Here is a 230,686-nt window from a genome sequence, read left to right as displayed (position 1 = left end):
AACCGGATGTAACGCATACCGATGTGTGGCGCGTGTTGCGCATCCAGTCCGAGTTCGTCAGCGGTTTCGGCACCCTGTCCAGCACCGGCCCTGCCGTTGCCGTGTTCGGTTCGGCGCGCACGGATCCCGACAGTCCTTACTACAAACAGGCCTACCGCGTGGGGGAGCTGCTGGCGAAGGCCGGCGTCACCACGATTACCGGCGGCGGTCCGGGAACCATGGAAGCCGCGAATATGGGCTCGGCTGACGCCGAAGGCATTTCCATCGGTCTGGGAATCGAACTGCCCTTTGAAACCGGGCTGAACGCTTGGGTGAACAAGGGCATCAACTTCCGCTACTTCTTCGTGCGCAAGACCATGTTCGTCAAGTACTCGCAGGGCTTCATCGTCCTGCCCGGCGGTTTCGGCACCTTGGATGAACTATTCGAGGCGCTCACGCTGGTCCAGACGCAGAAGATCACGAGTTTCCCGATCGTCCTGCTGGGCACCGAGTACTGGGGCGGCCTGGTGCAGTGGCTCAAGGACACGGTGGCCAGGGAGCGCTGCATTTCGGAAACCGACCTCGACCTGTTCACGGTGACCGATGATCCGGACGAGGCGGTGCAGATCGTGCTGAACGCAGGGCGTGCGGCATCCAGGCGCCCGTCAATGGACAGGAGCTAGCTGGATGCCGTTTGTACTGGTTTTCCTTGCGCTGCTAGTCGTCGGCGGGACCGCCCTGTTGCTTTCCGGGCGTCGTCGGGCCGCCGATGCGGGGCGTCATTTCGAAGCGGTTCCCGAACCCATCGTGGGTTTGGCGGAGCCGGAAGCCTCGCTGCCGCCGGTGCTGCTGCCCGAGCATCCGCGGGCCAACGATGTCGACAAGGTGCGCTTCTCGCTGGGTCTTCGCGGCTATCGCTGCGACCAGGTGGACGACACCCTGGATGTCCTCGCGGCGGAAATCACCCGGCTGGAAAATGTGATTCGTGATATCGAGTCACGGCGTGTGATTAGCGACACGGCGGGAAATTCGCAATAATAGGAGACAAGTGGCCCCTAATCAGAGATGAATTACACCTGAAGATGGGCCAGGCATGCGGTTGTGCGGACGGCGAATGAACTTGCCGCCCCGTACCAGCCACGGACGAAGGGAATTGCTTACATGGCTGCGATGAAGCCACGCACCGGTGACGGTCCGATGGAAGTCACCAAGGAGGGGCGAAGCCTGATCCTGCGGCTGCCTATTGACGGCGGTGGACGCCTCGTTGTCGAGCTGAACAACGATGAAGCAACTGAGCTGCGCAACTGCCTGGTTGATGTCACCGAATAGCTAGAGCCGCCGGTTCGCAAGCCGGCCGAAACAAGTAAGGACCGACAACCTGTCGGTCCTTTTTGTGGTTGCGGAAGATTCCTAGCGCACCCGGGCCGCCGGGAGCACCGAAGCGACGAACAGCCCCTGCTCGCTGGGCAGCAAATGGGTCTGGATCTTCGGGTCCTCACGCAGCAAACGCAGCGCGTCGCGGGTGGCTACGGTGGACGGGCGGCGCACGGCCGGCTTGGACAGCCGGTGCTCGTCGAACGCGTTGTTGATGATGATGACCCCGCGCGGGCCGACCAGCCGCTTGGCATCGGCCACGTATTCCAGCAGCAGCTCGGCACCTGCGTCGATCAGCACCAGGTCGTAGGCGTGGTCCGCCAGGCGTGAGAGCACGTTCTCGGCCCGCTCGTTGATGATGCGCGCGTGGGCCGATGGAACTCCGGCCTCGCGCAGCGACTGGCGCATCGCATTGGCGTGCTCAAGATTGGATTCGATGGCTGTCAGCGTGCTCTCCGGGCCTAGGACTTCGAGCATCGCCAGCGACGCCACGCCGACGCCGGGGCCGATCTCCACGAGGTTGCGCGGCTGGCGCAGCGAGCAGATCACCTGGAGCATCGAGCGGCCGGCCGGATCGATGCAACGCACGCCCAGATCGGCAGAGCGCTCGCGAACCAGCGCCACGTGCTCCTTCTCGTGGACCTGGGTCTGGGCATAGCTCCAGCTCGCAAGAAGTTCTGGATTCATGGAAGGCATCGGGGACAAGTCCTAGGGATCGTGCGTATCGGGACAACACCAATGTTACCCACACGACCGGCATTGCCCCGCAGAACTTGATATCCTCCGCGCAGGCGATTCTTAGCTGTAGCTCAGCTTCGGTGCACATACTTTAAGTGTGAATGATGCACAAAATGACTCAGCAGCCACCGTGGCAGTCCTCGAGACTGAGGTTCCGTCCTGGGACCAGATGGTTCACAAGCATGGAGAGCGCGTCTTCCGGCTGGCCTACAGGCTCACCGGAAACCGCCAGGATGCCGAGGACCTGTCGCAGGAGGCATTCGTCCGTGCGTTCAAGGCTCTGGACAAGTACACCCCGGGCACCATGGGCGGCTGGCTGCACCGCATTACCACCAACCTGTTCCTCGATCAGGCACGTCGGAAGAGCAAGATTCGCTTTGACCGGTTTGCCGAAGGATCCGAGGACCGACTTCCAGGAGAGGTGCTCTCCCCGGAGCGCTACTTTGAATTCCACAATCTCGACGTGGATGTTCAGGCGGCGCTGAAGGCGCTGAGCCCGGAATTCAGGGCAGCAATCGTCCTATGTGACATGGAAGGGTTTTCGTACGAAGAAGTTTCCCGCATCCTGGACGTGAAGCTTGGCACCGTGCGTTCACGCATCCACCGCGGACGGGCGATGCTGCGCGATGCCCTGGCGCACCGCAACCCGTCCAACAAGCCGGCCAAGACCATGTCGCTGCCGCGCATTCCGTTGGGCCGCCGCACTGCGGCGCAGGGCTAGGACACCTTTCGGCCGCAACGCCGGTGGCTTAGTGAGTTGGTCTCGGACAAGGTAATCTTGGTGTTGTGGATTTTCTAGGTATCAATGGCGGCGAGTTCGTTATTCTCGCCATTATCGCGGTCGTCGTGCTCGGCCCCGAGAAGCTTCCTGAATACGCCAAAAAGCTGGCGAACCTCGTCAAGGAAATTCGCCGCATGGCCAACGGAGCCAAGGAGCAGTTGCGCGAGGAAGTCGGCGACGAAGTTGCCGACATGGACTGGCGAAAGCTGGATCCGCGCCAATACGACCCTCGGCGCATCATCAAGGAAGCGCTCATCGACGAATTCGACGACGCGGTCAACGTGGCCAAGGGCAAGCCTTCCTCGGTCGAGGCAGCTCCGGTGCGCACCCCCGTGGCCACCCACACCGCCACCCAAGCTCCGCTGGGCGTGAACGAGAGCGCCCCATTCGACGACGAAGCCACCTAGACCAGCAAGCCACCATAGACGGCAGAAGATCTCCGGTCCTGCAGTTCTCGAACTGCAGGACCGGGGATTTTTTTGCCCTATTCGCCAGGCCCCGGCGCGTTTCGCGCGGACCGCCCGGGAATGTTGCCCGGCCGCTACTGGATTGACATCGGCAGGCTGCGCCCGGCCAAGCCGCGGGGACGCTGGCCCAATGATTCGGCCAGCGCGGACAGCACCATGGCGCTGGGGGACTGCGGGGCGGAGAGCACCACCGGGGTGCCCTGGTCCGAGCCTTCGCGCAGGGCTTCCTCCAGGGGCAGCTGCGCCAGCAGCGGCACCGGGTAGCCCAGCTGGTCGCTCAGCGATTCGCTGAGCTTGGCGCCGCCGCCGGAGCCGAAGATTTCCATCCTGCTGCCGTCGGGCATTTGCAGGTGGCTCATGTTCTCCACCACGCCGATGACCTTCTGCTTGGTCTGCAAGGCAATGGTGCCGGCGCGCTCGGCCACCTCGGTGGCGGTTGACTGCGGGGTGGTGACGACCAGCAGTTCGCTGTTGGGCAGCAGCTGGGACACGGAGATCGCGATATCCCCGGTGCCCGGCGGCAGGTCCAGGAACAGGAAGTCCAGATCCCCGAAGTAGACGTCGGACAGGAACTGCTCCAGCGCGCGGTGCAGCATGGGCCCGCGCCAGATCACCGGCTGGTTCGAATCCAGGAACATGCCGATGGAAATGACCTTCACCCCGTGCGCCACCGGCGGCAGGATCATGTCATCCACCCGCGTGGGGTTCTGGTTGATGCCCATCAGCGACGGGATGGAGAAGCCGTGCACGTCGGCGTCGATCAGCCCGACCTTGAAGCCTCGGGCGGCCAGCGCGGTGGACAGGTTGGCGGTGATGGAGGACTTGCCCACCCCGCCCTTGCCGCTGGCCACCGCGATGACGCGGGTCAGCGAGGCGGGATCGGAGAACGGGGTGCGGCGGCTGGCCAGCTGCTCGCGCAGGGCCGCACGCTGCTGCGGATCCATCACGTCCAGGGCCACCGCGACCTGGTCCACGCCCGGCAGCGTCAGCAGGGCCGCGCGCACGTCCGCTTCGATGGTGGAGCGCAGCGGGCACCCGGCGATGGTCAGCAGGATGGTGACCTCGGCACGGGTGCCGTCGAGCCTGGCGTCGCCGACCATGCCCAGCTCGGTGATGGGCCGGCGCAGTTCCGGGTCGATGACCGAGTCCAGCGCCCTGAACAGTGCTTCGTTCGAACTCACGACTAGTTGTTCTTTCGGTTGGAATTCTGGCCCGGCTGCACCGTGTCGATGAGGCCGGTCTGCGGGTTGCCGCCCTTGGACTTGCGCTTGGCGCGCAGGTTCAGCTCTTCGCCGTCGGCGGTCTCCAGCAGCTCCTCCAGCACGTTGCGCAGCTCCGAGCGCACGTAGTCGCGCGTGGCGACATCGCGCAGCGCCAGGCGCAGGCTGGCCAGCTCGCGGGTGAGGTACTCGGTGTCGTAGAGGTTGCGTTCGGCCCGCGCCCGGTCTTCGGACAGCGACACGCGGTCGCGGTCGTCCTGGCGGTTCTGCGCCAGCAGCAGCAGCGGCGCGGCATAGGAGGCCTGCAGCGAGAGCATCAGGGTCAGCGCGGTGAAGCCGATGGAGGCGTCGTCGAAGCGCCAGGCCGCCGGGGCCACGGAGTTCCAGATCAGCCAGAAGGCGCAGAAGATCGTCATGTAGAGCAGGAACTGCGGGGTGCCCATGAAGCGCGCGAACTTCTCCGTCGTGGAGCCGAACGCGTCGGGGTCCGGGGAGAACTTCGGCCAGAAGCGTTTGCGGGCTGCAAGGGGAGTGTCCAGGCCACTGGTCTTGCGCTGTTCAGCCATGGTGGTGAACTCCTTTGCTACTGATCTGTGTCGTTCGGCTCCGGGCTGCGCCGGGGCCGGGTGAACCGGCGAGCCGGTTCCAAAGTTCTTAGTCCTGCGAACGCCAGTCGTCGGGCAGGATGTGGTCGAGCACGTCGTCCACGGTGATCGCCCCGACCAGGCGGCCCTCCTTGTTGGTCACCCCGACGCTGGTCAGGTTGTAGGTGGCCAGGTGGCGCACGACCTCTGAGATGTTCGCCAGGTCGGACATCGGCTCCAGCTCGGTGTCCAGGATGTCGCCCAGCGGTTCGGGCGGGGCGGCGCGAAGCAGCGCCTGAATGTGCACCTGGCCCAGGTAGCGGCCGGTGGGGGTCTCCAGCGGCGGGCGCACCACGTACACGGTGGAGGCCAGGGCGGGGGAGAGCTCCTCCATGCGCACCGAGGCCAGCGCCTCGGCGACGGTGGATTCGGGGGTGAGGATCACCGGAACCGGGGTCATCACCGAGCCGGCGGTGCCTTCCGGGTAGGCCAGCAGGCGGCGCACGTCCTTGGCCTCCTCCTCGTTCATGAGTTCCAGCAGCTGGTGCTTGGTTTCCTCGGAGACCTCGGAGAGCAGGTCGGCGGCGTCGTCCGGGTCCATTTCCTCCAGCACGTCGGCTGCGCGCTCCAGGCCCAGCGCGGAGAGGATCTCCACCTGCTCGCGGTCAGGCAGCTCCTGCAGCACGTCGGCCAGGCGCTCGTCCTGCAGGTGCGCGGCGATTTCCAGGCGGCGCTTCTCGTTCATCTCATGCAGCGCGTCGGCGAAGTCGGCGGCCTTCATGTCGTCGTGCGTGGCCACGAAGGTGTCGGCTGACTGCGGCTCGCTCTGGTTGCCGTGGCTGATGTCCTCCCAGGAGACCAGCACCTTGTCGCGCTTGCGGCTGCGCAGCCCCAGCAGTCCCGGCGCTGCCACGCCGCGCTGCACGTAGTACTGGTTGATTTCCCAGTCGCCGCGGCGGGTCTGGGCCAGGCCGATGTCCTCGATGACGCCGCGGCCTGAGCCGTCGGTGAAGGTGATGGTGCGGTCGAACAGCTCGGCCACGACCAGCAGCTCCTGGCCGCGCTGCTGAAAGCGGCGCATGTTGACCAGGCCCGAGCAGATGATCTGCGTGGATTCCATGGACTGGATGCGGGTCATGGGCACGAAGACGCGGCGCTTGCCGGGGACCTCGACCACGACGCCGACGCAGGCCGGCGGCTTCTTGGGTCCGCGGGAGACCACGACGACGTCTCGCAAGCGTCCCAGGCGGTCGCCCAGGGGGTCGAAGACGTCCAGCCCGAGCAGCCGGGCGACGAAGATTTTAGACACTTGTGAGCTCACCCTTCTAGGTTATCGTGCCCGGTGCCTTCGCGCGGTGCGCGGTGACACACCCGCGGCGCGGATTCTTTCGCCCTGAGTGATCCCCGCTTCACTACTGGGTGCAAACACAGCATCACCGTGCACAATATAGATATGACCTCGCCACAAGGAGTAAATTCGATCAGCACCAACGGCTTGCCGCGCGGCGAGCTGCTGGGGCGCTACACCAGCTACCTCGACGCCCAGAAGCTCGTGGACTACCTGGCCGACAACGACTTCCCGGTGGCCTCCGTGACCATCGTGGGCAACGACGTGCGCACCGTCGAGCGCGTGACCGCCAAGCTGTCCTACCCGAAGGTCGCGTTGGCCGGCGCCGCGCAGGGTGCCATGATGGGTCTGTTCGTGGGCCTGCTGCTCTCGCTGTTCGGCGGCGGCAACGGCATCTACCAGATCCTGTCCGCCATCGGCCTGGGCATGGCCATCTGGATGATCGCCGGGGTGATCAGCTACTCGACCCGCCGCGGCAAGCGCGACTTCGCCTCCTCCAGCCAGTTCGTGGCCACCAGCTTCGACGTGGTCGTCGACTTCGAGAACGCGCAGGCCGCCCGCCAGCTCGCCTCCAAGCTGCCGATGCGTCCGCACGCCCCGGCCCCGAACATCCCGGGCTCGAATCTTCCAGGGCAGCAAGCGCAGCCGACCGCCCCTGTCCAGCCGGCGGCTCCGGCGACCGTGCAGGCTCCGGGCGCAGCCCAGCAGCCGGCCCCGGCTTCCGCCGACGCCCCGAGCGGCCAGTTCCCGGACCTTCCGGATGGACGCCCGCGCTACGGCGTACGCGTGCAGCCGACCCCGCCGGCAACCGGGCAGCCGGCAGCAACCCAGCAGGCCCAGCCTGCCTCCCCGGCCCAGAACCTGTCCGAGGTCGAGCCGACAGTTGAGATCGGCCGCCGCAAGGACCAGGACCAGGCCTCCGATCAGGACGGCACGGATGAGCCAGCGCAGCAGCACTCTGCTGCGGACGCGCCGGAGGAAACCCGCCAGGACAAGAACTCCTAGCCGCAAACGGCAACACGAAAGACCGCTGGCCTTCAGCCAGCCCCTCGGGGCGGATGAAGGCCAGCGGTCTTTAAGCCGGGGTGCTTAGCCGCGCAGCTTGGCCATCCAGGCCTCGACGTCGTCGGCGGTGCGCGGCAGCGCGGCGCTCAGCGACTCGCCGCCGGTGGCGGTGACCAGGATGTCGTCCTCGATGCGCACGCCGATGCCGCGGTACTCCTGCGGGATCGCCAGGTCCTCGTTCTTGAAGTACAGGCCAGGCTCGATGGTGAAGACCATGCCCTCTTCCAGCTCGGCATCCAGGTACAGTTCCGCGCGGGCTTGGGCGCAGTCGTGTACGTCCAGTCCCAGGTGGTGGCTGGTGCCGTGCGGCATCCAACGGCGGTGCTGCTGCCCCTCGGGGCTCATGGCCTCGTCCACGGAGACCGGCAGGATGCCCCAGTCGGCCAGGCGCTCGGCCAGCACGCGGGTGGCGATCTGGTGCAGGTCGCGGAACTTCAGGCCCGGCTTGACCGCGGCGAAGGCGGCGTCGGCGGCGTCAAGCACCGCCTCGTAGACGCGGCGCTGGACGTCCGTGTACTTGCCGGAGACCGGCAGGGAGCGGGTGATGTCCGCGGTGTACAGCGAGTCGGCTTCGACGCCGGCGTCCAGCAGCAGCACCTCGCCCTCGTTCACGGCGCCGTTGTTGCGGATCCAGTGCAGGATGGTGGCGTTGTTGCCACAGGCGGCGATGGTGTCGTAGCCCAGGTCGTTGCCTTCCAGGCGGGCGCGGGCGAAGAACGAGCCTTCGACGATGCGTTCGCCGCGTTCGTGGGCGATGGCCGAATCCAGGTTGCGCACCACGTCCTCGAAGCCGTTGATGGTCGCCGCCACCGACTTGCGCAGTTCGGCGATCTCGTAGTCGTCCTTGACCAGGCGCAGCTCGGAGAGGAACTCGGCCAGCTCGTTGTCCAGCGCGTCGGAGGCTTCCAGATCCTGCGAGGTGTTGATGCGGCTGGTGTCCACCAGCGCCTCGACGTTCAGGTCCACCTGGCGCACCAGGCGGATGCGGATGCCGCCCATGGCCTGCGGGCCGGAGTTCTTGGTGATCGCCAGTTCCAGCTGCTCCAGGGAATCGGTGGGCATGCCGGTGCGGGCGGACATGGTGCTCAGGGTCGGGCGCGGGCCCACCCAGAACTCGCCGGAACGCGAATCCAGGTAGAAGTCCGAGGAATCGCGGCCCGCCATCGGGGCGAAGTACAAGGTGGCTGAGTGGTTGCTGCCGTTGTCGCCGGCGCCGTCGTCGGTCGGCTCCAGGATCAGCACTGCATCCGGCTCGTGGTCGACGCCCAGACCGGTGAGGTGGGCGAAGGCCGAGTGCGGGCGGAAGCGGTAGTCGGTGTCATTCGAGCGGACCTTCAGCGGGCCGGCGGGGATGACCAGGCGCTCGCCCGGGAAGGCGGCGGAGAGCTTGGCGCGGCGGGCGGCCGCGTAGTCTGCGGACGGATCGGCGTCCGGCAGAGCCGAGGTGTCGGCGGCCCAGTTCGAGGCCATGAACTGCTTGAAGGATTCGGAGGTCGGACGCTGCGAACGGTTGTTCACGCGGTCTTCCAATGGCTGGTCGCTGCCCGAAGGCGATGAAACTTGATTGGTCATAACTTCAAGTGTGTCACCATCAGCTATGCGCCACCAAAGAACGTGTGCACTTCGATATTCTAGGGAGTATGCGAATCGACCTGCACACCCATTCCAACGTTTCCGACGGCACGGAAACCCCGGCCGAGCTGATCACCGCGGCGGCCGCGGCGGGGCTGGACGTGGTGGCGCTGACCGACCACGACCAGACCAGCGGGTGGGACCAGGCACGTGTTACCGCGCAGGACCTGGGGATCGGGTTCATTCCCGGCATGGAGATCACCTGCCAGGATTCGCACGGGATCAGCGTGCACCTGCTGTCCTACCTGCACGACCCGTCCTACCAGCCGCTGCTCGACGAGCTGGCCGTGTCGCTGAATTCGCGGATCGTGCGCGCCCAGCGCATCGTGGAACGGTTGGCCGAGGACTACCCGATCAGCTGGGAGCTGGTCACCGAGCATTGCCAGCCCGGGGCCACGGTGGGCCGACCGCATATCGCCGACGCGCTGGTGACCGCAGGGGTGGTGGCCCATCGGAACGAGGCGTTCGCCAACATCCTTTCCTCGCGCTCGCGCTACTACGTGTCGCATCCTGCCATTAACCCCGCTGCGGCGGTGCGCCTGGTGCGCGAGGCCGGCGGCGTGCCGGTGTTCGCCCACCCGAAGGCAGCGCTGCGCGGACGGGTGGTGCCAGAATCGACGGTCCACGAAATGATCGAGGCCGGGCTGGGCGGGGTGGAGGTCTACCACCGGGACAACAGCGCCGAGGGCAAGGAGCAGCTGCTGGCGCTGGCGTCGGAGCACGACTTGATTGTCACCGGATCCTCGGACTACCACGGCACCGGAAAACTGAACCGGCTCGGCGAGAATCTCACCGAGCCGGCCATGCTGGAGCGCATCCTGGCGCAGGGCACCGGAACCAGCGCGCAGCTGCAGTCCTAGTCGACGGGGCTCGGCACCGGGGCCGGGGAACCGTCTAGGGTGGCGAACACCGTGTTTTCGGGCAGCCGGGCATGCATGACCTCGATCGCCTGGGTGTTCTGGTCGATCAGCACGAAGCGGCGTTCCATCTTCGCGGCCACCGCACCGGTGGTGCCGGAGCCTGCGAAGAAGTCAAGCACCCAGTCGCCGGGCCGCGAAGAGGCCGCGACGATGCGCCGCAGGATGCCCTCGGGCTTCTGGGTGGGGTAGCCGGTCTTCTCCTTGCCGGTGGGGGAGACGATGGTATGCCACCACACGTCGGTGGGCAGCTTGCCCTTCTCCCGCTTTTCCGGCGTCACCAGGCCGGGCGCCATATAGGGCTCGCGGTCGACTTCCGCCGAATCGAAGTGGTACTTCTTCGGGTTCTTCACGTACACCAGGATGGTGTCGTGCTTGGCAGGCCAGCGGCTCTTGGCCCGGGCCCCGTAGTCGTAGGCCCAGATCAGTTCGTTCAGGAAGCACTCGCGGCCGAAGATCGTATCCAGCAGCACCTTGACGTAGTGCACCTCCCGGTAGTCCAGGTGGACGTAGAGGGTGCCGTCCTCGGCCAGCAGCCGGTAGGCCTCCAGCAGGCGCGGCTCGATGAAGCTGAGGTAGTCCTCGAAGCTGTCGTGGTAGGAGCGCGACTGGCCGATTTCCGCCGTGTAGCTGCGGCCCTTGAACCCCACGTGGGTGCCTTCGCCTTCGTCGGCGCGGACCATGGTGCGTTCGGCGCGGGTCTGCTTGCGCCCGGTGTTGAAGGGCGGATCCACGTAGATCAGCGTGAAGCTTTCATCGGGCAGGTTTGCCAGCACCGACATGTTGTCGCCGTGGAACACGGTGTTGCCCGCGGCCGGGGCGCTCACCGGGGAACCGGAGTGCGCCGCGGCCGCGGACAGGGTTGAATCTTCAGGTTGTGCGAGCACCTGGGTACTGAATCCTTTCGGAGTGCTGCGGGCGGGGGCTGGCAGGACTAGTCCTGCAAGCCTGCCTCGCTGCTTCCGCCGGTGCGGCGGCGCGGACGGCGGCGGCGGGGCTTCGAGGTGCCCTGCGCTGCGCCTTCCTCGCCGGAGACGCGGGATTCGCGATGGCGCTCGGCTTCGCGGCCCGGACGGTCCTGGCGGCCCTTGGAGTGGCCGTGGCGTGCACCGGCCTGGTCCTCGGCGCCGGAATCCTGCCGCGCGCCGCGCTCCTGGGTCTGCCCGTTCACGGTGCGGGTGCGGGTGCGCGAACCGCTGCGGCGGCGCGGGGTGCGTTCGCGGTTCTCTCGGGGCTCGCGGGAGGACTCGCGCGGAGAGCCGTCGCCTTCGGCGGCGGCCGACTTCTTGGCGCGCGGCAACCGGCCCTTGGTGCCCTTGGGGATGTTCAGGTCGGTGAAGAAATGCGGCGAGGAGGAGTAGGTTTCCACCGGCTCGGGCACGCTCAGGCCCAGGGCCTTGTTGATCAGCGACCAGCGCGGCACCGAATCCCAATCCACGAAGGTCACCGCGGTGCCGGTGTTGCCGGCGCGGCCGGTGCGGCCCACGCGGTGCAGGTAGGTGTTCTCGTCATCGGGGCACTGCAGGTTGACGACGTGGGTGACGTCGTCCACGTCGATGCCGCGGGCGGCGACGTCGGTGGCGACCAGGATCTCCACCTTGCCGGAGCGGAAGGCCTTCAGCGCCTGCTCGCGGGCGCCCTGGCCCAGGTCGCCGTGCAGCGAACCGGCGTTGAAGCCGCGGTCGATCAGCTCGTCGGCCAGCTTGGCAGCCGAGCGCTTGGTCTGGGTGAAGATGATGGTTTTGCCGCGGCCCTCGGCCTGCAGCAGGCGCGCGACCATCTCGTCCTTGTCCAGGTTGTGCGCGCGGTAGACCAGCTGGCGGATGTTGCGCTTGGTCAGCGAGCCGTCGTCGTCCGGGTCCTGGGCGCGGATGTGCGTCGGGCGGGACATGTAGCGGCGGGCCATGGTGATCACGGCGCCCGGCATGGTGGCGGAGAAGAGCATTGCCTGGCGTACCGGCGGCAGGGCGGCGAGGATGCGCTCCACGTCGGGCAGGAATCCGAGGTCGAGCATCTCGTCGGCCTCGTCCAGCACCACGGTCTTGATCTGCTTCAGGTTCAGCACGCGCTGGCGGTTCAGGTCGATCAGGCGTCCGGGGGTGCCCACGACGACGTCGGTGCCGGCCTTCAGGGCTGCGATCTGCTCCTCGTAGGGGCGGCCGCCGTAGATGGTGGTGATGGAGATGTTCGAGTGCTTGGAGGCCTGGGCCAAATCGGCGCCGACCTGGATGGCCAGTTCGCGGGTCGGGGCCACGATCAGGGCCTGCGGGGCGCCGGGGAACTGCAGGTCCTCGTAGCCGGCGTCGCCCTCGCGGATGACACGCTGCAGGGCGGGGATGCCGAAGCCCAAGGTCTTGCCGGTGCCGGTCTTGGCCTGGCCGATGATGTCATTGCCGCCCAGGGCCACCGGAAGGGTCAGCGCCTGGATGGGGAAGGGGTATTCGATGCCCGCTTCGAGCAGCGAGGCGACGATGTCCTCGCGCACGTCCAGCTCGGCAAAGCTCTGCTTCGCCGCTTCGGGGGTGCTGTCCTCTTGGGGGGTGTCGGCAGCTGGTGCCGTTAGCGTCGTGTTGCTCACGATGTCTTCAGTCTCATTTCATGTTGGCCTCCCGGCGGGGTCGACCTGCCCTGCAAATCCAGGGGGTGCGCCCGAAGGGAGGCGGGTCCAGCGGAGCCGATCGCTCGATGCACGCGGGAGCCCCGCGTGGGGGTCCTGCGGAATGATGACCGCTGGGAAGTCATCAGGTAACTGGTCGTACTTTCAGCGCTGTGCGATCGGGCATCCTCAGTAGTAATACTGACCAGCATAACTTGTTTGGCCGGATTTCAGCGGTTCGTCAGCCGCGGGGCACCGTTTCGAAGTGGATCCGGCGGGTGCGCGGGTCGGCTTCCACCAGCTTCACGCTCACCAGCGTGCCGGCTTCCGCGCTGCCGCTGAAGCTGCCGGTGACCGGTTCGGTGACCAGCTGCAGCTGCCCGGGCCGCGGCTTGCCGTTGCCGTTCTCCCCGTTGGCCGCGCCCTGCGCGGCGGTGAGCACAATGGCCTGGAATTGCTCGCCGATGCGGTGCTGCAGGGTGTAGGCCTCCAGCAGGTCCACCGCGGCCCGGGCCACCTTGTTGGCGGCCGCGGAGCTGGTCCGCATCAGCTCCGGCAGCAAGGGCAGCGCCTGGTCGAGTTCATCGGGCAGCGGCTGCCCGGTGCTGAGCAGATGGCAGGTCAGCAGCACGAAGCGATCCACCAGGCGGCGCAGCGGGGCGGTGGTGTGCGCGTAGGGCGCGGCTAGGGCGGCCTGGACCAGGTCGGATTCCGGCTGGCCGGCGATGACCTGGTAGTCGGCGCCGCGGAAGAGCGAGGCGGCGCGGTGCATGATGACCAGCTGGCGCGGGTCGCTGACATCAAGGGTGTGCAGGTACTCGCCGTAGCTGATGTCCTCGGGCCAGGGGCTGCCCAGCAGCCGGGTCTGCTGCCTGAAGGCCTTCAGGTCCCGCGGGTCAGGCGGCGGCATGGTGCGCAGGATCCCGGTGCCGGCCTTGAGCATCAGACGGGCCGCGGCGATGCCGGTGAGCAGCGAGATCTGCGCGTTGAATTCCTCCAGCGGCAACGGGGTGCGGCTGACCAGCTTGTACCCGCCGCCCTCCGGAACGATTTCCTGGTCGGGCAGGTTCAGGGAGGCGCCTCCGCGCAGCCGTTCCTGCACCAGCCGGGCCTGGCCGATCTCCGCGAGCAGCTGCAGCTGTCCGTTGTCCTCGCCCGAGTCGAGGCGCCGCTGGGCGGTTTCGTAGTCCAGCTGCGCGCGGGAGCGGATCTGCGAGCGGGTCAGCTGCACCTCGCCCAGGGCCCCGTCGGCGTCCAGGGCGATGCGCCAGTGGAAGGCGGGCCGGGGCACGTCGGGCAGCAGCGAGCCGCGGTCCTCGGAAATCAGCGGCGGGTACAGCGTGATCTTGCGCTGCGGCAGGTAGAAGGTCTGCCCGCGCTCGCGGGAGACCATGTCGAGCAGGCCGCCGAGCCGGACGAACGCCGGCACGTCGGCGATGGCATAGTGCACCAGGTAGCCGGTGCCCTTGCGTTCCAGGTACATGGCCTGGTCCAGGTCGGTGGCGCCCGGGGGATCGATGGTGAAGAACGGCAGGTCGGTATCGTCCGCGTCGGGCTCCGGCAGATCGGCGACTGCCTGCTGGGCGGCCTGCAGCGTTTGCTCGTCGAATTCGCCGGGGACCTCGAACTCGCTTTCCAGTGCGAGCAGCAGGTCGCTCAGGTCGCTGGCGGCCACCTGCCGCGGTGCGTGGATTCGTTGATCGGTCACGGTACGCCGCCTGCCTGTTCCAAGTTGAACGCTTTGCCGGGATGGTACTACCTCAACCTACACGCCGGAGCCGGGGTGAACCTAGGACCGGGGGTTTAAACGCAAAGGCCGGCCCCGCGGGATGCGGGGGCCGGCCGAGGCGCTGGCGGCGTGGTGCGCCGCCGAAAGCCAATTACTGGGCGAAGCCGACGCGGCGGACTTCCTCCGGGCCTACCTCGACGTAGGCGATGCCTGCGGCCGGCACGAGAACCTCGCGGCCCTTGGGGTCGGTCAGGGACAGCACCGAACCGCCGGCAATGGCCGCAGCAACCTTCTCGTTGACTTCTGCATTGCTCAGTTCCGACTCGAGTACGACTTCGCGGGCTACGTTCTGAATGCCAATCCGGATTTCCATGATTGTCGTTGATCCTCTCGAAAAATGTGTGCCCCTACAAGAAGGGTCCCTCAGCCACTAATCTAGCTACTTTTCCTTGGGGAACTGGGAAATTCCGCGCCAAGCTAAACGCGAGATCAGGTCGACGGCGGTCTGCTGATCCACCGAGTCGTCGCTGGTGGCCCAGTAGCGCGCCGAAACCTGGGACAGGCCGGCCAGCGCGCGCCCGGCGAGCAGCCCTTCGGCCTCGTTCAGGTCGGTGTCCTTGACCACGACCTTGGAGATGGAGGTGGACAGGTTGTTGTTGAATTCCTCGATGCGCGCGGCGATCAGCGGGTCGGAGAGCACGTCGGATTCGAAGATCAGGCGGTAGGCCTGGGACTCGCTCTTGATGTACTGGTAGTAGGTGTTGATGGTGGCGAACACGCGCTGCCGGTTGTCGTCCGTGGACTGGATGGCCTCGTCCAGCCGGCGGCTGAAGTCCTCCAGATGCGAGTCAAGCAGCGCCAGGTAGAGTTCGCGCTTGCCGGGGAAGTGCTGGTACAACACGGGTTTGGAAACCTTGGCCACATCGGCGATGTCGTCCATGGAGGCGCCGTGGTACCCGTTGCCGACGAAGACCTCGTGGGCCGCCTGCAGGAGCTGGCGTCGCCGTGCTTCCCTTGGCATTCGCTGCGTGCGATGTCCCTTGAGCGATTCCACTTCAGCCATGTCGACCTCGACCTTTCCAGCTACTGCAAGGCTCCGCCCACGTCATCGTGGATTTTGCAGATGACCCTGGAGCCTACTTGCAAGTAGTATTCCACGCATCGCGGTGGAAAGGTAACTTCGCGAGAAAATTAAGGGTGCGGCTACGCGGTGCGCGCGGAGGTCTCCACGGGGCAGACGGCAGGCGCCGGGGCGCTGGCCTGCGCCTGGGGTTCGCCCAGTTCAAGGCCGTAAAGCGTCTGAAGCGCGGTGACGTAGTCCGCGGTGCGTCCCTCGGAGGCGAGCTCCCGGGCGCGGACGGTGGGAATGTGCAGCAGCTGGCGCATCATGCGGCGCATGGCCAGTTCGACCTCATCCGCGGCGGCGGTGCAGCCGTGCTGGGCGCGGACCCGGGCCACCTCGGCGTCGAGCACCGCCTTGGTGTGCTGGCGCAGGGCCACGATAGCGAAGTCAGCTTCGCGCTCGCGCTGGGCGGCGGCGAATTCCCTGGCGGCGGTCTTCACGATGCGGCTGGCGGCGTGCACCGCCAAGGCCTGGTCGGTCGGGGCAGCCATGCGCACCGACTCCAGGGTGATCAGCTCGACGTCGGCCATCTCGACCAGCGCCGGATCGAAGTCGTGGGTGAGCGCCATGTCGATGGCGATCAGCGGATGGTTCTTCACGCGCACTTCCTCCAGGGCCGCGCGGTCCAGGCGCTGTCCGCCGCCGGAGCAGCCGACGATGATGTCGGCTTCGCGCAGGGCCTGGGGGAGCAGCTCGTCGGTCAGCGGGAAGCCGCCGCGCTTGCCGGTGAATTCGGCGGCGCGTCCGGAGCTGGAGTACACCGAGATGCGTTCCACGCCGCGTTCCTTCAGCAGCGCCATGGTGGCGCCGGCGTAGGAGCCGGTGCCGAAGAGCACGACGTTCTGGTCGGCCCAGGCGGTTGCCTCGTCGGTGAGTTCCTCGGCCAGGTCCAGGGCGACCGCGACCACTGACTTGCCCTGGGTGCCCAGGTTGGTGTTGCTGCCGACGTCCTTGGCGGCGCGGGTGGCGTTCTGGAACAGCCGGGTGAGGTTGCTGGTAGTGGTTTTCTCCTGCTGCGCCTGCGCCAGCGCGCGGCGGACCTGTCCGGCGATTTCGCGTTCGCCCACGACGGCGGAGTCCAGGCCTGCGCCCACGGAGAAGAGGTGCTCAATGACCGGGTCGCCTTCCAGCGCGGTCAGCTGGCGGGCCAGGAAGTCGGCGCTGAGCTCGGTGGTGGCTGCGAGATGGGCAACGAGGTGCTCGGTGGCATCCTCGACGTGCTCCACGTCCGCGTAGACCTCGAAGCGGTTGCAGGTGGCCAGCACGACGGCGCCGTTGATAGCTGCCGAACCGTTGACGGAGGCAGCAGCGAGCCCGCTGGCCGAGGCGCTGATTTGTGCCACGGTCTCAAGGTCGAGCTGCGAATGCGATGCGACAAGAGATAAGAAAACCACAATGTCCCTAGGTTAAGCTCAACGGGCCGGTTAAACAACGCAGGTCTACCTAAGGCCATCCCCCGTTAGGCGCTTAATTTCAGCGCAGAGTGAGCAAGTGTCCGGCCAAATGGGATTTCAAGGCAAGAGTTGGCAGAATTGAAGCATGACTCTGTCGCAGAACCATCCGATGATCGATGGACGTACCCAAGATTCCGCATTGATTCAGGCCTTGACCGGCCGCGAGCCCTCGCACCACCCGGTGTGGTTCATGCGCCAGGCAGGGCGTTCGCTGCCCGAGTATCTGAAGCTGCGCGAAGGCGTGAGCATGCTGGACTCGTGCCTCGACCCGGCGATGGCAAGTGAGATTACTCTCCAGCCGGTGCGTCGCCACAAGGTCGACGCGGGAATCTTCTTCTCCGACATCGTCATCCCGCTGCGTCTGGCAGGCATCGGCGTGGACATCGTCCCGGGTGTCGGCCCGGTGCTCGACACCCCGATCCGCACCGCCGAGCAGGTCGCGGCCCTGCCTGAGCTGACCGACGAAGCCCTGGAGCCCATCCGCCAGGCCGTGGCCCTGACCGTCGCCGAGCTGGGCAGCACCCCGCTGATCGGCTTCGCCGGCGCCCCGTTCACCGTGGCAGCCTACATGGTCGAGGGCAAGCCGAGCCGCGACCATCTGGGCCCGCGCACCATGATGCACTCCGAGCCGGAGGTCTGGGACGCGCTGATGAAGTGGGCCGCCGACGCATCGGGCAAATTCCTGCGCGCGCAGGTCGAGGCCGGAGCCTCCGCCGCCCAACTGTTCGACTCCTGGGCCGGTTCGCTGTCGCTGCCGGACTACCAGAAGTTCGCCGCCCCGTACTCCGCCCGGTCGCTGGACTTCGTGCGCGATCTGGGTGTGCCGCTGATCCACTTCGGCACCGGCACGGGCGAGCTGCTGACCGCCATGCGCGACGCCGGCGTGGACGCCGTGGGTGTCGACTACCGCATCCCGCTGCCCACCGCCATCGAGCGCCTGGGCCAGGATGTCTCGGTACAGGGCAACATCGACCCGGCGTTGCTCTCCGCCCCGTGGGAAGTCCTCGAAGCGCATGTGCGCGAGGTCGTCGCCAGCGGCAAGGCGGCGCGCGGACACGTGGTGAACCTGGGGCACGGCGTCCCGCCGACCACGGATCCGAGTGTGCTCACCCGTGTGGTGGAGCTCATCCACTCCCTGTAGTCCGGCAGGACTAAGCTGGGAATGACAGGCGTCATCGCGGTGGCGGGCGCCTCGGGGGACGACCCCGGGCGCGCGCACCGCAGCAAACGATTCAAAGGCAGAAGGTGCATCGGTACGTGAGCAAGGATCAGCGCAGCGAGAACGTGGCAGAAGCTTCAACCCGGGCTGAGACGCCCAAGGCACGCCGCGTCATCGCCTCCGACGCCGCCGCCCATGCGCTGCGGCTGCTGGAGAAGGTGCGCAGCGCCACCGAAGCGCAGGCCCACAAGCGCGCCGCCAAGGACGCGGCCGACCCGGCCCCGCATGCGGTGGTCATCGGCGGCGGCGTCGCCGGCCTGGTGGCCGCGCGCGACCTGCGCCAGACCGGGCACCGTGTCACCGTGCTGGAAGCCGCGGACGGCTTCGGCGGGTGCGTGCGCCGCGCCGAGGTCGCCGGGCTGCAGCTGGATGCCGGAGCCGAGTCCTTCGCCGTGCGCGGCGGGACTGTCGGCTCCTACCTGGACGAGCTGGACCTGTCCGGCTCCATCGCCGCCACCTCCGGGGCCAGCGCCTGGCTGATCCAGGGCGAGGGGGAGAAGATCCTGGCCAACCCGCTGCCTGCCACCTCGCTGATGGGCATCCCCGGCCACGTGCGCACCGACGAGGTGCGCCACCTCATCGGCCGCGCCGCCACCGTGCGCGCCGCAGCGGACCTGATCACCCCGATGAGCAAGAAGTGGGCCACCGAGCCGCTGTCGCTGGCCGAGGTGGTGCGCTCGCGCATGGGCCAAGCTGTGCTCGACGAGCTGGTGGCTCCCGTGGTCAACGGCGTCTACTCCACCGACCCGGCGCAGATCGACATCGATGCGGCCGCACCGGGCCTGCGCGCGGCCATGCAGTCCACCGGTTCGCTGGCCCGCGCCGTGGCCCAGCTGCAGTCCTCGGCTCCGGCCGGATCCCGCGTGGCAGGGCTGGACGGCGGCATGTACACCATGATCGAGGCGCTGGCCGGCCAGCTGCAGGCCGCCGGGGTGTCGCTGGTGCGCAACTCGCCGGTCACCGCGATCAGCCGCCAGCCGCAGGCCGAGCAGCCGTACACCGTGCACACCCTGGGCCAGGAGCTGAAGGCCGACCGCGTGGTCATCGCGACCCCTGCCGAACCAGCCCTGGGCCTGCTGAACCCGCTGCTTCCGGCCGACCAGCAGATCGAGGGCCGGTCCGAAGCCAACGCCATCGCGCTGGCCACCCTGGTGGTGGACAAGCCGGAGCTGGACGAGGCCCCGCGCGGATCCGGCGTGCTGGTCTCGCGCGGCGCCCCGCTGGTGGCCAAGGCCCTGACCCACGCGACCGCCAAATGGCCGTGGCTGGCCGAGCAGGCAGGGCCGGGCACGCATGTGGTGCGCCTGTCCTTCGGCCGCATCGGCGAGCATGAGCCGATCGTCGAATCCGGCGATGACGCGCAGCTCATCGCGCAGGCGGTCAAAGACGCCTCAAAGATTCTCGGTGTTCAATTGCAGCAGGAAGACGTGCTCGGCAGCGCGGTGTCCCGCTTCAACGACATGGTGCCGCTGCAGGGCGGCGCCGCGGCGCAGCGCCGCGCCCAGGTCCAGCAGGCTCTTGACGACCTGGACGGCGTGGACGTGGTGGGCGCCTGGCTGGCCGGCACCGGCCTGGCCCGCGTCATCGCCCAGGCCCGCCGCGCGGTGGCCATCAGCGCCCGCTGAGCCCCGGAGCCGACGACCAGCGCCGAAGACCCGCGCCGCCCGGCGGCGCGCCGACAACCTTGCAGACCCAACCCAGATCAGCAGATCCAAGGAGAAACACCAGTGAGCAACGCACCGGAGCATAATTCGCCCGTTATCCGCGAACGCGAAAACGCCGGGGAGAACCCGACCTTCTTCTACACCCTGTGGACCATCTTCAAGCGCTCGGACGCAGTCCAGCGCACCGACGCCGCGGCCGCCGAATTCGATGCGCTGACCGAGCAGCTGGCCGCCGAGGGAGCCGTCGTGCGCGGCATCTACGACGTCTCGGCCATGCGCGAAGACGCGGACATCATGATCTGGGTCCACGGCCCGTCCGCGGCGCTGCTGCAGGCCTCGATGCGCAAGATCCGCCGCTCGGCGCTGCTGGCCGGCACCGAGATCGTCTACTCCACCATGGCGGTGCACCGCGAGGCGGAGTTCGCCAAGGACCACTCGCCGGCCTTCGCCCGCGGCGTGGCGGCCAAGGAATGGATGACGGTCTACCCGTTTGTCCGCTCCACCGACTGGTACACCATGGACCCGGCGGTCCGCGGCAAGATGCTGCGCGACCACGGCATCCTGGGCCGCGAATTCCCTGACGTGCTGGCCAACACCGTGGCGGCCTTCGCATTCAGCGACTACGAGTGGCAGATCTGCCTGGAAGCCGACGACATGATCGACCTGGTCGACATGATGCGCCACCTGCGCTACACCGAGGCCCGCCACCACGTGCGCGAGGAAACCCCGTTCTACACCGGCCGCCGCATCTCGGCCGCCGAAGCCCTCGAGGTGCTCCAGTGAGCCAGTCTTTCGACCCGCGCACCGGCTACGACCGGAACGGGCGCATGATCCCGAAGGCCTATGACGCGGTGCTGCTCGCCTCCTTTGGCGGGCCAGAGGGACAGGACGACGTCATCCCGTTCCTGCGCAACGTCACCGGCGGGCGCGGCATCCCGGACGAGCGCCTGGAAGAGGTCGCGGTGCACTACCGCACCAACGGCGGCGTCTCGCCGATCAACGCGCAGAACCGCGCGCTGAAGGCCGCGCTGGAAGCCGAGTTCGCCGCCCGCGGCATCACCGTGCCGATCTACTGGGGCAACCGCAACTGGCACCCGTTCGTGAACGACACGTTGGAGCAGATCGCCGCCGACGGGCACCGCACCGTGCTGCTCATGGGCACCGGCGCCTACTCGGGCTACTCGGCCTGCCGCCAGTACCGCGAGGATTTGGGCATGGGCCTGCGCGCCACCGGGCTTGAAGGGGTGGTGGAAGTCGACAAGCTGCGCCAGTTCTTCGACACCCCGGCCTTTGTGCAGCCATTCATCCAGGAGCTTCCCGGCTCTCTGGCCTCGGTGCGCGAGCAGCTGGCCGCCGCCGGGAAACCGGAGGGGAAGATCAAGATCGTGTTCGTCACGCACTCGATCCCACTGAGCGATGCGAACGCCGCAGGTCCCGAAGCCATCCGGAGCACGCTGGACGAGAACCTGTACACCGCCCAGCACCGCGCAGTGGCCGAGCACATCCTGGCCAACGTGCCCGAGGCCGCCGGCCTGGAGCATTCCCTGGTCTACCAGTCCCGCTCCGGATCCCCGCACACCCCGTGGCTTGAACCGGATATCAACGACGCGCTGGAAGAGGACGCCGCAGCCGGCGTGGCGGGCGTGGTGGTGGTGCCGATCGGCTTCATCTCCGACCACATGGAGGTGCTCTGGGACCTGGACACCGAGGCCAAGGACACCTGCGCCGAACTGGGGCTGGCTTTCGCCCGCGTGCCCACCCCGGGCACGCACCGCGCCTTCGTCTCGGGCCTGGTAGACCTGGTCGAGGAGCGGCTGGCCGGCCCCGACGGCAAGCCGCTGCGCGAAGGGCGCCTGTCCGAAACCGCGCTGGGCCCCTGGTTCGACGTCTGCCGCCCTGGCTGCTGCGAAAAGCTTGCCATGGACGGCACCCTGCGCCCGACCATCGGCGCGGTGGATTCAGAGGTAGGAGTGCCGCAGCCATGACCCAGTCCTTCCGCGTAGGAACCCGGGGCAGCGCGCTGGCCACCACACAGACCGGATGGGCTGCCGACCAGCTGGCGCAGCTGTCCGGCCTTGAAGTCGACACCGTGCTGGTGAAGACCGAGGGCGATGTGGTGACCGGTTCGCTGGCCAACCTGGGCGGCACCGGGGTGTTCGCCGCCGCGCTGCGCCAGCACCTGCTGGACGGCGGCTGCGACCTGGCGGTGCACTCGCTCAAGGACCTGCCCACCGTGCAGCCCGAGGGCCTGGTGCTCGCCGCCATCCCGCCGCGCGAGGACGTGCGCGACGCGCTGTGCGGCCGCGACGGAATGACCCTCGACCAGCTGCCCGAAGGCGCGAAGATCGGCACCGGATCCCCGCGACGCGCCGCGCAGCTGCGCGCCTACCGCCAGGATCTGGTGATCGTGGACATCCGCGGCAACGTGCCCACCCGGCTCGGCCGGGTCAAGGGCGTGGGGGACACCCACGACGACGGCAGCGTGGGCCGGGCCACCCAGGGCGACCTGGATGCGGTGATCCTTGCCGCTGCCGGCATGCGCCGCCTGGGCCTGGAGCAGCACATCACCGAGTACCTGGATCCGTCCATCATGCTCCCGGCCCCCGGCCAGGGCGCGCTGGCGCTGGAGACCCGCACCGCGGGCACCGGCCATGCGGAACTGGACCAGGCGCTGGCCCGCTTCGATGACCTGCACACCCGTTTGCAGGTGGAAGCCGAACGCGCACTGCTCAACCAGCTGGAGGCCGGCTGCGCGGCGCCGATCGGCGCGCTGGCCAGCGTGCAGGACGGCGAGCTGGTGCTGGACGCCGTGGCCTGCAACCCCGACGGCTCCGAGGTCATGCGCCGCAGCGCCAAGGCCCCGCTGGCCGACGTCGCCGCCGCCCAGGCGCTGGGCCGCGGGCTGGCCAACGGCATGCTGGCCGACGGCGCGGCGGTCGTCGCAGGGCTGGCCTGACCGGCCCATGGTCTACCAGGCACTGATCCTGCGCGATGCGGCCCGCGCCGCGGCCACCGTGCGGGAATTCGAGAAGCTGGGCATCACCTCCTGGTGCTCCCGGCTGATCGACGCCATCTGGCCGCAGGACACCGCGTCGCTGACGTCCATGGCGGCGGCGCTGCGGGACGGATCCTACGACTGGCTGGTGCTCACCAGCGCCACCACCGTGGCGGTGCTGCGCGAGCTGCTGGACGGGCGGCCGTTGCCGCGATCCCTGAAGCTCGCGGTCGTCGGAGCGAAAACGGCCCAATCGGCCAGCGAACTGCTGGGCCTGGAGACCGATTTCCAGCCCGAGGTGCAGTCCGCCGCGGGCATGGCCGCGCAGTGGGCCCCGCCGGCCGGGGCGCGCATCTGCTACCCGCACGGGGATCTGGCCAGCAGCACGCTGGGCGATTTCCTGGCCGGACTGCCGGTGCAGGTGGACGAGGTCATCGCCTACCGCACCGTGGATGCCGGCACCCAGGGCCGCCCGGTGCCCGGCCCGCCCGCGCCGGAACACGTCACATGCCTTGATCCAGCGCTTATCGGTGCGAAACTGGAAGAACTGGATTTAGTGGTGTTCAGCGCCCCGAGCATCGTGCGGCGCTTCGCGGAGCTGGCCGGAGGCCGGTTGCCTGCGCGCGTCCACACGCTGGCCATCGGCCAGCCCACCGCCCGCGCGCTGGAAGCCGCAGGGCTGCCGGTGCACGGCACCGCGCAGGACCCCGGACCGGCCGGACTGGCCAGGGCAGCGCGCAGCGTGCTGGGAATCGGCTAGGCCGCGCCGGCGCACGACCGCGCAAGACTTTTCAAGAAGCAAGAGTAGAACTGGAGATACGAAGCCATGGGTTTCCCTCAGCATCGACCACGCCGCCTGCGGCAGAACCCGGCCATCCGCGCGCTGGTTGCCGAAAACGAGCTGTCCGCACGCCAGCTGATCCTGCCGGCGTTCGTGCGCGAGGGACTGAGCGAGCCCAACGAGATCACCTCGATGCCCGGCGTCTACCAGCACACCATGGACAGCCTCAAGGCCGCCGCGGCGGATGCGGTCAAGCTGGGCCTGGGCGGCATCATGCTCTTCGGCATTCCGGCCGAACGCGATGAGAACGGCTCGGCGGGCATCGACCCGCAGGGCATCCTGAACCGCGGCATCGCCGCGGTGCGCGCCGAGGTCGGCGACGACCTGGTGGTCATGTCCGACGTGTGCCTGGACGAGTTCACCTCGCACGGCCACTGCGGCGTGCTGGATGCCGACGGCGCCGTGGACAACGACGCCACCTTGGAGATCTACGGCCAGATGGCTGTCGCGCAGGCCCAGGCCGGCGCCCACATGCTCGGCCCGTCGGGCATGATGGACGGCCAGATCGGCGCGATCCGCGAGGCCCTGGACGCCGAAGGCCACCTGGACACCGCAATCCTCGCCTACAGCGCCAAGTACGCCAGCGCCTTCTACGGACCCTTCCGCGAAGCCGTGGACTCCCAGCTGAAGGGCGACCGCCGCACCTACCAGATGGACGCCGCCAACCGCCGCGAAGCCATCCTGGAAGCCGAGCTGGACATCGCCGAGGGCGCCGACATGATCATGGTCAAGCCGGCCATGAGCTACCTGGACATCGTGCGCGACGTGGCGGAGATTTCCCCGGTGCCGGTTTCCGCCTACCAGATTTCCGGCGAGTACTCGATGATCGAGGCCGCCAGCGCCAACGGCTGGATCGACCGCAGGGCCTCGGTGCTCGAATCCCTGCTGTCCATCAAGCGGGCAGGCGCCGAACAGATCCTCACATACTACGCAGCCGAAGTTGCCGGCTGGCTCAAGGAAGGTAAGTAAGACGCATGTCGAACTCTGAAAAGCTTTTTGCCGAGGCCCGCGAGGTCATGCCCGGCGGCGTGAACTCCCCGGTGCGCGCCTTCGGCTCGGTCGGCGGCATCCCGCCGTTCATGGTCGGCGCCAAGGGCGCCTACTTGACCGACGCGGACGGCAAGGAATACGTGGACCTGGTCTGCTCGTGGGGTCCGGCGCTGCTGGGCCACGCCCACCCGCAGATCCAGGCGGCAGTACACGCAGCGGTGGACCGCGGCCTGTCCTTCGGCGCCTCCACCCCGGACGAGGCGAAGCTCGGCCAGCTGATCAAGAACCGCATGGGCGGCGTGGAGCGCCTGCGCATGGTGTCCACCGGCACCGAGGCCACCATGACCGCCGTGCGCCTGGCCCGCGGCTTCACCGGCCGCGAACTGATCATCAAGTTCTCCGGCTGCTACCACGGCCACCTGGACGGCCTGCTGGCCGATGCCGGTTCGGGCGTCGCCACCCTGGCCCTGCCGGGATCCGCCGGCGTCACCGCCGCCACCGCCGCCGAAACCCTGGTGCTGCCGTACAACGACCGCGCCGCCGTTCAAGCCGCCTTCGCCGAGCACGGAAGCAACATCGCCGCGGTGATCACCGAATCCGCACCGTGCAACATGGGTGTGGTGACCCCGGAGGAGGGCTTCAACAAGTTCCTCAAGGACACCACCGCCCAGCACGGCGCCCTGCTGATCCTGGATGAGGTGCTCACCGGCTTCCGCGCCTCGGATGCCGGCTACTGGGGCCTGACCGGACGCGTGGAAGGCTGGAACGCCGACCTGTACACCTTCGGCAAGGTCATCGGCGGCGGCCTGCCGACCGCCGCCCTGGGCGGCCGCGCCGAGGTCATGGACTACCTGGCCCCGCTGGGCCCGGTCTACCAGGCCGGAACCCTGTCAGGCAACCCGGTGGCCATGGCCGCCGGCATCGCCCAGCTGGAGAACGCCACCGACGAGGTCTACGCGTTCCTGGCCAAGCAGTCCGCCGCCCTGCAGGACGCCATCACCTCGGCCTTCAACGCCGAGGGCCTGGACCACTCGATCCAGCGCGCCGGCACCCTGTTCTCGGTCGCCTTCGGCACCTCCGCCACCGGCGTGCACAACTACGCCGACGCCCAGAAGCAGGAAGCGTTCCGCTACGCGCCGTTCTTCCACTCCATGCTGGACTCGGGCGTCTACCTGCCGCCAAGCGTGTTCGAAGCCTGGTTCGTCTCCGCCGCGCACGACGACGCGGCGCTGGACAAGATCGTCTCGGCCTTGCCGGCAGCTGCCAAGGCCGCGGCGGCCGCCACGGCCTAGGTTATTCGTCCCGGCAACGGGCATCGCAGGCTCCCCGGACATCTGCCCGACACCATGTGTCGTGCCAATGGGCGGGGAGCCTGCTGCGTTAAATGTGGGTTTCGTCTTCCCAATCCGCGAGTCCTGAGTCACAGGGCTTTGCTCCAAGGCGCCGGGGCTTGACGCAGACCTGCCCGCCGGCGTTGAGTGCTCCGAGCGGCGTGGACCGCGAAATCGACCCACGTCAGCCCGGTTATTGTTGAACAATGTTCGGCGGCCTCACAACTCCCGGGCTGCTGAAGATGATGCCTTGTTGCGTTCTGATCTGGGAAAATGCGAAAAATGGCTCCCATGTTGCACAGCTAAGCTTGGGCGGTAAGTTTTTCGCATTTCATCTCACAAGGGATCAAAGTGAGCCTATTTCGTACCAAGCCAGTTGAGAGTTTCCTGGCGGACGCCGCAGGGCCCGGGCGTCAGCTGAAAAGGACCCTGAACACCTGGGATCTGATGATCATGGGTGTCGCAGTATCGGTAGGTGCGGGAATCTTTTCCGTGGGCGCGCGGGCGGCAGCCAACTTTGCCGGCCCCGCCGTCACGGTATCTTTTGTCATCGCCGCACTAACCTGTGCCATGGCGATCATGTGTTACGCGGAATTCGCGACGGCGATTCCCGTCGCAGGTTCCGCGTATGTCTTTTCCTACGCCACCATGGGCGAGTTCATTGCCTGGATCATCGGATGGAACCTGATCCTCGAACTGTTCACCGCGGCAGCGGTCATCGCCAAATATTGGGGTATCTACCTCACTGAAGTGTTCCAGTTCGCCGGGATCCATCTCTCTGCGACCATCGACCTGGGTCCCGTGACCATGAGCTGGGGGCCGTTGCTGATTGTTGCGCTGTTCACGGTGCTGCTCGTTTTGGGGACCAAGTTGTCGGCGACCGTGGGGAACGTGTTCACCGTCATCAAGATCGCCGTGGTGCTCTTCGTGATCGCCGCCGGGCTGTTCTACTTCAACGCGGACAACATCACCCCGTTTGTCCCCGAAGCAGTTCCGTCCGCCGGGAACGGCACCGCCGACGTGCTCCAGCAGTCGCTCTTCTCCTTTGCCACGGGAGCCGCACCGGCCCAGTATGGCGTGGCGGGAGTGCTGGCAGGCGCCGCCTTGGTCTTCTTCGCCTTCGTCGGCTTCGATGTCGTCGCCACCAGCGCCGAAGAGGTCAAGAACCCGAACAAGACGCTGCCGCGCGGCATCTTCGCGGGCCTTGCGCTCACCACCCTGCTCTACATCGGCGTGTCCTTCGCGCTGACCGGAATGGTCTCCTACAAGGATCTTGCAGCCGTCGAGAATCCGACCTTGGCCACGGCCTTCGCAGCGGTAGGCAACGACGGCGCGGCCTCCATCATCGCCGTCGGCTCGCTCATCGGGTTGACCACCGTGGTGATGGTGCTGCTGATGGGCCTGACGCGTGTGGTGCTCGCCATCAGCCGCGACGGGCTGCTGCCGCATTCGCTGTCCAAGGTCAGCGCCAAGCGCGGCACCCCGGTGCGCATCACGGTCGTCTGCGGCATCCTGGTGGCCCTGGCCGCTGGCTTCACGCGCGTGGATGTGCTTGAAGAGATGATCAACATCGGTACGCTGTCCGCCTTCGTGATGGTCAGCCTGGGTATCCTGGTGCTGCGCCGCAAGCGCCCGGACCTGAAGCCCGCGTTCCGTGTTCCCTTTGGCCCGGTGATCCCGATCGTTTCGGCTTTGCTGTGCACCTACCTGATGCTCAACTTGGCCATTGAAACCTGGATGTATTTTGTCGTGTGGCTGGTCATTGGCGTGGTCATCTACTTCGCCTACGGCCGAGGCCATTCGAGGCTGAACGATGAGGACGTCGCCGAGAACACTGCCTCCGCCGAGGGTGGGCCAGAACTCGAAGACAGTTCGGCGGCATCAGCCCGGTAGCCGTGTAACCCGCTGGCCGTGCCGCTGGTATTGCCCGACCCCTCGCAGTTGTGAAAGCACCGATGCATTCCGCCGTCCCTGTGATCCAGGCGAGGAGGAATGCATCGGTGTTTTGTGTTGGTGCGCTGGCATCCGTGAGGAGCCTCTGGGCGCCTGTGCCTTTTGGTGTTCGCTTCGTGGCCCAGTCACGGAGGTGCCCGGGGGAGCGCGGCCGCGGTGCCGTCACCGACTGCGAGGGGGCTGGTCTGGCGGGCTGGGAATCAGCGGATGCAAAATAAGAACGGCCGCCCATCCGGTTCAATGACGTGAGTCGCTGAGGATGGGCGGCCGTGCAATTCATACGGTGCCGTGGAGACTAGAAGGCCGGGATGACGCTTCCGTCGGTCCAGGTGTCCTTGATGTAGGTGCGGACCTCGTCCGAGTGCAGCAGCTCTTCGAGCTTTGCGATGGCCGGGGTCTCTTCGCCTTCACGCCAGGTCAGGAAGTTGGCGTTCGGGTTGTTCTCGCCGGATTCCTGGGCCAGAATTTCGTCCTTGTTCAGCTTGGCCTGGACGATGAAGTTGCCGTTGATCACGGCGATGTCGACCGAGTTGTCCTTGGTGTAGTACTGCGGAACCTGCTCGGCGCTTACCTCGTCGAGCTTCAGGCCCTTGGGATTCTTGGCCTTGTCGTCCTGCACGGTCAGCACCGAGTCGGTGTCTTCCAGACCGGCCAGCAGGCCTGCGGACTCCAGCACGCGCATGCCGCGCAGCTGGTTGACCGGGTCGTTGTTCAGCACCACGCTGGCGCCCTCGGTAACGTCTTCCGGCTTGTCGAACTTCTTCGAGAAGACGGTCATCGGCTCCACGTGGATGCCGGCGCCGTGGGCGAACTTATAGCCCTTCTCGGCAACCTCGGTGGCCAGGTACTTCTCGGTCTGGAAGTAGTTGGCGTCCAGCGACTTATCGTCCAGGGAAGTGTTCGGGGTGACGTAGTCGTCGATTTCCACGACATCTAGGTCGATGCCTGCGTCCTTGGCCAGGTTCTCGTCGATGTAGGTCAGGATCTGGGCCTGCGGAACCGGGCTGGCACCGACCTTGAGGACTACCGGGTTCGCCGGATCCAGCGGCTGTGCCGAGGCGTCGGCGGCGGGTGCATCGCTGCCGCCGCAGGCGGAGAGGGCGAAGATTGCTGCGACACCGGTCAGTGCAAGAGCGAGCTTTTTGCGCATTGCGTGTTTCCTTAGTTTGACGTGCCGGGAACGGCGTGTGCGAGTGATTTTTGCCCGGAGAAGCCGCTGGCTTCCGGGCGTCCGTCGGATGGACCGATGGACGTTTCTAGCGGTGGTCGACCTTGCGGGCGATCACATCGCCGATGATCTGGACAACCTGCACCATGACCACGATGATGATGATCGTCATGAGCATGATCTCAGGGTTGTAGCGGGTATAGCCGTAGGTGTAGGCCATGCGGCCCAAGCCACCGCCGCCGACCAGACCGGCCATGGCCGAGTAGCCGATCAGCGTGACCACTGTCGTGGTGACGGCCGCGACGATGCCGGGCATCGCTTCGGGCACCATGACCTTGCGGATGACCTGCATCTTGGTGGAGCCCATGACCAGGGCGGCGTCGACCTTGCCGGAGGAGACGTCGCGCAGGGCGGTCTCGACCAGGCGGGCGAAGAACGGGATGGTGCCGATGGTCAACGAGACCGAGGCCGCGATGGGGCCCAGCGAGGTTCCCACGACAATGACCGCGAACGGAATCAGCGCCACCATCAGGATGGCGAACGGGATCGAGCGGGTGATATTCACGATGATCCCGGAGAGCACGACGTTCAGCCAGCGCACGGGCATCAGCCCGCCCTTGCCGGTGACGTGCAGCAGGATGCCGAGCAGCAGGCCGATGACCACGGTGACGACGCCGGAAATGAGCACCATCTCGATGGTTTCCCAGGTCGCGGTCAGCATGGCCTTCTGGACGGTAGGGGTGAGGAAATCCATGGGCTTACTTGGTTCCCTTCACGGTGACGGCAATGCCGTTCGACTTCAGATAATTGGTGATCGCCTCGACGTCCGCATCGACCGGCAGCTGGATGCGCAGGTGCGCGTACTGCTGGTCGCTGAGCTGTTCAACCGAACCGGCCAGGACGTTGACGTCGATGTTGAAGGTGCGGGAAACCGCTGAAATGACCGGCTCGGTGGCCTGGTCTCCGGTGTACAGGAGGTCGAGGATCGTGCCGGCGCCGGCCGAACGCGGCGCGTCCCCTGGCAGCGGCAGCAGCGTGTGGGCCAGGCGGCCCTCGGCGTTGGTGATCACCGAGGCGATATCGCCGTGCTCGACAATGAAGCCGCCCTCAAGCAGCGACACCGAATCGCAGGCCTGCTTCACGACGTGCATCTCATGGGTGATGATCAGCACCGTGATGTTCAGGCGGTCGCGCAGCTTCTTGACCAGTTCCAGGATCTCGTCGGTGGTCTTCGGATCCAGGGCGCTGGTGGGCTCGTCGCACAGCAGGACATCCGGATCGGTGGCCAGGGCGCGGGCGATGCCCACACGCTGGCGCTGGCCGCCGGAGAGCTGCGACGGATAAGCCTTGGCGAACTTGGCCAGGCCCACAAGTTCCAGCAGCTCGGCGACCTTGGCGGCGATCTCCTTCTTGGGAGTGCCGGTCAGCTCCAGCGGGTAGCCGACGTTCTGCTCGGTGGTGCGGGAATCGAAGAGGTTAGCGTGCTGGAAAACCATGCCGATCCGGCGGCGCGCATCGCGCAGCTCGTCCGCGCTGACGTTGGTCAGCTCCTTGCCGTTTACCGACACGGTTCCGGAAGTAGGCTGGTCGAGCAAGGTCAGGCAGCGGACGAGGGTGGATTTACCAGCTCCGGAATGTCCGACGATGCCATGAATTTTCCCGGTAGGGACTTCAAGGCTGACCCCGCCCAGGGCGACAACGTCGTTGCTTCCCTGGCGGTAGACCTTGCGCAGGTCACGAACTGTGATCACTAGGCGTGTTCCTTCAGATTCTCAAAGGGTGTAGAGAGTACCCTCCATTCAACCACTATCGAACAAAATCGCCCGAATAACCCCCTGCATTGGGTCATCGTACTTAATATCCGGCATTCAGCGACCCAGCGTCGAATATACTTCGCGCGATGGCCGTGATAAATGAACGAATGCCCTGTTTCGCAGCGTGCCCAGCGAGCCCGAGCTCACTGTGAAGTGCATTACCTTGCCGTCGCAACTCGGCCGCGGCAGGGCGTATTAATCGTCCTTGATGGGCCATGCGCCGTCGACAAGCGCCTCGGGCTTGGTCTTGCGCAGGTAGGTTTGGAAGCTTTCGGCCTGTTCGCGCGCCCAGCCGATCTGCCAGCCGTGGAGCACCTGCGGGTCGACCTGGAGCTGCGGGTATTTCTCCGCGATCGCCCTGGCCACCGCCACGCAGGCGACGGCGTCGGCGAATGAGGTGTGCGCGTTTTCCAGCACCACGCCGTAATGCTCGCAGGCGGCGCCCAGAGTCCGCTTGCCTTTGCGCCATTTGTCGACCTGCTTGTCGATGATGAACGGATCGATCACGTTGCCGGGAATGAACGGCGGCATGTTGTAGCGCAGCGCCTCGGCATGCAGGACGGAGAAATCGTAGGCGGCATTGAAGGCGATCAGCGGAGCCTGCTCGGAGGCGAAGGCGAGCAGGCCCAGGATCTCGCGTACCGCCTGCGCCGCCGGAATGCCTTCGGCACGGGCCTTCTCGGTAGAGATTCCGTGCACGGCGGTGGCCGCCTCGGGGATCTCGATCCCCGGATCAACCAGCCACTCGCGTTGGTTGACGATATTCTCCTGCGCATCGAGCAGCACCACCGAGGCGGTGACGATGCGCGCGGTGGCGGTGTCAACGCCGGTAGTTTCCAAGTCAAAGCCTACGGCGAGGCCGTTCTGCCATTCAGTCATGGTTCAACGCTACAGCCCGGCGCGGACATGTCGGGTCTTGGACGCACCGGATGTGGAGCACGCCGGACGGCTTGGCACAATGGAGTCATGACCCCAGCCGAGCGCGAAGAATCACTGGCCTACCCCGATGCCGTCCACGAACTGGCCCAGCTGGTCCCGCGCGGTGCGGTCCTGAGCTACGGGGACGTGGCCGAGCTGCTGGGCAGCGGCTCCGCCCGGCAGGCGGGCAAGGCCATGGGGGCCGCCCCGGAGGGCACGCCGTGGTGGCGGATCCTGCGCTCCGACGGAACGATCACCGGGGCGCTGATGGCCGAAGCCTCCGGGCACTGGGCCGCAGAGGAGCTCGCGTCTCCCGGCCGGCGGATCGACATGAACCGCAAACGGTGGAAACCCGACCCCGCCCAGTGGGAGCGCATCGACGCGCTGCGCGCGGCGCTGGGCAACCCGAAAATGTCCGAGGCGGATGATCAACTATGAGTATGCACGACGTACCCGCCGAGGAATCGGCCCCGCTGCTGGAAACCCTGGCCGGCGCACGAACCCCCATGCTGGTCGCCGGTGCCCCCGGCACCGGCAAGACCACCGCGCTCATCGACACCGCGGTGGCCCGCCTGGACGACGGTCTGGACCCGCTCTCGCTGCTGGTCATCGCGCCCACCCGGCTGAGCGCCGCGGCTATCCGCGACGAGCTCAGCCGCCGCGCCCAGCGCACCTTCACCGAACCGGTGGTCCGCACCTGGTCCGCCTACGCGTTCGACCTGATCCGCCGTGCCCGGGTCGAGGGGCTGCTGCCCTTCGTCGAGCGCGCCCCGCGGCTGCTCTCGGGCCCCGAGCAGGACACCCTCATCGGCAACCTGCTCGAAGGCCACGCCCAGGGCCTGACCCCGGGCCCAGGCTGGCCTGCCGACCTGAAGCTGGCGGTGGAAACCCGGGGCTTCCGCAAGGAGCTGCGCGAATTCTTCGACCGCGTCTCGGAACTGGGCCTGGACCCGGCGGACATCGCCGACTACGGGCAGGCCGCCGCCCGCCCGGAATGGCTTGCCGCCGCCCGGTTCTACCAGGAGTACCGCGACCTGCTGGATTTGGGCAATGCCGAAGCCTTCGACCCGGCGGGGCTGATCACCCGCGCCGCGCAGCTGCTGGAGGAGAACCCCGACTTCCTGCACGCCGAGCAGGACCGGCTGGCGCTGATCCTGGTTGACGACCTGCAGGAAGCCACCCTGTCCCAGCACCGGCTGCTGGCGCTGCTGGGCCGCGACCGCCCGCTGCTGGCCTTCGCTGCGCCGGACAGCGTGGTCCAGGGATTCCGCGGCGCCCGCGCAGACCAGCTGCACCGCTTCTCCGCCCGCTACACCAGCGCCGACGACGCGCAGATCCTCGAACTGGGCACCGGCTACCGGATGGGCCCTGAAATCACCGAGGCCTGGCGCCGCATCGTGCGCCGCATCCCGGTGGCCACCGGAACCCGTGGCCGCGCCGTGGAGCCGGTGGCGGCCGCCGGCGCCGGGGCCGCGCAGGCGCTCACCTTCGAGAACTCCACCCTGGAAGAGCGCTTCATCGCCCAGCGCATCGTGCAGCTGAACCTCTTCGAAGGCAAGGACCTCTCGGACATCGCCATCGTGGTGCGCAACGGTTCCCAAGTGCGTTCGCTCAGCCGCTTCCTGGAAGGCCAGGGGATCGCCGTGCAGGTGCCCCCGGCCGAAATCCCGCTCAAGGACGAATCCGCGGTCCGCCCGCTGCTGGACCTGCTGGACCTGGCGTTCGCCGACGGGGCGGGCGAGGATCCGCTGCTGATGCAGAACCTGCTGCTCTCGCGCTACGGCATGAGCACCGCGCTGGAAATCCGCCGGCTGCGCCAGCTGCTGCGCCAGCAGGAGTCGTCCCGCGGCGGTCGGCGCTCCAGCCAGGAGCTGCTCGAAGCCTGCCTCGCGGAGCCGGAGCTCGCCGCGGACCTGGGTAAGCCGGCCTTCGGGCTGCAGCGTCTGCTGAAGATGTACACCGCGCTGCGCGAGGAGCTTGCCTCCGGCACCGCCACCCCGGAAACCGCCCTGTGGGTCATGTGGGAAGCCTCCGGGCGCGCCAAGGCCTGGCGGGAGGAAGCCCTAGGGGCCGGAACCACCGCACGCCGGGCCGACCATGACCTGGATGCGGTGCTGTCCCTGTTCCAAGCCGCCGAGCGATTCGTCGACCAGCTGCCCGGAGCAAGCGTGGAGCAGTTCATCGAGCACATCCTGCACCAGGAGCTGCCCATGGACTCGCTGGCCAGCCGCGGCTCCGGAGGCCAGCACGTCACGGTGCTGACCACCGCGGCAGCCGCCGGCAAGCAGTGGCCCATCGTCTTCATCCCGGGGCTGCAGGAAGGATCCTGGCCCAACCTGCGGCTGCGCGGCGAACTGCTGGGCTCGAACGCGCTGGCCGACGTGGTGGAGCACGGCATCGGGTTCCTGGCCACCCGGACCCCCACACACCTGGTCCGCCAGATCCGCAGCGACGAGCTGCGCAGCTTCAGCAACGCGGTCTCCCGCGCCAGCTCCCAGCTGATCTGCACCGCCGTGGACAACGAGGACTCCCAGCCTTCCTCCTTCATGGACCTGGTGGATCCGCCGGGGGATGAGGGCCGCGCCCCGACCCCGGTGCCGCGCATCCGCGCGCTACCCGCCCTGGTGGCGGAGCTGCGCAATACCGCAGAACGCGCCAAGGCCGCGCAGCTCGGGGCGATCGCCCCACCGCCGCAGGTCAGCGCCGACGACCTGTACCGGGATGCAGCCCAGGTGCTCTCCGGGCTGGCGGCGCAGCCGCGCATCGTCCGCGGGGCGCACCCCTCCTCCTGGTGGGGCATGCTGCCGTTGAGCAGCCATGGGCCGGTCATCCCGGAAGGCCAGCCGCGCAGGATCTCGCCCTCCAAGGTCGAGACCCTGGTCAAGTCGCCGCTGAACTGGTTTGTGCAAAGCGCCGGAGGCACCGCGGCCCACGACTTCGCAGCCTCCCTGGGAACCCTGATCCACTCCATCGCGGAGGAACACCCCGAGGCCAGCAGCTCGGAATACGAGCGCATCCTAGAGGAGCGCTGGCCGGAGCTGGAGAAGCCGGAGAACTGGGAAGGCCAGCGGGACTTCGACCGGGCCAACTCGATGCTCAAGAAGTTCGCCCAGTATTGCGTGGCCTCCCGCCAGGAAGGCCGCCGGCTCGTGGCCCGCGAGCTGCCCTTCAACGTGGAGGTCCCCACCGGCGGGGATCCGGTGCAGATCCGCGGCATCATCGACCGCGTCGAGGCCGATGCCAACGGCAGGGTCACCGTGGTGGACCTGAAGACCGGTGCCTCGGCGCCGAGCAAGAACGACGTGCTGGAGCACGCCCAGCTGGGCGTCTACCAGACCGCCATCCAGCTCGGTGCCCTGCAGGAGCACGAGCAGACTGCCGGGCTCTCGGACGACCCCGCCGGGGCGACCCTGGTCTACGTGGGCACCTCCGCCAAAAGCCCCGCATTGCGCGACCAGCCGGCGCTGGGCCAGGAAGACTGGGCCCGCAAACTCATCCTGGAAGCCGCCGAGCTGATGGGCCACACCGAATTCACCACCCGGCATGTGGCTGGATCCGCAGGCCTGCTGGGCAGCTGCACCCTTCCCGAAATCTGTCCGCTGTGCAACGAAGGACGACAGGTCACCGAACCATGAGCATGATCAAGTACACCCCGCAGGAGCTCTCCGAGGCGCTGGGGGAGAAGTTCCCGCCCACCAAGCAGCAGGCGCAGATCATCAGCGCCCCGCTGGAGCCCATGCTGGTTATCGCCGGCGCCGGATCCGGCAAGACCAAGACCATGGCTGACAAGGTGGTCTGGCTGGTCGCCAACCAGCTGGTGCGCCCGGAGGAAATCCTCGGAGTGACCTTCACCCGCAAGGCCGCCGGCGAGCTGTCGGTGCGCATCCGCGCAAAGATCGCCCAGCTGGTGGCCACCGGACTGCTCAGCGAGGAAACCACCCGGGACTTCCTGGACCCCGCGGTATCCACCTACCACTCCTACGCCAACACCCTGGTCCAGGACCACGGGCTGCGCCTCGGACTGGAGGAGGACACCGTGCTGCTGGGCGCCGCGCAGTCCTGGCAGCTGGCCCACACGGTGCTTGAAAGCTATACGGGGGACTACCGCCACCTGAACAGCGCCACCAGCACGCTGATCGACGCCATCGTGTCCTTCAGCTCCGAAGCGGCCGAGCACCTGCTCACCGCGCCCGAGGCGCACGGCTGGATCGACGACCTGGTGGCCCGGCTGCGCACCTTGCCGATGGACCCGGAGAAGAACAAGGCGCCCACGCAGGCCGCCCTCAAGCTCATCGACAAGCTGGCCTCCCGCGCCACCATCGCGCAGCTGGCCGAGGACTACGCGGCGCAGAAGAAGAAGCTCGGCGTCATGGACTACGGCGACCTGGTCGCCCACGCAGCGACCATCGCCCAGCAGGTTCCCGCCGCGGCGCTCGCCGAACGCACGACGCACAAGGTGGTGCTGCTGGACGAGTTCCAGGACACCTCGCACGCCCAAATGGTGCTGTTCTCCGAACTCTACGGCCAGGGCCACCCGGTGACCGCGGTGGGCGACCCCAACCAGTCGATCTACGGCTTCCGCGGAGCCAGCGCCGGGCAGCTGTTCCGCTTCCCGGAGAAGTTCCCGATCCACCGTCCCAACGGCCGCGAACTGGCCCACGTCAACCACCTGACCATCGCCTGGCGCAACACCGTCAACGTGCTGGAGGCCGCCAACGCCATCACCGGCGGCGGGGCGCAGCAGTCCACCGGGCCGGTGGCAGTGAAGCCGCTGGAGCCCTCGGCCTTCGCGCTGCCCGGGCGGGTGGTGCTCAACCGCTGCGCCACCGTGCGCCAGGAAGCCGAAGCCATTGCCGACCTGATCCAGGGCGAAGGCTTCGTCGCCGCCGATGGCACCGTGCTCACCAGCGCCGTGCTTTCGCGCAACCGCGGGCAGCTCGCCTCCATGGCCGAGGTGCTCGACGAGCGCGGCATCGCCTACCAGTTCGTGGGCCTTTCCGGGCTGCTCAGCACCCCGGAACTGACCGATTTGGTCGCTTGCCTGCACGTGCTGGTGGATCCGCTGCGCTCGGACAAGCTCATGCGGCTGCTGGCCGGCGCGCGCTGGCGGCTGGGCCCCGCGGACCTGACTGCCTTCGCGGACTGGTCCCGGCAGCTTGAACGCCGCCGGGCACGCGGACTGAACCCGCAGGAGATCCAGAACGAGACGGGGACGGAATCCGAGCCTGCGCTGGAAGCCGTCCGCGCGGAGCTGAACGACGGCGCCAGCCTGGTGGAAGCCCTGGACTACCTGCCGCCGGAGCACTGGACCAGCGGCGACGGACGCCAGCTCAGCGCCGAGGGCCGGGCCCGGCTGGTCCGGCTGCGCGAGGAGCTGGCCGGGCTGCGGCTGCTGGCCAACGACGACCTGGACACGCTGATCCGCGAGGTCGAACGATCCATGAACCTGGACATCGAGGTCGCCGCCCGTCCGTGGGTCGACCGCGACAAGTCCCGGGCGAACCTCGATGCCTTCGCTGACGTGGTCCGCGAATACTGCCGCAACGCCCCGCGAGTGGAACTGGCCGGATTCCTGATGTGGCTGGAACAGGCAGCCGAAAAGGAAAAGGGCCTGCCGCTGCCGGGCGAGGACGCAGACCCGAAGGCGGTGCAGCTGCTCACAGTGCATGCCTCCAAGGGCCTTGAATGGGACACCGTGGCGGTCATGTCGATGAACGACGGGGTGTTCCCGGGATCGAAGTCAGACCGCTGGACCAGCGGCGACAAGGCGGTCCCGTGGCCGCTGCGCGGCGATGCCAGGGATCTGCCGCAATGGGACACCGACCAGTCCTCGCTCAAGGAGCTGCTCGAAGCCGAATCCATGTTCACCTCCGATGTGGAAGACCACCACATCGCCGAGGAACGGCGCTTGGCCTACGTGGCGGTGACCCGCGCCAAGACCCTGCTGATCTGCAGCAGCAGCATCTGGACCAACAGCCGGACCAAGCCGACCGACCCATCGTTGTTCTTCAGCGCGCTGATGCCGCTGGCCGAGGGGGAGCACCCGCGGGCTGAGATCGGCGTGTGGGTGAAGGACGAGGATGCGCCGGAGCAAAACCCCAGCCGCATGACGCCGCTGGAGGCCGATTGGCCCTATGACCCGCTGGCCGGGCCCGAGATCCGCGGCGGCGTGGCCAAGAGCCCGCACCCGTATTCGCGGCGTGAGGTGCTCCAGGAACTTGCAGATGACGTCCTGTCGCCGGGCACCGGCCGCGAGATCAGCACCGACGTGGGTCGAGCCTGGGCCGAGGAAGCGCGGCGCCTTCTCGCCCAGCGTGAATTCCTGGCCAACCGGGAACGCGGCATCGAAGCGCCGGAACACGTGCGCGCCTCGCTCTTCGTCGAACTGGCCGAAGACCCCGTCGAGGTGCTGGAGAACCTGCGCCGGCCGGTGCCTCGCCGCCCGGGCCTGGCGGCCCGCCGCGGCACCGCGTTCCATGCCTGGATCGAGGAGTACTACGAGAAGACCTCGATGCTGGACTTGGGCGACATCATGGAGCCGGCCGACAGCTATCTGGACGACGCGCTGGACTTGGCAACCATGAAGGAGGCGTTCCTCGCCAGCGAATGGGCGCAGCTTCAGCCTGCCTATGTTGAAGTGCCGCTGGAAACGCGCGTGGGCCCGGTGGCAGTGCGCGGCCGAATCGACGCGGTGTTCCGCCTGGAGGACGGAACCTGGCTGATGCTCGACTGGAAGACCGGACGGGTGCCCTCGGGCAAGGACTTGAAGAGCAAGCTGGTCCAGCTGGCCGTTTACCGGCTGGGCTGGTCCAGGCTCCACGGCATTCCGCTGGACCAGATCAAGGCCGCGTTCTACTATGTTGCCGCGGGCGTGACGATCCATGCGGAGCACCTGTCCGGCGAACAGGAGCTCGAGGAAATGATCACCACTGCGTTCGAGCAGCTGGAAGAAGGGGAGCCGGCCGGCACCCCGTAAGCGTCACTTGGCGGAGTCGTTTCCATCCGTGTCGGAGGGGGACGATTCCTTCGCCGGAGCTGCGCCGTCGGGTGCCGCGGAACCAGCCTGGTTCCCGGTTTCCTGCGCGGCGGTGCCGGTCTTGGAATCATCGGCGGGCTTCTGTCCCTCGTCCTTCAGGCCAGGCGCTGCGGTGGACTGCTCCTTGGAATTGTCCAGGGTGCTCGACTCCGGGCCGTTCGAGTCGGAGCTGTCCTGCCCTGCGGCAGGAGCGGCTGCAGGAGAATTGCCACCCAATGCGGTGACCTTCAACGAATTGATGGTCGGCGCCGAAGACTTCGGCACCATGACCGGACGTTCGGTTGCAGGGGTCGGCTGCGCCGGGCTTGCGGCCGGGGTTGGTGCCGGGGTGCTGAGCGGACGCGGGGCCTCGACGACGGACAGCGGCTGCCCGCCGTATTCGGCGATATTCCGGTCCAGCTCCTGGAGCATCTCCTCGGCTTCGGCGATGCGCTCGGCATCCTTGCTGTCCAGCGACTTGACCAGCCACTGGGCCAAGGCGAACTCGGCGGCCAGCGCGGCGCGGCGCATGATGTGCGGGTCGGCGGACTTGCCACGGGCCTCCACATAGGCGGCGAATACGCGCTCGCTGAAGTTCTGGTCCTCGATGGCTGACAGCCACGCGAAGTCATCGGCGGGATCCCCCACATGCAGGTCGGTCCAACCCTTGACCGCAGAAATGCGCGACTGGGAAATCTGGATCTGCTCTTCATCGAAATCGCCGTGCACTACCGCCGCGTTGAAGCGCCACAGTGCAACGTCTTCCATGGCGTGTTCCCAGCGGCGCAGCAGCCGGCTGGGGACCTTGCCGGTAGCGGCGGCTGTATCCAGCTCGTTGAGCTTGCGCTGGCGCACCTCGTCGGCGGTGTAGGTCGGAAGCCCCGCGATCTCTACAGACTCGTCCGGGATCTGGTGGATCGCCGCCATGCACTGGCCCAGGGCCGTCGCCAAGCGGCTTCCCTCGTCAACCAGTTCGTCCAGGCTCGGGACACGGCCCGGGAGATCCTTGTAGACGAAGGTGCGCAGCGAACCCTGGCGCACCGTGCCGGCAACGCTGGGCAGCGCGAACGGCAGGGAAGCGCGGACCTTCGCGGAGAAGGCGCGCAATGCCGACAGTTCGGCTTCAAGCCTCATGCTCGCTTCGTCATGGCGCGGCGAACGCACGCGCCAACGGTGCTTCTGTGCGTCGATGAGCAGAGCTGAATCGAAATCTTCTGCATCATCGGATAGCGCGGCAAAGCCCACCGGGGACAACCCGGGTACAGCAGCGGTGGCAATAGCGGCGAGTTCCATGGCAGAGCGTTTCACAATGTCCACCGTATGCGAGATTCCTTTCTGCATCGTTGAATGACGCACGGAAGATAGGCCGTTTCCCAGCGAAATTCGGGTGTTGCGATGAAGATCATTGTCAATTATTTCCACAGCGTATTGCTGCCGCGGTCCCCGCTGCTCGAAGTGCACTAGGTTAGAAGTATGGCGCTGGCAGACATTTACCGTTCACCGATTAGTGGTTTGAGCTTTTCCCGGTCACAGATTCAACGACCTTTGACCGAACAGGACGATCCGGAGAAGCTGCCCCGCGCGCTTGCCGAAGCATCAACCCGGGTCATGCTGCTTTCCGAAACCGGTGCCGCCGTCACCGGCGACGGGCTGCTGTTCCTCGACGGCCCCGACTATACCCCGCAGGCCCAGGACCGCCAGGTGTACCTCGGAACCCACGGAACGAGCACCTACGTGCTGGCCATCGTCCAGGCGGAGCACTACCCGCAGATTGAACGCGCGCAGTGGATTAGCCTGCGCGAGGCATTCACTGTCCTTGACGACATCGAGGCCGAGCTTTTCGTCGAATCCCAGGCCATCGCGAACTGGATCCGTACCGAGAAGTTCTGCCCCCGCTGCGGGTCGGAAACCCGGTCGGCCACCTTCGGCTGGGGGCAGCGCTGCATGGCGAACGACCATGAGCTGTTCCCGCGCACCGATCCGGCGGTCATCGCCGCAATCATCGACGCCGAGGACCGCATCCTGCTCGGGGCCAACGCGGCGTTTCGAACGCACATGTACTCGGTGCTGGCAGGTTTCGTGGAAGCCGGAGAGTCGCTGGAATCCGCGGTACGGCGTGAAATCTTCGAGGAATCCGGCGTCCAGGTGGGGGACGTGGCCTACCGCGGCTCCCAGCCCTGGCCGCTGCCGCGTTCGCTCATGCTCGGCTTCACCGGTGAAGCGCTGAGCACCGAACTGGTCCCGGACGGCGCTGAAATCCAGGACCTGCGCTGGTTCACCCGTGAACAGCTTGCCGCCGAGCTACGTGCCGGCAGCTTGCAGATTCCCCGCGGTGCGTCCATCGCCCATGCACTGATCAAGTCCTGGTACGGCGAGGACCTTCCGGAGGCATCCAAGTAGTGAGCTCGTACGACAACCCTCCACTGCACGACCTGCTGGCAGGCCTCGACGCCGAACAGCGGCAAGCCGCCGAAACCCTGCGCGGGCCGCTGTGCATCCTGGCTGGTGCCGGCACCGGAAAAACCCGGGCCATCACGCACCGCATCGCCCACGGCGTCCATTCGGGCATCTACAACCCGACTAGCGTGCTGGCCCTGACCTTCACCACGCGCGCCGCCTCGGAGATGCGCACCCGGCTGCGCCAGCTCGGGGCCGCCGGGGTCCAGGCACGCACTTTCCACGCCGCCGCGCTGCGCCAGCTGCAGTACTTCTGGCCCCAGTCCATCGGCGGAACGCTGCCGAACCTGGTGGAGCACAAGGCTCCGCTGATCGCCGAGGCCGCGCGCAGGTTGCGCATCTCCAGCGACCGGGCCATGGTGCGCGACCTGGCCGCCGAGGTTGAATGGGCCAAGGTTTCCATGCATTCCCCGGAAAGCTACGCCAAAATCGTTGAAAGCCGCGAAATGCCCAACGGCCTGGCCCCGGTAAGCATGGCCAGGATCTTCCAGACCTACGAGGAACTCAAGGACGACCGCAGCGTCATCGACTTCGAAGACGTGCTGCTGCTGACCAGCGCCATCCTTGAAGAAGACGAAAAAGTCGCGGCGAGCGTGCGCCTGCAATACCGCCACTTTGTGGTCGACGAGTACCAGGACGTCTCGCCGCTGCAGCAACGGCTGCTTGACCTGTGGCTCGGCGCGCGCGACGAGCTGTGCGTGGTCGGCGATGCCTCGCAGACCATCTACTCCTTCACCGGAGCGCGCCCGGACTACCTGCTGAACTTCGGCACCCGCTTCCCGGAAGCCAAGGTCGTCAAGCTCGTGCGCGACTACCGTTCCACCCCTGAAATCGTGTCCCTGGCCAACAAGGTGCTTGCCACCCGCCGCATCGAGACCGCGGTGCCCGACCGCACCGTCACCTGGCCGGAGCCGCTGGAACTCATTGCCCAGCGCGACCACGGGCCAGAACCCGAGTTCTTCGAGGCCACCGACGACGAGAACGAAGCCGACGAGGTCGCCCAGCGGATCAAGATGCTGGTCAAGCAGGGCCAGGACATCTCAGAGATCGCGGTGCTCTACCGCACCAACGGGCAGTCGCAGGCCTTCGAGCAGGCGCTGACCGCCCACTCGATTCCGTACGTCATGCGCGGAGCCGAACGCTTCTTCTCACGCCGCGAGGTCAAGGAGGGAATGCTCGCCCTGCGCGCCGCGCTGAACGTCTCGCAGGGTGACGACGTGGCACAGCTGGTCCGCGACGTGCTTTCCTCCCACGGTTATTCAGCCAACGCGCCCAGCGGCGGCACCGGCGCCGTGCGGCAGCGCTGGGAATCCCTGTCGGCCCTGGTGCGCCTGGCCGATGAACTCGTCGAGGGCCGCAAGGCGCAGGGGGAGAAGGCGACCTTGCACGATGTGGTCCGCGAGCTCGAAGAACGGGCGGCGATCCAGCACGCACCGACCCTTGACGGCGTGACGCTTGCGTCCTTCCATGCCGCCAAGGGCCTGGAATGGGACGTGGTGTTCCTGGCCGGTCTGAGCGACGGACTGGTCCCGATCACCTATGCCAAGGACCAGGCCGGATACGACGAAGAGCGCCGGTTGCTGTATGTCGGCATCACCCGTGCACGGATCCGCTTGTACCTGTCCTGGTCGCTGGCCCGGACCCCCGGCGGCCGGGCCCACCGCTACCCGTCGAGGTTCCTGGACGGCATCAAGTCGGTCCGCCAGGCCAGTAGCCGGCAGCAGGCCCCGGTCAAGCGCCGCGAGCAGAAAGTGACCCCGGCGGTGTGCAGCACCTGCGGTTCATTCCTCACCAGCGCCAAGGAGCGCAAGCTCAAGCGCTGCTCCTCGTGCCCGGCCACCTACGACGAAGCCCTCTTCGAAGCGCTTCGGGCGTGGCGCTCGCAGGTCGCCAGCACGAACTCGGTTCCCGCCTTCGTGATCTTCACCGATGCGACGCTGATGGCGATCTCCGAGCACCGGCCGACCTCCGAGCAGGCGCTGGGCAAGATCTCCGGCGTGGGCCGCACCAAGCTGGAGCGCTACGGCCAGGCAGTGCTGGAAGTGCTCTCCGACCACCTCGGCTAGGCTCTGCACAGCCCGCGCCGGCGACGGCGCAGCCGTGATACCCGCAGCCTGTCCTGAACCGCAGTCCGGGGCCCGATTCCGGGCCCCGGTTTCCTGCCCCAGCTCTGAAGGGAACGCACCCATGCCAGCCTTGCCAAAAACCGTGGACTTCCTCGCCCCGGACGAGATTCCGGTGCGCATCGTGCGTTCGGCCAAACGACGGAAGACGATCTCGTCCCAGTGGAGGGAGGACCGTCTTGTCGTCCAGGTGCCTGCGGCGCTGGATGAACGCTCCGAACAGATGCTGGTCGATGAGATGGTCAAGAAATATCGCCGGAATCGTGTGCAGCGGGCCGAAGCCACCAGCGATGCGAGTCTCGAAGCCCGGGCTGAGCAGCTGGATCGGCGCTATTTCGGCGGCTTGGCCCAGCCCGTCTCGGTGCGCTGGGTAAACAACCAGAACAAGCGCTGGGGTTCGGCTAGCGTGTATCAAAAGACAATTCGGCTGTCCTCGAAGCTGCTGCACACCCCGCAGTGGGTGCAGGACTACGTGCTGGTGCACGAACTCGCGCACCTGATGGCGCCCAAGGACGGGCACGGGGCCAAGTTCCAGGCGCTGCTGGACAGGTTCGAGCGCCGCGCCGAGGCGGACCAGTTCCTGGCAGGATTCAGCGCAGGGTTCCGGGCACACGCAGCAGAAAACGGGCAGGGCGCAGCCGAGGCCGGGGGATTCGACGGCGACGAGGACGAATAGTCGTTCCCGCACGATCGCTCGTCGAATCCGGGGCTCACTAAAAAGAGTGCGGGCACCGAACCGGGAAGTTCGGTGCCCGCACCTGTCAGCTGGTCTCCGCCAGGCGGTTATGCCTTGGGATCCTGCGGATCTTCGTCGTTCTTGTCCTTCTCGTCCTTCGGCGCCTCGGCGAGCGGGTCGATGCCGTCGAATTCGCCGTCGAGCAGCTTGCCCAAGGCCACGTCGAACTCGTCGAATTCATCAGCTGCCTCTTCGCGGCGCTTGGTGAATCCGGCGGGATCGCTCAGGTCCGTCTGGGTAGGCATCAGGTCAGGATGGTCCCAGATCGCGTCGCGTCCTTCGATGCCGCGTTCCTCGAACAGGTGCTCCCACAAGGCGGCTGCCTCGCGCAGCTTGCGCGGGCGCAGCTCCAAGCCGACCAGTGCGGCGAACGTGGACTCTGCCGGGCCGCCCGAAGCGCGGCGGCGGCGCATGGTCTCGCGCAGGTGGCCTGCGAACGGCAGGTTCTGAGCCGCTTCGGAGACTACATGGTCGACCCAGCCTTCGATCAGGGCCAAGGTGAGCTCCAGGTTTTCCAGGGCCTTGTCCTGGGCCTGGGTGCGCTGCGGGGTGAACAGACCCTCGCCGAGCATGGACTGCAGGGCCTCGGGGTTCGACGGGTCGATGCCGCGAACGGCTTCTTCGATACGCGACATGTCGATGTGGATGCCGCGGGCGTAGGACTCCACTGCGCCGATGAGCTTGGAGCTCAGCCAGGGCACGCGGTTGAACAACCGGGCGTGGGCGCTTTCGCGCAGCACTGCGTAGAGCAGCACTTCCTGCTCTGGAATTTCCAAGCCGTCGCCGAACGCGGCGACATTGGTTGCCACGATGCCCGGGGTGGTGCCGGCCAGCGGCAAGCCGATATCGGTGCCGCCGAGCACGTCCTTGGCCAGCTCGCCCAGAGCGGAGCCGAGCTGCATGCCGAACATGCTGGCGCCGAGGTTGCGGAACATGCCGTCGGCGTTGCCGAGCATGCCCTTCATCTCCTCGGGGATCTGGTCCTTCATGGCGCTGGTGATCGCCTGCGCCACGGATTCCGCCACCGGCTCCGTGATCTTTTTCCAGGTGCCCAGCGTCTTGTCGTACCAGCGCTTGCGGGTCCAGGACTCGATCGGGGCGGAACCCGTCTCGAAGGCGGTGGCGTTGTTCAGCCAGAGGTCTGCCAAGTAGGAGGCATCGGTGATCGCGCTCTGGCGTGCGACCGACACCTCGGGGTCGTCGCTGGCATAGGCCTGCAGGGCAGTGTCCGAGGCGAGTTTCCAGTTCACCGGACCGGATGAGGCATTGCTGCTCATCATGGCCGACATCATGGCTTGCGCCTGCTGCATCATTTTCTGCATTGCCGCAGGGTCGCCCTGGGCTCCCAGCGCATCCCTCAACTGAGGTGGAAGATTGTTTGGGTCGAATCCGCTGCCGAAGAGCTGACCAAACATCGCAGAGAACGGATCCTGCGGGTTGTTTTCGTCGTCGTTACCGTCGGGGCGGTTATTCGGGGGGTTCTGTGCCATGTACTTAAAGCTACCGCCTGCGGCTGGGAGTTCGCAGTCGGAACGGCCCCAGTTCGCTTTCGGCACATAGATTATGCACGCTTCCTCATGAATTTCACAGCATCGCTTCAGTAGGGTTAACAGTAGCCTTGCCATTCTTGGCATTGCTGCATCAAACTTCGGTCAGGAGCAGGGTACGTGTACGAACAGGAACCAGTCATTTCAGCCAGCGACTCGGCTCCCACCGGCGCGCCTGGCAAGGGTTCCCCGGGAGTGCGACGCACCAGCGCCGGAATGGTAGCCCTGCTGCTCATCGGCGTGATGATGTTCCTGCCCACGAACTTCGTGATCCGCTCGCCGGGGCCGGTGCTCAACACCCTTGGCGAAGTCGACGGCACCGAACTGATCACCATCGAGGGCGCCAAGTCCTATGAGTCCGAAAGCACACTGGACATGCTCACGGTGTTCGTCCAGGGCGGCGGCACCAACCGGGTGACCATCCCGGTGGTGCTTGAGGCGCTGTTCAACCCGACGAAAGACATCGCCCCCGAGGAAACCGTCATCCCGCGCGGCGTGACTACCGATGAGCAGTCTGAGCAGAACGACATGCAGATGGTTTCCTCGCAGGACCAGTCGGTGGCCGCTGCGCTGACCGAGCTGGGCTACGACTTCAAGACGTGGCTGGATGTTGCAGGCTTCGCCACCGAGACGAACCAGTCGGTCCTCAAGGAAGGGGACCGGCTGCTGAAGTTCGAGGGCAAGGACATCACGTCGCTTGAGCAGCTGAAGGCTGACCTGGACAAGCACGGCGAGGCGCCGGCGACGATGACCATCCAGCGCCCCGGCGGCAAGGACAATGCCAGGCAGATGGACGTTGAAGTTTCCACGACGCTGGGGGACACGGGCAACCGGCAGCTGGGCGTGCTGCTGAACACCACCCATGATTTCCCGATCGACGTGAAGTTCGGAGTCGAGAACATCGGCGGCCCCAGTGCCGGCATGATGTTCGCCTTGGCGATCATCGACCGGCTCACCGAGGGATCCCTGGCCGGGGACCACCATATTTCCGGAACGGGAAGCATCGACCAGGCCGGCAACGTCGGTCCCATCGGCGGCATCGCCCAGAAAATGGTCTCCGCCAAGAAAGAAGGGGCGACGGTGTTCCTGGCCCCGGCGGAGAACTGCTCGGAAGTCGTCGGGCGAGTTCCCGACGGCTTAGATGTTGTCAAGGTATCGACGTTGCACGAAGCTCGCGAAGTCCTTGAAAAGGTCGCCGGCGGCGCAGATCCGGCCAGCATGGCGACCTGCGAATAGATTTAGCTGCGCATCACGGGAAGAATGTGGTGCAGGCAGCAAGACTGGTGCGTATCGCTCGCACGTGGATTAGGTACATGAGTTCTGACGTGAAAGCAGCGTCTGGGACACAAGGTAAGGAATAAATAGTGTCATACGGATCGGATACACCGTCCGGGGGCCCACCGCGGCCCCGCCAACCGCAGCAACCGTCCAGGCCCTCGGGCAAGAAGGTGTCGCCGCTGACTCTGACCATCTTCGCGGTGGTCATCCTGGTCGCGGTGTTCGTTTTCCTGTCCAATTTCTACGCAGATATCCTGTGGTTCAATCAGCTGGGCTACTCCGAGGTCTATTGGACCGAACGCATCGCCAAGGTGGTGATCTTCCTGATCGCCCTGCTCCTCATGGCCGTCCCGATGTGGTTCTCCATGCGCAGCGCCTACAAGCACCGTCCGGTGTACGCGCCGGACGGCGGGCGCGCAGACTCGATGTCGCGCTACCAGAGCCAGCTGGAGCCGGTGCGCCGTTTCCTGATGATCGGCATCCCGCTGGTGGTCGGCATCTTCGCCGCCGTGGCTGTCGCCGGCCAGTGGAAGACCATCCTGCTGTTCCTCAACCGCACCCCGTGGGGCAGCACCGATCCACAGTTCAACATGGATCTGTCCTTCTTCATGTTCTCGCTGCCGTTCATCGCGCTGCTCAACGGATTCCTGATTTCGGTAGTCCTGCTCAGCGGTGTGGCCGGTCTGCTGACCCACTACCTGTACGGCGGCATCCGCGTTGAGGAACGCGGCGGCATCACCATCGGCAAGGCCGCGCGTGTGCACACCGCGATCGTGGTGGCGGTCTTCCTGCTGCTGCAAGCCGTGAACTTCTGGATCGGGCAGTACGAAACCCTGACCGACCAGTCCGGCCGCGTGGCCGGTGCACTGTACCGCGACGTGCATGCGGTGATCCCGGCCCAGATGATCCTGGCGATCGTCGCCGTGCTGATTGCCATTACCTTCGTGATCGCCGCCATCACCGGCCGCTGGCGCCTGCCGCTGATCGGCACCGCCATGCTGGTGATCACCATGATCGTCGCCAGCGGCGTCTACCCGTACATGGTGCAGCAGTTCCAGGTCGTGCCTTCCCAGCGTGCGCTGGAAAGCCCGTACATCGAGCGCAACATCGAGATGACCCGACAGGCCTACGGCCTGGACGACATCGAGGTCACCCAGTACGACGCGACCGTGACCACCGAGAAGAACGCGCTGGCCGAGGAAACCGCGACCACCGCGAATATCCGCCTGCTGGATCCGAACCTGGTGTCCGCCGCCTTCGCGCAGCTGCAGCAGTTCCGCGGCTACTACACCTTCGCCGACACCCTGAACGTGGACCGCTACAAGGTCGACGGCAAAGTGGAGGACACCGTGATTGCGGCCCGCGAAGTGAACGTTTCGCCGACCGACACCTGGGTCAACCAGCACATCTCCTACACCCACGGCTACGGCCTGGTGGCCGCCTACGGCAACCGCGTCGCGGCCGGCGGCCGCCCGGACTTCATGCTCGGCGGCATCCCGACCAGCGGCACCCTGGCCAGCGACAAGGACTACGAGCCCCGCATCTACTTCGGCGAGAACTCGCCGCAGTACTCGATCGTCGGCGGCCCGGACGAGGGCTGGGACGACCGCGAGCTGGACCGCCCGAGCACCAGCGGCGACTCCCAAGACACCCGCTACACCTTCACCGGCGACGGCGGACCGAACGTGGGCAACATGTTCAATCGCATCGTCTACTCGCTGAAGTTCGCCTCTACCGACCTGTTGCTTTCGCAGGACGTTAACGCCGATTCGCAGATCCTCTACGACCGCGATCCGCGTGAGCGCGTCAGCAAGGTCGCACCGTACCTGACCTTGGATTCGAACGCCTACCCGGCGATCGTCGACGGTCGCGTGCAGTGGATCATCGACGGCTACACCACGTCGAACAACTTCCCGTACTCCCAGCAGCAGCAGCTGTCCTCCGCGGTCACGGATTCCCTGACCAACGCCCAGGACATCGATGCGCTCAACGGACGCGTGAACTACCTGCGCAACTCGGTCAAGGCCACGGTTGACGCCTACGACGGCTCGGTGAAGCTGTACGCCTGGGATGACGAGGATCCGCTGTTGAAGTCCTGGCAGAGCGTCTTCCCGAACACCATCAGCCCGATGTCGGACATGTCTGCGGAACTGATGGAGCACGTTCGCTATCCGGAGGACATGTTCAAGGTGCAGCGCGAGGTCCTTTCGACCTACCACGTTGACGATCCCGGAACCTTCTACGAGGCCAACGATGCCTGGGCCGTCCCGGACGACCCGACGACCGCGAACACAAAGGTCAAGCAGCCTCCGTTCTACATGTCGCTGAAGATGCCAACGCAGGACGAGGCATCGTTCTCGCTGACTTCGACGTTCATCCCGGCCAGCTCGGCCAGCGGCCAGCAGCGCAACGTGATGTTCGGCTTCCTCGCAGCCAATGCGGATGCTGGAACCAAGGCGGGCGTCAAGGCCGAGGACTACGGCAAGCTCAGGCTGCTGGAACTTCCGACGGACACGGCAGTGCCGGGTCCGGGCCAGGCCCAGCAGAACTTCGACACGAACACCAAGGTGACCCAGGAGCTCAACCTGCTTCGCCAGGGTGCCTCGGAAGTCAAGAACGGCAACCTGCTGTCGCTGCCTGTTGGCGGCGGTATCCTCTACGTGCAGCCGGTCTACGTCCAGTCCTCGGGTGCCACGAGTTACCCGACGCTGCGCAAGGTGCTGGTGGCCTTCGGTGACCAGGTCGGCTTCGCCGATACGCTTGCCGAAGCACTTGACCAGGTGTTCGGTGGCGACTCGGGCGCTGTGACCGGTGAAACCGGCGCCAAGCCTGGTGAGAAGCCGAGTGACGGCGACAATGGATCGAAGCCGACGCAGACCGACGCCCAGAAGCTCTCTGATGCTCTGAACGCCGCGAACGCTGCGATCAAGGCCGGACAAGAAGCCTTGGCCAAGAACGACTTCGCCGCCTACGGCAAGTCGCAGAAGGATCTGGAAGCCGCACTGCAGAAGGCCATCGAGGCCGATGCAGCTATCAACGGAACCCCGGAGAAATCCGAGACCCCGGCCCCGGAACAGGGCAGCGAACAGGGAACTGAATCGCCTGCCCCTACCGACGGGAACAACGGTTAATCCAGTTGGCACGAATGCCCGATTTGCGTTTCACTCCGCGATGATGCAATAATTGACTAGTCATCGCGGGGTGGAGCAGTTCGGTAGCTCGCCGGGCTCATAACCCGGAGGTCAGAGGTTCAAATCCTCTCCCCGCCACGAAAGCCAAAAAGACGGAAGCGTAAGCTTCCGTCTTTTTGCATTTCCGAGCGGTGGGTTCGCGCGATGCCCACGTCAAGGAGGCGGATTTTTCCGAGGTGCCGGTGGCCGTGCTCGGGGCGCTTCGCGCAGCTCAATACCAATGGAGCGCAGTCTTCCGGCCCGGTGCATCTCCAGGGCGGGCGGGTTAGGATCGGGTTCAATGCGGCTTCGGCTTTCAGTAGTCTGCGCAAGGTTCAGCAAATCAATCCATACCGCGAATCGCGCCCTGCTCATTTCCCACGTAAGACGCTGTTATCCGCCGAGCCATTGAGCGGCCGGGGCTAGCTGGAAGAACTCCGCAATGAATTCCATCCGGAATGCAGGGGAGTAGCGGTATCACTTACTGGCAGCGCACAAGCGCAGCCTTTGGCCGACTGCGCGCTACGGGGTGCGGAGGCGGCCGTGAGGCTCCCCGGCGCCGTTCTGCAGGGCGAAGGAGCAGCGTCAGGGGGTCGGAGGCGTAGGGGTGATCAGGCCCACCAGAGGAATGCGCCCCGACGTCCTGCTCACAGTTGCCCTGAGGCCTTTTCGAGGACTTCTGTCAACAGCGGCCCTTGCCATACGGTTTCGGTTGACTCGACTCATGGCCTCGCTCCGGCTGTTTTCCATGATGGACGGGAGGGACAGTGGCCGCCGGCGGCCGGGTCACTGGTTGTATCGCCGCACACTTTTCCGCCAGAATCTGCGACATCATATTGCCGGCGTGAGCCCGATGGACACCTGAAGGCTGTCGGGTGACGAAAGCCACCGTCGCTCGATTCGCGATTCGGTTTCCCTGTTGGTAATGTTGTATTTACCGACGCGGGGTGGAGCAGTTCGGTAGCTCGCCGGGCTCATAACCCGGAGGTCAGAGGTTCAAATCCTCTCCCCGCCACCAAGGCAAAAGACGGAAGCGAAAGCTTCCGTCTTTTTTCATTTCTGGGCTGGCGGTATCGAACCCGGCCGAAGTCGATGTCCTGGAATATTCCACAGGGGAGTGTCCTCCGAGTTGCATGGTGATGGACGACACGGGTCCCGGATTCGCGTAAATGGTTACGCATTGGTAATGTTGTATTTACCGACGCGGGGTGGAGCAGTTCGGTAGCTCGCCGGGCTCATAACCCGGAGGTCAGAGGTTCAAATCCTCTCCCCGCCACCAAGGCGAATGGAGATCCGAAAGGGTCTCCATTTTGTTTTCCCGGCAAAGTTCACCGGACACGTGCCGGCAGGGTCGCACTGCGCCGGTTGGCTAAAACGGGAAAGGGGCTCGAGCCTGGCAAGACAATGACAATGTCTTGCCAGGGCTCGAGCCCCTTTCCGGCGATCACGCCGGCAGGCGTCTAGCCTTCCAGCTGGCCGGTCTGCTTGGCCTTCAACGCTGCCAAGCGGGCCTCGACCTCGGTCTGCTCACCGAGATCCTCCAAGGACTCAAACTGTGCATCCAGGCTGGAGGACGCTAGCTCTGCCGCACCGCGGACCCGAGCCTCTTCGCGACGGACCTTTTCTTCGAAGCGACCGATCTCGCTGGACGGATCCATGATGTTGACGGCCTTGACCGCCTCATTGACCTGGTTCTGGGCGTGAGCGGCCTTGGAACGGGCGACCAGCTCATCGCGCTTGCTGGAGAGCTCGGTACGCTTTTCCTTCATCTGGTTCAGGCCGGTCTTCAGCTTCTCGACGATTTCACGCTGGGAAGAGATCGTCGGCTCAGCAGTCTTCATCTCCGATTCAGACTGCATCTGGCGCTGGATGGCCACCTTGGCCAAGTTGTCGAACTTGGCCGCATCGGCGGCGTTTCCTGCGCTGCGGAACTCATCAGCCTTGTTGGAAGCAGCTAAGGCCTTGTTGCCCCAGTCTGCTGCGGCTTGCTGGTCTTCCTTGTAATCGTCTTCGATCATCCGCAGGTTGCCGATGGTCTGGGCAATCGCCTGTTCGGCTTCGGCGATGTTGTCGTTATAGTCCCGAACCATCTGATCCATCATCTTCTGGGGATCTTCTGCGGAATCAAGCAGTGCATTGATGTTGGCCTTCGCCAGCTGGGAGATACGTCCGAAGATTGACTGTTTGGTCATGGTTGCCTCGTCCTGTCTGATTGATGATTATGAAATCGGGTCGTGCACACTTTGAAAAACACTTGGCCGACGGGCTAGAAGCTGCCGCCGCTTCCGCCGAAGCCGCCGCCGTCCCCTCCGCCGAAGCCTCCGCCGCCTCCACCGAAGCCGCCGAAACCACCGCCACCGAACATGCCGCCGTCGCCGTTGTTGCCGCCGCCGTGGAGGATCGAATCAATGAGGATTCCACCGAGCACGGCACCGCCGATGCCGTCGAACATTCCGCCGCGTCCGCGGCCACGGCCTCCGTAGCCGCCGCCGAAGACGTCCCCGCCGCCGAAACCGTTGACGTCCTGTTCAGCCATGCTTGCGGCCTGGTCGGCCAGCTGGATCGCGCGCTGTGCTGACGCAACTGCCGCGGACGGATTACGGTTGGCCTGCGAACGAGCGTCGTCGTAGGCGCGCTGCGCTTCGGAAAGCCGGGTGCGCGCCGAGGAGCGGACGCCGCCGCGGCGGGCACGAATGTAGTCCTCGGTGCCGTTGATCCGCGATTCGGCCGTATGCAGCAGGCTCTGCAGCTGCTCGCGTGCGGCTTGCTCCTGCTCTGCCTGGTTGCGCAGATTGGCCAGCGACGTCGCCAGCGGCTTGCTTGCCTGATCAAGCTGGGCAATGAGGGCCAGTGGGTTGTGCTTGCTACCTATCGACTGCTTGATGTTGTTCAAGGCGCTGAGCACGCCGGCAACGGGACCGGCCAAAGCAGGCTGGGAACCGTTGTTCACCAACGCCTGCGCCTGGGCTACATCCCGCGAGGCGAGCGCTACCGCGGATTCCAAATCCGATTCTGCCTGGCTTAGAGCCGTCGCCGACTTGTTGATGGCTTCAAGCAGGACTTCTGCCTGGTCCTGAGCTTCCTCGGCGTTCTGGATCAGCAGCGCGGCGTTCGCGCGGTCGCTGCCCAGCTGCTCGGAAGCCTGTTTCAGCGCCGAGGCGGCGAAGCTCAAACGGTCAGAGGCCTGCTTGGCATTGTCCAGGATTTGCGAAACCGCGGACTGGTCGTACTTGTCGGTGAGCTGTTCGAGGATCGCAACCCGGGCAGAGAGCTGCTGATTCAGCGGTTCCTGCTCGGCGGCAACTTCGGTGATCCGGGTTTCTGCGTTCTGCTCCAACTGGCGCAGTTTCTTGAAATCCTCGGCATGCTTCTGCAGCGTCTCATTGACCTGCCCGCAGCGATTGATAATTTCGCCGAGCCATGAACGCTGGTCTTGTTCGGTGTCCGGGATGTCGTCATCCAGCTGCTGCTGAAGACGGAACGATTCGGACAGGTGCTGCTTGGCTTGGGCCAGGTCCTGGGTGAACACCTCGATGGACTCTTTGCCGTATTGGGCTTCGGCGAATCCCAGCTCCTGTTCGGAGGAGCGGATTGAGTCATCTGCAGCGACGAGCAGCTGGTCAGCTTGCCGGCGCAGCTGATCCAGTGGAACCAGCTGCTGTTGCGGTACGCCGGAGGATCCGGGGCGCTGTCCTGTTGGTAGCTGCGCTGACTTCGACTTTCCGCGGCGGCTCAACACCATGAAGGCGACGACAGCGCCACCGGCGATGACGATCATGACCCAGAAGAAGCTGAAGCCGGAGGAAGAATTGGAAGAACCGCTTCCGGCGATGGCTCCGCTGTCGACATTCTCAATACCCGCAATGGCGCCCTCTGCAGCACCCAGCCAATCGTCGTCGCTCAAGGCAGGCAGAACGTCATTCGAGAAGATCTCTTGACGGTACTCGTTCACCGGGCTGTTGTTGGAACTACCCAGGAATGCTTGGCGTGACTCGGTGCCGACCACCAAGATGACATCGTTCGTGCCCATGTTCTTCTTGTTGAAGACTTCCTTAGCCCAGTCTTGGGGATTCTCTGGATTAGTGAACTCATCGACATAGATAGCGAATAGGCTGTAACCAGTGTCCTTGCGCAGCTGCGAAATCTGGTCTTCCAGCTGCGACACATCTGAACCAAGTACGTTTGAATTGTCAACAACGAAGTCGCCGGGAGGTATCGTGACCGGAGATTCCGCCATGGCCGGCGATGTCAAACCCACCGCGGCCACTGAGGCCAATAGTGCTCCGGCCACTATGCGCCGAGCTTTGCTACTCATGCTTTCCCCACCTGAACTGCTATGTCGAACTAAAACCAAGGGTGAAACCCCGATTTGGTAAATACAGGAAGCCGTATTCACACTTCGATTTGATTCTATTTGCCCCAGTGAAGCACGTCTACGACATTCCGCTTCCAGAATAGTTACTCACAGGGCGTGCTAAGTTTGCGCAGTTTCATGCCACAGAACGCAACGGAATAATCGAATTCAAGAGATCCTAGAGTCGAAAGAGACGGAACAATGAGCCAGAACCCGAACGAGCCACGCGACAACACTGCTGGTGGCTCTGCACACTCGGGAAGCAATCCCGATGTCAATGTGCCGGCATCGTCTGAGCCGACAGTCAACCTTCCCCGGGTCGGCCAGAACCCCCAGGGCACCGATCAGCCGACCGCCGCCTACCCGCGCTCCAACCACAGCGAGGACGCAACTTCGGAGTACCAGCACGCCGGGGCAGGAAGCTCATACAACTACTCGAATGCCTCGGAGAACACGTCGAGCGCCGCCTATGGTTCGGGGTACTCCGCCTCGGACTCGCAGCACGTGAACTACCCGGTGCCGCCTGAACGCAAGCCATCGGGCAAGAAGACCTTCGCCGGCACCACCCTGGTTTCCGGCATGGTCGCCGCGGCCCTGGTCGGCGGCCTGGCCGCTGCGGGAACGACCTACTTCCTCTCGGACACGGGAAGCGGCAACGGCACCACCACCCCAGCCCCGCAGGCGGGGGTCGTGATCAACAATCCCAACTCCGTCACCGAAGTCACTGCGGCAGCCGCCAAGGCCAGCCCCAGCGTGGTGACCATCGAAGTTTCCGGTGGCGGTTCCAGCGGATCGGGTTCGGGCATCATCCTGGACAATGAAGGCCACATCCTCACGAACACCCACGTGGTGACGCTGGGCGGCAAGGTGGCTGACCCCGACATTTCGGTGCAGACCAATGACGGACAGGTCTACAGCGCGAAGGTCGTCGGCACCGACCCGATGTCGGATCTGGCCGTGATCAAGATCGATGCCAGCAACCTGGTACCGGCAACCCTCGGTAGTTCCGCGGACCTGAACGTCGGCGACACCTCGGTGGCCATCGGCGCACCTCTGGGATTGAGCGGCACGGTGACCGACGGCATCATCTCGACACTGAACCGCACGATTTCCATCGCATCCTCGGCAGTGCCTGAAAACACCGCGCCTGAAAGCAACGGCGACAACGGAAGCCAATTCAACTTCCAGTTCCCCGGCGAAGAACAGCAGCAGCGCTCGGCCGGCACCATCTACGTCAACGTCATCCAGACCGACGCGGCCATCAACCACGGCAACTCGGGTGGTGCGCTGGTCAACTCCAAGGGCGAAATCATCGGCGTCAATGTCGCCATCGCCTCGGCCGGCGGCACCGAGGACTCCGGTTCCATCGGCGTGGGCTTCGCCATCCCGATCGATTACGCCAAGCGCATCGCGAACGACCTGATCGCCAACGGCACCGCCACCCACGGTTTGCTGGGGGCCACCGTCCAGGCTACGGCAGGAGCCAAGGATTCATCCGGCGCCGCGACCACCTCCTTTTCGGTAGGCGCGACCATCGTCGATGTCACCAAGGGTTCGGCTGCGGACAAGGCCGGGCTGAAGTCCGGGGACGTGATCACCTCGGTCAACGGCCGAGCGGTCCGCGACTCGCAGACCGTCACGGCAGCGGTCCGCGAGGTGCCGGCCGGTGGCGAAGCGAAGATCACGTACCTGCGCAACGGGCAGGAGAATACCGCAACGGCCACTGTGGGTTCGTTGAGCAGCAACTAAATATGACTCCAAAAGTCGTCATATTGTCATTGTGAGACACGTGACGCGGTCTGGTGATTAACCAACCGCGTCACGTGTTGATCTCTGAGCGATAAACGGCAACGGGGTGGCCGTTGGTGGATACGATAGAGGCAGATGAAAACTTCCGGCGCCAGATGCCCTGCGCGGCCGGATTCCTTATACTTCGAGGAAGGCGCGAATGAGCGACGCGAGCACTACGCCACTGACCATCGTGGTCTTGGTCAAACATGTCCCAGATGTCCAGTTTGACCGGCATATCGACCAGGAATCCCTGCGGCTGGACCGGTCCGAGTCGGTTCTTTCGGAACTGGACGAGTACGCCGTCGAGGCGGCGCTGGCCCTCGTAGAGGACAACGGAGGGTTCGCGGCGGGTCACCAGGTCATCGCGGCGACCATGGGAGCAGGCAGCTCGGTGAATTCGGTCAAGAAGGCGCTGCAGATGGGCGCCTCCTCGGGGCTCCACCTGAATGACGCAGCGCTCGCCGGTTCGGACGCCGTGGCTACCTCCAAAGCCCTGGCGGCATTGGTGCGCCACGTGCCCAATGTGGATCTCGTGGTCACCGGCATGGCATCCACCGACGCCGAAACCTCGGTGGTTCCGGCGCAGCTCGCCGAACTGCTCGGCTTCGCCCAGCTGACCCATGCCGCCTCGGTGGCCTTCGATGCCTCGGCCCGCGAGCTGACCGTCGACCGCGAGCACCTGAATCAGCGTGTGACCCTCAAGGCAGGCCTTCCTGCCGTACTGTCGGTTACCGATCAGGCCAACGACCCGCGCTACCCGAACTTCAAGGGCATCATGGCCGCGAAGAAGAAAAGCATCGAGGAAGTCGATTTGGCCGGTATCGGCCTGGCTGCGCAGGAAGTCGGGGCTGAGGGCTCCACCACCTCGGTGCTGGCCGCCGAGCAGCGCCCTGCCCGGCCAGCCGGCACCATCATCCATGACAGCGGCGACGCAGGCATTGCCCTGGTCGACTTCCTGGCCGCACAGAAGCTGATCTAAGGACCTATTGAACATGTCTTCTGCACTTGTATTTTTCACCGACCTCAGCGCCGCACCCGGCAAGGCGCAGCGCGAGCTGCTGACCTTGGCCTCGCGCTTCGGGACCGCTGTGGTGGCCGCCGCCACCGAGATTTCCGCCGAGGCCCGCGAGGCCATCGCGGGCTACGGCATCGGCACCGCCTTGCAGGCGGCCAATCCGGGGCGGGGATTCGGCGAGCATGAGCTGGCAGTGCTGGATGCCGCACTGCAGCACACCGATGCGGACCTGGTGCTGCTGGGCAACGACAGCTTCAGCCGCGAACTCGGCGCACGCATCGCGGTACGCCGCAATGCCGCCATCGTCACCGACGTGATCGACGTATCCGCCGAACTGATCGCCACCAAGGATGAGCTCGCCGGAAGCTACACCGCCAGCGCGAAGTCCACCACCGGCGTGCTGATCGCCGCCGTCAAGCCCAACAGCATTGAGGACGCACCGGCAGGCTCCGCAGGCACCGTGCAGGTCACGGATCTGGTCCTCGGCGACGCGGCAGCGCCGAAGGTGAGCATCGTGGCCGTGGAGGAGAAGGTCGCCTCGGAACGTCCGTCGCTGAGCGAAGCCCGCGTGGTGGTTGCCGGCGGGCGCGGCGTCGACGGCGACTTCGGTCCCCTGGAAGACCTTGCCGACGCGCTGGGCGCCGCCATCGGCGCTTCGCGCGCCGCGACCGACGCCGGGTGGATTTCCCATGACGCGCAGGTGGGCCAGACGGGCGTCACCGTGTCGCCGCAGCTGTATATCTCTGCCGGAATCTCCGGGGCGATCCAGCAGAAGGCCGGAATGCAGACTAGCAAGTACATCATCGCAGTGAACAAGGACGTCGACGCGCCGGTCTTCGACATCGCGGATCTGGGGATCGTCGGGGATCTGGCCAAGGTGCTGCCGCAGGCCGCCGCGGAGATCAGGCGCCGCCGAGCATGATCGATACAACCCAATTCATCACTGCCCAAACCGAACGGGTTCTGGCCTTCGCCGCCCACCCGGACGACCTGGACTTCGGTGCGGCCGGAACCATCGCCGCGCTCACTGCGGCCGGTGTCGAGGTGCAGTACTGCATCATGACCGACGGGGACGCTGGCGGATTCGACGAACGCGACCCGCAGGAGACCGCGCGCCTGCGCCACCTGGAGCAGACCGTGGCAGCCTCGAAGGTCGGCGTGAGCACCGTGCACTTCCTCGGTGAGCGCGACGGCTTTCTGGAGCCCACCCATGAGGTCATCCGCAAGGTGGTGCGCCTGATCCGCCAGGTGCGCCCCACCATCGTGATGGCCATGCACCCCGAACGCAACTGGGACCGCATCCAGCGCTCGCATCCGGATCACCTGGCCTGCGGCGAAGCGGTCACCCAGGCGATCTACCCGGCTGTGGAGAACCCCTTCGCCTACCCGGAACTGGTGAGCGACGAGGGCCTGAACGCGTACAAGGTGCCTTGGCTGTGGCTCTACGGGGCTCCGCGCGAGAGGGAAAACGGTTTCGTGGACATCACGAAGTTCTTCGAGCAGAAGATGGATGCGCTGCGGGCTCATTTCACCCAGCACCCCGACGTCGCCTCCATGGAACGCTTCGTGGAGCACCAGTGCCGGACGAATGCCGAACGCGGGGGGCTGCCAGCCGAAGCGCTGGCCGAATCCTTCCACCTGGTCGCCGTGAACGCGGACGACACGATTTCGGGCTTCTAGCGCCGGAGATCATCAAAGCACAAAACGCGAGGCGCGTTCCCGAAAGGGAACGCGCCTCGCGTTTTGCGGTCTTGGACGGCGTCTAGTCGTCCGCGCCCGGGGCGTTGGCGCCGCCGGCGCCGTTGTCCTGGGCGTCCGGAACCTCGGAGGCGGCCGGATCCAGCGGCAGGTCCACCGAAGCCTCGGTGTCCTCCGACGGAGCCGAAGGAATCGAGGATCCTTCGACGGTGATGTGGATGGCCAGGACATCGCTGGCCGGGGTCAATCCCGCATCGACGTCGTCTCCGGTGGACGAGGCGACAACGGAAACACCGGTTTCCTCATGGACGGCCCACACGACATACTGCTGGCCGTCGGCAAGACCCGGCAGGCTGGTCAGTTCCACGCCGATGGCGTCTTCCGATTCGGAGGAGCTGAGGACGGCCTGGCCGCCGTTCTTGAGCTGGATGGTCTGCGTCACCGCGTCATCGGCCTTCGCAGCCTTGGACGCCTTGGGGCCGCCGTTGAGCAGCGAGAAGACCACGAGAGCGAGAACCGCAACGATCACGACGCCGACAACACCGAGGATCCAGCGCTTCGGCTTGGAGCTCCTCTCGGCGCGTGAACTGCTGGCCACTTGGTCAACCAGGTCTAGACCCAGGTCGTCGTCCTGGGGCTCGTCGCGGTGCTGGGAATGGCTACCGTTCATTGTCTTGGTTTCTCCCGGGGTTGTGGTCAAAGTTCAATACCTGCTGATCCGCAGGCACATATCGAGCCTACTTTATAAAGATTGGGTAAACCTGTATACGTGGCCGTACTTCGCTGGTACTTTATGCTCCGGCAAAGCCGTGCTGGCGCCACGCCTCGAAGGCCACGATGGACGCAGCATTAGCCAGATTCAGCGAGCGGCGGCCCGGGAGCATGGGAAGCTTGACCAGGTCGGTGACGCGGGGATGCTTCTTGTCCTCGGCGCTCAGGCCCACCGATTCCTTGCCGAAGAGCAGGATGTCGCTCGGCTCATAGCTGATATCGCTGTAGATGGTCTGGCCTTCGGAGGTGTAGGCGAAGACCCTGCCTTCCCCGAGAGCTTCGAAGGCGGCCTCGAGATTTTCGTGCACGGTCACGAACGCCAGATCGTGGTAGTCCAGGCCGGCGCGACGCAGGTTCGCGTCCTCGAAGTTGAATCCTAGGGGTTTGACCAGATGCAGTTCTGCACCGGTGATGGCAGATAGTCGGATGGCATTGCCCGAGTTGCCGGGAATTTCTGGGGCATTGAAAACGATACGAAACACACTTCCAGTTTAAGGGGTGCGAGCGCAGATCGATTCATCGGCCTAGTACATGCCGCCGATCAGCCGGGCGAGGACTTCGCGGTCCACGACATTCGGAGAGGGCCCGGAGCCGAGGAACAGCTTGAGCTCGCGCACCAGACCCGCCGCATTGAGCACGTTGGCGGAGCTGGCGAGCGAAGGCTGGGCATTGCGGTGGTACTCGATCACCGGTTCGTGGTGGTTCCCGTTGGAAGCCAGGACCAGCGTGTAGGCGGCGACGTTCATCTGCATGAAGGCCCGCTGCATGCCTGAGATCTGGATTTCCGGGGGCTGGGTCATCTTGTTGCCGTGCCGCAGCACCGAGCCGTCGAAGGCGTAGTAGCCCTCAGGCAGGGTCATCGTGTTGATCACTGCCATCCGGTATCCGGCGGTCAGCACGTGGTCGTAGTGGCCGCCGTTGGGGGAGCGCAGCCCGTTGACTAGGCGTGCCGCCGGGAGCACGTTGAGCACGTTTCTGCTCAGCAGACTGATGGTCGTGGCTTCGCGTTGCAGCCTCGAACGGGAACTGAACAGTCCACGCTTGCGCGGTTCCCCGTGCATCCGCTGCGCGGATCGCTTGGAGTCCAGGGTGGTGAAGTTGACATCGTCCAGCGGCGGAACGTACTCGGTGGGCAGCTGGGCCTTGGGCTGCTGCGGCGTGGTGCGCAGCCGCTCGTCGTACTGGCGGGCGCTGAAGCCTGCCCGCGGCGCCTGGCCCGGCGCCTGGAAGCTGCGCTCGAAGGAGTCATCGGACTGCTGGTCGCTGAGTTGCTGGAACGCGCGCTGGACTTCCTTGAAGGCGTCTTCGCTCCCGCCCAAGTCCGGATGCGTGGCACGGGCAGCCCTGCGGTAGGCAACCTTGATTTCTTCCATGCTTGCCGTGCGGGATACGCCAAGGATTTCATGGGGGCTCGGCGAGCTCATAGTCAGGCAAGTTCCTTTCGAGGCGGCGCATTGTCGCCGACCCTCTCTATGGTATCGAAAGACCTGTGGCCAATGCTTTTCGAAACTGTACGTTCGCTGAGTATTGTCTATAGGCATGGCCACCCAGCAACGCTTCGAGCGCCTTCAGATCGTTTTCCACCCCGCCTCGGGCAGGGGACTGGGATGGCGCCGCGCCAGGCAGTTGGCCGGACGGCTGGCGGATGCGGGCACCGTGGCGCACCTGCTCGACGTCTCCTCCCAGCCGACGGCGCGGATCGCCGCGCAGCTGAAGTCCGCGGACGCAGTGGTGGTCGTGGGCGGTGACGGGCTGATCCACCACGTGGTGCAGGTCCTGGCACGAACCGGGATTCCGCTCGGGATCATCCCGGCGGGCAGCGGCAACGATACCTGGCGCATGCTCCGGGACGCCAATCCGGCGCAGTCGATGGACCGGGTCGCCGCATTCATCGCCGGGAGCGCTGCAGCGCACCCGGTCGACCTGTTGGAAGTCGAATTCGACGAGGCCCCGCAGATCGTGCGGCTGACTGTCGGAGCGATCTCCTGGGGATTCGAGGCAACGGTCAACGCCCGCGCCAACCGGCTGCCGCGCCGGCTGGGTTCGCTGCGCTATGTCGCCGCGCTGCTGCTATGCATCCCGAAGCTCAAGGCCTTCTGCACCGAGGTCGACACCGGCGGGCTGGAGTACCGGGGACCGGCGTTGGCCGCGAGCATCGCCAATATCCGTTCGCTGGGCGGCGGCATCACGTTGTTCGCTTCGGCCGAATTCGACGACGGGCTGGCGGACCTGTCGCTGGTGCGCGGCGAGCGGATCGCCCCGGTGCTCAGGCATGTACCGCGGATACTTGCCGGGAGAAACCATCCGTTCCGGGTCGCCGTCAGGGCGAAGGCATTCCGCGTGGAGACCTCGGAAGACTGCTACGCCGACGGTGAACTGCTGGGCCGCGGAGCATTCAGCGTGCGGGTTGCTCCCGGCGCACTGCACCTGATGCGCTAGCGGTCGGCGCGGTACTCCGCGAACAGCATCGAGTCTTCCTCCAGCAGGGTATGCAGCGTCAGGCTGCGCTGCTGCTCGCTCTGCGAGCGGGCGATGCGCGACCCCGCGCCGGCGGCCAGGACCGGGGAGTAGCTCACGCACAGGGAATCGACCTGGCCGGCGGCGACGAATTGCCCGAAGATGTGTGGTCCGCCTTCGGCATGGATGGCCTGCAGGCCCCGCGAATCGAGGTCGGCGACGATCTGCGCCGGGTCCGGGCCCTGGCCGTTGTCCGCGACCTGGACCAGCTGGACATGCTCCGGATAGCTGTCGCGCTGCTGCCCGGTGACCTGCTCGCAGGTGTAGAGCAGCACCGGCCCGGGCGAGGACGTCAGCACCTCGGCGTCCGGGGCGATGGACAGATGGTAGGACACGATGGCGAGCACCGGGTGGGCGCCCAGCCCGCGGGCGGTGCGCCAGGCCTGGTCCGCGTCGGAGACCAGCGGGCCGGCGTACCCCTCGGCGTGGACCGTGCCGGAGCCGACCAGCACCACCTGCGCCGGCCGGCGCAGGAGGTTGAAGATCCTTTGGTCCCCGTCGGAGCCGAGCGCTGCCGACAGCCCGCCGAGCTGCGCGCTGCCGTCGACGCTGGAGACGAAGTTGAAGCGGACGAACGGCCGCCGGGTGCTGGCGTAGCGGGAGAGCAGATACTCGTCGTCGACGTGGTCAATGGGCTGGGGCAGCAGGGCTCGCATGGATCTCCTCGGATGCTCTAGGCGCTGGCTTTGCGTTCGGGATGCGCCGGGGGATTGACGTCTCCCATATTGTGGATCTGCCGCACCGGCTGGCGCCAGCCCTGGGCGGCTTCGATCAGACGCACGGTCTGCACGGATTCCGGGATGTTGTGCATCCGCAGGATCCGCGCCCCGCCCATGGCGCACATCGTGGCCGCGACCATGGAACCGAGCATGCGCTCGGACTTCGGCAGGTCCAGGGTCTCCCCGATGAAGTCCTTGTTGGACACCGCCGCCAGAGCCGGGTAGCCCAGTTCGGCGATGGCCTGGAAACCGGCGGTCAGATCGAGAGTATGGCGGGTGTTCTTGTTCAGGTCGTGCCCGGGGTCGACGATGAGCTTCGAATCCTTGATGCCGACGTCCTTGGCCAGCTGAACCTTGTCCTGCAGGTAGCGGCGCACCTCGGCTAGCACGTCGTCGTAGTGCGGGCGGGGGTAGGTGGTGCGGGGCTTGGCCAGCGAATGGGTCAGCACCAGGTGCACGTCGTTCTCGGCCACCACCTTGGCCAGCTCGGGGTAGGCCAGGCCGGTGGTGTCGTTGATGACGTCGGCGCCGGCGTCGATGGCCGCCTGCGCGACCAGAGGGTGGAAGGTGTCGGCGGAAATCACCACGTCGCTGTGGCGGCGCACCTCGCGGATGACCGGGACCACGCGCTCCGCCTCCTCCCGCCAGGGCAGTTCCGGTCCCGGGGAAAACGGCACCCCGCCGATGTCCACCCAGTCCGCCCCGGCCTCCACCGCGCGCAGCGCCGCCGCCACCGCCTCGTCCAGCCCGAACGTCGACCCGGCGTCGTAGAAGGAATCCGGAGTGCGGTTAATCACCGCCATCACCGCGATCCGGCGCGAGAAATCGATGCTCCGGCGGGCGAACTGGTGAACCGGGACCAGCAGATCTGGCAAGTACATCGGTGGCGGCTCCCTTGAAGTGGCTGGCTGACGGGTTCGGACCTACTTCATCATTCATATCACTGCACCGGGCAAAACCCGTGGTGGCAGGCGTTCGGCTCGGTAGTCTTAGGACATGCAGTTTTCCCATGTATCCGCTGAATACGGCCAATGGATCATCGACGCCTGCGCCGATGCCGACCCGCTGACGGTCACCGCCCAGGTGCCGGTCGGCTATGAACGCTATGCCCGCATCCTGCATCCGGCGCTGGACGAGGAGGACCGGCAGGTGCGCTGGTCCACCGTGGCCGCCAGCCGCCACCACGTGCTGACCGCCGCCGATTCGTTTGAAACGGTTGCCGGACTGGATGCCCAGGGCAACCCGGTTGCCGAGGACGCCTGGGTCGACACCGACCTGCCGCTGGACGAGCTGCCGGCGAACCAGTGGAAGGACCTGGCCCTGCAGCTGATCCAGGCCAGCGGGAAGCAGGACTTCGTGCTGGGCCTCTGGGCGGGCTATGCCTTCATTGAAGGCGGCGAGCGCATCCAGATCGAGCTGGAACCGGATCCTGCGCTGAGCGACGAGCAGAATGCCGCGGCCCATGCCGCCGCGCTCGCCGAGGCGCAGAAGCCGGCCTTCGCGGTTCAGGACCTGGCCCCCGGTCCGCTGGACCTGGGCGGCGGCTACCGCAACTACCACCTATTCCAGGCCGACGCGGCGTTCCTGAGCGACCCGCTGTGGGCGAAGACTGCGGCGGGGGAGCAGCGCCAGCGTCCCGCGCTGGTGTTCCCCGAGGACCGTTCGTGGATGCTGTCCACCGAGCCCTATGATGACTGCACGCTGATCGGCGGGCCCTCCGCGCTGATCGAGGCGATCTTGAAGGATCCGGGCCTCGAAGCCATCGAGGTCGGGCAATTCACACGGATCGGCCATTCAAACTAGGTGCGCGAAGCTCGTACCATGGAAGGGATATGAATACTTCCGCCGTATACCTGGACCACGCGGCAACCACGGACATGACCCCGGCGGCGCTGGCCGCCATCACCGCCCAGTTCGCTGCCACCGGCAACCCCTCGTCGCTGCATGCGGCTGGCCGTCGCGCCAACCGCGTGGTCGATGATGCGCGCATCGCGATCGCGGCCGCGGCCGGCGCGCATTCCAGCGAGCTGATCTTCACCTCCGGCGGCACCGAATCAGACAACTTGGCGCTCAAGGGCCTGTTCTGGAACCGCGTGGACTCCAACCCCGCGGCGCGGATGATCCTGGTATCCGGGATCGAGCACCATGCGGTGCTGGACACCGTCACCTGGCTGGCAGAGCACGAGCAGGCCGAACTGTGCTGGATGCCGGTGGACGCCGACGGCGTGCTGGACCTGGACGGCGTGCGCGCCCTGCTCGATGAGCACCACGAACGCATCGCGCTGGGCACCATCATGTGGGCCAACAACGAGGTCGGCACCGTGCAGCCGGTCCCTGAATTCGCGGCCCTGCTGGCCGGGTACGGGATCCCCGCGCACAGCGACGCGGTGCAGGCTTTCGGCGCGGTGCCCACCGACTTCGCGGCCTCGAAGCTGGCGGCCATGTCCATCAGCGCCCACAAGATCGGCGGCCCGGTGGGCATCGGCGGACTGCTGGTGCGCCGCGACGTGACCCTGATGCCGGTCCAGCATGGCGGAGGACATGAACGGAAAATGCGTTCGGGAACGCTGAACGCGGCGGCGGCGGCAGGCTTCGCCGCGGCCGCCACGGAAGTCGCGGAGCACCTCGCCGAGGAAGCCGCGCGGCTGAGCGGGTTGCGCGAATACGCGGTGCAGCGGATTTCGCAGCTGGTCCCCGAGGCGGTGCTCAACGGCCCGCGCGACGCGGAGAACCGGGGCGCCCGGCTGCCGGGGAACCTGCACTTCACCTTCCCCGAATGCGAGGGGGATTCACTGCTGTTCGTGCTGGACATGCTGGGGATCGCCTCCTCCACCGGATCGGCGTGCACAGCCGGGGTCCCGCAGCCCTCCCATGTGCTGCTGGCAATGGGCCGGGATGCCCGGTCGGCGCGCAGTGTGCAACGTTTCACACTGGGGCATAGATCCACCCGGGCAGACGTTGACGCATTATTGGAAGCCTTGCCGCAGGCCTATGAGCGGGCAAGGAAGGCTGGAATGGCAGCCGATGAAAGCAGCATCCACACGGCAGGAACGGGTTTTACGCGATGAAGGTACTAGCAGCAATGTCCGGCGGCGTGGACTCGGCGGTCGCCGCGGCCCGTGCGGTCGAGGCCGGCCACGACGTGGTCGGCGTGCACCTGGCCCTCTCGCGCATGCCCGGAACCCTGCGCACCGGCTCGCGCGGCTGCTGCACGGTGGAGGACTCCAACGACGCCTGGCGCGCCTGCGACAAGCTGGGCATCCCGTTCTACGTGTGGGATTTCTCCGACCGTTTCGCCGAGGACGTGGTGGACGACTTCGTTTCGGAGTACGAGGCAGGCCGCACCCCGAACCCGTGCATGCGCTGCAATGAGAAGATCAAGTTCGCCGCCCTGCTGGAAAAGGCGCTGGCCCTGGGCTTCGACGCGGTCTGCACCGGCCACTACGCCAAGGTGCTGCGCGACGAGCAGGGCAATCCGGAACTGCACCGCGCCGCCGACTGGGCCAAGGACCAGTCCTATGTGCTGGGTGTGCTGACCCACGAGCAGCTGGAGCACTGCATGTTCCCGCTGGCCGAAACCCCGTCCAAGGCCGAGGTGCGCGCCGAGGCGGCCGCCCGCGGCCTGACCGTGGCGAACAAGCCGGACAGCTACGACATCTGCTTCATCCCCGACGGCGACACCCGCGGCTGGCTGGCCGAACGCATCGAGATGAAGCCCGGCGCGATCGTCGACCACGAGGGCAACGAGCTCGGCGAGCACGCCGGAGCCCAGGCCTTCACCGTCGGGCAGCGCAAGGGGCTGCGCCTGGGCCGCCCGGCTGCGGACGGCAAGCCGCGCTTCGTGCTGGAGATCCGCCCGAAGGAAAACAAGGTCATCGTCGGCCCGGAGGCCCTGCTGGCCGTGGACCAGCTGCGCGGCATCCGCATCTCCTGGGCCGGACTGCCCATCGGGGAAGTGGCCAGCGGCGCCGAATTCGACTGCATGGTGCAGGTGCGCGCCCACGGCGACCCGGTCGCCGCGGTGGCCCACATGGAACGCTCGGCCGAGGGCCGCGACGAACTGGTGGTCAACCTGCCCGAAGGAATGCGCGGCGTCGCCCCGGGCCAGACCATGGTCGTCTACCAGGGCAGCCGAGTGCTGGGCCAGGCGACCATCGACTCCGCCCGCTCCAGCGCCTGGGATCCGGCGAAGGTCGGATAACGCGCCCCAAGGATTGCGCTTCACGAGCGATGGCCCCGGCCTGCGCGAAACCTCAACGGGTTTCGCGCAGGCCGGGGCCATCGCTGTTTCGACCGGCTAGCTGCGCACGAACTTGAGCTTCCACCGCTGCGGGCCTTCTTCGAGGTAGCTGACCTCGAAGACCGTCGCATCGCGCTGCCGCAGCTGGGCCAGCAGCGGCAGCGGATTATGCGTGGCCGACAGCACCAGGCCTGCGCCGGGCCGCAATGAATCCAGCGCGCCGAAGATGGCCGCGTGGCGGACCGCATGGGGGATCGCCTGGACATCGAGCTGGGGGAGGTCCTCGTCATGCCCGCCGCAGGCGCAGCCGCCCGGTGCCTGCTGCTTCAGGGCTTCTTCCCTGCTGCCGGAAATCTCGATGCGTTCTGTCATGATCTGCTCCCTTGCCCTGGTCCGGCGTCGTCGCGTGGGGCGCATGCCGGTCCGCGTGGTGCGGTTCGATTTATTTTATTACACTTAACTTAGTAGAAAATAGCGGGGCGGGAAAGAGCTGGCTCCAAGGAGGCGCGGAATCATGGGCAAAGGACCGGATGGCGGAGCGCCCCGGCGCAGCGGAGGAGGGCGCGTTCACTCGTCGACCCGCGAGCGGATACTGTCGCTGGTCGAAATGCGGAGCGAGGGCCTGAGCCTGCCTCAGGTGGCCGAGTTCATGGGCCTGCATGAGAACACTGTCCGGAGCCATCTGGACGCGCTGCTTGCCGACGGGTACGTGCAGCGGGAGTCCGCGCCCGCCGCCGGCCGCGGGCGGCCAGCTTGGATCTGGCGGGCCGCGGCGCCAACCCCCTCGCCGTTCGCCGCGCTGGCCAACGTACTGGCCGACCAGGTGGCGCTGCTCAGCGACAACCCGGCCCGGGCCGGCATCGAGGCCGGCCAGCGCTGGGGCGCAACGCTGCCAGAAGCCGCCCGGGAAGGCGATGCCCATGGCGCCGTTATCGACTCGCTGGCTGCGCTCGGTTTTGCGCCCCGCCTCGAAGCCGACCACAGCGTGTCGCTGCTCTCCTGCCCGCTGCTCAGCGCGGCCCGGGAGAACCCGCAGGTCATCTGCAACGTGCATCTGGGGATCGTGCGGGGGATCTTGCAGTCCCACGGACGGGATCCTGCAGGAAGCCGGATCCTGCCGTTCGCGCTGGAGCACGGCTGCCGCCTTGAATTATCGCCACAGCGCGAGGGGCAACGATGAGCCCGGCCTCCTATGCTGCGCCGTCCAGGCCCAAACGCCGGGGACGGTGGCGCCTGGCCCTGATGCTCCCGGCTGGCCTGTGCCTGCTGGCCGGGCTGGATGCGGCGCTGATCCTGCTGGATGTACCCGCCCCGGTGCAGATTGCCGCGTGGGGGCCGGCGCATTCGCTGGCCATGGTCTTCGGGTTTGTCGGAGCGCTGATTGCCTTGGAGCGAGCGGTGGCCTGGGGGCGGGCCGCGGGCTACGCGGCGCCCGTCCTGCTGGCGCTAGGCGGTGGCAGCCAGCTGTTCGCCGCGCCCCGGGCGCTGACCGGAACGCTGCTGATCCTGGGCATGGCCACCCTGCTGGCCACCTACTACCCGTTGTGGCGCAGGCAGCGTGCCGACGCGGTGCTGATCCAGATGCTCGGCGCCTGCGCCGGGCTGGGCGCCACCGTGCTGTACGCCGGCGGAGTGGAGATCTCCTTGCTGCTGCCGTGGCTGGCCGCGTTCCTGGTGATGACCATCGCCGGGGAACGGGTTGAGCTGGCCCGCATCCAGTTGACCTCGCGCTCGCAAGCCCTGGCGGTGGTCCTCAACGTTGCGCTGCTCATGTCCGCCGCGGCGTCCACGCTGTTCGTCCAAGCCGGGACCGTGCTCTTCGGCCTGGTGCTGTGCGCACTGGTGCTCTGGCTGGCGGTCAACGACGTCGCGCGGCGCACCGTCAAGTTGAAGGGCGCGCCGCGCTACATGGCGGCCTGCCTGCTGGCCGGCTACTTCTGGCTGCTGGTTGCCGGCGTCGTCTGGATGCTGGGGTACCCGGCCGGCTCCGGCGCCTATGATACTGCGGTGCACGCGGTTTTCCTGGGCTTCGTGATGTCCATGATCATGGCCCATGCGCCCACGATCCTGCCGGCCGTACTGGCCATCGACCTTCCCTACCGCCAGGCCATGTGGCCGCCGGTGATCCTCATGCATGCCGGCTTGGTGATCCGCCTGTGGCTCGGCAACGGGTTGGGTGGGCAGCTGGCATGGCAGGTCGGTGGTGTTCTCAACGTCGTCGCGCTGCTGCTTTTCGTGTTCGTGGCCCTCGCCAGCGCGTTGCTGGCGCTCACGTCCGCACCTACCTCCGGGAAGGAATCCGTTAAATGAACCTGCCGTTGAGCACCGGGCCCGCCGCAGCGAAGGTCCCCGGCCGGGGTTTCTGGCCTCTGCGCGACCTGCCCACGGCGCTGTGGCTGATCCTGGTGGTTGTCGTCGCGCTGGTCCACCGCCAGCTGCCGGCGCCCCGCTGGCTGCTGATCCACCTGCTGCTGCTCGGCGCGCTGTCCCACGCCATTCTGGTCTGGTCGCAGTACTTCGCCACCGCGCTGCTCAAACGCGTGGTGACCGTCCAGGAACGCCGCCGGCAGTCGCTGCGCCTGGGGCTGATGAACGGCGGCGCCGCCGTGGTGGTTGCCGGGGTGCTTGCCGAACTGTGGCCGTTGACGCTGGCCGGTGCGCTGCTGGTTGCCGTGGCCGCGGCATGGCACGGAGCCTGGCTGTACCGTAGCCTGCGCGGCGCGCTGCCCTCGCCCTATGCCGCGAGCGTGCGCTACTACATCGCCGCCGCCTGCTTCCTGCCGATCGGCGCCGGGCTGGGAACCTGGATTTCCGCCGGGCTCGCTTCTCCGCTGCATGAGCGGCTGACCTTGGCCCATGCACTGGTGAACCTGCTGGGCTGGGTCGGGCTGACCGTCGCCGGAACCCTGATCACGCTGTGGCCCACGATGCTGCGCACCCGCATCGCCCCCCATGCCGCGGTGCGCCTGCGCCGGGCGCTGCCGGTACTCGCAGCCTCGGTGCTGGTGGCCGCGGGCGGGGCGGCCGCGGGGCTGCTGCTGGTGGCAGCCCTGGGTGTGCTCGGCTATCTGGCAGGGCTGGGAATGACGGCCTCGCCTTTCATCCATGCCGCCAGGGCCAAGCCGCCGCGCAGCTTCGCCACCTTGTCGGTCCTGTCCGCGGTCTGCTGGTGGACGGGCACCCTGGTGTGGACGCTCTACGCCCTGGCTGCCAGCGGCGACTGGACGCAGATGGGCCGGCACTTCGACACCATCGTGCCGTACCTGGCCGCAGGCTTCGCCGCGCAGATCCTGCTGGGCGCGCTGTCCTATCTGGTGCCCGTGGCGCTGGGCGGCGGGCCGCGCCCGGTCCGCGCGGCGGCCACGGCCTTCGACCGTGGAGCCGCCTGGCGGGTGAGCATGGCCAACGCAGCGTTGCTGGCCTGCGCCCTGCCGATCTCCTCGCTGGTGCGTGTGCTGTGCTCGGTGCTTTACCTCGGCGCCATGGGCAGCTTCATCCCCTTGCTCTTCACCGCCTTGAAGGCCCATCGCTTGGCCAAGAAAGAAGCCGCGGAATCCGCAGGCCAGCCGAGGGCCCGCGAGCGCGGCCCGGTGGAACCCGAAGGCGCCCGCCCGCCCGGCCAACGCCTGGGCCAGGCGGCCGCAGGTCTTATGTCGGTTGTGCTGGTGATCGCCGTCGGCGTAGCACTGGATCCCGCGGCCGCCGGGATCCGCCCGCCGGCCGCTTCCACCGCGCAGCAGCCGGTCGACCCTGCAAACGCACCGGTCAAGACCGTGCAGATGACCGCCAAGGACATGCGGTTCACACCCTCCACCATCGAGGTGGAAGCAGGAACACGGCTGGTCATCGAATTGGCCAACACCGATGCCACGCAGGTCCACGACCTGGTGCTGGCCAACGGGAGCGACTCCGGGCGCCTGGCACCGGGCCAGAGCGCCACCGTGGACGCCGGGGTCATCACCGCAGACATGGAGGGCTGGTGCTCCATCGTCGGGCACAAGCAGATGGGCATGGTGATGCGGATCGTGGTGACCGGCGCCGCCGCCGCACCCGGCGACACGGCACCAGAGACGTTCCACGGACACCTGCAGGATGCTGGCCAGCCGCCCGCGGCCGCGGGACCCGACCTGCAGGCCCAGCCCGCGGACGGATTCACCGCACGCAACCCGGTACTGGATCCACTGCCTGCGGACACCGGCAAGCCGGCGCTGCACAAGCAACGCTTCACGGTCAGCGAGCTGCAGGCCGAAGTGTCGCCGGGGTTCACACAGAACCTGTGGACCTTCAACGGCACCGCCCCGGGTCCGGTCCTGCACGGACGGATCGGCGACAAATTCGAAATCGCGCTCTACAACGACGGCACCATGGGCCACTCCATCGACTTCCACGCCGGGTCCCTGGCCCCGGACAAACCGATGCGAACCATCGCCCCTGGCGAGGAACTGACCTACACGTTCACCGCCACCAAGTCAGGGATCTGGATGTACCACTGCGCCACCGCACCCATGAGCTCACACATCGCCAACGGCATGTACGGAGCGGTCATCATCGAACCCGAGGACCTGCCCGCGGTGGACAAGTCGTATGTGATGGTGCAGTCCGAGTACTACCTCGGCGCGGAAGGGCAACCGGTGGACGTGGACAAGACTGCAGGAGGGAACCCCGACCTGGTGGTGTTCAACGGCTATGCAAATCAATACTCCTTCGACCCGCTGCAGGTTGCCACCGGTGAACGCATCCGCATCTGGGTACTCGTCGCGGGCCCCAACAGGCCCAGCAGCTTCCACGTGATCGGCGGCCAGTTCGACACGGTGTACTTCGAAGGTGCCTACCAGCTGGACGCCCGCGATCGAACCGGCGGGGGTTCCCAATCCCTGGCCTTGGCCCCCGCGCAGGGAGGATTCGTGGAGCTGGCGCTGCCCGAGGCCGGGAACTACCCGTTCGTCACGCACTACATGTCGGACGGCGAGAAGGGGGCGCACGGCATGATCAGGGTTTCTGATCCTAACTAGCGCTCGCCGTAGCCCCCGGGTCCTTCCATGCCGCCCGGGTCCGGAGCGTCAGCGGCAGCGTCGGCAAGGAACCTGCCGAGCTGCGCCAGCACGATGCGGTGACCGGAACGGCTGCCCTCGATCATGCCCGCTCCGACGAAAGAGGTCACCTGGCTGGTGACAGCCACCTGCGTCGCGCCGCCCAACGGCTCCAAGATCCAGGAGACCAGTGCGGAGGACAGCGGTGTCTCGTTGGTCCATACGGTTTCCGCATAGACGATCAGCTGCTGCTCGACCACGCGGAGGTACTGCGCCTCGACGAGGAAATCTAGGGAACCCAGCGGGCCGCAGCGGTAGCTCTCACGTCCGCCTTCGCGGAAGTGCTCGGCGGCGTACTCGATGCCTTCCCCTGCCGGTACGCCCCACACGCAGCGGCGCGCGGGGTCGGCATAGGCATCCCAGACCTCGGCGCAGGGAAAGGGGATGCGCCTGCTCAGCGTGATGGTCTCATGGACAAGTGCATTCATTGCGCCGCTTTTCCTCGGTTCGGCTAGTTGCTCGCAATTATTGGCACTGCAACGGGCGAATGCAAGGGCCTCCTAGGGGGATCGGCCTGCGGACAGGGGCATGTTGTGAGCGTACTCATAACAGGAATATTGACGCGTCAATTACTATTGTGTCTGGTAGGTGAAAAGACCACCGACTTTGTTCAAACGGAGATGACATGCCAAAGAAAATTGGTTTCCTGACCTTCGGCCACTGGTCGGGCACTGCAAACTCCGCGGTTCCCACGGGCGCCGCCGCGGTGAGGCAGATGGTGGATCTAGCGCAGGCCGCCGAACGCAGCGGCTTCGACGGAGCCTGGCTGCGGGTGCACCACTTCGACCGTTCGCTTTCCGCACCGTTCCCTCTGCTGGCGGCCATGGCCGCCTCGACAACCACACTTGAAGTCGGCACCGGTGTGATCGACATGCGCTAGCGCATGTTCGTGTTATGGCTCTCGTTTTCTCGGTCCGCGTCCCTCTACAGGTACCGGCAGACCTGGTCTGGGCTGCATGTGTCGGGGTCCGGGTGCGCGGCGTCGTGCCGGAGGTCGGCGATGGTGCCGTGCAGGGCGGTGAGCTGGGCGATCTGCTGCTCGATCTCGGCCAGGCGCGCGTCGAGGAGGTCTCGCACGTGCTCGCAGGGCGCGTGGCCGCTGTCGCGGATGTCGAGGATTTGGCGGATCTGGGCGAGGGTGAGGCCTGCGGCCTGGCCACGGTGAACGAAGTCGATCCGGGCTACGGCGTCGGGCGCGTAGTCGCGGTACCCGGATGGCGTCCGGTCGGCCGGGGGCAGCAGTCCCTGCTCTTCGTAGAACCGGAGCGTCTTCGAGGTGGTGCCCGCGCGTTCGGCGAGTTCTCCGATGCGCATTGCGGCCTCCGATCATTCGGCAGGGGCCACGCTTGACCTTCCCCTGCACTGGAAGGTCCAGTATGGCTGAAACGGAACAGAAGTCCAAGCCTTGACGGGAGCAGCGATGCCTACGAAGTACGATCTCGCCATCATCGGATCGGGCGGCGGAGCGTTCGCCGCCGCGATTCGCGCGACCATGCTCGGGAAGTCGGTGGTGATGATCGAGCGTGGCACGCTCGGCGGCACCTGCGTGAACACGGGCTGCGTGCCGTCGAAGGCCCTCATCTCCGCCGCCGATGCACGGCACGTCGCCGCCGACGCCGCCGACCGGTTCCCGGGGATCGCGACGACGGCAGGCCCAGTGGACATGCCCGCGCTGATCGCCGGGAAGCAGGCGTTGGTCGAGACGATGCGGGGCGAGAAGTACGCCGACGTCGCCGATTCATACGGGTGGCACGTCCGGCGGGGAGACGCCGGGTTCGCGGGCACCCCGGACGCGCCGGTGTTGGAGGTCACCGCCGCAGACGGAGCGGTCGAGACGATCGAGGCCGAGCACTACCTGGTCGCCACCGGTGCGCGGCCGTGGGCTCCGCCGATCGACGGCCTGGACGAGGCCGGGTACCTGACCTCGACCACGGCGATGGACCTGACCGAGGTCCCCGAGTCGATGCTGGTGCTCGGCGGCGGCTACGTCGCCCTGGAGCAGGCGCAGCTGTTCGCCCGCCTCGGCTCCCAGGTCACCGTGCTGGTGCGGTCCCGGCTCGCGACGAAGGAGGAGCCGGAGGTGTCCCGGACACTGCAGGAGGTGTTCGCCGACGAGGGCATCCGGGTGGTCCGCCGCGCGGTGCCGACCCGGGTGTCCCGGGACGCGGCGACCGGGCAGGTCGTGGTTACCGCGGACGTGTCCGGCGGCTCGCAGGAGTTCCGCGCCGACCAGGTGCTCGTCGCCCTCGGACGCCGTCCCGTCACCGACGGCTTGAACCTCGATGCGGTCGGGGTGAAGACCGGGGACTCCGGCGAGGTGGTCGTCTCCGACCATCTGCAGTCGTCGAACCCGCGGATCTGGGCCGCGGGCGACGTGACCGGGCACCCGGAGTTCGTCTACGTCGCGGCCCACCACGGCACCCTCGTCGCCGAGAACGCGTTCGCCGACGCCGACCGGTCCGTCGACTACTCCCATCTGCCGCGGGTGACGTTCACCGGACCGGCGATCGGCGCGGTCGGGATGACCGAGAAGGAGGTCGTCGCCGCGGGGATCCGCTGCGACTGCCGCGTGCTGCCCCTGGAGTATGTGCCCCGGGCGGTGATCAACCGCGACACCCGCGGGTTCATCAAGATCGTCGTGAACGCCGATACGAGCGAGATCCTCGGCCTCACCGCCGTCGCCAAGGACGCCGGGGAACTCGCCGCCGCAGGCGTCCACGTGCTCGGCAAGACCATCGCCGAAGTCGCCGACGCCTGGGCCCCCTACCTGACCATGACCGAAGGCATCCGGATCGCCGCGAAGTCCTTCACCACCGACCCGTCACTGCTCTCGTGCTGCGCATGAACGGCAACGCATGCAATCGGGGAGATCTCATCCGGAAGAGGTGCAGACGATGAGCGCCGATCACGACCGCGACGAACGGCGCGCCGGTCCCATCGTCGCCGCAGGGACCGGGCTGCTCCTACTGGCATGCTGCGCGCTTCCGTTGCTGCTCTGCTACGGCCTGCCGCTCATCGCGGCGGGCGGAGCACTCGCAGGCGTCGGAGGGCTCCTCGGCAATCCCTGGATCATCGGTGCCGGGATCGCCGTCGCGATGGCCGTCACGGCCAGGATGCTCGTCAGGCTACGGCGGCGGCACCGAGGCCGCAGGACTGGCTGCTGCGAAAATCCTTCGACTGCTGATCGGAACCGGTAGCTCGATCGGATCCAGCCATCACCGCCAACGGGGCCACCTCGGCATCCCGCGGCCCTTCCAGGTCTCCACGAGACCGGCGACCCAGCGGACGGACGCGAAGAGTCCGTAGCCGGCCCCGGCGAGGCCCATGGAGACCACGAGCCAGCGACCGATCCCGAGCCACACGCTCCCGTCCACATCGAGGGCCCACTGAGCGCCCGTGATAAGCCCGGCGACGGCCATCCAAACACCCGCGACGATCACTGCGACCGGCAGCAGCGCGAGGCACATCGACGCGGCGACCAACCAAAGCTGACGGGCCTCCAGCTTCGCCGTTGTGACGATGATCTTTTCGGCCCGCTCGTTCGCGGCGTCAATCTTGGCTGTTGCCACGGCCCCGGCGTCGGCAGCGGCCCTCTCGATCGACTGCACAGCCTGATCCCGGGCCGTGCTGATCGCGCTCGTCGCCTCGGTGCTGGCTTGGGTGATCGACTCCCGCCAGGCCTTCTGCGCACCGTTCGCGGCCCGCTCGAACTTAGCCCGGCTCTCATCGAGATGCTTGGCGGCAGCCTCGGACTTAGAGGCTGAGCCCTTCAGACTCTCCCCGTTGAGGTTCACGCTCATACCCGCGAGAGTGGACGCGATTCCGGCGAACAGTTCGCTGTTCTCGTTCGACTCCGGCGGCGGCGACGTTGAGGTCAGCTGATGCGAGATCGCGGAGAGCTGCTTCTCCTGCTCCTCGCTGTCCACCTTCACGAACCCCGCGAGCTTCTTCTGCTGCTCGGTCAGCGTGGCGATCCTCGTATTCTGCGCCTCGACGGCGGCGAGGATCGAGGTCAACAGCTCCATCGTCTCCGGACTGCCGAGCGGTTGCGGCGACTGCACGGGCCCGTTCTGCTGCTTCAGCCTGTCGAGTGCTGCGCTCATGTTCCTGCTCCTTCTGCTGCTGGTGGTAGTCGAAGAACGCCTGCGCGCCCTCCGGGGTGAAGTCCGCCGAGAGTGCGCTCGTGCGCTTGCGGCGCTCGGCACGCCCGGACTCGCCGCGGCGGTCCTCGATGTAGAGCGTCCAGGTCTCCTGCCCGGCGCGTTTGCCCTTCTTGCTGACGGGGCTGTGCAGCCGCATCCGTGGCACCCGAACCCCGTCATCACCGAGCTGCTGGTTCTGCTCCTCGATCACCGAGACCAGACCGGCCTTGTCCACCGCGCGGGGATCGGCCAGCGCCGCACTCATCCGGTCGCCCATCTCGCGGTCGCGCGACCCCTCGGCGAAGTCTTCGCGGCGCAGCTCCCAGTCCTTCGGCGCGTGCTCCAGCCGCTTCACGACCGAGAGCCCGTGCTCGCGCATCAGCTCGTCGTTCGCCGACTGCACGCCCTTCTGATTCCCGGCCTTGCGGTCGTGGAACGTGCGATAGTCCGAGAGCGCCTTTCCCGTGCGGTTGTTGTGATTGAGAACCAAAATATGGTTGTGCGGCTTCTTTCCCCGCCCATCCACATGACTGACGACGAGGCAGTCGGAATCCGGGTGCATCTTCTTGGCGAGCTGGTAGCCCAGGTCGTTCACCCGCTGCACGTGTTCGGGGTTCTTCGGGTCGAACTCCTCGTCGCTGAACGACTGGCGGTAGTGCAGCGCCTCGACCTCGCGCGTCGTGTTCTGCGTGAGCGCCCGAGCGCGCGCCGAGAACGCGCCGGGGCCTCCCGGCACATCGCACGTGATCGCGACGCCCCGCTCGTCCTCCTTGCCCCGGATATAGCGCTCCGTGTCGGCGGCGCTGGCGCTCGGGCTGTAGTGCGTCGTGCTCACGAGGCCGTCCGATCACCGAGCAGGGCGCGGACCTCGCGCAGCAGCTCGATCAGCTCGGGCACCTCCGACGACAGCGCCACCGCCTCACCGGCACGTGCTCGGTGGTCCAGGTCGTTGACGTTGATCGCCAGCGGGCGGATCTGCGCGGCCAGCTCGCGCGCATCCGCCGACACCTGCGCGCGCCTCGACGCCGAGCAGGTGCGCGGCCACGGCGGCGCCCAGCTCCTCGCTCCGAGAGGCGTGGAGGGCATCTCGGACGACGGCCCGCACCCACGTGCTCGGAGCCAGCCCGAGCCGCTTCGCACGAGTGCGAAGCGCCGCGAGCGTGGCCTCTCCGAAGTCGGTATCGAGCTTCGCGCGGCCCCCACGACGACGCTTCGCGCCGCCGTGACTCTGCCGCACAGCCTCCGCATCAGCCCGACCCGTGTTCACCTGGGAGTCGGTCCGCTGCTCCACCGAGCATGTGATGACCAACATTACGAAGGTCGTCAAGGACATCGGCTGGAAGTAGCCGCCGCGCTGGGGTTTGAAGCGACCCGGCCCCTTGACGTACGGCGCATGGACTGCAGGAAGGTCGAGGGGCGTTTGTGTGATTCGGGCGTTGCTTCTCCGCCGCATATAGCATCGGCGGCGCCGAAATGGAAATCCAATGCCTTGGCGAGGAAATCTGCCGCATATGCTCGCAGCGTCAAGCGCTTGATGATAGCTTGTTGCCCATGTCGCCTCAGGTGGGGATCTATTTTTCCAGGGCGATGCAGGCAGATGCCACATGATGTACCGACTATGTATTGGAAGGTTTTATGCGAGCACGAAAATTGCTGTCCGTCTCCGCCGCCCTGTTGCTGGGAGTATCCCTGAGCGCGTGCAAGAGCGCCGACCCTACGCCGTCGTCGGGCGAAGCGGCGGCTGGCGCCGAAGCGGCCCCGCCGGCCGATCCGCCCATCGCCACCTCCGGCGGCAAGTTACCCTTTCCCAGTTGTGCAGAAGTTGCAGAGCTCAGCGGCGGCCTGTTTGACGGTTTGGTGTTTGCCGACGAAACCGTGACCACCTATTCGGATAACCCTGGGGAAACGGACGTGAGCTGCATCTGGATTACGGAGGCTGCCGCGAAGCAGTCGACAGACCTGGCGAAGCATGCGACGGTGGGGTTTACCTTCCAATGGGAAGATGACGCGTTCGAATATGAGTCCCTCGAGTCAATGGGAATGGCGTTCAGCACGCCTCAGACCGAGGAGGTCGGAGCTTTCCTGCTCAACAAGAAGGAATCCCTGGACCTTGACGGTCCGCCAAGCCTGAGCGGCCCGCAGTTGGTCAAGGGGAACCTGAGCATCGGAGCAACCGGTATTGGGGCCATGGCCGGAGACGCCGTGGTCCTGGACTTCACGAACCAGGACATGTTGGACGTCCAGGTGGAAATCCTCAAGTACATGGAAAGCCGTCAGGCCTGATCGCACGCGCTGACCGGATGGAGCCAGGAGCGAAGCGAAAAAACCCTGCGGTGGCTGCCGTCCCTCGGGACGTCAGGCGCCGCAGGGTTTTCTCGACGTTGGATTAACCGCCAAGGGTCACGGGCCCTGCAAGCGGTTGCTAGTCCTCGTCGACGATGCCGTACATGCGCGCGGAGATATCCGGGTACTCGACCCGTGTCCGGCCGGCTTCCAGTTTCGGCAGCTGGGCGGGGGAGTGATGAGAGCAGTGCACGAAGTCAAAGGTCGGCCACCATTTCTTTGGTCGTTCGTAGTCCTCGGTGCCGCATACTTCGCAGACCAGATGCACCCAGACCGGGCGCTTGCCGGTCCGGTTGGCGCGGGACTGGGCCAGCCATGCCGGCGGATTTGAATTCAGCTCGCGGAACTCGGCTTCGCTCATCTTCGAGGGGATGCCGTGCTTCTTGGCCATTTCTAGGGGGATATCCAACGCAATGGCGGCGTCTCTACGTGTCATCATCGCCTACCAGCCTAATCTACCGGCGCGCCGCGCATTCAAGCCGGGTGGGAAACTGGAGGTCAGGCACGGAAGCTGTGAGCCAAAGCATCGAAATCAGGCCCGGAAGTGAAATTTTTGCGACTTGACCCAGTGTGCTATTGGTCATAGGTGGGCTGTATCACTTAGTCTATGTGAAGCATGTGTTTTCAATCACCGCAAGCATGCGCACAGATTAAGGATCTCTTCATGACTCGCAAGAAGAACGGGCTGCGACTCGCCGCAGCTGCTTTGGGACTCTCCGCCCTCGCCCTGACCGGCTGCACCTCTTCCGCCACCAACGAAGGCGACGTATCGGGTGCGCCAGGCGGCGACGCATCAGGCGCGCCGATCACCCTGGGAACCACGGACAAGGTCACCTCGCTCGACCCGGCCGGTTCCTACGACAACGGTTCATTCATGGTCATGAACCAGATCTTCCCCTTCCTGCTCAACTCCGAGCCGGGCAGCCCAGAGCCGTCCAACGATCTGGCCGAGTCCGCCGAGTTCACCACGGACAATGAATTCACCGTCAAGCTCAAGCCGGGCCTGAAGTGGGCCAACGGCAACGATCTGGACTCGAAGGACGTGAAGTTCACCTTCGACCGCCAGCTGAAGATCGCCGATCCGAACGGCCCGTCTTCGCTGCTGGGCAACGTCGAGTCCATCACCGCACCGGATGCCACCACCGTGGTCTTCAAGCTGAAGGTCGCCAACGACCAGACCTTCCCGCAGGTGCTCACCTCGCCGGTCGGCCCGATCGTGGATGACGAAGTCTTCCCAGCCGACAAGGTCCTCGCCGACGAGGAGATCATCGCAGGCAAGGCCTTCGGCGGCCAGTACGTGATCGACTCGTACAACAAGAACTCCCTGATCTCGATGTCCGCCAACGACGCCTACGCCGGCGTCCTCGGCGCACCGGCCAACAAGTCGGCGGCCATCAAGTACTACGCCGACTCGAACAACCTGAAGCTGGATATCCAGCAGGGCAACATCGATGTCGCCTGGCGCTCGCTGACCCCGACCGACGTCGAGGACCTGGGCAAGGAAGAAAGCCTGACCGTCCACAAGGGACCGGGCGGCGAGCTGCGCTACATCGTGTTCAACTTCGACACCATGCCGTACGGCGCCAAGACCGCGAACGCCGATGCCGCCAAGTCGCTGGCCGTGCGCCAGGCCGCCGCGAACCTGATCGATCGCCAGGCCATCGCCACCGAGGTCTACAAGGACACCTACACCCCTGCCTACTCCTACGTTCCGCAGGGCTTCACCGGCGCCATCGAGCCGCTGAAGGACCTGTACGGCACCGACGGCAAGCCGGATGCGGCCAAGGCCAAGAAGGTGCTGGAGGACGCCGGAGTGGACATCCCGGTCAGCCTGCCTCTGCAGTACAACCCGGATCACTACGGCCCGAGCTCGGGCGACGAGTACGCCCTGGTGAAGAAGCAGCTGGAAGCCGACGGCCTGTTCAAGGTGGACCTGAAGTCCACAGAGTGGGTCACCTACCAGAAACAGCGCGTCACCGACTACCCGGCCTACCAGCTGGGCTGGTTCCCCGATTACTCGGATGCCGACAACTTCCTGTCGCCGTTCTTCGCCAAGGACAACTTCCTGTCGAACAACTACGACAACCCTGAGGTCGACAAGCTGATCTCCGAGCAGCGCGGCATGGCCGACGCAGCCGCACGCACGAAGGCCATCGAGGACCTGCAGACCATGGTCGCCGAGGACCTCTCCACCCTGCCGCTGCTGCAGGGCGCGCAGGTCGCCGTGGCGGGCAAGGACGTGCAGGGCGTCGAGAAGACCCTGGACCCATCGTTCAAGTTCCGCATGGGCGTTCTGAGCAAGTAATCATCAGCGCACCGGCTTGATTTGAACCCCAGGGGGTTCGCCGCGCGGAATCCATGGGATCCCGCGCGGCGGATCCCCTAAATCTGCGCCCGGGGATCTCCCGGCGCAACGCACGTATTTTGCGATTTCCAAAGGATTGACGATGACCATCACGTCTCCACCGGGACAAGTTCCCAGCCCGCTGGCGGCACCCAAGCCAGCCAAGCAGAAGGGCGGGGGATTCCTCCGTTACGTGATCACGCGCTTCCTGCTGATCATCCCCACCGTCTTCATCCTCATCACGGTGGTCTTCTTCCTGATGCGCGTGACCGGCGACCCGATCACCGCCGCGCTGGGCGGGCGACTGACCCCGGACCAGCTCGCCGCCCGTATCCACGAGGCCGGGTACGACCGGCCGCTGTTCATCCAGTACTTCGAGTACCTGGGGCAGATCTTCACCGGCAACCTGGGCCGCACCCTGACCGACAACACCGCGGTTACCGACATCCTCACCACCTACGGCGCCGCCACCCTGGAACTGGCCATCAATGCCGTGCTCGTGGCGCTGATCGTGGGCATTCCGCTGGGTCTGGTCGCCGCGAAGTTCCGCGACCGCTACCCGGACGCCATCCTGCGTGTGCTGGCCATCCTGGCCTACGCCACCCCGGTCTTCTTCGCCGGCCTGCTGCTCAAGCTGATCTTCGGCGTCTGGCTGCACTGGCTGCCGATCGCCGGCCGCGCAGGCTGGCAGACCGAACTGCAGCTGACCACGCTGCAGGCGCCCACCGGCATCTACTGGCTCGACGCGCTGCGCAGCGGCAACATGGAGGCGTTCGTGAACGTCACCCAGCATGCCATCCTGCCTGCCATTGCGCTGGGCCTGCTCACCGGCGGGGTGTTCCTGCGCCTGGTGCGCACCAATGCCATCGGCACCCTGGGCCGTGAATACGTGGAGGCCGGGCGCTCGCGCGGCGTCAGCGAATTCCGCCTCACCACCAAGCACGCCTACCGTCCCGCGCTGATCCCGATCATCACCGTAATGGGCATGCAGATTGCGCTGCTGCTCGGCGGCGCGGTGCTAACCGAAACGACCTTCGAATGGAAGGGCCTGGGCTTCAAGCTCGCCGAATACCTCACCGCGCGCGACTTCGTGGCAGTGCAGGGCATCGTGGTGCTGCTGGCGATCATCGTCGCCTTCACCAACTTCATCGTCGACGTCCTGGCCGCACTGATCGACCCGAGAGTCAGGTACTAATCATGAGCACCGCTACTCTTCCCGCCTCGAACAAGTCGTGGGTCCAGAAGCTCCCGATCATCTCCCACCTGAAGATGTCCTCCGGGCTCCAGCGCGGCATGCTGGTCAGCGGCCTGATTCTCACGAGCCTGTTCCTGAGCACCGCGATCTTCGCGCCGCTGATCGCACCGTTTGGCTTCGCCCAGTCGGGCGACGCCAACGGCGACTTCCCGCGCCAGGCCGCGCCGGGCGGGGAATTCATCTGGGGCACCACCTCCGGCGGCTACGACGTGTTCTCCCGCACCGTCTTCGGCGCGCAGACCGCGATCTTCGTGATCATCGCCGCCGTGGTGATGTCGCTGTTCCTCGGCGTGCTGCTGGGCCTGGTCTCCGGCTACCTGGGCGGCTGGTTCGACCGCATCATGGTGGTCCTCGCCGACGCCATCTACGCCTTCCCGTCGCTGCTGCTGGCCATCGTGATGTCCATCGTGATCTCCCAAGGCCAGTCAACAGTGTTCGGCGGCGTCATGGCCGCGGCCATTTCCATCACCGTGGTGTTCATCCCGCAGTACTTCCGCGTGGTGCGCGCCGAGGTGATGCGCCTGAAGGCCGAACCGTTCGTGGAATCCGCACAGGTCATCGGCGCCAGCCCGTGGCGGGTCATGATCACCCACCTGCTGCGCAACGCCACCCGCACCCTGCCGCTGATCTTTACGCTGAACGCCACCGAGGCGCTGCTGACCCTGGCGGGCCTGGGCTTCCTGGGCTTCGGCATCGAGCCGACCAGCGCATCGGAATGGGGCTACGACCTGAACCGCGCGATGTCGGACGCCACCAGCGGCATCTGGTGGACCGGCCTGTTCCCGGGCCTGGCCATCGTGATCACCGTGCTGGGCATGACCCTGGTCGGCGAGTCCATGAACGATTTGAATGACCCGCGCCTGCGCCGCTTCAGCCGCAAGAAGGCCAAGCGCATCACCCAAGCAGGAGCCGGAGCATGAGCCACGCAGCGCCAACCATCACCGAGGACCGCGGCGCCGTGCTGCGCGTCGAGGGCTTGAACATCGACTTCGTCACCGACGCAGGTGCGGTTCCCGCCGTGCGCGGCGTGGACTTCACGGTCAAGGCCGGGGAGATCCTGGCCATCGTGGGCGAATCCGGGTCCGGCAAGTCAGTGACCGCGCGCACCGCGCTGGGTATCATGGCGGAGAACGGAGCCGCCAGCGGAGCTGTATACCTCAACGGCAAGGACATGCTGACCCTGCACGGGGCGGACCTGCGCGCCGCCCGCGGCCGGGACGTGGCCATGGTCTTCCAAGAGCCCTCGACCGCGTTGAATCCGGTCTACACCGTGGGCTGGCAGATCATGGAGGGCATTCGCGCCCACAACAAAATCTCCAAGAAGGAAGCGAAGTCGCGCGCCATCGAGGCCATGCGCCAGGTCGGCATCCCGGACCCCGAACAGCGGGTGGACTACTACCCGCACCAGTTCTCCGGAGGCCAGAAGCAGCGTGTGGTGATCGCCGCCGCGCTGGCGCTGAAGCCCGGGCTGATCGTGGCCGACGAGCCGACCACGGCACTGGACGTCACCGTGCAGGCGGAAATCCTGTCGCTGCTGCGCGAGCTGCGCAGCGAGCTGGGCACCGCCATCGTGATCATCACCCACAACATGGGGGTGGTCGCCGACATTGCGGATCGGGTCATCGTGATGAACCAGGGCAAGATCGTGGAGGAAGCCGAAGCGCTGACCCTCTTCGAGGCCCCGCAGGAGGAGTACACCCGCTCGCTGCTTGCCGCCGTGCCGCACCTGGGCCGCGAAAGCGCCTCCGAAGGCATGGCCGAACGCCCGGTCGCCGGCGCCGAGGTACTGGTCGAGGCCAAGGACCTGGTCGTCCACTTCCCGGGACGCCTCGGCACCCCCGGCTTCACCGCCGTGGACAAGGTCGATTTGAAGATCCACGCCGGGGAAGTCTACGGCCTGGTCGGCGAGTCCGGCTCCGGCAAGACCACCATCGGGCGAACCATCGCCGGCCTGAACCGGATGACCTCCGGCTCGCTGAAGGTGCTGGGCTATGAAATGGCGCAGTTCAAGGAACGCAGCTTCAAGCCGCTGCGCGAGCAGATCGGCTTCGTGTTCCAGGACCCGGCCGCCAGCTTCAACCCGCACCTGACCATCGGCGAATGCGTCGCCGAACCGCTGATGGTGCACCGCGAACTCGGCGCCTCGGCCACCCGCGCCAAGGTGGCCCAGCTGCTTGAAGCGGTGCAGCTGCCCTCAGGCTTCGCCAACCGCTACCCGCATGAGCTCTCCGGCGGCCAGCGCCAGCGCGCCTCGCTGGCCCGCGCCCTGGCGTTGGAGCCCAAGCTGCTGATCGCCGACGAACCGACCAGCGCGCTGGACGTCTCGGTGCAGGCCAAGGTGCTTCAGCTGTTCCGCGAGCTGCAGGCCGAGCTGGGCTTCGCCGCCCTGTTCGTCTCCCACGACCTCGCGGTGGTGGACCAGTTGGCGACCTGGGTGGGCGTGCTGTTCCGCGGCACGCTGCTGGAGGAAGGTCTGGGCTCGCAGGTGCTGGCCAACCCGCGCAACGACTACACCCAGCGGCTGACCGCCTCGCTGCCGGTTCCCGACCCGCGCGAGCAGGCCCAGCGCCGCGCCCGCATCGAGGAGCTGAACGCCAAGGGCTGAGCCGGCTTCCGGCCCCGCCTGAACGCCCGCGCAGCGCGCCTCCCCGTCCCGGGAGCGTGCGCTGCGCGGGCGTTCGGCGTTCGCCGGTGTCCGGCGTCACCTTCTGGGTGAAGCGCTCGGTGACCACGTAAACTGAAAATCATGAGCGAGCCGAACCTGACCGAAGAGAAGAACGCCTTCGACCCGCACGCGAGTTCCCTGCAGGGCGAAGTCCAGCAGGAGGTGCTGGACGAGCTGTATGCGATCCGGGGGAGCATCGACAACTTCGACGCCCAGCTGGTTTACCTGCTGGCCGAACGCTTCAAGGCGACCCAGCGCGTGGGGCACCTGAAGGCCACGCATCAGCTGCCCGCCAGCGACCCCAACCGGGAAAAGGCCCAGATCGAGCGCTTGCGCCGGCTGGCCCACGAGGCGCACCTGGATCCGGAATTCGCCGAGAAATTCATGAATTTCATCATTTCCGAGGTCATCCGCCACCACCAGCACATCTCCGACAACCACCGGGGCCCCGCCGCCGATGCCTGAAACGCAGGACCTCTCGGCCGTTCCGGCACGCCGCCAGGATGTGCACGTCACCTCCTTCTGCCAGTTCCCGGGCACCGATCCGCTGGAGATCCACCGGGTCATCCGCGGGGAGCTGGGCGAACCGAACCTCGCCGTGCTGCCGCAGCTGCCTGACCGCGGCGTCGGGGCCGACGCCCTGGGCCGCAGCGCCACCATGGCCGCCGAGCTGGGTTTCGATCTGCAGCCGCACGGCTGGCGCATCGGGGTGCCCGATGGCATGGATGCCCGGCGCGCCCGCAGCCTGCTGCGCAGCGATGAGAACCTGCTGGCCGACGTGGCAGGTGCCGAGAAGAAGCGCCCGACCCGGCTGCTGGTCGATGTGCTCGGGCCCTGGAGCCTTGCCGCCGGCCTGCACCTGGCCAGTGGCGAAAAGGTGTTGTCCGACCACGGGGCGCGGCGCGACGTCATCGAGGCCTACGCCCACGGGGTGCGCGAGCACCTGGATCGGATCACCCGCGCCACCGGCATTACCGGGTTCACCCTGCAGCTCGACGAGCCGCAGCTTCCCGCCGCACTGGACGGCACCGTGCCCACCGCCAGCGGCTACCGCACCTTGCGCTCCATCCCGCGCAGCGAGGTGCGCACCAGCTATTCCGGCTTCCTGGCCGTGCTGTCCGGCGGGCAGGACCCCTCGCCGCTGCGCGTGACGGTGAACCTTCCCACGGCCGACGTCTCGTGGATTGAGCGGGTCGACCTGCTGCACCAAGCGGGCATCGACGGATGGCTGCTGGACCCGGCCGCGATGGGCCACCGGCATTGGGAACGCGCTGCGGGCCTGGTCGAAACCGGCGCCCAGCTGTTCTTGCAGCTGCTGCAGCCCGGTGGCCGCGCCCCGGGTGTGGTGCAGGGCGTGAAAACCATCCTGCGCCCCTGGCGGCAGTTGGGCCTGCCGCTGTCCAGCCTTTCGGCCCTGACGCTGATGCCCGCCGGTTCCTTCGCCTCCAGCAGCGCGGCCGAGGTCGTGGACTGCCTGGGGCACCTGACCGGCTACGCCCAAGCCCTGGAACAGACCCGGGTCGACGCCTAGCTGGGGGATCTGCCTCCAATGGCGGGGCTTTGCGCCAGTCAACCGGCTGAATCGGGGGCTGGTCATGTATCTTAGAAACAATGGCGGTAGCTTAGCTGCGCACTGGTGACCAGCCGGTTGGGCGGGGCCGTGCAGTCCTGCCCCTGCCGGCAGGCCGCCCGCGGCTGTCCTAGCATTTCAGGGGGAAATTGGATGAAGGCACGAATTCTTGTTGTCGACGATGACGAGGCGTTGTCGGAAATGATCGGCATCGTCCTGCAGAACGACGGCTTCGAGGCCTCCTTCTGCTATGACGGTTCCGGGGCGCTGGAAGCCTTCCGCGAGTCAAACCCCGACCTGGTGCTGCTGGACCTGATGCTTCCGGGCATCGACGGAATCGAGGTCTGCAAGCAGATCCGCGCCGAATCCGACGTCCCGGTGGTCATGCTCACCGCCAAGTCGGACACCGCCGACGTGGTCCGCGGCCTGGAGTCCGGCGCGGACGACTACGTCCCCAAGCCCTTCAAGCCAGCCGAGCTGGTGGCCCGCGTGCGCGCCCGCCTGCGCCCGAACGAAACCCATGCGGCCGAGACCCTGCAGGTTGGCGAGGTCGCCATCGACGTGGCCGGCCACCGGGTGACCCGCGGCGGCACCGTGGTGTCGCTGACCCCGCTGGAATTCGACCTGCTGGTGACCATGGCGCGCAAGCCGTGGCAGGTCTTCAGCCGCGAGCAGCTGCTCGAAGCGGTCTGGGGCTACCGACACGCGGCCGATACCCGGCTGGTGAACGTGCACGTGCAGCGCCTGCGCTCCAAGATCGAGGTCGACCCCGAGAAGCCGCAGATCATCCAGACCGTGCGCGGTGTCGGATACAAGGCTGGATCGGCAAGTTGAACACGCACGCGCCGACCGGAAAAGAACTTGTCCCGGTCGATGTGCGTGTCCATGGCATTCCCCAGGCCCCGCGGTTCTACCGGCTGAAGCACTGGATCCGCCGTCCCGTGGAAGCGGTGCGCAACCGCTGGCAGCGCCATCTGCTGTTCCGCACAGTGATCTCCACGCTGCTGTTCACCTCGCTGGCGCTGCTGGCCGCCGGCGCGTTCCTCTCCAACCAGATCGCCTCCACGCTGTTCCAGGAACGCTTCAACCAGATCGAGAAGGAATCCGAGCGCGGCCTGACGCAGGCGCGCTCCATCCTCGAATCCGCCGCCACCACCGACCGCGCCTCCACCCAGGCCCTGGTGAACTCCACCTTGGCCACCCTGGAGGGCGACGGCGCCACCGTCATCCGAGACTTCGTCCTGATGCCCATCGCCGGGGACGAGAACCTCTACGTCGGCCCCATGGCCTCCGGTTCGCTGACTACCCGCGTGGTGCCCGAGGACCTCGCCGAATCCGTGGCGGGGGAACAGGGCATCTACTGGCGTTCCATCGAGCTGGGCGTCGAGGGCGACCAGTATCCCGGGCTGATCATCGGAACCAAGGTGCTGATCCCGCCGGGCCGAGAATACGGCCTCTACCTGGTCTACGACCTGTCCAGCGTGCAGGACACCCTGGCCTTCATCAACCGCGCCATGACCTTCACCGGGCTGGTGCTGCTGGCAGTGGTCGGCTTCGTCGCCTGGTCTGTGGCCCGCACCGTGGTGCGCCCGGTGGCCGACGCCGCCTACGTGTCCGAGCGCATCGCCGCCGGCGATCTGGACCGCCGCATGAAGGTCTCCGGCCGCGACGAGGTGGCGCGCCTGGGCACCGCCTTCAACCACATGGCCGCCTCCCTGCAGGAGCAGATCACCGCCCTGAACAACCTCTCGGCCATGCAGCAGCGTTTCGTCTCCGACGTCTCCCACGAGCTGCGCACCCCGCTGACCACCGTGCGCATGGCCGCCGAGCTGATCCACGACGCCCGCGAGAACTTCGACCCGCTGACCGCGCGCTCCGCCGAGCTGATGTACAACCAGATCGAGCGCTTCCAGAACCTGCTCAACGACCTGCTGGAGGTCTCGCGCTTCGACGCCGGCGTGGCAGTGCTGGACCGCGAATCCACCGACCTGAACGTGATTGTCGGGAAGGTCATCGTCACCGCCACCCCGGTGGCCGACGAATACGGCACCGTCATCCGGCTGAACTCCCCGCCCGAGGGATGCGTGGCGGAAGTCGACCCGCGCCGCCTGGAACGCGTCATCCGCAACCTGGTGCTCAACGCCGTGGAGCACGGCGAGGCGCAGCCGATCGACGTGACCATCGGCGCCAACGAATCAGCCGTGGCGGTCACCGTGCGCGACTACGGCATCGGCATGTCCGAGGAATCCTGCAAGCACGTCTTCGACCGCTTCTGGCGCGCCGACCCGGCTCGCGCCCGCACCACCGGAGGCTCGGGCCTGGGCCTGTCCATCGCGATGGAGGACATCAGGCTGCACGAGGGCCGGCTGGAGGCCTGGGGCGAACTGGGCATCGGCTCGGTCTTCCGTGTCACCCTGCCGCGCACCGCCGCGGACACCATCGACTCCTCGCCGCTGCCGCTGGAACCGGCCGCCGTGCAGACCCTGGACGAGCCGCAGGGTGACAGCTTCCCGCTGACCGGCGAAGTCCCCAAGATCGGCTACACCCCGCTGGTGCTGCCCGAGGACGACGATCTGGACGACGACATCGCCGATCCGGGCGCGCCGATTCCGCCCGCCTCGTCGGAGGAGAAATAATGCGACGCACGCTGATTTCGCTGCTGGCCATGCTGCTGGGAGTGGCGCTCACCGCCACCGGCTGCGCCTCCATCCCGCGCTCCTCCCCGGTCAAGCAGATCGAGGCGCATTCGGAGGACTCCGAGTCGGAGTCCTACAGCTACGCCGCGGACGGGCCCGCCGACGGCGCGGATGCCAGGGCGATCGTCGACGGTTTCGTGGCCGCCGGCCGTTCGGTGGCGGAGGACTACGCAGTCGCCCGCGAGTTCCTCACCCCGGAGCTGAGCCGGCAGTGGCGCGGGGACACCAGCACGCTGATCTACGAGGCTGTCAACGTGGTTAACGGCGCCGAGACCAACCAGTACACGATCCAGCTGGAGATCATCGGGGCGGTGGATGCCCAGGGCGTGCGCACCATGTACCCCGACCATTCAACCCGCGCGGTGGACGTCGCCGTGTCCAAGGTCGACGACCAGTGGCGCATCTCCGACGCGCCCAACGGCGTGATGCTGGAAGCCTCCACCTTCAACAAGATCTTCTCCGCCCAGACCCTGTACTTCTACAACGCCACCTACCGCTATCTGGTGCCTGACATCCGCTGGTTCGCCACCGGCAGCGGCACCGCAACCTCGATGGTCGAAGCGCTGCTGGAGGGCCCAGCGCCGTACCTGGAAAATGCCGTGGTCTCCGCTTTCAGCTCCGCCGGATCCCTGGTGCGCTCCGCGGTCCCGGTGCGCGACGGCACCGCGACCGTCGACCTGAGCAAGGCGACCTTCCAGGACGCCACCGACCAGATGCTGCTGCTCATGGACCAGCAGCTGGAAGCCACCTTGATCCCCTTGAGCAGCGTGACGAAAGTGCAGATGCTGCAGGAGGAAACCGAGATCACGCTGGCCGACCAGAGCATCACCATCGAGCCGGCGCAGGTCGACCCCAGCACCCCGGATACGCTGATCGGCATCGCGGACAAGTCGCTGGTCTACGTCAAGGGGCTCTCGGTCATCCCCGTCGGCGGGCTGCCGGATATCTCGCGCTACAATCCGCGCGAACCCGCCATGTCGCCCATCGGCAACCGCTACGCCTTCCTGAACGGATCGCGCAAGCAGCTGTGGACCATCGGCGAGGACGGCTCGCTGGACCTGGGCCTTGAAGGCGAATCACTGATCCAGCCGTCCATGGACTTGGCCGGCTGGACCTGGACGGCGGACAACCACGACAAGAACCCGCTGCGCGCGGTGCCCGACAGCATCGCGGGCAAGGGCGAAGCCCGCACGATCAGCGTGCCGTGGCTGGAAGGCTCCAGCGTCAGCTCGCTGCGCATTTCCCGCGACGGGGCCCGGGCGCTGATCGTCGCCACCAAGGACTCGGCAACCACCGTGTACGTCTCCGGAGTGATCCGCGATTCCGACGGGGTGCCGCGAGGCCTGAGCAAGACGCCGATGAAGATCTACCCCGACGTCCCGGTGAACACCGCGGTCTGGGAATCCGATCGTTCGATCATCGTCGCCGAGCTGAGCCTTACCGAGCCGGTGCTGGCCGAGCAGATCACCTTCCAAGGTGGCAGCAAGCACCTGCAGGTGCTGCTGGGCATGGTGGGCATCGCCGCCGGCACCGGAAAGCAGCGGGAAGTCTACGCCGAATCCCAGGACCAGCTGTTCAGCCTGGTGGGCAACTCCTGGCATGTGCTGGACGACTACGCCAAGGACATCTCCTACCCGGGCTGACCGGAGCGCACCGCGGCATCCACAATCGGCGTCCAGCGCCGGCGGCCATGCCGCGGCCGCGCCCATCCTGGAGCATGGGCTCCAACGACCGGGAAATCCTGCGGGACCTGGACCAGCTGTATGGCCAGCGGGTTCCGCAATGGGTGCGCTTCGCGCTGCGCGAAACTTGCAACTTCCTGCTGCCTGCCAGCTGTGCGGTCTGCGGCAGGGCCGATGACAGGCTGTGCCCCACCTGCCGCGGCGCGGTGCGCCGCCAGCTCTGCCTCCCGCCGCTTCCCGACAGCCAGAGCCGCTACCTTGAACTGCCGGCGCTGGCCGGACAGATCCCCGTGGCGGCTTGCGGCGTCTACGGCAACGAGCTGGCCCGAGCCATCCTGTCCTACAAGGACCACCAGCGGTATTTCCTGAAAGAGCTGTTTTCGCCCTACCTCGCCGCCGCCCTGAATGCCTCGCTTGTTCCGCAGTCCCGCGCCCGGCGCACACTGGTCGTTCCCATGCCCACCTCGCTGAAGGCGATTGCGCGCAGGGGATACCGGCCGGTGGAAGCCATGCTCCAGTCGGCCGAGCGCCTCGGACTGCTCGACGCAGGCCTGGAACTGTCACCGGTGCTGCACTACCGGATGGGCCAGGTGTTCAGCGGGGCCCAGAAGAGCAAATCCGGCTCGGACCGGCGCGGGCAGCACGCGCAGCTGATTGCCGAGATCCCGCGTGTTCGCCAACAGCCGATCCTGCTTGTCGATGACGTGATGACCACCGGTTCCACCCTGCAAAATGCCGCAATTACCTGTAATAACGCGGGATACGACGTGCTCGGAGGGGTAGTGCTGGCACTCACTCGACCGCCGGGCGATGACCGGGGTGGACAATTACGCTGACCGCGATAGGAAATGTCCGCGTTCGGTACTTGAATCTGGGCCGCCGTGGCCTAAGGTGAAGTATGGGTTGCATCACACAGATGCAGCGAAGCCCATCTTCAGTTCGAAGAGATCAAACTTCCGAACTGTTGTGTCACCCGACTCAATTTTGGAGGACACCATGGAGCTGAACTACAGCGGACGCAACATCACCATCTCGGACCGTTTCCGGGAGTATGTTGATGAGAAAATCACCAAGGTCGACCAGCTGGCCACCAAGATCCAGCGCATTGACGTCAAGGTCGTCAAGGAAACTCACGCCCGTGACCAGAGCACCGCACTGTCCGTGGAACTGACGGTTGTCGGTCGAGGACCGGCAATCCGTGCAGAAGCCCGTGGGGCTGACAAGTTTGCAGCCTTTGATGTCGCATTCGCCAAGCTGCTTGAGCGTCTGCGCAAGGCCCGCGACAAGCGCAAGGTGCATCGCGGAAACCATGCCCCGGTGGCAGTCCATCAGGCCACCAGCGCGCTGCCGGTTGTTCCGACGGACAAGTCCCTCGTTGAGGAAACTCTCGCAGCCCAGGCCGCCGCCGAAGCGGAAGAAGCTGAAGCGAACGCCGAGTACTCGCCGGTCGTGATCCGCCGGAAGTCCTTCCCTGCCGAAGTCATGAGCGTTGACGACGCAGTGGACCGCATGGAGCTGGTGGGGCACCCGTTCTACCTCTTCGTCGATGAAGCCACCGGCGAGCACTCCGTGGTCTACGGCCGCACCCAATACCAGTACGGTGTCATCACCCTGGATGCTTCGCTCAGTGACGAAACCGAGTCGACCACCGAGACTCGCGGCTACCGCGACAAGGCAATGGCGACCGAGGGTTAGCCATTAGCGATCCAGCAAACAAGGGCGGTCGGCGCACCCTGAGCCTGTCACAGGCTCGACGGGTTGCGCTGGCCGCCCAAGGCTTGTCCCGGGCCCGCCCGGACAAGCCCGTGACTCTCCGGCGGATGAACTCGACGCTGGAGTCCATCGCCCAGCTGCAGATCGATTCGATCAACGTTGTCCAACGAGCCCACTACATGCCGCTTTTCGCGCGGCTTGGTGCCTACGACATCGGTGCGCTGGACAGGCTGGTGGCGCGCAAACGCGGCCCGATGACCGAATACTGGGCGCACGAAGCCAGCTATGTGCGCAGCGAGCTCGTCGCGGACCTGATCACCTGGCAGCGGCGCGGCTGGATCGACCGTTCGGACCTGTTCACCAGTGAGCACTGCGAACTGACCGACAACGTGCTGTCCTATCTCGCCACGCATCCGGGCACCACCGCCCGCGAGCTCAGCGCCGCGCTGGACATCCAGCCGGTCGGGGAGAAGCAGCACTGGGGCTGGAACTGGAACGATACGAAGTTCGTCACCGAAGCGCTGTTTGCCCAGGGCCGGATCCTTGCGCTGGGCCGCAGCAGCCAGTTCGAACGCCGCTTCGCGCTGGCCGAGGACGTGATCGACCTGCAACGGGCTGCTGTCCCGGGCGACAAGCGGTCCGCCCTTCGCCGGCTGGTGCTGCGGGCGATGCGCGCACTGGGCGTGGGCACCGCCCACTGCATCGCCGAATACTTCCGGCTGCCCGCCACCCAGGTCGCCGGACTGCTGCGCGAACTGGCCGCAGAGCGGCTGATTGAGCAAGTTGGGGTCGCCGGCCTCGCCGAAAACTGTTACCAGCTGCCCGGAACCGTCATTCCGCGCAGCGTCCAACCCGATCTGCGCCTGCTCTCGCCCTTCGATTCGATGGTCTTCAACAGGCGCAGGCTGGAGCGCTTCTTCGGCTTCGAATACCGGGTGGAAATCTATGTTCCGCAGGCCAAGCGGCGCTACGGGTACTACGTTTTTCCGATGCTCTACGGCGAGGACTTCGTTGGCAGGGTGGATCTGAAAGCCGACCGGAAAAACGGGGTGCTGCAAGCCAAGTCAGTGCATTACGAACCCGGAGTTTGCCCGGAAGTTTCGGGCGAGCTGGATCGCGAACTGGGGCGAATGGCGCGGTGGCTCGGGTTGGCCGCGGTTGAACGTTGACTGTGAACTGCCTGTTTGGTGCGTTGCCGTTCACCATAAGAACACCGCAGAGACTATCGAAATAGCGTTTGACGACGTTTTCCTCACGTAGACTAATTACGCCAGATTTACTGTGCTTGAGATATTGGGAGCTACCACGTGGCATCATTGCTAGAACGTATTTTGCGTACCGGCGACAAGAAGACCCTCAAGGTCCTTCGTAAGTACGCCGACACGATCAATACGTTGGAAGACGAGATTCGCGAACTTTCGGATGAAGAACTCCAGCGGGAGACCGAAAAGTTCCGGGCCCGACTGGCAGATGGTGAATCGCTGGACGCCCTGCTTCCCGAAGCATTCGCCGTCGTGCGCGAAGCCGCGGACCGCGTGCTGGGCATGCGCCACTTCGACGTCCAGCTCATGGGCGGCGCTGCGCTGCATATGGGCAATATCGCCGAAATGCGCACCGGTGAAGGCAAGACCTTGGTCGCGACCGCACCGGCCTACCTCAATGCCCTGACCGGCAAGGGTGTGCACGTGGTGACCACCAACGACTTCCTCGCGCAGTACCAGTCCGACCTGATGGGCCGCGTATTCCGCTTCCTTGGTCTGAGTTGCGGCTGCATCCTGGCGAACATGGATCCGGCCACCCGCCGCAAGCAGTACGCCGCCGACATCACGTACGGAACCAACAACGAATTCGGTTTCGACTACCTGCGCGACAACATGGCCTGGAGCAAGGACGAGCTCGTCCAGCGCGGCCACCACTTCGTTATCGTCGATGAGGTCGACTCGATTCTCATCGACGAAGCCCGTACCCCGCTGATCATCTCCGGGCAGGCCTCGGGCGACGTGAACCGCTGGTATGTCGAGTTCTCCAAGATCGTGGCCCGACTGACCCGCGAGGACGACTACGAGGTCGACGAAAAGAAGCGCACCATCGGCGTGCTTGAGAGCGGCATCGAGAAGGTCGAAGACTACCTGGGCATCGACAACCTCTACGAGTCCAACAACACCCCGCTGATCGGCTTCCTGAACAACGCCATCAAGGCCAAGGAGCTGTTCAAGAAGGACAAGGACTACGTTGTGGTCAACGGCGAAGTCATGATCGTCGACGAGCACACCGGCCGTGCGCTGCAGGGTCGCCGCTACTCCGAAGGCATGCACCAGGCCATCGAGGCCAAGGAAAGCGTGGAAATCAAGGCCGAGAACCAGACCCTCGCCACCGTCACCTTGCAGAACTACTTCCGCATGTACGAGAAGATCTCGGGCATGACCGGTACCGCCCAGACCGAAGCCGCGGAGTTCTACGGAACCTACAAGCTTGGCGTCGTGGAGATCCCGACCAACAAGCCGGCGATCCGCCAGGACCAGCCGGATCTGATCTACAAGAACGAGATTTCCAAGTTCAACGCGGTTGTCGAAGACATCGAAGAGCGCCACAAGACCGGCCAGCCGATCCTCGTGGGCACCACCAGCGTGGAGAAGAGCGAATACCTCTCCCGGCTGCTGGCCAAGAAGGGCATCCGCCACGAAGTGCTCAACGCCAAGCAGCACGCTCGTGAAGCCGCCGTGGTCGCCATGGCCGGCCGCAAGAACGCCGTGACCGTCTCGACCAACATGGCCGGCCGCGGTACCGACATCATGCTCGGCGGCAACGCCGAATTCCTCGCGGTGGCGGAAATGGAACGCCGCGGCCTGGATCCGGAAAACCACGCCGACGAATACAACAAGCAGTGGGACGACGTCTTCGAAGCGGCCAAGAAGACCGTTGCCGCGGAAGCCGAGGAAGTCACCAAGCTCGGCGGCCTGTACGTGCTGGGCACCGAACGCCACGAATCGCGCCGCATCGACAACCAGCTGCGCGGCCGTGCCGGTCGCCAGGGCGACCCGGGCGAATCCCGTTTCTACCTGTCGATGACCGACGACCTGATGCGCCGCTTCAACTCCGGCATGGCCGAGCGCATCATGAACAACCCGTCGATGCCCGATGATGTGGCCCTGGAATCCAAGATCGTATCCCGCGCCATCGAATCCGCGCAGGCCCAGGTGGAAGGCGTCAACGCCGAGCAGCGCAAGAACGTGCTGAAGTACGACGACGTCATGAACCGCCAGCGCGAGGCCATCTACACCGACCGCCGCGCCATCCTGGAAGGAGACGACCTCCAAGAGAAGGTCGGCCACTTCCTGGAAGACGTCGTGAAGGCCATGGTCACCGAGGCCACCCAGGTCGGCGACGCGGACGACTGGGATCTGAAGCAGCTGTGGACCAACCTGAAGCAGCTGTACCCGATCGGCATCACCATGACCGAGGTCATCGAAGAAGCCGGCGGCCTGGGCCGCCTCTCCGCCCAGTTCCTTGAACGCGAGATCCTCTCCGACGCGCAGTACCAGTACGAGCTGCGCGAGAATCGCGTGGGCTCCGGGGTCATGCGCGATCTGGAGCGCCGCGTGGTGCTGTCGACCATCGGCCGCAAGTGGCAGGAACACCTGTACGAGATGGACTACCTCAAGGAAGGCATCGGCCTGCGGGCGATGGCTCAGCGCGATCCGCTGGTTGAATACCAGCGCGAGGGCTACACCATGTTCCTGACCATGATGGAATCCATCCGCGAGGAAAGCATCGGCACCCTGTTCAACCTGGAGATCCCGAGCGGTTCCGAGGAATCCAGCCAAGCGCAGGGGGAGCCGGCGAACCAGCCGACGAACCTGCAGTTCACCGGCCCGGATGAGGAAGGCCATGCGAGCACGACCCGTGCCCAGGCCGCCAAAGCCGAAGGCAAGTCGGAGAAGAAGGCCAACAAGAAGAAGACCAAGAACAGGCGCTAAAGCATTTCCACGCTTGTGACCTGCCACCGTCCGTGCCATGGCTCTACACGAAGAGCCACGGCGCGGACGCGGTATTTAAAGCCCAGGATCACCGTACATTCCCATCCGCCGCCCAGGGTGCTGCGCAGCCGCATGGACTGCACCTGCCCATGGCTGGTGCCCGGTTCAGGGGCGGTCTTGTAGCCGTCGGTCTCGATGAGCGCCTGGTCCCGGAGCTTGCGGATGCAGTCCGGGTTCATCACGAAGTTCAGTTGAGAGACCGTGCGATAGCCGGCAATGATCTCGAAGACCGCTCGGGACACCGCATGCGAGAGCCTGACCACGTCGATTCGTTCGCGAGGAAAGCCGGGACCGCGGTGGAAAATGTGGTCCATCGGCACCGCGATGGCTGAAGGGGTTCTGCCTTCGGCTGACGCCAACGGCAGCTGGCAGCGGCCGCGGGAACTCTTGTGCTGGTTCAGGACTTCTCTGCGTGCTTCGCTTTCCCTGACCGTGTACGCCAGGTCCTGGAAGCCAGTATCGATGCTCATGGGGGACTCCTCGTTGTGTGCTGGATGACGTGCGGCGGCAGGATGCGCCGCCCGGTTCACTGCAGGGGTGGAAGCACGAGAACCGCTCCGACCTGGAGCAGGTCCGGGTCCGCGCCGATGACCGTGCGGTTCAGCTCGTAGATGCGGGGCCACAAGGCGGAGATTTCCGCGATGGTCGCCTGCCGACCGAGCATGTGCCCGGCGATGCTCCACAGCGTCTGCCCCTCGGCGACCACCACCTCCTGCCGCGCGTCCCGGGGCGGCTCAGAGGATTGCTTCTGCCCGCCGACGATCCGGGCCATGGGCACATTGACGGGTTCGGCGGACCAGCGCGGCGAGGGCAGTCGGTCAACGGGGGTGCCTGGCTCGGAGGTCATGCTGGTGCGCGCGCCTGACGACGCCGCGGACTGCGAGGCCGCGAGGGCGTGTTGGGCGGGATCCGGAGCTGCCCAAGCGGCGGCAACAGCCGTGGAGGACAACGTCAGCGACGCGCCCAAGGCCGTGCCCAGCACGCTGCGCGCCAGCCGAGGGGCCACCCGTTGCAACAGCCGCAGGGTGCGTTGATGCTGCCGGGCCGCGGCCCAGGTGATGGCGCGGGCCGTGACGGTGCGCAGGGTGTAGAGCCCTAGGAAAAGCGCCGCGGCGTAGAGCGCGGGGAGGGCGACGGTGCCTGGACCCGGGTCCGCGGAATCGAAGACCGGGCGTTCTTGCCAGATCCAGAACGCAAGTCCTGCCAGGATGATGCCGCTCCCCAACGCCAGCAGCGTCAGGAGAATCATTCGTCGCAAGCCATCCATAGTTAGAACTCTTTTCATCTCATTTGACACGATTTGATGAAGTTTGACTCACATGATGACAGCTTGGATCTATTTTGTGAAGAGGGTTTCGCCAACAAGTTTTCGCTCGTACAGTGGGCACATGCGTTGGGATTCACTTTTCGAGGACCTCGAATCACAGCTTCAAGCGCAGCTTGAGGCGCAATTCCGCGACGAGGTCGCCGAAAACATCCGCATTGAACGCGCTACCGAAAACCTGGCGGGAAAACTCAGGGCGTTGACCGGTCGCACCGTGCAGCTGCAGCTGCCAGGCTCTGTCGAAGCAGTGGGTACGGTAGGGCCGATGGGGGAGGACTACCTCTGCGTGGACGCCGAGGCCTCCAACCTGCTCGTCACCCTGCGAGCCATCCGGCGGATCACCGTGCCTTACTCGTCAAGGCCCACGGCCCTGCCAAGACCCGAGCCCTCACCCGTCAAGCTGCCGGCACTATTGCGCGGGCTGCTGCGAGACCGGAGTCGGATGCGGATCCACGACGGGCATGGCGAGCTGCTGGCCGAAGGCACACCCACCCAAATCGGCCAGGACTTCTTGGTGATCGCCGCCCATCCGCGAGACGAGTTCCCCCGGGAATCCAGCATTACTGAACATTCGATCGTGCCTCTTGCCGCCATCGGGTGGATCTCGATTCCCCGGGGTTACTAATCCACAGTTTTCAACTTCGGCCTTTCGCGCTCCACCAACTTGTCGTAGGCTCGGCTCACATATATCCATGTGTTGGAGGTGCGTGCCGTGCCAGCAGAACGACGTGCGAACGAGTCCCATCCTGCCGCCGCGGCGAGGATCAAGCGGCCCAGCTGGAAGGATCCCCGGTTGGCTCTCGGCGCGGTGCTGGTGACCGCATCGGTCATCGGCACGGTCTACCTGGTGCGCGGCATGAACGAAACGACCACCGTGTACGTGGCCGGTGCGAATATCACCCTGGGCGAGCAGCTCACCAGCCGCAACCTCAAGCCGCAGGAAGTCCAGCTCGGCGATTCGCTGGCCAAGTACCTGGAAGAAGACACCCTGGATCTGGGCAATGCGCGGGCCAACACCTTCATCGGCGCCGGCGAGCTCATCCCGCTGTCATCGATCACCAGCAGCGAGCTCGGTTCGCGCCGCCCAGTGAACCTGGAGCTGCCGGCAGACCTGAGCGATGCGATTACGCCTGGAAGCTTCGTGGATGTCTGGGTCGCCCGGCGCGAAGCAGGCGGCACCAGCTACGGCGTGCCCGAACAGCTGGCGGTAATGGTCGAGGTCTCGGCCCGCGTCGCCCACGCCGGCGGGCTGGTCGGTAACAACGGAACGAACCTGGAGCTGCTGGTTGAATCCGACAAGCTGGAGGCTTTCCTGCAGGCTCTGGCCAACGATGCGCGGATCACCGTGATCTACAACCCTGCAGGCGGGCAGCAATGAGCATTTCGGTAGTGGTGCTCGGGCGCGACGAGCATCTGGTGCGCCAGATCGAGGGGTATCGCGGAGAGCTGATCGTGGTCAGGGTCTGCGACGACGCGGCGGAGGCCATCGCTGCCTGCACCGCCGGTGCGGTCGATGTCTTGCTGGTTTCCGAGCGGGCTCTCATGCCGCCGATGGAGCAAGTCGACCAGCTGACCGTACAGCGCACCATGGTTGCGCTGCTGGATCCGAAACCCGAGCGCACCGCCGCCGTCCCGGGACTTGTGGAAATCCAGGACACCGTCGGCATGGTCGAGCTTGAAGCGCTCATCACCCAGGCACTGGTCGGCCTTGGCCAGGAGGCAACGGAGCGGGAACCCGGATCCACGACAGCTCAGGGCAGCGGAGCGGGACGCGAGGGCAGCATCGTCTGCTTCTGGGGCTCCCCGGGCTCCCCGGGGCGCAGCACCGTCGCGCTGAACTACGCGGTCGAAGCCGCGGTGGCCGGGCTCTCTGTGGTGCTCCTGGACGCCGACACCTATGCCGCCTCCCTGGCAATCCAGCTCGGCCTGATGGACGAATCGGCCTCGATCGCCCAGATGTGCCGTGTGGTCGACTCAGGCTCCCGCGACCCGGCCCGCCTCCGCTCCGCCTGCCTGGCCGTCGAGGTCGCAGAATCCACGCTGATGGTCGCCACCGGCATCCCTCGGGCCAGCCGCTGGCCCGAGGTCCGTGCCGCGGCCCTGCGCAGGGCCGCGCTGACCCTTCGCGCCCACCATGATCTGGTGGTGCTCGACGTGGCGCCCTACATCGAGCTGGACGAGCAACTCAGCTTCGACACCCAGGCGCCCCAGCGCAACGCGGTCACCGTGGAAATGCTGCAGTGCGCCGATGAAGTTTTTATGGTGGTCGCCGCCGACAGCCTGGGCATTCCCCGGGCATTGCGGGCCATTGACGAACTCGAGGAAAAAGTCCCGGGAATCGAGGTGAAAATCATCTTCAACAAAGTATCCTCGGGTAATTCCGGACACGGACCCAAGCGCCGTATTCTGGAGGCCTGGGAGCGTTTTGGACCAACGCACCCCGTCGTTGGATTTCTGCCCAATGACAACCCAATTTGCCATGCTGCAATCTTGGCTGGAAGCCCATTAGTGGAAATAGCTCCCAAAAGTTCATTACGTTCAGAAATCCGGTCGTTGGCTGGCATTAAATCTTCGGATTCCCCGGCTAAGGGGAAGACTCGTCGATTGGCAAAGAACCTGTGAGCCCGAAGCGCTGGAAACATGTAATGTGGGTAAAACTACGGGTCCGCAAAGGCGCGGACCAATCGAACCGTTCTTGGAGGCGTTCACTTGAACTCGTCGGATTCCAGCATGACTGAATCATTCATGGAGGAGACTCTCACCCCAACCCTGGTGAGCGAGTACTACGGCCAGATCGCGAAAGAGGATGTTGCGGCCTACAGGCCCAACGAACTCGAATCGCGTGTTGCCGCCCATCTGGAAATCGGCTATCAGCGCGAAGCTGATCACGCCAACGTCGCCATCACCCGCAATGCGGGCATCTCGGTGGTCAACATCGTCACCGACGACATGCCGTTCCTGGTGGACTCGGTCACCGCGGCGCTCGTCAAACGAGAAGCACCCATCCAGCTTGTGGTCCACCCGACCTTCGTGGTTTCCCGCGACCGCGCCAACGGCCAGATCCAGAACCTACGCCACACCGGCACCCAGCACATGGCCAGCGGCGACACCGCTGCGCTGTCGGATTTGAGCACATTGGTCTCCTCCGACTCGCTGACCAAGATCGAATCGTGGATCTCGGTGGAGCTTGCCCGCGAGCTGAGCGACGAGCAGGCCGAAGCCATCATCACCGACCTCTACCACGTCCTGGGTGACGTGCGCGTCGCCGTGAAGGACTGGCCGGCCATGCTGGACCAGGCCAAGGCCATCGCCGAGAGCCTGCCGCAGACCACCAACGCCGGCCAGATCGCCGAGCTGGAGCAAGCCGTGGAGCTGCTGAACTGGATGGCTGACGACAAGTTCACCTTCCTGGGCTACCGCGAATACGACCTGGACACCGTGAACGGCGAAGACGTCCTGGTGGCCCGCCCCGGCACCGGCCTGGGCCTGATGCGCGAACTGGAAAACCAGGGCCCGCAGCACCTGACCAAGCGAGGCCGCATCACCGCCCGCGACAAGCGCGCGCTGATCGTCACCAAGGCCAATGCCCGCTCGACCGTGCACCGCGGCGTCTACCTGGACTACGTGGGCGTCAAGAGCTTCGACGCCAACGGCGAGGTCAACGGCGAACGCCGCTTTATCGGCCTGTTCTCCTCCAGCATGTACACCTCCAGCGTGAAGTCCGTCCCGGTCGTGCGCGAAAAGGTCAAGGCCGTGCTGAAGAATACCGGATTCGCCCGCAACTCGCATTCGGGCAAGGACATCACCACCATCCTGGAGACCTACCCGCGCGATGAGATGTTCCAAATCTCCGTGGAAGACCTGACCTCCACCGCCCTGGGCATCCTGCGCCTGCAGGAGCGCCGCCGCACCTCGGTATTCATCCGCACCGACGACTACGGCCGCTTCGTCACCGCCATGGTCTACATTCCGCGCGACCGCTTCTCCACCATGGTCCGCCACCGCGTGGAGCATGAACTGCAGACCTCCTTCAACGCCGACTCCGTGGAATACGAGGCCCAGCTGGGTTCCGGCGCGCTGGTGCGCCTGTTCTACCGCCTGCGCCTGCAGCGCCACGGCCTGGCCCCGGTCGTCGACCGCAAGGCCCTGGAGAACCGCATCGCCATGGCAGTGCGCTCCTGGTCCGACGCCATCGTCGACGCCGCCCGCGACAGCCTGGAAGCCGGCGTGGCCAACCAGCTGTCCAACACCTGGGCCGAGGCCTTCCCCGCCTCCTACAAGGTCCAGTTCGAAATCGACGACGCGCTGAACGACATCGAGCTGCTCGCCGAGCTGCAGGAGCCTGCGGCCGCCGCCGGCCCGGTCGTCTCCTTCTACGACCCGAAGACCGATGACGAAGACGCGCTGGTCACCAAGCGCATGAAGATCTACGTCGACCGCCCGCTGCTGCTTTCGCGCATCCTGCCGGTGCTGCAGGACCTCGGCCTGGACGTCGTTGACGAGCGCCCGTACGAGCTGAACCCGGAGGGCATCGGCCAGCGCTTCATCTACGACATGGGCCTGAAGGTCGACGAGTCCGTCGACTTCTCCGCCATCCAGGACAAGCTAGCCGCCGCCTACGCCGCGGTGGTCCGCAACGACGCCGAATCCGACAGCCTCAACGCCCTGGTGCTGCGCGAAGGCCTGGACTGGCAGGAAGTCGCGATGCTGCGCGGCTACGCCCACTACCTGCTGCAGCTGGGCGTGCCGAACTCGACCGGCTTCATCGCCAACGCCTTGGTCAGCAACGCCGCAGTCACCCACGGCATCGTGGAACTGTTCCACGCCACCTTCGACCCGAAGCTGAGCGCCGAGCAGTCGCAGGCGCTGCGCGCCTCCGCCCATGAGAAGATCACCGAAGCCCTGGAGGCCGTGCCGACGCTGGACGCCGACACCCTGCTGCGCCGTTTCGTCAAGGTCATCGAGGCCACCAAGCGCACCAATTACTACGCCGAGAACCAGCAGGCGCTGGCCTTCAAGCTGGCTCCGGAGGAAATCGACTTCGCCCCGTTCCCGCGTCCGAAGCACGAGCTGTGGGTCTACTCGCCGCGTGTTGAAGGAACCCACTTCCGCTTCGGCGCCGTCGCCCGCGGCGGCCTGCGCTGGTCGGATCGCCGAGAGGATTTCCGCACCGAGGTGCTGGGGCTGGTCAAGGCGCAGATGGTGAAGAACTCCGTGATCGTGCCGACCGGCGCGAAGGGCGGCTTCTACGCCAAGCAGCTGCCCAACCCGGCCGTTGACCGCGGCGCCTGGATGGAGGAAGGCAAGGGCGCGTACCGCGTTTTCATCCGCACCCTGCTGGAGCTGACCGACAACCTGGTGTCCGACGAGAACGGCGAGCACGTCGTGGCCCCGCCGAACGTGGTGCGCCGAGACGGGGACGATACCTACCTGGTGGTCGCCGCCGACAAGGGAACCGCGAGCTTCTCCGACACCGCGAACGAGATCTCCGAGGAAAAGGGCCACTGGCTGGGCGACGCCTTCGCGTCCGGCGGCTCGGTAGGCTACGACCACAAGGGCATGGGCATCACCGCCCGCGGCGCCTGGGAATCGGTCAAGCGCCACTTCTTCGAGCTGGGCATCGACACCCAGACCCAGGAGTTCACCGCGGTGGGCGTGGGCGACATGTCCGGTGACGTGTTCGGCAACGGCCTGCGACGCACCAAGACGATCAAGCTGGTCGCCGCATTCGACCACCGAGACATCTTTCTGGACCCGACCCCGAACCCGGAAGCAGCCTTCGAGGAGCGCGAGCGCCTCTACCACCTGCCGCGTTCCAGCTGGGCGGACTACAACCGCGAGCTGATCTCCGCCGGCGGCGGCGTCTACTCGCGCAGCTTGAAGTCGGTGCCGGTCAGCCCGGAGGTCCGCGAGGTCCTGGGTCTGGACGCCTCGGTCACGGCCATGTCGCCGAACGAGCTGCTTAAGGCCATCCTTTCGGCCCCGGTCGACCTGCTGTACAACGGCGGCATCGGCACCTACGTGAAGTCCTCCGCGGAGAGCCACGGCCAGGTCGGCGACCGCGCCAACGACTCGATCCGCGTGGACGGTGCGGATCTGCGGGTGAAGGTCGTCGGCGAAGGCGGCAACTTGGGCATGACCCAGCTGGGCCGCATCGAGGCGGCGCTGAACGGGGTCATCCTGAACACCGACGCCATTGACAACTCGGCCGGCGTGGACACCTCCGACCGCGAGGTGAACATCAAGATCTTCGTTGACCGCCAGATCAAGGCCGGCAACATCGATCCAGCCGAGCGCAAGGAATTCCTGCTGTCGATGACCGACAACGTGGGCGACCTGGTGTTGCAGACCAACTTCAACCAGAACGTGCTGCTGCTGAACGAAAAGCATGCCGCGCAGACCTGGGCTCCGGCCTACGAGCGTCTGATGCAGTGGCTCGAGGTGCACGCGGACCTGAACCGGGAACTGGAGTTCCTGCCCAGCTCCGAGGAGCTGGAAGCGCGCCGTGCCGCCGGCGGCGTCATGACCGCACCGGAGCTGTCGGTGCTGGCCGCCTACGCGAAGATCCAGCTGGCCCACGCCTTGTCCGAATCCGACCTGGCCGATGACCCATACTTCGCGCAGACCATGCGCCGGTACTTCCCGGAGCACCTGGTGGAGCGATTCGGAGACCAGCTGCAGTCCCATCCGCTGCGCAAGGAGATCATCGCCACGGTGATCGCCAACGACATGGTGAACATCGGCGGCATCACCTATGTGTTCCGCGCGATGGAGGAAACCAGCGCCAGCGAAGTGCACATCGCCAAGGTCTTCTGCGCCCTGCGCGAGGTCTACCGCTTCGACGCTCAATTCGACGCGATCAACTCCCAGCCTGCCGGCACCGACGTGGACTACTGGGGACGCCAGCACCACGACATGCGCCGCCTGCTGGACCGGGCCACCCGCTGGTTCATCAACCGCGTCGACCAGGAACTGCTGGTCGGCCAGGCGGTGGAGCGCTACGAGTCGATCGTGACCCAGCTGCGCGAAGAGCTGCCGCAGCTGCTGCGCGGCGACGACCAGGAACGTTTCCAGCAGTGGCATGCGGATGCGTTGGCCAACGGCATCGGCGAACGCCGCGCCAGCATGTGGGCCTCGCAGTTCGAATCCTTCGCGCTGCTGGACGTGGCGGATCTGGTGCACCGCACCCAGGAGGACGTGGAGAAGGTCTCGCAGACCTACTTCATGCTCTACAACCTGTTCAATGTCGACACGCTGCTGAACCGCATCACCAACCTGCCGCGTTCCGACCGCTGGCAGGCGCTGGCCCGCGCGGCCATGCGAGACGACCTGTACAGCACGATCATCGACCTGACCAACGACGTTCTGGAATCCTCGGGCCAGATCACCGACGTGGCAGAGCGTGTTGCGGCGTGGGAAGAGGCAAACGCGGCTAATCTGGATCGTGCGAAGGCAATGTTCGCTGAAGTGAACAGCCTGGAACGCGATGACATGGCATCGCTGTCCGTGGCCCTTCGCCTGCTGCGTTCCATCGTCCGGAGGTAATCACCCCTAATGGCCCTCATCACCGAAGATCTACGTCGAAAAGCCGACCTCGGCCCCGGTGATGAGGACTGGCTCCACCTGCTGGTGGGGGATTGGCAGCTGGTCGCGGACCTCGCGTTCGCAGACCTGGTGCTCTGGTTCCCCACCGGCGATGGATCCTATGTCGCCTTGGCGCATGTGCGCCCGTCCACCTCGCACACGACCTTCCACACCGACTTCGTCGGTGAGCGCATCCGCAAGGATCTGCGCATCATGGTGGACCGCGCCTGGGACAGCCGAACCATCCAGCGTTCGGCCGAGCATCCCGGCGCCGATTTGATTCCTGGACTGACCACCGTTCAGGCTGTCCCGCTGGTTCGCCAGAACCGGACCGTCGCGGTGATCACCTCGCACTTCGACCGCAACCAGTCGCGCACCCCCTCGAACTTGGAGCTCGTCTACCGGCAAAGCGCAGACGACTTGCTGGCCATGGGCACCAAGGGGCTGTGGCCCGACTTCGCCAGCCCCACCGGCTCGCGCCGCGGTGCGCCCCGCGTGGGCGACGGCTTCATCCGCTTGAGTGTGGAAGGGACGGTGGAATTCGCCAGCCCCAACGCGGTCTCGGCTTTCCGCCGCCTCGGCGCCGCCGACGTGCTGCAGGGCCAGCCGCTGGCCGACCTGACCATGGCGCTGGTTCGCGACCGCCGTGTGGTCGATGAAACCCTCCCATTGGTCCTCCAGGGCAAGATGCCGTGGCGCACTGAAGTCGAGTACCGCGGCGTCACCCTCTCCCTGCGCGCTATCCCGCTGCGCGATGAATCCAAGCGCTGGGGCGCACTGGTCCTGTGCCGGGACGTCTCGGAACTGCGCCGGCGTGAAAAGGAGCTGGTGACCAAGGACGCGACCATTCGCGAGATCCACCACCGGGTGAAGAACAACCTGCAGACCGTGGCGGCGCTGTTGCGCATGCAGTCGCGGCGCATGAGCTCGGACGAAGGCAAGCAGGGTCTGGAACAGGCCATGCGCCGGGTATCCACGATTGCTTCGGTCCACGACTTCCTGTCCAAGGGACTGAACGAAACCGTGAAGTTTGACGACCTGATGGACCGCCAGTTCCGCCTGATCGTTGAAATCGCTTCGCCGGGGCAGAAGATCTCCACGTGCCGCGAAGGGGAGTTCGGCATGCTCGACGCCGACTTGGCCACCCCGCTGTCGTTGGTGATTAATGAACTGGTGACCAATGCCGTGGAGCACGGCTTGGCCAACCGCGACGGACAGGTGGCACTGATCGCCGAACGCTATCTCGGCACCGACTCCAAGGACTGGCTCAGGGTGACCATCGAGGACGACGGCCACGGGCTGCCGGAAGGGGAGCGCCGTGAAGGTCTCGGCCTGCAGATCGTGCGCACCCTGGTGACCAGCGAGCTGTCTGGGGAAATCCGCTGGCTGCCCGGTGACGAGGGGGGAACGCGGGTAGTCATCGAAATGCCGCTGACCCTGGATCGGCGGGCCTAGCGTCGCAAGACCGCGAAACGGCCAGCTGGTGCGCGCACGCCGGGCGCAATGCAAGGGGCGGCCCGGAGAAGTGGAAACTTCTCCGGGCCGCCCCTTGCGCAGTATTTAGCGGTACTGCTTCATCAACGACTTTACGCTGGCCACGTAGCGCTTGGTGTCGTCGTACATGCCGTACTTCTTCACGCCGCCGAGGCCCTGGTAGTACGCGGCGATGGCATCGTCCAGGTTGTCGGTGTTGTCGAGGTTGTAGCGGATGACTGCAACACCTGCGGTCACGTTGTCCTGCGGGTTGAGCAGGTTCAGCTTCTTGCCCAGGCGGGAGGACATCCACTCGCCGGTGCTCGGGATCACCTGCATGGCGCCCAGGGCGTTGGCGGGGGAGACCGCACGCATGTTGAATCCCGACTCCTGCATGGAGTGCGCCAGCGCCAGCGCCGGGTCAACGCCCATGCGGTTGGCGGTGGACACGATAATGCTTTGCATCTCGCTGCGGCTCGGCACCGAGATCGAGTCCAGGTAGTCCTTGTTCTCGTTCGCGCTGCTGACCACGTGGTCGGCATAGGTGCGGCCGAGGAAGGTGTTGCCAATCTTCTTCTTGGATCCACCGGTGGAGGTCGAGGACACCGAGGAGCCGCTGACCTTGACCTTGGTCCCGATCTGCAGCGGGGTCGAGGTGCTCAGCTGCGGGTTCTTGTCCAGCAGGTCTGACAGCTTCATTCCGTGCTTGGCCGCAATGCCGCCGAGGGTGTCGCCGGACTTCACCGCGTAGCTCGAAGCCTTGGACGATCCGCCCGAAGGCTTGGACGACGAGGAGGACGAAGAGGACGACGAAGCGCTGCCCGAGACCTTGATCTTGTCGCCCGGGAAGATCGGCTTGGAAGCCGAAATGCCGTTCAGGCTCAACAGGGTGCCCAGCTTCATGCCGTTCTTGGACGCGATGCCGCTGAGGGTGTCGCCCGACTTCACGGTGTAGCTCGCTCCGCCGGAAGGCTTCGAGGAAGACGAGGACTTGCCCGAGGAGCTGGAGGAGTTGGCCGAGCCGTTGATGGTGAGCTTGTCGCCCGGGAAGATCGGCTTGCTGGCCGAGATGCCGTTCTTGCTCAGCAGAGCCGAGAGGCTCATGTTGTGCTTGATGGCAATGCCGCCGAGGGTGTCTCCGGCCTTCACAGTGTAGCTGGCGGAGCCGGAACTGGTCGACGAGGACTTGCTCGACGATGACCGCTTGCTGGAGCTTTCGGCTGATCCGCCATCGACCTTGACCTTGTCGCCCGGGAAGATCCTCGTGCTGGAGGAGATGTCGTTTTTCTTCAGCAGGTCGGACAGGCTCATCTTGTGCTTGGCCGCGATCGCGCTGAGCGTGTCGCCGGACTTTACGGTGTAGCTGCTGGTTGCGGATGTGTTCGAAGACTTCGAGGACTTCGACGACGAGGAACCGTGGCCTGGCACCTTCAAGGTCTTGCCAGCGACGATGAAGTCGCTCTTGAGGTCGTTCAGGTCTTTCAGCTTGGAAACGGTGGTCTTGTACTCCACCGCCAAGCTGGACAAGCTGGCGCCTGCCGGGATCTTGATTTCCTTGGTGCTGGCCTTGGCAGGCAGGCCCAGGGAAGGCACGCGGGAAGCAATCAGGTGTGCCTTGATCTGATCTTCAGCGATCTTGATGTTTTCGGGTGTTACCGACTTCGCGGCCGAGCCTGGGGTGTTTACCGATACTGCTGGCGCTGCGTACGCAGCCGGGGCCAAGGCGAGGCTGCCGATGACAGCAGCGGGGATCGCTGCACCTGCGACAACACCTAGCGCATGCGTGGAGACATGGGTCGCTTTGTGGGGCATAGAGTCATTCCTCATTTGTACGGTTGCGATAATCGCGAACAGTCACAAGTGCACCTGAACCGGCTGCTTCAGGAGTTGTTTGTGTTGCAATTGTTATCAAAGTGATACATGAAAATTTACACTACTTGTGTGACGCATGGAAACAGCTGTGACTGGTTTGAACAAAGTTTCTGCGGTGAATCGCAATTTATGGGAACCTTAAGGGGTGAATGACATTCAAGAACTTGTTGGCCAGTGGCTGACCCTGCCCGATCTGGCCGAAGAACTAGACATTGATATTCGCCGCGTGCATCGCATGCTTGATGAGCGTACGATCGTGGCTCTACGCATCGGCGAGCGCAAGGTTCGTTCGGTTCCTGCGGAATTCGTTCAGGATGGCGCGGTTGTCGAGAGCCTCAAGGGTACCTTGTCGGTGTTGAAGGACTCGGGCTACTCCGATGAAGAGAGCGTCAAGTGGCTCTTCACCGAGGACGAGTCGCTTCCGGGCACCCCGATGAACGCGCTGCGCTCGGGCCGCAAGACCGAGATTCGCCGTCGCGCGCAAGCATTGGCTTGGTAGATACACGAAGCTTTGTATAAAGAATAGGTCTCGACATTCCTTTATTTGGAAGGAAAGTCGAGACCTATTGTTATCTATCGGTGATGTTCCGCAGGGCTAGCTACTGCGTTTGGTGACTGCATCGCTGAGGAACTTCATGCCGGCCAGCGCGAGGTCGTGGGTCTGGATTTCTCCCAGAGCCTGCAAGGACTGGACAGTTAGTTCGCTGATGCTGCGTTCGGTCTCCTGCAACGCACCGCTGCCCTGCAGGATAGTGCTGAGCTTCTGCACTTCAGCGTCGGACAAGTCCAGGGCGCCGAGCCTGTTCTGGATGAAGTCCTGTTCCTCAGGGGACGTCAGCAGCAGTGCGTGGGCGATGAGTTCGGTCCGCTTGCCTTCACGCAGGTCGTCCCCGGCCGGCTTGCCGGTGATCTCGGGATCGCCGAAGACTCCCAGCACGTCGTCTCGAAGCTGGAACGCCTCGCCCAAGGGCAGTGCGAACGCGCTGTAGCTATCGAGCAGCTCAACGTTCGCGCGGGCGAGCGCACCGCCGAGCAGAATCGGATTCTCGGTGGAGTACTTGGCCGACTTGTAGCGGACGATGGTCCGGGCGCGCTTCACGGCTTCGGCCGGATCGTAGGCGGGGCCGGCCGACTCTTCGAGTACGTCGAGATACTGCCCGGCCATGACCTGGGTCCGCATGCGATTGAAGATGGTGCGCGTAGCGGCGTCAACGCTTGGAATCGCCGCGAAAAGCTCTTCACTCAACGAAAGGCACAAATCGCCGGTCAGGATGGCGCTGGCCATGCCGTAGTTCGCGGCGCTGCCGGACAAGCCCAGCGACTTGTGCTGCGCTTCAAAGTGCTTGTGCACACTCGGACGCCCGCGGCGGGTATCCGAATTGTCGATGATGTCGTCGTGGATCAACGCCGCGGCTTGGAAAAGCTCCAGCGCGGCGCCCAGCTGGATGACCTCTGCAGAATCCCTGGCGCCGCCTGCGCCCAGGAATCCCCAGTAGGCGAATAGCGGACGGAGCCGCTTGCCGCCCCGTGTCAGATCCCGAATCGCGTTGACGATTTCAGTTGCGCTGGTGGTAATTGACGAGACTTCATCATTCTTGTCGGAAAGGAAGTCCTCAAGCTTTGCGGCAACGGCGTCCGTATAGCTCCGGCTCAGCTCCTGGACTTCAGGCTCAAAGGCCGAGACGGTTTCAGGCAACGACATGCAAAATCAATTCTCCGCGTGAAGGGGCAGATGGCTAGGATCAACTCTACCGGGAATCCGGGAGGATATTTCCCGGATGCCATGGGCAAGTGCAAATGCAGTTCCGGGGTGTTCGGCCGCCAGCGCACTGTCGGAAGCGCGCACTAATATAGCTGTCATGAATGACAAAGAGCATCGCGCGATCCTGCACGTGGACATGGATGCCTTTTTCGTCTCGGTGGAACTTATCGACCATCCCGAACTTCTCGGCGAGCCAGTGATCGTCGGATTCCCGGGTGGGCGCAGTGTGGTCCTGTCGGCCTCCTACGACTGCCGGGCCAGGGGAGTTCATTCGGCCATGCCGATGAGCCAGGCGATTGCGCTGATGCCCGAAGCAAACATTGTCGAGCCGGTCCACGGCAAGTACAACGCCATTTCCGAACGGATCATGGCTTACCTGCACACCGTGACCCCGGTGGTGGAACAGGTCAGCGTCGATGAGGCATTCCTCGACGTTACCGGGAGCATGAGGATGCTCGGAGGGCCGGTTGCCATCGGCCGGCGGATTCGAGAGCACATCCAGAGCGAATTCGGCCTGCCTTCCAGCGTTGGCATCGCCCGCAACAAGTTCGTGGCCAAGTTGGCTTCGACGTATGCCAAGCCGAACGGGATGACGGTCGTCGCGCCGGAACGCACCCTGGAATTCCTGCATCAGCTTCCGGTCACCAAGATGTGGGGAGTGGGCAAACGAACGGCAGACCAGCTCCACTCGCTGGGCATCGACACCGTGGCCCAGCTCGCGGCCGAACCTGAATCTCGGCTCGTACAGAAATTCGGGGAGCATGGCCGGGCTCTGTATTTGCTGTCCCAGGGCATAGATAACCGCCCGGTGCAACCCGTGCGGGAGGAGAAGAGCCTTTCCGCCGAACATACATTTTCCACGGATATCCGGGACAAGGACGTACTGGAGCGCGAACTGCTGAGGCTCGGGCACCGGGTCGGCCAGCGGTTGCGCGCCCAAGACAAAGTGGCTCGCGGCGTGGGAATCAAGTTGAAGTACCAGGATTTCAGTGGGATCAACAGGTCCAAGACCCTCGCCGCCGCAACAGATTCATCTTCGATGATCAGTTCCGAAGCGATTAGCCTGTTCCGCAACCTGTGGCCGCTGGCCCAGCCCATCAGGCTGCTTGGGGTCAGAGCCGAACGGCTTGAAGACTCGGCACAGGGGATTCAGCTGAGCCTGGATCCCAGAGACGAAAAAACACGGGAGGCCGAGCGGATCGCCGACCTGATCAGCCAGAAATTCCCGACGTCCTCCACCGGTCCGGCGCGTTTTCTGCGACCCAAGGAGTAAAGAGCATGTTTTGCCTACCAATGCCTAAGTTAACAGTGGTTAAGATCAACTAGCAGGGCGACGTCAAAAGAGACTATCCTAGAAGTGGGTTCGAATTATGACTGGGAACTTTTCCCGAGCATGAGGCGTTGAACCTGTAGACGGTGCATGATCGTCTGAAAGTCATTGGAAGGAGAAGGCGATGCCGCTATCGGAACACGAGCAGCGTCTGTTGGAGCAGTTGGAAAAGCAGCTGCACGAAGACCGTCGCTTTGCCTCCAACATGAAAGCCCCATCAAGCACGGGGCGGCTTTCAACCCGCAACATCGCGCTGGGTATCCTCTTGGTCATTCTCGGGCTGGCCGGTTTGATTTTCGGTATCTCCCAGCAGATCATCGTTGTTGGTGTCATCGGATTCGCGGTGATGTTCGGTGGAGTCATGTTGGCGTTGAAGAAGTCGGCAGCAGGAAAAATCGGCCAGGGCGCCAAGCCCCGCGCAGGATCCAATGCCAAGAACAATTCTCAGTTCATGAGTGGACTCGAAGAAAAGTGGAACCAGCGCAAGCGGGACCAGTCTGACGGCTAGAGCTGATCGCATTTAGAGGTGTAACCCGAGGGTTGCACCTCTTTGTTTTTTAAATTGTCTTTTGGGCCATTCCACAGGCCGTGCGGCATGATGGCGCTTTGGGCGGCCGGAAGGTCCTGCGCGGTGCCTCGCCGCCGACATGGCCGGGATTGCGATTCTCGGCAATTTCCTAGGGAACCATTTCCGGTTGTCGAACCACCGACTCCACTTCCCTCCCCAAGCCCCTCCACCTTCCACCACTGAGGGCCCAAATCCCGAAAACACGTGCATTTTCGCGCCTTATAGGGATTCTTCCGCACCTTTCGGTCCACAGCTGCCCCTGGAGCCTCCACTGCATTTTCTCCTTTAAACACGCGGAAATACGCTATTTTTTATGTCTAAACCTTCGGCAAACCCAGGTAGGTGCGTTGACAGTGGAGGGTTGTGGAGTAAAGTGGAGTGCAGTAGAGGGAATCGGGGATTCTGACCACTTCGCGGAGAAAGGCGGTGTGCATGTTCCTTGGAACTTACACGCCGCGACTCGACGAAAAGGGGCGCCTGATTCTGCCTGCCAAATACCGTGACGAGTTAGCTTATGGGCTGGTCTTGACCCGGGGACAGGAACGCTGCATCTACGTCTTCAGCCAACGAGAGTTCGAGAAGCAACATGAGCAACTTGCTCAGGCTTCGCTGACGTCCCGCAAGGCCAGGGACTATGCCCGCGTGTTCCTTTCCGGTGCGTCTGATGAAGTTCCCGACAAGCAGGGGCGAGTCACAATCCCGCAGGTGCTTCGCACCTATGGCGGTCTCGACCGCGAGGTAACGGTGATTGGTGCGGGTAACCGCATCGAGATCTGGGATTCCGCAGCGTGGCAGCAGTACCTGCAGGAACAGGAAGAAGTGTTTTCCGAGACCGACGAGGATTAGTCGTCCGATCAGGGGCGGCCACTCAGGTCAACCAAGCAGCTGGGATGAGATCTCCAGCCACCTTGAAGGCGAAATCTTCTGGCTTCACTTCCCCGGAGCCAGAATGTCTCGCCGTCAACGGTTGGAGGGGGATCTGATCTCAGCACCGATTTGAACGCGAAAGGGGGCGCAGTGACGAATCAGGATTCCCAGCGACCAGCATCAGAACGACATGTTCCGGTACTTCTGGATCGTTGCGTCAATCTGCTGGCTCCGGGTATTGAACGAGCCAACGCAGAGGGACGTCGGGCAATCGTCGTCGACTGCACCCTGGGCATGGGCGGCCATTCGGAGGCCATCCTCCAGCGGTTCGAGAATCTCCACCTGATCGGCCTGGACCGCGACGAGCAAGCCCACGAGCTTGCCGGGGCCCGTCTGCGTCCCTTCGAGGACCGCATCGACCTCGTCCACGCGGTCTACGACGAGATCGCCGACGTTGTAGCCGATCTCGGTTTCCCCGGCGTCGACGGCGTGCTGTTCGACCTCGGCGTCTCCTCCCTCCAGCTAGATGAGCGTGAACGGGGGTTCGCCTACTCCTATGATGCTCCGCTGGACATGCGTATGGATACCTCGGCCGGACCTACCGCTGAAGATCTGGTCAACGACCTTGAACGCGAGGAACTGCTGCGGATCATCCGCCAATGGGGCGAAGAGAAATTCGCCGGCAGGATCTCCACTGCGATTGTCGAAGCCCGGGCCAAGGCACGGATCACCACCACCGCCCAGCTGGTGGACGTCATTCGATCCGTTGTTCCCGCCGCGGCGGCCCGCAACCACGGGCATCCGGCCAAGCGAACCTTCCAGGCACTGCGCATCGCCGTGAACGAAGAACTGGACGTCCTGGAGCGAGCCATCCCGGCCGCCATGGGCGCACTGAACATCGGAGGCCGAGTGGTGGTCATGAGCTACCACTCGCTGGAAGACAAGATCACCAAACGACACTTCGTCCAGGGATCGACCTCCTCGGCCCCTCCGGGATTCCCGGTTGAGCTGGAGGAACACAAAGCTGAGTTCAAGGTTCTCACCAAGGGAACCGAAAAGCCCAGCGAAGCTGAAATTGCAGAAAATTCACGTGCCGCCTCAGCCCGCCTGCGGGCCGTGGAACGAGTTCTGAAGAGGAGCTAGTATGAGCCAACGAGCCCAGCGCCGAGTGCAAAAGAACGCAGCCATGACTGCCCAACCAGTTGTTGACGGCAGTGCTGCCCGCGCCGTGCGCCCCGAGCCCGTTTCCGCTAGCGATCTCAAGTTTGCTGACACGCCTCAGCGCGTGACTCTTTCGTTGGTCCCACGGATCAACGAGACGAACAAGCGATCCATGGTCGTCACCTCGGTGGTCATGGTCATGTTATTCGTCGCGGTCATCGTGGCCCTGGTCCTGATGAACACCTCGGTGGCCCAGCGCCAGTACGACATCGTTTCCCTGCGCAATCAGGAACGCGCCCTCTCCCAGGAGAACCAGGCGTTGCTCAAGGATGCCCAGTCGCTCTCGGCACCGCAGGCACTGGCTCGCAAGGCTTCCGACCTCGGACTCGTCGCCCCGGGTGCGCCCGGACTGATTGACCTCTCTGAGGGAAAGATCACCCAGCCAGCTGAAGAAGCGGTCAAGGGCGACAAGAACGCGACGAATTACGACACTCTGCCGCTACCGGGCGAAATCATCAACGGCAGCAAGAAGGCCAAGGCCGCTGAAGAGAAAGCGAAGTCCACGACGCCCGAAACCACGGTTGGCAAGCAGACTTCCGAAAAGCCTGAGAAGGCCGCGGCAGCAGAGACCAAGCCGGAGACGGTCGAACGCAAGGTCGGGGACGACGGACGCCCCGTATTCACCGAAGGCGAGCTCAACGGCGGCACGATTCCGGCGCCGACCATGAAATCCCCGACGGACTAAGGTTCGCTTCCTAAGCTTGAACACAGGGCGGCAACTTGGCTGTCACCAATCCACGATGAAGGAAAGTTGGGTTCACCGTGAGTTCGACTGTCGCTGATACCGCGAAGAAACGCATGCGCTTCGTCTTGCTGCTGTCCATACTGCTGCTGGTCATCATCGCCGGTCGACTCTTCTGGGTGCAGGGCATCAACCCCGCGGCGGCGGCCAAGGAAGCGGCCGATACGCGCAACCGCGTGGAGACCATCGCCCCCACCCGCGGATCCATCCTGGACAAGAACGGCAACGTCCTCGCCGTGTCGGTGGACCGCTACGACCTGGTTGTCGACCAGCGGGACCAGAAGGACACCATCCGGCGCAAGGCGCGCGACGGCTCCAACTCCCGCGAGCGGATTTCCTGGGAACAAGCAATCAAGGAACTGGCCGAGGTGCTCGACCAGGATGTCGACGAGCTGACCAAGGCCATCCGCCCGCAGGACGGCGCAAAGCCCAAGGGCTACGTCATGATCGCCAAGAGCGTCACCCCCGAGGTTCGCAACGAGGTCATGGAAATCGGCATTCCGCGACTGAACTCGGTGCTGCGCAGCGAACGCCAGTACCCGCAGGGCGTCATCGCTGGCCCGCTGCTGGGCTTCGTACGGAACTCCGAGGACCAGAAGGGCGTCGTCGGCGCCGAAGGCCTTGAACTGAGCCAGGAAGACCATCTCGCCGGCACCGCCGGCAAACGCAAGTTCGAGGTCAGCGCCGACGGCGTGCGCATCCCGACCACCGAACTGGAAGAGACCCCCGCAGTGAACGGCCAGGACGTGCTGCTGAGCATCGACAACGACATCCAGTACGTGGCCCAGCGCGCGGCGGAAGCCAAGCAGAAGCAGTTCAACGCCGAGTGGGCCACCGTCATCGTGCAGGAGGTCAAGACCGGCAAGCTGCTGGCCATCGGCGACTCGGCAGAGCTGGACCCCAACAACCCGGGCGCCACCGAACCTGAATTCCGCCGCTCGGTCTCCATCACCCGCGCCTTCGAGCCGGGCTCCACGGGCAAGGCGGCGATCTTCGCCGCGGCCATCGACCAGGGCAAGGTCAAGCCCCTGGACGAGTTCAAGGTCCCGAACAAGAAGACATTCACCAAGGAGACCATCAACGACTCGCTGCCGCACGCCACCTACGACATGACGGCGGCTGGCATCTTCGCCCGCTCCTACAACACCGGCACGGTGATGGTGGGCAATCAGGTCAGCAAGCAGACCCGCTACGACTACATGCGTGCCTTCGGCCTGGGAACCCCGATCGACGTCGGACTGAACGGCGCTAGCGCCGGACAGCTGGCCGCCCCGGAAACCTGGGACCGCCGCCAGCAGTACACCACGATGTTCGGGCAGGGCTACTCGCAGACCGCTCTGCACACCGCATCCATCTTCCAGACGTTGGCCAACGGCGGCGTGCGCATCCAGCCCAGCCTGATCGACGGGTACCGCAACGAGGACGGCTCGATCTCCGAACCGGCCGAGCGCAAGGAAACCCGGGTTGTGAAGGAATCAACATCATCCGAGATGCTCAAACTCATGGAATCGGTCGTTGAGTCGGGAACCGGTACTAAAATGAAGATACCGGGCTACCGCGTTGGCGGTAAGTCCGGAACCGGCCAGGCCGCCAGCGCGAAGGGCTATGACGGTTACACGTACTCCTTCGCCGGCGTCGCCCCGCTGGACGACCCGCAGTACGTGGTCGTAGCCACGATGTACCGGCCGCAGGGCAATTGGCGCAACTTCACGGTGGCGGACACGTTCACCGAAGTGATGAGCCATACGTTGAATACGTACAACGTGCCACCGAGCACAAGCGATTCAGAGGCGTACGACGTCTTTGTAGGTGAGGAACAAAAGAAACCTTGGTAGTCCAGGAACCCGGCACGCCGCGCGCGCTGGAACGTCATTTGCGTCCGCAGTCAGTTGCGGAAACCAGCTTCGAGGAACTGTGCGCGGCGCTCGGCGCCGTGCGCGGTTCGCTGAACCCGGCGGCGAACCCCTTGGTTCGCGGGGTCAGCCTGAACCCGCAGGTGGTGCAGCCCGGGGATGTCTTCCTGGCGATCTCCGGCGCGCGCCGCCATGGGGCGGAGTTCGCCGCCACCGCGGTGGCCAACGGGGCACTTGCACTGATCACCGACGCCCAGGGCCTGGCCCATCTGCCGGCGGACTTCCAGCTGCCGGTGGCGACCGTGGAGAACGTGCGGGCCGTCGCCGCCGCCGCGGCCCAGCGCATCTACGGCACCGCCACCCGCTGCCCGCAGCTGTTCGGCGTGACCGGCACCAACGGCAAGACCACCACCACCTTCATGATCCGCTCCATCCTGGAGGCCCTGGGCACGGAGACCGGTCTGGTCGGCACCATCGAGATGTCCGCGCGCGGGCAGATCATTCCCAGCGTGCTCACCACCCCGGAATCCACTCAGCTGCACGGGGTGCTGGCCAGCATGGCCGAGCAGCAGGTCGACGCGGTGGCCATGGAGGTCTCCAGCCACTCGCTGAGCTACGGTCGGGTGGACGCCCTGTCCTTCGCGGTCGCCGGCTACACCAACCTCACCCAGGACCACCTGGACCTGCACGGGACCATGCAGGAGTACTTCGAGACCAAGGCCCAGCTGTTCACCCCTGAGCGAAGCCAACGCGCCGTGGTGATGGTCGACGACGCGTACGGCCAGCAGCTGGTCGACCGCGCGCTGGTCCCCACGGAATCGCTGAGCCTGGATGCCGGTCACCCGGGCGCCGACTGGCGTGTGGAGAACCTGCAGCACTCGGGCTTGGGCCACAGCTTCAACATCACCCACCGCGACGGACGCACCCTAAGCACCCGCACCGGGCTGCCTGGCATGTTCAACGTGGCCAACGCGGCGCTGGCGGCGCTGATGGTGCTGGCCAGCGGGGTGCCGCTTCACGCGCTGCAGCAGGCGCTGGACGCCAGCGACCCGCTGTCGGTCGCGGTGCCCGGACGCATGCAGGTGGTCGGCGAGTCGCCGGTGGCAGTGGTTGACTTCGCGCACAATTCGGACGCGCTGGCCAAGGCCCTGGACTCGGTGCGCCCGGGCCCCGGGGGACGGCGCATCATCGTCTTCGGTGCTACCGGCGACCGCGACACCACCAAGCGCCCGGACATGGGCGCGGTGGCGGTACGCCACGCGGATATCGTGATCGTCACCGACGACGACCCGCACGGGGAAGACCCGGCCCCGATCCGCGAGCAGGTGGCCGCCGGCGCCGCCCGCGCCATCGAGGCCGAACGCCCCGAGGTGCAGCTGCACAACATCGCGCCACGCGCCAAAGCCGTGGAGTTTGCTGTGAGTTTGGCGGGAGCCAACGACGCGATCCTCGTGGCAGGCCGCGGGCACGAAGTCAGCCAAGACGTCGCGGGAATGGACGTCGAGCTTGACGATCGAGTGGAACTGGCCAATGCCCTGAAACTTCATGGTTTTGTGACCATTCCCTAGCACGCCCAAGTCCACCAACGTCATCGCCCGAGTGTAAAGTCCTTATTGCCATGATTGAACTGTCTTTGACCGACCTGCTGAGCATCACCGGAGGGAAAGCGACGAATACCGTCGCCCCCGGCACCGTGATGACCTCGGCGACCACCGATTCCCGCGACGTCGTACCAGGCTCGCTTTTTGTCGCCAAGCCCGGAGAGTTCTCCGACGGCCACGCCTTCATCGACGCCGCGCTGTCCTCCGGGGCCGTACTGGCGCTGGCCGAGCGTGTCACGCTCGACGAGCAGCGCCGCGAGCACCCGGCGGTCATCGTCCCGGATGCCGTGGAAGCCATGGGCAAGATCGCGGCCCACATCGTCGCCTACCTGAAGCAGAAGAACGATGCGGTGGTTGTGGGCATCACCGGCTCGGCCGGCAAGACCACCACCAAGGACCTGCTGGCGGCCATCCTCTCCGAGGTCGCGCCGACCGTCTCGCCGATCGGCTCCTACAACGGCGAGGTCGGCGTGCCGCTGACCGTCTTCAATGCCACCGAGGACACCAAGTACTTCGTGATCGAGATGGGCGCCACCGGCATCGGTCACCTGACCTACCTGACCGACATGGTCCACCCGAAGATCGGCGTGGTGCTCTGCGTGGGCACCGCGCACGCCGGCGAATTCGGCGGCGTGGAGAACATCGAGAAGGCCAAGGGCGAGCTGGTCGAGGCGCTGGACGCCGACGGCATCGCCATCCTGAACGCCGAGGACCCGCGCGTGGCGCGCATGGCCTCGCGCTCCGGGGGAGCGGTCCGCTTCTTCGGCGCCGGGAGCAAGCCGGTGGAGGGCGCCGGGGTCTGGGCCGCCGACGTGGAGGTCAACTCCCAGGGCCACCCCGAAATGACCCTGCAGTTCCCCGACGGCTACTCCCAGCGCATCACCTCCGGCCTGCTCGGCCGCCACCACGTGGCGAACATCCTGGCAGCTGCCAACGCCGCCTACGCCCTGGACATCGATCCCGCGCTGATTGCCCGCGTGCTCAACGGCCGGAAGGCAGGAAGCCGCTGGCGCATGGAGCGCGTCGAGCGCGCCGACGGCGTGAGCATCATCAACGACGCCTACAACGCGAATCCCGAATCCATGCGCGCCGCACTGGTGACCCTGGCCGAGCTGGGCCTGCCCAGCGGCGAGACTCCGGGGCGGCGGACTTGGGCGGTGCTCGGTGAAATGCTGGAGCTGGGCGACGAGTCAATCCACCAGCACGACCTGCTGGGCCGCCTGGCGGTGCGGATGAACATCAAGAAGCTCGTGGTCGTCGGCCGCGGCGCGAAGGCGGCCTACAACTCCGCGGTGCTGGAAGGCAGCTGGGGCGACGAGGCGTTTTTCGTGGAGAACGTGGACGAAGCCCGCACCCTGCTGCAGGAGCAGCTGGAGCCGGGGGACATCGTCCTGTTCAAGTCCTCCAACGGCGCCGGCCTGCGCCATCTGGGTGATGACATCGCAGCATTCGTGAAGGAAGGCGAGAACGCATGATCGCATTAATCGTAGGAGCGGGCATCGCCCTGCTGCTGACCGTGGTGTTCATGCCGCTGTACATCAAGCTGCTCACGAAGAAGCAGTACGGACAGGTGGTCCGCGACGACGGGCCGATGTCCCACGCGGTGAAGTCCGGAACGCCCACCATGGGCGGCGTGGTCTTCGTGCTGGCGGTCTTCATCGCCTACTTCCTGACCCACGCCATCCTGGGCATGATGGGCCGGGCCAGCGCGGGCATCACGGCCAGCGGCCTGCTGGTGCTGCTGCTCTTCGGCGGCATGGGCCTAGTCGGCTTCCTGGACGACTTCATCAAGATCTTCAAGAAGCGTTCGCTGGGCCTGCGCGCCTGGCAGAAGATCGTGCTGCAGGCAGTGGTGGGCATCAGCTTCGCCGTGCTGGCGCTGCAGTTCCCCAATGACCAGGGGCTGACCCCTGGCTCCACCGCGATCTCCTTCCTGCGCGACACCAACATCGACTTGGCCTTCGCCGGACCGATGGTCGGCCTGATCCTGTTCGTCCTCTGGGCCAACTTCATCGTCACCGGCACCACCAACGGCGTGAACCTCACCGACGGCCTGGACGGCCTGGCCACCGGCGCCTCCATCATGGTCTTCGGCGCCTACACGCTGATGGGCATCTGGCAGCAGAACCAGGCCTGCAGCAACGCGAACGCGCTGGACGTGTGCTATTCGGTGCGCGACCCGCAGGACCTGGCCATGCTCGGCGCCATCCTCTCCGGCGCGCTGATCGGCTTCCTGTGGTTCAACGCCAAGCCGGCCAAGATCTTCATGGGCGACACCGGCTCGCTGGCCATCGGCGGCGCCGTCGCGGCCTTCGCGATCCTCTCCCGCACCCAGTTGCTGCTGGTCATCATCGCCGGCCTGTTCGTCATCATCTCGCTGTCCGTGATCATCCAGGTGGGCTACTTCAAGATCTCCGGCGGCAAGCGCGTGTTCAAGATGGCCCCGCTGCAGCACCACTTCGAGCTGTCGGGTTGGTCCGAGGAAAACGTCGTCATCCGCTTCTGGATCCTGGCAGGCCTGTTCGTGGCCGCAGGTCTGGGCATCTTCTACTCTGAATGGGTTGTCGCACTGTGAGCGCAAACGCCAATGCCGCACTGGCCGAACTGACAAGCTGGGATTCGAACTGGAAAGGCCTGCGCGTTCTCGTGGCGGGCCTGGGCCTGTCTGGCTTCTCCGCCGCCGACACGCTAATCGAGCTCGGAGCCGTCGTCACCGTCCTGGACGGCCGCGACGACGAGCTGAACCAGCAGCGCGGGGAAACCCTGATGATCGTCGGCGCGCACCAGGTGCTGCTGGGCGCCGAGCACGTCACGCACCTGCCGCAGGTGCAGGACCAGCAGCCGCAGCTGGTGCTCGCCTCGCCAGGCTGGAACCCGCGCCACCCGGTCATCGCCGAAGCCACCGAGGCAGGCATCCCGGTCTGGAGCGACATCGAGCTGGCTTGGCGCGTGCAGAACCGCGCGGGGCGCACGGCGCCGAAGTGGCTGGCCATCACCGGCACCAACGGCAAGACCACCACCGTGGGCATGACCGAAGCGATCCTGCAGGCCGCTGGCCTGAAGGCCATCGCCGTGGGCAACGTCGGCACCCCGATCCTGGACGCCGTGCGCGAGCCGGTGGACTACGACGTGTTCGCCGTGGAGCTATCCAGCTTCCAGCTGCACTACACCCACAGCATTTCCCCGGTCGCCTCCGTGGTGCTGAACATCGCCGAGGACCACGTGGACTGGCATGATGGGTTCGAGAACTACAAGGCCGACAAGGCCAAGATCTACGAGCGCACGCAGATTGCCGCGATCTTCAACGTCGCCGACGAGGTCACCCTCGACATGGTGGAGAACGCAGAGGTCATCGAGGGCTGCCGCGCCATCGGCTTCACCACCAACACCCCGTCGGTGTCCATGGTCGGAGTGGTCGAGGACCTGCTGGTGGACCGCGCATTCATCGAGGACCGCCGCACCAATGCGGTGGAACTGATCGCGTTGAAGGACATCGGCGAGATCGTCCCGCGCCACACCGCTGCGAACGCAGCGGCCGCCGCCGCGCTGACCCGCGCCTTCGGCGTTCAGCCGGAAGCCGTGCACCGCGGCCTGAGTGGCTTCGACGCCGGCGCCCACCGAATCCAGGCTGTCGCCCGCCGCGACGACATCCTGTGGATCAACGACTCCAAGGCCACCAACCCGCACGCGGCCGACGCCTCCCTGGCGGCCTTCACCAAGGTCGTCTGGATTGCCGGCGGCCTGTCCAAGGGCGTGGACTACCACGAGCTGGTGGCCAAGCACGCGGCCCGGCTGCGCACCGTGCTGCTGATCGGCACCGACATCCAGGGGCTGCGCGAAGCGCTGGCCGAGCACGCGCCGAAGGTCGAGGTCATCGACATCACCGCCGCGGTGCACGATGAAACCGGCACCCTGCCCAGCGGCGCCCAGGTCATGGCCCGCGCCGTGCACACCGCAGGGAAACTTGCCCAGGCGGGGGACACAGTGCTGATGGCACCGGCCGCCGCGTCCATGGACCAGTTCAGTTCCTACGCCCAGCGTGGCAACGCCTTTATCAGCGCGGTCAGTGATCTGATGGATAGTGGTTCCACGGATCAGAATTCCGACGACTAACAGCACGCAAGAGAACCCGGCCAGTGCCGGAAAGCAACAACAGACGGGGGCATTGGTGGTGACCAAGGAGCGCAAGCAGCCGCAGGGCGCCAAGGCCGAAACCGGGAAGACCGCCGCCTCCGGCAAGAAGCCCGGCCTGCGCCCGCAGGGCGGGATCTTCAGCGGAGTCGAGAAGGCCAGCGCACGCCTGGCCTCGACCGACTACTGGCTGGTGCTGGTGACCTCGATCTTCCTGTCGGTGTTCGGCGTCATCATGGTGCAGTCCTCCGCCTCCGTCGAAGCAATCGCGGCCGGACGCAACGGTTTCACCGTGGCCCTGTCCCAGGCGATGTTCGCAGGGGTCGGCATCGTCTGCATGCTGATCATGCAGTTCATCCACCCCTCCAAGCTCAAACGCCTCGCGTGGATCGCCGTGGGTGCCGCGATGGCGCTGCTGTTCCTGGTGGCGTTCACGCCGCTGGGACATGAAGTCCTCGGCAACCGCAACTGGATCAAGATCGGTGGATTCGGCCTGCAGCCCAGCGAATTCGCCAAGCTCGCCTTGGCGGTGTTCTCCGCCTTCATGCTCGAGAAGAAGCAGCACCTGCTGGGCGACATGAAGCACCTGATGATTCCGATCCTGGCACCGGTCGGCGCCATCATTCTTTTGCTTGTGGTGCTCGGCAAGGACGTGGGCACCGCCCTGGTGCTCATCATGATCCTGGCCACCGCGATGTTCCTGGGCGGCCTGCGCATGAAATGGCTGCTGGGCTTGGGCGCCGCAGGGTTCGCGCTGCTGACCGTCCTGGTCATGGCCTCGGCCAACCGCCGCGGACGCATCAAGGCATGGCTGGGCATCGACTGCGGCAGCGGAGACCAGTGCTACCAGTCGAACATGGGTATGCACGCCTTCGCCTCCGGCGGCTGGTTCGGCGTCGGCCCAGGCCAGTCCCGCATGAAATGGTCCTACGTACCCGAAGCGCAGAACGACTTCATCTTCTCCATCCTCGGTGAAGAGTTCGGCTTCATCGGCGTGATCTTCGTGCTCGCCTTGTTCGCCATCCTCGCCCTGGCCATGTACCGCATCGCCATGCGCGCCACCGACCTGTACACCCGCGTCCTCATGGGCTGCCTGATGTCCTGGATCATCGGCCAGACCTTCGTGAACCTGGGCACCGTTTCCGGCGTGCTGCCGGTCATCGGCGTGCCGCTGCCTTTCATTTCCTCCGGCGGTTCCGCGATGCTCGCGGTCATGCTTGCCATGGGCTTCGTGCTCTCCTCGGCCCGCCAGCAGAAGCAAGACCAAGTGGTCTCCGTCGTTCCTTCCACCAAGCCGGCGGCCAAACCCAAGCCCAAGCGCTGAGCCCACGGACCGGGCCCGGCACCCCCGCGGACGGTTCTCACCGAGCGCACCACAGAATTACCAACGGCACCCGCTGCCGACCAACCCAAGGAGTACACCAGCACCATGAGCGAACCGATTCGACTGGTAGTCGCCGGCGGCGGCACGGCCGGGCACATCTCGCCCATGCTGGCGATCGCCGACGCGGTGAAGGTCGAAAACCCGGCCGCGCAGATCACCGCGCTGGGCTCGCCCGGGGGACTGGAAACCCGGCTGGTGCCGGAAGCCGGCTACCCGCTGGAACTGATTCCCAAGGCCCCGATGCCGCGCAGCATCAATCTCGACCTGCTGAAGTTCCCCTTCCGCTTCGCCAAAGCAGTGAACCAGGCCAAGGCGGTGCTGCGCCGGAGCAACGCGCAGGCGCTGCTGGGAGTTGGCGGCTACGTCTGCACCCCGGCCTACCTGGCCGCCAGGAAGCTCGGTGTCCCGATCTTCGTGCACGAAGCGAACTCGAAGGCCGGCATGGCCAACAAGCTCGGCGCCAAGCACGCTGCCGCCGTGGGTACCACCTTCGCCGGCACCGGGCTGCCCGGCGAGGAACAGGTCGGCATGCCCATGCGCTCCAACGTGGCCACCATGGACCGCGCCGCGCTGCGCGACGAGGCCCGGGCCCACTTCGGGCTGACCGACGACCGCCCGGTGCTGCTGGTCACCGGCGGCTCCTCGGGCGCGCTGAGCCTGAACAACGCCGTCGCCCAGTCCCTCCAGCAGCTGAACGCCGCCGGCATCCGCACCGTGCATATCACCGGCCGCGGCAAGCAGCTCACCGACGACTCCGGCGCGCTGCTGGCCCACGAGGGCTATACCCAGGTCGAATACGTTGACCGCATGGACTACGCCTACGCCGCGGCGGACCTGATGGTCTGCCGCTCGGGCGCCGGAACCGTCTGCGAACTCGAAGTGGCAGGCACCCCCTCGGTGCTGGTCCCGCTGCCGATCGGCAACGGCGAGCAGAAGCTCAACGCCCGCGAACTGGTCCAGGCCGGCGGCGCGCTGCTGGTCGCGGACAAGGACTTCTCCGCCGGCTACATCGCCGAGCATGTCATCCCATTGCTGGGCGATCGGCATAAACTGGAAGAGATGTCGCAGGCCGCCTCCTCACTGGGACGGCGCGACGCCGCGCAGATCATGGCACGGAAGATCATCACCGAAGTTTCATCCCGGGCACTGCCGGGACAGGAAGGCTAGAACATGTCGAAGCGAGCCGACGAGCTCAATGCCGAATTGGGCAAGGTACACCTCATGGGTGTTGGCGGTGTCGGAGTCTCGGCCGTGGCCCGGCTCATGCTGGACTACGGGCTGAGCGTTTCGGGATCCGACGCCAAGGACCTGCCGGTGATGGACGGGTTGCGCGAACGCGGGGCCCGCATTCATGTCGGCTATGCGCCGGAGAACCTGGGCGACGCGGACACCGTGGTGATCTCCTCGATCATCAAGCCGGGCAATCCCGAATACGACGAGGCAGTGCGCCGCGGACTGCGCATCCTGCACCGCTCCCAGGGGCTTGAAGCGACCATGCGCGGCCATGACCGCGTCGTGGCGATCGCCGGAACCCACGGCAAGACCACCACCACCTCGCTGACCGCCCACATGCTCAAGTCCGTCGGGGCCGTGCCGAGCTTCGCGGTGGGCGCCAACATCCCGAGCCTGGGCACCAACGCGGAACTGGGCAACGGAGGCTACTTCGTGGCCGAGGCCGACGAATCCGACGCATCGTTCCTGAACTACCGCCCGGACGTCATCATCGTGACCAACGTCGAGGCGGACCACCTTGATCACTACGGCACCGCCGAAGCAGTGCACCAGGCCTTCGTCGACTTCGCCCAGCTGCTGCCCGAGGACGGGCTGCTGATCTGCTGCGCCGACGATCCCGGCGCCAACGAGCTCGCGCACAAGATGCGCCAGAGCCGCAGCGACCTGCGGGTGCAGACCTACGGTTTCTCCGATCATGCAGACCGCCGGCTGAGCGATGCCCGCGCTCTGGACAACGGCCGCTTTGCCGCCACCATCGAATGGGGCAGCGGACAGGAGCACATCCTGAACCTCGCGGTGCCCGGCCAGCACAACCTGCTCAACGCCGCCGCGGCGCTCTCGGTGGGCATCGACGCCGGCGTGGACGTGGACGACGCGCTCGAAGCCCTGGCCGGCTTCACCGGCGCGGCCCGCCGCTTCGAGTTCAAGGGCGAAGCCGACGGTGTGCGGGTGTACGACGACTACGCCCACCATCCCACCGAAGTCACCGCCGCGCTGAAGGCCGGCCGCGTGATGGCGGGGGAGGGCAAGCTGCACGTGCTCTTCCAGCCGCACCTGTTCTCCCGCACCAAGGAGTTCTACCGCCAGTTCGCCAGCGCGCTCTCGCTCGCGGACACGGTGACCCTGCTGGAGATCTATCCCGCCCGCGAGGAGCCCATCGAGGGTGTCGCCAGCGAGCTGATCGCCGAACGCGTCGAAGTGCCGGCCCATGTGTTCGCGCCGGAGGCCGCGGTGGCCCATGTGGTGGAAAACGCCGAGCCCGGCGACGTGATCATGACCGTGGGAGCAGGAGACGTCACCTACCTCGGCGGCCGGCTGCTCGACGCTTTGTCCTGAGACCCGCTCGACGAACGCAACCCTAGGAACCAATGGACGAAAAAGCCAAGGTCGTTGAACTTCCGCCCAGCCCGGAGAAGAGGCGGCGCAAGATCATGCTCATCGGCGCAGCCGCCATCGTGGTGCTCAGCCTGGTCGTGGTCTTGGTGCTGAGTTTTTCCCCGGTGCTGGCAGCCAAGAAGATCGAGGTGACCGGGACCAAGCTGCTGAGCGAAAAGCAGCTGCTCGAGTCGCTGGCGCCCTTGGAAGGCACGCCGCTTCCGCGGATTTCCGAAGCCAAGGTCGAAGAGCTGCTCGGTGAGCAGCCGGCGATCGACAGCGTCGTGGTTCGGGCCCAGATGCCCAACACCCTGGTGGTGGAGATCCATGAGGAGGTTCCGGTGGCGATCCTGGTGGACGGCAAATCCAACTTCCTGGTGTCCGACACCGGCGCCAAGCTGAAGAAGCTCGGCGCCAAGGACAAAACCAAGTTGCCGAAGATCAAGGCCTCGGATGCCACCAAGGATCCAGAGCAGTTCAAGTTGCTGACCTCGATTCTCAGCGGGGTCGACGCCAAGGTGCTGGAGCAGGTTTCCACCGCTTCGTTGACCGAAGCGGGATTCATGGAACTTGCTTTGCCGCAGAAGCGTACACTGATTTGGGGCAACGGGGAGAAGGCGGCGTTGAAAAATCAGGTGACACAGATTTTCCTGAATAATTCAAAGGACAGCCCGGAGGCGAAGAAGACCATCGACGTCTCCAATCCGGAAAATCCGGTGACCTATTAAGTACGTCAGACTTGGGCGCGGGATGAACATTCTGAGCCAAAATTCTGGAAAGATAGGTTTGAAGTAGCGACACGCCTAGGCGGTCGTTGCACAAAGACCATACGACTCATAGCGTTCTTAATAACGATCGCTTGACAGAAACCTGACCTTCAGGCTAAGGGTGAAGGTTTCGGCATGGGTCGGATTCATGTAGCACATCTAACAAGGGAAGCGGGACGTGGCAGCTCCACAGAACTACCTCGCGGTCATTAAAGTCGTCGGTATCGGCGGTGGCGGTGTAAACGCAGTCAATCGTATGATCGAAGTCGGTTTGAAGGGCGTTGAATTTATCGCCATCAACACCGACGCTCAGGCACTGCTCATGAGCGACGCCGACGTCAAGTTGGATGTTGGACGTGAGCTGACTCGCGGTCTGGGTGCAGGCGCCAACCCTGAAGTTGGACGCCAGGCAGCCGAGGACCACGTCGAGGAGATCGAGGACGTCCTGCGCGGCGCCGACATGGTCTTCGTCACCGCAGGCGAAGGCGGCGGCACCGGTACCGGTGGCGCCCCTGTCGTTGCCCGCATCGCACGCTCCCTGGGCGCGCTGACCATTGGTGTGGTCACCCGCCCGTTCACCTTCGAAGGCCGCCGCCGTGCCAACTCGGCAGAGTCCGGCATCGAGGCGCTGCGTGACGAGGTCGACACCCTGATCGTCATCCCTAACGATCGTCTGCTGTCCATTTCGGACCGCAACGTGTCCGTTCTGGACGCATTCCGCCAGGCCGACCAGGTCCTGCTCTCCGGTGTCCAGGGCATCACCGACCTGATCACCACCTCGGGCTTGATCAACCTCGACTTCGCCGACGTGAAGTCCGTCATGCAGGGCGCTGGCTCCGCACTGATGGGCATCGGCTCGGCCCGCGGCGAGGACCGCGCGGTGAAGGCGGCCGAACTGGCCATCGCCTCGCCGCTGCTGGAAGCCTCCATCGACGGCGCGCACGGTGTGCTGCTGTCCATCCAGGGTGGTTCGGATCTCGGCCTGTTCGAGATCAACGAAGCCGCCCGCCTGGTCCAGGAAGTCGCCCACCCGGAAGCAAATATCATCTTCGGCGCCGTCATCGACGACGCACTGGGTGATGAAGCCCGCGTGACCGTGATCGCCGCCGGCTTCGACGAGCCGGACGTGACCAGCAAGCCGATGTCCGCACCGGCCGTGTCCAAGCCAGCCGTCAGCCGTGCAGCAGAGCCAGCTGCACCTGCCGCGCCTGCTGCTCCCGCCGTTGTCCCGCCGGCCGCCCCGGCACCTGCAGAGAAGCCTGCCGCAGAGCAGAACCCTTTCCAGGACCTGCCAGACGTTGTCGATTCGGACCTGAACGGCTCCAACGACGACCTCGACGTCCCGGACTTCCTGAAGTAAGAACAGCAGGAAGCTGAGCAGTGCTACATTTCGCGTCGAACCTCGATCCGAGCATCCAGCTGGCCTTCACGACGCAGGCCGAGGGAAACCTCGCCCTGCATGTGAATGACGATCCCCGCCTCGTGGCGGAGAATCGTGCCAGGCTGGAGGACTCGATCGGGGTTCGACGTTTTTCCCTGAATTTCATGAACCAGATCCACTCCACGCTGATCCATGCGGTCGACGGTGCGCAACGCACCTCGTGGAGCGACCCGGAGGCTCCGACCTGCGATGCGCTGGTCGACCCCTCAGGGCTTGAACCGCTGGCGGTCATGGTCGCGGACTGCCTGCCGGTGCTTTTCGTGGGGCGCAATCCGGAATCCGGCGGCAGCCTCACGGCCGCTGCCCACGCCGGACGCCGCGGACTGCTGGACGGAATACTGTCCAAGACCGTACACCAGCTGCGTTTCCACGGCGCGGTGCAGATCGAGGCCGTCATCGGCCCTTCGATCTGCGGAAACTGCTACGAAGTGCCGCAGCAGATGGCCGAGGAATCCGAGCAGCTGCGTCCGGGAATCCGCACCCGGACTTCCTGGGGAACCGAGGCGCTGGATCTTCCGGCCTCCGCGGCCCGGGAGCTGGCGGAACTGGACGTCCAAGTCCAGCTCAGCGGGGTCTGCACCTTGGAAGATGAACGATTTTTTTCATACCGCAGATCTACTGACTCGGGCCGACTTGCAGGACTTATTTGGCGCGATTAACACCCGTGTGCGACACACCGGTGAGAAAATCTCGAATGAACATTGCTACCTGAATTCTGTGCGGTAGCGTCGAAGTAGCGGAATCATGCATGGGGTGCATGAACGGGACAAACTAGGAGAATTATCGTGGCTGACGGACTGCGCAAAGCAATGGTCTATCTCGGCTTGGCGGACGCCGTCGAGCACGAAGAGGCTGTGGTAGATAAGGCAGAACCGAAACCTCCGGTTCGCGTCGTCGAAGACCCTGCTCCGAAGCGTCCCGCCGAATCCCCGCGCCCGCAGCCAGTCGTTCGCGCGGCCGCTCCGCAACCAACAGCCACAGAACCGGATGCCGAATACCGTGCACCGGTAACCCCCATCAAGCGTGCCCCTTCAGTGAGGGATGAGGATTCCGAATTGCGTCAGATTACAACCGTGCACCCTCGTTCTTACAACGATGCCAAAATCATCGGTGAGAACTTCCGTGACGGCATTCCGGTGATTATGAACGTCACCGACATGGGTGAAACCGACGCCAAGCGTTTGGTGGACTTCTCCGCTGGCCTCGTCTTCGCGCTGCACGGATCGATTGAGCGAGTCACCAACAAGGTGTTCCTGCTCTCGCCGTCCACCGTCGAGGTGCTGGGCGAGGACCGCAAGCAGTCCGAAGCCCAGGCAACCTTCTTCAACCAGAGCTAAGACGCCAGGAGCGAGCGCACAAAAATGGTGTTCGGGATTATTTATCTCGCCTTAGCGATCCTGCAAATTCTGCTTCTGATGCGAATTGTGCTGGATATAACTGAAAACTTTGCCCGCCACTGGCGTCCCAAGGGCATCGCGCTGGTCGTCGCGTCGTTTGTCGTGTCGATCACCGATCCGCCGCTGCGGTGGCTCCGCGGGAAAATCAAACCCCTGGATCTCGGCGGAATCCGCCTTGACCTGTCCTTTTTGATTTTCTTCATCGTCGTCATGATCGCGAAGGTCATCGTCGGCAATCTGGGGGCGAGCACAGGTATCTGAGTAGGAGTTTCTCCTCCAGCTAGGGGATTGTAGGCATAGCGCCTACAAGGTAGATTCAAAGAAAAAGAGACTCGGGTGAAGACCCGATTTCGTATTTAGTGTCCAAATCGTTATATCCTTTAGGAAATAGTGCTCCGACTTCACCGGTCGCGACACTGAAGAACGGTAAGTGTTTCGCAGGGCAACCAAAGGCCTTGCGGAAATGATCCCAGCATTGAGGTGACCCAATGGCTTTGACGCCAGAAGACGTAGTCAATAAGCGCTTTCAGCCGACCAAGTTCCGTGAAGGCTACGACCAGGACGAGGTAGATGACTTCCTCGACGAGATCGTGGTGGAGCTGCGTCGCCTAACCGGTGAAAACGAGACTCTCCGCCGCCGTCTGAGCGAACTTGGCGAAGACGCAAACGTTGTAGCCAAGGAACAGGCTGTTCCGGCTCCAGTATCCGCTGCTCCGGCTGCCAAGCCAGCCGAGGATAAGAAGGCTGAAACCAAGCCTGCCGAAGAAGCCAAGGCTGCTCCGGCTCCAGCTGCCAAGCCGGCAGAAGAGAAGAAGGCCGAGCCAGCTCCGGCTGCCAAGCCTGCCGAGAAGAAGGTCGAAGCAGCTCCTGCAGCAGCACCGGCCGTCGCTCCTTCCGCCGAATCGGCTGCCAACGTTCTTGCCATGGCCCAGCGCCTGCACGACGAATACGTCGCATCCGGTGTTGAGCAGCGCGACAAGATCATCTCCGATGCCAAGACCGAGGCAAACTCCTTGGTCACCTCGGCAGAAGAGAAGAGCCGCAAGACCCTGTCTGCCCTGGAGCAGCAGAAGTCCGTCCTCGAACGCAAGCTCGAGCAGCTGCGCGGCTTCGAGCGCGACTACCGTGCTCGCCTGAAGACCTACATCGAAGGACAGCTGCGCGACCTCGAGTCGCAGGGTTCGATCGATGGCGCAGCAGGCAAGGCCAACTAGCTGCCTGCGGTTCCACGCTTGAACTGGTCATAAAGTAAGATCATCGGTGGTGCACGGATTCTTTCCGGCACCACCGATGACGTTTAAAAGGAATTAATGGGTAACACCGTGAGTGAACCACAAGCGGGCAGCGCCGCCGCGAAGGCCAAACGCTACACCGGACTCGGCCTGATCATCGCCCTGATTGCCCTGGTCCTTGACCAGGGCGTGAAGCTCTGGGTCGAAAACAGCATGGAGCTGGGAGAGTCCTTCGAGGTGATCCCGGGGTTCTTCGACATCCACTACATCCTGAACCCGGGCGCCGCGTTCTCCATGGGCGAGAACTTCACCGTTGTGTTCACCATCCTGCAGGCCACGGTGGCCGTGGTCGTCACCTACCTGTTGTTCCGCCGGGTCAAGATCCGCAGTTGGTCCATTGTCCTCGGCTGCCTGCTGGGCGGCGTGCTCGGCAACCTGGGCGACCGATTGTTCCGCGAACCTGCCTTCGGTTTCGGCCACGTGGTCGACATGTTCTCGGTGACGAACTTCGCGATCTTCAACGTCGCCGATTCGTTCATCGTGTGCTCCATGATCGTGGTCGCCTACATGCTCATCCGCGGCATCAATCTGGACGGCACCATCGGGGACAAGCCGAAGGACAGCGGCTCCGCAGCCCAGGGCGACGACCCGCAGAAGCCTGCTTCATGAGCCCCCTGATGGACGCATCGCACCATGCCCTCTCGGTCGACGAGGCCGACGCCGGATCCCGGCTGGATGCTTACCTGGCCCGCGTACTGCAGATTCCCCGCACCCTGGCCTCCAGCCTGTGCAAGGACTCACAGGTGCAGGTCAACGGGAAAACTATTGCCAAGTCACTAAAGCTCAAAGCGGGGGACAGGCTGTCGGTGACCATACCGGCCCAAGCCGACCCGCTGGAAATCAGGGTGGAAGCCGTGAAAGACCTGACGATCATCGCCGACGATGACGACTACGTTGTCATCGACAAGCCCGTGGGCGTCGCCGCCCACCCGTCGCCGGGCTGGGTCGGTCCGACCGTGGTCGGGGCGCTGATGGCCGAAGGCTACACGATCTCCACCTCCGGAGCTTCCGAGCGTCAGGGCATCGTGCACCGGCTCGACGTGGGCACCAGCGGACTGATGGTGGTGGCGAAGTCCGAACGCGCCTACACCGCCCTGAAGCGCGCCTTCAAGGAACGCACTCCGAAGAAGATCTACCACGCAGTCGTCCAAGGCCTGCCCGATCCGCTGGAAGGCACCATCGACGCACCCATCGGCAGGCATCCAGGGCACGACTGGAAATTCGCCGTGCTGGACGGCGGACGAAACTCGGTCACCCACTACAAGGTCATCGAGGCCTTCGGCCGCGCCAGCTTGGTGGAGGTGCACCTGGAAACCGGGCGCACCCACCAGATCCGCGTGCACTTCTCCGCATTCGGCCATCCCTGTGCCGGCGACCAGACCTACGGCGCCGACCCGAAGCTGGGGGCCGCGCTTGGGCTGACCAGGCAGTGGCTGCACGCCAAGCGCCTGGGCTTCGAACACCCGGTCACCGGGCAGTGGATGGAATACGAGAGCGAATACCCCTCGGACCTGTCCGGCGCGCTGGAGCTGCTGCGCGAGGGAACCTTCTAGGAACACCATGGAACGGGGTGCACCTGTAAGCGCCGGCGCGGCCCGGAAATTTTCCGGGCGGCTGTATCTCTTCCCACACCTGGTTCAGGCTCGAGGACTTCCGTGCCGGCTGTCGCTAGACTGGTTTGGTGAGCGCGACACGTGACGGATTTGTCCATCTTCATACACACACCGAATACTCCATGCTGGACGGGGCGGCCCGGCTAGGCGAACTGTTCGCCGAGGCCGACCGGCAGGGCATGGAAGCCATGGCGATCACCGACCATGGCTACCTCTTCGGAGCCTTCGACTTCTGGCGCCAAGCCACCGGTGCCGGCATCAAGCCGATCATCGGCGTGGAAGCCTATGTCACCCCGGGTACCCACCGCACCGACAAGACCCGCGTCAAGTGGCGCACCGAGGAACGCCAGAAGGGCGACGACGTCTCGGGCGGCGGCCTGTACAACCACATGACCCTGTTGTCCTACAACAACAAGGGCATGGACAACCTCTTCAAGGGCTCCTCGCGCGCCTCGCTGGACTCCGTGTTCGGCAAGTACCCGCGCTGGGACCGCGAGCTGCTCAACGACCACCACGAGGGCCTGATCGCCACCACCGGCTGCCCCTCGGGCGAGGTGCAGACGAAGCTGCGCTTGGGGCAGTACGATGCCGCGAAGGCCGCAGCCGCCGAATTCCAGGACCTGTTCGGCAAGGAGAACTACTTCTGCGAAATCATGGACCACGGCCTGGAAATCGAACGCCGAATCACCAAGGACCTGCTGCGGCTGGCCAAGGAACTTGCCATTCCGCTGGTCGCCACCAATGACCTGCACTACACCCACGAGGCCGATGCCAAGGCCCACGAAGCGCTGCTGGCCATCAACTCGGGCTCCACGCTGGATGAGCCGACCTACGACCAGGGCGGCAGCCGCTTCGCCTTCAGCGGCACCGGCTACTACCTGAAGAGCTCGCGCGAAATGCGCGAGTTGTTCAAGGAACTCCCCGAGGCCTGCGACAACACGCTGCATATTGCGGACCGCGTGGACCTCACCTTCGACACCAGCGCCAACTACATGCCGAAGTTCCCCTGCCCTCCCGGCGAGGACGAGACGAGCTGGCTGATCAAGGAAGTCGACAAGGGTCTGCACTACCGCTACCCGAACGGCATCCCGGAGGCTTCGCGCAAGCAGGCGGACTTCGAGCTGGACGTCATCATCAAGATGGGTTTCCCCGGCTACTTCCTAGTCGTGGCGGACTTCATCAACTGGTCCAAGGACCACGGCATCCGCGTCGGCCCGGGCCGCGGTTCCGGCGCAGGCTCCATGGTTGCCTACGCCATGCGCATTACCGACCTGGACCCGCTGGTTCATGGCCTGATCTTCGAGCGCTTCCTGAACCCGGAACGTGTTTCCATGCCCGACTTCGACGTCGACTTCGATGATCGCCGCCGCTCCGAAGTGATCCACTACGTCACCGAGAAGTACGGCGATGAGCGTGTGGCAATGATCGTGACCTATGGATCGATCAAGACGAAGCAGGCGCTGAAGGACTCATCACGCGTGCTGGGCTACCCCTTCTCCATGGGCGAGTCCCTCACCAAGGCGCTGCCGCCGGCAGTCATGGCCAAGGACATCCCGCTCAACGACATCGAGAACCCGGAGTCCAAGCGCTACTCGGAGGCCGGGGATTTCCGCAACCTCGTGGCTAACGACCCCGAGGCCAAGCGTGTCTTCGAAACCGCCAAGGGGCTCGAAGGCTTGAAGCGCCAGTGGGGCGTGCACGCCGCCGGCGTGATCATGAGCTCGGACCCGATCATCGATGTCGTGCCGATCATGCGGCGCATCCAGGACGGGCAGGTCATCACCCAGTTCGACTACCCAACCTGTGAAGGCCTGGGGCTGATCAAGATGGACTTCCTCGGTCTGCGAAACCTCACCATCATCTCCGACGCCCTGGCCAATGTGAAGGCCAACAAGGGCGTGGAGCTGGACCTGGAGACCCTGCCGCTGGACGACGCGGCAACCTACCAGCTGCTGGCCCGCGGCGACACGCTGGGCGTATTCCAGCTCGATGGCGGTCCGATGCGCTCGCTGCTGAAGATGATGCGCCCGGATAACTTCGAAGACATTTCCGCGGTGCTCGCGCTCTACCGCCCGGGCCCCATGGGCGCGAACTCGCACACCAACTACGCGTTGCGCAAGAATAAGCTGCAGGAAGAAACCCCGATCCACCCGACACTGGAAGAGCCGCTGCGGGAGATCCTCGGGGGGACCTTCGGCCTGATCGTGTACCAGGAACAGGTCATGTCCATCGCGCAGAAGCTTGCAGGCTTCTCGCTGGGCCAGGCGGACATCCTGCGCCGCGCCATGGGCAAGAAGAAGAAGTCCGAGCTGGACAAGCAGTTCGCCGGCTTCTCCAAGGGCATGATGGACAACGGCTTCACGATGGAAGCCGTGCAGGCCCTCTGGGACATCCTGCTGCCCTTCTCCGACTACGCGTTCAACAAGGCCCACTCGGCGGCCTACGGCGTGGTGTCCTACTGGACCGCCTACCTCAAGGAGCACTACACGGCCGAGTACATGGCCGCGCTGCTCACCTCGGTGGGCGACGACAAGGACAAGCTCGCGCTGTACCTCAACGAGTGCCGCCATCTGGGCATCACCGTGCTGCCTCCGGACGTCAACGAATCGGCCCTGACCTTCACCCCTGTGGGCAACGATATCCGCTTCGGCATGGGCGCCATCCGCAACGTCGGCTCCAACGTCGTGGACGGCATGGTGCAGGCGCGCCAGGAAAAGGGCGCCTACACCGACTTCAGCGACTTCCTGAACAAGGTCCCCGCGGTGGTCTGCAACAAGCGCACCATCGAATCGCTGATCAAGGCCGGAGCCTTCGACTCCATGGGCCACCCCCGCCGCGCGCTGGTCGCGATCCACGAAGAAGCCGTGGACTCGGTCATCCAGCTCAAGCGCAACGAGGCGGCCAACCAGTTCGACCTGTTCAGCGCCCTGGATCCCTCCGAGGCCTCGGATGCCATGACCGTGGCCATCCCGGACCTCCCGGACTGGGACAAGAAGGAAAAGCTGGCCTACGAGCGGGACATGCTCGGGCTGTACGTTTCCGACCACCCGCTGCAGGGCCTGGGTTCCGCGCTGGAGCAGTATGCCGACATGTCCGTGACCCATGTGCTGTCCGACGACGGGCCGCAGGACGGGCATATCATCTCCATCGCAGGCATGATCTCCGGGTTGCAGCGGCGCATCGCCAAGAAGAGCGGCAACCCGTACGCGCGCTGCGAGGTGGAGGACCTCTCCGGTTCCATGGAGGTCATGTTCTTCGGACAGGCCTACCAGCCGATCGCCGAGGTGCTGGCCGACGACCTGATCGTGGTCATCAAGGGGCGCGTACAGCGCCGCGACGACGGGTCCATCACCCTCAACGCCCAGGAAATGATGATCCCCGAATTGTCCGAGGACGCCAACGGCGGCCCGGTGGTCATCGGCATCCCGACTCACAAGGCCACCGAATCCCTGGTGCAGAAACTCGGCGACGTGCTGCGCACCCACAGCGGCAACACCGAGGTCCGGGTGAAGCTCACCGGCAGCCGCGGCACCTCGCTGCTGCGCCTGGGCATGAACTTCCGGGTGAACCCTAACCCCGCCTTGTTCGGCGACCTGAAGGTCCTGCTCGGCCCCAATTGCCTGGACGTGTAGCGCTCCGGAGCATTGCGGCGCAGCCGCAGATGACCGGGTGAGGTAACCAATGGGTGCCGCACCCGGTCTTCGGCGTTAAAATGGGTACGTGACTTCCAATCCAGTAACCGTCTTTTCCGAACTCGCAACCCTCGACTGGCGCGCCGAGGACTTCAGCTACGCCCAGCTCAAGGCCAACCTGCCGCGCCCTGCCATGAACTCGCAGACCGCCGCTGAAACCGTGCAGCAGATTATCGATGATGTGCGTGCCCACGGCATGGGCACGCTCAAGGACCTGGCCCGGCGATTCGACCAGGTGGAGCTGGATCATACAAGGGTTGCGCAGGCGGAACTGGACAAGGCGCTGGCCGAACTTGATCCCGCGGTCCGCTTGGCGCTGGAGGAATCGATCTCCCGCGCTCGGCTCTTCGCCGCCGCCCAGGTGCCGGCCGACGCCGTGGTCGACTACAGCAACGGCGGATCCGTCACCCAGCGCTGGGTGCCGGTGCGCCGCGTGGGCCTCTACGTGCCTGGTGGACTGGCCGTCTACCCGTCCTCGGTCATCATGAACACCGTCCCGGCCCAGGCCGCGGGCGTGAAGTCCCTGGCCTTGGCCAGCCCGCCGCAGAAGGAGTTCGGCGGACTGCCGCACCCCACCATCCTGGCTGCCGCGAAGCTGCTGGGCATCGAGGAGGTGCACGCCATGGGCGGCGCCCAGGCCGTGGCGGCCTTCGCCTATGGCGTGGACGTGCCGGGGGACCCGCGCGGCGGCATCGAGCCGGTGGACGTGATCTCCGGTCCGGGCAACGTCTTCGTCGCTACCGCCAAGCGGCTGGTCAAGGGCGTCGTGGGCATCGACGCCGAGGCAGGGCCCACCGAGATCGCGATCCTGGCCGACAGCACGGCAAAGGCGGACTTCGTGGCCGCCGACATGATCTCGCAGGCCGAGCATGATGCCAACGCCGCCGCGGTGCTGGTCACCGACTCGCCGGCACTGGCTCAGGCCGTGCGCGAGCAGCTGGACGTCCAGGTCGCGGCCACCAAGCACAGCGAACGCGTCCGCGAGGCGCTGAGCGGCAGCCAGTCCGCGATCATCCTGGTCAAGGACCTGGACCAGGGCGTGGATGTCTGCAACGCCTATGCGGCGGAGCACCTGGAAATCATGACCGGCAACGCCGCGCAGGACGCCGCCCGCATCACCGCCGCCGGCGCGATTTTCGTGGGCGACTATGCCCCGGTGTCGCTTGGCGACTACTGCGCCGGGTCCAACCACGTGCTGCCGACCAGCGGCACCGCGTTGCACGCCTCGGGGCTGAACGTGAACACGTTCCTGAAGGCCGTGCAGGTCATCAGCTACGACAAGTCGGCGTTGGGCGATGTCGCGGCGCACGTGATTAATCTGGCGACTGCCGAGGACCTTCCGGCCCACGGCGACGCGGTCGCCGTGCGAAAGGCGCACAAAGCGCTAAACTAATACATGACATGTGTGGATTTCGGAAGGTACGCTTTGTGGAATCCAGTTTTAGCACTGAGTTGGAGGTGTCATGAACTGCCCTTATTGCCGCAACCCCGATTCGCGTGTGGTCGATAGCCGAGTTGCTGATGATGGCGTCTCCATCCGCCGGCGCCGGCAGTGCACCGCGTGCTCCCGTCGTTTCACGACGATCGAAACCGCAAGCCTGAGCGTCTTGAAGCAGTCCGGTGCGGTTGAACCGTTCTCCCGCAACAAGGTGATCAACGGCGTGCGCAAGGCCTGCCAGGGACGGCCGGTCACAGACCACGACCTGGCGATTCTGGCGCAGGAAGTCGAGGAAGCCGTGCGCACCTCGGGCGCCGCGGAGATCCCGGCGCACCAGGTGGGACTGGCAATCCTCGACCCGCTCTCGCGCCTGGACGAGGTGGCATACTTGCGTTTTGCCAGTGTCTACCACAATTTCCAGTCGCTGCAGGATTTCGAGGCGGCGATGGAGAAGCTACGCGAACAGCGCGGCAAGGCTCCGCAGGGGACCCAACGACCACTGACCGCAGACTGACCCTTCGGGATACACCAGAGGCGTTGGCCCGGCCCTTTTCAGGGACCAGGCCAACGCCTCTGGTTTTTGCGCGCCGCGTCGGCGCCGCGCCCTATGGCAGGGTGAGGATCTCGGCGCCCGAGTCGGTGACCAGCAAAGTGTGCTCGAACTGCGCGGTGCGCTTCTTGTCCCGCGTGGTGACAGTCCAGTCGTCGGCCCACATGTCCCATTCAACGGTGCCCAGGGTGAGCATCGGCTCGATGGTGAAGACCATGCCCGTCTCGATCAGCGTGTTGTAGCCCGGCGCCGCATCGTAGTGGGGGATGATCAAGCCCGAGTGGAAGGCCTCGCCCACGCCGTGGCCGGTGAAGTCGCGGACCACGCCGTAGCCGAAGCGCTTGGCGTAGCTTTCGATGGTGCGGCCGATGACGTTGATCTCGCGGCCCGGCATGACCGCCTTGATAGCGCGCTTGAGCGAGTTCTCGGTGCGCTCGACCAGCAGGCGGGATTCCTCGTCCACGTCGCCCACCAGGAAGGTGGCGTTGTTGTCGCCGTGCACCCCTCCGATGAAGGCGGTGATGTCGATGTTGATGATGTCCCCGTCCTGCAGGACCGTGGAGTCGGGGATGCCGTGGCAGATCACTTCGTTCAGCGAGGTGCACAACGACTTCGGGAAGCCGCGGTAGCCCAGGGTGGACGGGTAGGCGTTGTGGTCCAGGAGGAACTCGTGGCCGATGCGGTCCAGCTCGTCGGTGGTGATCCCTGGCTGGCAGGCCTTGCCGACTTCGGCCAGCGCCTGCGCCGCGATGCGTGAGGCAATGCGGATGCGTTCGATGACCTCGGGGCTCTTGACCTCGGATGCGGTGTTCTTGGCCGGTTCGCGCTTGCCCACGTACTCCGGACGTTCAATGTTCTTGGGCACCGGGAGCTGGGGGGAGACCACGCCCGCGGTGAGATTTCCGATTGGTGCAGTTGCAACAGTAGCCATGAAGATATTCTATCGCCCGGCTGGCCCCCGGATTTGTGGATGAGCTGAGAGCCGAACGCATTTCACACCGAAAACTATCCCGGTGCGCTAGCGTTGAGCTAGGCAGCCATAGAACCATCTGAAGGAGCAGGCGATGAGCTCAGAAGGAACCCCCGGTGAGGGGAAGTACTGGTACAACGTGAACACGAAGAGCATCGAGAAGGGCGCGCAGTCGGACTGGTCCCAGCTGCTGGGCCCGTACGACACCGAGGCTGAAGCCCGCACCGCGCTGGAAAAAGTGCAGGCGCGCAACGACGCCTGGGATGCGGAAGACGAAGAAGACGACTAGTTCTCCTGCGTCCGCGCACAAGAAAACCGGTGCGAGCAGCCCCTGCACGGGGCCGCTGGCACCGGTTTCCTCTTTGCCGCGGCGTGGGCCGACGAAACGCTACTTGTCGAACTCGTACTCGGCCGACGGGAAGGTGCCGGCCAAGACGTCCTGGTGGTAGGCGCTGACCGCCTCGGAGACCGTCGTGCGCAAATCGGCGTACTTCTTGACGAACTTCGGGGTGCGGCGTCCCCCCAGTCCCAGCATATCCTGCCAGACCAGCACCTGGCCGGTGGTCGAGGCCCCGGCGCCGATGCCGATGGTCGGCACCACCAGTGCCTCGTCGATCAGCTTGGCGGCAGGGCTCGGAACCATTTCCATCAGGATGCAGAACGCGCCGGCGTCCTGCAGGGCCAACGCATCGGCTTTCATGCCCTCCACGGCGTCGCCGCGGCCCTGGATGCGGTAGCCGCCCAGGGCGTGCTCAGACTGCGGGGTGAAGCCGATGTGCCCGATGACCGGAACCCCGGCCAGGACCATGGCGCGCACGTGGTCGGCGTAGGCGGCGGTGCCTTCCATCTTCACGGCGTGCGCATGTCCCTCCTTCATCAGACGGACAGCGGTGTCCACGGCCTGGGCAGGGGACTGCTCGTAGCTGCCGAACGGGAGGTCGGCGACAACCATGGCGCGCTTGCTTCCGTTGGCAACGGCCTTGGTGAAGATGATCATTTCATCGATGCTGATGGGAAGCGTGGATTCGTAACCGATGACGGTGTTGGCGGCTGAATCGCCCACGAGCAGGATCTCGATTCCCGCTTCATCGAAAATTTCGGCCATCATGACGTCATATGCGGTTAACATGGCGAATTTTTCGCCTTGTTCTTTGGCTTGCTGTAGATGGTGAACCCGGATGCGGGACGGGCCTTTTTCAGGGTTCGCTACGTATGGTTGAGGCATGAAACGACTTTATCGCACTTGGCGCAGGCGGTGCTTGCACGGCTAAAGAGGTCGAAACGTTATAGTCTTGCAACAGGTCAACATAACTACGGGCCTGATGGGCGCCGGACTCTAGCATTTATAAGGCGGTGGAATATGGATCGTCAGCAGGAATTCGTGCTGCGCACCATTGAAGAACGTGACGTTCGATTTGTGCGCATGTGGTTTACCGATGTGGTTGGTTCACTGAAATCTGTGGCGCTGGCACCCGCAGAAGTCGAGGACGCCTTTGAAGAAGGTCTTGGCTTCGACGGTTCCTCGATCGACGGCCTGTCCCGGATCTCCGAATCAGACATGCTCCTGCAACCCGATCCGGCCACCTTCCAGCTGCTTCCGTGGCGCGGTGAGGTCGAGCCGACCTCCCGCATGTTCTGCGACATCCTCACCCCCGAAGGCCAGCCCTCGAACGCCGACCCGCGCCAGGTGCTCAAGCGCCAGCTCACCGAAGCGGCCAATATGGGCTTCACCTGCTACACCCACCCGGAGATCGAGTTCTACCTGTTGAAGAACTCCGAGCTGGATGCCGAAGGGCGTCCGCAGCCGATTGACAACGGCGGGTACTTCGACCATGTGCCGGACGGCGTCGGCCAGGACTTCCGCCGCGCCTCGGTCACCACGCTCGAAGCCCTGGGCATCTCGGTGGAGTTCTCCCACCACGAGACCGGACCGGGCCAGAACGAAATCGACCTGCGCTACGCCGATGCCCTGCAGACTGCGGACAACATCATGACCTTCCGCACCGTCATCAAGGAAATGGCCATGCAGAAGGGCATCCACGCCACCTTCATGCCCAAGCCCTTCGCCGAGCATCCGGGCAGCGGCATGCACACCCACTTCTCCTTGTTCGAAGGCGATGTCAACGCATTCTTCGAGGCCGGCCGCGAGTACCAGCTCTCCGACGTCGCCAGGTCGTTCATTGCCGGCATCCTGCACCATGCGCAGGAAATGACCGCGATCACCAACCAGTTCGTGAACTCCTACAAGCGCCTGTGGGGCGGGGGAGAAGCCCCGAGCCACCGGTCATGGGGGCACAACAACCGCTCCGCCCTGGTGCGCGTGCCGCTGTACAAGCCGGGCAAGGGCCAAAGCGCGCGTGTGGAGTACCGCGGCATCGATTCAGCCGCCAACCCGTACCTCGCCTACGCCTGCCTGCTGGGCGCCGGCCTGAAGGGCATTCGCGAAGGCTACGAGCTGGAAGACCCGACCGAGGACGACGTCTGGAGCCTGTCCACCGCCGAGCGCCGGGCTTCGGGCCACGTGCCGTTGCCGGGCAGCCTGCACGACGCCCTGCGCGCCATGGAGGAGTCCGAGCTCATGGCCGAGATCCTCGGTGAGCAGGTGTTCAACTCGTTCCTGGCCAACAAGCGTGCCGAATGGGAAGAGTACCGACAGATCATCACCCCGTACGAGCTGGATAAATACCTGGGGATCCTCTAGGAGGACCCCGGCGCGCCGACGCGCGTCACACAGTCAGGAGCCGACGTTCACGCCATGACAGAAATTTCCTCGCGATCCCTGATCAACGCCGGGTTCTCCGATGTTGAACGGGCCAAGAAGTTCCTCGATTCCACGGAACTGTCCACCTTGGACCCGGAACTGATCGTGAAGATGATGGCGCACGCGCCGGACCCCGACCAAGCCCTGCTGCTTGCCCTGCGCCTGGTGGACCGCCACCCGCAGGCGGCGGAGATCTTCCTGCAGGCCGAGAGCTGCCAGGCGCTGATCCGGCTGCTGGGCAGTTCCGCGGCACTGGGCGAATTCCTGATCCGATGCGAGGACGCGCTGCAGGTCGTTGCGCAGGCACCGTCCACCAGCTTCACCAATGTGCCCGCAGACCAGCTGCGCAACGACATGCTTGCAGCGGTCGGCGCGGTGCAGACTCCGAACGGCCACTGGGTCGCCTCGTGCACGGGGGCCGAGGCGCGGCAGAAGCTGCGCGTCAGCTACCGGATGGCGCTGCTCTCGCTGGCCTACCGCGACCTGGGATCGGCCCAGCCGCAATGGGTCATGCCGCAGGTCGCCGCCGAACTGGCTGACATGGCCGCGGCAGCCCTGGAAGGCGCCCTGGCCGTGGCCCGCGCCGAAGCCGGCGAACAGTACACCCCCGAACAGGTCGACCAGGTGAAGCTGGCCGTGATCGGTATGGGCAAGTGCGGCGCCCGCGAGCTGAACTACATCTCCGACGTGGACGTGATCTACGTGCATGGTTCGCTGCCGGGCATCGAGGAAGATCTGGCCGGCGCCGTCGCCACGGTGCTGTGCGGCAACGCCGCCCGCGCGCTGATGGTTCCCGGCCCCGAGCCGATGCTCTGGGAAGTGGACGCCAACCTTCGCCCCGAAGGCAAGGACGGCGCGCTGACCCGCACCCTGTCCTCGCATGAGGCCTATTACCGGCGCTGGGCGCACTCCTGGGAGTTCCAGGCGCTGCTCAAGGCGCGCGCCATCGCCGGCGACAAGGACCTGGGCGCAGCCTACGAGCGCATGGTCTCGCCCATGGTCTGGTCCAGCTCCGAACGCGACGGATTCGTGGAATCCGTGCAGGCCATGCGCCGGCGGGTGAGCGACAACATCTCCAAGGACGACGTGCCCTGGCAGATCAAGCTGGGCCCGGGCGGGCTGCGCGACGTGGAGTTCACCGTGCAGCTGCTGCAGCTGGTCCACGGACGGGTGGAGCCTTCCATCCAGGTGCCCACCACCACCCTGGCCATCCACGCGATGAGCGAGACCGGCTACATCGGCCGCGAGGACGCCACCAACTTCGATGGCTCCTACCGTTTCCTGCGCCTGCTGGAGCACCGCATCCAGCTCAGCCAGCTGCGCCGCACGCACCTGATGCCGCGCAACGAAAACGCCCAGCGCGTGCTGGCCCGCGCCATCCGCGGCGCCGGGGACCTGCAAGCCACGAGCCCGGAAAAGCTGCTGCGCCGCTGGAACGAAACCAAGCGCCTGGTCCGCTCGCTGCACGAACGCATCTTCTACCGCCCGCTGCTCGTCAGCAGTTCCAATCTCTCGGCGGACGACGTCCGGCTCACCGCGGAATCCGCGCAGGCCCGGCTGCGAGCCCTGGGCTATCTGGACCCCAAGGCCGCGATGCGCCACATCGAGGCGCTCACCGGGGGAGTCTCCCGCCGCGCGGCCCTGCAACGCCAGCTGCTGCCGGTGCTGCTTGACTGGTTCGCCCGCGGCGTCGACCCGGACGCCGGGCTGCTCGGCTTCCGCCGCCTCAGCGAGTCCCTGGGCAAGACCCACTGGTTCCTGGGCATGCTGCGCGACACCAACGCCGCCGCCGAGCGCCTGAGCCACCTGCTGTCCAATACGCGCTTCCTCACCGACCTGCTGGCCAATGAGCCGGCCGCCGCCGCCTGGCTGGGCACCGACAGCTCGTTGATGCCGCTGAGCCGAGAAAGCCTGGCGCAGCAGAACACCTCCATCATCCAGCGCACCAAGGCACCCGAAGCCGCCATCCGGCAGATCAGGCTCGTGCGCCGCCGCGAGATCCTGCGCGTCGCGCTCGCCGACGGCGCGGGCCTGCTGCGGGTGGACCAGGTGGGCCGGGCCCTGTCGGACATCGACGGGGTCATGATCGACGGGATCCTCACCGTGCTGCTGGCCGCCGACCAGGCGGTTCACGGGGAGCAGGCGCGCATCGCGGTGATCGCCATGGGCCGCCAAGGCGGGCAGGAGATCGGCTACGGCTCCGACGCGGACGTGCTCTATGTCCAGCGCCCGGTTGCAGGCGCGACCGACCAGCAGGCCCAGGAGCAGGCCTCGCGTGTGGTCACCGAGCTGATGTCGTGGAGCTCCAAGCCGTTGAAGCCGGCCATCCCGGCCGAGGTGAAGTTGAAGATCGACTCGGACCTGCGCCCCGAGGGGCGCCAGGGCGCTCTGGTGCGCTCCTTCGATTCCTATGCCGCCTATTATGAGCGCTGGGTGGAAGTCTGGGAACGGCAGGCGCTGCAGCGCGCCCGGCCGTTCGCCGGCGACGAGCAGCTGGGCCAGGACTTCATGGAGCTGATCGAGCCGATCCGCTACGGCCGCGGCCTGGACGAGGCGGAGATCAAGGAGATCCGCAAGATCAAGGCGCGCGTAGAGGCAGAACGGCTGCCGCGCGGAGCGGATCCGAACCGGCATCTGAAACTCGGCCGGGGATCGCTGTCCGACGTCGAATGGCTGGTGCAGTTCTACCAGCTGCGCTACGCCTGGAAACACCATGAGCTGCGCACGCCGTCCACGCTCGTCGCGCTGGACCAGCTGGCGGCCTTGGAAATCATCACGGAAGAGCAGGCCGAGGTGCTGGACATCGCCTGGCGCCTGGCCACCCGCATCCGTTCCGCCGAGATCATCACCTCGGGTCGTTCCAGCGACGTGCTGCCCAGCTCCGCGAGGGACATGGAAGCCGTGGCCCGCTGGTGCGGCTACGAGGCGAACACCGGCATGGAACTGGAAGAAGACTACCTGCGCGCCACCCGGCACTCCCGGGCGTTGTTCGAGCAGCTGTTCTACGGCTTCGAAGACTAGCCTTGATGTCCCGGACGCAGATCCGCGAGGAGCGCTGGAGCCCGGAGCCCGGAGGCTGGCGTGTGTGGAGGCGCCAAGTCTACCTCGGCTCGGGCCACGCGTTCTGGGAGCAGTCGGCGGCAGCGCTGCTGCACGGGGAAGTGAAAACCCGCAGCGGATTCCGCATCAGCACGCAGGACAAAGTCCGCAGCGGAGCCAAGCCGCAGATCATCGTCCCCGTGGGACCGGCGTCGATCCACGAACCTGTCGAGGTGGTGGATGTCGTTGAATGCGGCAACCTGGCCGGATTCGCCTATCGAACCCTGCCGGGACACCCGGTCTGCGGCGAAGAAGCCTTCATCCTGCGCCGGATGGGGCCAGCGGTGTTCCTGAAGATCCGCTCGCTCACCGCCGCTTCGGACCGCTGGACCTGGCGTTCGGTCTTCTGGCTGCTGCTGGGAGCGCAGCGGTTCATCCGGTGGCGCTATCTGCGGGTGATGCGCCAGCGCACGTCCTGACCTGCATCTGCATCGGCGGGACGGCGGCAAGACCATGAATTTCATTTCGACCCTCGCACCCGCGCCTCATCAGGGGATAGGCTGGGCAGGCAGTTCCAAATTTCGGTTCGGCGCCCCCGGATTGCCCGGCAGCGCCGATGGTTTGAGGGGGAAAAGGACATGGATCCGCAGTTAATGCAGGCAGCGGTCGACCAGTCGGTACTGGCGCTGGAAAGCAACGACAGCGGCCCGTTCGGGGCGGTCGTGGTACTGGACGGCAAGGTCATTGCCACCGGATACAACACCGTGGTGCATGATTCGGATCCGACGGCCCACGCGGAGGTCAACGTGATCCGCAAGGCCGGACAGGCTCTGGGAACCTTCGACCTGTCACAGTGCGAGCTCTACACCAGCTGCGAGCCGTGCCCCATGTGCCTCGGCGCCATCTACTGGGCGCGATTCAAGCACGTCTACTACGCGAACGACCGGCAGGACGCGGCGAACATCGGCTTCGACGACAACTTCATCTACACCGAACTGGAGCTTCCCATGAGCGAACGGCGCATCCCGTTCACCAAGGTCGAGCTGGCCTCGGCTCTGGGGGCCTTCGAAGCGTGGACCGCCAAGGTAGACAAGCAGGAATACTAGCCGCCGCTGATTCAGGGTTGGCTTGGCGATTAGCGGTGTTCCACGTCCGGCCAAGCCACGCGGAAGCGTTCGGTGGGCTGCAGGGCCTTGGTGCGCAGCGCATTGGCCAGGACGATGCCGTGGGGTGAGATTTCCAGTATGTTCAGCACCTCGGCGGCATCGCGGGAGCCGGCATCCAGCACCCAGGTGGTCATCACCTCGCTGATGCCGCGATCCACCAGCAGCTGCTCGCCGTCCACGTATCCGCAGGCATCCGCCAGTGCGTGGCTCAGGACGTTGCGCGGGGTCACCAGTTTGTAGTCGGGATCCGCAGGGTCGAGATGACCCACGGTTTCGCCGTCTTCGCGCTGCACGCCGACCCGGGTGGAAAAGTCCATGACGCCAGCGTACCCCGGAACGAAATAACGCCGGGTTCCACCTGTTGGTGGAACCCGGCGTAGTGCTGTCACCCCGCAGGGCGGGGATTAGCAGCCGTAGTACAGCTCGAACTCGTATGGGTTCGGGCGCAGGCTCAGTGGCTTGATTTCGTATTCGCGCTTGTACTCGATCCAGGTCTGGATCAGGTCCTCGGTGAACACGCCGCCCTCGAGCAGGAACTCATGGTCGGCTTCCAAGGCCTTGAGCGCCTCCTCAAGGGTTTCAGGAGCACGCTGGATGTCCTTGGCCTCTTCGGCAGGAAGCTCGTAGAGGTCCTTGTCGATCGGGTCTGCAGGCTCGATGCGGTTCTTGATGCCATCCAGGCCAGCCATCAGCTGGGCTGCGAAGGCCAGGTACGGGTTCGAGGAAGCATCTGGAGCGCGGAACTCGATGCGCTTTGCCTTCGGGTTCGAACCGGTGATCGGGATGCGGATACCGGCCGAGCGGTTGCCCTGCGAGTACACCATGTTGACCGGTGCCTCGAAGCCCTTGACCAGGCGGCGGTAGGAGTTCACGGTCGGGTTGGTGAAGGCAAGCACCGCATCTGCGTGCTTCAGCAGGCCGCCGATGTACCAGCGGGCGGTGTCGGACAGGCCGGCGTAGCCCTTCTCGTCGTAGAACAGCGGATCGCCGTTGCTCCACAGCGACTGGTGCACGTGCATGCCCGAGCCATTGTCGCCGAAGACCGGCTTCGGCATGAAGGTTGCGGACTTGCCCCAGGCGTCGGCCACGTTCTTCACGATGTACTTGAACAGCATCAGTTCATCGGCGGCATGCACCATGGTGTTGAACTTGTAGTTGATTTCAGCCTGGCCGGCAGCGCCAACCTCGTGGTGGCTGCGCTCGACTTCTAAGCCTGCTGCATCCAGCTCGACGCAGATGGCATCGCGCAGGTCAGCCTGCTTGTCGGTTGGGGAGACAGGGAAATAGCCGCCCTTGAACGGGGTCTTGTAACCCTGGTTGCCGCCCTCTTCCTTGCGACCGGTGTTCCATGGCGCTTCGTCAGAGTCGATCTTGTAGAACGCACCCTGCGGCTTGGACTCGTAGCGGACGTCTTCGAAGATGAAGAATTCTGCTTCCGGAGCGAAGAATGCGGTGTCGGCGATGCCGGTCGATTCCAGGTAGGCCTCGGCACGCTCGGCCACGCCACGCGGATCGCGGTGGTACGGCTCGCCGGTGCGAGGGTTGATGATCGAGAAGTTCATGGCCAGGGTCTTCTCGATACGGAATGGATCGATGAACGCGGTGCTGACATCCGGGATAAGCTGCATGTCGGAATCAGAAACACCTGCGAATCCGCGAATGGAGGAACCATCGAAGAGCTGGCCGTTGACGAAGAAGTCCGCGTCGACCGACTTGGCTGGAACATTGAAGTGCTGCTGGACACCTGGAAGGTCAGTGAATCGAATGTCGACGAACTTGACGTCCTCTTCGGCAATGTAGGCCAAAGCTTCTTCTGGACTCTTAAACATGTGCAGGTTACTCCCTGGTGAGATTTAGGTTTGGTAAACGGAACGATCACACGAAATGATCTGAGCTGTTCTCTTGCTTACCCATCAAGCTTACCTAGGATCCGTTTCTTATTGGTGTCTCTATTGTTTCGTCCGCGTTACAAACAACATGTTCGGGCGTGTCGTACGTCTCTGATCAGTGTGAAAGCACGGGTGTAACAAACAAATCCGTGCGGAAAATCAGTGAAAAATGTTTACACAGGGTGCGCGGATAGACTAGAGGGGTGGAACGCAAAGACTTTAGTTCGTGGCTTGAAGGCCCGCCCCAGCTTAATTCCCAGCATTGGCCGGGGGAGCACATGGGCCGTCCAGAGAAGGGCCCCGGCTCGATTGGGCGCCTGCCGCGCCGGCTCGGGGCAATCAGCATCGACTGGGGGCTGTCGATGCTGCTCAGCTGGTGGCTTTTCGACCTGAACGACTGGGCAACGTTGGCGCTGTTCGGCCTGGGCCAGATCATCGGAGTAGGCATCACCGGGCATACCATCGGCCATCGGGTCTTTAGGATGCAGGTCCAGTCGACGGACGGCACTGCGGTCACGCCGTTGCAGGGACTGATTCGCTCGGTGCTGCTCTGCCTTTTCATCCCGGTACTGATTGCCGACAAGGACCAGCGCGGACTGCACGACCGACTGGCCAAGAGCATCCTAGTCAACATCCGCTAGCAAGAGCAGGCTCCCTTGGCCCGGGCACGAGGCCCGTGGCGCTGCACAGAATCAAGACAAAAAAGAAACCGCATCGAACGATGCGGTTTCTTTTTATCCGGTCCTAGCCTCGCATGGCGCGGCGGTTCGGGCGAACGCGGTTCGGGTCGATGCCCTTGGGGATCGGCAGGCGATTCGCGGTCAGGGTGCTCAGACGCTTCTCGACTGCGCTGACCTCAAGCTTGGTGATCGACTTCGGAAGCTTCTTCATCTTCTTGGCGACGTCTTCCAAGGCCACCTGGTCTTCGTCCTGGCCGGCGTTGATCACGTGGATCGGAACGTTCGGCAGTACGCGGCCGACTCGTTTGCGCTCGGAGATCACCAGATCGCGCACGCGGGACTTGGGGCCTTCGGAGACCAGCACCACGCCGGCGCGGCCAATGGCCATGAACACGAGGTCCTGGTGGCGGTTGTAGGCAACCGGTTCCTCTTTCAGGATCCAACCGCGACGCAGTACGCTCATCGCTGCGCCGACAGCACCCGGTCGTCCGACCAGCTGCGAGAAGGCGGCCTTCTCGGCGCGGCGGGACATGATGTACATAGCAGCGAGCAGGGCCAGCGGGATCGAGATGATCAGCATGGTGACCCAGTTGCGGATCAGCAAGCCGATGACCAGGCCCACGGCGATGATTCCCAAGGCAGCCAGAGCCATCCACCAGACGACCATCGGGTCGTGGCGGCGGGTCATCTGGAAGACCTGGCCGATCTGCTTTAGGCGACCGGGCTCTTTGTTCTGCTTCTCAGCTTTTGGTTTACGCGAAAAAAGCCCACGCTTTGATTGCGAGGCAGCGTCGTTGTCGGAGTTTTTGGCCATAGTGCCTCAATTCTACGCGATGAATCTATGAGATCTAATCCAGTGCGGGAAATTGCCAGTCCCGTACGGCTGCGGGGGAGGGCCAACGCACGATGTCCCGGCCCAAATGGTCCGGAGTGTACCATTCGGGCCGGGACATTTCCGGCGGCGTTGCCTAGCTTCCGATCAGCGAGGCAGCTTCCTGACGGGTGTCGCCGGAGGATTCGATGTGCGCGAGCGCCTCGGGGATCTCGCGGCCCTTCTTGCGCATGGCTCCTGCCCACAGTCGCCCGGCCCGGTACGACGAGCGCACCAGCGGCCCGGACATGACCCCGGCGAAGCCGAGCTCTTCGGCTTCCTGCTGCAGCTCCAGGAATTCCTGCGGCTTCACCCAGCGGTCAACAGGCAGGTGACGTTCGGTCGGGCGCAGATACTGGGTAATGGTCAGCAGGTCGCAGCCAGCCTCGTGCAGGTCGCGCATGGCCTCCGAGATTTCCTCGCGGGTCTCGCCCATGCCCAGGATCAGGTTCGACTTGGTGATCATGCCGCGCTGGTGGCCATGGGTGATGACGCCCAGAGAGCGCTCGTAGCGGAACGCCGGGCGGATGCGCTTGAAGATGCGCGGCACGGTTTCCACGTTGTGCGCGAAGACCTCCGGAGCGGAGTCGCAGATCGCGTCCAGGTTCTCCGGCTTGCCGGAGAAGTCCGGGATCAGCAGTTCCACGCCGGTGTTCTCGTTGAATTGGTGGATGCGGCGCACGGTTTCCGCGTACAGCCAGACACCCTCGTCTTCGAGATCGTCGCGGGCGACTCCAGTCACGGTGGCGTAGCGCAGGTCCATCTTCTTCACGCTCATGGCGACCTTGAACGGCTCGGAGCGGTCCAGCGCCGCCGGCTTGCCTGTGTCGATCTGGCAGAAGTCGCAGCGGCGGGTGCACTCGGAACCGCCGATGAGGAATGAGGCCTCGCGGTCTTCCCAGCACTCGAAGATGTTCGGGCAGCCGGCTTCTTCGCAGACGGTGTGCAGTCCCTCGGACTGCACCAGGTTTTTCAGCCCCACGTATTCAGGACCGATGTTGAGTTTCGCCTTGATCCACTCGGGCTTGCGCTCCACGGGTACGGCGGCGTTGCGCTTTTCAACGCGCAGTAGTCGACGGCCTTCTGGCTCGATGCTCATTGACTGCTCTTTCTAAAGGAAGGGAGTGGTTGTCTAGACGACTTGAGGGGTGAGGAGACGCTCAAGCTCCTGCTGGACGCGATCGACCACGTCGCTGGGGGAGATTTCGCGGCCCAGTTCCTTGGAAATCGTGGTGACGCCGGCATCCGTGATGCCGCACGGGATGATCTGGTCATAGGCGTTGAGATCATTCGAGCAATTCAAGGCGAAACCGTGCATGGTCACGCCGTGGTTGATTCGAATTCCGATGGCGGCGATCTTGCGGTCCTGCTCGCCCTCCGCACCTGGAACCCACACCCCGGAGCGTCCTTTCACCTGCGCGGTGGGGATGCCGTACTCGTCGACCACGTTGATCAGCGCTTGTTCGAGGGTTTCCACGTATAGCCTGATTGCGCTGATCTTGCGCAGCTTGACGATGGGATAGCCAATGAGTTGTCCTGGGCCGTGCCAGGTGAGTTTGCCTCCGCGGTCAACGTCAACAACGGGGGTGCCGTCGAGGGGAAGATCTTCGGGTTCAGTTCGTTTGCCAGCCGTGTAAACGGCTGCATGTTCGAGGAAGAGGACTTTTGGGGTTTGTTCGTCCGCGGCCACCGCATCATGCAGCTGGATCTGGTAGTCCCAAGCCTGCATGTACGGAATGTATTCTGTGCCGAGTCCGACTCTTTCGAATTCGATCGCCATGGGGGTTACCCTACGCCGTTGAACCGGCGGTCGCTAATTCGCCACCACCCGCTGTACATGTGGATAACGAATTTGCAATTCGGGATTATTCGGTAGAACGAAACCATGGATGAATCAACGAATGTGCTGGCCTGGCCAACGTGCCCCGGTTACATGACAGTGAAACCCTTAAGTACCAAGTCACCATGTAAAGTTTGGCTCATTCGACGAGAGTCGGACCAGCAATATATGGTGCTGAAACTTAGTCTGACTATGGAAAATGTGGCGTCGCAGAGGATTCACAATGTCAATGCCGCGAGGAAATATGTCGTCGATTCTTACGGCATGCTCAGCACCCAGCTAGGCGACGGGCTGCTGATGGAGTACTGCCCGGGTGGCAGCCTCGCTGCGCTCATGGCTCGGCGCTCGAACTTCACGCTCGCCGAATGCGTGACAGCTCTGGCCCCCATCGCCCAGGCCATTGCGGGACTTCATGCAGCAGGGATGCGGCACGGGGACATTTCGCCGTCCAACATCATGCTCACGGCACAGGGCATGCCGAAGATCATCGACTTCCAGGAAGCCTCTTTGAGCCAGGATGCGGCTGAAGTCGCCGGGACGCCCGGATTCATCGCACCCGAGACGTTCACAGGCGCAGGGGAGGAGGAGCTCGGCGCCCGGGACGTCTTCGCGCTGGGAAGCTGCCTCTGGTACCTTCTGGACGGCGAACCACCGGACGAGCCGCATTACCGCCCGCCGGTCAGGGTCCAGTTTCCCGGCGTTCCCGAGATCATCCAGGAGCTCCTGGCCGACTCGTTGGACGAAGATCCACTGCAGCGCCCCACCGCGGACCAATTCGCCCGGACGCTGTTCTCCAGCATTCCGGCCGCGCCGATCCACTGGGAAGGGTTCATCGACACTGACAGCAACCAGCTGATGGATACGATCCACCCTGACGTGGCGGCACGGACGAAACACCGTCGAGCCGGGTCACGTCGGAAAGCAGGAAAGACCAGCACCGTCATTCCGGGAGATAGCGGCAGCTGGCACGGGCACCGTCTACGCCGCACCCCCGGAGGCGCGAAGGTCGTTGCCGCGCTCGCGATCGGAGGCATCGCGATTGCGGCCAGCTTCCTAGGGGTGAAATACCTGTTGCCCGGCCAACCGCCGGACCCGGCGGCACAGGGCGCAGTACCGGGCGAGACGCCAGGCTGCCGGATCCTGGACGTCGGGGAGGTCCCAGCCTGCTCCTTCGAAGCCGATACAGTCATTGCAAGCTTCCTGGCACTGTCCGCCGCGCGTGACCGGGCCATGAACTCAGGCGATTCCTCGGCGCTGCGAAAAATCTACGTCGAGGACTCGGAGCAACTGCAGAGGGACCGTGAAACCCTGGACTCGATGCGCAAGCTGAAATTGCGGTTCAATGGCCTCGAAACGAAATTGGAGGATGTCTCGATCCAGGCTCGCGGCTCCGCAGACACCGTGATCCTTCAGGCCCTTTCGACGCACAGTTCCTATACCTACGTTGATGCAGCCGGCACGTTGCGGCACCAGGTGGGCGCGGGCGACCCCGAACGGATCCAGGTCGAGGTCGAGCTTGTTGACGGCCAGTGGTTCCTCGGGACGGTGCTCAGTCGCAGCGACTGAGAATCAGCGCCCGTTAAACTGCAAACGGCCGTTCTCCCAGGAATCAGGGAGAACGGCCGGTGAGCGGACGCAACAGCGTGTTGGGCGATTAGCTCCAGAGCACTGCGACGGCAATGTTGACCAGTGCCAGCCCACCGACTGCGTGGGCGATGCCGGTGGAGACTTCTTGGCCTGCCTTGACCTTTTTACGGCCGATGAAGGCGGCCACGGCGATGCCCAGGGCGATGACGACCTTCACGCCGATCTTGATGTGGTTGACGTCAGCGTCCTGCGCTTCGTAGATGCCTACCAGAGCCAGGCCGGTGATCACCTGCAGCAGCGCGCCGTACCACTGCCACACGTTGACAGTAGGGGTCTTGAAGTTGGCCAGCCAGCCGCCGAAGATCGCTGCCGCACCCAGGATGTGCAGGAATACGAGGAAAGAGATTGCAAAAGTCATATCTCCAGAGTAGTCGAGGTTCGACGCATTGTAGAAACGACAAGGGGAAGCTTCTACCGCCGGCGAACCAACGTGAAAGCTTCCCCTTGCTAGAAGCGCTGAAGCGTCCCGGCCTTACAGGCCCAGATCGCCCTCGAATGCGCCGCCTTCAAGACGTGCCTTGACGGTCTGCAGGAAGCGACCGGCATCGGCACCGTCTACCAGACGGTGATCGTAGGTCAGGCACAGGTACATCATGTGGCGGATGGCAATCGAGTCATTACCCTCGGCGTCGGTGACGACCATTGGGCGCTTGACGATTGCACCGGTGCCGAGGATGGCAACCTGTGGCTGGTTGATGATCGGGGTGTCGAACAGGGCGCCAACCGAACCGATGTTAGTGATCGAGAAGGTGCCACCGGACAGCTCGTCCGGACCGATCTTGTTGCTGCGGGTACGGGCAGCGACATCAGCGATCTTGTTGGCCAGACCAGCAAGGTTCAGATCGCCAGCGTTGGAAACCACAGGAACCAGCAGTCCCTTGTCGGTATCCACCGCGAATGCCAGGTGCTCGGCATTGTGGTAGGTGATCTGCTGAGTCTCTTCGTTGTACTCGGCGTTCAGCTTCGGGTGGGCCTTCAGAGCCTCGGCAACAGCCTTGGCGATGAACGGCAGGTAGGTCAGGTTCACACCGTTGACTGCCTTGAAGTTGCTCTTGGCCGAGCCGCGCAGCTTCACGATGCGGGTCATGTCGATCTCGTGGACCTGGGTCAGCTGAGTCGAAACGTCCAGCGATTCGCGCATGCGGCGGGCGATGACCTGGCGGATGCGCGGAGCCTTCTCGGTGGTGCCGCGCAGGCTCGAAGCTTCGACTGCCGGGGCGGCTGGCTTGGCGGCAGCAGGAGCGGCGGCAGCGGCTGGAGCAGCTGCTTCCTTGGCGGCAACTGCGTCAAGCACGTCCTGCTTGCGGATGCGTCCGCCAACACCGGTGCCCTTGACCGAGGCGATGTCGATGCCGTGCTGGTTGGCCAGGCGGCGAACCAGTGGGGTGACATAACCCGAATCGTTCGACTCGGCGGCTGGAGCAGCTGGTGCGGCCGGAGCCGGAGCGGCAGCAGGTGCCGGAGCGGCCGGGGCTGCAGGAGCGGGGGCCGGAGCTTCTTCCTTGGCAGCCGGTGCTTCCTCCTTGGTGGCCGGAGCTTCTTCCTTGGCTTCCGGAGCTGGCTCGGCTGGAGCAGCAGGAGCTGCCGGGGCTGCATCTGCCGAACCGATGACGGCCAGGACTGCGCCGACCTCAGCGGTCTCGTCTTCCGGAACGCGGATTTCCAGCAGGGTGCCGGCCACTGGGGACGGAACCTCGGTGTCGACCTTGTCGGTGGAAACTTCCAGCAGCGGCTCGTCGACGGCGACTTCCTCGCCGACTTCCTTCAGCCAGCGGGTGACGGTACCCTCGGTGACCGACTCGCCCAGGGCAGGCAGGGTGACCTCGGTGCCGGAAGCGGAGCCGGCGGCAGGAGCCGCAGGAGCAGACTCGGCAGGTGCTGGTGCTTCTTCAGCGGCAGGCGCCTCTGCGGATGCCTCTTCGGCGGCAGGAGCAGCAGGGGCAGCGGACTCGCCGGCACCCGAACCGTCGCCAATGCGGACCAGGGGAGCGCCGACTTCGGCTTCCTCGTCCTCGGCGACAAAAATTTCCTCGATGACTCCGGCAACAGGCGAAGGAACCTCGGTATCAACCTTGTCGGTGGAAACTTCCACCAACGGCTCGTCGACCTCTACGCGGTCGCCGACCTGCTTCAGCCAGCGGGTTACCGTACCTTCGGTAACACTTTCACCCAGTGCGGGCAGGTTTACGGTTTCAGACATCTTCCCGTATCTCCTCGTTTATAAAACTTGAATTTTGTAGGAGGCGTTGCCTCCGAGCCTAGACCATGCGGGCGGCGCGGCCGAAACCTGCGCCGCCCGCATGACTTGATGCGCTGTTAGCCGTGCAGAGGAGCGCCGGCCAGAGCCATTGCGGCTTCGCCCAGGGCTTCGTTCTGGGTCGGGTGCGCGTGGATCAGCTGTGCAACGTCCTCTGGGTAGGCTTCCCAGTTCACGATGAGCTGTGCTTCGCCGATCTGCTCGCCAATGCGGCCACCGATGCCGTGCACGCCGACGATAGGGCCGTTCTTGACACGTACCATCTTGATGATGCCGCTGGTGCCCAGGATCGAGGACTTGCCGTTGCCGGCCAGGTTGTACTCGGTGGTCTCGATCGAATCGGCGCCGAACTTCTCCTTGGCCTTGGGCTCCGTGTAGCCGACGGAGGCGATCTCTGGCTCGCAGTAGGTCACCTTCGGGATGTTGATGTCCTCGATGATGGTCGGCTTCTTGCCGGCGATTTCCTCGGCGACGAAGCGGCCATGCTGGTAGCCGCGGTGCGCCAGCTGGAGGCCTGGCACGATATCGCCGATGGCGTAGATGTTTCCAACGCCGGTGTGCAGGCGCTCATCGGTGATCACGAAGCCGCGATCGATGGTGATGCCCTGCTCCTCGTAGCCCAGGTTCGCGGTGACCGGACCGCGGCCTACTGCAACCAGGACGATTTCTGCTTCCAGGGTCTTGCCGTCGGCCAGGGAGACCTTAACGCCGTTGGCATCCTGCTCGACCTTTTCGAAGAAGACACCGGTGTTGAACTTGATGCCGCGCTTCTTGAATGCGCGCTCCAGGTTCTTGATGATGGCAGGATCCTCGTTCGGAACCAGCGACGGCAGGCCCTCGACGATGGTGACGTCCACGCCGAAGGACTTCCAGACCGAGGCGAACTCGACGCCGATGACGCCGCCGCCAAGGACGATGGCGCTCTTCGGCAGGTCTTCCATGTTCAGGGCTTCGGTGCTGGTCAGGACGCGGCCGCCGATTTCCAGGCCGAAGGTCTTGGACTCGGAACCGGTGGCGAGCACGATGTACTTGCCCTTGTAAACGGTGCCATCAACATCGATGGAATCCTGCGAGACGAGGCGGCCGTTACCGGTGATAACGTTGACCTTCTTCATCTTCAGCAGGCCCTGCAGGCCCTTATGCTTGCCGGCGACGATGCCGTCCTTGTAGGTGCGGACGCCAGCCAGGTCGATCGACTGCAGCGAGGAGTTGATACCGTACTTGGCACCCTCACGTGCGTTCTCGGCAAGTTCTGCGGCATGCAGGTAAGCCTTGGTCGGGATGCAGCCGGTGTGCAGGCAGGTGCCGCCCAGCTTCTCCTTCTCGATCAGACCGACGGTGTAGCCCAGCTGGATGGCGCGCAATGCTGCCGAGTATCCAGCGGATCCACCGCCGAGGATGAGGACATCAAATTCTTGCGTTGCTGCCGAATCGGCCACGTGAACGCTCCCTCGTTATTAGCTTAGTGAGGCCGACTTTGGTCGGCCAGGGGATCGGGTCGCGGATCGATGGTTTGTGCTGGTAGGCGCGCGCCAGCAATCCGCAGTGATGTTTCAAAACTTACCTTAGTACCGTCGGCGCGGTGCAGTCACCTTCGCGCGCCCAAAAGTAGGGTATGTCTCGTTGCCCTGAACCGGCCGTGGCGCATGAAATTGATAAATTCCATGCGCCACGGATAGTCCTAGCGGGTGCCGGCCAGCTTTTCAGCGTAGGCAACCAGCGTGCGGACCTGCGAGCCGGTGCCGTTCTTCGGGGTGTAGCCCCAGGCCTGGCCCTCGTTGAAGGCGGGACCGGCGAAGTCGATGTGGGCCCAAGGGATCTTGGCGCCGTCGACCTCTCCGACGAACTCCTCCAGGAAGACGGCGGCGGTCATCATGCCGCCCATGCGTTCGCCGATGTTCGCCAGGTCTGCCACCTGCGAGTCGAGGCTCGGGCGCAGCTCCTCGGGCAGCGGCATGGCCCAGGCCAGCTCGCCGGCTTCGTCGGACGCGGCGACCAGGTCGTCGCGGACCTGCTCGTTGCCCATGATGCCGGCGGTGCGCAGGCCAAGTGCCAGCATCTGCGCGCCGGTCAGGGTGGCCATGTCGATCATCACGTCAGGCTTTTCCTCGCTGGCTGCGGCCAGGCCGTCGGCCATCACCAGGCGGCCCTCGGCGTCGGTGTTCAGCACCTCGACGGTCTTGCCGCCGAACATGGTGATGACGTCGCCCGGACGGGTCGAGGCCCCGCCTGGCATGTTCTCGGCCAGGCACAGCCATGCGGTGACCTTCAGGTCCAGGCCCAGCTCGGCCACGGCGCAGATGGTCTGGAACATCGCGGCGGCGCCGGACATGTCCGACTTCATGGCGTGCATGCCTGCAGGCGGCTTCAGCGAGATGCCGCCGGTGTCGAAGGTGATGCCCTTGCCGATCAGCGCCAGGTGCTTCTGGGCCTTGGCCGGCGAGTACTCCACCTTGACCATGCGCGGCTGGCGGGCTGAGCCGCCGCCCACGCCGATCAGGCCGCCGAAGCCGTCCTTGGCCAGGCGCTTCTCGTCCATGACGGTGACCTTCAGCGGCAGCGGCTTGGTGTAGTCCTTGACCGCCTGGGCGAAGGACTCCGGGTAAAGCAGGTTCGCCGGGGTGTTGATCAAATCGCGGGTAGCGCGCACGGCGCGGCCGAGGATCGCGGCGCGCTTGAGGGCGTCCGGCAAGTCCTTGGAGGTCGCTGCGTCGGTGGCGACCATGGCTTCGGCGAGCACCGGCTTGTCGTTGGCGGCGGTGCGCAGGTTCTCGTAGCGGTAGGAGCCCAGGGCGATGCCCTCGGCGATCGCCGCGACGCGTTCGGTGGTGTCGGCAGGCAGCGCGTAGATCGCGCTCTTGGCGTTGGACATCTGGCGGGCGGCCGAACCGGCGGCGCGGCGCAGGGTCTCTGCATCCAGCTCCGACAGTTCTTTGACGCCTAGGCCGATGAACATCAGGACCTTGGCCTTGGTCTCCTCGACGGCTGGCAGCAGCGCCACCTCGTCGGCCTTGCCGCCGACGCCGATCAGGGTCAGCGACTTCTCAAGTTCGGTGGTGACGTCCGCGGAGAACGGGGACGCGGCAATTGACACCTTGTCGCCGTTCTTCAGTACGCCCAGCACCAGGGTATCGGCGCTCTTGCGCTTGATGTCGGTGCCGATGGCAGTCAGTGTGAGATCACTGGAGTTGATCACAAAATCATTCCTTCTATGCCTTTGTAGGGTCTAAGGACGAGACAGCCCAGAGTTCAATGCCGGAAACGGTGATGCCGGTGGGCTGCGTATCTCCCATAGACGATGTTATCCGAGGTCCGGCGTCGGCGTGCGATACTTCACAGCGAGCGAAAGCCCGCACGCGCTAGGATTGATGATTGAGCTGTGTCCGGATGCCGTGTGCCAGGAGCATCGTGGCGGGGCAGGAATTCTTTCCAGTGTGGTCAGTAGAGAGGTGGACATGTCCAGGGAACCGTTGATGACGTTGGTCGCGTCCGAGGTGGACGACGCCCGACTTCAGGGCCTGGGCATGTACGTGGCGCTGCGCGGAATGTCAGATGCAGGCCATGCCCACTCGCAGGTGGCCAACGAGCTGTTCGGCCGCCTGGACTCCGAGTTGTTCGCGACCTTCGACGCCGACGAGTTGGTGGCCTACACCTCCCAGCGGCCGCGGGTGACCTTCCTGGGCGACCATTTCGCCGGCTACCAGGCCCCGCGCTTGGAGATGTATCTCATGACCGACGAGCTTGAACGCAAGTTCTGGCTGCTGACCGGCGTGGAACCGGACCTGAAATGGGAGCGGCTGGTTGCCGAGCTGCTCGGCTTCATCGAGGCGTTCAACATCTGCCTCGTGGTCAGCACCGCGTCCCTGCCGATGCCGGTGCCGCACACCCGCCCGGTCGGGGTCACCGCCCACGGCAACCGCAAGGACCTGATCGAAAACATCTCGACCTGGAGCCCCACCGTGGAATCCCCGGCGGGACTGACCTCGCTGATGGAGATCCGCCTCAACGACGCAGGGCGCGACGTGGTCGGCTATTCGCTGCACACCCCGCACTACCTCGCCGAATCTGAGTACCCGGCGGTGGCGGTGGCCGCCTTGGAGCATGTCGGCGCCGCGCTGAAGCTCGCCCTGCCGACGGACAACCTGCGCGAAGCGGGCCGGCTGGTCGACACGCAACTGGCCGAGCAGCTCGAAAGCAGCACCGACGTGCGCCAGATGGTCGACGGCTTCGAACAGCGATTCGACGCGCACGCCCAGGAGCACGAGCGCCGTTCGCTGCTGCTCGACGAGGGGGAAGACATGCCGGATGCCGAGGAACTGGGCACCCGCGTTGAAGACTTCCTGGCGACGATCGAAGACACGCAGGACTGGCTGAACAATTCCGAGAATGACCCGTTCCCGGGTGAAACGGAACAGTGAGCACTTCCCACCTGAACTCGAAAAAATCGTGGCTCGTCTACGGTTTCGCAATACTTACCTACATTTCGGCCATTGCGCAGCGCACCAGCTTCGGCGTGGCCGGACTTGAAGCCACCGAGCGCTTCGACGCCAACGCGCAGATCATGGCCACCTTCTCGGTGGTCCAGCTGGTGGTCTATGCCGGGGCGCAAGTCCCGGTCGGGTTGCTCTTGGACCGTTTCGGCCCGCGCATCCTGATTACCACCGGCGCGATGCTGATGACCGCCGGCCAAGCGTTCCTCGCCATTTCAACCAACGTCCCCATGGGACTTGTCGGCCGTGTCATGGTCGGCATGGGTGATGCCATGGTTTTCGTCTCGGTGCTGAAGCTGCTGCCGCTGTGGTTCTCCGGATCGCGGATCCCCATCCTGACCCAGCTGACGGGAACGTTCGGCCAGTTGGGGCAGCTGATCAGCATCTTCCCGTTCCACATGATCCTCGTGGCCCGCGGATGGACTCCCGCCTTCTCGGTCCTCTCGGCCTTTGCCTTCGCGACGCTGATTACCACCATCGCCTTTGTCCGCAACGGCGACAGCTGGGCGCACGCCAAGCAGGGCGCCGGAACGCACCAGGGATCGCGCCTACTGGCGGCCTTGCGGCAGCCCGGCACCAGGCTCGGATTCTGGACCCACTTCTCCACCGCATTCATGATCAATACGTTCATGATGACCTGGGGCTACCCGTTCCTGGTCCAAGGCCAAGGGATCGACAGCGCACTGGCTTCGAGCCTGATGTCGGTGTTCGTCGTGGTCGCAGTGCTGGTCGGTCCGCTGCTTGGCGCCTTGACATCTCGGCATCCGGGCAAGCGCTCCTTCTTCGCGCTGGGAATCATCGCCGGGATGGTCGTGATGTGGGCTATCGTGCTGCTGTGGCCGGGACAGGCGCCGATGTGGGTGCTGATCATCCTCATGGTTGCAGTCGCCGCCGGTGGCCCGGCGTCGGTGATCGGCTTCGACTTCGCCCGCACGTTCAATCCGCCCCACCTGCAGGGAACCGCAACCGGCGTGGTGAACACCGGCGGCTTCATCGGCGCCTTCATCACGATCTACGTCATCGGATTCATCATGGACTGGGCCTACAAAGCCGGCGGCTCGACCGGGGAGCTCTACAACCTCCCGGCATTCCGCGTCGCGCTGTCCTTCCAGTTCGTCATGATGGTCATCGGGGTGTCCTTCATGCTGATTGAACGGGGTAAGGCCAGGCGATTCCTGGCCGAAAACGGCTAGCTCCGCGTCCTTCGCCGGCCTGCCCCTTTGGTTCTCCACAGTTCGCCAGGCATCGGGAAAGGACACGGGCCCGGTGCTTCACCGTGGGTTCATGACTACTACACCTGAACGCCACCCGCTGTCCCTCGCGGATGTTGAAGACATCCTCGCCTACATCCCGCACGCTTTGGGATTCCACCCCGTCGATTCGGTGGTGCTCCTGCTGGTCCAGGAACAACGGCTGGAAGCAACGCTGCGCGTCGACCTGCCCGCCATGCAACCGGAGGAAGGGCTGAATGCCTGGGTGTTGCAGGTGACAAACCTCCTGCGCCGGATGCCCGAAGTGCGCAGTGTTGTCGCCGTGGTCTACGCGCCGTCAGGGCTCGGAAGTTGCCGCGAAATTCCCTACCGGGCGATGCACGAGAAACTCCGCGACCGGCTGCAGCTGCGGGGCATCGAGCTGCGCCATGCCTGGTGCCTGGGGCCCCGGTGCATCTGGGACTACCATGCGGAAAGCGTCGAGGCCTGGCTGCCAAGGCCGCAGACCGACGGAAACGAGACGCACCTGTCGATGGTGCTGGCAGGATCGGCGCCGCTGGACAAGCCCTGGGACGGGTGCGGCATGGAGCCATGGCCCAACGCGGAGAACGTCAGGGAGCTGGCGGACGCGCTCAGAGGGAATTCTGTCGAAGGAATCGCCCGCTGGGCGAAGCTACTGGAGTTGCCGCCGGAACTTGCTGCCCGGGAAATCCATGAGGACCCAACCTGCGCGGCCGAACTGATCGACTCGTTGCGTTGGAAAGTCGTGCGCGACATCCTTCCCTATCTTGCCGGTACCAGCCATGGGGAAACGGTTGATGTTCTGGTCAAGTTGTCCGAACGCGAACCGGGGGAGGAAGTGCCGGAACTGGGCCAGTTCCTGCTGGGCCAAGGGTGGCGCAGTCCCGATTGGGAGCGCACCGAGAGGTTGTGGTACCTGGCCCGCGATCTGCTGGGCATTGCGCAGAACCACCAGCGCTACGCGCTGATGTGTGTGCTCGGCTGGATTGAATGGGCCAAGGGAAGGGGATCCCTGGCCATGACGCTGTTGGACCAGGTGTTGCGCGAATGCCCGGACTACAATCTGGCGAAGCTGCTGAAGGAAATGCTCAATCAGGGCATCATGCCGCATTGGGCCACCGACCAGCTGAGGGCTTGGAGGGCCCATTTCGCATGACACGATGCGCCTTTGCGCCCTCCAAGTGGTGTCCGGGCATCAATTCATGGATAATGGTTCCACAGACCCGGTTAGGTTCGAAAGCGCCTATGCCTCAAAGTCACTGATTTTGGGAACATTTGGCGGAGCTGGTGCGTTGTAAAGGACGTGCCAACTTACGGTGATTCGTCGTGTACGAATTGCTATCGGACTTGACAGGGTCATAGTGGTGTTACCGGCAGGTGCATCCGGAACGCATCGTTAGAAAGGTTATTCGTGTCATCTTCTGAGACGAACGCTAATCGCAAGGCAACCGAGGCTGAGGTCGACGTCGCCGAGGAATCGGTATCCAAGCCTGTAGCGAAGAAGCGCGCTACCAAGGCCCGTACCAAGAAGGCAGCAGCCGACTCCGCAGATCAGACCGAAGAGGCCACCGAGCCCGAGGAACTCGACGACGATGCCGAGGCAAACGCCGAAGCAAAGGCCGGAGAGAAGCCAGAGGAAGAGTCCAAGGGCTTTACCCTCTCGACCACCGACGACGACGCCCCGCAGCAACAGGTCATGGTTGCCGGCGCTACCGCGGACCCGGTTAAGGACTACCTGAAGCAGATCGGCAAGGTTGCCCTGCTGAACGCGGAACAGGAAGTCGATCTCGCGCTGCGTATCGAAGCCGGCCTGTTCGCGCAGGACAAGCTGGATCACCACAGCGAAGGCATCGACCAGCGACTGCGCTGGGACTACGAGCAGATCATCCACGACGGCAAGATCGCCAAGAACCACCTTTTGGAGGCCAACCTCCGCCTTGTGGTCTCGCTGGCCAAGCGCTACACCGGCCGCGGCATGCTTTTCCTGGACCTGATCCAGGAAGGCAACTTGGGCCTGATCCGCGCCGTGGAGAAGTTCGACTACACCAAGGGCTTCAAGTTCTCCACCTACGCGACCTGGTGGATCCGCCAGGCGATTACCCGTGCCATGGCTGACCAGGCGCGTACCATTCGCATCCCGGTCCACATGGTTGAAGTGATCAACAAGCTGGCACGCGTCCAGCGCCAGATGCTGCAGGACCTGGGCCGCGAACCAACCCCGGAAGAGCTGGCCAAGGAACTGGACATGACCCCGGAAAAGGTGGTCGAGGTCCAGAAGTACGGCCGCGAACCGATTTCGCTGCACACCCCGTTGGGCGAGGACGGCGATTCCGAGTTCGGCGACCTGATCGAAGACTCCGAGGCCGTCGTGCCAGCCGATGCGGTTTCCTTCACCCTGCTGCAGGAGCAGCTGCACTCGGTGCTCGACACCCTATCTGAGCGCGAGGCCGGCGTTGTCGCCATGCGCTTCGGCCTGACCGACGGACAGCCCAAGACCCTGGACGAAATCGGCAAGGTCTACGGCGTGACCCGTGAGCGTATCCGCCAGATCGAGTCGAAGACCATGTCGAAGCTGCGCCACCCGTCGCGTTCACAGGTGCTTCGGGACTACCTCGACTAAGTCGTTAGTGAGCTGTGGCCGGGCCGATCCGCAAGGATCGTCCCGGCCACAGCTGCTTAACCACCCAAGCGCGGCCAGCGCGACTGGCTCGGCCGGCAGCTTGGCGGCACAAAAAACCACAGGCGGTCCCATCCAGTGATGGGACCGCCTGCGGTGCATCCCTCGCGGGACAAGTTACGATCAGTCGTTGATGTCGACCTTCGGCTTTTCGTGGAGCCGCGAGGACTCGTCATGCCACACGGAAGTCTGTGGGCGCAGTTTTGGTTCCACGTCCCGTGCATGGTGAGCGCAGAAGAGCAGCTCGCCGCCGGTAGAAGCTAGCACAGCCCGTACGTAGGCCTGTGCACCGCAGCGGTCGCACCGGTCGAGGGCGTTGAGTTCACGACTAGGTGTTGTAGTAGTCATCGCCAGCCTCCCTAAATAGATGGTTACTCTATACAACCAGCTTTGCCCCTGACTTTATCCCGAAAGGGCCGCGCTTTCGCTCACCGCGTAGCGAGTGTGGATAAGCTCTCACGGCCGGACCGGCAACCGCATTACCGCCAAATGCCGCCAATTCGAACAAAGTAACGATTAGAATGGAATGCAAAGTAGTTCTTTTCTCGCGTCAGTAGGAGACAGCAGCCCAGTGGCCTCATCCGAAAATTACAACGCCCGCCACCTCTCGGTTCTTGAAGGCCTGGAGGCCGTGCGCAAGCGGCCGGGTATGTACATCGGTTCCACCGATTCCCGCGGCCTGATGCATTGCCTGTGGGAAATCATCGACAACTCGGTTGACGAAGCCCTGGGCGGCTTCGGCCAATCGATCAACGTGATCCTGCATAGCGACGGATCGGTCGAGGTCCAGGATGACGGCCGAGGCATTCCGGTAGACGTTGAACCAAAAACCGGATTGAGCGGCCTAGAGGTCGTTTTCACCAAGCTGCACGCTGGTGGCAAGTTCGGCGGCGGTTCCTACAGCGCCTCCGGCGGCCTGCACGGCGTGGGCGCCTCGGTGGTCAACGCGCTATCCTCCCGGCTCGATGTCGAAGTGGACCGCGGCGGCAAGACCTACGCCATGCAGTTCCGCCGTGGCGAGCCTGGAGCCTTCGTGGACAAGGGCCGCAAGAAGTTCGATGCGGAATTCATCCCGCACGAAAAGGCCACCCCGCCGGAGGTCATCGGCAAGGCTAAACGCGGAGTCACCGGAACGCGCATTCGCTACTGGGCGGATAACTACATTTTCACTCCGGACGCGAAATTTTCCTATACCGACCTCCAGGACCGGGCGCGCCAGACGTCGTTCCTGGTTCCAGGACTGCGCATCACCCTGCGCGACGAGCGCGGCCTGCCCGGCACCCCCGGGGCCGAAGGGCCTCACGAAGAGGTCTTCCAGCATGACGGCGGCATCAGCGAGTTCGTCGACTTCTTGAGCAGCGATTCGCCGGTGACTGATATCTGGCGTTTCCACGGCAGCGGCTCCTTCCACGAGAAGGTCCCGGTGATCGACGAGAACGGCCGCAGCCACATCGAGGACGTGCAGCGCGTGTGCGAAGTCGACGTCGCGCTGCGCTGGGGGATTGGCTACGACACCACGCTGCGCAGCTTCGTCAACATCATCGCCACCCCCAAGGGCGGAACCCATACGACCGGTTTCGAGCAGGCCCTGCTGAAGTCGTTCCGCAAGAACGTCGAGGCCAACGCCCGCAAGCTGAAGTTCGGCCAGAAGGACAAGCTGGAGAAGGATGACGTCCTGGCCGGCATGACCGCAGTGCTCACCGTGCGCCTGGCCGAGCCGCAGTTCGAGGGCCAGACCAAGGAAATCCTGGGCACGCCCCAGGTGCGCCAGGTGGTTTCCAAGGTTCTGGAAAAGGCCATGAACGAACGCCTCGGCTCCAGCAAGCGCAGTGAGAAGGCCGAGGCTTCCTCCTTGCTGGAGAAGGTCGTCAACGAGATGAAATCCCGCGTCTCGGCCCGCATGCACAAGGAAACCCAACGGCGCAAGACCGCGCTGGAATCCTCGTCGCTGCCAACCAAGCTGCTGGACTGCCGCAGCAAGGAAGTCGGCCGTTCCGAAATGTTCATCGTCGAGGGCGATAGCGCCCTGGGCACCGCCCGCTTGGCTCGCTCCAGCGAATTCCAGGCGCTGCTGCCGATCCGCGGCAAGATCCTGAACGTGCAGAAGGCCTCGGTCTCCGACATGCTCTCGAACGCCGAATGCGCGGCGATGATCCAGGTGATCGGCGCAGGGTCGGGCCGCAGCTTCGACATCGAGCAGGCCCGCTACGGCAAGATCATCCTGATGACCGATGCCGACGTCGACGGCGCGCACATCCGAACCCTGCTGCTGACCTTGTTCTACCGCTACATGCGGCCGATGATCGAGCATGGGCGCGTGTACGCGGCGGTTCCCCCGCTGCACCGCATCGAGATCATCAACCCCGGATCCAAGCAGAACGAAGTGGTGTACACCTATTCCGAAGCCGAGATGCAGCGCCTGCTGGCCAAGATCGAAGCCGAGGGGCGGCGCTACAAGGAACCGATCCAGCGCTATAAGGGCCTGGGTGAGATGGATGCGGACCAGTTGGCCGAAACCACCATGGATCCGCGCCACCGCATGCTGCGCCGGGTGAACATCGAGCACGCCCAGCAGGCAGAGGAGATCTTCGACCTGCTGATGGGTTCGGACGTCGCGCCGCGCAAGAGCTTCATCATCGCCGGAGCCGAAGACCTGGAGCGCGAACGCATCGACGTGTAAAACCAGCGAAAACCGAGTCCGCCGCCGCCAGCCCACGTATCGTGGGCTGGCGGCGGCGGACTTCGTTGTTGGCGGGGCCGGCGGCTACCAAGCCAGCAGGCGCGGAGCGATCAGCAGGACGGTCGGGCACACCATGAGCAGCACGGTGCAGGCAAGGACCAGGCCGCGCTGCGGTTTAGCCAGCGGTTCCTCGGGGGTGAGCAGCCGTTGCAGGCGACGGGAGGAGACTTCGCCGCCGGGCATCCCTACCTGCTGCGCGTTGGATGAACCTGCGGCGGCGGAGCCCGGAGCCTCGGGGGCGGCGGCCGCCGCGACGGTGACGATGGCCTTGAGCAGGGTTTGGCGTCTGACCTGTTCCAGAGCCTTGTCATCGGCCAGCATCTCGATCAGCTGGCGCACCGCGTCCAGCGACAGCCGGGACGTCGGAAGCCAGGGCAGCGCCTCGTTCCATGCGGTGAACGCCAGGATCAGCAGATCGTGCCGCTGGTCCAGATGCGAGCTTTCATGGGCGATCACCGCAGCCTGTTCCTCGGGGGAGAGCTTGGTGAGCAGCCCGCGGGAGAGCACGGTGACGGATTGGGCGATCCCCGGTACGCAATAGGCGACCGGCATGTCGTGATCCAGCACCAGGGTATTGGGCCGGGTCTCGGAAGGGTTGCTTAGCAGGCGGAGCAGCTGCCGATGCTTGGCGCGCTGTCTGGTGGTGCGCCATGCGGCGCGGGCCAGGGTGAGCACCAGATGGAAGCCGAACAGCAGGGCGGTGCTCAAGGCGAAAAGGTGCACGACGCCGGGATAGGCGACACCGGGTTCGCCGGTGATCAAGCCCCAGCCGGCAATCAGCGCCGAGATCAGGTCGTTCCCCAGTGGCGCCAGGCCCCAGACCAGCATGGAGCCGATCATGGACAAGCCACCGCCAAGTGCGATGGCCTGCCAGAGCAGGACAGCTTGCACGGGAGCACGGGAGGTCCATTTTGCCTTGGACAACGCCAGCGGCGTTGGCCACGCCAATGCGATAGCCAACGCCGCTAGGAAATATGAGGTGAGAAGCACTCAGTCCCCGAAGTTCGTGTAAATTAGGCGGACTTTACAGTGTCCAAGATAGCACGAAGGGATGCTGCTTCATCTGCTGAAATGCCGCCGATAAAGCGGGCGAGAACTGCTTCGCGGTCCTGGGCGGTCCCCAGGGCGTCGTTGAGCAATCCCACAGTGTGATCCTCGCGGGTGGAGGACGCGGTGTAACGGTGAGGGCGGGTGGTACGTTCGCGTATCACGAGGCCCTTCTTCTCCAGTCGTGCCAACACGGTGAGAACCGTGGTGACTGCGAGTTCCTTTGCATCGGTACCAAGTGCCGCAAGATCGTCCCGGAGGTCGTTTGCGGTGAGTGGTTCTGCGGAATCCCACAGCAGGTCCATGACGGAGCGTTCCAGATCGCCAAGGCTGGCCACTAGGTAGTACCTCACTTGCTTTAGTTGCTGCGCACCAGGCCTCCCGTCGTAACGACGTGAAATCTGGTGCTTGGAAATCTCATTGTAGCGGCATTTGACCAATATTTCTACGTACCGTAAAAGAGCTCTGTGAGCACGCCGTTTCCTATTTGCGGCGTTCCGGCTGAAGTTATGAAGGGTACTTTTTGCTGACTTGGGGAATTTAATTTCCGTGGACGTGAAACGGTTTACGGGTTTAGAATCGCCCGAACCTGATTTTTAAGGGCTGCTTCCCAGATTTCCGGGCCGCGCGAGTGACATGGCCGACGCGATTTCTACATGTTGTCGAAATTGAACTATGGTGATCACGGGAGCTAATTTCTACGGGGCGTAGAAGTTGGCAATCAACCAACTCGCGACACATATATACAGAGGACCCGATGGATGCATTAGAGATTGCCCGGTGGCAATTTGGCATTACAACCGTGTACCACTTCTTGATGGTGCCCTTGACGCTGGGCCTGGGCTTGACCGTGGCGGTGCTTCAAACCGTCTGGTACCGCACGGGCAACGAGCAGTGGCTGCGCATGACCAAGTTCTGGGGCAAGCTGTTCCTGATCAACTTCATCATGGGCGTTGCCACCGGCATCGTCCAGGAATTCCAGTTCGGCATGGCCTGGAGCGAATACAGCCGCTATGTCGGCGACGTGTTCGGCGCTCCGCTGGCCATGGAAGCCCTCCTGGCTTTCTTCGTCGAATCGACCTTCCTCGGGTTATGGATCTTCGGCTGGAAGAAGCTTCCCAAGCTGGCCCACCTTGCCACGATCTGGGCCGCGGCGCTGGCTTCGCTGCTCTCGGCCTACTTCATCCTGGTCGCCAACTCGTGGATGCAGCACCCGGTCGGCGCTGAGATCATCGACGGCAAGGCCGTCATGACCGACGCCTGGGCGGTCTTCACCAACAACACCGCGCTGATCACCTTCCCGCACACGCTCTTCGGCGCATTCGCCGTCGCCGGCGGTTTCCTGCTGGGCATCTCCTGGTTCCACCTCTACCGCCGCCGCAAGGAAGGCATCGATTCCGTCGACTCCCAGGGACGCGTTGTCGTCGGGCAGGACCTGAGCAAGGGCAAGAGCCGCGACAAGACCGACTACCACGTGTGGATCAAGTCGCTGCGCATCGGCGCCGTCGTCGCCATGGTCTCGTTCCTCGGCGTGGCACTGACCGGCCACGAACAGGCCAAGCTCATGTTCGAGCAGCAGCCAATGAAGATGGCTTCCGCCGAAGCAGCCTGCCATGACGGCACCGGCTTCTCGGTGCTCACCCTGGGAGATATCACCTCTCCGGGCTCCACCAACTGTGCAGACATCGTGGCCACCTTTGAACTGCCTGGCCTGCTGTCCTTCCTGGCCAACGGCGACTTCACCACTGAGGTCAAGGGCGTGAACACACTGATCCCCGAATACCAGGAGAAATACGGCAAGTACTATCCGGAGGACCCGAACTTCGGCCCGTACGCAGGCCAGGAGATCAATTACCTGCCGGTCATGGAAGTCACCTACTGGGGCTTCCGTCTGATGATCACCCTGGGCGGTCTGTCCGCGCTCACCGCGGCTCTGGCCCTGTGGCTGACCCGCAAGGGCACCGTGCCGCAGAGCAAGTGGCTCTCCCGCCTGGCGCTGCTGAGCATCGCGGCCCCGTTTGGTGCGAACTCGGCAGGCTGGATCTTCACCGAAATGGGACGCCAGCCCTTCACCGTGGCGCCGAACCCGCAGATGGGCGGCATCGACCAGGTCTTCATGTACACCGCGGCCTCGGTTTCGCCGACGGTCAGCGCCGGGGAGATGCTCTTCTCGCTGATCACCCTGACCCTCGTCTACGGCGTGCTGCTGGTAGTTGAACTGGTCCTGCTCACCCGGTACATCCGGGGCGGCGTCGGCTCGGCCATGCCGGAGCTGAACGCGGCCTCCGACAAGGATGACGCCGACGGCCCGGCACACGACAAGAACGACGACGGCGACGTGCTCGCCTTCGCCTACTAGACCCGCGCAGAACATAGGAGAAACACCATGGATTGGCTACCAGCTCTCTGGTTCATCCTCATCGCTGTGCTCTGGTGCGGCTACCTCTTCCTGGAAGGCTTCGACCTGGGCGTGGGCATGCTCATCGGCCTGGGCAGGAACAGCGAGAAGCGCAAGCGCGTCCTGCTGAACACCATCGGCCCGGTCTGGGACGGCAACGAAGTCTGGCTGCTCACCGCCGGCGGCGCCACCTTCGCTGCATTCCCTCACTGGTACGCCTCGCTGTTCTCGGCACTGTACATCCCGCTGACGCTCGTGCTCGTGGCGCTGATCTTCCGCGCCGTGTCCATCGAGTACCGCGGCAAGGCGAAGACCGAACGCTCGCGCAAGCTGTGGGACGCAGCCCTAGGCTACGGCTCGCTGGTCGCGGCCTTCGGCGTGGGCGCCATGCTGGCGCTGACCACCCTGGGCCTGCCGCTGAACGAGAACGGCGACCGCGTGGGCGGACCGTTCGCGTGGTTGACCTGGTACGCAGTGCTCGGCGGCGTGGCGGTCGTGGCCTTCTGCTGGATCCACGCGCTGGCCTTCGTCCGGCTGAAGACCGACGGCCCGGTCCGCGAACGCGCCGGCAGGCTGTTCACCCGCTGGCTGCCGCTGGCCGTGCTGCCGCTGGTGGCCTGGGTATTGATGGTGCTGCTGGACAATGACTCGGCAGTGGCTTGGGCCCTGCTGGCCGCCGCGGCGCTAGCCCTGGTCGTCAGCATCGTCACCGCCCGCGCCGGACGCGAAGGCGTCTCGTTCATCGCTTTGGGCGTGATGCTCGCCGCCGGGGTGGCGGCGATCTTCACTGCGGCGTTCCCCGTCGTGCTGCCCTCCACCCTGGACCCGGCCTTCGACCTGACGATCTACACGGCCTCCAGCTCGGCCTACACGCTGAAGCTGATGAGCATCGTGGCGGCCTTCGGCGTCCCGCTGGTGCTGGCCTACCAGTCCTGGAGCTACTGGGTCTTCCGCAAGCGCGTCAAGGAGGAGCACATCCCCGAGGCGCACCACCCGGAACCGATCGTCAAGTAGCACACCCCACCGCGGCGACCGAAAGGAACGCACCCCATGCGCACACCGCGCTTCCTGCCCCGAGAGCTGATCGCTCCACGCCAGATCGTGGTCCTCACCGTGTTCTCGGTGCTCAAGACCGCCGGACTGGTGCTCGCCGCCTACGGCCTGGGCCAGTGGATCGCGAACATGGCCTCCGGCACCGGCAATACCCCGGCGCTGCTGGTTCTGGCCGCCGCCGGCGTGCTGGGCCGCGCCGCCGGGGTATGGGGCCTGAACACCGGGGCGCGGCGCATGGGGCTGGGTGCCAAGGAGCGGATGCGCGCCACCTTGGTGCGCACCGCGGCGAGCCGGCCGGGCATCGTCCCGGCCGACTCGGCCGACCACTCGGTGCCGGTCACCGCAACCCTGGCAAGCCACGGCATCGACAAGCTCGACGACTACTTCACCAAATTCATCCCGGCGCTCATCGGAGCCATGGTGCTCCCAGCGCTGCTGGGCATCTACATCCTGTCCCTGGACTGGATCAGCGCGGTGGTGCTGCTGCTGACCATCCCGCTGGTCCCGGTGTTCATGGCCCTGATCGGCCTGCACACCCAGGACACCCTGGCCGCCTCGCAGTCCAAGCTCGACGCGCTGGCCCACCAGATGTACGAGCTGGCCCAGGGCCTGCCCGCCCTGCTGGGCCTGGGCCGCGCCCGCCGCCACGGCAACGCCATCGCCGCGGTCAGCGAAAAGTACCGCCAGGCCACCATGGCCAATCTCAAAACCGTGTTCCTCTCCAGCTTCTGGCTGGAACTGATCTCCACCCTGTCAGTGGCGGTGCTGGCAGTGATGATCGGCGTGCGCCTGGTCGGCGGCAGCATGGACCTGGCTCCGGGCCTGATCATCCTGATCCTCGCCCCGGAGCTGTTTTCCGCGCTGCGCGAGGTCGGCTCCGCCTACCACGCCGCCGACGACGGGCTGGCCTCCTACCAGCGCTACCAGGCCATCACCGCCGAACAGGAAAACCACCAGATCCTCTCGCTGGTACCCGCGACCCCGGGCAGCCTGCTGGAACTGCGCGACGTGTCCATCGGCTACCGCGCGGGAGAACCGGTGCACGAGCACCTGGACCTCACCCTGATGCCGGGGGAGCGCAAGCTGCTGTCCACCGCCAGCGGCACCGGCAAGACCACCGTGCTGCGCCTGGTCGCCGAGGCCTCCACTAGCGACAACAGCTTCGATGCGGCCCGCGTCAGCGGCCAGGTCTATGTGGGCAGCCAGCTGGCAGTCATCAGCCAGCACCCGCAGTTCAACGCCGCCACCGGCGAGGCCCAGCTGGCCCAGGACGTCCCGGACGCCGAGGAGCGGCTGGTCGCCGAGCTGGCGGCCCGGCTGGAACTCGAGACCATGCTGCCGCGGCAGATCGCCGAATACTCGCCGGGCGAGCTGCGCCGGCTGGAGGTGCTGCGCGCCGTGCTGCGCCTGCACAGCGTGCCAGACTGCCGCCTGCTGCTGGCCGACGAGCCCACCGCCCATCTGGATATGGCCAACGCCGCTGCCGTACGCCAGGTGCTGGCCGAGCTTCCGGCCGGCACCGCCGTGCTGGTTGCCAGCCACGACCCGCTGCTGGCCGCCAACCCGTCGCAGGCCAGCGAGAAGGGCGCGCCGCAGGCTTCGCAGCCTGCCCGGGACTTCGTGAACCGGCAGGCTGCGGCCCCGTCAGCCCAGGCGTCCGCTGCGCCAACGGCTTCAGCCGGCCCCGCACCGCGCTTCAATCCGCTGCGCGAGCTGTTCTCCGGCTACGCCCCGGCCCGCAAGGCAGCGGTCTACGGCACCCTCGGCATCCTGTGCGCCGTGGCCCTGTCCGCACTGAGTGGATGGCTGATCGTCGAATCCAGCTACCAGCCGGCCATCTTGCACTTGACCGTCGCCTTCGTCATGGTCCGCACCCTGGGCATCGGCCGCGCCGCCTTCCGCTACCTGGAACAGCTGGCCATCCACGACGCCGTGCTCGGCTACGCCGGGGCGCTGCGTGAGAAGATCTGGACCTCCATGGTCGCCAACCCCGCCCGCTGGGGACTGGTCAGCCGCTCCTCGGTGGTGCTGCGCTTCCTGCTGGCTGAGGTCGACGAGCTGCGCGACCTGCTGGCCCGCGTGCTCTTCCCGCCGATCCAGGCCGTCGCCGTCTGGGCCGCCGGCATCGCTGTGTTGTTCTACATCCAGCCCGCTTTCGGCTGGGCCGCGCTGGCCGCCGGACTGCTGCTGGCCTTCCCAGGCCGCTGGCTCGTGCGCCGAGTCGAAGGCCTGCACCTGGCCCGGCAGCTGGCCCACCGGCTGAATGTGAACCAAGCCGTGCTGGGCATCCTGCGCAACCAGGGCGCGCTGCGCGCCTATGGGTCGCTGGCCCGGGTGCTGGACAAGCTTGCCATCGCCGAATCCGAGAACACCTCGGCTGCCCGGCGCCACGCGCTCGGCCAGGGCCTCGCCCCGGCCCTGGGTGCGCTGCTGACCGGCGCGCTGGCCGTCGCCTTCGCGGAGCTATCCACCAGCTCGGCCTCCTTCACCGCGCTCGCCGTGCTCATGGCCCTGGCCCTGGGCGAATCCGCCACCGCCGCGCTGAGCGCCGTGCAGCAGGGCAGGGCGCTGAAGGAACTGACCACGACCCTCGCCTCGCGCGGAGTCGGGGGCAGCGCAGCCGAAGGCCAGGCCGGGCTGCGGGAGACCTCCCCGGCCGGCGCGCCAGCTGTCCGCGGCTTCGTGCTGGAGGACGTGTCGCTTGGTTACGGGCCGCAGGCCCCGGTGATCGAGCAGCTGACCGCCCGCATCGAACCGGGCCAGTGGACCGCGCTGACCGGGCCGTCCGGCTCGGGCAAGTCCACGGTGCTAACCGCGCTGCTCGGGGCGCTGCCGCTGGAGGGCGGGCGCCTGGCCGCGCTGGATGCGGACGGCCGGGAACACCAGTTCGCCGCGGCGAACCTGGATTCGGTGGCCTGGTGCCCGCAGGAAGCGCACCTGTTCGACTCCACGCTGCGCCGCAACCTGCTCTTGGGCGCCGCGGACGAGGTGCAGGTTTCCGACGACCAGCTCCAGGACGTGCTGCAGCAGGTGGGCCTGGGCGGCTGGCTTGCCGAGCAGCCCGGGGGACTGGACACGCGTATCGGCTCCGGGGGCCACCGGCTTTCCGGCGGCCAACGCTGCAAGCTCGCCGTGGCCCGCGCCCTGGTGGGCGGGCACCAGGTGATCCTGCTGGACGAGCCCACCGCGCACCTGGGCCAAGACGAATCCGTGGAATTGATGCAGACCCTGCGCGGCGCGCTCGAAGGGCGCACCGTCGTGCTGATCACCCATGACGAGCAGCTCGCCCGCGAATGCCAAGGACAGATCCGGCTGCAGGCCAAGCTGGCTCCCGCCAGCTGACGGCTCGCGGCTCCGAGTGGCCAGCCACAACGCGGACAAGCCCGGGACCGGTTCAGCGCGAACCGGTCCCGGGCTTGTCTGCTGCCGGGGGCCAACCACCGTTGGCCGGCGGAAACCGCTAGAGCACGACCCCGCCGTCGTCGAACGGCAAGGTGTCCTCGCCTGGCTGCACCGACGGGCGGGAGGACGGAACCACCGGGGGAAGCTCCGCGCCTGCCGTGGCCGCGGAGGCCGCGCGGGCCGGGGCTTCGCCGGCGCCGGGGCCGGTAGCGACGCTCAGCGAGCCGCCGAGGATGTTGATGCTCTGCGCCAGCGGGGCGCCGGAGCCGTCGCGCTTGCCGAATTCGGTCGGCAGGGCGCGCACCACGCCGGCCGCCGAGCTGGCGCGGGCCGGACCCTGCCCGGCGTAGCCAAGCACCAGGTAGTCCTCGCCCTTGACGAAGCGGTGGGCACGCACGCCGGCGGTGGCACGGCCCTTGGCCGGGAATTCGCTGAACTCGGTCAGCTTCACCGACTGGCCGGAAGTGCCCGGCAGCGTCTGCGAACCGGCGGCGATGGTTGCCACCACCGCGTCCTGCGCGCCGGCGCGCACCACGCCGAAGTAGATGACCTTGTCCTCGGCACCGAGCTTGATGCCCGCTATGCCTCGGCCGGTGCGGCCCTGCGCGCGCACGGCGGAGGCGCCGAAGTGCAGCAGCTGCGCCTGGCGGGTGAGGAACACCAGTTCGTCCTCGTCCTCGGCCGGGGCCGCGGCAATGACCTTGTCCCCGTCCTTCAGGGTGATGGCCTCGAATTCGTCGCGGTTCAGCGGGTAGTCAGGGGTGACGCGCTTGACCACACCCCGCTCGGTGCCGATGGCGATGACCTTGTTCAACGGCAGTAGCGCCACCGCCTCCTCGCCCTTGGGCAGCTTCAGGAAGTCGACCACGGCCACGCCCTGGGCCAGCTGCGGGAAGCCGTGCATCTCGGGCAGCACCGGCACGTCGATCAACGAGATGCGGATCATCCGGCCGGTGGAGGTCAGCGCGCCGATCTCGCCGCGCGCGCTGGAGGCGACCTGGGAGACCAGCACGTCGTGCTTGATGCGGGCCGCGGAGAAGTCCAGCGCGGTGCGGTCGTGGGTGCGGGCGATCTGCCCGGTGGCCGAGAGCAGGACCCAGCAGGGGCTGTCGGCCACTTCCATGGCCAAGGTGGCCTTCTTGCCCGACCCGACGGCCTCCGGCAGGGCGGTGCCCTTCAGCGGCTGCAGCTGGGCGCTCTTGGACAGCTTGGTGCGGCGCGGAGTGCCGAAGGTCTCGGCCATCTCGCCCAGCTCGCTGGACACCAGTTCGCGCAGCAGCGTTTCCGATTCCAGGATGGCGCGCAGTTCCTCGATCTCCTTGCGCAACTGCTCGGCCTCGGTCTCCAGCTCCAGGCGGGAGTACTTGGTCAGCTGGCGCAGGCGCAGCTCCAGGATGTGGTTGGCTTGGGGCTCGGAGAGGTCGAAGACCGTCATCAGCCGTTCGCGCGCCTCGGCGGTCTGCTCGGAGGAGCGGATGATCGCAATGACGTCGTCGATGTCCACGATCGCGATCAGCAGGCCTTCGACCAGGTGCAGGCGGTCCTCGCGCTTGGCCAGGCGGAAGGCGGTGCGGCGGCGGACCACGTCCACGCGGTGGTCCACGTAGACCGTCAGCAGTTCGCGCAGGCCCAGGGTCTGCGGCTGCCCGTTGACCAACGCCACGTTGTTGATGCCGAAGGAGTCCTCCAGCGGGGTGTGCTTGTAGAGGCTGGCGAGCACCGCGTTCGGGTTGAAGCCGTTCTTCAGCTCGATGACCAGCTTCAGGCCGTTGTGGCGGTCGGTCAGGTCCACGACGTCGGAGATGCCGGAGATCTTCTTGTTGTTGACCCCGTCCTTGATCTTCTCGATGATCTTCTCCGGGCCCACGCCGTAGGGAAGCTCGGTGACCACCAGCGCGGACTTGCGCGCGGAGACCTTCTCCAAGGCCACGGTGGCACGGGTGCGGAACAGGCCGCGGCCGGTGCGGTAGGCGTCCTTGATGCCGTCCAGGCCCACGATGGTGCCGCCGGAGGGCAAATCCGGGCCGGGCACGAACTTCATCAGGTCCTCGACGGTGGCGTCCGGCTGCACCAGCAGGTGCTGCGCCGCGGCGACGACCTCGCCCAGGTTGTGCGGGGCCATGTTGGTGGCCATGCCCACGGCGATGCCGGTGGTGCCGTTGACCAGCAGGTTCGGGAAGGCCGCGGGGAGCACCTCGGGCTGCATGAACTGATTGTCGTAGTTCGGGACGAAGTTGACCACGTCCTCGTCGAGGTTCGCCGTCATGGCCACGGCGGAGGCTGCCAGCCGGGCCTCGGTGTAGCGGGCCGCGGCCGGGCCGTCATCCAGCGAACCGAAGTTGCCGTGGCCGTCGATCAGCGGCAGGCGCAGGGCGAAGTCCTGGGACAGGCGCACCATCGCGTCGTAGATGGCGGTGTCGCCGTGCGGGTGCAGCTTGCCCATCACCTCGCCGACCACGCGGGCCGACTTCACGTGGCCCTTTTCCGGGCGCAGGCCCATCTGCGCCATCTGGAACAGGATGCGCCGCTGCACCGGCTTCAGGCCGTCGCGGGCATCGGGCAGCGCGCGCGAATAGATGACGGAGTAGGCGTACTCCAGGAACGAGGATTCCATTTCGCTGGTGACATCGATGTCGACAATGTTCTCCACGAAATCCGCGGGGAGATCTTCAGACTTCTTTCGAGCCATGAACCTGTAATTCCTTCATCTGCATAACTTTTTGCTTAAGTCGCCGGCTGTTCGTGTTCCTGCTGGGCACAACGTCGAAGTCGCGACTATCCTAAGCCTATGGTGGATCGTAAACTTTCGGTGGCATATCCGGCCCATTGGGAAGCAGACGTGGTGCTCCGGGATGGCACTACGGCACATCTTCGGCCCATAACCCCGGCTGATGCGCAGGCCTTGCAGGACATGCATCAAAAGCAGTCCGAAACCTCGGTTTACCTACGCTATTTTACGTACAAGTCAGCGCTCACCGCGAAAGAGCTTGAGCGGTTCACGAATGTCGACCATGTGAACCGCGTCGCCTTTACGGTTTTCCGCGGCAGCAACATCATTGGCGTGGGCCGCTACGACCGGCTCGACGACCCCACCGAAGCCGAAGTCGCGTTCAACGTGTCCGACGCCTACCAAGGCACCGGCATCGGATCGGTCCTGCTTGAGCACCTGGCCGCTGCGGCCCGCGAGAACGACATCACCCGCTTCACCGCCGAGGTGCTCCCGGAGAACCGCAAGATGCTTACGGTCTTCTCCGAGGCCGGCTACGCGGTGGCCCGCCACTTCGAAGACGGCGTGGTCATGCTCGAATTCCCGATCAACCCGACCGAACGCTCCCGCGAGGTGACCGAGGCCCGCGAGCACCGCGCCGAGGCCAGCTCGGTGGCAGGCCTGCTGGCTCCGAAGTCCATCGCGGTGGTCGGCGCCAGCCGGACCTGGGGCAAGCTGGGGCACAGCGTGCTGGACCGCCTGGTCGAGGGCGGCTACACCGGGGCCACCTACGCGGTGAACGACGCTGCGCTGGAAGTCGGCGGCCACATGGCCTACGGCAAGGTCAGCGAGATCCCCGGCCCGGTGGACCTGGCCGTCATCTGCGTGCCGCGCGACCAGGTCACCGGCGTCATCGAGGACTGCGGCGCCCACGGGGTCAAGGGCCTGGTGCTGATGACCGCAGGCTACGAGAACGCCGACGGGCTGGCCGCCCAGCGCGAGCTGGTCTCGCTGGCGCGCGCCAACGGCATGCGTGTGGTGGGCCCGGCCTCGCTGGGCCTGATCAACACGGCCCCCGAGGTCCGCATGGCCATCACCGGCACCACGGTGCAGCCCACCGCCGGCAACGTGGGCCTGTTCAGCCAGTCCGCCTCCATGGGCGCGATCCTCCAGGGGGTCAGCGTGCAGCACGGAGTGGGCGTGAGCAGCTCCATCTCAGCCGGGCTGCGCGCCGACGTCTCCGGCAACGACGCCATGCAGTACTTCGAGGACGACCCGCGCACCGACCTGGTCGCCATGCACCTTGAATCCTTCGGCAACCCGCGCAAGTTCGCCCGCATCGCCCGTCGCCTGGCCCGCAGCAAGCCGGTCATCGTGGCCAAGTCGGACCTGCTGGGCCGCCGCCTGCCGCCGGGGCACTCGGTGCGCGTGGGCCAGGCTCCGCCTGGCGCCCTGAACGCGATGCTGCGCCAATCCGGGGTGATTCGCGTGCAGTCCGTGGAAGAGCTCATGGACGTGGCCGGCCTGCTCTCGGTCTACAAGGCACCGGCCGGGCCGAATGTCGCGGTGCTCTCCAACTCGCTGACCTTGGCCGAGGTGGTCTGCGACGTCGCGGAGGCCTGCAATTTGAATGCCACCGCCGAACCCCGGGAACTGGACTACACGCTGGGCCAGTCGCGGGTGCTGCCGAAGCTGCGCGAACGGGTCGCCGAATTGGTCGCGAATCCCGACGTGCACTCGGTGATCCTCGCCCACCTGTCCTACTCGGGCATCTCCACCGACGCGGTGCTTGAGGTGCTCAGGGAATTCTCCACCCAGCCCAAGCCGGTCATCACCGTGCTGCCTGGGCAGATCGACCGGAAGATCGCTGGGGGAGTGCACCACGGGGTGCCGGTCTACACCTCGCCGACCTCCGCCGCCGGGGCGCTGGGCAAGGCCCACGGCTATCGCCAATGGCTCGACATCCCCTTCGAGCCGCTGGTCGAGCCCGAGGGGCTGCAGGTCGAGGCCGCCGCGGACTACCTGCACGAGCTCTCCGCCGGGATCCCCGGCACGGAGCTGCGCCAGCTGAGCACCGAGCAGACCACGAAGCTGCTGGGCTTCTACGGCATCAACATCTTCCCCTCCCAGGTGGTGCATACCGCGCAGGAGGCGGTCGACGCCGCCGACGAGCTGGGCTGGCCGGTGGTGCTCAAGGCCAACGACCCGGATCTGCGCCAACGCCTGGACCTGGGCGGGGTGCGCCTGAACATCCCCGATGCCGAATCCCTGCGCGCTGACTTCACCCACATGAGCGCGCTGATGCGGCAGTACGGCGTCAACTCGCTGGAGGTGCAGTCCATGGCTTCGGCCGGGCAGGCCTGCGTGGTGAAGGCCATGGAAGACCCGCTGCTGGGCCCGGTGGTCTCCTTCGGGCTCAGCGGGGACGCGGTGAACCTGCTCGACGACTGGGCGCACGGGGTCGCCCCGTTCTCCGCCACGGACCTGGCCCGGCTGATGCACCGGCCGCGCAGCAGCGCCCGGCTCTTCGGCTACCAGGGACTGCCGGCGGTGGACCTGGACGCGTTGCGGGACTTCATCACCCGGGTCTCGCTGTTCAAGGACAACCACCCCGAAGTCACCATTGCGCAGTTCGCCCCGGTGTCGGTGTCCACCGATTCGCTCAGCGTGCTCGGGGTCAAGCTGAGCATCGGCAATGCCGAGCGGCGCACCGACAGCATCCGCCGGGCGCTGCGCGGCTGAGCCCAAGGACACGAAACCTGAAAGACGGCGGCGCACTGGGTAGAATTGGATCATGAGCTCTGCAACGTATTCGACGACTGCCGGTGCCGACCTCCAGCATGACCTGGTCCGCGCGGGATTCTACCCGCAAATGGTCCAGGACGTGCTGGCCGAAGCGATGCTGGATCTGCCGGTAGTTGACCACTTCCTGCATCTGGAGACCCATTTCGACCACACCGAGGTCCACCGCCACATCACCGTCATGGTCCGAAGCGAGAAGGTGCTGTTCATCGTGCACGTCGACGACCAGCAGCTGGACGACCACGGCCACGACGTGATGGCCCAGGTTTCGGTGGAAATGGTCAGCCTGGCGCGGATCGAGTCGGTGGCCACCAGCTACGTCTACCACCAGCCGCAGCACTACAGCGGCACCGATCTGGTGCGCGAGCTGACCTTCGGCATGTCCTGGGACGGCACCAAGCGCATCGACCTGGCCCCGGCCGAATGTGCCGACCCGCAGTGCGACGCCGACCACGGCCTGAACGGCACCTCGCAGCCCGAGGACCTGGTGCTGCGCGTCAGCTCCGAGGCCGACGGCCAGCGAGCGGTGGACAAGGCCCGCGAATTCGCGGTGCGCCTGCGCCTGGCGACGATCGCCTAGGGACGCCAAGCCAACGTGACTGACTCTTCGCTGCCCGTCCCCAGCCAGAAAATCCCCGCCGCGCCGGCCTACGGAGCGGCCACCCTGTCCGAGATCCTACCCTCGGCGGCCCGCGCGCTGGGGATCCCCGGCTACGCGAACCCGCTGGGCCTGGCGCCAACCAAGCGCGTCGCCGTGATCATGGTCGACGGCCTGGGCTGGAACCAGCTCAAATCCCACCTCGGGCACGCGCCGTTCCTGCGCCCGCTGTTCGAGCGCGCGCAGAAGCTGGGCACCGGCTTCCCGTCCACCACCGCGACCTCGCTGTCCAGCCTCGCCATTGGCGCGGCGCCTGGCGAGCACGGGATGCTCGGCTACGACGTCATCGACCCCGCCCGCCGGCGCGTGGTCAACCAGCTGGGCGGATGGCCCGGCGACCTGGACCCGCTCTCGTGGCAGCCGCTGCCCACGGTCTTCGAGAAGGCCGCGGAGCACGGCATCCACACCGCGACGGTGTCCATCGCCCAGTTCTCCGACTCCTCGCTGACCCGCGCGGCGCTGCGCGGACCGAAGTTCGTCGCCGCGCGCCAGCCGGCGGCCCGCGCCCGCGCCACCGCCGAGGTGTTCGCCGCGCAGCGCAACGCGCTGGTCTACACCTACTTCAACGAGCTGGACAAGGCCGGGCACAAGTTCGGCGTCGATTCCCCGCAGTGGCGGGACACGCTCGAAGAGCTTGACTACGTCATCAAGACCCTGGTCTCGCGCCTTCCGGAGCAGACCACGGTCCTGATCACCGGTGATCACGGCATGGTGGACGTGCCCGCCTCGCAGCGCATCGACTACAGCCTGCAGCCCGAACTCATCGAGGGGGTTGAACTGACCAGCGGCGAGCCGCGCGGTGTGCAGCTGACCTTCGCCGAGGGCACCGATGCGGCCCAGCGGGCCAAGGTCCGCGAAGCCTGGCAGCGCGCCTACGGGTCCAAAGCGTGGATCCTGAGCCGCGAGGAAGCCGTGGAGCTCGGCTACTTCGGTGCGGTCCGTCCCGAATTCCTGCCGCGGCTTGGCGATCTGATGATCCTGGCCGCCGAGGCCATCGCGTTCTACGACGGCCGCCGGGTCAAGCCCATGGCCTTCGAGATGGTAGGGCAGCACGGCTCGCTCACCGCGGCGGAGCGTTTCGTGCCGCTGTTCGTGCACCGCACCGCCTAGCGCGCAGCCGCAAGCAGAAAATCCGGGGGCAGCCAGCTGGCTGCGCCCGGATTTTTTGATCCAGTTCCGCTCGGAGGCTGGATTAGGAGTCGGTGTCCTTTTTGCGCTTGCCGAACATGATGTCGTCCCAGCTCGGCACGGAGGAGCGCTTGGCCTTGCGGCCGGAGCCGTCCTCGGCGGGCTCGTCGGCAGGCTTCGCGGCGGTGCCGGAGGACTTCTCGGCATCGGTGACGACCACCAGCTGCGAGGTGCGCGGCGAGATGCCCTGCGGCAGATGCGGCAGCGACTCGTCCTCTTCGGCGTCGTACTTGCTCATGCCGCGCTCGATGATGTCGTTGTAGCGGGCCTCGCGATCCGGATCCTGGTCCTGGGGACGCTGGCCGCGGCGTGCGTTCAGCAGGGAGACCAGTTCTTCGGTCTCATCGGGTTCCGGGGCGGCCGGGGCCGCAGGTTCCTCAACCTGCGAGATGGCCGAGACTGGTCGGAAGTATTCGGGCGCGACCTGCTCGCTGAGCGTCTGCGCCCAGCGGTTTAGGTTGCTCAGGGTCTTGCGGGCCGGGGAGAAGGACCAACGGGCCACGTTATCCGGCTGCGGCAGGGAGCTGTCCAGCTTTTCCACGTTCTCGGCCGGCAGTGGCGAATCGAATTCGACGGTGACGATCCACTGGCCCTCGGGATCCTTCCACGAGTTCCAGCGGGCCGTGAGCGGATCGATGTTCAGCTGGTGCAGGCGGTGGGCGACCATCGAGCCCAGGTCTGCGGGTTCCTCGCCGAAGACTTCGCGGTACTCGGCGTCGGTCTGCGGTCCGGAGACCTCTACGCGGCGGGCGAGCTCGGCGATGTGCTCGCGCTCGGCCAGCACTGGCCCCTCGTACTTGACGATCGACTCGACCGGGACGTCCCACTCCAGCGCCAAATCGTAGGCTGAAGCACCGGCGCGCACGCGGGCCTGGATCTCCCGGGGGGTGTGAACCGAGGACTCGTCGCGGTTGCGCGGCGCGCGGGAGCGCGCGATTTCGGCCATGGCACTGCGCAGGGCATCGTCAACGGGCAGCTCGAAGCTCATCCCGTCGTCGCTGCTGACCTGCAGACTGGAACCATTTTCATGAATTCCTACCAGTCTCAGCTGACGCATTACTACCCTCCACACGGTTCATTTACTGAATAAAACTTTGCCACTTGTCGCCCGATTTTCCTACCACCGGGCGGGGCGTGGCGCAAGATTAGTCGTCAAGCTCACCCAGAAAGTTGCCTTCGGGCTTCCGCCGTGGGCATAGCGCGCCGGGCTCGGGCAGAATCCGGGTCCGCCGGGCGTTATACTTCTATGCCGGAATGAAAATCCCCTGCGCGGATTTCCACCCACTTCATCGCCTGCAGAAAAGAGCTGACAACCACCATGGCCACACAGTCTGCCGCCGTCCACCCGAGCGAAGCCGAGAAGGCCCGAGCCCGGGAAATCGCCGCGCTCAAAGCCGGGAAAACCGCGGCAATGGCGAACCTGATCGATGAGTCGGAATCCGAGCTGGCCGAGCTGTTCATCCTGCCCGGGGGAGAAGCCCAGGCCGAAGAGGCCAGCGTCGACTTCGTGCCGGAGCAGGCCGACGAATTCACCTGCGCCTCCTGCTTCATGGTGCGCCACCGCACCCAGCTGGTGCGCGAAGCGGGCGGGCAGAAGTTCTGCGCCGAATGCGAGGGCTGACCGGCCGGGCTCTGCCCCCTGGGCGCCGCAACCTGCAGCGCATGAAAGAACCCCGGAACCCGCCGTGCGGCAGGTTCCGGGGTTTGATTCGTTCCGGAGGAGACTAGGGCTCCTGGGGGTGCTCCTCGTCCGCCTCGGCAGTCGCCTGGCGGCCTTCATCGGTGAACTCGTACATGATGCCGCCCAGCGCGGCGGTCAGTTCCTCGGGGCGTCGGGTCGAAGCCAACCAGTACGGGGTGGCGTCGCGCTCGTCGGTGACCTCCATGCGGACCACTGCGTCGAGGTAGCCGCGCAGCAGCATGAAGGCCATCCCGTGCAGCTTCTGCCCGCGCTGCTTGAACGCTTCCTCACCGCGGTAGCCGACAACCTGCCCGATGTAGCGGCGCTCGATGGTGGCGCGGCCGACGGTGAGGGTCTTGTCAGTGACTTCGATGACCGGCACACGCAAGAGCATGATGACTGCCAGAGCCAGCAGCACGATGATGCCGGTGGCGTAGCCCGCAGCGATATTGATCGGGGCCACGGCGATACCAGCGGTGATGGCAATCAGCAGCGGCCACATCCATGATCCGAACGATGGCCAGATCTTTTCGCGGAACAGGACGTTGGAAGCCTCTGGGCTGGTATTACTCATGAGTCCTAGTCTAGGCAATCTTTCGGTAGGCGCCGAACGGCCGGCTGTGGGTCGGCTGTGGGTCCGCAGACGGGCCGGGCGCGATAGAGTTGTGCAGGTAAATGCAGACCAGCTGCAACTTCCTAGAGTTCCGGGGGATGACCAAACCACGATGAGCGAGCCTACGATCTCAATCTCCATCAAGATGCTCGATAGCGAACTGCCCGTTCCAAGCTATGCCCATCCTTCGGATGCGGGTGCTGACCTGCATGCACGCACCTCGCTGGTGCTCGAACCGGGCCAGCGCGCCCTGGTGCCGACCGGCATCGCCCTGGCGTTGCCGCACGGCTATGTCGGGCTGGTGCACCCGCGCAGCGGCTTGGCCACCAAGCACGGCATCACCATCGTTAATGCCCCGGGAACCGTCGATGCCGGATATCGTGGTGAGATCATGGTCACCCTGCTGAATACCGACAGGGACCAGGCATTCGAAATCACCCGAGGCGACCGCATCGCGCAGCTGGTGATCCAGAAGGTCGAACAGGCGGCATTCGTTCAGGTTGACTCCCTGGAGGACTCGGCCCGCGGAACCGGCGGCTTCGGCTCGACCGGTGGATTCAGCGCCAACTAAGCACGCTTGGCGCCAAGCGAAACTCTCTAAGGACATCATGATTTTCAAGCGCAAGAAGGCGAACGCCGAGCCAGCAGCCGAGCAGGCTGCCGGCGCCACCGAACCGGTGGCCGAAACCCCCACCGAGCAGGCGACCGGGACTTCCGCCGAGCAGCAACCAGCCAAGAAGCCGGTGCTCAACGGCCCGTTCGACTACGCGGACATCGAGAACACCGACGAATACCTCGACTTCGGCTCCATCCTGGTCAAGCCGGTCGCCGGACTGAAGGTACGCATGGACGTCGAACAGTCCAACCAGCGCGTCATCGCCGTCTCCCTGGAACTGGCCGAGTCCCGCGTCCAGCTGATGGCATTCTCCGCCTCCAAGTCCACCTCGCTGTGGCCGGGCATCAGCGACAAGATCCGCGAGGACATCGCCAGCCAGAACGGCGAGATCTACCAGCGCGACGGCGAATACGGCCAGGAGCTGCTGGCCCAGGTTCCGCAGCAGCTGCCCGACGGCCGCGCCGGGCATGTTGCGCTGCGCTTCGTGGGCATCGACGGTCCGCGCTGGTTCCTGCGCGCCGTCATCGGGGGCGCCGCCATCGGCGACGAGGAGGCCTCCAAGGCCATCGACGACCTGGTGCGAGGCGTCGTGGTGAACCGCGGCGACAAGCCGCTGCCTCCGCAGGAATTGCTGCCGCTGAACGTCCCGCGCAACGCCCAGACGCGCCCGGACGCCGAGGCGCAGGGCGAGACCGAGGCCGCCGGCCAGGCGCCGCAGCGTCCGGAACGCGGACCGGAAATCACCCAGATCGGCTAGCCGGATGCCCCTCGAATCCAAGCCGGTCACCCCGAAAATCGAGGGCACGCAAGCGGCGCGCAGCTTCACCCGGCTGAAGTCACTGGCGCAGCTGCCGGCCAAGGGCAGGGTGGAGCACACCGGCTACATCCAGTCGGTCAGCTATTCGGCGCCCCACCAGGCGCCGCTGCTGACCGCGGTGGTGGTCGACCGGCTGGGAACCGGGGCTCCGCGCCGGGGCACCGTGCCGCACGTGCGGCTGCGGTTCATGGGCCAGAAGAACGTCCCGGGCATCAAGCCCGGGGTGAAGATCCAATACGCGGGGATGGTCGCGCCTGTCGACCAGATCCCCACCATCTATAATCCGCGTTACGTCATCGTTCCCGTTCCCCGCGGGTGAACGCCGAACGCCGCCGGCCGCAGCGCCTGCCGGATGAGCCCGCACTGGGCAGAAGCGAGAATACCGTGAACGAGAATCCACCAGCCGGCGAGCAGCCTAGGCCGGAGAAGAAGCCGAGCCTGGCCGAGGCGATCGGCGCCAGCGCCAAGGTCGCGCAGAACGCCGACGGCGGCATCGACGTGCTCTCCACCGTGGGCGGGGTGCGCGGCATCCTGGAAACCGTGGTCCCGGGCTTCGTGTTCGTGCTGGTCTACGCGCTGACCAACGAGCTGTCCTGGGCGCTGCTGTCCTCGATCGGGCTGGGTGTGGTTTTCATGGTGCTGCGGCTGCTGAACAAGTCAACGCTGGTGCAGTCGGCCAGCGGCCTGGTCGGCATCCTGATCTGCGCGCTGGTGGCCCGCACCTCGGGCAACGCCCGCGACTACTACGTGCCCGGCTTCCTGATCAGCGGCGGCTACCTGCTGGGATTGATGATTTCGATCTTCGTGAAATGGCCGCTGATCGGCCTGCTCTTCGGCTTCATCCGCAACGAGGGCGTGGCCTGGCGCCAGCAGCCGGACCGGTTGCGCCGCTACGGCATCGCGACCTGGATCATCTGCGCGGTGTTCGCATTGCGCCTGGCGGTGCAGCTGCCGATGTACTTCACCGACCAGGTGGTCTCGCTGGGCATCGCCCGCGCGCTGATGGGTGTGCCGCTCTACGCGGCCGGCCTGTGGTTCGCGTGGCTGGTCTCCCGCCCCGCCACCGCCGGGCACGCCCCGACGCCCGAGGACCTGGCCTCCTAGCCGCGCGCAGCGGCCCCGTACGCGAAAAACCTTGGCATCCCAATTGCGCGATGCCAGGGTTTTCGCTGCCCGGAGCGGGGCTGCCGGCTACCGGGTGGCCGCCTGCAGCACCCGGCGCAGCAGCGGTTCGGCCTGCGGGGTGGTGATGAAGAAGATCTCGTCGCCGCCCTCGATGACGTCGTCGTCGCTGGGCGGGAACGGGGTCTTGTCGCGCACCACGGCCATGAGCGTGGTTTCCTCCGGCCACGGCACGCGCCCGATGGTGCGCCCGATCATGCCCGAATCATGCGGCACGGTGAACTCCACCATGTAGACCTCGCCGGCCTTCAGCGTCAGCAGGCGCACCAGGTCGCCGACCTCCACGGCCTCCTCGACCAGCGCCGTCATCAGGCGCGGGGTGCTCACCGCGACGTCCACGCCCCAGGCGTCGTCGAACATCCACTCGTTTTTCGGGTTGTTCACGCGGCCCACGGTGCGGCGCACCCCGAACTCGCTCTTGGCCAGCAGCGAGACCACCAGGTTGACCTTGTCGTCACCCGTGGCGGAGACGACCACGTCGTAGTCCTCCAGCTGGACGCGCTGCAGCACGGCGAGCTCGCAGGCGTCGCCGATCAGCCACTTGACGCCTTCAAGGTCGGCGCGCTGCTCCATTTCGGCCTTGAGGTCCACGAGCAGCACCTCGTGGTGGTTGGCCACCAGCTCGCGGGCGATGGAGGACCCGACCGAGCCGGCTCCGGCGATCATTACCTTCATTAACAGGCCTTTCGCTTAGTCTGCGGGGGCTGGCTTGGGGGCGCTGGCCAGGATCTTTTCCACTTCCTGGCTGCGGTCCAGGTGCATCATGACGTGGATCAGGTCCCCGCCCTGCAGCCTGGTGCGGTTTTCCGGAATGGTTCCCTCGCCAAAGCGGGTCAGGTAGGCCACGCGCACCCCGGCGGCGGCCTCCAGGTCCTTGACCAGGCGGCCGTACCATTCGCGGTGCAGCGCCACCTCGGTCAGCACCAGGCGTCCCGACGGCTCGCGGAAGTCCCCGCGCATCGAGTAGTCCGGCAGGATGCGGCGCAGCACCTGGTCGGTGCTCCAGCGCACCGCAGCGACCGTGGGGATGCCCAGCCGCTGGTAGATCTCGGCGCGGCCCGGGTCGTAGATGCGGGCGACCACATGCGGCACGTTGTAGGTTTCGCGGGCGACGCGGGTGGCCAGAATGTTGGAATTATCACCGCTGGAGACGGCCGCGAAGGCGTAGGCCTGATCGATCTTCGCCTGCTCCAAGGTGTCCTTGTCGAAACCCAGGCCGGTGACGGTGCTGCCGGAGAAGTCGGCGCTGAGCCGGCGGAAGGCCTCCGGGTTCTGGTCGATGACCGCCACCGAATGCCCGGCGGAATCCAGCGTATGGGCCAGCGCCACCCCCACTCGACCGCAGCCCATGATCACAAAGTGCGCCACCAAAAACTCCTCGGGGTCCAGCGTCCGGATGAACTTCGTCGCGGCACCGCTGCTGGTGCCACGAATGCAACAATAGCGCTGATCGGGCCCGCGTTGGGTCCAACGAAGGCGGCATGCCGCGCGGAGCCTGCGATAACGTTGTCTCGTGCCTGCTTTATTTGATGGTCTGAAACGGATCCTCGTGGGCCGGCCCTTCAGCACCGAACAGCTGAAAAAGAAGCCGCTCCCACCGAAAATTGCGCTGCCGATTTTCTCCTCCAGCGCCCTGTCCTCGCTGGCCTACGCCCCGGACGAAATCCTGCTGACCCTGGCCATGGCCGGTGTGGCGGCGACCATGCTCTCCCCGGCGGTGGGCGTGGCAGTGCTGGTGGTGCTCGTGGTGCTGGTGCTGTCCTACCGGCAGTCCATCAAGGCCTACCCTTCCGGCGGCGGCGACTACGAGATCGTCCGCAAGAACCTCGGCGCCCGGCCGGGCACCGCGGTGGCCGCGGCCCTGCTGGTGGACTTCGTGCTCACCGTCGCGGTCTCCAGTTCCTCGGCCGCCCAGTACCTCAGCGGCATCGTCCCTGCGCTGGGGGAGCACCGCGGCCTGGTGGCGGCGGGCATCGTGGTCTTCCTAGTGGTGGCGAACCTGCGCGGGCGCGGGCAGAGCCGCTGGACGCTGGCCGTGCCGGTGTACCTGTTCGTCTTCGGCATGCTGGCGCTGATCGCGATCGGCGGGCTGCTGGCGGCCACCGGCAACCTGGGACTGGCGCCCAGCGCCGAGTTCACCATCGTGCCCGAGGAGCAGTTCTCCAACGGGTTGCACGGCGTGGTGGGCGCGCTGCTGATCCTGCGCGCCTTCTCCACCGGCTCCGCGGTGCTGACCGGCATCGAGGTGCCGATCTCCAACGTCCAGTACCTGACCAAGCCGCGCGCCCGCAACGCCGGACGCATCCTGCTGGTGGTCGGCTTGCTTTCGGGCGTGCTGACCCTGGGCACGCTGATGCTGGCACGGGCCAGCGGCCTGAAGATTGTCGCCGACCCGCAGAAGTCCCTGCTGCTGGACGGGCAGCCGGTTTCCGCAGACTACGTCCAGGTCCCGGTGCTCGGCCAGTTGGCGCAGGCGGTGTTCGGCAACTTCATGCTGGGCACCGTGGTCGTCTCGGTGCTAACCATCCTGGTGCTGCTGCTGGCAGGCAACCAGGCCTTCAACTCCTTCCCGTCGCTGGCCAGCCACCTGGCCACGGACGGCTACCTGCCGCGCCAGCTGCGCACGCGCGGCGACCGGCTGGGCTTCTCCAACGGCATCCTGTCACTGGGCGTCGCCGCGGTGCTGCTGGTCCTGGTGTTCCAAGGCGATGTCACCATCCTGATCCAGCTGTACGTGGTGGGAGTGTTCGTCTCCTTCACGCTCAGCCAGCTTGGCATGCTCAAGCACTGGCACCGCGAACTGGTGCCGGTCGCGGACCGGCGCATCCGCGCCGCGATAAAACGCCAGCGCCTGCTGAACCTGGTGGGCCTGGTGCTCTCCGGGCTGGTGCTGCTGATCGTGCTGGCCACCCGCTTTGTGCACGGCGCGTGGATCGCGGTGCTGGGCATCGTGTTGCTGATGCTCGTCATGAATTCGCTGCACCGCCACTACCAGCAGGTGGATGCCGAGCTGTCCATCGAGGACGGCGGCCAGGCCACCGCGCTGCCGGCGCGAGTGCACGCCCTGGTGCTGGTTTCCACGGTCCGCAAGCCGGTGCTGCGCGCCCTGGCCTTCGCCCGGGCCAGCCGTCCCTCGAAGCTCGAGGCGATCATCGTGGACGTGGAGCCGCAGAAGACCCAGCGCACCTTGGAGGACTGGGAGCGGCTGCGCATCCCGGTGCCCATCACGGCGCTGGCCTCGCCCTACCGCGACATCCCCGGGGCGCTGATCGAGCACATCCGCTCGATCAAGCGCGAATCCCCGCGGGATCTGATCGTGGTCTACATTCCCGAATACGTGGTCGGCCACTGGTGGGAGCAGCTGGTGCACAACCAGACCGCCCTGCGGGTGAAGAACCGGCTGCACTACGAACCCGGAGTGCTCATCGCCTCCGTGCCCTGGCGCCTGCTGAGCGCCAAGAACGCCCTGGGCGGAGGGCCGACCGAGGAATCCTCGGCCCACCGCGAATCGAACCCCCTGCCGAAGGACTAACCGTCGTGACCGAATCACCCACCCTGAAACTGCGTCTGGGCGCCATCGCCCACGGCGGACACACCGTGGCCCGCCACGAGGGGCGGGTCATCTTCGTCCGCCACGGCATCCCCGGCGAGCTGGTCACAGTCCGGCTGACCGACAGCGGCGAGAACGCGAAGTTCTGGCGCGCGGATGTCGTCGAGGTGCACGAGGCCAGCGAGCACCGCGTGCCGCATTTCTGGGAGGCGGCCGACGCATTGCGCCACCGCGACCCGGTGGGCGGCGCAGAATTCGGCCACATCACTCTGGAGCACCAGCGCGAGCTGAAGGCCGCGGTGGCCGCCGAGCAGCTGACCCGGCTGGGTGGGATGAAGGCCGAGGACTACAACTTCCCGGCCGTGCAGGCGGTGGCCGGACAGGACGACGGCCTGGGCTGGCGCACCCGCATGTCCTACTCGGTGGACGCCGAAGGCAAACTGGCCATGAGCGGCTTCCGCAGCAATACGCTCACAGCTATCGACTCCATGCCGTTGGCCCACCCGGCCATCGAGCGCACCGGGTTGTACACGATGGACTTCTCCGGCATCGAGCGGGTGGAGGCCGCGGTTTCCAGCAGCGACGATTCCACGGTGCTGATCCTGTTGGCCGAATCCCGCCCCGGCGCCGCCCGCAAGGCGGCCCGCCAGTTCCCCGAGGGCGTGAACGTGGCGGCCTTCAGCCAGCAGGGCGGCTCGGCCGCCGACGGCCGCGGCGAGCTGCAGGCCCTGACCGGGCGCAGCTGGCTGCAGGAGTCGGTGCTGGGGGAGAGCTTCCGGATCACCGGCGAAGGCTTCTGGCAGGTGCACCGCGCGGCGGCCACCGTGCTCAGCGAGCGGGTCATGGAGCTGACCGAGCCGGCGCGCGGCGAGCAAATCGCGGACCTGTACGCCGGGGCGGGCCTGTTCTCGCTGCCGCTGGCGAAGGCGGTGGGCCCTGAGGGGCGCGTGTTCTCCATCGAGGGCGCCCCCGGCACCCACGCGGATGCCAAGAATAACCTGCGCGAGCTGCGCCAGGCCAGCGTCATCCGCGGACGCGTGGAGCGCGTGCTGCGCCAGGTCGCGCGCGACGCCCAGCTCGATGCGGTGGTGCTCGACCCGCCGCGGGCCGGAATCGACAAGCAGGTGGCCGCCGAAGTGGGTTCCAGCGGTGTTTCGCGCATTTGTTACGTCTCCTGCGACCCCGCATCTTTCGCCCGGGACACCGCTCGTTTGACCTCGCGCGGCTACGAATTAGCGCACATGGAGATTCACGATTTGTACCCGCACACCCACCATATGGAGTCGATTGGGCTCTTCGTGCGCCGTTAGACCATCGAATATTGCCGTTTGGACACGAATTTGGCGGAAAATTATCCCCGTTCATTCTTTTTGTCCTAGTTGGCGATAGACTGTTTTTAGCTCTGCAACGATACAAGCATGAGAATCTCAGTTAGGAACTCCTAACTGGAATGCGAGTGTGTGCGTGCAACAGAATGAGTGTCTGGCGAGAGGAGTCCCACGTGAGCAATGTGGACAGCTTCGGTGCCAAGGGCGTACTTGACGTCAATGGAACCGAATACGAAATTTACCGACTGAATACGGTCGAAGGCGCAGAAAGCCTTCCTTACAGCCTTAAGGTTCTTCTGGAGAACCTGCTTCGCACCGAAGATGGTGCGAACGTTACCGGCGAGCACATCAAGGCTCTGGGACAGTGGGATGCTTCGGCACAGCCGAACACCGAAATCCAGTTCACCCCGGCCCGTGTGATCATGCAGGACTTCACCGGCGTTCCATGTGTCGTCGACCTTGCCACCATGCGCGAGGCCGTCAAGGAACTGGGCGGCGACCCAACCCGTGTGAACCCACTGGCTCCTGCCGAAATGGTCATCGACCACTCGGTGCAGATCGACACCTTCGGTTTCGAAGGCGCCGTCGAGCGCAACATGGAGATCGAGTACCAGCGCAACGGCGAGCGTTACCAGTTCCTGCGCTGGGGCCAGACCGCATTTGACGACTTCAAGGTCGTCCCGCCGGGAACCGGCATCGTGCACCAGGTCAACATCGAGTACCTGGCGCGCACCATCATGACCCGCGAGGTCGACGGCGTGCTGCGTGCCTACCCTGACACCTGCGTCGGCACCGACTCGCACACCACCATGGTCAACGGCCTGGGCGTGCTGGGTTGGGGCGTTGGCGGCATCGAGGCCGAGGCAGCAATGCTCGGCCAGCCTGTCTCCATGCTGATCCCACGCGTTGTCGGCTTCAAGCTTTCAGGCTCGATCCCTGCCGGAGCAACCGCAACCGACGTGGTGCTGACCATCACCGAAATGCTGCGCAAGCACGGTGTTGTGGGCAAGTTTGTTGAGTTCTACGGCGAGGGCGTGGCAGCAGTGCCGCTGGCCAACCGTGCAACCATCGGCAACATGTCCCCTGAGTTCGGTTCGACCGCCGCCATGTTCCCGATCGACGATGTCACCCTCGACTACCTGCGCCTGACCGGCCGCAGCGAAGAGAACATCGCACTGGTCGAGGCTTATGCCAAGGAACAGGGCATGTGGCACGATCCAAGCCGCGAGATCCGTTTCTCGGAGTACATGGAACTGGACCTGTCCACCGTGGTTCCATCGATCGCCGGCCCGAAGCGTCCACAGGACCGCATCGAGCTGTCGAGCTCGAAGGAGCAGTTCCGCAAGGACCTGCACAACTACGTGTCGGCCACCGAGGACACCCAGGGCGTCGGCCGTCCATCGGTAGCCGTCGAGGTCACCAAGGAAGATGGACAGAAGTTCACCATCGACCACGGCATGGTCTCGATCGCATCGATCACCTCGTGCACCAATACCTCCAACCCTTCGGTGATGCTTGCAGCAGCAGTGCTCGCTCGCAACGCCGCCGAAAAGGGCCTGTCCTCCAAGCCATGGGTCAAGACTTCGGTCGCACCGGGCTCGAAGGTCGTCACCGAATACTACGAGGCTTCCGGCCTGCTGCCATACCTGGAGAAGCTCGGCTTCTTCGTGGTCGGCTACGGCTGCGCCACCTGCATCGGCAACTCCGGTCCGCTGGATACCGAGATCTCCGAGGCCATTCAGGCCAACGACCTCGCCGCCACCGCGGTGCTCTCGGGCAACCGCAACTTCGAAGGCCGCATCAACCCGGACGTGAAGATGAACTACCTGGCTTCCCCGCCACTGGTCATCGCCTACGCCCTGGCTGGCACCATGGACTTCGACTTCGAGACCGATTCGCTGGGCAAGGACACCGAGGGCAACGACGTCTTCCTGAAGGACATCTGGCCATCGCCTGTCGAGGTCCAGCAGATCATCGACTCGTCGATCGACAAGGACATGTTCGCCAAGGGCTACGACGGAGTCTTCGAGGGCGACGCCCGCTGGAAGGCACTGGACACCCCTGAGGGCGACACCTTCGCATGGGACGAGAAGTCGACCTATGCCCGCAAGGCACCATACTTCGAGGGCATGACCGCCGAGCCGCAGCCGGTCCAGGACATCGAGGGCGCTCGCGTGCTGCTCAAGCTGGGCGACTCGGTCACCACCGACCACATCTCGCCTGCGGGTTCCTTCAAGTCGGACACCCCGGCTGGTCGCTACCTGATCGAGAACGGCGTGGATCGCAAGGACTTCAACTCCTACGGCTCGCGCCGTGGCAACCACGAAGTCATGATCCGCGGTACCTTCGCGAACATCCGCATCAAGAACCAGCTGCTGGACGGCGTCGAGGGTGGCTTCACCCGCGACTTCACTCAGGAAGGCGCTCCGCAGTCGTACGTGTACGACGCTGCAGAGAACTACAAGGCTGCCGGCACCCCGCTGGTCGTTCTGGGCGGCAAGGAATACGGTTCGGGCTCCTCGCGTGACTGGGCTGCCAAGGGCACCGCGCTGCTGGGTGTCAAGGCCGTCATCACCGAGTCCTTCGAGCGCATCCACCGCTCGAACCTGATCGGCATGGGCGTTCTGCCGCTGCAGTTCCCAGAAGGCGAGTCGGCTGACTCGCTGGGCCTGACCGGTACCGAAACCTTCGCAGTCTCCGGCGTCACCGAACTGAACAACGGTGTCACCCCGAAGACCCTGAAGGTCACCGCAACCGCTGAAGACGGCAAGGTCGTCGAGTTCGACGCAGTCCTGCGTATCGACACCCCGGGTGAAGCAGACTACTACCGCAACGGTGGCATCCTGCAGTACGTGCTGCGCCAGATCGCAGCCGCCAACTAAGGACCCTGCTTAGATCACTGATCGACGTGAACCCTAGGTAGTTCCGCATCACCGGAACACCGTGAGACCCAAGGCCCCGGCCTTGGGTCTCACGTTTTAATCGTGCAAGAATGTTCGGGCACCAAGTAGCTGCCCGGATCCACCCGGACCGCCAACCAGCCCTGCCATGATGAAAACAGCGATGCGCGAGATGACGACTCGAAAACTCCTTCTTGATCAATTCCTTGATCCCGCACAACTCGATGCTGTCGAACGCTGGCTTCCGGGCTGCACCATGACCGCCGACCTTTCCTGGCACGAAACCGATACCCTGGTCCTGCACCTGCGCACGGCGGGTAGCGACTACATCCTGAAAAGCGCCGGATCTTCGAACCATCATTTCGAGCGTGAACTTGCAGCTCACCAAGGGCCGACGGCGGCATTGGTCGAGTCGGGGTACGGCGCTGCGCTGCTTTTCGCCGATTCCTCGGCCAGGCTCATGATCCTTGAATATCTTCCCGGAGGCCTCAGCGAGCACACCGCACGGGAACTGGACCCGGAATTCCACCGGCAAGCTGGAGACGCCCTGCGAACCCTGCATCAGGGCGAGGGGCATCTTGACTCAGCATATGAATCCAAGCTGCTGGCGATGAGCCTTAAACGGCTCAGCCAAGAGCACCGGATCGATCCGGAGAACGAGCGCCGGGCGTACGAGGTCCTGCGGGCCTATCAGCCACGGCCGGTCCGGCTGGTACCAACCCACGGAGACTGGCAGCCGCGCAACTGGTTAAGCGACCATGGAAAATTGAAGGTCATCGATTTCGGCCGTTTCGACTACCGTGCACCGTCCACGGACCTGGTGCGGCTGGCCAACCAGCAATGGCTGGGGCATCCCGAACTTGAATCGGCCTTCCTGCAGGGTTACGGCGGAGACCCGCGGCAGGCACGCAGCTGGCCGATCGAATGCCTGCATGAAGCCATCGGCACGGTCATCTATGCCTACCGCCTCGGCGCCGAGGACTTCGAAGCCCAGGGCCATCGTATGCTCGGCCGGGCCTTGCAGCTCGCCGGGTGCTGAAGACCCTGGACTGGTTCAGGTCTCTCTCCGGACTTCCGCTGCGGCGGCAGCCCTAGCCGGAACGTGCGGTGCGCAGCATCTTCAAGACGTCCCTGGCGGCGAAGATGCGCTGTCGAAGTCCGTGGGCACCGAAGGGCTCCAGCGAGATGAGCATGCGGATCCGTCCGCACAATCCCATCCGCAGGTTCGGGTGCTGGGTGCCGATGTCGGCCTCGGCCCGGGGGAGCTGGTCGAAGATCGATTCCCCGGCAGGAACTTCGCGGCGGATGGCCACTGGCACCCAGTCGCCATCGATCCGGGCCCGCGCCCGGTACTCCCAGCTGCTGGCGGTGCGCACGATGCTGCCGTCGGCCAACGGAACCAGGTGTTTCACGCGCCGCTTGGCGAGGAAACCGGTGACTGCTCCGGGTACCGCATCATCCAGCGGCAGCCACACGGTCAAGTTCAGCCCGAACCCATGCCCGGAAAGGCGCTCGCTCCAACTGACGCCAACCGGCCCATCGGTCATGGCGGTGCATCGGTAATCGGCCCGAACCCCTTCCGGCCGAGACCGCTCAAGATAGGCGACCGCGTCCCGGTAGCCCATGGACATCAGCGTGGACGCGCTGATCCGCCCCAGATAGAAGACCGGGTCCAGCGGCAGCGGATGCTCCGGTTTGATGACATGCAGGACGAATTCACGTCCGGCGGCCTTGGCCTGCTCGAAATCAGCGAGCAATCCGCCGGTGGCGCTCATCTCGATCATGTGCACATACTGTTCCAGCGGGCCTTTGCCCCAGTACGGGGAGTTGCCCACGCACCAGAGCAGCCAGATTTCCCTGGCGCCATGATCCAGCGCAGCGGTGATATTCGCATCCCGGATCCACGCCGCATCGGTCCAGGTGGCCCCGTCGCGATACAGCGGCGCGGTGAAAATCGGCAAGCTCATGCCCGCCGCCAGCAGCTGCGGGTCCACGTCTTTGGATGAGACCGCGATGCTGCGCTTCTCGGTGAAGTTCGCGATGTTGAACGTCCCGGGAATTTTGCTTTTCCGGATGGCGTCCACATCCACCCCCATGGAGGGGAAGAGCTTCGTCACCATGGCTTCGGGGCCGGAAAGCGCCGGCAGGTTCCATGGCCCCCGCAGGTAGTCGCGCAGCGGCAGCGGCGAGGAGAATTGGGAGACCTTCACCGAGGCCCAGCGCTTCATCATCTGGTCGGCATCCTGGCCGGAGAGCATCATGGCGGTGTTCAGGATTCCGCCGGAGGTCCCGTCCACGTGGGTGAATTCCAGGTCGGCTTCCTCTAGGGCCTTCAGCACACCAGCCTGCCAGGCCACGCGCATGCCGCCTCCGGCGAGCACCAGCGAGCGTTTCACCGTTGCGACCGTTCATGTTTCGGGAGCTTTGTTGCGCCCAGGCCGGCGGCCAGCACCGCGGCCGAGAGCAGGTCGAACGCCGCGACGGCCAGCGCCCGGCGGGCGAACACGCCGCGGCGCACCCCGATCGCGACCGCGCCGACCGCGCCGGCCTTCTGCAGCACCGACCAGAACAGCGCCAGGCGCATCGACTGGCGGCAGAGCATCGAGTGGGTCAACAGCCCGCCGGTGATCGTCATGAACATGCCGACCGTGCCGAACAGCTGGCGGGTCGCCGGCGAATTCTCGGCTCCCACGAGCTTCAGCACGAGTCCCGGAGCTGCTGCCTGGCTTGCGCCGGACACCACTGTCACCGCTCCGATCCCCAGTGCCGCGCGAGCCAGCATGGACGCGGGGCCGGATTCGACGTGTGTGCATTTCATGGCAGTGCCTCCCACAGTTCATGGCCTGCCAGCAGATAGCCGACCGCGGCCGCCCAGTAAATCAGTGCTGCATAGAATCTCGCCCAGTTGCGCGAGACCCACTGGTGCATCTTGGCACGCAACTCCGGCTCTTCGGACACCGCGCCAGTGAGCAGCTGCTGGTTAACCGGACGCATGGACAGTGCGTACCACAAGGCCAGGAAAATGTACGACGCGGCGGCGGCGATAGAGAATACCAGCGTCCACACGTGGGTGCGTCCCAGCCATATTTGGATCAGCGGGGCGACCAACAAGGGAAGGAACATGATCCCCAGAAAGCGGGTGATTGCAGTGATGGGCACGGCGAAGACCGTTGACAGCTCATCGAGCCGCAAGCCGAGGAATACCGGGCGCAGGAAGAACTGCGCCACCGTCATGAATCCGAGATACAACGATGCGCCGAAGATCGTCACCAGTGCCGAAATCAGTGCGGTCCAAGCCAGGGCAGTACTCATTGGACGCGGCTTTCGCCCCGCCGCGGCGGATCGGGCCATTCTTCGCCCAACCCCAGCCCGACCACCGAATCCATGCCGTCCCCGCCGTAGGGGGCGCGGTCCCGGCCGTACTGGAACCACGCCTCGTAGTGGTCATCGAGCACCCCGTGGGAATCGGGAATATACAGGGTGAACACCGGCTGCGGGTCGAAATCCAGTCCCGCCAGTCCTGCCACCTGCGGCAGGTCGCCGAACTCCAGCCGCGCCTTGGCCTGCCGGCCGATCGACACGTCGGCGGTGCCCTGGAAGTAGATGCTCGACTTGTAGAGCATGCCGCGGAACGAGCAGTAGTTCACCGCGCCGACCTTGATCGGCAGCGCGGTGGGCGCCGGGCGCTCGATCTCCACCAGCGCGCCCTTCACCCCGTCCAGCTCATAGGCGCTGGACACCGTCTGCTCCGTCACCTTGAAGTCCAAGCTGGCCTGGTGCTTCGGCATGCCCCAGATCCCCTTGCCGCCCTTGACCGAAATTTCAGTGCTCACCGGCAAATCCACCACGTACTGCCCCAGGTTCAGGGTTTTCTGGAACAGCATGGGCAGCAGCGGCGGTGCCGGGCGCATGCCACGGGTGACAGCCAGCGCCAGCGAGTATTCGATGTAGGCGCCGATGTCCGTGGCAAGGTAGTTGATCACGGTGACCACCAGCAGCGAGCGTCCGCCTGGCAGCCTGAACGGATGCAGCTCTTCGCCCGGGATCAGCTTCGCGGCGGCACGGGCGTCAATGGGAAACGCGGTCATCAGCACCGGCGAGGGTTCGGAATTGACCGGCAGCAGGTAGCTGATGCCGTCCACGGTGGCCTTCTGCCCGGACAGTTGCCGCTGCCGAGCCGGCAGTGCCGAGGGCAGCAGGCGCAGCGCCGAGCGCAGCGGGGGTAGCAGATTCATGATGCAAGCTCCTGAAGGATCAAGGGATAGCTGTCGCGCCAGGCATCCCTGCCGAAAATAAGATCCAGATGTCCGTAGCCGGGAATCACGTGCAGCGAATGCTCCCCGGGGGCGTAATAGTCGAAGAATTCGTAGGTGCGCCGTTGCCCCTGTGGCAGGAAGCACCGGTTGTCCGCCCCGGCGATAAAGGAGAACCGTGCCTCGGTGCGCGGCGGCCCGTCCACCAGCGAGTCGGGAAGCTGGCTGTGCTGCCCGGTGGGCACCAGGTATCCGGCCTTCACGCACCCGGCCATCTGGCGGAAGAAAGACAGCGGGGCGCCGGCGAACTCCCCGATGATCCAGCGGTGCGTGGCATCGTCCAGGTTCGCGTGGGACCACAGGGCCGGATGCCCCGCCCCGTAGGTGAAGGACACCAGCCGGCACACGGTGTTGTCGCATTCGTGGTGGGTCAGCTTCACCCCCGAACGCACGATGCGCGAGAAGTAGCCCTGGGACTTGTAGCCCCAGCGCGGGGAGAGCATCGGGGTGAACCCGCCCAGCAGCGGCAGCAGGTGGGTGATTTTCTGCCGGGATACCCACGGGACATCCACGAACAGCGAACAGGCGTTGGAGACGATGGTGCGCACCTGCGGCAGCAGCCCTGCCACCGCGGCCATGGTGAAGGAGGTCGAGCCCTGGCAGTGCACGAACGCGGCCAGCGAATCCGCCCCGGTGCGCGCCAGCACCTCGCGCACCGCCGCAGGATGGTCGAACACCGCCGCGTCGTCCAGCGTCCAGGCCACCGGCGGCAGGTCGATGGACGCACGCCAGTTCAGCATCCACACGTCCCAGCCCTCATCCAGCAGGGCGTCCACCAGGGTGCGCGCGATCGGCGGGCGGAACAGCTCGGCGCGCACCCCGGCCCCGTGCACCAGCAGCACCGGCCCGCGCGGGGCGTCCGGGCGGCGCCGCGAGGCGACATGCACCAGTGTCAGCGGCAGCCCGTCGTCGGCGCGGAACTGCACCACCTCGGTCGCATGATCGGCGCGGGTTGTCTGCATGGTGGTCATTGGACACCTCCCGGGGTGCTGAAGCCGTTGATGCTCACGGTGATCGGGTTTTCCAGTAGCCGCAGCGGCGGCAGCCCGTCGGCGGGCACCGGGCGCATCTGGTTCTGGGTGCTGGGTCCGGTATCCCAGTCGTGGACGACGGTATCGGCAATCACCGGGTAGATCACCAAGGTGCCGTCGTCGCGCAGGTGCATCCGCAAGAAGCCCTTGCCGTCCTCGTAGGCCAGCGCCGTCATTTTCAACCTGCCCACAGCCCCGGGCGGGGCGAACACCAGGTGCAGGGCGAAGACCATCGTGCCTACGGCGGCGCCCAGCACCGTGGCGTAGACCGCCGCCAGCAGCACGGTGATCCACCCTGCGCTCCAGTTCCGCTGCCAGGGCAGGGCGATGAGCCCGGTGAAAATGGCCGAGGCCAACAACAGCTGCAGGCCCACGATCAGCAGCGGCTGCACCATCGGATTGGATTTCCCGGAGGCCTCAGACCCGTCCTGGAACAGCCCCCGGGCATTGCGCGCCAGCCACAGCAGCAGGGCGATCAGCAGCGGCACCACGAACAGGAACACCACGATGCCCACGGCGTGGACCCAGTCGCCCGAACCCAGCGCCTCGGGATACGAGTCGCCGGTGATTCCGGAGAAGACGGTGCACAAGAACATGAAGCAGGCCAGGTGCACCACGCCCAGCCCGGTACTGAACCAGGGGTTGCGCCAAGGCAGGAAAAACGCGCTGAACGGGTTGGCCAGCTGCCAGTGCAGCGCCCGCTCCTGCGTCGGGGTCGGGAACACGGTCTCGGCCAGCGCATACCGCTGGCGCTCAGCCGGATTCACCATCTCCCGCGAACCGGTGGGCGGCAACAGCAGCTCGGGCGACAGGTGCCGGGCACCCGAAAGGAAGGCGCCACCCAGGCCGCAGGTCAGCAGCTGCTCGCGGCGCGGGTCCTCGGGTCCGGCCTGCTCGTGCAGCTGGGCGTAGCGTGCGTAGTGGTGCTTGTCCCCGCTCAGCCGCACCCGGATCTGCGCCCCGGTAGGCGTCGATTCCCCGGTCGCCGGGTCCGTGCACTGCAGCAGGTAGTGGTTCTCGAAGTAGCGCAACGCGTTGTTCGCGTTCGGGTCGCCGTCCGGCAACGTGCCGGTGGCCTCCCAAGTGGGGGAGGAGGCGCACAGGATGATCGCATCGCCCGGCTTCAGGTGCCGCGTCACCTCCGCCTCGAAGTACTGCAGCTGCGGCCGGTCGATGTAGCTGCCCAGCTCGCTGTCCAGCGCGACCAGCCACCAGGTCTTCTGCACCGTGTTGGCTTCCAGGTTGGTCAGCCGCGCGGCGAAGTAGCCACGGGACTGCAGGGTCTGCCACCCGCCGATCTTCGCCTGCTGGCAGAAGATGCGTTCGAAGGCCGTCAGCCCGTCGTACCAGTCGTGGTTCCCGGGCAGGGCCAGCAGCGCGGCCGCCGGCCCCGGAAGCGAAGCGGCACGGTAGGGTCGCACCAGCCGGTCCTCGTAGGCGCGTTCGGAGGCCGCCGGGTAGACCTCGTCCCCGCCCATGACCAGCAGCTGCGACTTGGGCAGCCTTACCGGCGGCTGGCCGGGCTGCGCGGCCTGGACCTGCAGCTCGGGCTGGGCCAGCGCCCAGGCCATGGTGTAGGTCGCGTCGAAACCATCGCCGAGATCCGCGATGAAGTCGATCCAGCGGCCCTGCTCCTGCGGCGGGAATTCGGCCAGGTCCATGGCTCGCTGCGGGAAAATGCTCTGCATCTCCCGGTTGTCCATGAACCCCAGGAAGACCTGGGCGGCCAGCGCCTTGATTCCGGTGCGCACCAGCTCGGGCGGGGACAGCCAGCGCGCCGCCGGCCGCGGGCGGAACCCCAGTTCATGCTCGAACTGCTCCAACTCATGCTGATTCATGATCGTTCTTCCGGACACGGCGCGGCGCAAGGTAGCTGCGGTACAGCGACCCCAGGAACAGCCCGCCAAAGGCCGACAGCGCCTGGACCTTGCGCGGCCCCTGCGCCCTGAAGGTCGTGAGCTGGCGCGCGAAGTCCAGCGGCTCGATATACAGGATGCCGGATCCCAGCACCGCCGGGTCCTCGGCCGCCAGCAGCCCGGAGGCCGCAGGGTGTTCCGGTGCCGGCGGGAAGACGTGGCCTTCCAGCAGCTGCACGAACAGGGTTGTGGTATCCGGCCAGAGGTCCACGCCCGGCCCGTCATGGATGTCCTTGAAACCCACCATGGTCAGCTGCCGCCCGCCCGGGGACTGGACATGCAGGCGGTAGAGCATCAGCCGGCGTTCCTGTTCATCCGGCACGAACAGGTTGAACCAGCCGCGTAGCACCGGGCAGTGCCCGCCGAGCACATCCGCGTCGAGGAAGCCCTCGGCGCTCGCCGGGTGGCGCGGATCGGCGGTGAAGCGGTCGATGTCCTTGGCCGTGATGGTCAGGGTGAACATCATGCGTTCGTGGCGCAGCGAGGCCTGTGCCAGGCCCGAGGCCGGCTCGCCCACGCCCAGCGTGAAATGCCCGCGCATGGTTTCGGTGAACGCCACCGAGGTGGCCCGGGGATTCAGTGGCTCGACCGGGGCGGCCGGGTCCTGCGCGGTATGCGCGTCAACAGGTCCGCCCTCCGGCGCCGCACCGGCTAGGGAAGATCCGGCCGCGACGACGGGGGAGGCCCACGACTGCTCGAGCAGGTGCTCGCAGGCCCGGTCCGCCATCGCGGCGATGGTCAGCGACGGATTCGGGCCGACCGGGCCGGGCATGGCGGCGCCGTCCACCACGTACAGGCCCGGCTGGCCGTACACCTCCGACCACGGGTCGCAGACGCCGACCTGGTCGTTGGCGCCGATCGGCGCCCCGCCCAGCGGATGCACCGTGACCACACGCTGGGCCTTCCACAGCGGGTTGTCGTTGAAAGCAGCACCCAGTTGGTCGCCGATGCCGCGCATGGCACCGCGCACGGATTCGAAGAACTCCTGCGAGGTGGACAGCGTCCAGTCGGCTGCCAGCCGGCCCTCGCGCAGGTACATGCGCCCGTCGGGCACGTCCCGGCCCATGCCCAGCAGGGGCAGCGCCGTGCTGGAAAAGCGTCCAGGGCCCAGCGCCATGGCCAGATCGGCAGATATGCTGCTGCGATTTCGCTGGAACAGCCGGTTCTCGATGATCTTGGCGGCCACCTTGCCGGCCCGGGGCAGAGCCTCGCGGAACTGCGAGAGTTCCATGAGCCAGTTGAAGAACGCCGGATAGCCGGCGTCCTGCAGGTAGTAGCCGCGGCCGGTGGCGCCGTTGCCGTCCAGCGCGTCCGCGACGCGCACGGTGCTGGTGATGACCGGACCGCGGTTCCCGTACAGCTGGCGCGGCACGGTGCGCCCTTCGACCTGCTCGCTGGCATTGAACAGCAGTCCGAGCAGGTCTCCGTTGCTGCTGAAGCGGGTGCCCAGCGCCGGGCTGATCCCGGGCAAGGTCATCCGGTTGCGCAGCAGCAGGTAGCTGGTGCCGAAGGTGCCGGCGGCCAGCAGCAGCTTGGCGCAGCGGATCAGCCGTTCGGGAAGGTCGCCGGTTGAGGAGGGGTGCTGAGGGTCGTGGATCACGTAGCGCACCAGCCAGCTGCCGTCCGACGCGCGGGAGAAGCCGCGCACCTCGTGCAGCGTGCGGATGTCGGCGTTGCCGGTGGCCGCCGCAGCTGAGAGGTAGTTGTGGTCAAGGGTGTTCTTGGCGCCCGAGTTGCAGCCCAGATCGCATTCGCCGCACAGCGTGCAGGTGGTGCGCGGCTTGCCGTGGAGGTTGCCGTAGTCCGCCAAGGGCAGCATCCGGCCCGGCTGGGCGGGGGAGTCCGCATCGGTGGAGAAGCTCACCGCCAGCGGGGGACGGAACACCGTGTGGCCGCCGGCCTGGGCGGCCTGCTCGAAGGCGTTGGTTTTGGCGGTGTCCTGGTAGGGGTAGCGGTCCACCCCGATCATGTCCTCGACGCGCTGGTAGTGCTGTTCGAGATCGCGGTATCCGATGGGCCAGGATTCGTACCCGCCGCCGGGCAGCGGGGATTCGTTGACGAACCACTTTTCGTCCTTGCGCAGCAGCACGTTGGCGTAGATCAGCGAGCCGCCGCCCAGGCCGCTGGAGACCAGCCCCTCGAGGCCCCGCAGGGTCCACGCGTCGAACAGTCCGTAGAGTTTTTCGCTGGGATCCCAGAAGGCGGTGGACAGCTCCGACGGAGAGCGGGCGAAATCGCCGGGCCCGTATGACCGGCCGCGTTCCATCAGGACCACTTGCTTGCCGGCGTCGGCCAGGCGGTAGGTTGCCACCGAACCGCCGAACCCCGAACCGACCACAACTGCATCTACATATTCCGTCGGCACTTGGCCGGCACGAATTTCCCCCATGTCCCCCTCCTAGGAAGACTTAGCAGATTCGCGAGGTGGAAAGCCCCGTGTCCAGAATTAGGCTCATTTTACCTACGCGGCGCGAGGGTGGAAAGAGGGAAATTCGACAGCTTCTAGTTTCTTTTCCGTCGTCGCGACCGCGGCCAAGCTGGGCGTAGCCAACATCATCATCGAAAAATTGGTTCCAGCCCAAAAGTTGGCGGATAATGGGAGCAGTCAAGTGCGCGATAGACTAGTTGTTTCGCACGGACTTGCGGTGCCCGCATGGGCAGAAATGTGAAGGGGATGACTGTGTCTTTACTCGAGACCATTAAAAAACCAAGCGACCTGCGGGCGCTTACCCTGGATCAGCTCACCCAACTTGCGCAAGAGATCCGCGCCTTCCTCATCGACAACGTCGCCCGCACCGGCGGCCATCTGGGGCCGAACCTCGGCGTGGTGGAACTGACCATCGCCATGCACCGCGTGTTCGATTCGCCGACCGATTCCATCGTGTTCGACACCGGCCACCAGTCCTACGTGCACAAGCTGCTCACCGGGCGCCAGAACTTCGAAACGCTGCGCCAGCAGGGCGGCCTGTCAGGCTACCCCGACCGCGGCGAATCCGAGCACGACATCGTCGAGTCCTCCCACGCCTCGTCCTCGCTGTCCTGGATCGACGGCATCTCCCGGGCCAATAAGCTGACCGGCCGCACCGAAAGCTATGCCGTGGGCCTGGTGGGCGACGGCGCGCTGACCGGCGGCATGGTCTGGGAAGCGGTGAACAACATCGCCGCTGACAAGGAACGCAAGGCGGTGATCGTGGTCAACGATAACGGCCGCTCCTACGCCCCAACCATCGGCGGCCTGGCCGACCAGCTCGCGGGACTGCGCCAGCAGCTGGACAAGTTCCGCACCCACCCCGCCTACGAGTCCGCCATGGACAAGCTCAAGGGCCGGCTGAAGGATTCCGGCCCGGTCGGCAGCTTCACCTACAAGTCGCTGCATGCCACCAAGAAGGGCATCAAGGACTGGTGGGCCCCGCAGGGGCTCTTCGAGGACCTTGGCCTGAAGTACATCGGCCCGATCGACGGCCACAATCTCGCCGCCGTGGAGGAAGCGCTCCAGCAGGCCAAGCAGTACGGCGGTCCCGTGCTGGTGCACGCGCTGACCGAGAAGGGCCACGGCTACGCGCCGGCCCTGGCCGACGAGGCCGACCAGTTCCACGCGGTGGGCGTCATCGACCCTGCCACCGGCGCCCCGGTCGCCAAGCCCAGCGCGCAGAGCTGGACCAGCGTCTTCGGCGACGAGATCGCCAAGATCGCCGACGAGCGCGAGGACGTTGTGGCGATCACCGGCGCCATGCTGCTGCCGGTGGGCCTGAAGAAGATGTCCGATGCCCACCCGGACCGCGTGCTGGACGTGGGCATCGCCGAGCAGCATGCGATGACCACCGCGGCCGGCCTGGCCTTCGGCGGCCTGCACCCGGTGGTGTGCGTCTACGCAACCTTCCTGAACCGCGCCTTCGACCAGCTGCTGATGGACGTCGCGCTGCACAAGGCAGGGGTCACCATCGTGCTTGACCGCGCCGGCGTGACCGGCCCGGACGGCGCCAGCCACCATGGCATGTGGGACATGGCGCTGACCCAGATCATCCCGAACCTGCACCTGGCGGCCCCGCGCGACGCCACCCGCCTGCGCGAGGAACTGCGCGAAGCCATGGACATCAACGACGCCCCGAGCGTGGTGCGCTTCTCCAAGGGCTCCGTGGGCGAAGAGGTCGAGTCCATCGACCGGCTGCCCGACGGCGTGGACGTGCTGGCCCGGCTGGGCGACCGCGCCGCGCCGGACGTGCTGATCGTCTCCGTCGGAGCGATGAGCGAGCTGTCCCTGGACGTGGCCCAGCGGCTGAACAGCCAGGGCGTCTCGGTGACGGTGGTCGACCCCCGCTGGGTGCTGCCCATGCCGTCCTCCGTGATTTCGCTGGCCGCCCGCCACCGCATCGTGGTCTGCATCGAGGACGGGGTGCGCGCCGGCGGCGTCGGTTCGCGCCTGCGCACCGAGATGCGCGCCGCCGGGGTGGACACCGCGCTGAACGAGGTGGGCCTGCCCACCAAGTTCCTGGCCCACGGCACCCGTGCCGAGGTGCTGGAGCGCGTCGGCCTGACCGCCCAGCAGGTCGCCCGGGACACGCTGGCCCAGGTGCTGGGCACCAAGGTCCCCTTCGCCCGGCCGCTGCCCGGCCAGGACCTGCCCACCGGACAGATCCCCAAGCTGTGAGCGCCCAGCCCGGCTGCCCCGAAGGGCTGCCCCGCAACCCTGCAAGCGTCGCCGCCGGCGCGCTGGTGGTGGCCCGCGCCTGGAAGTACGACGCCAGCCCGCACTGGGTGGTGCCCGGCTTCTACCTCGGCTCCGACGAGTACGGCCACTGGGTGCACCAGCCGGCCGGATCGCTGGTCTCCCGCCCGGGAACCGCGCACCTGGCCGCCTGCGACGCGCTGTGCCTGTTCCCCTCCGAAGGCCAGTGGATCGCCACGCTGTACGACGATCCGGACGAGGACTTCGACATCTACATCGACCTGGCCGGCAGCATCGGCTGGCGGCGGATGAAGCGCGGGGCCTGGGAAGTGAACTCCATCGACCTGGACCTCGACGTGATCCGCTCGCACAGCCGCGGCACCTTCCTGGACGACGAGGACGAGTTCGACCAGCACCGCCTGAGCATGGGCTATCCCGAGGCCCTGCAGCGCTCGATCCGCGCCGAAAGCAAGGTGCTGCTCGATGCGGTCCGCGCGGACGCGGCGCCATTCAACGCCGAGCACCGGCGGCGCTGGCTGGTCCGGGCCCGCAGCCTGCAGCACGTCGGCTGAGCCGGCAACACCACGCACTTTGAGACAAAACACCGAGAAACCAACCCCTGGGGGAGACCGATGGCGATCATTCGCACCTACCGGATGAACGAGAAGAACGAACTGCAGTTCCGCGAAGCGTGGTTCCAGCAGTTCGAGGACGAAGAGCTGGGCCAGTTCGTGGTCAACCACGGTCCGGTGGGCCACATGTCGCAGACCAGCGAGGTGCAGGACGTCACCGCCGACCGCGCCGACGAGCTGTTCGCCGGTTTCGCCGAGGCCTGCGCCGCCGAGGGCTACAAGGAGCTCTCCGACCAGGAGCAGTCCTGGGTCATCGTGCAGTACGCGCTGAAGACCGCCGAGGGCACCGCGCGCGACAAGTACCTGCAGAACAAGGCCACCGAGGCGCTGGCCGGTCACCTGGCCTGGCGTGGCCTGGGCACCGTGGAATCCAGCGACTTCGGCAACCGCAAGCTGAACATCCGCATCCTCTCGCCAGCCCCGAAGCTCGCGGTCAACGCCATCAAGGTCTGCATCCGCGAAGCCAAGCTGGACTTCACCAAGATGGTCATCGCCACCGCCCCGTACGACGGCCTGGATCAGGCGCGAATGGCCTACCCGATGCCGCCCAAGCCGTTCAGCCTCGACTAGGCTCCGCGGCGCGCATCCATGGTGGGCATCCGGCCACTGGTTCCGCAGGACTACCGCGCCGTGCGCGAGCTGTCGCGCAGCCTGGGCCGCACCAGCGCCCCGGAGCGCTTCGCTCCCGGCGGGTGCCTGCTGGCCGCCATGTCCGAGGACGGGCGCCTGGTCGGCTGGGCCAAGGCGCAGTGGTGGGATCCGCAGGACCCGGTGGCCCCGGCGGGCTACTACCTGGGCGGGGTCGAGATCGACCCCGGCTGGCGGCGCCGCGGAGTGGCCACGGCCTTGGGCCTGGCCAGGCTGAGCTGGGTGGCGCAGCGGGCGGATGCCGCCTGGTGCGTGGTGAATGCGCGGAACACCGCCCCGCTTGCGCTGCAGCGTTCGCTGGGATTCACCCTCGGGGCGCGGGCCGCCGGATTCGGCACGGTCCACTTCACCGGGGGAGCCGGAGTGCTGCTGTGCCGGACACTTCAAGATTTCGCGCCCGGCGACGGCGCGCACAACGACAAGCAGAAGTAGGGACTCATGATTCCTCAAGAAGACCGGGACGACAACGCCGGCGCCAAGCGCAAGCCAACCCACCTGGGGGCCACCCGGGTGCCGCTGCACCTGGTGTTCCAGGCCTGCGTGGGCGTCATCATCGGCATCGGCATCACCTCGCTGTTCTCCGGCGTCGACCACGCGCAGCTGGCGCTGGCCGGCGTGATCGTGGTGATCGCCGCCTGGATCGTCGAGCAGGGATTCCGCCTTCCGGAACCCAACACCACCTCCGGCGCCCGCATCCGGCTGGTGCTGCGCATCGTCTCGCTGGTCGGCTTCACCATCGCGGTCAGCCCGCTGCTGCAGCTGATCGAAGCTTAGCTGTGGCCGTCGAGCGGGCCAAGCCCCGCCGCACCCTGAAAGCGATGCTGTGGCCGGCCGCCCAGGTGCTGGTCGGCTTTTCCGCGGGGCTCGCGCTGGCCAAGACGATGTCGCTTCCCGAGGAGCAGATCGCGTTGATCGGCACCGTGATCACGCTGGTCACCTGGCTGGCGGACGAAGCGGTCACGCTCCCGGCGAAGGACACCCGGCTCGGGGCGGCCTTGCACGGCACCCTCAGGTTCCTCGCGCTGGTCGGATTCATCATGGCCCTGCAGTCCCTGGCGGCGCTCAACGGGCTGACCTCCTAAACCCCGCCGCGCTGCAACCCTGCGCGCAGGCCGCGCAGCGGTCCAGGCAACAAAAAAGCTCGGGCGGATGCTTCCAATCAAGGAAGCATCCGCCCGAGCTCTTAGCGTTCAACGCAGGGGCGTCGGAGCCTAGTCGGTGCCTGAATCGAAGGCGGCCAGCTCGTTGGCGCGGTCGGTAGCCAGCTCGTCGCTGTCCACCGGGGTGGCGTCGACGATCGCGTCGGCGCCGCCGGCCTCTAGCGAGCCCACCAGCTTGGCGGTGGTGCCGCCGACCAGGCCCATGGCAGCGTACTGCTCCAGGCGGCCGCGGGAATCGGCGATGTCCAGGTTGCGCATGGTCAGCTGGCCGATGCGGTCCACCGGGCCGAAGGCGGCGTCGCCCACGCGCTCCATGGACAGCTTGTCCGGGTGGTAGCTCAGGTTCTCGCCGGTGGTGTCGACGATGGTGTAGTCGTCGCCGCGGCGCAGGCGGATGGTCACGGTGCCGGTGATGGCCGAGCCGACCCAGCGCTGCAGGGACTCGCGCAGCATCAGGGCCTGCGGATCCAGCCAGCGGCCTTCGTACATCAGGCGGCCCAGGCGGCGGCCTTCGTTGTGGTAGCTGGCCACGGTGTCTTCGTTGTGGATCGCGTTGACCAGGCGCTCGTAGGCGATGAACAGCAGCGCCATGCCCGGAGCCTCGTAGATGCCGCGGGACTTGGCTTCGATGATGCGGTTCTCGATCTGGTCGCTCATGCCCAGGCCGTGGCGTCCGCCGATGATGTTCGCCTCGTTGACCAGGGCTACCGGGTCGACGTATTCCTTGCCGTTGATGGCGACCGGGCGGCCGGCGGAGAAGGTGACGGAAACATCTTCCGAGGTGATCTCAACGCTTTCGTCCCAGTACTTCACGCCCATGATCGGCTCGACGTTCTCGATCGAGCTGTTCAGCAGCTCCAGGGTCTTCGCCTCGTGGGTGGCGCCCCAGATGTTGGCGTCGGTGGAGTAGGCCTTCTCAGCCGAGTCGCGGTAGGGGAAGCCGTGGGCGACCATCCACTCGCTCATCTCCTGGCGACCGCCCAGTTCAGCGACGAACTGCGGGTCGAGCCACGGCTTGTAGATGCGCAGCTTCGGGTTGGCCATCAGGCCGTAGCGGTAGAAGCGCTCGATGTCGTTGCCCTTGTAGGTCGAACCATCGCCCCAGACGTCCACGCCGTCCTCGCGCATGGCGCGCACCAGCAGGGTGCCGGTGACCACGCGGCCCAGCGGGGTCGTGTTGAAGTACGACTTTCCGCCCGAGCGGATGTGGAAGGCGCCGCAGGCCAGGGCGGCGAATCCCTCTTCGACCAGGCCCGGCTTGCAGTCGACCAGGCGCGAAGCCTCGGCACCGTACTCCAGGGCGCGGCCCGGAACGGCGTCGATGTCCGGCTCGTCGTACTGGCCGAGATCGCCGGTGTAGGTGTACGGGATGGCACCGTTGTGGCGCATCCAGGCGACGGCAACGGAGGTGTCGAGGCCACCGGAGAACGCGATACCGACGCGCTCGCCTACTGGGAGATTGGTAAGAACTTTAGACATGTTTCCATCCTAATGGATAAATATGCATTGTAGTGAATTGAGACTGAATGCCGGGGCGCGGAGACCTAGCAGATAGCCTATGGGTATACGACGCTCCAGTGAAGCGGAGCACAACTATGAAGTGAAGAGGTGTCCATGGAATTCCGCCAACTTGGCCGCAGCGGCCTGAGTGTTTCCGTCGTCGGTCTGGGCTGCAACAACCTGGGGCGGACCGGTACCGCCACCGAGTCCCAGGAGGGGACCAACGCGGTCGTCCATGCCGCGCTGGAGGCAGGAATCACGCTGTTCGACGTGGCCGACACCTACGGGCGTGAACCGGGCCTTTCCGAAATCCGCCTGGGCGCCGCGCTGGGCAGCGCCCGCGGGGACATCATCCTCGCCACCAAATTCGGCATGGACATGCGCGGGGTCAATGGGCCAGACTTCTCGGCGCGCGGATCGCGCCGCTATGTCGTCAAGGCGGTCGAGGCCTCGCTGAAGCGTCTGGGCACCGACTACATCGACCTGTTCCAGTTCCACACCCCGGATCCGAATACCCCGATCGAGGAGACCCTGCGGGTGCTGGACGACCTGGTGGCCAGCGGGAAGGTCCGCTACATCGGGCATTCAAACCGGTCCGGCTGGCAGATCGCGCAGGCCGAGTACGTGGCCCGGGAGCTTGGCACCGAACGCTTCATCTCCGCCCAGAACCACTACAACCTCATCGACCGCCGCGCAGAGCTGGAGGTGCTTCCGGCTGCGAGGGAATTCGGGCTCGGCGTGCTTCCCTACTTCCCGCTGGCCAACGGGCTGCTTACCGGCAAGTACTCCAAGGGCCACGCGCCAGAAGGAAGCCGCCTGACGCATTCACGGCAGTACCTGGTGGAATCCAGCAACTTCGAGCAGCTGCAGAAGTTCGCCGACTTCGCCGCAGCGCGCGGGCTCACCGAGATCCAGCTGGCCTTCTCCTGGCTGGCGGCCCAGCAACCGGTCGCCTCGGTGATCGCCGGAGCCACCCGTCCCGAGCAGATCACGGCCAACGCGCAGGCAGTCAGCTGGGTGCCGACCCCGGCCGAGCGCGCGGAGCTGGACGAGATCTTCCCGGCCCCGGAGAAGATCGCGCCGTTCTAAACGGAGCTTAAAAACACCATGCGGCGGAACCCCCGAATCGGGGAGTCCGCCGCATGGCGCTTTAAGCGACAGCAAACCAGCAGGGATCTATGCGTCGGCGGTGACGTAGACGACGATGTTCTTGTCCTTGATTTCCGCGGCGTAGCGCGGCAGCGCCGCCTTGGCCGGGCCGGCCACCACGGTGCCGTCCTTCGGGGCGAACTTCGAGCCATGGCAGGCGCAGTAGAAGTTCTCGTCCTGCGACTTCGGCGTCAGCGCGCAGCCCTGGTGGGTGCACTTGTTCGAGTAGGCCAGCACGGTCTTCTCATCCGGGCGGAACACCATGACCGCGGTCGCGCTGCCGTCCGGGTAGGTGGCCGGCGCCGAGGCGCGCGAGCCGACCGGCAGGTCCGAGACCGGCATCAGCACCTGGCCTTCGCCGCTCGGTTCGGGGATGGAATTGGCCTCTGGGGTTTCAACCGCTGATTCTCCGTTGCCGCAGGCGGTCAGCAGGGCTGCCGAACCGATCGCGGCGGAGGCGCACATGAACGTGCGGCGGGCTGGTCGGGCGAAGTCAGTCATGGCTTCATTGTTGCAGAATTATCTGTGACGTCGCCAAGAAGGCGCACCACACCCTGTTTCCGGACGCCGTATCTCTGTAGAGTGGGCGAATTCGCCAATGCCAGCGGAGAAGGACCCCGAGCCGAGGAGAACCCATGCGCACCTTGACCTACTACGTGGCGGTAAGCCTGGATGGATTCATCGCCGGACCGGCAGGGGAATTCGACGCGTTCCTCGCCGAGGGGGACCACATGCAAGCCATCGGCGAGCAGTTCCGCGGCACCGTGCCCACCGTCCTGGCCGAAGCCGTGGGTATCCCAATCCAGGACGGGCCCTTCGACACCGTGCTGATGGGATGGAACACCTACGCGGTCGGGATGCCCGACCAGCATCTGGCCAGCCCCTACGCCCACCTTCGCCAGGTCGTGTTCACGCACGGACGGCAGGGCCCGGAAGGCAGCCAGGACGTGCTGTTCACGGACCGGGATCCGGTGCAGCTGGTGCGCGAACTGAAAAAGGAAGACGGCAAGGACATCTGGCTGTGCGGCGGCGGCTCGCTGGCCGCCGCACTGGCCGAGGAGATCGACCAGCTGGCGCTGAAGATCAACCCGGTGACCTTCGGCGGCGGCATCCGGCTGTTCGGCGACCGCTCCTACCAGCCGCAGCCCTGGCGCAGCACCTCCGTGCAGGCCTTCGAATCCGGGGTCGCGCTGGCGCAGTACGAGCGGGCCTAGCGCTTCCCTCCAGTTGCAGAACACGACGGCGGGGCCCTCGGCCGGCGCATGCCGCCGCCGAGGACCCCGCCGTGATGCGCCTGGTCAGTTGTTGAACTTTGCTCCGTTGACGCGTTCGGAGGCGCCGACCTGGTCGAGGTACGGAGTGATGCCTCCCAGGTGCATCGGCCAGCCCGCGCCGGTGATCATGCACAGGTCCACGTCGGCCGCTTCGGCCACCACGCCCTCGGAGAGCAGCAAGCCGATCTCCTGGGCCAGCGCGTCCTGGACCCGAGCCAGGATCTGCTCCGCACTTGACGGGTTGCTTCCTTGCATGATGACCTGCGCCGCGGCCGGGTTCAGCACCTGGCCGCCCTGCTCGTCGGCGACCCACAGCGAGGTGACCTTCGCGTCGATCAGCTTCTGCAGGTTCTGCGACACCGCGAAACGGTCGCCGAAGGCGGCGTGCAGCGATTCGGTGACATGCTGGGCCACAGGCAGCCCGACCATCGACAGCAGGGTGAACGGGGTCATCGGCAGGCCCATGCTGGACAGGGCGTTGTCCGCGGTCTTGGCGTCGGTGCCTTCGTCAAAGGCCGCCTGGACCTCGCTGAGCAGGCGCAGCAGCACGCGGTTGACCACAAACGCCGCCGCATCCTGGGCGAGCACGGTGGTTTTCCTCAGCGCCTTGCCCAGCACGAACGCGGTGGACAGCGCGGTGTCGCTGGTCCATTCGGTGGCGGCGATCTCCAGCAGCGGCATGAGGGCCACCGGGTTGAAGAAGTGGAAGCCCACCAGGCGTTCGGGGTGCATCAGGTCCCGGCCCATCTCGGTGACCGAGAGCGAGGAGGTATTGGTGGCCAGCACGCACTCGGGGGAGACGACCGCCTCGACCTCGGCGAAGACCTGCTTCTTCACGCCCAGCTCCTCGAAGACCGCCTCGATGACGAAGTCCGCGTCGGCGAAGCCCTCCTTGGAGACCGAGCCGGAGACCAGCGCCTTGGCGCGGTTGACCGCGTCCTGGCTCATCCGGTCCTTGGCATGCAGCTTGTCGATCTCGCCGTGGATGTAGCCCAGTCCCTTGTCGATGCGCGACTGGTCAAGGTCGGTGATGACCACCGGCACGTTCAGCCGGCGCACGAACAGCAGTGCCAGCTGGCTGGCCATCAGCCCGGCCCCGACGATGCCGACCTTGGTCACCGGGCGGGCCAGCCTGGCGTCGGGCGCTCCGGCCGGGCGCTTGCCGCGCTTCTGCACCAGGTCGAAGAAGGCGTAGACCGTGTTCTGGAACTGCCTGCTGCCCATCAGCTCTGTCAGCGCCTGGATTTCCAGCTGCGCCGATTCGGGCTGGGTCAGGGTCAGGCCCTGGCGGAAGACCTCCAGCACCTTGGACGGGGCGGGGGCGGCGCCGTGCAGCTTCGCGTCGACGAACGCCTGCGCGGCATCCGCGGCCTCCAGCCAGCGGCGGGCCACCTCGGGATCGCGCGGGTCCACCGCGTTGGGGCGTCGCACCTCGAGCTCTCCGTTGAGCACGCCGTCGACGAACGCGACCGAATGCTCGATGAAGTCCGCCGGCTCGAACAGGGCATCGGCTACACCCATCTTGTAGGCGGCAGGCCCGGAGAGGGTCTTGTTGTTGTTCAGCGGGTTCTCGATCATGACCTTCAGTGCGTTCTCCGGGCCCACCAGGCGCGGCAGGCGGTAGACGCCGGCCCAGCCCGGAATCAGCCCGAGGAACGCCTCGGGCAGGCCCAGCGCGCCGGCGGCGGTGCTGACGGTGCGGTAGGTGCAGGCCAGCGCAATCTCCAGGCCTCCGCCCAGGGCCAGTCCGTTGACGAAGGCGAAGGTCGGCACACCCAGGTCGGCTAGCAGGTCGTAGGCGTGGTGGCCCAGGGAGGCCATGGCGCTGCCCTGCTCGGGGGAGCGCAGCCGGGTGACCGCGGACAAATCCGCGCCGGCGATCAGGAAGTGCGGCTTGCCGGTGATGGCCAGCGCGTGGATCGCCCCGGCCTTGGCGCGCTCGGCCTGGGTTTCCAGCGCGGCGCGCAGCTCGATCAGCCCGTTGGGGCCCAGCGTGGTCGGCTTGCCGTGGTCCAGCCCGTTGTCCAGGGTCAGCAGGGCCAGCACCTTGCCGCTGGGCAGCAGGACGTCGGAGACCAGCGAGTGGGTGACGGTCTCGTCGCGCATGAGCTCGGCGACGTCCGAGAAGTTCTGTGAAGTTGCTGCGGTCATGGTTCTGCTCCTTTAGGCCTTGCTGCCGAAGTCGGGGTGGTTCGGGTTTTCCCAGATGACGGTGCCGCCCATGCCCAGGCCGATGCACATGGTGGTGATCCCGTAGCGTACCGAGTGGTCCTCGGAGAACTGGCGGGCCAGCTGGGTCATCAGCCGCACCCCGGAGGAGGCCAGCGGGTGGCCGACGGCGATGGCGCCGCCGTAGCGGTTCACCCGCGGGTCCTCCTGGTCAATGCCGTAGTAGTCAAGGAAGGAGAGCACCTGCACGGCGAAGGCCTCGTTGATCTCGAATAATCCGATGTCCTGAATCTCCAGCCCGGCCTTGGCCAGTGCCTTCTCGGTGGCGGGGACCGGGCCGTAGCCCATCACGTCCGGCGCGACGCCGGCGAAGGCGAAGGAGACCAGGCGCATCTTCGGGGCCAGCCCCAGCTCGCGCACGGCTTGGCCGCTGGCCAGCAGCGCGGCGGTGGCGCCGTCGTTCAGGCCTGCCGCATTGCCGGCGGTGACCCGGCCGTGGGCGCGGAAGGGGGTGCGCAGTTCGCTCAGCGATTCCATGGTGGTTCCCGGGCGCGGCGGCTCGTCCACGCGGTGCACCGCCCAGCCTTCGCCCGGGCGCTTGGCGGCCACGGAGACCAGGTCAGGCTGGATCTGCTGGTTCTGGTAGGCGGCGGCGAGCTTGGCCTGCGAGGCCACCGCGTAGCGGTCGGCGCGTTCCTTGGTGATCGCGGGGAAGCGGTCGTGCAGGTTCTCCGCGGTGTTGCCCATGTTCAGCGCCTGCGGGTCGACGATGCGCTCGGATACGAAGCGCGGGTTCGGATCGGCCCCGGCGCCCATCGGGTGGTTGCCCATGTGCTCCACGCCGCCGGCGATGACCAGGTCGTAGGCACCGAAGGCGATGCCGCCGGCCGTGGAGGTCACCGCGGTCATCGCGCCGGCGCACATGCGGTCGATCGCGTAGCCGGGCACCGACTGCGGGATGCCGGAGAGCAGCGCCACGGTGCGCCCGATGGTCAGGCCCTGGTCGCCGGTCTGCGTGGTGGCCGCCAGCGAGACCTCGTCGATCTTCTCGGCCGGCACCTGCGGGTTGCGCTCCAGCAGGCCGCGCACGGCCTTCACTGCCAGGTCGTCGGCGCGGGTGCCGTGGTAGATGCCCTTCTCGCCGGCGCGGCCGAACGGGGTGCGGACCCCGTCGATGAAGACGACGTCGCGGTCATCGAGCATTCTGCTTGCGTTCTCGTGCTCGGTCGTGGTGTTGGCACTCACCGGCGGGCTCCTTGCGGGGTAGGTTCTGCCTGCCGGAGGGGCCCGGCAGTGGCCACCGTCACAGTGACCTGCCTCATACGTTACTCATGAGTAACTTTTAGCGCAAGTGGAGATCCCGCCGGCTGGCCGGCATCGGGGCCGCAGGGGACGCAAAAGCCGCATGCGGCACCCGCGCCGAGGGCTCGGCGGCAGGGTGCTGCATGCGGCAGCGGTATGCAACGGTGCGGTTCACGGGCCGGGCGAAGGTGAACCCGAATTTCGGCTAGGCCTTCATCGCGGCGGCCAGCTTGCCGGCCAGCAGCTCGCGCTGCCACGGGCGGGCGCCCAGCGCGCTCAGGGCCTCGTCGATGGAGCCCTCGCTGAGCACCGCCGGGGGAGTCCAGCACAGTTCGCGCAGGAACTTGGGGGTCAGCAGGTTTTCGGCGGGGATGTTCCAGGCCTCGCTGACCTCGGTCACCACCAGCTTGGCGGCGGCCAGCCGGTCCGCGGCCTTCGGGTTCTTCTCGCTCCAGGCGCGCGGGTTGGGCAGCCCGGTCTTATCAGTGCGCAGCTCGGGCAGGTCGCGGGTGCTGCGGCCGCGCCGCACCGCATCCAGCCAGCGCGGGGCGTCGCGCTTCACGCTGCGCCCGTGGAAACCGGGGATCTGCAGCAGCGCCGGCACCGAGTTGGCCCGGTGCTCGATCGCCGCCATGATGGCGCGGTCCGGCAGCAGCCTGCCCGGGGCGACATCGCGGCTCTTGGCCAGCGATTCGCGCGAAAGCCACAGCTCGCGGGCCACTGCCAGGTTGCGTTTGCTCTTGATCTTGTGGATGCCCGAGAGCTTGCGCCACGGCTCGGCCACCTCGGCGACCTGCGGCGGAATCAGCTCGAAGGCGAATTCCTGCCGGGCGAACTCCAGCTTGCCCTGCTCCTCGAGCACGCCGGTGACCTCCTGGCGCAGCTCTTCGAGCACCTCGACGTCCAGCGCCGCGTAGGTCAGCCAGGATTCGGGCAGCGGGCGCGTGGACCAGTCGGCGGCGGAGTGCTCCTTGGCCAGCGCCAGGCCCAGCAGCTCGGCAACCATGGTGCCCAGCGAGACGCGCGGGAATCCGGCCAGGCGCCCGGCCAGCTCGGTGTCGAACAGCGAGGCCGGGGCCAGGCCCAGCTCGTTCAGGCAGGGCAGGTCCTGGGTGGCGGCGTGCAGGATCCATGGCTGCTCGTTGGCGAACTCGACCAGCGGGGACAGGTCCTCCAGGGTTTCCGGATCGATCAACCAGGTGCCGGCGCCTTCGCGGCGGATCTGGATCAGGAAGGCGCGCTGGCCGTAGCGGAAGCCGCTGGCGCGTTCGGTGTCCACCGCCAGGTCTCCGGTTCCCGCGCGCAGGGCGCGCACCGCGCGGCGCAGCGCCGGCGGGGTGTCGATGACTTCGGGCACGCCATCGCGCGGCGCGGTGAGCGGGATCAGCGGCGGCGCGGAAGGCTGCGAGTCGTCTGAGGCGGATAACGGTGCGGTCGGCTGGGAATTGCTCATGGTGATTCCATTCTAAGACCGCGCGGGGAACTTCGGCGCTAGCTCAGGCGGCGGCGCGGCAGCTGCTGCACGCCCTCGGGCAGCGGAGGCAGCCCGGCGAAGGTGCAGACCATGTCCGCCCAGGCGCTCAGGTGCACCCCCAGGTCTTCGGATTCGGGGGACCAGGAGGCGCGCAGCTCGATGTCGATGTGGTCCTGCTCCCCGGCCATGTTGCCGAAGGATTCGGAGATCACGCGCGTGGCGGTGCCGCCGGCCGAATGATAGGCCGCGCCGCGTTCGCACAACGCGTCCTCCAGCCAGCTCCAGGCGACCGAGGCGAGCATGGAGTCCTGCCCCATGTCGTTCTCGAGCCGGGCGCGGATGTAGGTGACGATGCGGAACTTGCCGTTCCACAGCTGCTGCCCGGCAGGGTCGTAGAGCAGGATGAAGCGGCCGGTGGCCAGCTGCTCGGTCGGCTGCAGGAAGGGGGTGCGGCCCAATTCCTTGCCGAGGCGACCGTGGCTGGGACCGGCGTGCTCCAGCACGTCCCCGCTCAGGGCCAGGGCGAAGGGCGCGAGGCGTCCGGGGGCCGGGATTTCGGTGAACTGAAGCTCTTTGCGCACCGTGGCGCGGGACAACTCGTCCAGGGCCTTGGCGAAGGCCGGCGGGGTGGCGGCGGCAGGGCGTTCATTGGTCACAGTCAGAGTCTAAAACGCGCCGCACCGCTGGTGCGGTACGGCGCGCCGGTCGGCCGGGGGCCAACTGGAGTTCGAAGCTAGGCGGTCGCGAACTGGCCCATCAGTTCTTCGAGCTTCGCGGTGAAGGCGTCCACGTCGGCCTCGGTGGTGTCGAAGGAGCACATCCAGCGCACCTGCCCGGCGGCGCGGTCCCAGTCGTAGAAGCGGAAGTGCTGGCGCAGCTCGTCGCTGACCAATGTGGGCAGCTGCGCGAACACGCCGTTGGCCTGGGTCGGGTAGACCAGTTCCACGTCGTCGATGCGCTGCACCGCGGCGGCCAGCTTCGAGGCCATCGCGTTCGAATGCCCGGCCAGCTCGCGCCACAGCCCGGTGCCGTAGAGCTCGATCAGCTGCGCGGAGATGAAGCGCATCTTGCTGCCCAGCTGCATGTTCATCTTGCGCAGGTACTTCATGTCGGCGGCCAGCTCGCTGCGCAGCGTCAGGATGCCCTCGCCCAGCAGCATGCCGTTCTTGGTGCCGCCCAGCGAGACGATGTCCACCCCGGCGTCGGTGGTCAGCTCGCGCAGCTGGACGCCCAGCGAGGCGGCGGCGTTGGACAGCCGCGAGCCGTCCAGGTGCACCTTCATGCCCAGCTGGTGCGCATGCGCGGTGATCGCCTTGAGCTCTTCGGGGGTGTACAGCGTGCCCAGCTCGGTGGCCTGGGTGATCGATACGGCCAGCGGCTGCGCGCGGTGCTCGTCACCCCAGCCCCAGGCCTGCTGGTCGATCAATTCGGGGGTCAGCTTGCCGTCCGGGGTGTCCACCTGCAGCAGCTTGAAGCCGCCCACGCGTTCTGGGGCGCCGTTCTCGTCCACGTTGATGTGGGCGCTGGAGGCGCAGATGACAGCACCCCAGCGCGGCAGCAGCGACTGCAGCGCGGTGACATTGGCGCCGGTGCCGTTGAACACAGGGAAGATCGCCGCCTGCTCGCCGAACAATTCGCGCGCCAGCGCATCGAGCTGTTCGGTGTACTGGTCCTCGCCGTAGGAGATCTGGTGGCCGCCGTTGGCGCGCTCGATGGCCGCCAGGATCCGCGGGTGCACGCCCGAGTAGTTGTCCGAGGCGAATCCGCGCAGTGCCGTGTCGTGGCTGAAGGTCATGATGGGTGAGGTCCTTTGCTGGTCGGGGCCGGCCGGTGGGCCGGGGAAAATGGTGGGCGCGGCACATCGGCCGGTGGGCCGTGTTCCGCGCCGGTGGCGGCACGACGCCTGCCCGCCGCCGGGAGCGGTTGCGGGCAGGCGTGCGCGGGCTAGGCCTCGGGCGCCGCGGGCGTGGCCTTCGCGCCGGCCTTGGGCAGCGCGACGCGGGTGCCGTTGAGCTTCGCGGCGTCTGTCCGCAGCGCGTCCACCGCGGCCTTGGCCAGGAATTCGACCGGGGTGTGCCCCTCGGGCGCCTGGTCGGCCGGTTTGTCGCTGAGCGCCTTGACCACCCAGCTTAAGGCCGCGGCCTGCGGAGCCTGCTTGGTGAACAGCCGGGCCACGGCGTTGACCCAGTGCTCCGCGGCGGCCTTGACGGCGCCGTAGTTCGCGTTGGAGGGGGTCGGGTTCAGCACCGATTCGGAGCTGACGATCGCCAGCCGGCCGGCCTCGGAGGCCACCAGGTCGTCGACGAACACGCGGCTCGTGTTGCGCAGCGTGGTCATGACCGACTCGTGCAGGAAATCCCAGTCCTCGTCGCTCTGCCCGGCGATCGACTTGCCGCCGCGCCAGCCGCCGACCAGGTGCAGCAGCACGTCGATCGGGCCGTGCTGGCCGTGGATGGTGTCGCGCAGGTGCTCGACCGCCGGGTGGTAGGCAAGATCGCACTGGTAGCGCAGCACGCCGCGCGGCATGCGCTCCACCAGCCGATCCGCATCGCTGCCGATGGCCAGCACCTTGGCTCCCGCCTCCATCAGCGCTTTCGCGCAGGCGATGCCGGATGCCGAGGTGGCCCCGGCGATGAGAACCACCGGGGCCTTGCGGCCTTGCTGCTTCTGGTCCAATGTTTGTTCGCTCACGTACCTAGCCTAAATCAAGCGGGCCTGAAAAGGTCCGACTAGATGCGGTCAGCGCCGGTCATGCCGCGAGTGGACTCGATGACCGCGGTCATCTTCTTGGACAGCGCCTCGTAGAACATGGACAGCGGGAACTCGTCGTCCATCACCTGGTCGGTGATCTCGCGCAGCGGCGCGGACAGCGGCAGCGCCTGAGGGCCCTTGGCCCAGACCGAGGCCGGGTGCGGGGTGACGGTGGCGGACACCAGCTCGTAGGCGGCCAGCCAGTGGGCCAGCTTCGGGCGGTCGATGGACTTCCAGTACAGCTCGTCGATCGAGTCGCCCAGCGCGGCGACCACCGCGGGCACCTCGGCCCAGTCGATGCGCAGCTTGGTATCGGTCCAGTGCAGCACGTGGTGCTGGTGCATCCAGGCGAACAGCAGCTGGCCGCCCAGGCCGTCGTAGTTGCGCACGCGCGAACCGGTAATCGCGAAGCGGAAGATCCGGTCGAAGATCACCGCGTATTGCACCAGCTTGGCCATCTTCGCGGTCTTGTCGTCCACCTTCGGATCGGCGGCGATCTTCATGCATTCGCGGAACGCGGTCAAATCGCAGCGCAGCTCCTCGAGCGAGTACAGGAAGAATGGCATGCGCTGCTTGATCATGAACGGGTCGAAGGGCAGGTCCCCGCGCATGTGGGTGCGGTCGTGAATCAGGTCCCACATGATGAACGCCTCTTCGGCCAGCTGCTGGTCTTCGAGCAGCGCCGCGGCGTCGTCCGGCAGTTCGAGGTTGGTGATCTGCGCGGCGGCCTTGAGTACCTTGCGGAAGCGCGCGGCCTCGCGGTCCTGAAAGATCGCGCCCCAGGTGAACGACGGGGTCTCGCGGATCGCGACCGACTCCGGGAAGAGCACCGCGGAGTTGGTGTCGTAGCCGGCGGTGAAGTCGATGAAGCGCAGCGGCACGAACAGCTTGTTCGAGTACTCGCCGGCCTCGAGCTGCGAAATGAACTCGGGCCAGATCACCTGGACCAGCACCGCTTCGAGGTGGCGGTTGGTGGATCCGTTCTGGGTGTACATCGGGAAGAGCACCAGGTGCATCAGCCCGTCCACGCGCTGGGTCTGCGGCTGGAATTCCATGAGCGAATCGAGGAAGTCCGGCACGCCGAAGCCCTGCTCGGCCCAGCGCCTCAGGTCTGCGACGAGCTTGTCCAGGTAGTCGGCCTCGTGGGCGAAGAAGCCGCGCAGGGTCTGGATGGAGTCGACGATCGTGTCGACCAGCTCGCCGGCGCGGACGCGCTGCTCGGGCTCGGCCACGGAGCCGTCCTTGAGCTGCAGACCCTGGAATTCACTGGCGGCGGCCTTGAGTCCAAGCCATGCGTCGGACTCGGCGATGCGGCGGGCGTCGGAGGGGCTGGTTGGCCGTGGTTCTGCGGAAATCTGGGTCATTGAGATACACCTTCTTCTTCGGTAGGGCAGCGTTCAGTTGCTTGACTAGAACGCTACGCCCATCGAAAGGAAAAGTAATCCTGACTCCTCGGTGAATAAGTAATGCTTATTCTTGGGGTGACTTGCGTCGCTTCACGCTGAGCACTGTTTAGCCCTGCGTTTCGCGCAGCTTCAAGCTCAGCGAATTCATGCAGTACCGCAGGTCGGTCGGGGTTCCGAAGCCCTCGCCCTCGAACACGTGGCCCATGTGCGAATCGCAGTTGGCGCAGCGCACCTCCACGCGCTTCATCCCCATCGACTCGTCGGTGATGTAGCGGACGCGGTCTTCGGCCAGCGGTGCGAAGAACGAGGGCCAGCCGCAGCCGGCGTCGAACTTGGTGGTGCTGGCGAACAGTTCGGAGCCGCAGGCACGGCAGGAATACACGCCCTCGGTCGTCGTGTCCCAGTATTCGCCGGTGAACGGGCGTTCGGTGCCGGCCTGCCGCAGGACGTGGAATTCTTCGGGGGAGAGAACCTGGCGCCAATCGATCTCGGCGGGGTTCCGGTCTTCGGTGTTCTGGTTTTCGTTCATACTTAGGAAACTACCTCCGGGGCGTGATGATTCCCAACACGCCATCTGCAAAGATGAAAACATGGCTCGGAAAATCGTCGACAAGCTCGAACCACGCAAGACAGTTCCCGCGACCCTGATCGGCGCCGGTCTGGGAGTCGCGGCAGGTTCGCTGGTGGCCGCCAGCGTTTCCGCGCTGGCCGGGTACTTCGCCCGGCGCGTGGTCACCCCGGAGGAGCGGCGCGCCTCGAACGCGGTCATCCGCGAGATCACTACCGACGCGCAGGGCAAATTGTGGATGCATCTGGCCCGCGACGCGGAGACCGCCGAACCCGGCGGGTGCACCTTCCTGGCCGAATTCGATGCCTGCGCGGTGCGTTTGTCGGCTCCGCAGGATGTCGCGGGCAAACCGAAGATCGTGGCCCGGCAGATCGAGCAGGTCTACCGCGGCACCCTGGACGGGGTTAAGCGCGGCTACCTCTCCGGGGCGATGTACGAGCACCCCTCGGACCTGGGCTTCGAGGCCGAGGACGTGAGCGTCAGCCTCGACGTGGGCGACGGACCGGCCTGGCTGGTGCCCGGGACCAGCCACCAGGACGTCTGGGTGATCGGGGTGCACGGGCGCGGGGCCCGCCGCACCGAATCCATCCGCGCGCTGCCCGCTCTGGCCAAGGCCGGGGTGAGCACCTTGTTGATGAGCTACCGCAACGACGGACTGGCGCCGACCGCCCCCGATGGGCGCTACGGGCTGGGAGACACCGAATGGCTGGATGTCGAAGCCGCGGTCCACTTCGCGACCTCGCGCGGCGCGCGGCAGGTCATCTTGCTGGGCTGGTCGATGGGCGGGGCGATCAGTCTGCAGATGGCCGACCGCTCGGACTTGGCCGACCGGGTGGATTCGCTGATGCTGGTAGGCCCGGTGATCAACTGGGTCGACGTGCTCTCCCACCAGGCGCGGGCGAACAAGATCCCGCAGTCGGTCGGGCGCTTCGGCCAGTGGCTGCTGTCCAACGAGGCCGGGCGCTGGATCACCGGCCAGGCCGCCCCGGTGAACCTGAAGCGGCTGAATTGGGTGGACCGGGCCGAGGAGCTGTCCCACCCGATCCTGCTCATGCATAGCAGGGACGACCAGTTCGTGCCCAACGGGCCGAGCCTGAAGCTCGCCGCGCTGCGCCCGGACCTGGTCAGCCTGAAGACCTTCACCCTGGCCGGGCATACCAGGGAGCCGAACGTGGATCCGGACGGATTCACGCAAGCGGTCAGTGACTTCCTCGCCGCGCGGATCAACGCATATACGGCGAGGTAGCCGACCGCCGCGCCGGACCGCCTAGCCGGCGGCGATCGACGCCCAGATGGCGCCGGTGGCCTTCGCGGCATCCTGCGGGGCGATCTCCAGGCTGAAGCCGCGGCGCCCGCCGGAGATGAACACCGTCTCGAACTGCAGTGCGCTGTCGTCGATCACGGTGCTGGAGTGCTGGCGCTGCCCGAACGGGGAGATCCCGCCCAGCACATAGCCGCTGCGCCGCTGGGCTGCGGCCTTGTCGGCCATCTGCACCTTCTTGGTGCCCAGCGCCGCGCCGACCGCCTTGAGATCCAGCATGCTGTCCACCGGCACCACCGCGACGGCCAGGTCCTGGGCCGCGGTGGCGCCGGTGGCGACCATCAGCGTCTTGAACACCCGGGCGCCGGGAACCCCGAGCTGCTCGGCCGCTTCTCCGCCGTAGCTTTCTGCCGAGTCGCTGTGCGTGTAGCTGTGCGCCACGTAGCCGATCCCGGCGGCATCCAGGGCCGCGGTGGCCGGGGTGGAGGCGGCGTGTTTCTTCTTGCCCACGGGCGTTTGAACCTTCCTGCGCGGTATGTTGCGCCGCGCCTAGGCGGCGAGCTGTTCGGCGATCTGGCGCTTGATGCGGCCCAGCATGGCGGTCATGCCGCGCATGCGCAGCGGCGAGAGCGCGCGGGTCAGTCCCAGCTGCTGCGGCATGTCATCGGGCACCGCCAGGATCGCGGCGGCGTCCTTTCCGTCCAGCCCGGCGGCCAGCACCGAGGCGAAACCACGGGTGGTCGGCGCCTCGGGAGGAGCGGAGAAGAACAGGCTCACCGGGTTCGCGTCCGCGGCGGACACCTCCACCACCAGGAACAGCGGCGACTGGCATTCGACCACCTGCTCGAACAGCTCCGGGTGCTCGGCCAGGCGCTCGGGCAGCTCGGGCAGCTCGCGGGAGTACTCCAGCAGCAGCTCCAGGCGGTCGGCCTCGGGCACCTCGGTGAATTCCTCGATGATTTCGGCCAGTTCTGCGGGAATCGTGCTCATGCGCGCACCCCGCGCTTGGCTGGAACCTCGCCCTGCTCGGCGCCGCGGACGATCGGCACGCCCACGGCGTTGCCCCATTCGGTCCACGAGCCGTCGTAGTTGCGCACGGACTCGAAGCCCAGCAGGTGCTTGAGCACGAACCAGGTGTGGCTTGAGCGTTCGCCGATGCGGCAGTACGCCACCACGTCGTCGCCCGGCTTCAGCCCGGCCTCGTCCAGGTAGATCGCTTCGAGCTCGGCGCGGGAGCGGAAGGTGCCGTCCTCGGCGGCGGCGCGGGCCCACGGCACCGACGCGGCGCTCGGGATGTGCCCGCCGCGCAGCGCGCCCTCCTCCGGGTAGTTCGGCATGTGGGTGCGTTCGCCGATGTACTCCTCGGCGGAGCGCACGTCGATCAGCGGGTTGCCCAGGTGCTCCAGCACCTGCGGCAGGAAGGCGCGGATTGCCTCGTCCGAACGCTCGATCACCGGGTACTGCGACGGGGAGACCGCCGGCTTCTGCGTGCTCAGCTCGCGGCCCTCGGCGATCCACTTGTCGCGTCCGCCGTCCATCAGGCGCACATCTTCGTGGCCGAACAGGGTGAAGACCCACAGCGCGTAGGCAGCCCACCAGTTCGACTTGTCGCCGTAGATCACCACGGTGCTCTCGCGGCTTATGCCCTTGGCCTGCATCAGCGCCGCGAAGCCCTCGCCGTCGACGTAGTCGCGGGTGACCTCGTCATTCAGCTCTGTGTGCCAGTCGATCTTCAGCGCGCCAGGCACATGCCCGGTGGAGTACAGCAGGATGTCCTCGTCGGACTCCAGCACCACCAGGTTCTCGGCGCCCAGGTTGTCCGCGACCCACTGCGTGGAGACCAGCCGTTCAGGATGGGCATACGCTGCATACTTCTCGTTGGACTCAACGGGCAAAGGCATTTTCTATCACGTTCCTTGACGGTATCGGGGCGGCGGGAGATCCCCGCCGATCGCTTGCTCTGCTTCTAGCCTAGTGCTCCGAGCGCCCCGGCACTGTGTGGGGTGCGACATTTCACCGTTTCTGCGGGTCATTCAAGGTAAACTGGCCGATGGGCCGCCCGCGGGCCGCCCGCACATCACCGCATTCAACCGAAGGATCCCCGAAGCCCATGGCGACGATCACCCACCTGAGCGAAACCATCCCGCAGCTGTCGATCGACGAGCTGCTCGCCGGATTCCATCCGTCATACCGCTTCGGTGAGGTGTCCTTCAATACCTACCGCCCGGACCCGAACCAGCCTTCGCAGACCGAGGCGGTCCACAAGCTCACCAGCTTCGCCGAATCGGTGGGCAAGAGCTCCTCGGGCTCCTTCCTGGGCAAGCTGTTCGGGAAGAAGAAGGCAACCAAGAACGGCATCTACCTCGACGGCGGCTTCGGCGTGGGCAAGACCCACCTGCTCGCCTCGCTGTGGCACGCCGCTCCCGGCCGCAAGGCCTTCGGCACCTTCGTGGAGTACACCAACCTGGTCGGCGCGCTGTCCTTCCGCCAGACAGTCGACGTGCTCAGCCAGTACTCGCTGGTCTGCATCGACGAATTCGAGCTTGACGACCCGGGGGACACCGTGCTGATGTCCCGCCTCATGCGCGAGCTGTCCGACGCCGGGGTGAAGCTTGCCGCGACCTCCAACACCCTGCCCGGCGCGCTGGGCGAGGGCCGCTTCGCCGCGGTGGACTTCCAGCGCGAAATCAAGACCCTCTCCGAGCAGTTCGACGTGCACCGCGTGGAGGGCGAGGACTTCCGCCACCGCGGCCTGCCCGAAGCCCCGCAGCCGCTGGAGGACTCCGCCATCGAATCCTTCGCCGCCGAACGCTACCCGGATAAGACCCTGGCCGTGGACAACTTCGCGGACCTGGTGGCCCACCTGTCCAAGGTCCACCCCTCGCGCTACCGGCAGCTGCTCTCGGAAACCGACGTGCTGGTGCTGCACAACGTCGACACCATCACGGACCAGGCCATCGCGCTGCGCTTCGTGGTGCTCGCCGACCGCCTCTACGACAAGGATGTGCCGATCGTTGCCTCGGGCAAGCCGTTCAGCGAGCTGTTCACCCCGGAAATGATGGCCGGCGGCTACCAGAAGAAGTACTTCCGCGCTGTCTCGCGCCTCACCGCGCTGGCCCGCGAAGGCCAGATCGGCGAAGCGGCGCTCTAAACCGCGCCCCGCACTTCCAGCTCATCGCCGGGCAGTCACCTGCTCGGCGATGACGTGTATTAACAGGCCGATCACCAACGCCCAGAACGCCCCGCCGATACCGAACAGCGTCACGTTCGCCGCGGCCACGAGCATCGTGGCCAGGGCGCTGAGCTGCCAGCGAGGCTCCTTCATGGCCCCGAGCATCGCATTGGCCAAGGTCGCCAGCAGGGCCAGGCCCGCAGCGGCCTCGAACAACCCGGCGGGGGAGAGCGTCGCCAGCGAGGCGACCAGCGCCGATCCCAGCGCGAACACCAGGTAGAACACCCCGGAGGAGGCCGAGGCCTTCCACCGCTGCCCGGGATCCTTGCCACCGGACTCGCCGGCGGACAGGGCGGCGGAAATCGCCGCCAGATTAATCGCATGGCCGCCGAAGAAGGCGCCGGCGGCGCTCCCGAACCCGGTGGACAGCATGCTCGAACGCCACGGGGTGCGGAACCCGAAGGACGACATCACTGCCACGCCCGGGATGTTCTGCGAGGCCATGGTCACGATGAACAGCGGCAGGCTGATGCTCGCCACCGCCTGCCAGGAAAACTCCGGCGCCACGAATTCCAGCGTCGGAAGCACCTCGATCTGCGCCCAGGAATGGGAAGCGCCGATCGAGAACAGTCCGCACCCCACAGCGCCGAGCATGCTCAGGGCCACCGCATAACGCGGCAGGAAACGCAGCCCCGCCAGGAACACCGCCAGGATCAGCACCGCCGCCACCGGGATGCTGCCCAGCGCGGTGAAGGGCTTGAGGCACAGCGGAATCAGCACGCCGGCCAGCATTCCCTGGGCGATCGGCACGGGAATCGAAGTCAGCAGCCGGTGCAGCACCGGGATGAGCCCGGTGAGCATGATCAGCACGCCGCTGATAATGAATGCGCCGACGGATTCGGCGAAACTGAAACTGCCCGCAGCCAGGCTTGCCAGCAGCGCCGCGCCCGGTGTGGACCAGGCAACGGTGATCGGCAGCCGGTGCTTCAGGGACAGTACCAGAGAGGCTACTCCCACTAGGAAAGTCAGCGCGAGCAGGCCGGAGGATGCCTGTGAGGGGCTTGCTCCCGCCTGCAGCAGCCCGGTGATGACCACTGCGAAAGACGACGTGAACCCGACCATGGTGGTGATGAACCCGGCGAGCACGGCTTCGCGCGGCAGACGCGGACGGCTGATGATGTTGCTTTGCATGCTTAGTTTCTATCGGTTCGCGAGCCGGGTGGGAAATTGCGGCGATCCGGTGACCAAGATGTGGGATCGGCAGGAGCGGGCAACCTGCCCGGAAACGTAGAAAAGCGCCACCCGCTGGGGTGGCGCTTTCCTACGTGCCTAGGGTAAGGCCAAAGCTCTAACGACTGGACGTTAGGCCTGATCCTTGTTTCCGAGGTTGCCCAGGAAGTTCTTGGCTCCATCCTGAACGCCATCGACTTTGTCGGCGTACTTGCCGCCGGTCTTGCGGTCGATGAAGTCCCCGGCCTTGTCGATGCCGTCTGAAATCTTGTCAGAGTTCTGGCTCGCGAATTCTCCGGCTTTCAGTGCCAGTCCTTCGACCTTGCCCTTTAGCTCGTTAAAACCTGCCAATGGACACCTCCCTTCAACACGGAGGGCCTCTTGCCCTCAACTCCTGCGTCCCATCATAGGGTGCAGCCTTCGCGTTGGGTAGTTCACACGGCGAACAAATATGTTTCAGGGCCAGATCGAAGCCACGGAAGTGCCCGCTGAGCAGGAAACTACTAACAGTTTTAGCTGAGAAAGAAACTTGGGACCCACACTGATGTGTGGGTCCCAAGTTTTTCGGAGCGGTCAACGAGGTTCGAACTCGCGACCTCAACCTTGGCAAGGTTGCGCTCTACCAGCTGAGCTATGACCGCAGGATCTATATGAAGTTATGGAGCGGTCAACGAGGTTCGAACTCGCGACCTCAACCTTGGCAAGGTTGCGCTCTACCAGCTGAGCTATGACCGCATGGACACTGAACTGTATCCAGTGCGCGATACTGGGATCGAACCAGTGACCTCTTCCGTGTCAGGGAAGCGCGCTACCGCTGCGCCAATCGCGCCGAAGATTCAATGAAGAATCCCGACAGAATTATCATTTTACCGATGAATTCTTGGAGCGGTCAACGAGGTTCGAACTCGCGACCTCAACCTTGGCAAGGTTGCGCTCTACCAGCTGAGCTATGACCGCATATATTTAGTTATGAAATCCGTAATCTGGTGGACTACGAGTTCCGTGCGCGATACTGGGATCGAACCAGTGACCTCTTCCGTGTCAGGGAAGCGCGCTACCGCTGCGCCAATCGCGCAAAAAAGATGAGCAATCTTCATTGCGAGGTGGGGACGGGATTCGAACCCGCGTATACGGCTTTGCAGGCCGCTGCCTCGCCTCTCGGCCACCCCACCAAATCCGGCCGAAGCCAGGCGACTAGTTTTACCTAGTCGGTGCATCTTTTTGCGAGCGGACAACGAGGTTCGAACTCGCGACCTCAACCTTGGCAAGGTTGCGCTCTACCAGCTGAGCTATGTCCGCAAAATGGTTGTTGTTGGAACGTTTTCGTTCTTTCCAACGAGTAAAAACTCTATACGAGTTTTCCCAAGCTTCCAAATCGAAAGGCTGAGATCTGGTTCACAAAGCCCAAAACCCGCGGAATTACGGGGAATAATTCCTAAACGCGCGGCGACTAGGGGCGAAGTGTCCACCTGCGGTGCAATCATCG

General features: G+C 65.6%; 193 protein-coding genes, 10 tRNA genes and 2 pseudogenes (1 of these 205 only partly in view). 122 read left to right on the top strand and 83 right to left on the bottom strand.

Features of this window, described 5'->3' with window-relative positions:
- The 3 genes from C1H84_RS03185 to C1H84_RS03175 form a co-directional block, all read left to right on the top strand.
- Window positions 1–662 carry the 3' portion of an LOG family protein gene (locus C1H84_RS03185; protein WP_113606499.1) on the top strand. It extends 121 nt beyond the left edge of the window, so only the last 662 of its 783 coding nucleotides appear in the window; its start codon lies off the left edge, out of view; the stop codon is at window positions 660–662.
- A 4-nt stretch (window positions 663–666) separates the two neighbouring features.
- Window positions 667–1,017 (top strand): DivIVA domain-containing protein, encoded by a 351-nt coding sequence (locus C1H84_RS03180; protein ID WP_113606498.1) that lies wholly within the window; start codon window positions 667–669, stop codon window positions 1,015–1,017.
- 123 nt (window positions 1,018–1,140) lie between these two features.
- Window positions 1,141–1,308, top strand: a complete 168-nt coding sequence (locus C1H84_RS03175) for a DUF3117 domain-containing protein (protein WP_082123932.1) — start codon at window positions 1,141–1,143, stop codon at window positions 1,306–1,308.
- Between the two features lie 81 nt (window positions 1,309–1,389).
- Here the strand turns inward: C1H84_RS03175 and C1H84_RS03170 are convergent, their stop codons facing one another.
- Complete coding sequence (locus C1H84_RS03170) at window positions 1,390–2,040, bottom strand: O-methyltransferase (RefSeq protein WP_181728017.1); 651 nt, start codon at window positions 2,038–2,040, stop codon at window positions 1,390–1,392.
- A gap of 220 nt (window positions 2,041–2,260) precedes the next feature.
- Between C1H84_RS03170 and sigE the strand changes: the two genes are divergently transcribed.
- Together sigE and C1H84_RS03160 are read left to right on the top strand one after the other, a co-directional pair.
- Window positions 2,261–2,812: an RNA polymerase sigma factor SigE gene (gene sigE, locus C1H84_RS03165; RefSeq protein ID WP_244910802.1), complete on the top strand. Its 552-nt coding sequence runs from the start codon at window positions 2,261–2,263 to the stop codon at window positions 2,810–2,812.
- 65 nt (window positions 2,813–2,877) lie between these two features.
- Entirely contained in the window at window positions 2,878–3,279 is a 402-nt protein-coding gene (locus C1H84_RS03160) for a sec-independent translocase (RefSeq protein WP_047119560.1), read from the top strand.
- 134 nt (window positions 3,280–3,413) lie between these two features.
- On the opposite strand, the gene C1H84_RS03155 is transcribed toward C1H84_RS03160, so the two are convergent.
- From C1H84_RS03155 to C1H84_RS03145, 3 genes are all read right to left on the bottom strand, one after another.
- Window positions 3,414–4,520, bottom strand: coding sequence for an Mrp/NBP35 family ATP-binding protein (locus tag C1H84_RS03155; RefSeq protein ID WP_113606495.1), 1,107 nt, complete (start codon window positions 4,518–4,520; stop codon window positions 3,414–3,416).
- Window positions 4,521–4,522: 2 nt separating this feature from the next.
- On the bottom strand, window positions 4,523–5,125 hold the full coding sequence (locus tag C1H84_RS03150) for a DUF1003 domain-containing protein (RefSeq protein WP_113606494.1): 603 nt from the start codon (window positions 5,123–5,125) through the stop codon (window positions 4,523–4,525).
- 88 nt (window positions 5,126–5,213) lie between these two features.
- Window positions 5,214–6,464 carry a magnesium transporter MgtE N-terminal domain-containing protein gene (locus C1H84_RS03145; protein ID WP_047119557.1) on the bottom strand — a complete coding sequence of 417 codons (1,251 nt, stop codon included), beginning with the start codon at window positions 6,462–6,464 and terminating at the stop codon, window positions 5,214–5,216.
- A 132-nt stretch (window positions 6,465–6,596) separates the two neighbouring features.
- Between C1H84_RS03145 and C1H84_RS03140 the strand changes: the two genes are divergently transcribed.
- On the top strand, window positions 6,597–7,496 hold the full coding sequence (locus C1H84_RS03140; protein WP_181728016.1) for a general stress protein: 900 nt from the start codon (window positions 6,597–6,599) through the stop codon (window positions 7,494–7,496).
- An 84-nt stretch (window positions 7,497–7,580) separates the two neighbouring features.
- Here the strand turns inward: C1H84_RS03140 and C1H84_RS03135 are convergent, their stop codons facing one another.
- On the bottom strand, window positions 7,581–9,128 hold the full coding sequence (locus C1H84_RS03135; RefSeq protein WP_113606493.1) for an aminopeptidase P family protein: 1,548 nt from the start codon (window positions 9,126–9,128) through the stop codon (window positions 7,581–7,583).
- Window positions 9,129–9,196: 68 nt separating this feature from the next.
- Between C1H84_RS03135 and C1H84_RS03130 the strand changes: the two genes are divergently transcribed.
- Window positions 9,197–10,048 carry a PHP domain-containing protein gene (locus C1H84_RS03130; protein ID WP_113606492.1) on the top strand — a complete coding sequence of 284 codons (852 nt, stop codon included), beginning with the start codon at window positions 9,197–9,199 and terminating at the stop codon, window positions 10,046–10,048.
- Here C1H84_RS03130 and C1H84_RS03125 read toward each other — a convergent pair.
- The 6 genes from C1H84_RS03125 to C1H84_RS03100 all read right to left on the bottom strand — a co-directional run bounded on the left by C1H84_RS03125 (window position 10,045) and on the right by C1H84_RS03100 (window position 16,947).
- Entirely contained in the window at window positions 10,045–10,887 is an 843-nt protein-coding gene (locus C1H84_RS03125; RefSeq protein ID WP_113606566.1) for a DNA-methyltransferase, read from the bottom strand. The genes C1H84_RS03130 and C1H84_RS03125 overlap by 4 nt on opposite strands.
- Before the next feature lie 152 nt (window positions 10,888–11,039).
- Window positions 11,040–12,683, bottom strand: coding sequence for a DEAD/DEAH box helicase (locus tag C1H84_RS03120; protein WP_113606491.1), 1,644 nt, complete (start codon window positions 12,681–12,683; stop codon window positions 11,040–11,042).
- Between the two features lie 259 nt (window positions 12,684–12,942).
- Window positions 12,943–14,409: an RNB domain-containing ribonuclease gene (locus C1H84_RS03115; protein WP_146955839.1), complete on the bottom strand. Its 1,467-nt coding sequence runs from the start codon at window positions 14,407–14,409 to the stop codon at window positions 12,943–12,945.
- 172 nt (window positions 14,410–14,581) lie between these two features.
- Window positions 14,582–14,803: a DUF3107 domain-containing protein gene (locus C1H84_RS03110; protein WP_053798445.1), complete on the bottom strand. Its 222-nt coding sequence runs from the start codon at window positions 14,801–14,803 to the stop codon at window positions 14,582–14,584.
- A gap of 66 nt (window positions 14,804–14,869) precedes the next feature.
- On the bottom strand, window positions 14,870–15,493 hold the full coding sequence (locus C1H84_RS03105; RefSeq protein WP_047119551.1) for a TetR/AcrR family transcriptional regulator: 624 nt from the start codon (window positions 15,491–15,493) through the stop codon (window positions 14,870–14,872).
- A gap of 140 nt (window positions 15,494–15,633) precedes the next feature.
- Window positions 15,634–16,947: a glutamyl-tRNA reductase gene (locus tag C1H84_RS03100; protein WP_047119550.1), complete on the bottom strand. Its 1,314-nt coding sequence runs from the start codon at window positions 16,945–16,947 to the stop codon at window positions 15,634–15,636.
- 145 nt (window positions 16,948–17,092) lie between these two features.
- Between C1H84_RS03100 and hemE the strand changes: the two genes are divergently transcribed.
- The 9 genes from hemE to C1H84_RS03055 all read left to right on the top strand — a co-directional run bounded on the left by hemE (window position 17,093) and on the right by C1H84_RS03055 (window position 27,940).
- Window positions 17,093–18,148, top strand: a complete 1,056-nt coding sequence (gene hemE / locus C1H84_RS03095) for a uroporphyrinogen decarboxylase (protein ID WP_047119549.1) — start codon at window positions 17,093–17,095, stop codon at window positions 18,146–18,148.
- A gap of 116 nt (window positions 18,149–18,264) precedes the next feature.
- The gene (gene hemG / locus C1H84_RS03090) at window positions 18,265–19,851 is read left to right on the top strand and encodes a protoporphyrinogen oxidase (RefSeq protein ID WP_181728015.1); all 1,587 of its coding nucleotides are present in this window, start codon (window positions 18,265–18,267) and stop codon (window positions 19,849–19,851) included.
- Window positions 19,852–19,986: 135 nt separating this feature from the next.
- Window positions 19,987–20,673 (top strand): hydrogen peroxide-dependent heme synthase, encoded by a 687-nt coding sequence (gene hemQ / locus C1H84_RS03085; protein WP_047120809.1) that lies wholly within the window; start codon window positions 19,987–19,989, stop codon window positions 20,671–20,673.
- Window positions 20,670–21,875 carry a ferrochelatase gene (locus C1H84_RS03080; RefSeq protein WP_231735929.1) on the top strand — a complete coding sequence of 402 codons (1,206 nt, stop codon included), beginning with the start codon at window positions 20,670–20,672 and terminating at the stop codon, window positions 21,873–21,875. Before hemQ ends, C1H84_RS03080 begins: the two co-directional genes overlap by 4 nt.
- The gene (hemC, locus tag C1H84_RS03075; RefSeq protein WP_047119548.1) at window positions 21,872–22,846 is read left to right on the top strand and encodes a hydroxymethylbilane synthase; all 975 of its coding nucleotides are present in this window, start codon (window positions 21,872–21,874) and stop codon (window positions 22,844–22,846) included. Before C1H84_RS03080 ends, hemC begins: the two co-directional genes overlap by 4 nt.
- Before the next feature lie 7 nt (window positions 22,847–22,853).
- Entirely contained in the window at window positions 22,854–23,645 is a 792-nt protein-coding gene (locus tag C1H84_RS03070) for a uroporphyrinogen-III synthase (RefSeq protein ID WP_053798442.1), read from the top strand.
- 66 nt (window positions 23,646–23,711) lie between these two features.
- Window positions 23,712–24,695, top strand: coding sequence for a porphobilinogen synthase (gene hemB, locus C1H84_RS03065; protein ID WP_047119546.1), 984 nt, complete (start codon window positions 23,712–23,714; stop codon window positions 24,693–24,695).
- A 5-nt stretch (window positions 24,696–24,700) separates the two neighbouring features.
- Entirely contained in the window at window positions 24,701–26,008 is a 1,308-nt protein-coding gene (gene hemL / locus C1H84_RS03060) for a glutamate-1-semialdehyde 2,1-aminomutase (protein ID WP_053798441.1), read from the top strand.
- Window positions 26,009–26,398: 390 nt separating this feature from the next.
- The gene (locus C1H84_RS03055; RefSeq protein ID WP_113606490.1) at window positions 26,399–27,940 is read left to right on the top strand and encodes an amino acid permease; all 1,542 of its coding nucleotides are present in this window, start codon (window positions 26,399–26,401) and stop codon (window positions 27,938–27,940) included.
- A gap of 355 nt (window positions 27,941–28,295) precedes the next feature.
- Here the strand turns inward: C1H84_RS03055 and C1H84_RS03050 are convergent, their stop codons facing one another.
- The 4 genes from C1H84_RS03050 to C1H84_RS03035 all read right to left on the bottom strand — a co-directional run bounded on the left by C1H84_RS03050 (window position 28,296) and on the right by C1H84_RS03035 (window position 31,861).
- Entirely contained in the window at window positions 28,296–29,150 is an 855-nt protein-coding gene (locus C1H84_RS03050; protein ID WP_047119543.1) for a MetQ/NlpA family ABC transporter substrate-binding protein, read from the bottom strand.
- A gap of 106 nt (window positions 29,151–29,256) precedes the next feature.
- On the bottom strand, window positions 29,257–29,922 hold the full coding sequence (locus C1H84_RS03045) for a methionine ABC transporter permease (RefSeq protein WP_047119542.1): 666 nt from the start codon (window positions 29,920–29,922) through the stop codon (window positions 29,257–29,259).
- A 4-nt stretch (window positions 29,923–29,926) separates the two neighbouring features.
- Window positions 29,927–30,919 carry a methionine ABC transporter ATP-binding protein gene (locus C1H84_RS03040; RefSeq protein WP_053798438.1) on the bottom strand — a complete coding sequence of 331 codons (993 nt, stop codon included), beginning with the start codon at window positions 30,917–30,919 and terminating at the stop codon, window positions 29,927–29,929.
- A 258-nt stretch (window positions 30,920–31,177) separates the two neighbouring features.
- Window positions 31,178–31,861, bottom strand: coding sequence for a 3'-5' exonuclease (locus tag C1H84_RS03035; protein ID WP_047119540.1), 684 nt, complete (start codon window positions 31,859–31,861; stop codon window positions 31,178–31,180).
- Between the two features lie 87 nt (window positions 31,862–31,948).
- On the opposite strand from C1H84_RS03035, the gene C1H84_RS03030 reads away from it, so the two are divergent.
- The 3 genes from C1H84_RS03030 to C1H84_RS03020 are packed head-to-tail and all read left to right on the top strand — an operon-like array spanning window position 31,949 to window position 38,876.
- A complete protein-coding gene (locus C1H84_RS03030) occupies window positions 31,949–32,338 on the top strand; it encodes an MGMT family protein (RefSeq protein WP_047119539.1) in 390 nt (129 codons plus the stop codon).
- Window positions 32,339–32,340: 2 nt separating this feature from the next.
- Window positions 32,341–35,535 carry an ATP-dependent helicase gene (locus C1H84_RS03025; RefSeq protein ID WP_244910790.1) on the top strand — a complete coding sequence of 1,065 codons (3,195 nt, stop codon included), beginning with the start codon at window positions 32,341–32,343 and terminating at the stop codon, window positions 35,533–35,535.
- A complete protein-coding gene (locus C1H84_RS03020; RefSeq protein ID WP_113606488.1) occupies window positions 35,532–38,876 on the top strand; it encodes an ATP-dependent helicase in 3,345 nt (1,114 codons plus the stop codon). The genes C1H84_RS03025 and C1H84_RS03020 overlap by 4 nt, the downstream gene beginning before the upstream one ends.
- A gap of 3 nt (window positions 38,877–38,879) precedes the next feature.
- Here C1H84_RS03020 and C1H84_RS03015 read toward each other — a convergent pair whose 3' ends face one another.
- On the bottom strand, window positions 38,880–40,232 hold the full coding sequence (locus C1H84_RS03015) for a phosphotransferase (protein WP_244910789.1): 1,353 nt from the start codon (window positions 40,230–40,232) through the stop codon (window positions 38,880–38,882).
- 228 nt (window positions 40,233–40,460) lie between these two features.
- Here C1H84_RS03015 and nudC point away from each other — a divergent pair, with 228 nt between their 5' ends.
- From nudC to C1H84_RS03000, 3 genes are all read left to right on the top strand, one after another.
- Window positions 40,461–41,315, top strand: a complete 855-nt coding sequence (nudC, locus tag C1H84_RS03010) for an NAD(+) diphosphatase (protein ID WP_052772419.1) — start codon at window positions 40,461–40,463, stop codon at window positions 41,313–41,315.
- Window positions 41,315–43,438 carry an ATP-dependent DNA helicase UvrD2 gene (locus C1H84_RS03005; RefSeq protein WP_113606487.1) on the top strand — a complete coding sequence of 708 codons (2,124 nt, stop codon included), beginning with the start codon at window positions 41,315–41,317 and terminating at the stop codon, window positions 43,436–43,438. The genes nudC and C1H84_RS03005 overlap by 1 nt, the downstream gene beginning before the upstream one ends.
- Before the next feature lie 121 nt (window positions 43,439–43,559).
- On the top strand, window positions 43,560–44,171 hold the full coding sequence (locus tag C1H84_RS03000; protein ID WP_113606486.1) for a M48 metallopeptidase family protein: 612 nt from the start codon (window positions 43,560–43,562) through the stop codon (window positions 44,169–44,171).
- 107 nt (window positions 44,172–44,278) lie between these two features.
- Here C1H84_RS03000 and C1H84_RS02995 read toward each other — a convergent pair whose 3' ends face one another.
- Window positions 44,279–45,721 carry a zinc-dependent metalloprotease gene (locus C1H84_RS02995; protein ID WP_047119534.1) on the bottom strand — a complete coding sequence of 481 codons (1,443 nt, stop codon included), beginning with the start codon at window positions 45,719–45,721 and terminating at the stop codon, window positions 44,279–44,281.
- 177 nt (window positions 45,722–45,898) lie between these two features.
- Here C1H84_RS02995 and C1H84_RS02990 point away from each other — a divergent pair, with 177 nt between their 5' ends.
- From C1H84_RS02990 to C1H84_RS02970, 5 genes are all read left to right on the top strand, one after another.
- Window positions 45,899–47,014: a YlbL family protein gene (locus C1H84_RS02990; protein WP_052772418.1), complete on the top strand. Its 1,116-nt coding sequence runs from the start codon at window positions 45,899–45,901 to the stop codon at window positions 47,012–47,014.
- A 212-nt stretch (window positions 47,015–47,226) separates the two neighbouring features.
- Window positions 47,227–50,187: a UPF0182 family membrane protein gene (locus C1H84_RS02985; protein ID WP_231735932.1), complete on the top strand. Its 2,961-nt coding sequence runs from the start codon at window positions 47,227–47,229 to the stop codon at window positions 50,185–50,187.
- Between the two features lie 64 nt (window positions 50,188–50,251).
- A tRNA-Met gene (locus C1H84_RS02980) sits at window positions 50,252–50,325 on the top strand.
- Between the two features lie 842 nt (window positions 50,326–51,167).
- Window positions 51,168–51,244, top strand: a tRNA-Met gene (locus tag C1H84_RS02975).
- A 184-nt stretch (window positions 51,245–51,428) separates the two neighbouring features.
- A tRNA-Met gene (locus tag C1H84_RS02970) sits at window positions 51,429–51,505 on the top strand.
- 181 nt (window positions 51,506–51,686) lie between these two features.
- Here C1H84_RS02970 and C1H84_RS02965 read toward each other — a convergent pair.
- The gene (locus tag C1H84_RS02965; RefSeq protein WP_047119532.1) at window positions 51,687–52,418 is read right to left on the bottom strand and encodes a PspA/IM30 family protein; all 732 of its coding nucleotides are present in this window, start codon (window positions 52,416–52,418) and stop codon (window positions 51,687–51,689) included.
- Window positions 52,419–52,492: 74 nt separating this feature from the next.
- Window positions 52,493–54,463 carry a TPM domain-containing protein gene (locus C1H84_RS02960; RefSeq protein ID WP_280524249.1) on the bottom strand — a complete coding sequence of 657 codons (1,971 nt, stop codon included), beginning with the start codon at window positions 54,461–54,463 and terminating at the stop codon, window positions 52,493–52,495.
- Window positions 54,464–54,781: 318 nt separating this feature from the next.
- On the opposite strand from C1H84_RS02960, the gene C1H84_RS02955 reads away from it, so the two are divergent.
- The 4 genes from C1H84_RS02955 (at window position 54,782) to C1H84_RS02940 (ending at window position 59,066) form a co-directional block, all read left to right on the top strand.
- Entirely contained in the window at window positions 54,782–56,329 is a 1,548-nt protein-coding gene (locus tag C1H84_RS02955; RefSeq protein WP_047119530.1) for a S1C family serine protease, read from the top strand.
- Window positions 56,330–56,528: 199 nt separating this feature from the next.
- A complete protein-coding gene (locus C1H84_RS02950; protein WP_113606484.1) occupies window positions 56,529–57,350 on the top strand; it encodes an electron transfer flavoprotein subunit beta/FixA family protein in 822 nt (273 codons plus the stop codon).
- Between the two features lie 13 nt (window positions 57,351–57,363).
- Complete coding sequence (locus tag C1H84_RS02945) at window positions 57,364–58,308, top strand: electron transfer flavoprotein subunit alpha/FixB family protein (RefSeq protein WP_047119529.1); 945 nt, start codon at window positions 57,364–57,366, stop codon at window positions 58,306–58,308.
- Window positions 58,305–59,066 (top strand): PIG-L deacetylase family protein, encoded by a 762-nt coding sequence (locus tag C1H84_RS02940; RefSeq protein ID WP_113606483.1) that lies wholly within the window; start codon window positions 58,305–58,307, stop codon window positions 59,064–59,066. Before C1H84_RS02945 ends, C1H84_RS02940 begins: the two co-directional genes overlap by 4 nt.
- Before the next feature lie 82 nt (window positions 59,067–59,148).
- Here C1H84_RS02940 and C1H84_RS02935 read toward each other — a convergent pair whose 3' ends face one another.
- From C1H84_RS02935 to C1H84_RS02925, 3 genes are all read right to left on the bottom strand, one after another.
- Window positions 59,149–59,754: an anti-sigma factor domain-containing protein gene (locus C1H84_RS02935; protein ID WP_113606482.1), complete on the bottom strand. Its 606-nt coding sequence runs from the start codon at window positions 59,752–59,754 to the stop codon at window positions 59,149–59,151.
- Between the two features lie 121 nt (window positions 59,755–59,875).
- Window positions 59,876–60,337, bottom strand: coding sequence for a tRNA (cytidine(34)-2'-O)-methyltransferase (locus tag C1H84_RS02930; protein ID WP_047119526.1), 462 nt, complete (start codon window positions 60,335–60,337; stop codon window positions 59,876–59,878).
- Window positions 60,338–60,379: 42 nt separating this feature from the next.
- On the bottom strand, window positions 60,380–61,279 hold the full coding sequence (locus C1H84_RS02925) for a J domain-containing protein (RefSeq protein WP_160309085.1): 900 nt from the start codon (window positions 61,277–61,279) through the stop codon (window positions 60,380–60,382).
- A gap of 115 nt (window positions 61,280–61,394) precedes the next feature.
- Here C1H84_RS02925 and C1H84_RS02920 point away from each other — a divergent pair, with 115 nt between their 5' ends.
- Window positions 61,395–62,294 carry a diacylglycerol/lipid kinase family protein gene (locus C1H84_RS02920; protein ID WP_113606480.1) on the top strand — a complete coding sequence of 300 codons (900 nt, stop codon included), beginning with the start codon at window positions 61,395–61,397 and terminating at the stop codon, window positions 62,292–62,294.
- Here C1H84_RS02920 and C1H84_RS02915 read toward each other — a convergent pair.
- Both C1H84_RS02915 and folP read right to left on the bottom strand, forming a co-directional pair.
- Entirely contained in the window at window positions 62,291–63,028 is a 738-nt protein-coding gene (locus C1H84_RS02915) for a dihydrofolate reductase family protein (RefSeq protein ID WP_053798426.1), read from the bottom strand. The genes C1H84_RS02920 and C1H84_RS02915 overlap by 4 nt on opposite strands.
- A 17-nt stretch (window positions 63,029–63,045) precedes the next feature.
- Window positions 63,046–63,972, bottom strand: coding sequence for a dihydropteroate synthase (gene folP, locus C1H84_RS02910; protein ID WP_053798425.1), 927 nt, complete (start codon window positions 63,970–63,972; stop codon window positions 63,046–63,048).
- Between the two features lie 115 nt (window positions 63,973–64,087).
- Between folP and C1H84_RS02905 the strand changes: the two genes are divergently transcribed.
- Genes C1H84_RS02905 through mnmA form a run of 3 tightly spaced genes read left to right on the top strand, consistent with a single transcriptional unit; the run spans window position 64,088 to window position 67,292 of the window.
- Window positions 64,088–64,894 carry a hypothetical protein gene (locus tag C1H84_RS02905; protein ID WP_047119523.1) on the top strand — a complete coding sequence of 269 codons (807 nt, stop codon included), beginning with the start codon at window positions 64,088–64,090 and terminating at the stop codon, window positions 64,892–64,894.
- 29 nt (window positions 64,895–64,923) lie between these two features.
- Window positions 64,924–66,159, top strand: a complete 1,236-nt coding sequence (locus tag C1H84_RS02900; protein WP_047119522.1) for a cysteine desulfurase family protein — start codon at window positions 64,924–64,926, stop codon at window positions 66,157–66,159.
- Window positions 66,156–67,292 (top strand): tRNA 2-thiouridine(34) synthase MnmA, encoded by a 1,137-nt coding sequence (gene mnmA / locus C1H84_RS02895; protein WP_113606479.1) that lies wholly within the window; start codon window positions 66,156–66,158, stop codon window positions 67,290–67,292. The genes C1H84_RS02900 and mnmA overlap by 4 nt, the downstream gene beginning before the upstream one ends.
- A 96-nt stretch (window positions 67,293–67,388) precedes the next feature.
- Here mnmA and C1H84_RS02890 read toward each other — a convergent pair whose 3' ends face one another.
- A complete protein-coding gene (locus C1H84_RS02890) occupies window positions 67,389–67,703 on the bottom strand; it encodes a DUF2249 domain-containing protein (protein ID WP_113606478.1) in 315 nt (104 codons plus the stop codon).
- Between the two features lie 142 nt (window positions 67,704–67,845).
- Here C1H84_RS02890 and C1H84_RS02885 point away from each other — a divergent pair, with 142 nt between their 5' ends.
- The 3 genes from C1H84_RS02885 to C1H84_RS02875 are packed head-to-tail and all read left to right on the top strand — an operon-like array spanning window position 67,846 to window position 72,343.
- Window positions 67,846–68,511: a helix-turn-helix transcriptional regulator gene (locus C1H84_RS02885; protein ID WP_113606477.1), complete on the top strand. Its 666-nt coding sequence runs from the start codon at window positions 67,846–67,848 to the stop codon at window positions 68,509–68,511.
- Window positions 68,508–69,641 (top strand): hypothetical protein, encoded by a 1,134-nt coding sequence (locus C1H84_RS02880; RefSeq protein WP_113606476.1) that lies wholly within the window; start codon window positions 68,508–68,510, stop codon window positions 69,639–69,641. The genes C1H84_RS02885 and C1H84_RS02880 overlap by 4 nt, the downstream gene beginning before the upstream one ends.
- Window positions 69,638–72,343 carry a multicopper oxidase domain-containing protein gene (locus C1H84_RS02875; protein ID WP_113606475.1) on the top strand — a complete coding sequence of 902 codons (2,706 nt, stop codon included), beginning with the start codon at window positions 69,638–69,640 and terminating at the stop codon, window positions 72,341–72,343. Before C1H84_RS02880 ends, C1H84_RS02875 begins: the two co-directional genes overlap by 4 nt.
- Here C1H84_RS02875 and C1H84_RS02870 read toward each other — a convergent pair.
- On the bottom strand, window positions 72,340–72,849 hold the full coding sequence (locus C1H84_RS02870) for an SRPBCC domain-containing protein (RefSeq protein ID WP_052772410.1): 510 nt from the start codon (window positions 72,847–72,849) through the stop codon (window positions 72,340–72,342). The two genes, C1H84_RS02875 and C1H84_RS02870, sit on opposite strands and share 4 nt — an antisense overlap.
- A 197-nt stretch (window positions 72,850–73,046) precedes the next feature.
- Here C1H84_RS02870 and C1H84_RS02865 point away from each other — a divergent pair, with 197 nt between their 5' ends.
- Window positions 73,047–73,301 carry an LLM class flavin-dependent oxidoreductase gene (locus C1H84_RS02865; protein WP_229777206.1) on the top strand — a complete coding sequence of 85 codons (255 nt, stop codon included), beginning with the start codon at window positions 73,047–73,049 and terminating at the stop codon, window positions 73,299–73,301.
- A gap of 44 nt (window positions 73,302–73,345) precedes the next feature.
- Here the strand turns inward: C1H84_RS02865 and C1H84_RS02860 are convergent, their stop codons facing one another.
- A complete protein-coding gene (locus C1H84_RS02860; RefSeq protein WP_042529932.1) occupies window positions 73,346–73,735 on the bottom strand; it encodes a heavy metal-responsive transcriptional regulator in 390 nt (129 codons plus the stop codon).
- A 106-nt stretch (window positions 73,736–73,841) separates the two neighbouring features.
- Between C1H84_RS02860 and merA the strand changes: the two genes are divergently transcribed.
- Together merA and C1H84_RS02850 are read left to right on the top strand one after the other, a co-directional pair.
- Window positions 73,842–75,266 carry a mercury(II) reductase gene (merA, locus tag C1H84_RS02855; protein WP_113606474.1) on the top strand — a complete coding sequence of 475 codons (1,425 nt, stop codon included), beginning with the start codon at window positions 73,842–73,844 and terminating at the stop codon, window positions 75,264–75,266.
- 49 nt (window positions 75,267–75,315) lie between these two features.
- Window positions 75,316–75,618 carry a hypothetical protein gene (locus C1H84_RS02850; protein WP_220124869.1) on the top strand — a complete coding sequence of 101 codons (303 nt, stop codon included), beginning with the start codon at window positions 75,316–75,318 and terminating at the stop codon, window positions 75,616–75,618.
- An 18-nt stretch (window positions 75,619–75,636) separates the two neighbouring features.
- On the opposite strand, the gene C1H84_RS02845 is transcribed toward C1H84_RS02850, so the two are convergent.
- The 3 genes and pseudogenes from C1H84_RS02845 to C1H84_RS18745 form a co-directional block, all read right to left on the bottom strand.
- Window positions 75,637–76,524, bottom strand: coding sequence for a hypothetical protein (locus C1H84_RS02845; protein WP_425323555.1), 888 nt, complete (start codon window positions 76,522–76,524; stop codon window positions 75,637–75,639).
- Window positions 76,525–76,936: 412 nt separating this feature from the next.
- Window positions 76,937–77,299: pseudogene (locus C1H84_RS18690) on the bottom strand (relaxase/mobilization nuclease domain-containing protein); the annotation flags it as partial.
- 95 nt (window positions 77,300–77,394) lie between these two features.
- Window positions 77,395–77,571 (bottom strand): hypothetical protein, encoded by a 177-nt coding sequence (locus C1H84_RS18745; RefSeq protein WP_237562138.1) that lies wholly within the window; start codon window positions 77,569–77,571, stop codon window positions 77,395–77,397.
- A gap of 627 nt (window positions 77,572–78,198) precedes the next feature.
- On the opposite strand from C1H84_RS18745, the gene C1H84_RS02830 reads away from it, so the two are divergent.
- The gene (locus C1H84_RS02830) at window positions 78,199–78,846 is read left to right on the top strand and encodes a hypothetical protein (protein ID WP_047119517.1); all 648 of its coding nucleotides are present in this window, start codon (window positions 78,199–78,201) and stop codon (window positions 78,844–78,846) included.
- A 139-nt stretch (window positions 78,847–78,985) separates the two neighbouring features.
- On the opposite strand, the gene C1H84_RS02825 is transcribed toward C1H84_RS02830, so the two are convergent.
- Window positions 78,986–79,345, bottom strand: coding sequence for a hypothetical protein (locus C1H84_RS02825; RefSeq protein ID WP_047119516.1), 360 nt, complete (start codon window positions 79,343–79,345; stop codon window positions 78,986–78,988).
- A gap of 225 nt (window positions 79,346–79,570) precedes the next feature.
- On the opposite strand from C1H84_RS02825, the gene C1H84_RS02820 reads away from it, so the two are divergent.
- From C1H84_RS02820 to secA, 13 genes are all read left to right on the top strand, one after another.
- Window positions 79,571–81,211, top strand: a complete 1,641-nt coding sequence (locus C1H84_RS02820; protein WP_113606473.1) for an ABC transporter substrate-binding protein — start codon at window positions 79,571–79,573, stop codon at window positions 81,209–81,211.
- Window positions 81,212–81,347: 136 nt separating this feature from the next.
- A complete protein-coding gene (locus C1H84_RS02815; RefSeq protein ID WP_047119514.1) occupies window positions 81,348–82,445 on the top strand; it encodes an ABC transporter permease in 1,098 nt (365 codons plus the stop codon).
- Between the two features lie 2 nt (window positions 82,446–82,447).
- Window positions 82,448–83,425, top strand: a complete 978-nt coding sequence (locus C1H84_RS02810; RefSeq protein ID WP_113606471.1) for an ABC transporter permease — start codon at window positions 82,448–82,450, stop codon at window positions 83,423–83,425.
- Window positions 83,422–85,110 carry a dipeptide ABC transporter ATP-binding protein gene (locus C1H84_RS02805; protein ID WP_113606470.1) on the top strand — a complete coding sequence of 563 codons (1,689 nt, stop codon included), beginning with the start codon at window positions 83,422–83,424 and terminating at the stop codon, window positions 85,108–85,110. Before C1H84_RS02810 ends, C1H84_RS02805 begins: the two co-directional genes overlap by 4 nt.
- 141 nt (window positions 85,111–85,251) lie before the next feature.
- On the top strand, window positions 85,252–85,635 hold the full coding sequence (locus tag C1H84_RS02800; RefSeq protein ID WP_047119511.1) for a chorismate mutase: 384 nt from the start codon (window positions 85,252–85,254) through the stop codon (window positions 85,633–85,635).
- Window positions 85,628–86,701 carry a uroporphyrinogen decarboxylase/cobalamine-independent methonine synthase family protein gene (locus C1H84_RS02795; protein ID WP_113606469.1) on the top strand — a complete coding sequence of 358 codons (1,074 nt, stop codon included), beginning with the start codon at window positions 85,628–85,630 and terminating at the stop codon, window positions 86,699–86,701. The genes C1H84_RS02800 and C1H84_RS02795 overlap by 8 nt, the downstream gene beginning before the upstream one ends.
- Window positions 86,702–86,893: 192 nt before the next feature.
- A complete protein-coding gene (gene mtrA, locus C1H84_RS02790; protein ID WP_047119509.1) occupies window positions 86,894–87,574 on the top strand; it encodes an MtrAB system response regulator MtrA in 681 nt (226 codons plus the stop codon).
- A complete protein-coding gene (mtrB, locus tag C1H84_RS02785; RefSeq protein WP_053798411.1) occupies window positions 87,571–89,376 on the top strand; it encodes an MtrAB system histidine kinase MtrB in 1,806 nt (601 codons plus the stop codon). Before mtrA ends, mtrB begins: the two co-directional genes overlap by 4 nt.
- Window positions 89,376–91,079, top strand: coding sequence for an LpqB family beta-propeller domain-containing protein (locus C1H84_RS02780; protein WP_047119508.1), 1,704 nt, complete (start codon window positions 89,376–89,378; stop codon window positions 91,077–91,079). The genes mtrB and C1H84_RS02780 overlap by 1 nt, the downstream gene beginning before the upstream one ends.
- Before the next feature lie 74 nt (window positions 91,080–91,153).
- Window positions 91,154–91,954, top strand: coding sequence for a ComF family protein (locus C1H84_RS02775; protein ID WP_047119507.1), 801 nt, complete (start codon window positions 91,154–91,156; stop codon window positions 91,952–91,954).
- A 160-nt stretch (window positions 91,955–92,114) separates the two neighbouring features.
- Window positions 92,115–92,813, top strand: a complete 699-nt coding sequence (gene hpf, locus C1H84_RS02770; RefSeq protein ID WP_047119506.1) for a ribosome hibernation-promoting factor, HPF/YfiA family — start codon at window positions 92,115–92,117, stop codon at window positions 92,811–92,813.
- A 125-nt stretch (window positions 92,814–92,938) separates the two neighbouring features.
- Window positions 92,939–94,000, top strand: a complete 1,062-nt coding sequence (locus C1H84_RS02765) for a winged helix-turn-helix domain-containing protein (RefSeq protein WP_113606467.1) — start codon at window positions 92,939–92,941, stop codon at window positions 93,998–94,000.
- A gap of 138 nt (window positions 94,001–94,138) precedes the next feature.
- On the top strand, window positions 94,139–96,808 hold the full coding sequence (gene secA / locus C1H84_RS02760; protein WP_053798409.1) for a preprotein translocase subunit SecA: 2,670 nt from the start codon (window positions 94,139–94,141) through the stop codon (window positions 96,806–96,808).
- Here the strand turns inward: secA and C1H84_RS02755 are convergent.
- Window positions 96,805–97,338: an Rv3235 family protein gene (locus C1H84_RS02755; RefSeq protein WP_047119503.1), complete on the bottom strand. Its 534-nt coding sequence runs from the start codon at window positions 97,336–97,338 to the stop codon at window positions 96,805–96,807. The two genes, secA and C1H84_RS02755, sit on opposite strands and share 4 nt — an antisense overlap.
- A 56-nt stretch (window positions 97,339–97,394) precedes the next feature.
- A complete protein-coding gene (locus C1H84_RS02750; protein WP_113606466.1) occupies window positions 97,395–98,117 on the bottom strand; it encodes a LysM peptidoglycan-binding domain-containing protein in 723 nt (240 codons plus the stop codon).
- Window positions 98,118–98,256: 139 nt separating this feature from the next.
- On the opposite strand from C1H84_RS02750, the gene C1H84_RS02745 reads away from it, so the two are divergent.
- From C1H84_RS02745 to C1H84_RS02725, 5 genes are all read left to right on the top strand, one after another.
- Window positions 98,257–98,817: a hypothetical protein gene (locus tag C1H84_RS02745; protein WP_146955837.1), complete on the top strand. Its 561-nt coding sequence runs from the start codon at window positions 98,257–98,259 to the stop codon at window positions 98,815–98,817.
- 87 nt (window positions 98,818–98,904) lie between these two features.
- Window positions 98,905–99,570 carry a CpaB family protein gene (locus C1H84_RS02740; RefSeq protein WP_146955835.1) on the top strand — a complete coding sequence of 222 codons (666 nt, stop codon included), beginning with the start codon at window positions 98,905–98,907 and terminating at the stop codon, window positions 99,568–99,570.
- Window positions 99,567–100,814, top strand: a complete 1,248-nt coding sequence (locus C1H84_RS02735; RefSeq protein WP_047119500.1) for a CpaE/TadZ family protein — start codon at window positions 99,567–99,569, stop codon at window positions 100,812–100,814. The genes C1H84_RS02740 and C1H84_RS02735 overlap by 4 nt, the downstream gene beginning before the upstream one ends.
- Before the next feature lie 108 nt (window positions 100,815–100,922).
- A complete protein-coding gene (locus tag C1H84_RS02730) occupies window positions 100,923–105,737 on the top strand; it encodes an NAD-glutamate dehydrogenase (RefSeq protein ID WP_244910787.1) in 4,815 nt (1,604 codons plus the stop codon).
- Window positions 105,738–105,746: 9 nt separating this feature from the next.
- A complete protein-coding gene (locus C1H84_RS02725; RefSeq protein WP_047119499.1) occupies window positions 105,747–107,231 on the top strand; it encodes a sensor histidine kinase in 1,485 nt (494 codons plus the stop codon).
- Window positions 107,232–107,336: 105 nt separating this feature from the next.
- Here C1H84_RS02725 and C1H84_RS02720 read toward each other — a convergent pair whose 3' ends face one another.
- Complete coding sequence (locus C1H84_RS02720; protein WP_052772406.1) at window positions 107,337–109,061, bottom strand: lytic transglycosylase domain-containing protein; 1,725 nt, start codon at window positions 109,059–109,061, stop codon at window positions 107,337–107,339.
- A 205-nt stretch (window positions 109,062–109,266) separates the two neighbouring features.
- On the opposite strand from C1H84_RS02720, the gene C1H84_RS02715 reads away from it, so the two are divergent.
- Window positions 109,267–109,620 carry an Rv2175c family DNA-binding protein gene (locus tag C1H84_RS02715; protein ID WP_047119498.1) on the top strand — a complete coding sequence of 118 codons (354 nt, stop codon included), beginning with the start codon at window positions 109,267–109,269 and terminating at the stop codon, window positions 109,618–109,620.
- A 96-nt stretch (window positions 109,621–109,716) separates the two neighbouring features.
- Here the strand turns inward: C1H84_RS02715 and C1H84_RS02710 are convergent, their stop codons facing one another.
- A complete protein-coding gene (locus C1H84_RS02710) occupies window positions 109,717–110,823 on the bottom strand; it encodes a polyprenyl synthetase family protein (protein WP_113606464.1) in 1,107 nt (368 codons plus the stop codon).
- A 157-nt stretch (window positions 110,824–110,980) separates the two neighbouring features.
- Here C1H84_RS02710 and dinB point away from each other — a divergent pair, with 157 nt between their 5' ends.
- The 24 genes from dinB to nrdR all read left to right on the top strand — a co-directional run bounded on the left by dinB (window position 110,981) and on the right by nrdR (window position 139,341).
- Window positions 110,981–112,156, top strand: a complete 1,176-nt coding sequence (gene dinB, locus C1H84_RS02705) for a DNA polymerase IV (RefSeq protein WP_113606463.1) — start codon at window positions 110,981–110,983, stop codon at window positions 112,154–112,156.
- 181 nt (window positions 112,157–112,337) lie between these two features.
- Window positions 112,338–112,721, top strand: a complete 384-nt coding sequence (locus C1H84_RS02700; protein ID WP_047119496.1) for a DUF3040 domain-containing protein — start codon at window positions 112,338–112,340, stop codon at window positions 112,719–112,721.
- 492 nt (window positions 112,722–113,213) lie between these two features.
- Window positions 113,214–113,627, top strand: a complete 414-nt coding sequence (mraZ, locus tag C1H84_RS02695; RefSeq protein WP_047119495.1) for a division/cell wall cluster transcriptional repressor MraZ — start codon at window positions 113,214–113,216, stop codon at window positions 113,625–113,627.
- 171 nt (window positions 113,628–113,798) lie between these two features.
- Window positions 113,799–114,791 carry a 16S rRNA (cytosine(1402)-N(4))-methyltransferase RsmH gene (gene rsmH, locus C1H84_RS02690; RefSeq protein ID WP_047119494.1) on the top strand — a complete coding sequence of 331 codons (993 nt, stop codon included), beginning with the start codon at window positions 113,799–113,801 and terminating at the stop codon, window positions 114,789–114,791.
- A 142-nt stretch (window positions 114,792–114,933) separates the two neighbouring features.
- Window positions 114,934–115,554, top strand: coding sequence for a cell division protein FtsL (ftsL, locus tag C1H84_RS02685; RefSeq protein WP_146955833.1), 621 nt, complete (start codon window positions 114,934–114,936; stop codon window positions 115,552–115,554).
- 77 nt (window positions 115,555–115,631) lie between these two features.
- Window positions 115,632–117,446: a peptidoglycan D,D-transpeptidase FtsI family protein gene (locus C1H84_RS02680; protein WP_047119493.1), complete on the top strand. Its 1,815-nt coding sequence runs from the start codon at window positions 115,632–115,634 to the stop codon at window positions 117,444–117,446.
- Window positions 117,440–119,032: a UDP-N-acetylmuramoyl-L-alanyl-D-glutamate--2,6-diaminopimelate ligase gene (locus C1H84_RS02675; protein WP_053798399.1), complete on the top strand. Its 1,593-nt coding sequence runs from the start codon at window positions 117,440–117,442 to the stop codon at window positions 119,030–119,032. Before C1H84_RS02680 ends, C1H84_RS02675 begins: the two co-directional genes overlap by 7 nt.
- Window positions 119,033–119,082: 50 nt before the next feature.
- Window positions 119,083–120,540, top strand: a complete 1,458-nt coding sequence (locus C1H84_RS02670; protein WP_113606461.1) for a UDP-N-acetylmuramoyl-tripeptide--D-alanyl-D-alanine ligase — start codon at window positions 119,083–119,085, stop codon at window positions 120,538–120,540.
- On the top strand, window positions 120,537–121,640 hold the full coding sequence (mraY, locus tag C1H84_RS02665) for a phospho-N-acetylmuramoyl-pentapeptide-transferase (RefSeq protein WP_047119490.1): 1,104 nt from the start codon (window positions 120,537–120,539) through the stop codon (window positions 121,638–121,640). Before C1H84_RS02670 ends, mraY begins: the two co-directional genes overlap by 4 nt.
- Complete coding sequence (murD, locus tag C1H84_RS02660; RefSeq protein ID WP_047119489.1) at window positions 121,622–123,178, top strand: UDP-N-acetylmuramoyl-L-alanine--D-glutamate ligase; 1,557 nt, start codon at window positions 121,622–121,624, stop codon at window positions 123,176–123,178. Before mraY ends, murD begins: the two co-directional genes overlap by 19 nt.
- A gap of 55 nt (window positions 123,179–123,233) precedes the next feature.
- Window positions 123,234–124,520 carry a putative lipid II flippase FtsW gene (gene ftsW / locus C1H84_RS02655; RefSeq protein WP_244910801.1) on the top strand — a complete coding sequence of 429 codons (1,287 nt, stop codon included), beginning with the start codon at window positions 123,234–123,236 and terminating at the stop codon, window positions 124,518–124,520.
- A 105-nt stretch (window positions 124,521–124,625) separates the two neighbouring features.
- Window positions 124,626–125,747 (top strand): undecaprenyldiphospho-muramoylpentapeptide beta-N-acetylglucosaminyltransferase, encoded by a 1,122-nt coding sequence (gene murG, locus C1H84_RS02650; protein WP_113606460.1) that lies wholly within the window; start codon window positions 124,626–124,628, stop codon window positions 125,745–125,747.
- Between the two features lie 3 nt (window positions 125,748–125,750).
- Window positions 125,751–127,148, top strand: a complete 1,398-nt coding sequence (gene murC, locus C1H84_RS02645; protein ID WP_047119486.1) for a UDP-N-acetylmuramate--L-alanine ligase — start codon at window positions 125,751–125,753, stop codon at window positions 127,146–127,148.
- A 32-nt stretch (window positions 127,149–127,180) separates the two neighbouring features.
- Window positions 127,181–127,915, top strand: a complete 735-nt coding sequence (locus C1H84_RS02640) for a cell division protein FtsQ/DivIB (RefSeq protein WP_113606459.1) — start codon at window positions 127,181–127,183, stop codon at window positions 127,913–127,915.
- A 217-nt stretch (window positions 127,916–128,132) separates the two neighbouring features.
- Window positions 128,133–129,314, top strand: a complete 1,182-nt coding sequence (gene ftsZ, locus C1H84_RS02635) for a cell division protein FtsZ (protein WP_113606458.1) — start codon at window positions 128,133–128,135, stop codon at window positions 129,312–129,314.
- 20 nt (window positions 129,315–129,334) lie between these two features.
- Entirely contained in the window at window positions 129,335–130,054 is a 720-nt protein-coding gene (locus tag C1H84_RS02630) for a purine nucleoside phosphorylase YfiH/LACC1 family protein (protein ID WP_113606457.1), read from the top strand.
- A gap of 126 nt (window positions 130,055–130,180) precedes the next feature.
- The gene (locus tag C1H84_RS02625) at window positions 130,181–130,732 is read left to right on the top strand and encodes a cell division protein SepF (protein WP_047119482.1); all 552 of its coding nucleotides are present in this window, start codon (window positions 130,181–130,183) and stop codon (window positions 130,730–130,732) included.
- Between the two features lie 24 nt (window positions 130,733–130,756).
- The gene (locus C1H84_RS02620; protein WP_047119481.1) at window positions 130,757–131,053 is read left to right on the top strand and encodes a YggT family protein; all 297 of its coding nucleotides are present in this window, start codon (window positions 130,757–130,759) and stop codon (window positions 131,051–131,053) included.
- A 227-nt stretch (window positions 131,054–131,280) separates the two neighbouring features.
- Entirely contained in the window at window positions 131,281–132,006 is a 726-nt protein-coding gene (locus C1H84_RS02615) for a DivIVA domain-containing protein (protein ID WP_113606456.1), read from the top strand.
- A gap of 108 nt (window positions 132,007–132,114) precedes the next feature.
- A complete protein-coding gene (gene lspA, locus C1H84_RS02610) occupies window positions 132,115–132,693 on the top strand; it encodes a signal peptidase II (RefSeq protein ID WP_244910786.1) in 579 nt (192 codons plus the stop codon).
- Window positions 132,690–133,637 carry an RluA family pseudouridine synthase gene (locus tag C1H84_RS02605; protein WP_244910785.1) on the top strand — a complete coding sequence of 316 codons (948 nt, stop codon included), beginning with the start codon at window positions 132,690–132,692 and terminating at the stop codon, window positions 133,635–133,637. Before lspA ends, C1H84_RS02605 begins: the two co-directional genes overlap by 4 nt.
- A 128-nt stretch (window positions 133,638–133,765) precedes the next feature.
- Entirely contained in the window at window positions 133,766–137,329 is a 3,564-nt protein-coding gene (gene dnaE, locus C1H84_RS02600; RefSeq protein WP_113606560.1) for a DNA polymerase III subunit alpha, read from the top strand.
- An 88-nt stretch (window positions 137,330–137,417) separates the two neighbouring features.
- A complete protein-coding gene (hisD, locus tag C1H84_RS02595) occupies window positions 137,418–138,782 on the top strand; it encodes a histidinol dehydrogenase (RefSeq protein WP_047119478.1) in 1,365 nt (454 codons plus the stop codon).
- A gap of 70 nt (window positions 138,783–138,852) precedes the next feature.
- Window positions 138,853–139,341, top strand: a complete 489-nt coding sequence (nrdR, locus tag C1H84_RS02590; protein WP_047119477.1) for a transcriptional regulator NrdR — start codon at window positions 138,853–138,855, stop codon at window positions 139,339–139,341.
- Between the two features lie 91 nt (window positions 139,342–139,432).
- On the opposite strand, the gene map is transcribed toward nrdR, so the two are convergent.
- Window positions 139,433–140,308 carry a type I methionyl aminopeptidase gene (gene map / locus C1H84_RS02585; RefSeq protein WP_047119476.1) on the bottom strand — a complete coding sequence of 292 codons (876 nt, stop codon included), beginning with the start codon at window positions 140,306–140,308 and terminating at the stop codon, window positions 139,433–139,435.
- A 133-nt stretch (window positions 140,309–140,441) separates the two neighbouring features.
- Between map and C1H84_RS02580 the strand changes: the two genes are divergently transcribed.
- Window positions 140,442–140,636 carry a hypothetical protein gene (locus C1H84_RS02580; protein ID WP_047119475.1) on the top strand — a complete coding sequence of 65 codons (195 nt, stop codon included), beginning with the start codon at window positions 140,442–140,444 and terminating at the stop codon, window positions 140,634–140,636.
- 99 nt (window positions 140,637–140,735) lie between these two features.
- On the opposite strand, the gene panB is transcribed toward C1H84_RS02580, so the two are convergent.
- Window positions 140,736–141,572, bottom strand: coding sequence for a 3-methyl-2-oxobutanoate hydroxymethyltransferase (panB, locus tag C1H84_RS02575; RefSeq protein WP_053798386.1), 837 nt, complete (start codon window positions 141,570–141,572; stop codon window positions 140,736–140,738).
- 135 nt (window positions 141,573–141,707) lie between these two features.
- On the opposite strand from panB, the gene glnA (C1H84_RS02570) reads away from it, so the two are divergent.
- The 4 genes from glnA (C1H84_RS02570) (at window position 141,708) to C1H84_RS02555 (ending at window position 147,253) form a co-directional block, all read left to right on the top strand.
- Complete coding sequence (gene glnA, locus C1H84_RS02570; RefSeq protein ID WP_053798385.1) at window positions 141,708–143,048, top strand: type I glutamate--ammonia ligase; 1,341 nt, start codon at window positions 141,708–141,710, stop codon at window positions 143,046–143,048.
- Between the two features lie 54 nt (window positions 143,049–143,102).
- On the top strand, window positions 143,103–146,129 hold the full coding sequence (locus C1H84_RS02565; RefSeq protein WP_113606454.1) for a bifunctional [glutamine synthetase] adenylyltransferase/[glutamine synthetase]-adenylyl-L-tyrosine phosphorylase: 3,027 nt from the start codon (window positions 143,103–143,105) through the stop codon (window positions 146,127–146,129).
- A gap of 5 nt (window positions 146,130–146,134) precedes the next feature.
- On the top strand, window positions 146,135–146,626 hold the full coding sequence (locus C1H84_RS02560; protein ID WP_113606559.1) for a DUF1990 family protein: 492 nt from the start codon (window positions 146,135–146,137) through the stop codon (window positions 146,624–146,626).
- A 159-nt stretch (window positions 146,627–146,785) separates the two neighbouring features.
- Window positions 146,786–147,253 (top strand): nucleoside deaminase, encoded by a 468-nt coding sequence (locus tag C1H84_RS02555; RefSeq protein ID WP_047119471.1) that lies wholly within the window; start codon window positions 146,786–146,788, stop codon window positions 147,251–147,253.
- A 29-nt stretch (window positions 147,254–147,282) separates the two neighbouring features.
- On the opposite strand, the gene C1H84_RS02550 is transcribed toward C1H84_RS02555, so the two are convergent.
- Complete coding sequence (locus tag C1H84_RS02550; RefSeq protein ID WP_113606453.1) at window positions 147,283–147,630, bottom strand: hypothetical protein; 348 nt, start codon at window positions 147,628–147,630, stop codon at window positions 147,283–147,285.
- A gap of 87 nt (window positions 147,631–147,717) precedes the next feature.
- A complete protein-coding gene (gene glnA / locus C1H84_RS02545; protein WP_047119469.1) occupies window positions 147,718–149,142 on the bottom strand; it encodes a type I glutamate--ammonia ligase in 1,425 nt (474 codons plus the stop codon).
- A 338-nt stretch (window positions 149,143–149,480) separates the two neighbouring features.
- Between glnA (C1H84_RS02545) and C1H84_RS02540 the strand changes: the two genes are divergently transcribed.
- Entirely contained in the window at window positions 149,481–149,843 is a 363-nt protein-coding gene (locus C1H84_RS02540) for an RDD family protein (protein ID WP_113606452.1), read from the top strand.
- Between the two features lie 103 nt (window positions 149,844–149,946).
- On the opposite strand, the gene C1H84_RS02535 is transcribed toward C1H84_RS02540, so the two are convergent.
- From C1H84_RS02535 to lipB, 3 genes and pseudogenes are all read right to left on the bottom strand, one after another.
- Window positions 149,947–150,696 carry a DUF4191 domain-containing protein gene (locus C1H84_RS02535; protein WP_047119467.1) on the bottom strand — a complete coding sequence of 250 codons (750 nt, stop codon included), beginning with the start codon at window positions 150,694–150,696 and terminating at the stop codon, window positions 149,947–149,949.
- Window positions 150,697–150,850: 154 nt separating this feature from the next.
- Window positions 150,851–151,852, bottom strand: a complete 1,002-nt coding sequence (gene lipA, locus C1H84_RS02530; protein WP_053798379.1) for a lipoyl synthase — start codon at window positions 151,850–151,852, stop codon at window positions 150,851–150,853.
- A gap of 33 nt (window positions 151,853–151,885) precedes the next feature.
- Window positions 151,886–152,545 (bottom strand): annotated as a pseudogene (lipB, locus tag C1H84_RS02525) (lipoyl(octanoyl) transferase LipB); the annotation flags it as partial.
- Window positions 152,546–152,785: 240 nt separating this feature from the next.
- Between lipB and C1H84_RS02520 the strand changes: the two are divergent.
- Window positions 152,786–154,159 (top strand): protein kinase domain-containing protein, encoded by a 1,374-nt coding sequence (locus C1H84_RS02520; protein WP_181728013.1) that lies wholly within the window; start codon window positions 152,786–152,788, stop codon window positions 154,157–154,159.
- An 88-nt stretch (window positions 154,160–154,247) separates the two neighbouring features.
- Here C1H84_RS02520 and C1H84_RS02515 read toward each other — a convergent pair whose 3' ends face one another.
- From C1H84_RS02515 to C1H84_RS02500, 4 genes are all read right to left on the bottom strand, one after another.
- On the bottom strand, window positions 154,248–154,598 hold the full coding sequence (locus C1H84_RS02515) for a hypothetical protein (RefSeq protein WP_047119462.1): 351 nt from the start codon (window positions 154,596–154,598) through the stop codon (window positions 154,248–154,250).
- 114 nt (window positions 154,599–154,712) lie between these two features.
- Window positions 154,713–156,440, bottom strand: a complete 1,728-nt coding sequence (gene sucB / locus C1H84_RS02510; RefSeq protein WP_113606450.1) for a 2-oxoglutarate dehydrogenase, E2 component, dihydrolipoamide succinyltransferase — start codon at window positions 156,438–156,440, stop codon at window positions 154,713–154,715.
- A gap of 116 nt (window positions 156,441–156,556) precedes the next feature.
- Window positions 156,557–157,936 (bottom strand): dihydrolipoyl dehydrogenase, encoded by a 1,380-nt coding sequence (lpdA, locus tag C1H84_RS02505; RefSeq protein WP_047119460.1) that lies wholly within the window; start codon window positions 157,934–157,936, stop codon window positions 156,557–156,559.
- 242 nt (window positions 157,937–158,178) lie between these two features.
- The gene (locus C1H84_RS02500; RefSeq protein ID WP_113606449.1) at window positions 158,179–159,693 is read right to left on the bottom strand and encodes a leucyl aminopeptidase; all 1,515 of its coding nucleotides are present in this window, start codon (window positions 159,691–159,693) and stop codon (window positions 158,179–158,181) included.
- 277 nt (window positions 159,694–159,970) lie between these two features.
- On the opposite strand from C1H84_RS02500, the gene C1H84_RS02495 reads away from it, so the two are divergent.
- The 4 genes from C1H84_RS02495 to C1H84_RS02480 all read left to right on the top strand — a co-directional run bounded on the left by C1H84_RS02495 (window position 159,971) and on the right by C1H84_RS02480 (window position 164,839).
- Window positions 159,971–160,915: a proteasome assembly chaperone family protein gene (locus tag C1H84_RS02495; RefSeq protein WP_231735936.1), complete on the top strand. Its 945-nt coding sequence runs from the start codon at window positions 159,971–159,973 to the stop codon at window positions 160,913–160,915.
- Window positions 160,912–162,180 (top strand): MFS transporter, encoded by a 1,269-nt coding sequence (locus C1H84_RS02490; protein WP_052772402.1) that lies wholly within the window; start codon window positions 160,912–160,914, stop codon window positions 162,178–162,180. Before C1H84_RS02495 ends, C1H84_RS02490 begins: the two co-directional genes overlap by 4 nt.
- 91 nt (window positions 162,181–162,271) lie before the next feature.
- A complete protein-coding gene (locus C1H84_RS02485) occupies window positions 162,272–163,375 on the top strand; it encodes a DUF4192 domain-containing protein (RefSeq protein WP_113606448.1) in 1,104 nt (367 codons plus the stop codon).
- Window positions 163,376–163,600: 225 nt separating this feature from the next.
- Window positions 163,601–164,839 carry an RNA polymerase sigma factor gene (locus tag C1H84_RS02480; protein ID WP_053798372.1) on the top strand — a complete coding sequence of 413 codons (1,239 nt, stop codon included), beginning with the start codon at window positions 163,601–163,603 and terminating at the stop codon, window positions 164,837–164,839.
- Window positions 164,840–165,019: 180 nt separating this feature from the next.
- Here the strand turns inward: C1H84_RS02480 and C1H84_RS18455 are convergent, their stop codons facing one another.
- Window positions 165,020–165,244 carry a DUF7455 domain-containing protein gene (locus C1H84_RS18455; RefSeq protein WP_047119455.1) on the bottom strand — a complete coding sequence of 75 codons (225 nt, stop codon included), beginning with the start codon at window positions 165,242–165,244 and terminating at the stop codon, window positions 165,020–165,022.
- A gap of 223 nt (window positions 165,245–165,467) precedes the next feature.
- On the opposite strand from C1H84_RS18455, the gene C1H84_RS02470 reads away from it, so the two are divergent.
- On the top strand, window positions 165,468–167,576 hold the full coding sequence (locus C1H84_RS02470) for a DNA gyrase/topoisomerase IV subunit B (protein ID WP_047119454.1): 2,109 nt from the start codon (window positions 165,468–165,470) through the stop codon (window positions 167,574–167,576).
- Window positions 167,577–167,660: 84 nt separating this feature from the next.
- Here C1H84_RS02470 and C1H84_RS02465 read toward each other — a convergent pair whose 3' ends face one another.
- Both C1H84_RS02465 and C1H84_RS02460 read right to left on the bottom strand, forming a co-directional pair.
- Window positions 167,661–168,626 carry a M56 family metallopeptidase gene (locus C1H84_RS02465; protein ID WP_113606446.1) on the bottom strand — a complete coding sequence of 322 codons (966 nt, stop codon included), beginning with the start codon at window positions 168,624–168,626 and terminating at the stop codon, window positions 167,661–167,663.
- Window positions 168,627–168,649: 23 nt separating this feature from the next.
- Window positions 168,650–169,021 (bottom strand): BlaI/MecI/CopY family transcriptional regulator, encoded by a 372-nt coding sequence (locus tag C1H84_RS02460; protein WP_047120787.1) that lies wholly within the window; start codon window positions 169,019–169,021, stop codon window positions 168,650–168,652.
- 419 nt (window positions 169,022–169,440) lie between these two features.
- Here C1H84_RS02460 and C1H84_RS02455 point away from each other — a divergent pair, with 419 nt between their 5' ends.
- Genes C1H84_RS02455 through cydC form a run of 3 tightly spaced genes read left to right on the top strand, consistent with a single transcriptional unit; the run spans window position 169,441 to window position 175,476 of the window.
- Window positions 169,441–171,042 (top strand): cytochrome ubiquinol oxidase subunit I, encoded by a 1,602-nt coding sequence (locus C1H84_RS02455; protein WP_113606445.1) that lies wholly within the window; start codon window positions 169,441–169,443, stop codon window positions 171,040–171,042.
- 27 nt (window positions 171,043–171,069) lie between these two features.
- Complete coding sequence (gene cydB, locus C1H84_RS02450) at window positions 171,070–172,095, top strand: cytochrome d ubiquinol oxidase subunit II (RefSeq protein WP_047119451.1); 1,026 nt, start codon at window positions 171,070–171,072, stop codon at window positions 172,093–172,095.
- Window positions 172,096–172,131: 36 nt separating this feature from the next.
- Entirely contained in the window at window positions 172,132–175,476 is a 3,345-nt protein-coding gene (gene cydC / locus C1H84_RS02445; RefSeq protein ID WP_113606444.1) for a thiol reductant ABC exporter subunit CydC, read from the top strand.
- 118 nt (window positions 175,477–175,594) lie between these two features.
- Here the strand turns inward: cydC and C1H84_RS02440 are convergent, their stop codons facing one another.
- Window positions 175,595–178,225, bottom strand: a complete 2,631-nt coding sequence (locus tag C1H84_RS02440) for a DNA gyrase/topoisomerase IV subunit A (protein ID WP_113606443.1) — start codon at window positions 178,223–178,225, stop codon at window positions 175,595–175,597.
- 99 nt (window positions 178,226–178,324) lie between these two features.
- Between C1H84_RS02440 and C1H84_RS02435 the strand changes: the two genes are divergently transcribed.
- The 3 genes from C1H84_RS02435 to C1H84_RS02425 are packed head-to-tail and all read left to right on the top strand — an operon-like array spanning window position 178,325 to window position 182,813.
- Window positions 178,325–180,985 (top strand): bifunctional acetate--CoA ligase family protein/GNAT family N-acetyltransferase, encoded by a 2,661-nt coding sequence (locus C1H84_RS02435; RefSeq protein WP_113606442.1) that lies wholly within the window; start codon window positions 178,325–178,327, stop codon window positions 180,983–180,985.
- A gap of 52 nt (window positions 180,986–181,037) precedes the next feature.
- Window positions 181,038–181,625, top strand: a complete 588-nt coding sequence (locus tag C1H84_RS02430) for a DUF5998 family protein (RefSeq protein WP_047119447.1) — start codon at window positions 181,038–181,040, stop codon at window positions 181,623–181,625.
- Window positions 181,626–181,640: 15 nt separating this feature from the next.
- Window positions 181,641–182,813, top strand: a complete 1,173-nt coding sequence (locus tag C1H84_RS02425; protein WP_244910784.1) for an alkaline phosphatase family protein — start codon at window positions 181,641–181,643, stop codon at window positions 182,811–182,813.
- Between the two features lie 82 nt (window positions 182,814–182,895).
- Here the strand turns inward: C1H84_RS02425 and sepH are convergent, their stop codons facing one another.
- Window positions 182,896–183,948 carry a septation protein SepH gene (gene sepH / locus C1H84_RS02420; protein ID WP_113606441.1) on the bottom strand — a complete coding sequence of 351 codons (1,053 nt, stop codon included), beginning with the start codon at window positions 183,946–183,948 and terminating at the stop codon, window positions 182,896–182,898.
- 261 nt (window positions 183,949–184,209) lie between these two features.
- Here sepH and C1H84_RS02415 point away from each other — a divergent pair, with 261 nt between their 5' ends.
- On the top strand, window positions 184,210–184,512 hold the full coding sequence (locus C1H84_RS02415) for a DUF4193 family protein (protein WP_047119446.1): 303 nt from the start codon (window positions 184,210–184,212) through the stop codon (window positions 184,510–184,512).
- A gap of 103 nt (window positions 184,513–184,615) precedes the next feature.
- Here C1H84_RS02415 and C1H84_RS02410 read toward each other — a convergent pair whose 3' ends face one another.
- On the bottom strand, window positions 184,616–185,146 hold the full coding sequence (locus tag C1H84_RS02410; protein WP_053798364.1) for a DUF3093 domain-containing protein: 531 nt from the start codon (window positions 185,144–185,146) through the stop codon (window positions 184,616–184,618).
- A 151-nt stretch (window positions 185,147–185,297) separates the two neighbouring features.
- On the opposite strand from C1H84_RS02410, the gene dut reads away from it, so the two are divergent.
- The 4 genes from dut to C1H84_RS02390 all read left to right on the top strand — a co-directional run bounded on the left by dut (window position 185,298) and on the right by C1H84_RS02390 (window position 187,722).
- The gene (gene dut, locus C1H84_RS02405) at window positions 185,298–185,756 is read left to right on the top strand and encodes a dUTP diphosphatase (RefSeq protein ID WP_047119444.1); all 459 of its coding nucleotides are present in this window, start codon (window positions 185,298–185,300) and stop codon (window positions 185,754–185,756) included.
- Between the two features lie 37 nt (window positions 185,757–185,793).
- Entirely contained in the window at window positions 185,794–186,558 is a 765-nt protein-coding gene (locus C1H84_RS02400) for a DUF3710 domain-containing protein (RefSeq protein ID WP_047119443.1), read from the top strand.
- A gap of 4 nt (window positions 186,559–186,562) precedes the next feature.
- Window positions 186,563–186,937, top strand: a complete 375-nt coding sequence (locus C1H84_RS02395; RefSeq protein ID WP_047119442.1) for a hypothetical protein — start codon at window positions 186,563–186,565, stop codon at window positions 186,935–186,937.
- Window positions 186,938–187,002: 65 nt separating this feature from the next.
- Window positions 187,003–187,722 carry a DUF3159 domain-containing protein gene (locus tag C1H84_RS02390; RefSeq protein WP_052772579.1) on the top strand — a complete coding sequence of 240 codons (720 nt, stop codon included), beginning with the start codon at window positions 187,003–187,005 and terminating at the stop codon, window positions 187,720–187,722.
- Window positions 187,723–187,809: 87 nt separating this feature from the next.
- Here C1H84_RS02390 and C1H84_RS02385 read toward each other — a convergent pair whose 3' ends face one another.
- Both C1H84_RS02385 and C1H84_RS02380 read right to left on the bottom strand, forming a co-directional pair.
- Window positions 187,810–188,475, bottom strand: a complete 666-nt coding sequence (locus C1H84_RS02385) for a potassium channel family protein (RefSeq protein WP_113606440.1) — start codon at window positions 188,473–188,475, stop codon at window positions 187,810–187,812.
- Window positions 188,476–188,490: 15 nt separating this feature from the next.
- Window positions 188,491–189,168 (bottom strand): potassium channel family protein, encoded by a 678-nt coding sequence (locus tag C1H84_RS02380; protein WP_053798363.1) that lies wholly within the window; start codon window positions 189,166–189,168, stop codon window positions 188,491–188,493.
- Between the two features lie 145 nt (window positions 189,169–189,313).
- Between C1H84_RS02380 and C1H84_RS02375 the strand changes: the two genes are divergently transcribed.
- The 4 genes from C1H84_RS02375 to C1H84_RS02360 all read left to right on the top strand — a co-directional run bounded on the left by C1H84_RS02375 (window position 189,314) and on the right by C1H84_RS02360 (window position 196,617).
- Window positions 189,314–191,332: an APC family permease gene (locus tag C1H84_RS02375; RefSeq protein WP_181728012.1), complete on the top strand. Its 2,019-nt coding sequence runs from the start codon at window positions 189,314–189,316 to the stop codon at window positions 191,330–191,332.
- Window positions 191,333–191,337: 5 nt separating this feature from the next.
- Window positions 191,338–192,660 (top strand): class I SAM-dependent RNA methyltransferase, encoded by a 1,323-nt coding sequence (locus tag C1H84_RS02370; RefSeq protein WP_113606439.1) that lies wholly within the window; start codon window positions 191,338–191,340, stop codon window positions 192,658–192,660.
- 191 nt (window positions 192,661–192,851) lie between these two features.
- Window positions 192,852–195,560 carry an aconitate hydratase AcnA gene (gene acnA / locus C1H84_RS02365; RefSeq protein WP_047119440.1) on the top strand — a complete coding sequence of 903 codons (2,709 nt, stop codon included), beginning with the start codon at window positions 192,852–192,854 and terminating at the stop codon, window positions 195,558–195,560.
- Window positions 195,561–195,726: 166 nt separating this feature from the next.
- Entirely contained in the window at window positions 195,727–196,617 is an 891-nt protein-coding gene (locus C1H84_RS02360) for an aminoglycoside phosphotransferase family protein (RefSeq protein ID WP_113606438.1), read from the top strand.
- A 52-nt stretch (window positions 196,618–196,669) separates the two neighbouring features.
- On the opposite strand, the gene C1H84_RS02355 is transcribed toward C1H84_RS02360, so the two are convergent.
- Genes C1H84_RS02355 through C1H84_RS18600 form a run of 7 tightly spaced genes read right to left on the bottom strand, consistent with a single transcriptional unit; the run spans window position 196,670 to window position 205,227 of the window.
- Complete coding sequence (locus tag C1H84_RS02355; RefSeq protein ID WP_113606437.1) at window positions 196,670–197,974, bottom strand: patatin-like phospholipase family protein; 1,305 nt, start codon at window positions 197,972–197,974, stop codon at window positions 196,670–196,672.
- The gene (locus C1H84_RS02350; RefSeq protein ID WP_146955830.1) at window positions 197,971–198,396 is read right to left on the bottom strand and encodes a hypothetical protein; all 426 of its coding nucleotides are present in this window, start codon (window positions 198,394–198,396) and stop codon (window positions 197,971–197,973) included. The genes C1H84_RS02355 and C1H84_RS02350 overlap by 4 nt, the downstream gene beginning before the upstream one ends.
- Window positions 198,393–198,890 carry a hypothetical protein gene (locus tag C1H84_RS02345; protein ID WP_146955828.1) on the bottom strand — a complete coding sequence of 166 codons (498 nt, stop codon included), beginning with the start codon at window positions 198,888–198,890 and terminating at the stop codon, window positions 198,393–198,395. Before C1H84_RS02345 ends, C1H84_RS02350 begins: the two co-directional genes overlap by 4 nt.
- Window positions 198,887–199,813, bottom strand: a complete 927-nt coding sequence (locus C1H84_RS02340; protein ID WP_113606434.1) for an acetoacetate decarboxylase family protein — start codon at window positions 199,811–199,813, stop codon at window positions 198,887–198,889. Before C1H84_RS02340 ends, C1H84_RS02345 begins: the two co-directional genes overlap by 4 nt.
- Window positions 199,810–200,862, bottom strand: coding sequence for an alpha/beta hydrolase (locus tag C1H84_RS02335; RefSeq protein ID WP_244910783.1), 1,053 nt, complete (start codon window positions 200,860–200,862; stop codon window positions 199,810–199,812). Before C1H84_RS02335 ends, C1H84_RS02340 begins: the two co-directional genes overlap by 4 nt.
- Window positions 200,859–202,760, bottom strand: coding sequence for a hypothetical protein (locus C1H84_RS02330; RefSeq protein ID WP_146955826.1), 1,902 nt, complete (start codon window positions 202,758–202,760; stop codon window positions 200,859–200,861). The genes C1H84_RS02335 and C1H84_RS02330 overlap by 4 nt, the downstream gene beginning before the upstream one ends.
- Window positions 202,747–205,227 (bottom strand): GMC oxidoreductase, encoded by a 2,481-nt coding sequence (locus C1H84_RS18600; RefSeq protein ID WP_113606432.1) that lies wholly within the window; start codon window positions 205,225–205,227, stop codon window positions 202,747–202,749. The genes C1H84_RS02330 and C1H84_RS18600 overlap by 14 nt, the downstream gene beginning before the upstream one ends.
- Window positions 205,228–205,518: 291 nt before the next feature.
- Here C1H84_RS18600 and dxs point away from each other — a divergent pair, with 291 nt between their 5' ends.
- From dxs to C1H84_RS02295, 6 genes are read left to right on the top strand one after another with little or no spacing between them, the layout of a single operon-like run.
- Window positions 205,519–207,486: a 1-deoxy-D-xylulose-5-phosphate synthase gene (dxs, locus tag C1H84_RS02320; protein WP_053799427.1), complete on the top strand. Its 1,968-nt coding sequence runs from the start codon at window positions 205,519–205,521 to the stop codon at window positions 207,484–207,486.
- Window positions 207,483–208,076: a DUF402 domain-containing protein gene (locus tag C1H84_RS02315; protein WP_047119432.1), complete on the top strand. Its 594-nt coding sequence runs from the start codon at window positions 207,483–207,485 to the stop codon at window positions 208,074–208,076. Before dxs ends, C1H84_RS02315 begins: the two co-directional genes overlap by 4 nt.
- A gap of 60 nt (window positions 208,077–208,136) precedes the next feature.
- On the top strand, window positions 208,137–208,706 hold the full coding sequence (locus tag C1H84_RS02310) for a hypothetical protein (RefSeq protein ID WP_047119431.1): 570 nt from the start codon (window positions 208,137–208,139) through the stop codon (window positions 208,704–208,706).
- Window positions 208,707–208,724: 18 nt separating this feature from the next.
- On the top strand, window positions 208,725–209,216 hold the full coding sequence (locus tag C1H84_RS02305) for a GNAT family N-acetyltransferase (protein ID WP_113606431.1): 492 nt from the start codon (window positions 208,725–208,727) through the stop codon (window positions 209,214–209,216).
- 6 nt (window positions 209,217–209,222) lie between these two features.
- The gene (locus tag C1H84_RS02300) at window positions 209,223–209,558 is read left to right on the top strand and encodes a hypothetical protein (protein WP_047119429.1); all 336 of its coding nucleotides are present in this window, start codon (window positions 209,223–209,225) and stop codon (window positions 209,556–209,558) included.
- Between the two features lie 44 nt (window positions 209,559–209,602).
- Complete coding sequence (locus C1H84_RS02295; protein WP_146955824.1) at window positions 209,603–209,866, top strand: hypothetical protein; 264 nt, start codon at window positions 209,603–209,605, stop codon at window positions 209,864–209,866.
- Window positions 209,867–209,995: 129 nt separating this feature from the next.
- Here the strand turns inward: C1H84_RS02295 and argG are convergent, their stop codons facing one another.
- Window positions 209,996–211,423, bottom strand: coding sequence for an argininosuccinate synthase (argG, locus tag C1H84_RS02290; RefSeq protein ID WP_053798351.1), 1,428 nt, complete (start codon window positions 211,421–211,423; stop codon window positions 209,996–209,998).
- A 135-nt stretch (window positions 211,424–211,558) separates the two neighbouring features.
- On the opposite strand from argG, the gene C1H84_RS02285 reads away from it, so the two are divergent.
- Window positions 211,559–212,533 carry an aldo/keto reductase gene (locus C1H84_RS02285; RefSeq protein ID WP_113606430.1) on the top strand — a complete coding sequence of 325 codons (975 nt, stop codon included), beginning with the start codon at window positions 211,559–211,561 and terminating at the stop codon, window positions 212,531–212,533.
- Window positions 212,534–212,620: 87 nt separating this feature from the next.
- Here the strand turns inward: C1H84_RS02285 and C1H84_RS02280 are convergent, their stop codons facing one another.
- Complete coding sequence (locus tag C1H84_RS02280) at window positions 212,621–213,094, bottom strand: Rieske (2Fe-2S) protein (RefSeq protein WP_053798350.1); 474 nt, start codon at window positions 213,092–213,094, stop codon at window positions 212,621–212,623.
- A gap of 134 nt (window positions 213,095–213,228) precedes the next feature.
- Between C1H84_RS02280 and C1H84_RS02275 the strand changes: the two genes are divergently transcribed.
- Window positions 213,229–213,807: a dihydrofolate reductase family protein gene (locus tag C1H84_RS02275; RefSeq protein WP_047119424.1), complete on the top strand. Its 579-nt coding sequence runs from the start codon at window positions 213,229–213,231 to the stop codon at window positions 213,805–213,807.
- 84 nt (window positions 213,808–213,891) lie between these two features.
- Here C1H84_RS02275 and C1H84_RS02270 read toward each other — a convergent pair whose 3' ends face one another.
- The 8 genes from C1H84_RS02270 to msrB form a co-directional block, all read right to left on the bottom strand.
- Complete coding sequence (locus C1H84_RS02270) at window positions 213,892–216,018, bottom strand: 3-hydroxyacyl-CoA dehydrogenase NAD-binding domain-containing protein (RefSeq protein WP_113606429.1); 2,127 nt, start codon at window positions 216,016–216,018, stop codon at window positions 213,892–213,894.
- A 12-nt stretch (window positions 216,019–216,030) separates the two neighbouring features.
- A complete protein-coding gene (locus tag C1H84_RS02265; RefSeq protein ID WP_047120778.1) occupies window positions 216,031–217,239 on the bottom strand; it encodes a thiolase family protein in 1,209 nt (402 codons plus the stop codon).
- A 304-nt stretch (window positions 217,240–217,543) separates the two neighbouring features.
- Entirely contained in the window at window positions 217,544–218,791 is a 1,248-nt protein-coding gene (locus tag C1H84_RS02260) for an HRDC domain-containing protein (protein WP_047119422.1), read from the bottom strand.
- Window positions 218,792–218,829: 38 nt separating this feature from the next.
- Window positions 218,830–219,468, bottom strand: a complete 639-nt coding sequence (locus C1H84_RS02255) for a DUF3000 domain-containing protein (RefSeq protein ID WP_113606428.1) — start codon at window positions 219,466–219,468, stop codon at window positions 218,830–218,832.
- A gap of 77 nt (window positions 219,469–219,545) precedes the next feature.
- Window positions 219,546–220,607 (bottom strand): threonine aldolase family protein, encoded by a 1,062-nt coding sequence (locus C1H84_RS02250; protein ID WP_113606427.1) that lies wholly within the window; start codon window positions 220,605–220,607, stop codon window positions 219,546–219,548.
- Between the two features lie 149 nt (window positions 220,608–220,756).
- The gene (locus C1H84_RS02245) at window positions 220,757–221,503 is read right to left on the bottom strand and encodes an SDR family NAD(P)-dependent oxidoreductase (RefSeq protein ID WP_113606426.1); all 747 of its coding nucleotides are present in this window, start codon (window positions 221,501–221,503) and stop codon (window positions 220,757–220,759) included.
- Between the two features lie 38 nt (window positions 221,504–221,541).
- Window positions 221,542–222,927 carry a DUF6421 family protein gene (locus C1H84_RS02240; protein WP_113606425.1) on the bottom strand — a complete coding sequence of 462 codons (1,386 nt, stop codon included), beginning with the start codon at window positions 222,925–222,927 and terminating at the stop codon, window positions 221,542–221,544.
- A 148-nt stretch (window positions 222,928–223,075) separates the two neighbouring features.
- A complete protein-coding gene (msrB, locus tag C1H84_RS02235; protein WP_047119417.1) occupies window positions 223,076–223,498 on the bottom strand; it encodes a peptide-methionine (R)-S-oxide reductase MsrB in 423 nt (140 codons plus the stop codon).
- 61 nt (window positions 223,499–223,559) lie between these two features.
- On the opposite strand from msrB, the gene C1H84_RS02230 reads away from it, so the two are divergent.
- A complete protein-coding gene (locus C1H84_RS02230; protein ID WP_047119416.1) occupies window positions 223,560–224,783 on the top strand; it encodes an alpha/beta hydrolase in 1,224 nt (407 codons plus the stop codon).
- A gap of 21 nt (window positions 224,784–224,804) precedes the next feature.
- On the opposite strand, the gene ybaK is transcribed toward C1H84_RS02230, so the two are convergent.
- From ybaK to C1H84_RS02215, 3 genes are read right to left on the bottom strand one after another with little or no spacing between them, the layout of a single operon-like run.
- A complete protein-coding gene (gene ybaK / locus C1H84_RS02225) occupies window positions 224,805–225,308 on the bottom strand; it encodes a Cys-tRNA(Pro) deacylase (RefSeq protein WP_047119415.1) in 504 nt (167 codons plus the stop codon).
- 39 nt (window positions 225,309–225,347) lie between these two features.
- On the bottom strand, window positions 225,348–225,788 hold the full coding sequence (locus C1H84_RS02220) for a SufE family protein (protein WP_047119414.1): 441 nt from the start codon (window positions 225,786–225,788) through the stop codon (window positions 225,348–225,350).
- On the bottom strand, window positions 225,785–226,699 hold the full coding sequence (locus C1H84_RS02215) for a sulfurtransferase (protein WP_113606424.1): 915 nt from the start codon (window positions 226,697–226,699) through the stop codon (window positions 225,785–225,787). The genes C1H84_RS02220 and C1H84_RS02215 overlap by 4 nt, the downstream gene beginning before the upstream one ends.
- A 209-nt stretch (window positions 226,700–226,908) precedes the next feature.
- Between C1H84_RS02215 and zapE the strand changes: the two genes are divergently transcribed.
- Window positions 226,909–227,949 carry a cell division protein ZapE gene (gene zapE / locus C1H84_RS02210; RefSeq protein WP_053798345.1) on the top strand — a complete coding sequence of 347 codons (1,041 nt, stop codon included), beginning with the start codon at window positions 226,909–226,911 and terminating at the stop codon, window positions 227,947–227,949.
- Between the two features lie 21 nt (window positions 227,950–227,970).
- Here the strand turns inward: zapE and C1H84_RS02205 are convergent, their stop codons facing one another.
- The 9 genes from C1H84_RS02205 to C1H84_RS02165 form a co-directional block, all read right to left on the bottom strand.
- On the bottom strand, window positions 227,971–229,161 hold the full coding sequence (locus C1H84_RS02205) for a benzoate/H(+) symporter BenE family transporter (protein WP_113606423.1): 1,191 nt from the start codon (window positions 229,159–229,161) through the stop codon (window positions 227,971–227,973).
- A gap of 171 nt (window positions 229,162–229,332) precedes the next feature.
- Entirely contained in the window at window positions 229,333–229,551 is a 219-nt protein-coding gene (locus C1H84_RS02200) for an antitoxin (RefSeq protein WP_047119410.1), read from the bottom strand.
- A gap of 217 nt (window positions 229,552–229,768) precedes the next feature.
- Window positions 229,769–229,841, bottom strand: a tRNA-Gly gene (locus tag C1H84_RS02195).
- A gap of 18 nt (window positions 229,842–229,859) precedes the next feature.
- Window positions 229,860–229,935: transfer RNA gene (locus tag C1H84_RS02190), tRNA-Gly, on the bottom strand.
- 22 nt (window positions 229,936–229,957) lie between these two features.
- Window positions 229,958–230,029 (bottom strand) — tRNA-Val (locus C1H84_RS02185).
- A 52-nt stretch (window positions 230,030–230,081) separates the two neighbouring features.
- Window positions 230,082–230,157, bottom strand: a tRNA-Gly gene (locus tag C1H84_RS02180).
- Between the two features lie 46 nt (window positions 230,158–230,203).
- Window positions 230,204–230,275: transfer RNA gene (locus C1H84_RS02175), tRNA-Val, on the bottom strand.
- A 26-nt stretch (window positions 230,276–230,301) separates the two neighbouring features.
- Window positions 230,302–230,372 (bottom strand) — tRNA-Cys (locus C1H84_RS02170).
- A gap of 54 nt (window positions 230,373–230,426) precedes the next feature.
- Window positions 230,427–230,499, bottom strand: a tRNA-Gly gene (locus C1H84_RS02165).
- Window positions 230,500–230,686: the final 187 nt, after the last annotated feature.

It is taken from the genome of Glutamicibacter soli (assembly GCF_003309065.1).
Classification (GTDB): domain Bacteria; phylum Actinomycetota; class Actinomycetes; order Actinomycetales; family Micrococcaceae; genus Glutamicibacter; species Glutamicibacter soli.
Note: the sequence above shows the minus strand (reverse complement) of the source record. Positions and strands in the feature narration are given on the sequence as shown.

What these genes read in the sequence shown, in the direction of transcription:
- C1H84_RS03180 (WP_113606498.1), top strand. Translation starts at nt 667, where the DNA reads ATGCCGTTTGTACTGGTTTTCCTTGCGCTGCTAGTCGTCGGCGGGACC.
- C1H84_RS03175 (WP_082123932.1), top strand. Translation starts at nt 1,141, where the DNA reads ATGGCTGCGATGAAGCCACGCACCGGTGACGGTCCGATGGAAGTCACC.
- C1H84_RS03170 (WP_181728017.1), bottom strand. Translation starts at nt 2,040, where the DNA reads ATGAATCCAGAACTTCTTGCGAGCTGGAGCTATGCCCAGACCCAGGTC.
- sigE (WP_244910802.1), top strand. Translation starts at nt 2,261, where the DNA reads ATGGTTCACAAGCATGGAGAGCGCGTCTTCCGGCTGGCCTACAGGCTC.
- C1H84_RS03150 (WP_113606494.1), bottom strand. Translation starts at nt 5,125, where the DNA reads ATGGCTGAACAGCGCAAGACCAGTGGCCTGGACACTCCCCTTGCAGCC.
- C1H84_RS03140 (WP_181728016.1), top strand. Translation starts at nt 6,597, where the DNA reads ATGACCTCGCCACAAGGAGTAAATTCGATCAGCACCAACGGCTTGCCG.
- C1H84_RS03135 (WP_113606493.1), bottom strand. Translation starts at nt 9,128, where the DNA reads ATGACCAATCAAGTTTCATCGCCTTCGGGCAGCGACCAGCCATTGGAA.
- C1H84_RS03130 (WP_113606492.1), top strand. Translation starts at nt 9,197, where the DNA reads ATGCGAATCGACCTGCACACCCATTCCAACGTTTCCGACGGCACGGAA.
- C1H84_RS03125 (WP_113606566.1), bottom strand. Translation starts at nt 10,887, where the DNA reads ATGTCGGTGCTGGCAAACCTGCCCGATGAAAGCTTCACGCTGATCTAC.
- C1H84_RS03110 (WP_053798445.1), bottom strand. Translation starts at nt 14,803, where the DNA reads ATGGAAATCCGGATTGGCATTCAGAACGTAGCCCGCGAAGTCGTACTC.
- C1H84_RS03105 (WP_047119551.1), bottom strand. Translation starts at nt 15,493, where the DNA reads ATGGCTGAAGTGGAATCGCTCAAGGGACATCGCACGCAGCGAATGCCA.
- hemE (WP_047119549.1), top strand. Translation starts at nt 17,093, where the DNA reads ATGACTCTGTCGCAGAACCATCCGATGATCGATGGACGTACCCAAGAT.
- hemC (WP_047119548.1), top strand. Translation starts at nt 21,872, where the DNA reads ATGACCCAGTCCTTCCGCGTAGGAACCCGGGGCAGCGCGCTGGCCACC.
- C1H84_RS03070 (WP_053798442.1), top strand. Translation starts at nt 22,854, where the DNA reads ATGGTCTACCAGGCACTGATCCTGCGCGATGCGGCCCGCGCCGCGGCC.
- hemB (WP_047119546.1), top strand. Translation starts at nt 23,712, where the DNA reads ATGGGTTTCCCTCAGCATCGACCACGCCGCCTGCGGCAGAACCCGGCC.
- hemL (WP_053798441.1), top strand. Translation starts at nt 24,701, where the DNA reads ATGTCGAACTCTGAAAAGCTTTTTGCCGAGGCCCGCGAGGTCATGCCC.
- C1H84_RS03050 (WP_047119543.1), bottom strand. Translation starts at nt 29,150, where the DNA reads ATGCGCAAAAAGCTCGCTCTTGCACTGACCGGTGTCGCAGCAATCTTC.
- C1H84_RS03045 (WP_047119542.1), bottom strand. Translation starts at nt 29,922, where the DNA reads ATGGATTTCCTCACCCCTACCGTCCAGAAGGCCATGCTGACCGCGACC.
- C1H84_RS03035 (WP_047119540.1), bottom strand. Translation starts at nt 31,861, where the DNA reads ATGACTGAATGGCAGAACGGCCTCGCCGTAGGCTTTGACTTGGAAACT.
- C1H84_RS03030 (WP_047119539.1), top strand. Translation starts at nt 31,949, where the DNA reads ATGACCCCAGCCGAGCGCGAAGAATCACTGGCCTACCCCGATGCCGTC.
- C1H84_RS03025 (WP_244910790.1), top strand. Translation starts at nt 32,341, where the DNA reads ATGCACGACGTACCCGCCGAGGAATCGGCCCCGCTGCTGGAAACCCTG.
- C1H84_RS03020 (WP_113606488.1), top strand. Translation starts at nt 35,532, where the DNA reads ATGAGCATGATCAAGTACACCCCGCAGGAGCTCTCCGAGGCGCTGGGG.
- C1H84_RS03000 (WP_113606486.1), top strand. Translation starts at nt 43,560, where the DNA reads ATGCCAGCCTTGCCAAAAACCGTGGACTTCCTCGCCCCGGACGAGATT.
- C1H84_RS02995 (WP_047119534.1), bottom strand. Translation starts at nt 45,721, where the DNA reads ATGGCACAGAACCCCCCGAATAACCGCCCCGACGGTAACGACGACGAA.
- C1H84_RS02965 (WP_047119532.1), bottom strand. Translation starts at nt 52,418, where the DNA reads ATGACCAAACAGTCAATCTTCGGACGTATCTCCCAGCTGGCGAAGGCC.
- C1H84_RS02960 (WP_280524249.1), bottom strand. Translation starts at nt 54,463, where the DNA reads ATGGCGGAATCTCCGGTCACGATACCTCCCGGCGACTTCGTTGTTGAC.
- C1H84_RS02955 (WP_047119530.1), top strand. Translation starts at nt 54,782, where the DNA reads ATGAGCCAGAACCCGAACGAGCCACGCGACAACACTGCTGGTGGCTCT.
- C1H84_RS02950 (WP_113606484.1), top strand. Translation starts at nt 56,529, where the DNA reads ATGAGCGACGCGAGCACTACGCCACTGACCATCGTGGTCTTGGTCAAA.
- C1H84_RS02945 (WP_047119529.1), top strand. Translation starts at nt 57,364, where the DNA reads ATGTCTTCTGCACTTGTATTTTTCACCGACCTCAGCGCCGCACCCGGC.
- C1H84_RS02940 (WP_113606483.1), top strand. Translation starts at nt 58,305, where the DNA reads ATGATCGATACAACCCAATTCATCACTGCCCAAACCGAACGGGTTCTG.
- C1H84_RS02935 (WP_113606482.1), bottom strand. Translation starts at nt 59,754, where the DNA reads ATGAACGGTAGCCATTCCCAGCACCGCGACGAGCCCCAGGACGACGAC.
- C1H84_RS02925 (WP_160309085.1), bottom strand. Translation starts at nt 61,279, where the DNA reads ATGAGCTCGCCGAGCCCCCATGAAATCCTTGGCGTATCCCGCACGGCA.
- C1H84_RS02920 (WP_113606480.1), top strand. Translation starts at nt 61,395, where the DNA reads ATGGCCACCCAGCAACGCTTCGAGCGCCTTCAGATCGTTTTCCACCCC.
- C1H84_RS02915 (WP_053798426.1), bottom strand. Translation starts at nt 63,028, where the DNA reads ATGCGAGCCCTGCTGCCCCAGCCCATTGACCACGTCGACGACGAGTAT.
- folP (WP_053798425.1), bottom strand. Translation starts at nt 63,972, where the DNA reads ATGTACTTGCCAGATCTGCTGGTCCCGGTTCACCAGTTCGCCCGCCGG.
- C1H84_RS02905 (WP_047119523.1), top strand. Translation starts at nt 64,088, where the DNA reads ATGCAGTTTTCCCATGTATCCGCTGAATACGGCCAATGGATCATCGAC.
- C1H84_RS02900 (WP_047119522.1), top strand. Translation starts at nt 64,924, where the DNA reads ATGAATACTTCCGCCGTATACCTGGACCACGCGGCAACCACGGACATG.
- mnmA (WP_113606479.1), top strand. Translation starts at nt 66,156, where the DNA reads ATGAAGGTACTAGCAGCAATGTCCGGCGGCGTGGACTCGGCGGTCGCC.
- C1H84_RS02890 (WP_113606478.1), bottom strand. Translation starts at nt 67,703, where the DNA reads ATGACAGAACGCATCGAGATTTCCGGCAGCAGGGAAGAAGCCCTGAAG.
- C1H84_RS02885 (WP_113606477.1), top strand. Translation starts at nt 67,846, where the DNA reads ATGGGCAAAGGACCGGATGGCGGAGCGCCCCGGCGCAGCGGAGGAGGG.
- C1H84_RS02880 (WP_113606476.1), top strand. Translation starts at nt 68,508, where the DNA reads ATGAGCCCGGCCTCCTATGCTGCGCCGTCCAGGCCCAAACGCCGGGGA.
- C1H84_RS02875 (WP_113606475.1), top strand. Translation starts at nt 69,638, where the DNA reads ATGAACCTGCCGTTGAGCACCGGGCCCGCCGCAGCGAAGGTCCCCGGC.
- C1H84_RS02870 (WP_052772410.1), bottom strand. Translation starts at nt 72,849, where the DNA reads ATGAATGCACTTGTCCATGAGACCATCACGCTGAGCAGGCGCATCCCC.
- C1H84_RS02865 (WP_229777206.1), top strand. Translation starts at nt 73,047, where the DNA reads ATGCCAAAGAAAATTGGTTTCCTGACCTTCGGCCACTGGTCGGGCACT.
- C1H84_RS02860 (WP_042529932.1), bottom strand. Translation starts at nt 73,735, where the DNA reads ATGCGCATCGGAGAACTCGCCGAACGCGCGGGCACCACCTCGAAGACG.
- merA (WP_113606474.1), top strand. Translation starts at nt 73,842, where the DNA reads ATGCCTACGAAGTACGATCTCGCCATCATCGGATCGGGCGGCGGAGCG.
- C1H84_RS02850 (WP_220124869.1), top strand. Translation starts at nt 75,316, where the DNA reads ATGAGCGCCGATCACGACCGCGACGAACGGCGCGCCGGTCCCATCGTC.
- C1H84_RS02845 (WP_425323555.1), bottom strand. Translation starts at nt 76,524, where the DNA reads ATGAGCGCAGCACTCGACAGGCTGAAGCAGCAGAACGGGCCCGTGCAG.
- C1H84_RS02830 (WP_047119517.1), top strand. Translation starts at nt 78,199, where the DNA reads ATGCGAGCACGAAAATTGCTGTCCGTCTCCGCCGCCCTGTTGCTGGGA.
- C1H84_RS02825 (WP_047119516.1), bottom strand. Translation starts at nt 79,345, where the DNA reads ATGATGACACGTAGAGACGCCGCCATTGCGTTGGATATCCCCCTAGAA.
- C1H84_RS02820 (WP_113606473.1), top strand. Translation starts at nt 79,571, where the DNA reads ATGACTCGCAAGAAGAACGGGCTGCGACTCGCCGCAGCTGCTTTGGGA.
- C1H84_RS02810 (WP_113606471.1), top strand. Translation starts at nt 82,448, where the DNA reads ATGAGCACCGCTACTCTTCCCGCCTCGAACAAGTCGTGGGTCCAGAAG.
- C1H84_RS02805 (WP_113606470.1), top strand. Translation starts at nt 83,422, where the DNA reads ATGAGCCACGCAGCGCCAACCATCACCGAGGACCGCGGCGCCGTGCTG.
- C1H84_RS02800 (WP_047119511.1), top strand. Translation starts at nt 85,252, where the DNA reads ATGAGCGAGCCGAACCTGACCGAAGAGAAGAACGCCTTCGACCCGCAC.
- C1H84_RS02795 (WP_113606469.1), top strand. Translation starts at nt 85,628, where the DNA reads ATGCCTGAAACGCAGGACCTCTCGGCCGTTCCGGCACGCCGCCAGGAT.
- mtrA (WP_047119509.1), top strand. Translation starts at nt 86,894, where the DNA reads ATGAAGGCACGAATTCTTGTTGTCGACGATGACGAGGCGTTGTCGGAA.
- C1H84_RS02780 (WP_047119508.1), top strand. Translation starts at nt 89,376, where the DNA reads ATGCGACGCACGCTGATTTCGCTGCTGGCCATGCTGCTGGGAGTGGCG.
- C1H84_RS02775 (WP_047119507.1), top strand. Translation starts at nt 91,154, where the DNA reads ATGGGCTCCAACGACCGGGAAATCCTGCGGGACCTGGACCAGCTGTAT.
- hpf (WP_047119506.1), top strand. Translation starts at nt 92,115, where the DNA reads ATGGAGCTGAACTACAGCGGACGCAACATCACCATCTCGGACCGTTTC.
- C1H84_RS02765 (WP_113606467.1), top strand. Translation starts at nt 92,939, where the DNA reads ATGAACTCGACGCTGGAGTCCATCGCCCAGCTGCAGATCGATTCGATC.
- C1H84_RS02755 (WP_047119503.1), bottom strand. Translation starts at nt 97,338, where the DNA reads ATGAGCATCGATACTGGCTTCCAGGACCTGGCGTACACGGTCAGGGAA.
- C1H84_RS02750 (WP_113606466.1), bottom strand. Translation starts at nt 98,117, where the DNA reads ATGATTCTCCTGACGCTGCTGGCGTTGGGGAGCGGCATCATCCTGGCA.
- C1H84_RS02745 (WP_146955837.1), top strand. Translation starts at nt 98,257, where the DNA reads ATGCGTTGGGATTCACTTTTCGAGGACCTCGAATCACAGCTTCAAGCG.
- C1H84_RS02735 (WP_047119500.1), top strand. Translation starts at nt 99,567, where the DNA reads ATGAGCATTTCGGTAGTGGTGCTCGGGCGCGACGAGCATCTGGTGCGC.
- C1H84_RS02730 (WP_244910787.1), top strand. Translation starts at nt 100,923, where the DNA reads ATGACTGAATCATTCATGGAGGAGACTCTCACCCCAACCCTGGTGAGC.
- C1H84_RS02725 (WP_047119499.1), top strand. Translation starts at nt 105,747, where the DNA reads ATGGCCCTCATCACCGAAGATCTACGTCGAAAAGCCGACCTCGGCCCC.
- C1H84_RS02720 (WP_052772406.1), bottom strand. Translation starts at nt 109,061, where the DNA reads ATGCCCCACAAAGCGACCCATGTCTCCACGCATGCGCTAGGTGTTGTC.
- C1H84_RS02710 (WP_113606464.1), bottom strand. Translation starts at nt 110,823, where the DNA reads ATGTCGTTGCCTGAAACCGTCTCGGCCTTTGAGCCTGAAGTCCAGGAG.
- dinB (WP_113606463.1), top strand. Translation starts at nt 110,981, where the DNA reads ATGAATGACAAAGAGCATCGCGCGATCCTGCACGTGGACATGGATGCC.
- C1H84_RS02700 (WP_047119496.1), top strand. Translation starts at nt 112,338, where the DNA reads ATGCCGCTATCGGAACACGAGCAGCGTCTGTTGGAGCAGTTGGAAAAG.
- mraZ (WP_047119495.1), top strand. Translation starts at nt 113,214, where the DNA reads ATGTTCCTTGGAACTTACACGCCGCGACTCGACGAAAAGGGGCGCCTG.
- C1H84_RS02670 (WP_113606461.1), top strand. Translation starts at nt 119,083, where the DNA reads ATGATTGAACTGTCTTTGACCGACCTGCTGAGCATCACCGGAGGGAAA.
- mraY (WP_047119490.1), top strand. Translation starts at nt 120,537, where the DNA reads ATGATCGCATTAATCGTAGGAGCGGGCATCGCCCTGCTGCTGACCGTG.
- murD (WP_047119489.1), top strand. Translation starts at nt 121,622, where the DNA reads ATGGGTTGTCGCACTGTGAGCGCAAACGCCAATGCCGCACTGGCCGAA.
- murG (WP_113606460.1), top strand. Translation starts at nt 124,626, where the DNA reads ATGAGCGAACCGATTCGACTGGTAGTCGCCGGCGGCGGCACGGCCGGG.
- murC (WP_047119486.1), top strand. Translation starts at nt 125,751, where the DNA reads ATGTCGAAGCGAGCCGACGAGCTCAATGCCGAATTGGGCAAGGTACAC.
- C1H84_RS02640 (WP_113606459.1), top strand. Translation starts at nt 127,181, where the DNA reads ATGGACGAAAAAGCCAAGGTCGTTGAACTTCCGCCCAGCCCGGAGAAG.
- C1H84_RS02620 (WP_047119481.1), top strand. Translation starts at nt 130,757, where the DNA reads ATGGTGTTCGGGATTATTTATCTCGCCTTAGCGATCCTGCAAATTCTG.
- C1H84_RS02615 (WP_113606456.1), top strand. Translation starts at nt 131,281, where the DNA reads ATGGCTTTGACGCCAGAAGACGTAGTCAATAAGCGCTTTCAGCCGACC.
- C1H84_RS02605 (WP_244910785.1), top strand. Translation starts at nt 132,690, where the DNA reads ATGAGCCCCCTGATGGACGCATCGCACCATGCCCTCTCGGTCGACGAG.
- nrdR (WP_047119477.1), top strand. Translation starts at nt 138,853, where the DNA reads ATGAACTGCCCTTATTGCCGCAACCCCGATTCGCGTGTGGTCGATAGC.
- map (WP_047119476.1), bottom strand. Translation starts at nt 140,308, where the DNA reads ATGGCTACTGTTGCAACTGCACCAATCGGAAATCTCACCGCGGGCGTG.
- C1H84_RS02580 (WP_047119475.1), top strand. Translation starts at nt 140,442, where the DNA reads ATGAGCTCAGAAGGAACCCCCGGTGAGGGGAAGTACTGGTACAACGTG.
- panB (WP_053798386.1), bottom strand. Translation starts at nt 141,572, where the DNA reads ATGCCTCAACCATACGTAGCGAACCCTGAAAAAGGCCCGTCCCGCATC.
- glnA (WP_053798385.1), top strand. Translation starts at nt 141,708, where the DNA reads ATGGATCGTCAGCAGGAATTCGTGCTGCGCACCATTGAAGAACGTGAC.
- C1H84_RS02565 (WP_113606454.1), top strand. Translation starts at nt 143,103, where the DNA reads ATGACAGAAATTTCCTCGCGATCCCTGATCAACGCCGGGTTCTCCGAT.
- C1H84_RS02560 (WP_113606559.1), top strand. Translation starts at nt 146,135, where the DNA reads ATGTCCCGGACGCAGATCCGCGAGGAGCGCTGGAGCCCGGAGCCCGGA.
- C1H84_RS02555 (WP_047119471.1), top strand. Translation starts at nt 146,786, where the DNA reads ATGGATCCGCAGTTAATGCAGGCAGCGGTCGACCAGTCGGTACTGGCG.
- C1H84_RS02550 (WP_113606453.1), bottom strand. Translation starts at nt 147,630, where the DNA reads ATGGACTTTTCCACCCGGGTCGGCGTGCAGCGCGAAGACGGCGAAACC.
- glnA (WP_047119469.1), bottom strand. Translation starts at nt 149,142, where the DNA reads ATGTTTAAGAGTCCAGAAGAAGCTTTGGCCTACATTGCCGAAGAGGAC.
- C1H84_RS02540 (WP_113606452.1), top strand. Translation starts at nt 149,481, where the DNA reads ATGGGCCGTCCAGAGAAGGGCCCCGGCTCGATTGGGCGCCTGCCGCGC.
- C1H84_RS02535 (WP_047119467.1), bottom strand. Translation starts at nt 150,696, where the DNA reads ATGGCCAAAAACTCCGACAACGACGCTGCCTCGCAATCAAAGCGTGGG.
- lipA (WP_053798379.1), bottom strand. Translation starts at nt 151,852, where the DNA reads ATGAGCATCGAGCCAGAAGGCCGTCGACTACTGCGCGTTGAAAAGCGC.
- C1H84_RS02520 (WP_181728013.1), top strand. Translation starts at nt 152,786, where the DNA reads ATGGAAAATGTGGCGTCGCAGAGGATTCACAATGTCAATGCCGCGAGG.
- C1H84_RS02515 (WP_047119462.1), bottom strand. Translation starts at nt 154,598, where the DNA reads ATGACTTTTGCAATCTCTTTCCTCGTATTCCTGCACATCCTGGGTGCG.
- sucB (WP_113606450.1), bottom strand. Translation starts at nt 156,440, where the DNA reads ATGTCTGAAACCGTAAACCTGCCCGCACTGGGTGAAAGTGTTACCGAA.
- C1H84_RS02495 (WP_231735936.1), top strand. Translation starts at nt 159,971, where the DNA reads ATGACGTTGGTCGCGTCCGAGGTGGACGACGCCCGACTTCAGGGCCTG.
- C1H84_RS02485 (WP_113606448.1), top strand. Translation starts at nt 162,272, where the DNA reads ATGACTACTACACCTGAACGCCACCCGCTGTCCCTCGCGGATGTTGAA.
- C1H84_RS18455 (WP_047119455.1), bottom strand. Translation starts at nt 165,244, where the DNA reads ATGACTACTACAACACCTAGTCGTGAACTCAACGCCCTCGACCGGTGC.
- C1H84_RS02455 (WP_113606445.1), top strand. Translation starts at nt 169,441, where the DNA reads ATGGATGCATTAGAGATTGCCCGGTGGCAATTTGGCATTACAACCGTG.
- cydB (WP_047119451.1), top strand. Translation starts at nt 171,070, where the DNA reads ATGGATTGGCTACCAGCTCTCTGGTTCATCCTCATCGCTGTGCTCTGG.
- cydC (WP_113606444.1), top strand. Translation starts at nt 172,132, where the DNA reads ATGCGCACACCGCGCTTCCTGCCCCGAGAGCTGATCGCTCCACGCCAG.
- C1H84_RS02440 (WP_113606443.1), bottom strand. Translation starts at nt 178,225, where the DNA reads ATGGCTCGAAAGAAGTCTGAAGATCTCCCCGCGGATTTCGTGGAGAAC.
- C1H84_RS02435 (WP_113606442.1), top strand. Translation starts at nt 178,325, where the DNA reads ATGGTGGATCGTAAACTTTCGGTGGCATATCCGGCCCATTGGGAAGCA.
- C1H84_RS02430 (WP_047119447.1), top strand. Translation starts at nt 181,038, where the DNA reads ATGAGCTCTGCAACGTATTCGACGACTGCCGGTGCCGACCTCCAGCAT.
- sepH (WP_113606441.1), bottom strand. Translation starts at nt 183,948, where the DNA reads ATGCGTCAGCTGAGACTGGTAGGAATTCATGAAAATGGTTCCAGTCTG.
- C1H84_RS02415 (WP_047119446.1), top strand. Translation starts at nt 184,210, where the DNA reads ATGGCCACACAGTCTGCCGCCGTCCACCCGAGCGAAGCCGAGAAGGCC.
- C1H84_RS02410 (WP_053798364.1), bottom strand. Translation starts at nt 185,146, where the DNA reads ATGAGTAATACCAGCCCAGAGGCTTCCAACGTCCTGTTCCGCGAAAAG.
- dut (WP_047119444.1), top strand. Translation starts at nt 185,298, where the DNA reads ATGAGCGAGCCTACGATCTCAATCTCCATCAAGATGCTCGATAGCGAA.
- C1H84_RS02400 (WP_047119443.1), top strand. Translation starts at nt 185,794, where the DNA reads ATGATTTTCAAGCGCAAGAAGGCGAACGCCGAGCCAGCAGCCGAGCAG.
- C1H84_RS02395 (WP_047119442.1), top strand. Translation starts at nt 186,563, where the DNA reads ATGCCCCTCGAATCCAAGCCGGTCACCCCGAAAATCGAGGGCACGCAA.
- C1H84_RS02385 (WP_113606440.1), bottom strand. Translation starts at nt 188,475, where the DNA reads ATGAAGGTAATGATCGCCGGAGCCGGCTCGGTCGGGTCCTCCATCGCC.
- C1H84_RS02360 (WP_113606438.1), top strand. Translation starts at nt 195,727, where the DNA reads ATGATGAAAACAGCGATGCGCGAGATGACGACTCGAAAACTCCTTCTT.
- C1H84_RS02350 (WP_146955830.1), bottom strand. Translation starts at nt 198,396, where the DNA reads ATGAAATGCACACACGTCGAATCCGGCCCCGCGTCCATGCTGGCTCGC.
- C1H84_RS02345 (WP_146955828.1), bottom strand. Translation starts at nt 198,890, where the DNA reads ATGAGTACTGCCCTGGCTTGGACCGCACTGATTTCGGCACTGGTGACG.
- C1H84_RS02340 (WP_113606434.1), bottom strand. Translation starts at nt 199,813, where the DNA reads ATGAATCTGCTACCCCCGCTGCGCTCGGCGCTGCGCCTGCTGCCCTCG.
- C1H84_RS02335 (WP_244910783.1), bottom strand. Translation starts at nt 200,862, where the DNA reads ATGACCACCATGCAGACAACCCGCGCCGATCATGCGACCGAGGTGGTG.
- C1H84_RS02330 (WP_146955826.1), bottom strand. Translation starts at nt 202,760, where the DNA reads ATGAATCAGCATGAGTTGGAGCAGTTCGAGCATGAACTGGGGTTCCGC.
- C1H84_RS18600 (WP_113606432.1), bottom strand. Translation starts at nt 205,227, where the DNA reads ATGGGGGAAATTCGTGCCGGCCAAGTGCCGACGGAATATGTAGATGCA.
- C1H84_RS02310 (WP_047119431.1), top strand. Translation starts at nt 208,137, where the DNA reads ATGGCGATCATTCGCACCTACCGGATGAACGAGAAGAACGAACTGCAG.
- C1H84_RS02305 (WP_113606431.1), top strand. Translation starts at nt 208,725, where the DNA reads ATGGTGGGCATCCGGCCACTGGTTCCGCAGGACTACCGCGCCGTGCGC.
- C1H84_RS02300 (WP_047119429.1), top strand. Translation starts at nt 209,223, where the DNA reads ATGATTCCTCAAGAAGACCGGGACGACAACGCCGGCGCCAAGCGCAAG.
- C1H84_RS02295 (WP_146955824.1), top strand. Translation starts at nt 209,603, where the DNA reads ATGCTGTGGCCGGCCGCCCAGGTGCTGGTCGGCTTTTCCGCGGGGCTC.
- argG (WP_053798351.1), bottom strand. Translation starts at nt 211,423, where the DNA reads ATGTCTAAAGTTCTTACCAATCTCCCAGTAGGCGAGCGCGTCGGTATC.
- C1H84_RS02285 (WP_113606430.1), top strand. Translation starts at nt 211,559, where the DNA reads ATGGAATTCCGCCAACTTGGCCGCAGCGGCCTGAGTGTTTCCGTCGTC.
- C1H84_RS02280 (WP_053798350.1), bottom strand. Translation starts at nt 213,094, where the DNA reads ATGACTGACTTCGCCCGACCAGCCCGCCGCACGTTCATGTGCGCCTCC.
- C1H84_RS02275 (WP_047119424.1), top strand. Translation starts at nt 213,229, where the DNA reads ATGCGCACCTTGACCTACTACGTGGCGGTAAGCCTGGATGGATTCATC.
- C1H84_RS02270 (WP_113606429.1), bottom strand. Translation starts at nt 216,018, where the DNA reads ATGACCGCAGCAACTTCACAGAACTTCTCGGACGTCGCCGAGCTCATG.
- C1H84_RS02265 (WP_047120778.1), bottom strand. Translation starts at nt 217,239, where the DNA reads ATGCTCGATGACCGCGACGTCGTCTTCATCGACGGGGTCCGCACCCCG.
- C1H84_RS02260 (WP_047119422.1), bottom strand. Translation starts at nt 218,791, where the DNA reads ATGAGCAATTCCCAGCCGACCGCACCGTTATCCGCCTCAGACGACTCG.
- C1H84_RS02250 (WP_113606427.1), bottom strand. Translation starts at nt 220,607, where the DNA reads ATGACCTTCAGCCACGACACGGCACTGCGCGGATTCGCCTCGGACAAC.
- C1H84_RS02240 (WP_113606425.1), bottom strand. Translation starts at nt 222,927, where the DNA reads ATGACCCAGATTTCCGCAGAACCACGGCCAACCAGCCCCTCCGACGCC.
- msrB (WP_047119417.1), bottom strand. Translation starts at nt 223,498, where the DNA reads ATGAACGAAAACCAGAACACCGAAGACCGGAACCCCGCCGAGATCGAT.
- C1H84_RS02230 (WP_047119416.1), top strand. Translation starts at nt 223,560, where the DNA reads ATGGCTCGGAAAATCGTCGACAAGCTCGAACCACGCAAGACAGTTCCC.
- C1H84_RS02220 (WP_047119414.1), bottom strand. Translation starts at nt 225,788, where the DNA reads ATGAGCACGATTCCCGCAGAACTGGCCGAAATCATCGAGGAATTCACC.
- C1H84_RS02215 (WP_113606424.1), bottom strand. Translation starts at nt 226,699, where the DNA reads ATGCCTTTGCCCGTTGAGTCCAACGAGAAGTATGCAGCGTATGCCCAT.
- zapE (WP_053798345.1), top strand. Translation starts at nt 226,909, where the DNA reads ATGGCGACGATCACCCACCTGAGCGAAACCATCCCGCAGCTGTCGATC.
- C1H84_RS02205 (WP_113606423.1), bottom strand. Translation starts at nt 229,161, where the DNA reads ATGCAAAGCAACATCATCAGCCGTCCGCGTCTGCCGCGCGAAGCCGTG.